This window comes from Streptomyces sp. GESEQ-35 (assembly GCF_017948485.1).
Classification (GTDB): Bacteria; Actinomycetota; Actinomycetes; order Streptomycetales; family Streptomycetaceae; genus Streptomyces.
In genome coordinates, this window is record NZ_JAFFSX010000010.1 from 112,634 (window position 1) to 339,970 (window position 227,337).

The 227,337-nt window shown below is 70.7% G+C and carries 182 protein-coding genes and 7 pseudogenes (1 of these 189 running past the window's edge); 91 read left to right on the forward strand and 98 right to left on the reverse strand.

All coding sequences use genetic code 11. From position 1 onward, the window contains the following. The 12 genes from KCH87_RS21045 to KCH87_RS21100 form a co-directional block, all read left to right on the forward strand. Nucleotides 1-635: the 3' portion of a carbohydrate ABC transporter permease gene (locus tag KCH87_RS21045; protein WP_210587718.1), read on the forward strand. 364 nt of this gene lie to the left of the window's left edge; 635 of the gene's 999 nt are visible here — the last part of the coding sequence; the start codon falls outside the window, past its left edge; the stop codon is at nucleotides 633-635. A 7-nt stretch (nucleotides 636-642) separates the two neighbouring features. Beyond that, nucleotides 643-1,482, forward strand: coding sequence for a carbohydrate ABC transporter permease (locus tag KCH87_RS21050; protein WP_210587892.1), 840 nt, complete (start codon nucleotides 643-645; stop codon nucleotides 1,480-1,482). A 29-nt stretch (nucleotides 1,483-1,511) separates the two neighbouring features. Then, nucleotides 1,512-2,870 carry a GH1 family beta-glucosidase gene (locus KCH87_RS21055; protein WP_210587719.1) on the forward strand — a complete coding sequence of 453 codons (1,359 nt, stop codon included), beginning with the start codon at nucleotides 1,512-1,514 and terminating at the stop codon, nucleotides 2,868-2,870. 116 nt (nucleotides 2,871-2,986) lie between these two features. Beyond that, entirely contained in the window at nucleotides 2,987-4,867 is a 1,881-nt protein-coding gene (locus tag KCH87_RS21060; protein ID WP_210587720.1) for a discoidin domain-containing protein, read from the forward strand. A 183-nt stretch (nucleotides 4,868-5,050) separates the two neighbouring features. Further along, complete coding sequence (locus KCH87_RS21065) at nucleotides 5,051-5,590, forward strand: hypothetical protein (RefSeq protein ID WP_210587721.1); 540 nt, start codon at nucleotides 5,051-5,053, stop codon at nucleotides 5,588-5,590. Between the two features lie 116 nt (nucleotides 5,591-5,706). Beyond that, the gene (locus KCH87_RS21070; RefSeq protein ID WP_210587722.1) at nucleotides 5,707-6,558 is read left to right on the forward strand and encodes an alpha/beta fold hydrolase; all 852 of its coding nucleotides are present in this window, start codon (nucleotides 5,707-5,709) and stop codon (nucleotides 6,556-6,558) included. Nucleotides 6,559-6,598: 40 nt separating this feature from the next. Beyond that, complete coding sequence (locus KCH87_RS21075) at nucleotides 6,599-8,713, forward strand: McrB family protein (RefSeq protein WP_210587723.1); 2,115 nt, start codon at nucleotides 6,599-6,601, stop codon at nucleotides 8,711-8,713. Then, entirely contained in the window at nucleotides 8,697-10,031 is a 1,335-nt protein-coding gene (locus KCH87_RS21080) for an McrC family protein (RefSeq protein ID WP_247196532.1), read from the forward strand. The genes KCH87_RS21075 and KCH87_RS21080 overlap by 17 nt, the downstream gene beginning before the upstream one ends. Before the next feature lie 220 nt (nucleotides 10,032-10,251). Further along, on the forward strand, nucleotides 10,252-10,725 hold the full coding sequence (locus tag KCH87_RS21085; protein WP_210587894.1) for a GNAT family N-acetyltransferase: 474 nt from the start codon (nucleotides 10,252-10,254) through the stop codon (nucleotides 10,723-10,725). Then, nucleotides 10,722-12,212 carry an ABC transporter substrate-binding protein gene (locus KCH87_RS21090; protein WP_308298878.1) on the forward strand — a complete coding sequence of 497 codons (1,491 nt, stop codon included), beginning with the start codon at nucleotides 10,722-10,724 and terminating at the stop codon, nucleotides 12,210-12,212. Before KCH87_RS21085 ends, KCH87_RS21090 begins: the two co-directional genes overlap by 4 nt. A gap of 3 nt (nucleotides 12,213-12,215) precedes the next feature. Beyond that, nucleotides 12,216-13,958 (forward strand): ABC transporter permease subunit, encoded by a 1,743-nt coding sequence (locus KCH87_RS21095; protein ID WP_210587724.1) that lies wholly within the window; start codon nucleotides 12,216-12,218, stop codon nucleotides 13,956-13,958. Further along, nucleotides 13,955-15,283 carry an MFS transporter gene (locus tag KCH87_RS21100; protein WP_210587725.1) on the forward strand — a complete coding sequence of 443 codons (1,329 nt, stop codon included), beginning with the start codon at nucleotides 13,955-13,957 and terminating at the stop codon, nucleotides 15,281-15,283. The genes KCH87_RS21095 and KCH87_RS21100 overlap by 4 nt, the downstream gene beginning before the upstream one ends. Before the next feature lie 4 nt (nucleotides 15,284-15,287). Here the strand turns inward: KCH87_RS21100 and KCH87_RS21105 are convergent, their stop codons facing one another. Continuing rightward, nucleotides 15,288-16,088: a CDP-alcohol phosphatidyltransferase family protein gene (locus KCH87_RS21105; RefSeq protein WP_210587726.1), complete on the reverse strand. Its 801-nt coding sequence runs from the start codon at nucleotides 16,086-16,088 to the stop codon at nucleotides 15,288-15,290. 109 nt (nucleotides 16,089-16,197) lie between these two features. Between KCH87_RS21105 and KCH87_RS21110 the strand changes: the two genes are divergently transcribed. From KCH87_RS21110 to KCH87_RS50460, 5 genes and pseudogenes are all read left to right on the forward strand, one after another. Beyond that, complete coding sequence (locus tag KCH87_RS21110; protein ID WP_210587727.1) at nucleotides 16,198-17,181, forward strand: zinc-binding alcohol dehydrogenase; 984 nt, start codon at nucleotides 16,198-16,200, stop codon at nucleotides 17,179-17,181. Between the two features lie 150 nt (nucleotides 17,182-17,331). After that, a complete protein-coding gene (locus tag KCH87_RS21115) occupies nucleotides 17,332-17,730 on the forward strand; it encodes a 6-carboxytetrahydropterin synthase (RefSeq protein WP_210587728.1) in 399 nt (132 codons plus the stop codon). Beyond that, complete coding sequence (locus tag KCH87_RS21120) at nucleotides 17,727-18,932, forward strand: glycosyltransferase family 4 protein (RefSeq protein ID WP_308298879.1); 1,206 nt, start codon at nucleotides 17,727-17,729, stop codon at nucleotides 18,930-18,932. Before KCH87_RS21115 ends, KCH87_RS21120 begins: the two co-directional genes overlap by 4 nt. A 317-nt stretch (nucleotides 18,933-19,249) precedes the next feature. Next, on the forward strand, nucleotides 19,250-20,188 hold the full coding sequence (locus KCH87_RS21125) for a class I SAM-dependent methyltransferase (RefSeq protein WP_210587897.1): 939 nt from the start codon (nucleotides 19,250-19,252) through the stop codon (nucleotides 20,186-20,188). A 236-nt stretch (nucleotides 20,189-20,424) separates the two neighbouring features. After that, nucleotides 20,425-21,300: pseudogene (locus KCH87_RS50460) on the forward strand (lysylphosphatidylglycerol synthase transmembrane domain-containing protein); the annotation flags it as partial. A gap of 74 nt (nucleotides 21,301-21,374) precedes the next feature. Here KCH87_RS50460 and KCH87_RS21130 read toward each other — a convergent pair. Then, the gene (locus tag KCH87_RS21130; protein ID WP_210587729.1) at nucleotides 21,375-22,136 is read right to left on the reverse strand and encodes a creatininase family protein; all 762 of its coding nucleotides are present in this window, start codon (nucleotides 22,134-22,136) and stop codon (nucleotides 21,375-21,377) included. A 38-nt stretch (nucleotides 22,137-22,174) separates the two neighbouring features. Here KCH87_RS21130 and ribA point away from each other — a divergent pair, with 38 nt between their 5' ends. From ribA to KCH87_RS21155, 5 genes are read left to right on the forward strand one after another with little or no spacing between them, the layout of a single operon-like run. After that, nucleotides 22,175-22,834, forward strand: coding sequence for a GTP cyclohydrolase II (gene ribA, locus KCH87_RS21135; RefSeq protein ID WP_210587730.1), 660 nt, complete (start codon nucleotides 22,175-22,177; stop codon nucleotides 22,832-22,834). Between the two features lie 33 nt (nucleotides 22,835-22,867). Continuing rightward, the gene (locus tag KCH87_RS21140) at nucleotides 22,868-23,839 is read left to right on the forward strand and encodes an ornithine cyclodeaminase family protein (protein ID WP_210587731.1); all 972 of its coding nucleotides are present in this window, start codon (nucleotides 22,868-22,870) and stop codon (nucleotides 23,837-23,839) included. Beyond that, nucleotides 23,836-24,981: an FAD-binding oxidoreductase gene (locus KCH87_RS21145; protein ID WP_210587732.1), complete on the forward strand. Its 1,146-nt coding sequence runs from the start codon at nucleotides 23,836-23,838 to the stop codon at nucleotides 24,979-24,981. The genes KCH87_RS21140 and KCH87_RS21145 overlap by 4 nt, the downstream gene beginning before the upstream one ends. Continuing rightward, nucleotides 24,978-26,021, forward strand: a complete 1,044-nt coding sequence (locus tag KCH87_RS21150) for a saccharopine dehydrogenase (RefSeq protein ID WP_210587733.1) — start codon at nucleotides 24,978-24,980, stop codon at nucleotides 26,019-26,021. Before KCH87_RS21145 ends, KCH87_RS21150 begins: the two co-directional genes overlap by 4 nt. A 15-nt stretch (nucleotides 26,022-26,036) precedes the next feature. After that, nucleotides 26,037-27,167: a saccharopine dehydrogenase family protein gene (locus tag KCH87_RS21155; protein ID WP_210587734.1), complete on the forward strand. Its 1,131-nt coding sequence runs from the start codon at nucleotides 26,037-26,039 to the stop codon at nucleotides 27,165-27,167. Here KCH87_RS21155 and KCH87_RS21160 read toward each other — a convergent pair whose 3' ends face one another. The 3 genes from KCH87_RS21160 to KCH87_RS21170 form a co-directional block, all read right to left on the reverse strand. Continuing rightward, nucleotides 27,168-28,394, reverse strand: coding sequence for a serine hydrolase (locus KCH87_RS21160; RefSeq protein ID WP_210587735.1), 1,227 nt, complete (start codon nucleotides 28,392-28,394; stop codon nucleotides 27,168-27,170). A 65-nt stretch (nucleotides 28,395-28,459) separates the two neighbouring features. After that, the gene (locus tag KCH87_RS21165) at nucleotides 28,460-29,320 is read right to left on the reverse strand and encodes an MFS transporter (protein ID WP_210587736.1); all 861 of its coding nucleotides are present in this window, start codon (nucleotides 29,318-29,320) and stop codon (nucleotides 28,460-28,462) included. A gap of 254 nt (nucleotides 29,321-29,574) precedes the next feature. Then, entirely contained in the window at nucleotides 29,575-30,141 is a 567-nt protein-coding gene (locus KCH87_RS21170) for a TetR/AcrR family transcriptional regulator (protein WP_210587737.1), read from the reverse strand. Between the two features lie 77 nt (nucleotides 30,142-30,218). Here KCH87_RS21170 and KCH87_RS21175 point away from each other — a divergent pair, with 77 nt between their 5' ends. After that, nucleotides 30,219-30,665: a PPOX class F420-dependent oxidoreductase gene (locus KCH87_RS21175; protein WP_210587738.1), complete on the forward strand. Its 447-nt coding sequence runs from the start codon at nucleotides 30,219-30,221 to the stop codon at nucleotides 30,663-30,665. On the opposite strand, the gene KCH87_RS21180 is transcribed toward KCH87_RS21175, so the two are convergent. After that, the gene (locus tag KCH87_RS21180; protein WP_210587739.1) at nucleotides 30,659-30,982 is read right to left on the reverse strand and encodes a multidrug efflux SMR transporter; all 324 of its coding nucleotides are present in this window, start codon (nucleotides 30,980-30,982) and stop codon (nucleotides 30,659-30,661) included. The two genes, KCH87_RS21175 and KCH87_RS21180, sit on opposite strands and share 7 nt — an antisense overlap. 66 nt (nucleotides 30,983-31,048) lie before the next feature. Continuing rightward, nucleotides 31,049-31,792 carry a TetR/AcrR family transcriptional regulator gene (locus KCH87_RS21185; RefSeq protein WP_210587740.1) on the reverse strand — a complete coding sequence of 248 codons (744 nt, stop codon included), beginning with the start codon at nucleotides 31,790-31,792 and terminating at the stop codon, nucleotides 31,049-31,051. Nucleotides 31,793-32,078: 286 nt separating this feature from the next. Between KCH87_RS21185 and KCH87_RS21190 the strand changes: the two genes are divergently transcribed. Then, nucleotides 32,079-36,497, forward strand: a complete 4,419-nt coding sequence (locus KCH87_RS21190) for an aminotransferase class I/II-fold pyridoxal phosphate-dependent enzyme (protein WP_210587898.1) — start codon at nucleotides 32,079-32,081, stop codon at nucleotides 36,495-36,497. Then, on the forward strand, nucleotides 36,494-37,264 hold the full coding sequence (locus tag KCH87_RS21195) for a class I SAM-dependent methyltransferase (protein WP_210587741.1): 771 nt from the start codon (nucleotides 36,494-36,496) through the stop codon (nucleotides 37,262-37,264). The genes KCH87_RS21190 and KCH87_RS21195 overlap by 4 nt, the downstream gene beginning before the upstream one ends. Here KCH87_RS21195 and KCH87_RS21200 read toward each other — a convergent pair. The 10 genes from KCH87_RS21200 to KCH87_RS21245 all read right to left on the reverse strand — a co-directional run bounded on the left by KCH87_RS21200 (nucleotide 37,204) and on the right by KCH87_RS21245 (nucleotide 50,705). After that, entirely contained in the window at nucleotides 37,204-38,334 is a 1,131-nt protein-coding gene (locus tag KCH87_RS21200) for a GNAT family N-acetyltransferase (RefSeq protein ID WP_210587742.1), read from the reverse strand. The genes KCH87_RS21195 and KCH87_RS21200 overlap by 61 nt on opposite strands. Nucleotides 38,335-38,339: 5 nt before the next feature. Beyond that, complete coding sequence (locus KCH87_RS21205) at nucleotides 38,340-39,614, reverse strand: beta-galactosidase (RefSeq protein ID WP_210587743.1); 1,275 nt, start codon at nucleotides 39,612-39,614, stop codon at nucleotides 38,340-38,342. Beyond that, entirely contained in the window at nucleotides 39,611-40,708 is a 1,098-nt protein-coding gene (locus KCH87_RS21210) for a glycosyltransferase family 4 protein (RefSeq protein ID WP_210587744.1), read from the reverse strand. The genes KCH87_RS21205 and KCH87_RS21210 overlap by 4 nt, the downstream gene beginning before the upstream one ends. Then, on the reverse strand, nucleotides 40,698-42,275 hold the full coding sequence (locus KCH87_RS21215) for a phospholipid carrier-dependent glycosyltransferase (RefSeq protein ID WP_210587745.1): 1,578 nt from the start codon (nucleotides 42,273-42,275) through the stop codon (nucleotides 40,698-40,700). Before KCH87_RS21215 ends, KCH87_RS21210 begins: the two co-directional genes overlap by 11 nt. Continuing rightward, the gene (locus KCH87_RS21220; protein WP_210587746.1) at nucleotides 42,275-43,096 is read right to left on the reverse strand and encodes a PIG-L deacetylase family protein; all 822 of its coding nucleotides are present in this window, start codon (nucleotides 43,094-43,096) and stop codon (nucleotides 42,275-42,277) included. Before KCH87_RS21220 ends, KCH87_RS21215 begins: the two co-directional genes overlap by 1 nt. Further along, nucleotides 43,093-44,880, reverse strand: a complete 1,788-nt coding sequence (locus KCH87_RS21225; RefSeq protein WP_210587747.1) for a glycosyltransferase — start codon at nucleotides 44,878-44,880, stop codon at nucleotides 43,093-43,095. The genes KCH87_RS21220 and KCH87_RS21225 overlap by 4 nt, the downstream gene beginning before the upstream one ends. After that, a complete protein-coding gene (locus KCH87_RS21230) occupies nucleotides 44,877-47,237 on the reverse strand; it encodes a lipopolysaccharide biosynthesis protein (RefSeq protein ID WP_210587748.1) in 2,361 nt (786 codons plus the stop codon). The genes KCH87_RS21225 and KCH87_RS21230 overlap by 4 nt, the downstream gene beginning before the upstream one ends. Then, a complete protein-coding gene (locus KCH87_RS21235) occupies nucleotides 47,234-48,643 on the reverse strand; it encodes a glycosyltransferase family 4 protein (protein ID WP_210587749.1) in 1,410 nt (469 codons plus the stop codon). The genes KCH87_RS21230 and KCH87_RS21235 overlap by 4 nt, the downstream gene beginning before the upstream one ends. Nucleotides 48,644-48,648: 5 nt before the next feature. Then, nucleotides 48,649-49,344, reverse strand: coding sequence for a glycosyltransferase (locus KCH87_RS21240; protein WP_210587750.1), 696 nt, complete (start codon nucleotides 49,342-49,344; stop codon nucleotides 48,649-48,651). 623 nt (nucleotides 49,345-49,967) lie between these two features. Further along, nucleotides 49,968-50,705 (reverse strand): glycosyltransferase family 2 protein, encoded by a 738-nt coding sequence (locus KCH87_RS21245; protein WP_210587751.1) that lies wholly within the window; start codon nucleotides 50,703-50,705, stop codon nucleotides 49,968-49,970. A gap of 201 nt (nucleotides 50,706-50,906) precedes the next feature. Between KCH87_RS21245 and KCH87_RS21250 the strand changes: the two genes are divergently transcribed. After that, entirely contained in the window at nucleotides 50,907-52,715 is a 1,809-nt protein-coding gene (locus KCH87_RS21250; protein ID WP_210587752.1) for a glycoside hydrolase family 15 protein, read from the forward strand. On the opposite strand, the gene KCH87_RS21255 is transcribed toward KCH87_RS21250, so the two are convergent. Next, on the reverse strand, nucleotides 52,702-53,928 hold the full coding sequence (locus KCH87_RS21255) for an MFS transporter (RefSeq protein WP_210587753.1): 1,227 nt from the start codon (nucleotides 53,926-53,928) through the stop codon (nucleotides 52,702-52,704). The genes KCH87_RS21250 and KCH87_RS21255 overlap by 14 nt on opposite strands. 64 nt (nucleotides 53,929-53,992) lie before the next feature. Here KCH87_RS21255 and KCH87_RS50775 point away from each other — a divergent pair. Continuing rightward, a pseudogene (locus KCH87_RS50775) lies at nucleotides 53,993-54,049 on the forward strand (extradiol dioxygenase); the annotation flags it as partial. On the opposite strand, the gene KCH87_RS21260 reads toward KCH87_RS50775, so the two are convergent. The 3 genes from KCH87_RS21260 to KCH87_RS21270 form a co-directional block, all read right to left on the reverse strand. Next, entirely contained in the window at nucleotides 54,048-55,262 is a 1,215-nt protein-coding gene (locus KCH87_RS21260) for a glycosyltransferase family 4 protein (RefSeq protein ID WP_210587754.1), read from the reverse strand. The pseudogene KCH87_RS50775 and the gene KCH87_RS21260 sit on opposite strands and share 2 nt — an antisense overlap. Nucleotides 55,263-55,325: 63 nt before the next feature. Then, on the reverse strand, nucleotides 55,326-56,645 hold the full coding sequence (locus KCH87_RS21265) for a nucleotide sugar dehydrogenase (protein WP_210587755.1): 1,320 nt from the start codon (nucleotides 56,643-56,645) through the stop codon (nucleotides 55,326-55,328). A gap of 32 nt (nucleotides 56,646-56,677) precedes the next feature. Then, nucleotides 56,678-58,129 (reverse strand): glycosyltransferase, encoded by a 1,452-nt coding sequence (locus tag KCH87_RS21270; RefSeq protein WP_247196534.1) that lies wholly within the window; start codon nucleotides 58,127-58,129, stop codon nucleotides 56,678-56,680. Nucleotides 58,130-58,167: 38 nt separating this feature from the next. On the opposite strand from KCH87_RS21270, the gene wecB reads away from it, so the two are divergent. From wecB to KCH87_RS21290, 4 genes are read left to right on the forward strand one after another with little or no spacing between them, the layout of a single operon-like run. After that, nucleotides 58,168-59,256: a non-hydrolyzing UDP-N-acetylglucosamine 2-epimerase gene (gene wecB / locus KCH87_RS21275; protein WP_210587756.1), complete on the forward strand. Its 1,089-nt coding sequence runs from the start codon at nucleotides 58,168-58,170 to the stop codon at nucleotides 59,254-59,256. Further along, nucleotides 59,249-59,878 (forward strand): bifunctional 2-polyprenyl-6-hydroxyphenol methylase/3-demethylubiquinol 3-O-methyltransferase UbiG, encoded by a 630-nt coding sequence (locus KCH87_RS21280; RefSeq protein ID WP_210587757.1) that lies wholly within the window; start codon nucleotides 59,249-59,251, stop codon nucleotides 59,876-59,878. Before wecB ends, KCH87_RS21280 begins: the two co-directional genes overlap by 8 nt. Then, nucleotides 59,878-61,689, forward strand: a complete 1,812-nt coding sequence (locus KCH87_RS21285) for a hypothetical protein (RefSeq protein ID WP_210587758.1) — start codon at nucleotides 59,878-59,880, stop codon at nucleotides 61,687-61,689. The genes KCH87_RS21280 and KCH87_RS21285 overlap by 1 nt, the downstream gene beginning before the upstream one ends. After that, entirely contained in the window at nucleotides 61,686-63,872 is a 2,187-nt protein-coding gene (locus KCH87_RS21290; protein WP_210587759.1) for a glycosyltransferase, read from the forward strand. The genes KCH87_RS21285 and KCH87_RS21290 overlap by 4 nt, the downstream gene beginning before the upstream one ends. A 55-nt stretch (nucleotides 63,873-63,927) precedes the next feature. Here the strand turns inward: KCH87_RS21290 and KCH87_RS21295 are convergent, their stop codons facing one another. Then, nucleotides 63,928-65,274 carry an MFS transporter gene (locus tag KCH87_RS21295; protein WP_210587760.1) on the reverse strand — a complete coding sequence of 449 codons (1,347 nt, stop codon included), beginning with the start codon at nucleotides 65,272-65,274 and terminating at the stop codon, nucleotides 63,928-63,930. 154 nt (nucleotides 65,275-65,428) lie between these two features. Beyond that, nucleotides 65,429-66,094: a TetR/AcrR family transcriptional regulator gene (locus KCH87_RS21300; RefSeq protein WP_210587761.1), complete on the reverse strand. Its 666-nt coding sequence runs from the start codon at nucleotides 66,092-66,094 to the stop codon at nucleotides 65,429-65,431. A gap of 157 nt (nucleotides 66,095-66,251) precedes the next feature. Here KCH87_RS21300 and KCH87_RS21305 point away from each other — a divergent pair, with 157 nt between their 5' ends. Together KCH87_RS21305 and KCH87_RS21310 are read left to right on the forward strand one after the other, a co-directional pair. After that, the gene (locus tag KCH87_RS21305) at nucleotides 66,252-67,139 is read left to right on the forward strand and encodes a shikimate dehydrogenase (protein ID WP_210587762.1); all 888 of its coding nucleotides are present in this window, start codon (nucleotides 66,252-66,254) and stop codon (nucleotides 67,137-67,139) included. 87 nt (nucleotides 67,140-67,226) lie between these two features. After that, the gene (locus KCH87_RS21310) at nucleotides 67,227-69,011 is read left to right on the forward strand and encodes a bifunctional sugar phosphate isomerase/epimerase/4-hydroxyphenylpyruvate dioxygenase family protein (protein ID WP_210587763.1); all 1,785 of its coding nucleotides are present in this window, start codon (nucleotides 67,227-67,229) and stop codon (nucleotides 69,009-69,011) included. A 1-nt stretch (nucleotide 69,012) separates the two neighbouring features. Here KCH87_RS21310 and KCH87_RS21315 read toward each other — a convergent pair whose 3' ends face one another. From KCH87_RS21315 to tkt, 8 genes are read right to left on the reverse strand one after another with little or no spacing between them, the layout of a single operon-like run. After that, nucleotides 69,013-70,479: a membrane-associated oxidoreductase gene (locus KCH87_RS21315; protein ID WP_210587764.1), complete on the reverse strand. Its 1,467-nt coding sequence runs from the start codon at nucleotides 70,477-70,479 to the stop codon at nucleotides 69,013-69,015. A 46-nt stretch (nucleotides 70,480-70,525) separates the two neighbouring features. Then, nucleotides 70,526-71,113, reverse strand: a complete 588-nt coding sequence (locus KCH87_RS21320) for a histidine phosphatase family protein (RefSeq protein WP_210587765.1) — start codon at nucleotides 71,111-71,113, stop codon at nucleotides 70,526-70,528. Nucleotides 71,114-71,119: 6 nt separating this feature from the next. Next, complete coding sequence (gene gnd / locus KCH87_RS21325) at nucleotides 71,120-71,998, reverse strand: phosphogluconate dehydrogenase (NAD(+)-dependent, decarboxylating) (RefSeq protein WP_247196535.1); 879 nt, start codon at nucleotides 71,996-71,998, stop codon at nucleotides 71,120-71,122. Between the two features lie 5 nt (nucleotides 71,999-72,003). Then, the gene (pgi, locus tag KCH87_RS21330) at nucleotides 72,004-73,650 is read right to left on the reverse strand and encodes a glucose-6-phosphate isomerase (RefSeq protein WP_210587767.1); all 1,647 of its coding nucleotides are present in this window, start codon (nucleotides 73,648-73,650) and stop codon (nucleotides 72,004-72,006) included. Further along, on the reverse strand, nucleotides 73,643-74,578 hold the full coding sequence (opcA, locus tag KCH87_RS21335) for a glucose-6-phosphate dehydrogenase assembly protein OpcA (protein WP_210587768.1): 936 nt from the start codon (nucleotides 74,576-74,578) through the stop codon (nucleotides 73,643-73,645). The genes pgi and opcA overlap by 8 nt, the downstream gene beginning before the upstream one ends. Next, nucleotides 74,575-76,101 carry a glucose-6-phosphate dehydrogenase gene (zwf, locus tag KCH87_RS21340; protein ID WP_210587769.1) on the reverse strand — a complete coding sequence of 509 codons (1,527 nt, stop codon included), beginning with the start codon at nucleotides 76,099-76,101 and terminating at the stop codon, nucleotides 74,575-74,577. The genes opcA and zwf overlap by 4 nt, the downstream gene beginning before the upstream one ends. Beyond that, on the reverse strand, nucleotides 76,098-77,237 hold the full coding sequence (gene tal, locus KCH87_RS21345; protein WP_210587770.1) for a transaldolase: 1,140 nt from the start codon (nucleotides 77,235-77,237) through the stop codon (nucleotides 76,098-76,100). The genes zwf and tal overlap by 4 nt, the downstream gene beginning before the upstream one ends. A gap of 50 nt (nucleotides 77,238-77,287) precedes the next feature. After that, nucleotides 77,288-79,363, reverse strand: coding sequence for a transketolase (gene tkt, locus KCH87_RS21350; RefSeq protein WP_210587771.1), 2,076 nt, complete (start codon nucleotides 79,361-79,363; stop codon nucleotides 77,288-77,290). A 146-nt stretch (nucleotides 79,364-79,509) separates the two neighbouring features. Between tkt and KCH87_RS21355 the strand changes: the two genes are divergently transcribed. Further along, the gene (locus KCH87_RS21355) at nucleotides 79,510-80,415 is read left to right on the forward strand and encodes an AraC family transcriptional regulator (protein ID WP_210587772.1); all 906 of its coding nucleotides are present in this window, start codon (nucleotides 79,510-79,512) and stop codon (nucleotides 80,413-80,415) included. Between the two features lie 72 nt (nucleotides 80,416-80,487). Here the strand turns inward: KCH87_RS21355 and KCH87_RS21360 are convergent, their stop codons facing one another. Together KCH87_RS21360 and KCH87_RS21365 are read right to left on the reverse strand one after the other, a co-directional pair. Continuing rightward, nucleotides 80,488-81,882, reverse strand: coding sequence for a glycoside hydrolase family 16 protein (locus tag KCH87_RS21360; RefSeq protein ID WP_210587773.1), 1,395 nt, complete (start codon nucleotides 81,880-81,882; stop codon nucleotides 80,488-80,490). A 179-nt stretch (nucleotides 81,883-82,061) separates the two neighbouring features. Next, entirely contained in the window at nucleotides 82,062-83,294 is a 1,233-nt protein-coding gene (locus KCH87_RS21365; RefSeq protein ID WP_210587774.1) for an Ig-like domain-containing protein, read from the reverse strand. Between the two features lie 238 nt (nucleotides 83,295-83,532). Here KCH87_RS21365 and KCH87_RS21370 point away from each other — a divergent pair, with 238 nt between their 5' ends. Further along, nucleotides 83,533-86,199 carry an FAD/NAD(P)-binding protein gene (locus KCH87_RS21370; RefSeq protein ID WP_308298881.1) on the forward strand — a complete coding sequence of 889 codons (2,667 nt, stop codon included), beginning with the start codon at nucleotides 83,533-83,535 and terminating at the stop codon, nucleotides 86,197-86,199. 138 nt (nucleotides 86,200-86,337) lie between these two features. Here KCH87_RS21370 and KCH87_RS21375 read toward each other — a convergent pair whose 3' ends face one another. From KCH87_RS21375 to KCH87_RS21385, 3 genes are all read right to left on the reverse strand, one after another. Further along, complete coding sequence (locus KCH87_RS21375; RefSeq protein WP_210587775.1) at nucleotides 86,338-88,446, reverse strand: efflux RND transporter permease subunit; 2,109 nt, start codon at nucleotides 88,444-88,446, stop codon at nucleotides 86,338-86,340. Nucleotides 88,447-88,575: 129 nt separating this feature from the next. After that, nucleotides 88,576-89,244: a response regulator transcription factor gene (locus KCH87_RS21380; protein ID WP_210587776.1), complete on the reverse strand. Its 669-nt coding sequence runs from the start codon at nucleotides 89,242-89,244 to the stop codon at nucleotides 88,576-88,578. Continuing rightward, on the reverse strand, nucleotides 89,241-90,431 hold the full coding sequence (locus tag KCH87_RS21385) for a sensor histidine kinase (RefSeq protein WP_210587777.1): 1,191 nt from the start codon (nucleotides 90,429-90,431) through the stop codon (nucleotides 89,241-89,243). Before KCH87_RS21385 ends, KCH87_RS21380 begins: the two co-directional genes overlap by 4 nt. Nucleotides 90,432-90,680: 249 nt before the next feature. Here KCH87_RS21385 and KCH87_RS21390 point away from each other — a divergent pair, with 249 nt between their 5' ends. Then, nucleotides 90,681-92,456 carry a sulfatase-like hydrolase/transferase gene (locus KCH87_RS21390; RefSeq protein ID WP_210587778.1) on the forward strand — a complete coding sequence of 592 codons (1,776 nt, stop codon included), beginning with the start codon at nucleotides 90,681-90,683 and terminating at the stop codon, nucleotides 92,454-92,456. 93 nt (nucleotides 92,457-92,549) lie between these two features. Here the strand turns inward: KCH87_RS21390 and KCH87_RS21395 are convergent, their stop codons facing one another. The 4 genes from KCH87_RS21395 to KCH87_RS21410 form a co-directional block, all read right to left on the reverse strand. Beyond that, on the reverse strand, nucleotides 92,550-93,293 hold the full coding sequence (locus tag KCH87_RS21395; RefSeq protein ID WP_210587779.1) for an IclR family transcriptional regulator: 744 nt from the start codon (nucleotides 93,291-93,293) through the stop codon (nucleotides 92,550-92,552). Beyond that, a complete protein-coding gene (locus tag KCH87_RS21400; RefSeq protein WP_210587780.1) occupies nucleotides 93,290-94,654 on the reverse strand; it encodes a S9 family peptidase in 1,365 nt (454 codons plus the stop codon). Before KCH87_RS21400 ends, KCH87_RS21395 begins: the two co-directional genes overlap by 4 nt. Next, nucleotides 94,651-96,006, reverse strand: a complete 1,356-nt coding sequence (locus KCH87_RS21405) for an MFS transporter (protein ID WP_210587781.1) — start codon at nucleotides 96,004-96,006, stop codon at nucleotides 94,651-94,653. The genes KCH87_RS21400 and KCH87_RS21405 overlap by 4 nt, the downstream gene beginning before the upstream one ends. Before the next feature lie 81 nt (nucleotides 96,007-96,087). Then, nucleotides 96,088-96,549 (reverse strand): MarR family winged helix-turn-helix transcriptional regulator, encoded by a 462-nt coding sequence (locus KCH87_RS21410; protein ID WP_210587901.1) that lies wholly within the window; start codon nucleotides 96,547-96,549, stop codon nucleotides 96,088-96,090. A 196-nt stretch (nucleotides 96,550-96,745) separates the two neighbouring features. Here KCH87_RS21410 and KCH87_RS21415 point away from each other — a divergent pair, with 196 nt between their 5' ends. The 4 genes from KCH87_RS21415 to KCH87_RS21430 are packed head-to-tail and all read left to right on the forward strand — an operon-like array spanning nucleotide 96,746 to nucleotide 100,549. Then, nucleotides 96,746-97,663 (forward strand): SDR family oxidoreductase, encoded by a 918-nt coding sequence (locus tag KCH87_RS21415; protein ID WP_308298882.1) that lies wholly within the window; start codon nucleotides 96,746-96,748, stop codon nucleotides 97,661-97,663. Nucleotides 97,664-97,666: 3 nt separating this feature from the next. Continuing rightward, the gene (locus KCH87_RS21420) at nucleotides 97,667-98,551 is read left to right on the forward strand and encodes an amidohydrolase family protein (RefSeq protein ID WP_210587782.1); all 885 of its coding nucleotides are present in this window, start codon (nucleotides 97,667-97,669) and stop codon (nucleotides 98,549-98,551) included. Between the two features lie 10 nt (nucleotides 98,552-98,561). Then, nucleotides 98,562-100,058, forward strand: a complete 1,497-nt coding sequence (locus KCH87_RS21425) for a long-chain fatty acid--CoA ligase (protein WP_210587783.1) — start codon at nucleotides 98,562-98,564, stop codon at nucleotides 100,056-100,058. Between the two features lie 35 nt (nucleotides 100,059-100,093). Beyond that, on the forward strand, nucleotides 100,094-100,549 hold the full coding sequence (locus KCH87_RS21430; protein WP_210587784.1) for a MaoC family dehydratase: 456 nt from the start codon (nucleotides 100,094-100,096) through the stop codon (nucleotides 100,547-100,549). Here the strand turns inward: KCH87_RS21430 and KCH87_RS21435 are convergent. From KCH87_RS21435 to KCH87_RS21475, 9 genes are all read right to left on the reverse strand, one after another. Further along, nucleotides 100,540-101,370 carry a PaaX family transcriptional regulator C-terminal domain-containing protein gene (locus KCH87_RS21435; RefSeq protein ID WP_308298883.1) on the reverse strand — a complete coding sequence of 277 codons (831 nt, stop codon included), beginning with the start codon at nucleotides 101,368-101,370 and terminating at the stop codon, nucleotides 100,540-100,542. The two genes, KCH87_RS21430 and KCH87_RS21435, sit on opposite strands and share 10 nt — an antisense overlap. 25 nt (nucleotides 101,371-101,395) lie before the next feature. Continuing rightward, nucleotides 101,396-102,244 (reverse strand): hypothetical protein, encoded by an 849-nt coding sequence (locus tag KCH87_RS21440; RefSeq protein ID WP_210587785.1) that lies wholly within the window; start codon nucleotides 102,242-102,244, stop codon nucleotides 101,396-101,398. After that, nucleotides 102,244-103,902: a PHP domain-containing protein gene (locus KCH87_RS21445; RefSeq protein ID WP_210587786.1), complete on the reverse strand. Its 1,659-nt coding sequence runs from the start codon at nucleotides 103,900-103,902 to the stop codon at nucleotides 102,244-102,246. Before KCH87_RS21445 ends, KCH87_RS21440 begins: the two co-directional genes overlap by 1 nt. 29 nt (nucleotides 103,903-103,931) lie before the next feature. Next, on the reverse strand, nucleotides 103,932-105,770 hold the full coding sequence (locus tag KCH87_RS21450; RefSeq protein ID WP_210587787.1) for a LamG-like jellyroll fold domain-containing protein: 1,839 nt from the start codon (nucleotides 105,768-105,770) through the stop codon (nucleotides 103,932-103,934). 72 nt (nucleotides 105,771-105,842) lie between these two features. Next, the gene (locus KCH87_RS21455; protein WP_210587788.1) at nucleotides 105,843-108,761 is read right to left on the reverse strand and encodes a glycoside hydrolase family 2 TIM barrel-domain containing protein; all 2,919 of its coding nucleotides are present in this window, start codon (nucleotides 108,759-108,761) and stop codon (nucleotides 105,843-105,845) included. After that, nucleotides 108,758-109,597 carry a carbohydrate ABC transporter permease gene (locus KCH87_RS21460; protein ID WP_210587789.1) on the reverse strand — a complete coding sequence of 280 codons (840 nt, stop codon included), beginning with the start codon at nucleotides 109,595-109,597 and terminating at the stop codon, nucleotides 108,758-108,760. The genes KCH87_RS21455 and KCH87_RS21460 overlap by 4 nt, the downstream gene beginning before the upstream one ends. A gap of 15 nt (nucleotides 109,598-109,612) precedes the next feature. After that, nucleotides 109,613-110,566, reverse strand: a complete 954-nt coding sequence (locus tag KCH87_RS21465) for a carbohydrate ABC transporter permease (protein WP_210587790.1) — start codon at nucleotides 110,564-110,566, stop codon at nucleotides 109,613-109,615. Then, the gene (locus KCH87_RS21470; protein WP_210587791.1) at nucleotides 110,566-111,852 is read right to left on the reverse strand and encodes an ABC transporter substrate-binding protein; all 1,287 of its coding nucleotides are present in this window, start codon (nucleotides 111,850-111,852) and stop codon (nucleotides 110,566-110,568) included. The genes KCH87_RS21465 and KCH87_RS21470 overlap by 1 nt, the downstream gene beginning before the upstream one ends. 52 nt (nucleotides 111,853-111,904) lie before the next feature. Continuing rightward, nucleotides 111,905-112,924, reverse strand: a complete 1,020-nt coding sequence (locus tag KCH87_RS21475; protein ID WP_210587792.1) for a carbohydrate kinase family protein — start codon at nucleotides 112,922-112,924, stop codon at nucleotides 111,905-111,907. Nucleotides 112,925-113,063: 139 nt separating this feature from the next. Between KCH87_RS21475 and KCH87_RS21480 the strand changes: the two genes are divergently transcribed. The 5 genes from KCH87_RS21480 (at nucleotide 113,064) to KCH87_RS21500 (ending at nucleotide 120,757) form a co-directional block, all read left to right on the forward strand. Next, nucleotides 113,064-113,828, forward strand: a complete 765-nt coding sequence (locus KCH87_RS21480; protein WP_210587793.1) for a DeoR/GlpR family DNA-binding transcription regulator — start codon at nucleotides 113,064-113,066, stop codon at nucleotides 113,826-113,828. Next, nucleotides 113,825-115,162 carry a 6-phospho-beta-glucosidase gene (locus KCH87_RS21485; RefSeq protein WP_210587794.1) on the forward strand — a complete coding sequence of 446 codons (1,338 nt, stop codon included), beginning with the start codon at nucleotides 113,825-113,827 and terminating at the stop codon, nucleotides 115,160-115,162. The genes KCH87_RS21480 and KCH87_RS21485 overlap by 4 nt, the downstream gene beginning before the upstream one ends. A 51-nt stretch (nucleotides 115,163-115,213) precedes the next feature. Next, the gene (locus KCH87_RS21490) at nucleotides 115,214-118,261 is read left to right on the forward strand and encodes a glycoside hydrolase family 38 C-terminal domain-containing protein (RefSeq protein WP_210587795.1); all 3,048 of its coding nucleotides are present in this window, start codon (nucleotides 115,214-115,216) and stop codon (nucleotides 118,259-118,261) included. A gap of 189 nt (nucleotides 118,262-118,450) precedes the next feature. Further along, the gene (locus KCH87_RS21495) at nucleotides 118,451-119,701 is read left to right on the forward strand and encodes an alpha-L-fucosidase (protein ID WP_210587796.1); all 1,251 of its coding nucleotides are present in this window, start codon (nucleotides 118,451-118,453) and stop codon (nucleotides 119,699-119,701) included. Nucleotides 119,702-119,932: 231 nt separating this feature from the next. Next, complete coding sequence (locus tag KCH87_RS21500; RefSeq protein WP_247196581.1) at nucleotides 119,933-120,757, forward strand: sulfotransferase; 825 nt, start codon at nucleotides 119,933-119,935, stop codon at nucleotides 120,755-120,757. A 32-nt stretch (nucleotides 120,758-120,789) separates the two neighbouring features. Here KCH87_RS21500 and KCH87_RS21505 read toward each other — a convergent pair whose 3' ends face one another. Together KCH87_RS21505 and KCH87_RS21510 are read right to left on the reverse strand one after the other, a co-directional pair. Further along, nucleotides 120,790-122,475 carry a carbohydrate binding domain-containing protein gene (locus KCH87_RS21505; RefSeq protein ID WP_210587797.1) on the reverse strand — a complete coding sequence of 562 codons (1,686 nt, stop codon included), beginning with the start codon at nucleotides 122,473-122,475 and terminating at the stop codon, nucleotides 120,790-120,792. 189 nt (nucleotides 122,476-122,664) lie between these two features. Further along, nucleotides 122,665-123,789 (reverse strand): ATP-grasp domain-containing protein, encoded by a 1,125-nt coding sequence (locus KCH87_RS21510; protein WP_210587798.1) that lies wholly within the window; start codon nucleotides 123,787-123,789, stop codon nucleotides 122,665-122,667. Nucleotides 123,790-124,071: 282 nt separating this feature from the next. Here KCH87_RS21510 and KCH87_RS21515 point away from each other — a divergent pair, with 282 nt between their 5' ends. Both KCH87_RS21515 and KCH87_RS21520 read left to right on the forward strand, forming a co-directional pair. Further along, nucleotides 124,072-124,980, forward strand: a complete 909-nt coding sequence (locus KCH87_RS21515; protein WP_210587799.1) for a metallophosphoesterase — start codon at nucleotides 124,072-124,074, stop codon at nucleotides 124,978-124,980. Beyond that, entirely contained in the window at nucleotides 124,928-125,605 is a 678-nt protein-coding gene (locus KCH87_RS21520) for a 4'-phosphopantetheinyl transferase superfamily protein (RefSeq protein ID WP_210587800.1), read from the forward strand. Before KCH87_RS21515 ends, KCH87_RS21520 begins: the two co-directional genes overlap by 53 nt. A 13-nt stretch (nucleotides 125,606-125,618) precedes the next feature. On the opposite strand, the gene KCH87_RS21525 is transcribed toward KCH87_RS21520, so the two are convergent. Continuing rightward, entirely contained in the window at nucleotides 125,619-125,855 is a 237-nt protein-coding gene (locus tag KCH87_RS21525; RefSeq protein ID WP_210587801.1) for a hypothetical protein, read from the reverse strand. A 228-nt stretch (nucleotides 125,856-126,083) separates the two neighbouring features. Between KCH87_RS21525 and KCH87_RS21530 the strand changes: the two genes are divergently transcribed. Then, the gene (locus tag KCH87_RS21530; protein WP_210587802.1) at nucleotides 126,084-127,127 is read left to right on the forward strand and encodes an alpha/beta fold hydrolase; all 1,044 of its coding nucleotides are present in this window, start codon (nucleotides 126,084-126,086) and stop codon (nucleotides 127,125-127,127) included. A gap of 13 nt (nucleotides 127,128-127,140) precedes the next feature. On the opposite strand, the gene KCH87_RS21535 is transcribed toward KCH87_RS21530, so the two are convergent. Both KCH87_RS21535 and KCH87_RS21540 read right to left on the reverse strand, forming a co-directional pair. Beyond that, the gene (locus KCH87_RS21535; RefSeq protein WP_210587905.1) at nucleotides 127,141-127,671 is read right to left on the reverse strand and encodes a toxin-antitoxin system, toxin component; all 531 of its coding nucleotides are present in this window, start codon (nucleotides 127,669-127,671) and stop codon (nucleotides 127,141-127,143) included. Between the two features lie 38 nt (nucleotides 127,672-127,709). Further along, nucleotides 127,710-128,363, reverse strand: coding sequence for a helix-turn-helix transcriptional regulator (locus tag KCH87_RS21540; RefSeq protein WP_210587906.1), 654 nt, complete (start codon nucleotides 128,361-128,363; stop codon nucleotides 127,710-127,712). 239 nt (nucleotides 128,364-128,602) lie between these two features. On the opposite strand from KCH87_RS21540, the gene KCH87_RS21545 reads away from it, so the two are divergent. Next, nucleotides 128,603-129,274, forward strand: a complete 672-nt coding sequence (locus tag KCH87_RS21545; RefSeq protein WP_210587803.1) for a PAS domain-containing protein — start codon at nucleotides 128,603-128,605, stop codon at nucleotides 129,272-129,274. Nucleotides 129,275-129,432: 158 nt separating this feature from the next. On the opposite strand, the gene KCH87_RS21550 is transcribed toward KCH87_RS21545, so the two are convergent. Continuing rightward, nucleotides 129,433-130,845, reverse strand: coding sequence for an aminopeptidase P family protein (locus KCH87_RS21550; RefSeq protein ID WP_210587907.1), 1,413 nt, complete (start codon nucleotides 130,843-130,845; stop codon nucleotides 129,433-129,435). A 64-nt stretch (nucleotides 130,846-130,909) separates the two neighbouring features. Here KCH87_RS21550 and KCH87_RS21555 point away from each other — a divergent pair, with 64 nt between their 5' ends. The 12 genes from KCH87_RS21555 (at nucleotide 130,910) to KCH87_RS21610 (ending at nucleotide 144,805) form a co-directional block, all read left to right on the forward strand. Beyond that, nucleotides 130,910-132,061, forward strand: coding sequence for an FAD-binding oxidoreductase (locus KCH87_RS21555; RefSeq protein ID WP_210587804.1), 1,152 nt, complete (start codon nucleotides 130,910-130,912; stop codon nucleotides 132,059-132,061). Further along, entirely contained in the window at nucleotides 132,058-132,360 is a 303-nt protein-coding gene (locus KCH87_RS21560) for a (2Fe-2S)-binding protein (RefSeq protein ID WP_210587805.1), read from the forward strand. Before KCH87_RS21555 ends, KCH87_RS21560 begins: the two co-directional genes overlap by 4 nt. Beyond that, on the forward strand, nucleotides 132,353-133,750 hold the full coding sequence (locus KCH87_RS21565) for an NAD(P)/FAD-dependent oxidoreductase (protein WP_210587806.1): 1,398 nt from the start codon (nucleotides 132,353-132,355) through the stop codon (nucleotides 133,748-133,750). The genes KCH87_RS21560 and KCH87_RS21565 overlap by 8 nt, the downstream gene beginning before the upstream one ends. Nucleotides 133,751-133,817: 67 nt before the next feature. Beyond that, nucleotides 133,818-134,714 carry a dihydrodipicolinate synthase family protein gene (locus KCH87_RS21570; RefSeq protein WP_210587807.1) on the forward strand — a complete coding sequence of 299 codons (897 nt, stop codon included), beginning with the start codon at nucleotides 133,818-133,820 and terminating at the stop codon, nucleotides 134,712-134,714. Between the two features lie 33 nt (nucleotides 134,715-134,747). Then, on the forward strand, nucleotides 134,748-135,749 hold the full coding sequence (locus tag KCH87_RS21575; protein ID WP_210587808.1) for a proline racemase family protein: 1,002 nt from the start codon (nucleotides 134,748-134,750) through the stop codon (nucleotides 135,747-135,749). A gap of 141 nt (nucleotides 135,750-135,890) precedes the next feature. Next, nucleotides 135,891-136,592: a GntR family transcriptional regulator gene (locus tag KCH87_RS21580; protein ID WP_210587809.1), complete on the forward strand. Its 702-nt coding sequence runs from the start codon at nucleotides 135,891-135,893 to the stop codon at nucleotides 136,590-136,592. 56 nt (nucleotides 136,593-136,648) lie between these two features. Next, complete coding sequence (locus tag KCH87_RS21585) at nucleotides 136,649-137,647, forward strand: LacI family DNA-binding transcriptional regulator (protein ID WP_210587810.1); 999 nt, start codon at nucleotides 136,649-136,651, stop codon at nucleotides 137,645-137,647. Between the two features lie 152 nt (nucleotides 137,648-137,799). Beyond that, nucleotides 137,800-139,152: an ABC transporter substrate-binding protein gene (locus KCH87_RS21590; protein ID WP_210587811.1), complete on the forward strand. Its 1,353-nt coding sequence runs from the start codon at nucleotides 137,800-137,802 to the stop codon at nucleotides 139,150-139,152. Nucleotides 139,153-139,155: 3 nt separating this feature from the next. Continuing rightward, entirely contained in the window at nucleotides 139,156-140,112 is a 957-nt protein-coding gene (locus KCH87_RS21595; RefSeq protein WP_210587812.1) for a carbohydrate ABC transporter permease, read from the forward strand. Beyond that, entirely contained in the window at nucleotides 140,109-140,969 is an 861-nt protein-coding gene (locus tag KCH87_RS21600) for a carbohydrate ABC transporter permease (RefSeq protein WP_210587813.1), read from the forward strand. Before KCH87_RS21595 ends, KCH87_RS21600 begins: the two co-directional genes overlap by 4 nt. Nucleotides 140,970-141,002: 33 nt before the next feature. Then, nucleotides 141,003-142,604, forward strand: a complete 1,602-nt coding sequence (locus KCH87_RS21605) for a glycoside hydrolase family 13 protein (protein ID WP_374199012.1) — start codon at nucleotides 141,003-141,005, stop codon at nucleotides 142,602-142,604. Between the two features lie 65 nt (nucleotides 142,605-142,669). After that, a complete protein-coding gene (locus tag KCH87_RS21610; protein WP_374199013.1) occupies nucleotides 142,670-144,805 on the forward strand; it encodes a discoidin domain-containing protein in 2,136 nt (711 codons plus the stop codon). Here the strand turns inward: KCH87_RS21610 and KCH87_RS21615 are convergent. The 4 genes from KCH87_RS21615 to KCH87_RS21630 are packed head-to-tail and all read right to left on the reverse strand — an operon-like array spanning nucleotide 144,774 to nucleotide 148,127. After that, entirely contained in the window at nucleotides 144,774-145,586 is an 813-nt protein-coding gene (locus KCH87_RS21615; RefSeq protein WP_210587908.1) for an ABC transporter ATP-binding protein, read from the reverse strand. The two genes, KCH87_RS21610 and KCH87_RS21615, sit on opposite strands and share 32 nt — an antisense overlap. Nucleotides 145,587-145,606: 20 nt before the next feature. After that, nucleotides 145,607-146,386, reverse strand: coding sequence for an ABC transporter permease (locus tag KCH87_RS21620; protein ID WP_210587816.1), 780 nt, complete (start codon nucleotides 146,384-146,386; stop codon nucleotides 145,607-145,609). Then, nucleotides 146,383-147,156 carry an ABC transporter permease gene (locus KCH87_RS21625; protein WP_210587817.1) on the reverse strand — a complete coding sequence of 258 codons (774 nt, stop codon included), beginning with the start codon at nucleotides 147,154-147,156 and terminating at the stop codon, nucleotides 146,383-146,385. The genes KCH87_RS21620 and KCH87_RS21625 overlap by 4 nt, the downstream gene beginning before the upstream one ends. Then, the gene (locus KCH87_RS21630; RefSeq protein ID WP_210587818.1) at nucleotides 147,153-148,127 is read right to left on the reverse strand and encodes an ABC transporter substrate-binding protein; all 975 of its coding nucleotides are present in this window, start codon (nucleotides 148,125-148,127) and stop codon (nucleotides 147,153-147,155) included. Before KCH87_RS21630 ends, KCH87_RS21625 begins: the two co-directional genes overlap by 4 nt. A 191-nt stretch (nucleotides 148,128-148,318) precedes the next feature. Between KCH87_RS21630 and KCH87_RS21635 the strand changes: the two genes are divergently transcribed. After that, nucleotides 148,319-149,134: an IclR family transcriptional regulator C-terminal domain-containing protein gene (locus KCH87_RS21635; protein ID WP_210587819.1), complete on the forward strand. Its 816-nt coding sequence runs from the start codon at nucleotides 148,319-148,321 to the stop codon at nucleotides 149,132-149,134. Here KCH87_RS21635 and KCH87_RS21640 read toward each other — a convergent pair. From KCH87_RS21640 to KCH87_RS21655, 4 genes and pseudogenes are all read right to left on the reverse strand, one after another. After that, nucleotides 149,085-150,023: a PDR/VanB family oxidoreductase gene (locus KCH87_RS21640; RefSeq protein ID WP_210587820.1), complete on the reverse strand. Its 939-nt coding sequence runs from the start codon at nucleotides 150,021-150,023 to the stop codon at nucleotides 149,085-149,087. The genes KCH87_RS21635 and KCH87_RS21640 overlap by 50 nt on opposite strands. Further along, on the reverse strand, nucleotides 150,020-150,232 hold the full coding sequence (locus KCH87_RS21645; protein WP_210587821.1) for a hypothetical protein: 213 nt from the start codon (nucleotides 150,230-150,232) through the stop codon (nucleotides 150,020-150,022). The genes KCH87_RS21640 and KCH87_RS21645 overlap by 4 nt, the downstream gene beginning before the upstream one ends. Beyond that, nucleotides 150,229-151,293: an aromatic ring-hydroxylating dioxygenase subunit alpha gene (locus tag KCH87_RS21650; protein WP_210587822.1), complete on the reverse strand. Its 1,065-nt coding sequence runs from the start codon at nucleotides 151,291-151,293 to the stop codon at nucleotides 150,229-150,231. Before KCH87_RS21650 ends, KCH87_RS21645 begins: the two co-directional genes overlap by 4 nt. A gap of 273 nt (nucleotides 151,294-151,566) precedes the next feature. After that, nucleotides 151,567-152,355: pseudogene (locus tag KCH87_RS21655) on the reverse strand (SMI1/KNR4 family protein); the annotation flags it as partial. Between the two features lie 141 nt (nucleotides 152,356-152,496). Between KCH87_RS21655 and KCH87_RS21660 the strand changes: the two are divergent. The 4 genes and pseudogenes from KCH87_RS21660 to KCH87_RS21670 all read left to right on the forward strand — a co-directional run bounded on the left by KCH87_RS21660 (nucleotide 152,497) and on the right by KCH87_RS21670 (nucleotide 154,830). Next, the gene (locus tag KCH87_RS21660; protein ID WP_210587823.1) at nucleotides 152,497-152,766 is read left to right on the forward strand and encodes a hypothetical protein; all 270 of its coding nucleotides are present in this window, start codon (nucleotides 152,497-152,499) and stop codon (nucleotides 152,764-152,766) included. 214 nt (nucleotides 152,767-152,980) lie between these two features. Further along, a pseudogene (locus tag KCH87_RS49185) lies at nucleotides 152,981-153,159 on the forward strand (IS5/IS1182 family transposase); the annotation flags it as partial. Between the two features lie 167 nt (nucleotides 153,160-153,326). After that, entirely contained in the window at nucleotides 153,327-154,244 is a 918-nt protein-coding gene (locus KCH87_RS21665; protein WP_247196540.1) for a hypothetical protein, read from the forward strand. Between the two features lie 112 nt (nucleotides 154,245-154,356). After that, nucleotides 154,357-154,830 (forward strand): hypothetical protein, encoded by a 474-nt coding sequence (locus KCH87_RS21670; protein WP_210587824.1) that lies wholly within the window; start codon nucleotides 154,357-154,359, stop codon nucleotides 154,828-154,830. Between the two features lie 299 nt (nucleotides 154,831-155,129). Here the strand turns inward: KCH87_RS21670 and KCH87_RS21675 are convergent, their stop codons facing one another. Continuing rightward, nucleotides 155,130-155,648: a WD40 repeat domain-containing protein gene (locus tag KCH87_RS21675; RefSeq protein WP_210587825.1), complete on the reverse strand. Its 519-nt coding sequence runs from the start codon at nucleotides 155,646-155,648 to the stop codon at nucleotides 155,130-155,132. A 226-nt stretch (nucleotides 155,649-155,874) separates the two neighbouring features. Between KCH87_RS21675 and KCH87_RS21680 the strand changes: the two genes are divergently transcribed. Then, complete coding sequence (locus tag KCH87_RS21680) at nucleotides 155,875-158,718, forward strand: helix-turn-helix transcriptional regulator (RefSeq protein WP_210587826.1); 2,844 nt, start codon at nucleotides 155,875-155,877, stop codon at nucleotides 158,716-158,718. A 415-nt stretch (nucleotides 158,719-159,133) separates the two neighbouring features. Here the strand turns inward: KCH87_RS21680 and KCH87_RS21685 are convergent, their stop codons facing one another. Continuing rightward, on the reverse strand, nucleotides 159,134-159,589 hold the full coding sequence (locus KCH87_RS21685) for a peptidoglycan-binding protein (RefSeq protein WP_247196541.1): 456 nt from the start codon (nucleotides 159,587-159,589) through the stop codon (nucleotides 159,134-159,136). Between the two features lie 353 nt (nucleotides 159,590-159,942). Between KCH87_RS21685 and KCH87_RS21690 the strand changes: the two genes are divergently transcribed. After that, nucleotides 159,943-160,911, forward strand: a complete 969-nt coding sequence (locus KCH87_RS21690) for a helix-turn-helix domain-containing protein (protein WP_210587828.1) — start codon at nucleotides 159,943-159,945, stop codon at nucleotides 160,909-160,911. Nucleotides 160,912-161,132: 221 nt separating this feature from the next. On the opposite strand, the pseudogene KCH87_RS21695 reads toward KCH87_RS21690, so the two are convergent. Further along, nucleotides 161,133-162,260 (reverse strand): annotated as a pseudogene (locus KCH87_RS21695) (IS630 family transposase). A 207-nt stretch (nucleotides 162,261-162,467) separates the two neighbouring features. Continuing rightward, nucleotides 162,468-165,857: a CARDB domain-containing protein gene (locus KCH87_RS21700; protein ID WP_210587829.1), complete on the reverse strand. Its 3,390-nt coding sequence runs from the start codon at nucleotides 165,855-165,857 to the stop codon at nucleotides 162,468-162,470. A 370-nt stretch (nucleotides 165,858-166,227) separates the two neighbouring features. On the opposite strand from KCH87_RS21700, the gene KCH87_RS21705 reads away from it, so the two are divergent. Continuing rightward, nucleotides 166,228-167,784, forward strand: a complete 1,557-nt coding sequence (locus tag KCH87_RS21705) for a hypothetical protein (protein WP_210587830.1) — start codon at nucleotides 166,228-166,230, stop codon at nucleotides 167,782-167,784. A gap of 17 nt (nucleotides 167,785-167,801) precedes the next feature. Here KCH87_RS21705 and KCH87_RS21710 read toward each other — a convergent pair whose 3' ends face one another. From KCH87_RS21710 to KCH87_RS21750, 9 genes are all read right to left on the reverse strand, one after another. Further along, the gene (locus KCH87_RS21710; protein ID WP_210587831.1) at nucleotides 167,802-168,617 is read right to left on the reverse strand and encodes an endo alpha-1,4 polygalactosaminidase; all 816 of its coding nucleotides are present in this window, start codon (nucleotides 168,615-168,617) and stop codon (nucleotides 167,802-167,804) included. Then, on the reverse strand, nucleotides 168,617-169,276 hold the full coding sequence (locus KCH87_RS21715) for a spherulation-specific family 4 protein (protein WP_210587832.1): 660 nt from the start codon (nucleotides 169,274-169,276) through the stop codon (nucleotides 168,617-168,619). The genes KCH87_RS21710 and KCH87_RS21715 overlap by 1 nt, the downstream gene beginning before the upstream one ends. Beyond that, nucleotides 169,273-170,187: an NAD(P)-dependent oxidoreductase gene (locus KCH87_RS21720; protein WP_210587833.1), complete on the reverse strand. Its 915-nt coding sequence runs from the start codon at nucleotides 170,185-170,187 to the stop codon at nucleotides 169,273-169,275. Before KCH87_RS21720 ends, KCH87_RS21715 begins: the two co-directional genes overlap by 4 nt. Nucleotides 170,188-170,194: 7 nt before the next feature. After that, a complete protein-coding gene (locus KCH87_RS21725; protein WP_210587834.1) occupies nucleotides 170,195-170,908 on the reverse strand; it encodes a sugar phosphate nucleotidyltransferase in 714 nt (237 codons plus the stop codon). 55 nt (nucleotides 170,909-170,963) lie between these two features. Next, nucleotides 170,964-171,965: a GDP-mannose 4,6-dehydratase gene (locus tag KCH87_RS21730; protein WP_210587835.1), complete on the reverse strand. Its 1,002-nt coding sequence runs from the start codon at nucleotides 171,963-171,965 to the stop codon at nucleotides 170,964-170,966. Nucleotides 171,966-172,041: 76 nt separating this feature from the next. Next, nucleotides 172,042-173,448 (reverse strand): hypothetical protein, encoded by a 1,407-nt coding sequence (locus KCH87_RS21735; RefSeq protein WP_210587836.1) that lies wholly within the window; start codon nucleotides 173,446-173,448, stop codon nucleotides 172,042-172,044. Beyond that, the gene (gene pelF / locus KCH87_RS21740; protein ID WP_210587837.1) at nucleotides 173,445-174,959 is read right to left on the reverse strand and encodes a GT4 family glycosyltransferase PelF; all 1,515 of its coding nucleotides are present in this window, start codon (nucleotides 174,957-174,959) and stop codon (nucleotides 173,445-173,447) included. Before pelF ends, KCH87_RS21735 begins: the two co-directional genes overlap by 4 nt. Nucleotides 174,960-175,043: 84 nt before the next feature. Beyond that, complete coding sequence (locus KCH87_RS21745) at nucleotides 175,044-177,173, reverse strand: hypothetical protein (RefSeq protein WP_210587838.1); 2,130 nt, start codon at nucleotides 177,171-177,173, stop codon at nucleotides 175,044-175,046. Nucleotides 177,174-177,526: 353 nt separating this feature from the next. Next, nucleotides 177,527-178,048: a hypothetical protein gene (locus tag KCH87_RS21750; protein ID WP_210587839.1), complete on the reverse strand. Its 522-nt coding sequence runs from the start codon at nucleotides 178,046-178,048 to the stop codon at nucleotides 177,527-177,529. A gap of 400 nt (nucleotides 178,049-178,448) precedes the next feature. Here KCH87_RS21750 and KCH87_RS21755 point away from each other — a divergent pair, with 400 nt between their 5' ends. Continuing rightward, the gene (locus tag KCH87_RS21755; RefSeq protein ID WP_210587840.1) at nucleotides 178,449-180,500 is read left to right on the forward strand and encodes a phosphocholine-specific phospholipase C; all 2,052 of its coding nucleotides are present in this window, start codon (nucleotides 178,449-178,451) and stop codon (nucleotides 180,498-180,500) included. An 88-nt stretch (nucleotides 180,501-180,588) separates the two neighbouring features. After that, complete coding sequence (locus tag KCH87_RS21760) at nucleotides 180,589-181,410, forward strand: phospholipid scramblase-related protein (RefSeq protein WP_210587841.1); 822 nt, start codon at nucleotides 180,589-180,591, stop codon at nucleotides 181,408-181,410. Nucleotides 181,411-181,416: 6 nt separating this feature from the next. On the opposite strand, the gene KCH87_RS21765 is transcribed toward KCH87_RS21760, so the two are convergent. Together KCH87_RS21765 and KCH87_RS21770 are read right to left on the reverse strand one after the other, a co-directional pair. Then, nucleotides 181,417-182,373 (reverse strand): hypothetical protein, encoded by a 957-nt coding sequence (locus tag KCH87_RS21765; protein WP_210587842.1) that lies wholly within the window; start codon nucleotides 182,371-182,373, stop codon nucleotides 181,417-181,419. Beyond that, nucleotides 182,370-183,173 (reverse strand): phosphatase PAP2 family protein, encoded by an 804-nt coding sequence (locus KCH87_RS21770; protein WP_210587843.1) that lies wholly within the window; start codon nucleotides 183,171-183,173, stop codon nucleotides 182,370-182,372. The genes KCH87_RS21765 and KCH87_RS21770 overlap by 4 nt, the downstream gene beginning before the upstream one ends. 198 nt (nucleotides 183,174-183,371) lie before the next feature. Here KCH87_RS21770 and KCH87_RS21775 point away from each other — a divergent pair, with 198 nt between their 5' ends. Next, on the forward strand, nucleotides 183,372-183,986 hold the full coding sequence (locus tag KCH87_RS21775) for a TetR/AcrR family transcriptional regulator (protein WP_210587844.1): 615 nt from the start codon (nucleotides 183,372-183,374) through the stop codon (nucleotides 183,984-183,986). 155 nt (nucleotides 183,987-184,141) lie between these two features. On the opposite strand, the gene KCH87_RS21780 is transcribed toward KCH87_RS21775, so the two are convergent. The 3 genes from KCH87_RS21780 to KCH87_RS21790 all read right to left on the reverse strand — a co-directional run bounded on the left by KCH87_RS21780 (nucleotide 184,142) and on the right by KCH87_RS21790 (nucleotide 187,646). Continuing rightward, nucleotides 184,142-185,146: a DUF2510 domain-containing protein gene (locus tag KCH87_RS21780; RefSeq protein ID WP_210587845.1), complete on the reverse strand. Its 1,005-nt coding sequence runs from the start codon at nucleotides 185,144-185,146 to the stop codon at nucleotides 184,142-184,144. 69 nt (nucleotides 185,147-185,215) lie between these two features. Then, nucleotides 185,216-186,370: an anhydro-N-acetylmuramic acid kinase gene (locus KCH87_RS21785; protein ID WP_210587846.1), complete on the reverse strand. Its 1,155-nt coding sequence runs from the start codon at nucleotides 186,368-186,370 to the stop codon at nucleotides 185,216-185,218. Between the two features lie 4 nt (nucleotides 186,371-186,374). Further along, nucleotides 186,375-187,646, reverse strand: coding sequence for an MFS transporter (locus KCH87_RS21790; RefSeq protein ID WP_210587847.1), 1,272 nt, complete (start codon nucleotides 187,644-187,646; stop codon nucleotides 186,375-186,377). A gap of 181 nt (nucleotides 187,647-187,827) precedes the next feature. On the opposite strand from KCH87_RS21790, the pseudogene KCH87_RS21795 reads away from it, so the two are divergent. Beyond that, a pseudogene (locus KCH87_RS21795) lies at nucleotides 187,828-190,513 on the forward strand (AAA family ATPase). Between the two features lie 106 nt (nucleotides 190,514-190,619). Here KCH87_RS21795 and KCH87_RS21800 read toward each other — a convergent pair. The 8 genes from KCH87_RS21800 to KCH87_RS21835 all read right to left on the reverse strand — a co-directional run bounded on the left by KCH87_RS21800 (nucleotide 190,620) and on the right by KCH87_RS21835 (nucleotide 198,011). Further along, nucleotides 190,620-191,411: an SDR family NAD(P)-dependent oxidoreductase gene (locus KCH87_RS21800; RefSeq protein ID WP_210587848.1), complete on the reverse strand. Its 792-nt coding sequence runs from the start codon at nucleotides 191,409-191,411 to the stop codon at nucleotides 190,620-190,622. Nucleotides 191,412-191,481: 70 nt separating this feature from the next. Beyond that, a complete protein-coding gene (gene pcaD / locus KCH87_RS21805) occupies nucleotides 191,482-192,597 on the reverse strand; it encodes a 3-oxoadipate enol-lactonase (RefSeq protein ID WP_210587849.1) in 1,116 nt (371 codons plus the stop codon). Beyond that, a complete protein-coding gene (pcaB, locus tag KCH87_RS21810) occupies nucleotides 192,594-193,889 on the reverse strand; it encodes a 3-carboxy-cis,cis-muconate cycloisomerase (protein ID WP_210587850.1) in 1,296 nt (431 codons plus the stop codon). Before pcaB ends, pcaD begins: the two co-directional genes overlap by 4 nt. Further along, nucleotides 193,886-194,491: a protocatechuate 3,4-dioxygenase subunit alpha gene (gene pcaG / locus KCH87_RS21815; protein WP_210587851.1), complete on the reverse strand. Its 606-nt coding sequence runs from the start codon at nucleotides 194,489-194,491 to the stop codon at nucleotides 193,886-193,888. Before pcaG ends, pcaB begins: the two co-directional genes overlap by 4 nt. A gap of 6 nt (nucleotides 194,492-194,497) precedes the next feature. Next, nucleotides 194,498-195,271 (reverse strand): protocatechuate 3,4-dioxygenase subunit beta, encoded by a 774-nt coding sequence (pcaH, locus tag KCH87_RS21820; protein ID WP_210587852.1) that lies wholly within the window; start codon nucleotides 195,269-195,271, stop codon nucleotides 194,498-194,500. 129 nt (nucleotides 195,272-195,400) lie between these two features. Continuing rightward, entirely contained in the window at nucleotides 195,401-196,603 is a 1,203-nt protein-coding gene (locus tag KCH87_RS21825; protein WP_210587910.1) for an acetyl-CoA C-acyltransferase, read from the reverse strand. Nucleotides 196,604-196,611: 8 nt separating this feature from the next. Then, nucleotides 196,612-197,256, reverse strand: coding sequence for a CoA transferase subunit B (locus tag KCH87_RS21830; protein WP_210587853.1), 645 nt, complete (start codon nucleotides 197,254-197,256; stop codon nucleotides 196,612-196,614). Next, nucleotides 197,256-198,011, reverse strand: a complete 756-nt coding sequence (locus tag KCH87_RS21835; protein ID WP_210587854.1) for a CoA transferase subunit A — start codon at nucleotides 198,009-198,011, stop codon at nucleotides 197,256-197,258. Before KCH87_RS21835 ends, KCH87_RS21830 begins: the two co-directional genes overlap by 1 nt. Nucleotides 198,012-198,197: 186 nt before the next feature. Between KCH87_RS21835 and KCH87_RS21840 the strand changes: the two genes are divergently transcribed. Beyond that, a complete protein-coding gene (locus KCH87_RS21840) occupies nucleotides 198,198-198,668 on the forward strand; it encodes a MarR family winged helix-turn-helix transcriptional regulator (RefSeq protein WP_210587855.1) in 471 nt (156 codons plus the stop codon). A gap of 10 nt (nucleotides 198,669-198,678) precedes the next feature. Here the strand turns inward: KCH87_RS21840 and KCH87_RS21845 are convergent, their stop codons facing one another. After that, nucleotides 198,679-199,650 carry a DUF3048 domain-containing protein gene (locus tag KCH87_RS21845; protein WP_308298885.1) on the reverse strand — a complete coding sequence of 324 codons (972 nt, stop codon included), beginning with the start codon at nucleotides 199,648-199,650 and terminating at the stop codon, nucleotides 198,679-198,681. Nucleotides 199,651-199,780: 130 nt separating this feature from the next. After that, complete coding sequence (locus KCH87_RS21850; RefSeq protein WP_210587856.1) at nucleotides 199,781-200,851, reverse strand: ATP-dependent DNA ligase; 1,071 nt, start codon at nucleotides 200,849-200,851, stop codon at nucleotides 199,781-199,783. 74 nt (nucleotides 200,852-200,925) lie between these two features. On the opposite strand from KCH87_RS21850, the gene ligD reads away from it, so the two are divergent. Beyond that, a complete protein-coding gene (gene ligD, locus KCH87_RS21855; RefSeq protein ID WP_210587857.1) occupies nucleotides 200,926-201,951 on the forward strand; it encodes a non-homologous end-joining DNA ligase in 1,026 nt (341 codons plus the stop codon). Between the two features lie 3 nt (nucleotides 201,952-201,954). Here the strand turns inward: ligD and KCH87_RS21860 are convergent, their stop codons facing one another. Together KCH87_RS21860 and KCH87_RS21865 are read right to left on the reverse strand one after the other, a co-directional pair. Further along, on the reverse strand, nucleotides 201,955-204,156 hold the full coding sequence (locus KCH87_RS21860; protein ID WP_210587858.1) for an OmpL47-type beta-barrel domain-containing protein: 2,202 nt from the start codon (nucleotides 204,154-204,156) through the stop codon (nucleotides 201,955-201,957). After that, entirely contained in the window at nucleotides 204,153-206,636 is a 2,484-nt protein-coding gene (locus tag KCH87_RS21865) for a ThuA domain-containing protein (protein WP_210587859.1), read from the reverse strand. The genes KCH87_RS21860 and KCH87_RS21865 overlap by 4 nt, the downstream gene beginning before the upstream one ends. Nucleotides 206,637-206,825: 189 nt before the next feature. Here KCH87_RS21865 and KCH87_RS21870 point away from each other — a divergent pair, with 189 nt between their 5' ends. The 5 genes from KCH87_RS21870 to KCH87_RS21890 all read left to right on the forward strand — a co-directional run bounded on the left by KCH87_RS21870 (nucleotide 206,826) and on the right by KCH87_RS21890 (nucleotide 211,245). Next, nucleotides 206,826-207,806 (forward strand): multicopper oxidase domain-containing protein, encoded by a 981-nt coding sequence (locus tag KCH87_RS21870; protein ID WP_210587860.1) that lies wholly within the window; start codon nucleotides 206,826-206,828, stop codon nucleotides 207,804-207,806. A gap of 14 nt (nucleotides 207,807-207,820) precedes the next feature. Beyond that, entirely contained in the window at nucleotides 207,821-208,747 is a 927-nt protein-coding gene (locus tag KCH87_RS21875; RefSeq protein WP_210587861.1) for an ornithine cyclodeaminase family protein, read from the forward strand. A 95-nt stretch (nucleotides 208,748-208,842) separates the two neighbouring features. Continuing rightward, the gene (locus KCH87_RS21880) at nucleotides 208,843-209,847 is read left to right on the forward strand and encodes a LacI family DNA-binding transcriptional regulator (protein WP_210587862.1); all 1,005 of its coding nucleotides are present in this window, start codon (nucleotides 208,843-208,845) and stop codon (nucleotides 209,845-209,847) included. A gap of 183 nt (nucleotides 209,848-210,030) precedes the next feature. After that, nucleotides 210,031-210,822, forward strand: a complete 792-nt coding sequence (locus tag KCH87_RS21885) for a VOC family protein (protein WP_210587863.1) — start codon at nucleotides 210,031-210,033, stop codon at nucleotides 210,820-210,822. A gap of 177 nt (nucleotides 210,823-210,999) precedes the next feature. Continuing rightward, nucleotides 211,000-211,245: a WhiB family transcriptional regulator gene (locus KCH87_RS21890; protein WP_210587864.1), complete on the forward strand. Its 246-nt coding sequence runs from the start codon at nucleotides 211,000-211,002 to the stop codon at nucleotides 211,243-211,245. A gap of 60 nt (nucleotides 211,246-211,305) precedes the next feature. Here KCH87_RS21890 and KCH87_RS21895 read toward each other — a convergent pair whose 3' ends face one another. The 3 genes from KCH87_RS21895 to KCH87_RS21905 form a co-directional block, all read right to left on the reverse strand. Further along, a complete protein-coding gene (locus tag KCH87_RS21895) occupies nucleotides 211,306-212,280 on the reverse strand; it encodes an acyl-ACP desaturase (protein WP_210587865.1) in 975 nt (324 codons plus the stop codon). A 195-nt stretch (nucleotides 212,281-212,475) separates the two neighbouring features. Then, nucleotides 212,476-213,252, reverse strand: a complete 777-nt coding sequence (gene ddaH, locus KCH87_RS21900) for a dimethylargininase (protein ID WP_210587866.1) — start codon at nucleotides 213,250-213,252, stop codon at nucleotides 212,476-212,478. Nucleotides 213,253-213,348: 96 nt separating this feature from the next. Beyond that, nucleotides 213,349-214,977, reverse strand: a complete 1,629-nt coding sequence (locus tag KCH87_RS21905; protein WP_210587867.1) for an ABC-F family ATP-binding cassette domain-containing protein — start codon at nucleotides 214,975-214,977, stop codon at nucleotides 213,349-213,351. A gap of 306 nt (nucleotides 214,978-215,283) precedes the next feature. On the opposite strand from KCH87_RS21905, the gene KCH87_RS21910 reads away from it, so the two are divergent. Further along, complete coding sequence (locus KCH87_RS21910) at nucleotides 215,284-215,955, forward strand: GPP34 family phosphoprotein (protein ID WP_210587868.1); 672 nt, start codon at nucleotides 215,284-215,286, stop codon at nucleotides 215,953-215,955. Between the two features lie 180 nt (nucleotides 215,956-216,135). Here the strand turns inward: KCH87_RS21910 and KCH87_RS21915 are convergent, their stop codons facing one another. Further along, nucleotides 216,136-216,549, reverse strand: a complete 414-nt coding sequence (locus KCH87_RS21915) for an SsgA family sporulation/cell division regulator (protein ID WP_210587869.1) — start codon at nucleotides 216,547-216,549, stop codon at nucleotides 216,136-216,138. A 224-nt stretch (nucleotides 216,550-216,773) separates the two neighbouring features. Between KCH87_RS21915 and KCH87_RS21920 the strand changes: the two genes are divergently transcribed. The 4 genes and pseudogenes from KCH87_RS21920 to mmpA all read left to right on the forward strand — a co-directional run bounded on the left by KCH87_RS21920 (nucleotide 216,774) and on the right by mmpA (nucleotide 218,908). Further along, nucleotides 216,774-217,883 carry an oxidoreductase gene (locus KCH87_RS21920; RefSeq protein WP_247196542.1) on the forward strand — a complete coding sequence of 370 codons (1,110 nt, stop codon included), beginning with the start codon at nucleotides 216,774-216,776 and terminating at the stop codon, nucleotides 217,881-217,883. Between the two features lie 49 nt (nucleotides 217,884-217,932). Then, nucleotides 217,933-218,259, forward strand: coding sequence for a plasmid stabilization protein (locus KCH87_RS21925; RefSeq protein WP_210587871.1), 327 nt, complete (start codon nucleotides 217,933-217,935; stop codon nucleotides 218,257-218,259). A 37-nt stretch (nucleotides 218,260-218,296) separates the two neighbouring features. Then, nucleotides 218,297-218,562, forward strand: a pseudogene (locus tag KCH87_RS21930) (endonuclease V); the annotation flags it as partial. 187 nt (nucleotides 218,563-218,749) lie between these two features. Further along, a complete protein-coding gene (gene mmpA, locus KCH87_RS49190; protein ID WP_247196543.1) occupies nucleotides 218,750-218,908 on the forward strand; it encodes a morphogenic membrane protein MmpA in 159 nt (52 codons plus the stop codon). 7 nt (nucleotides 218,909-218,915) lie between these two features. Here the strand turns inward: mmpA and KCH87_RS21935 are convergent, their stop codons facing one another. Continuing rightward, nucleotides 218,916-220,088 (reverse strand): trans-acting enoyl reductase family protein, encoded by a 1,173-nt coding sequence (locus KCH87_RS21935; protein ID WP_210587872.1) that lies wholly within the window; start codon nucleotides 220,086-220,088, stop codon nucleotides 218,916-218,918. Between the two features lie 92 nt (nucleotides 220,089-220,180). Here KCH87_RS21935 and KCH87_RS21940 point away from each other — a divergent pair, with 92 nt between their 5' ends. The 6 genes from KCH87_RS21940 to KCH87_RS21965 form a co-directional block, all read left to right on the forward strand. Further along, nucleotides 220,181-220,561: an MmcQ/YjbR family DNA-binding protein gene (locus KCH87_RS21940; protein ID WP_210587873.1), complete on the forward strand. Its 381-nt coding sequence runs from the start codon at nucleotides 220,181-220,183 to the stop codon at nucleotides 220,559-220,561. Between the two features lie 103 nt (nucleotides 220,562-220,664). Continuing rightward, the gene (locus tag KCH87_RS21945; RefSeq protein ID WP_210587874.1) at nucleotides 220,665-221,804 is read left to right on the forward strand and encodes a CaiB/BaiF CoA-transferase family protein; all 1,140 of its coding nucleotides are present in this window, start codon (nucleotides 220,665-220,667) and stop codon (nucleotides 221,802-221,804) included. Further along, a complete protein-coding gene (locus KCH87_RS21950) occupies nucleotides 221,801-222,943 on the forward strand; it encodes an acyl-CoA dehydrogenase family protein (protein WP_210587875.1) in 1,143 nt (380 codons plus the stop codon). Before KCH87_RS21945 ends, KCH87_RS21950 begins: the two co-directional genes overlap by 4 nt. A gap of 21 nt (nucleotides 222,944-222,964) precedes the next feature. Then, complete coding sequence (locus tag KCH87_RS21955; RefSeq protein ID WP_210587876.1) at nucleotides 222,965-224,179, forward strand: acetyl-CoA C-acetyltransferase; 1,215 nt, start codon at nucleotides 222,965-222,967, stop codon at nucleotides 224,177-224,179. A 41-nt stretch (nucleotides 224,180-224,220) separates the two neighbouring features. Further along, nucleotides 224,221-226,395 (forward strand): 3-hydroxyacyl-CoA dehydrogenase NAD-binding domain-containing protein, encoded by a 2,175-nt coding sequence (locus KCH87_RS21960; RefSeq protein ID WP_210587877.1) that lies wholly within the window; start codon nucleotides 224,221-224,223, stop codon nucleotides 226,393-226,395. A 99-nt stretch (nucleotides 226,396-226,494) separates the two neighbouring features. Continuing rightward, a partial coding sequence (locus KCH87_RS21965; RefSeq protein WP_210587878.1) for a thiamine pyrophosphate-binding protein occupies nucleotides 226,495-227,337 on the forward strand: 843 nt, incomplete at its 3' end.

Below are 227,337 nucleotides of genomic sequence, written 5' to 3' on the forward strand. Positions count from 1 at the left end.
TCGGCACGGCGGCCGCGGTCTACATGCAGGACACCTTCCGCGGCCGCGGCCTGCTGCGGGCGCTGTTCCTCGTCCCGTACGCGCTGCCGGTCTACGCGGCCGTCATCACCTGGGTCTTCATGTTCCAGCACGACAACGGCCTGGTGAACCATGTTCTGCACGACCAGCTCGGCCTCACCGACAAGCCCTCCTTCTGGCTCATCGGCAACAACGCCTTCATCGCGCTGCTGACGGTGTCGGTGTGGAAGGGCTGGCCGTTCGCCTTCCTCATCGTCATGGCGGGTCTCCAGAACATCCCGAAGGATCTGTACGAGGCCGCCGCGCTGGACGGCGCGGGCATGTGGCAGCAGATCCGCCGCATCACCCTGCCGTCGCTGCGCCCGGTCAACCAGGTCCTGATCCTGGTGCTGTTCCTGTGGACGTTCAACGACTTCAACACGCCCTACGTGCTGTTCGGCAAGAGCGCCCCTGAGGCCGCGGACCTCATCTCGGTGCACATCTACCAAGCCAGCTTCGTCACCTGGAACTTCGGCGCCGGATCCGCGATGTCGGTGCTGCTGCTGCTCTTCCTGCTCGTGGTGACGGGCGTGTACCTGGCGCTGACCTCCCGAGGAAGGAAGACGGCCGATGTCTAGCTCCCCGATGGCCCCGCCCCGCTCCTTCATCTGGTCCCGGCGGATCTTCCTCACCGTGCTCACCGGGTTCGTGCTGGTGCCGGTGTACGTCATGCTGTCCAGCTCGCTGAAGCCGTTGCAGGACGTCCAGGGCAAGTTCCGCTGGCTGCCGACCGAGCTGACCTTCCGCCCGTACATCGACATCTGGTCGACGATCCCGCTCGCGCGGTACTTCCTGAACTCGGTGATCGTGGCGGGTGCGGCGACGGTCTGCTCCGTGGTCATCGCGGTGTTCTCCGCGTACGCCGTCAGCCGCTACGACTTCCGCGGCAAGCGCGTCTTCACGGTCACCGTGCTGTCCACGCAGATGTTCCCCGGCATCCTCTTCCTGCTGCCGCTGTTCCTCATCTACGTCAACATCGGCAACGCCACCGGTATCGCCCTGTTCGGATCCCGTGGCGGGCTGATCCTCACGTACCTCACCTTCTCGCTGCCGTTCTCGATCTGGATGCTGATCGGGTACTTCGACTCGGTGCCGCGCGAGCTGGACGAGGCGGCTCTGGTGGACGGCTGCGGACCGCTCGGTGCGCTGTTCCGGGTCGTGGTGCCGGCGGCGATCCCCGGGATCGTCGCGGTCGCCGTCTACGCCTTCATGACCGCCTGGGGCGAAGTGCTGTTCGCGTCGGTGATGACCAACGAGACCACCCGCACACTCGCCGTCGGGCTCCAGGGCTACTCCACGCTCTACAACGTGTACTGGAACCAGATCATGGCCGCCTCACTCGTGGTGAGCGTCCCCGTGGTCGCCGGTTTCCTCCTCCTCCAGCGCTATCTCGTCGCCGGGCTGACGGCCGGAGCCGTCAAGTGACCAACTCTCCCGATTCCGAAGGGACTTCCGTGACCATCGACCTCGCCGCACTCCCGCACGACTTCTTGTGGGGCACGGCCACCTCGGCGTACCAGATCGAGGGAGCCGTGGCGGAGGACGGCCGTTCTCCGTCGATCTGGGACACCTTCTCGCACACCCCCGGCAAGATCGCGGGCAATGACCACGGCGATGTCGCCTGCGACCATTACCATCGCTGGCGCGAGGACATCGAGCTGATGCGCCAACTGGGCACGAACGCCTACCGGTTGTCGATCGCCTGGCCGCGCGTCGTGCCGGGCGGCGACGGACCGGTGAACGCCAAGGGCCTCGCCTTCTACGACAAGTTGGTCGACGGTCTGCTGGAGGCGGGCATCACCCCGTCCGTCACCCTTTATCACTGGGACCTTCCGCAGGCTCTCCAGGACCGCGGCGGCTGGCCGGAGCGCGCGACCGCCGAGCACTTCGCCGTGTACGCCTCGGCCGTCGCCGAACGCCTCGGTGACCGCGTCGGCCACTGGGCCACGCTCAACGAGCCGCTGTGCTCGGCCTGGATCGGCCACCTCGAAGGCAAGATGGCCCCCGGCCTCACCGACCTGACCGCCGCGGTCCGCGCCTCGTACCACCTGCTGCTGGCCCACGGCCTCGCCGTACAGGCCATCCGCGCGGCCGCGCCGGACGCCCAGGTCGGCATCGTCAACAACCTCTCCACCGTGCACGCCGCCACCGACCGCCCCGAGGACGTCGCCGCCGCCATGCGGATGGACGGCCACACCAACCGCTGGTGGCTGGACCCGGTCCACGGCCGCGGCTTCCCGGCGGACATGCGCGAGGTCTACGGCGTCGAACTCCCGGAACAGAAGGGGGACCTGGAGACGATGGCCGCGCCGCTGGACTGGCTGGGCCTGAACTACTACTTCCCGGCGACCGTCGCCGACGACCCCGCGGGCCCGGCCCCGCACGCCCGCTCCGTCCGCCGTATCGGCGTGCCGCGCACCGGCATGGACTGGGAGATCGACGCGAGCGGCATCGAGGCGCTGCTGCTCCGCCTCACCCAGGAGTACGGCCCCCGCAAGCTGTACGTCACCGAGAACGGCTCCGCCTACCCGGACGTCGTACGCCCCGACGGCACCGTCGACGACCCGGAGCGGCAGGACTACCTGACCAAGCACCTGGCCGCCTGCGCCTCCGCCGCCCGCCAGGGTGCCCCGCTGGCCGGCTACTTCGCCTGGTCGCTGCTGGACAACTTCGAGTGGGCGTACGGCTACGACAAGCGCTTCGGCCTGGTGCACGTCGACTACCGGACCCAGGTCCGCACGATCAAGGGCACCGGTCATCACTACGCGGAGATCATCCGCGGACACCGGGACCGGGCGGCACGGGCCGCCTGAGACAGGCCGCCATGGTGGGCTGTGGGAGCGGGCCCACCATGGCGGTCACACCGACCTCTTCGCATGTCATGAACGTGTCAGGTCTGCGCACTATCCATCTTCTCAAGGAGACCCGCATGAGCGTTCGCACCTCTCGCACCCTGCTCACCGCCCTGGCCGCGCTAGCCCTGCTGGCCGCGGCACCGGCCATCACCGCACCGGCCGCCGCCGCGCCCGCCGCAGTGGCGGCCGCGTGGGACAGCGACCGCGCGGCCGCCGCCTACACCGCCGACCCGGCCGCCGTCACCGCCTCCGGCAGCGAGAACGCCGGTACCGCCCCCGGCCTCGCCTTCGACGGCAACGGCTCCACCCGCTGGGCCAGCAACTTCGCCGACGACGCCTGGCTCCGTGTCGACCTCGGCTCGACGATCCACGTCGACCGGGTCGTCCTGGACTGGGAGGCCGCCTACGGCAAGAGATACGTGCTGGAGGTGTCCAAGAACGGCACGGACTGGACGCCGTTCTACACGGAGACCAACGGAACCGGCGGAACGGTCACCGCGCACACCTACCCCCAGGAAGTGACGGGCCGTTACCTCCGGCTGCGCGGCATCGTACGCGCCACGCCGTACGGCTACTCGCTGTGGTCCTTCCGCGTCTACGGCGGTGAACCGGCCCCGGCGTCGACGACCCGCACCAACCTCGCCCTCAACCACCCGGCGTACTCCAACCTCTATCAGCACGCCGGGAATTCGCCCGCCTTCGTCACGGACGGGGGCCGGCCCGCGAACCTCAAGGACGACCAGACCCGTTGGTCGAGCGACTGGAACGCCGACCGCTGGATCTCGGTCGACCTCGGCGCGACCTCGACGATCGACACCGTCGACCTGTACTGGGAGGCGGCCTACGCCGTCGACTACCAGCTCCAGGTCTCCGACGACAACCGCACCTGGCGCACGGTGTACCAGCCCTCCGCGGCCGAGGTCGCCGCCCGCCGCGCGGACGTCAAGTCCCCCGCCGAGGCGGTCGGCCGCCACGACAGCGTGCGGCTGCCCACCCCCGCGACCGGCCGGTACGTCCGGATGCTCGGCAAGGAGCGCCGTTCCTTCTACAACCCGGCGCCCGCCACGGCCCAATTCGGTTACTCCCTCTACGAGTTCGAGGTATGGGGTACCGGCGGCAGCGCCACGGCCGCCTACCCGGCCCTGCCCGGGGAGCAGTCGGGGACGTACCAGACGACGTTCTTCGACGACTTCACGGGGACGAGTCTCGACCGCTCCAAGTGGCGGGTCGTCAGAACCGGTCACGAGATGGGCCCGGTCAACGGGGAGTCCCAGGCATACGTCGACTCCACCGACACCATCGCCACCCAGAACGGCAGCCTGCTGCTGAAGTCCAAGTACTGCAACGACTGCACCCAGACACCGGCCGGGACCTTCGACTTCACCTCCGGGCGCATCGACACCAACACCAAGTTCGACTTCACGTACGGGAAGGTCAGCGCCCGGCTGAAACTGCCGGTCGGCGACGGCTTCTGGCCGGCCTTCTGGCTGCTCGGCAGCAACGTCGACGACCCGTCGGTGTCCTGGCCCGCCTCCGGCGAGACCGACATCATGGAGAACGTCGGCTACGCGGACTGGACGAGCACCGCGCTGCACGGCCCCGGCTACTCGGCGGAGGGCAACGTCGGCGCCCGCCAGATCTACCCCGGCGGCGGCCGTGCCGACGCGTGGCACACCTACGCGGTGGAGTGGACACCGACGGGCATGCGCTTCTACGTCGACGACCTCCTCGTCCAGGAGACGACCCGCAACAAGCTGGAGTCCACCCGCGGCCAGTGGGTCTTCGACCACAACCAGTACGTCATCCTCAACCTCGCCCTCGGCGGCGCCTACCCGGCCGGCTGGAACCAGGTCACCACCCCGTACTGGGGCCTGCCGCAGTCCAGCGTCGACAAGGTCGCGGCCGGGGGAGTGCAGGCGGAGGTGGACTGGGTGCGGGTGGAGCAGAAGCGCTGACGGCGGGCGGGCGGGCGGGGAGGGGGAGTCGGGGAGAGCGTTAGCGACGCGCGCGCTCTGGGCCGGTGCGGAACTCGGCCCAGAGCCGCTTGTTTCACAGATCGTCCGGCGGATCGTCACGCGTTGGGATGAAGTGCCCATCACCGCCGCCGTTCGTGGTTTCCCGGCCCCTATGGTCTGCACATGAGCTTGTCCTTCCGCCGCAACCCCGACGGCACGACCACTGGCCGCAACGTCGATACCGGCTTCACCGTGACGGACGCCGACGAGGAAGAGGTCAAGCGGCGCTTGTACGAAGACGCCGGTTGGGACTACACGCCTCCGCCGCCTCCCGCGCCGCCCGGCTACCACCGATTCGCGTTGGTGGACGACTGGTTCGGTGACGGAGGCTTCGATGACGAGCGGTACGCGAGCCTGCGTGAGAACCCGCCGGACGGCTGCATCCCCGTCGACTGGGGCTCCTTTGCTCTGCAGTGCGAGCGGCCAGGGGCCACGCTTCTTGACGCCGTCGCGGACACCGTGGCCGAGATCCGTCGAGAGCACGGGCTCGTCATGAACAGTCTCGGCATCGAGAAGCCCGACGAGTGGTTCGGTGAAGGAATGAACGGTTACAAGGGGGAGGTTGTGGCCCACTTGCTGCTCGCAGCGGTCTATCGGGCCCGGCTCATTGGCTACGGGCGCGAGGACCTGCTGCGTCTACTCGACGCGACGGGCGTCGAGTAGACGGATTCAAGGGGCGGGGCTCGGGTCACCACCATTCGTACGTGTCTGTCCCTGGCCGGATACGGCCAGGGACAATTCGTTTGCCGCGCCCCCAACCCCCTGACAGGCTCGCGCACATGCCGACGTTCTCCGCGCCTGACGGAACGACCCTCGCTTTCCACGTGTCCGGAGAGACCGGTCCTCCCGTGCTCTGCCTGCCCGGCGGCCCCGCCGCCTCCGCCTACCTCGGCGATCTGGGCGGTCTCTCCGCACACCGACAGCTGATCAAGCTGGACCTCCGCGGCACCGGCGACTCGGCGACCCCGCGGGCCATGGACACCTGCCGCTGTGACCGCATGGTCGACGACGCCGAGGCTCTCCGCGCACACCTCGGCCTCGATCGCGTCGATCTGCTGGCCCACTGCGGAGGCGCCAACCTGGCGACGCAGTACGCGGCCCGCCACCCCGAGCGGATCAGCAGCCTCACACTGATCACCCCGAGTACCCGGGCGGTCGGCCTCCCCATCACCGGTGACGACCGCCGGGAGATCGCGCTGCTGCGCAGGGAGGAACCATGGTTCCCGGAGGCGTACGCGGCGCTGGAGGAGATCGTCGCGGGTAAGCCCACCGCCGACAGCTGGCAGGCGATTGCCCCCTTCTCCTACGGCCGTTGGGACGACGTGGCCCGCGCCCACCAGGCCGCATCCGACGCGGAGGACAACGGGGAGGTCATGGCCGCCTACGCCGCCGAGGGCGCCTTCACCCCGGACGCCACCCGCAAGGCCCTCGCCGACTTCGCGGCACCGGTCCTCGTACTCGCGGGTGAGGTCGACATGGCCGCCCCGCCTCGCGTGATGGCGGAGTGCGCTGCTCTGTTCCCGGACGCGGAAATGGTCGTACAGCCGGGCGCGGGGCACTTTCCGTGGCTGGATGATGCGGAGTGGTTCGTGACGACGGTGGCGAAGTTCTGCAACGGACTTTCTGGCTAGCGGGCCAACAGGGCCGTCCGCCATGGGGAATCATGGTCGGATGGACACCGGGGAAGACGTTGCGGGGGCGGCGAAGGTCTTCGACAGGGCTGGTCTGGCAGGGGTGGTGGCGTCGGCGGAGCGCGACCGCTTACGGGTGATCGAGGAGTTCCCGCTCGCCGGATGGGCCGATCTTCCAGTGGAGCGGTACGCCCTCGGCGCGGGGGAGCAGCGGCCCTTCTGCTGGATGCTCGAGTACGGGACCGACGACTACGGCAGCATGAGGGGCGGCAGTGCCGCCAAGCACATCATGTACCGCCATCACAGCGGCGAATGGCGACTGCCCGCCCCGCTGCGCAAGCTGGACCCTGATGAGGCCTGGCAACTGGTCCGTGCAGAGTTCGAGGTGGCGTTCGAGGCTGCCGAGCGCAAGGACTTCAGCAGGATCGACGATCTCAACACCCTGTCCTTCGGCCAGGCGCTCGTCACCAAGGCGCTGGCCGTCTACTTTCCGGACGAGTTCCTGCCCATCTACTCCGCCTCCCACGTACGGCACTTCACTCAGGGGCTCGGCGGGAGAGCACACCAGGCATACGGCAACGTCCGCACCTGGCAGGCCAATCGCGAACTGCTCGGACTGGTGAGGGGCCGGCCCGAGTTCGACGGATGGCATTCCGTGGAGGTCATGCGCTTCCTGTACGCGGAGTACGACCCGCGGGCACGCCGTCGTCAGGTGTGGAAGATCGCTCCCGGAGAACGCGCGCGGTTGTGGGAGGAGTGCCGTGAAGGCGGGCACATCCGTGTCGCGTGGGACGAGACCGGCGACCTCGGCCGGTACGAGAGCGACACCGAACTCAAGCAGATGCTGGACAGCGAGCACCCCGAGTCGGCCGGGGCCAACCTCAGGCACGCCCGTCAACTGTTGGCCCTCCGCGACCTGGAGCCAGGGGACTTGATCGTCGCGAACCGTGGCAAGTCCGAGGTGCTCGCGCTGGGAACGGTCAGCGGTGGATATGTCTACGACGAGTCGTACGACATATACCGGCACAAGGTCCCGGTTGACTGGGACGAGTCCTACGCACAGACCTTCGACGCCCCGGAGAACGCCTGGCAGCAGACTTTCGCCACGGTCTCGGAGCACTTGCTCCGACGCATTGGGCAAGGGCGTGCGGTCGTGGCGGCCCCGCGTCTCGGGTTCGAGGCCGCCACGGACGACTTTCCGGTGGCGGTACAGCAGGTGCTGGAAGCGCTGGAGCACAAGGGCCAAGTCATCCTCTATGGGCCGCCGGGCACGGGGAAGACCCGGCTGGCGCTGAGCGCGGCCCTGGCACTGGCGGGCAGGGCGGATGCCATTCATGCCCCGGCCGCCGAGCGGGCATCGGCCCTGGCCGGTCTGCTGCCCGCGCCGGAAAGCGACGACATAGCACAGGTGACCTTGGTGACGTTCCATCCCTCGTATGGCTACGAGGACTTCGTCGAGGGGTACAAGCCGGAGCCTGTCGCCGACCAGCCAGGGCTCAACCTCCAACTGCGGACGGGCGTATTCCTCCGGATCTGCGAGGCCGCCGAGCAATCGCCCGACCGGACCTACCTCTTGATCATCGATGAGATCAACCGCGGTGATCTCCCGCGTGTCCTGGGCGAGCTCGTCACCCTGTTGGAGATCGACAAGCGGACCATACCGGTCAAGCTGCCGATCAGTGGTCGGCAGATCAGGATTCCCCGCAACGTGCGGGTGATCGGAACGATGAATACGGCCGACCGCAGCATCGGCCATCTGGATGTTGCGATCCGACGCCGCTTCAGGTTCGTCGAGGTCGCTCCCGACCTCGACGCGGTGGACACCTCAGTAGGCGGGCTCGACCTTGCGGCGTTCCTCGCGGTGCTCAACAGCAGGCTCGTCCGCGAGTTCGGACCGGACCATCAGATCGGCCACGCCTGCCTCCTGCGTGACGATCGCCCCCTGAGGACGGAGGAGGAACTTGCCGCGGTCTTCTACCACGACATCGTTCCGCAGATCGAGGACCACAGTCTGGGCCGGGGGGAACCCATGCAGGCCATTCTGGGAGACCTGATCGACCCGGTGTCAGGTCGCATCGCCCGGATGGGACCACAGGATCTCGCGAGCAAGCTCGCCGCAGAGTTCGCCGAGTCCGACGATGCAGTCCAGAACTGACCGCATGCCCCGGCTGCCCGACCTCGTCGTCAAGGAGTACAAGTCCGCCGAACTGACCCTCGACCAGGTCACCGAGACCGACCAGCGCAGTCTGCGGTCCCTCGCGGAAAGGAACCACATCGGGCTGCGGCCGACACGTACAGGCTGGAGCGTCACCGCACGTTCGACGGTCGGTGTGTTCGTGCTGCAACGGGTGCGGCTGATCCTCAGACCGAAGTTCACGATTCCCGGCCGGCAGCTGATCTCGTGGCTTTGCTACGCGAACGGAGTCCCGGTCCCGCACGAGCCCACGCTCCGGCAGTGGCCGACCGGCAGTTCCGGCTACGTCGACGCCGTGCTTCCCGCGCTGTTGACCGAGTGCCGGTCACTGCTCAGCCAAGGGCTGCGGCGGGACTACGTGCGGACCGACCGGGTGGAGCCGATGTTGCGCGGACGCCTCGACGCCATGGCGCAGGCAACCCGTCGCTACGGCGCCGTAGATCAACTGCACGTGCGGACCTTCGAGCGCGACGTGGAGGTCTGGGAGAACCTGGTGTGCGGTGCCGCACTGTCCGCCGCGGTACCACTGGCATCCCACGCCACGCTGGCCCGCGCGCTCAAGGACACCGCCGCCGAATTCCCGCGGCCACGGCTCCCGGTCACCGCCCCACGCATGCTCGCACGAGCCCGCTACAACCGCCTCAACACCCGCTACCGCCCGGCCCACGCCTGGGCGCGGCTGGTCCTGGGAGGCGGCGGCGTCACCGATCTGCTGACGGACCGTGGCCTTCGGGCGGACAGCATGCTGCTGAAGATGGACCGCCTGTGGGAACTCGTGGTGCGGCAGATGGCAGGCAGCGTGGCGGCCGAGTTCGGGGGTCGTGCGGTCGGCAGCGGCGGCGAGAACGCCATCAGGACGACTGGCGACATGGCCATCACCCACAAGCCGTTCAGCCCCGACGTGCTACTGAGGTTCGACTCCCCGGTGTCACGGTTCCTGCCGGTCGACGCCAAGTACATCGCGTACGGCGACCGAACGGTGAGCGCCCACGACCGGCACCAACTCCTCACCTACATCGCCGGATACACCGGCCCCGACGCACCACTCGCGGTCATCCTCCATCCCAACCCGGACGCCGCGTCCAGCCGCACGCTGCGCATCGACGGACCTCTCGGCCACCTCGGAGAGATCAGAGTGCTGGGCGTGGATACCCGACTTCCGCCCGATCAGGCGGCTGAGCCGCTGCGGCGACTGGTGGCGGACTTCGTCGGCGCGACTGGATCTACGGGCTGCGTGGGGATTGCTGGTCATGCCCTTGCGGTGACGCCCGGTGCGTAGCGTGACTTTCCTACGGCCGTTGGGACGACGTCCCCCGCGCTCACCAGGCAGCCTCGGACGCCACCCGCAAGGGCCTCGTCGTCTCAAGGCGGCCGTGGCGGGGTTTCTCACACCGGCCCGGTGATCACCTCGACCGCTTACTGCATATGATGTGCAAGTGCACAACGACTACAGCATCAGGCCGGCAGGCCCCGACGACCTCGACGGAGCGCGAGCCGTGATGCTCGACACCGTGTACCGGGACTTCGGTACCGGATATGTGCCGCGGTGGCACGCCGACATCATCGACCCGGCCGCCGCCTATCTGGCCCCGGCCCGCCACACCCTGTTGGTGGCGGTCGACGCCGGAGGCTCGGTCGTCGCCACCGCCGCGCTCGACTCCCGGGGCCCGGCCCACCCGCCGAACCCGGTGCACGTCGCCGAGCGCTTTCCGTCCGGTGGGACCGCACAGGTGCGCCGGGTGTACGTCCGCCCCGAGCACCGCAGGCGCGGGCTCGCCCGGCGGCTCGTGGACGAACTGATGGCGTTCGCGCGGGCGGACGGCGGCTACCGGGCCGTCTACCTGCACACGGATCCCACGGTGCCGGGCGCTGAGGGCTTCTGGCGGTCGCTCGGGAAGGTCGTGCACGACGAGCGCGAGGACGCCGGCGGCGGTCAGGGCATCGTGCACTTCGAGATACCGATGGGGCGGTGACCACAGTGCGCCGCATCCTCGCCGCCCTGCTGCTCGTCCCGGTCCTCACCGGCTGCTTCGCCTCCGGCGGTGGCTCCACCGACGGCGACGCGGCCTCCGGTTCCCGCCTCCGTGTCGCCCTCGCCTTCCCGCCCGCCGAGAACCTCTCGCCGTACGGCGCGGACGCGACGATCCTCGGCCGACTCGGCGTCACTGAGAGTCTGACCGCCCTGGACGCCAACGGCTCCGCGGCCCCCGCGCTCGCCGCGTCCTGGAAGCAGGAGGACGCCCGCACCTGGCTGTTCACCCTGCGCGAGGCCACCTTCCAGGACGGCACCGACGTCACCCCGTCCGCCGTCGCCGAAGCCCTGACCCGGGCCACCGAGGCCAGGCCCGAGCCCGCCGCACTCTCCGGCGTCACGCTCACCGCCAAGGCCGAGGGCAGCACCGGCGTCCGCATCACCACCAAGAACCCCGACCCCGTCCTCCCCCTGCGTCTGTCCAGCCCCGGCCTGGCCGTGCTCTCCGCGAAGGCCTACGACGGCAAGGACCGCGTCGACCCCGTGGGCACCGCCACCGGCCCCTTCGAACTCACGAAGGTGACCGGCAGCACCGCCGCCACCCTGGACCGTTTCGACGACTACTGGGGCGGCCGCGCCCAGGCCTCCGGCGTCGACGTGAAGTTCATCGCCGACGGCACCGCCCGCGCGAGCGCCCTGCGCACCGGCGAGACCGACCTCGCCGAGGCGATCCCGGTCGCCCAGGCCGCCACCCTCGACGAGGACACCCGCAAGGCGACGGCGACGACCCGGACCACGAGCCTGCTGCTCAACACCGCGTCCGGCACCTTCAAGGACGCCGAGCTGCGCGCCGCCGCCCGCGAGGCCATCGACACCTCCACGCTCGCCGACGGCGTGTACGAGGGGTACGCCGACGCCGGCGCCGGCATCTACGGACCCGCCGTGACCTGGGCCGAGGGCAAGCGGACACAGTCCGTCGGGCGGGTGAAGGCCGCGGCGCCCGACGGGGCGACGGTCACCATCGCCACGTACGACAACCGGCCCGAACTCCCGGAAGTCGCCCAGGTGCTGAAGCAGCAGCTGGAGAAGGCCGGGTTCAAGGTGGAGCTGGAGGTGCGCGAGTACTCGCGGCTGGAGAGCGACGCGCTGGACGGGAAGTTCGACGCCGTCGTGCTCGCCCGCAACACCCTCGTCGACACCGGCGACCCTCTCGCCGTCCTCGCCAGTGACTACACCTGCGACGGCGGCTACAACCTGGCACAGCTGTGCGACAAGGGCGTCGACGCGGCGGTGGCGAAGGCCGAGGGCCTCGCGGACACCGACGAGCGGCAGGACGCGGCGATGGCGGCCGAGGCGGCGGTCCTCGGCACCGACGCCGTCGTTCCGCTGGTCCACCAGCAGATCATCACCGGCGTGGGCACCTCGGTCAGCGGTGCGCTCCTCGACCCGTACGAGCGCACCCTCGTCGGCACCGGCACCCGGCGCTGACGCATGCGGCAGCACACGGCCACGCTCCTGTGGCGGGCCGGACTCGCGGCCGCCCTGGTGTGCGCGATCGGTCTGCTGCCCTGGCTGGCGCGGACCGATCCGGCGCTCACCGTGCTCAAGGCCCGGTCAGCCGACCGTGACCCCACGCCCGAGGTGCTGGCGGACATCCGCGCCCAACTCGGCCTGGACGCCGGTCCGTTCCACCTGCTCGGCCGGTGGCTGAGCGGGCTGTGGCGCGGGGACGCGGGACGGTCGTGGCTGTCCGGCAACGAGGTCACGCCCGATGTACTCCAGGCCCTGGGCGTGTCCCTGCTGCTGATGGCGGTGGCACTCGCGGTCGCCGTCCTCACGGCCGGGGTGATCTGCGCCCGCACCCTGTCGCGCGGCCGGCGTGCGCGGCGCACGGCCGGGAGCGGCTCCGCCGTCCTGGCCGCGCTGCCCGAGTTCCTCACCGCGTCCGTGCTCGCCACCGTCGTCGGTGTCCAGCTGGGCTGGCTGCCCGCACTCGGCTGGTACGGGCCCCAGTACACGCTGCTGCCCGCACTCGCCCTCGGCCTGCCCGCCGGGGCCGTGCTCGGGCGGCTCCTCGACGACCTGCTGCCCGGCGCCTTCACCGAGCCCTGGGCGCTCGCCGCCGACGCGCGCGGAATACCCCACGGGAGGATCGCCCGGCACGCGCTGCGCCGCTGTCTGCCCGGACTGCTGCCCAACGCCGGCCTGTTCGTGGTCGGCATGACCGGCGGCTCCGTCGCGGTGGAGCAGATCTTCGACATCCCCGGCCTCGGCCGCACTACCCTCCAGGCCGCCCTCGCCCAGGACCTGCCCGTCCTCCAGGCCGGCACGCTCGTCCTCGTCCTGCTCGCCGCCGTGGCCGCGGGCGCCGCGAGCCTCCTCACCCGCCTGCTCATCGGCCCCGCCCTGCGCGACCGCGCCCTGACCTCCCTGCACCGGCCGACCCCGCCCGCCCGCGGCATCCTGCCCCTCGTCCACGGCGGCCTGCTCCTCGGTGTCGTGGCGCTCGGCCTGCCCCGCGACCCGCTCGCCCTCGACACCGGCGAACGACTCCAGGCGCCCTCCCCGGCCCACCCGTTCGGCACCGACGCGCTCGGCCGGGACATGCTCGCCCGCGTCGGCCACGGCGCCCTCGACACCCTGCTGCTCGCCCTCGCGATCGGCGCCGCCGCGCTGCTGACCGGCGTACTGCTCGGACTGGTGCCCCGCGTCTGCGGGCCGCTCGTCGACACCGTCAACGCCGTACCGCCGGTCCTCCTCGCGCTCCTCGTCACCGCCGTCGCGGGCAGCGGCACCCTCACGCCCGCGCTCGCCGTGGGCGCCGTCGCCTGGGCGCCGCTGGCCGCCCACACCTCCGCGCTGCTGCGGCAGGAACGCGCCGCCCTCCACATCACCGCCACCCGCGGCCTCGGCGCCGACCGCTGGTACCTGCTCCGCCACGACCTTCTCCCCGCCGTCCTCCCGCCCGTCACCCGGCACGCCCTGCTGCGGCTGCCCGGCACCGCGCTGGCCCTCGCCTCGCTCGCCTTCCTCGGCCTCGGCGCGCAGCCGCCCGACCCGGAGTGGGGCCTGCTGCTCGCCGAGAACCAGCCCTACGCCGAACGCGCTCCGTGGGCGGTCCTCGCCCCCGCCGCCGTGCTCGCCCTGCTCGGCGCGCTCGCGGTGACCGCGGCCCGAGGGGTGTCCATCACGCGGAAAAGGGAGTTGGCCGAGTCCGTGACGGAGGCCCGGTGACCGCAGGGACAACCGCCCGTCTCTCACCTCTGCTCCACCTGCTGATCCTCACCCAACTCGCCTTCAACATCGGCTTCTTCGCCGTCCTGCCCTTCCTGGCCGAGCACCTGGGGCAGTCGATCGGCCTGGCGGGCTGGCTGGTCGGCTTCGTGCTGGGCCTCAGAACCTTCAGCCAGCAGGGGCTGTTCGTGGTGGGCGGGGCGCTGGCCGACCGGTACGGCATCCGGCCCGTGGTGCTCGCGGGCTGTGCGCTGCGTATCGCCGGGTTCGCCTGGCTCGGGTACGCGCACAAGACCTGGGCCGTCGTCTGCGCCGTGCTGCTCATCGGGTTCGCCGCCGCCCTGTTCTCGCCCGCCGTGGAGTCCGAGGTCGCCCGGCAGGCCGTGGTGTGGGAGGAGTCGGGCGGCGGCTCCCGAACCCGCGTGCTGGCGCTGTTCACCGTGGCCGGGCAGGCCGGGGCGTTCGTGGGGCCGCTGCTCGGCGGGCTGCTGCTGTCGGTGGACTTCCGTACGGTCTGCCTGGCCGGAGCGGGCATCTTCGTCCTCGTCCTCGCCGGGCACGCGTGGCTGCTGCCGCAGCACATCCCGGGACGCTCCCGCGTCGCACTCCGCGGCGGCATGAAGCTGCTGCTCCGCAACCGCCCCTTCCTGGCACTGTGCTGCGGATACGGCGCCTATCTGCTCGCCTACAACCAGCTCTACCTGGCCCTGCCCGCCGAGGTGGAGCGCGCGGCCGGTTCGCAGGCGCCGCTGGCCTGGCTGTTCGCACTGTCGTCGCTGCTGGTGGTGACCGCCCAGCTGCCGGTCACCCGCTGGGTGGGGGAGCGGCTGAGCGGGCCGGGCGCAGTCGGCTGCGGTGCGGCAGCGCCCCGAAGGGGCGCGGGGAACTGCGCGACCGGCCACGACGATGCCGCAGACGAAAGACGGCACATCGCGGCACTTCCACCAGAGCGTGTAGCAATGCGCCGGTCGATGGTGACCGGACTGCTGCTGATCGCCGCCGGGTTCGCGGTCGTCGCCGCCGCCCGGCCGGCCGGCTGGACCGGCACCGCGGGGCTGCTGCCCGCGGCGGGCTTCGTCGTGCTGCTCACCCTCGGGCAGATGCTCGTCGCCCCTGTCGCCCGGGCCTGGGTCCCCGACCTCGCGGAGGAAGGGCGGCTCGGCCTGTACACCGGGGCGCTCTCGTCGGTCTCCGGTCTGATCGTGCTGGCCGGCAGCTCGGCGACGGGCGCCCTGCTCGACACCGGGCTGCACCCGGCCGTGCCCTGGCTGGTGCTGGCCGCCGTACCGGTCACGGCGATCGGACTGCTGCCGCGCCGCACCTGACCGGTCAGCTCGCGACGAGTTCGGGCTGCGAGAGCACTTCCTGCTCCGACTGCTCCGATACGGATACGTCCTTCTGCTCCGGTACGTCCTCGATCCGCGACGTCCGCCACAGCCACAGCACGTCCCGCCCGAACGACCACACCAGCAGCCCCAGCGCCAGCGCGACGACCCCGAAGGCCGCCGCGTACGGCAGCAGACCCGAGGCGCCCGTCAGCAGGAACACGCCCTGGAGCGCGGCCACCGTCTTGCGGGCGGTGCTCGGCGGCAGCTCGGCGTTGAGCCACGGCCAGACGCGGGCCGCGGCGACGAAGGCGTAGCGCATTCCGCCGATCAGCAGCACCCACGGACCCAGCGACATCGACAGGTACACGCTGAGCACCAGGATCAGAAACGCGTCGACCTCCATGTCGAAGCGGGCGCCGAGCGGTGTCGAGGTGCCGGTGCGGCGGGCGACCTTGCCGTCGACGCCGTCCAGGATCAGCGCCACCGCCGTCAGACCGACGAAGAGCGTGACCGGCGGGGAGCTCTCGAAGGAGTCCGCGACCAGGGCCGTGATCCCGCCGACGAGGATGGAGCGGCCCAGGGTGACGCGGTTGGCGGGTCCGAAGGACTGCAATCGGGACCTGTGGAGGGCCCGGGAGAGTACCGCCCAGGTGGCGATGGCGAACGCGAGTCCGGTCAGCCAGCCCGCAGGCCCCATCCCGATCGCCGTGCCGAGCAGGGTGAGCAAAAGGATCTGCACACCCGCTCCCACAGCGGTCTCCTGCTGGACGAGCCTCGCGTCATAAGTGTGGTTCAGGGCCACCGAACATTCCTCCGGCCGTGTGACAGAGTCGATCAACGCCGCTACGTTGTGCGCGGCCTGTGCACCTCTCCGTACGTGAGCAGCTTCCCGATCGTTCAGGAGGATTCCGATGAACCGCACCGCACGCGCCTTCTGGATCGACTCGCCTGGGCGCGGTGGGATACGCGAGGTGGACCTGCCCGGATGCGCCGCGGACGAAGTACTGGTACGCACGCTCTTCTCCGGGGTGAGCCGCGGCACCGAGACGCTCGTCTTCCGCGGCGGCGTGCCCGAGAGCCAGCACGCGGCCATGCGGGCCCCCTTCCAGGAGGGCGACTTCCCCGGCCCGGTGAAGTACGGCTACCTCAACGTCGGCGTCGTGGAGGAGGGACCGGCGGCACTGGTCGGCCGTACGGTCTTCTGCCTCTATCCGCATCAGACGCGGTACGTCGTTCCGGCCGCCGCCGTCACCGTGGTTCCGGAGTCGGTGCCCGCCTCCCGTGCCGTGCTGGCCGGCACCGTGGAGACCGCCGTGAACGCCCTGTGGGACGCGGCGCCTCTGATCGGCGACCGGATCGCCGTGGTCGGCGGTGGCATGGTCGGCTCCTCGGTGGCCGCGCTGCTGGCCCGCTTTCCCGGCGTACGCGTCCAACTGGTCGACGCCGACCCGGGGCGCGCCAAGGTCGCCGAAGCACTCGGTGTGGACTTCGCGGCCCCCGCGGACGCCCTCGGCGACTGCGACCTGGTCGTCCACGCCAGCGCCACCGAACAGGGCCTCGCCCGCTCCCTCGAACTCCTCACCGCCGAGGGCACGGTCCTCGAACTGAGCTGGTACGGCGACCGGCAGATCAGTCTCCCGCTCGGCGAGGCCTTCCACTCCCGGCGCCTGGTCATCCGCAGCAGCCAGGTCGGCACCGTCTCCCCGGCCCGCCGTGCCAGCCGTACGTACGCCGACCGGCTCGCCCTCGCCCTGGACCTGCTCGCCGACCCCGCCCTCGACGCCCTCCTCACCGGAGAGTGCGCCTTCGAGGAACTCCCGGATGTGCTGCCGCGGCTCGCCTCCGGGGAGATCCCGGCGCTATGCCACCTGGTCCGCTACGGCGACTCGGCCTGACGAATCGTTCAATCCGGTTCGGCGGGAGCGCCTGACCTCCCAAAAAGGGGAACAGGTGGCTGAACAAGGAATGGCAGGGAGCCGTACTACACGACATCCTCGACAGCGATCTGTCGAGGACCAGACGCGCCGCACCTGGAGGGTCGTCCGTTGTTCAGCATCACCGTCCGCGATCACATCATGATCGCCCACAGCTTCCGCGGCGAGGTCTTCGGACCCGCGCAGCGCCTGCACGGAGCGACGTTCCTGGTGGACGCCACGTTCCGGCGCGAGCAGCTGGACGATGACAACATCGTCGTCGACATCGGACTGGCGACCCAGGAGCTCGGTGCAGTCGTCAGCGAGCTGAACTACAGAAACCTCGACAACGAGCCCGACTTCGCCGGGATCAACACCTCCACGGAGTTTCTGGCCAAGGTCATCGCCGACCGGCTCGCCGAGCGGATCCACAAGGGAGCGCTCGGCGAGGGCGCCAAGGGTCTCGCGGGCCTGACCGTGGCGCTGCACGAGTCGCATGTCGCCTGGGCGAGTTACGAGCGTGCCCTGTGACCGACACGACCATCGAGCCCACCACCGGTAGGGCTCTGGAGCCCACGCGGCTCGACTACGTACCCGTGCAGAACTCCGCCCTCCAGACCGCGGAGATCATCCCCATGTCCCTGCGCTCCGTGCACTTCGTCATGCCGGGCGGCGTCGACGACCCGGCCCAGCCGAGCGGCGGCAACGCCTATGACCGGCGGGTGAGTCTGGATCTGTCGGCCTTCGGCTGGCAGGTCGAGAAGCACACCGTGGACGGCAGCTGGCCCCGGCCGGGGGCGGGCGCGCGTGAGGAACTCGCGCACACACTGCGGCAGTTGCCCGACGACACCGTCGTACTCCTCGACGGCCTGGTCGCCTGCGGCGTCCCCGAGATCATCGTCCCGGAGGCCGAACGCCTGCACCTCGCCGTCCTCGTCCACCTCCCGCTCGGCGACGAGCGGGGTCTCGCGCCCGCCGTGGCCGCGGAGCTGGACGCCAGGGAACGTACGGTGCTGCGGGCGGTCCCGGCGGTGATCGCCACGTCCGACTGGGCCGTCCGCCGCCTGGTCTCCCACCACGGGCTCGCCCCCGAGCGGGTCCATGTCGCCGCCCCCGGCGCCGACATCGCCCCCCTCGCCTCCGGCACGGACGGCGTCTCCCGGCTGCTGTGCGTCGCCGCGGTGACGCCGCGCAAGGGACAGCACCGGCTGGTGGAGGCGCTGGCCGCGGTGGCCGACCTGCCGTGGAGCTGCGTGTGCGTGGGCGGTCTCGGCCACGATCCGGAGTACGTGGCCGGACTCCGGTCCCTGATCGCCCGGTACGGCCTGGAGGACCGGCTGATACTGGCGGGACCGCGGGCCGGCGCCGAGCTCGACGCGAGCTATGCCACCGCCGACCTGATGGTCCTCACCTCCTATGCCGAGACCTACGGCATGGCGGTGACTGAGGCACTGGCGCGCGGCATCCCGGTACTGGCGACGGACGTCGGCGGCCTCCCGGAGGCGGTCGGCCGCGCACCCGACGGCGGTGTGCCCGGCATCCTCGTCCCACCGGAAGACCCCCTGGCCCTCGCCGCCGAGCTGCGCGGCTGGTTCGGGGAGGCCGATGTACGACGCCGCCTGAAGGCGGCCGCCCGAGGACGGCGCGCCGCCCTCGACGGCTGGGCCACCACGGCCCGCAGCCTGGCCGCTGTGCTGGGCCGACTGCCGAACGAACCCAGGAGGGCGGCATGAGGAAGACAGCGACGACCCAGCGCAGCGGGATTCCGCCACAGCCGGGGCCACTGCACCTGCGGGATGCGGTGCCGGGCCAGGAGATCGGGACGCTTGCCGCTGGGCAGGGGCAGCCTGGGGCTGGGGCTGTCTCGACTTCGGCGGCGCCCGGGCCGGGGGTCATCCCGGCATCGGCGACGCCCGGCGCGAGGCAGGGCGTGCGGTCGACGGAACCGGGGCCGAGGGATGCCTCCGCACCGGCGGAACCCGGGTCGACGTACGGGGCACACGCGAAGGAGCCCGGGGCGAAGAATGCCGCCCGGTCCGCTGAACCGGCGTTGACGGGCGCCGTTCCGTCGGCGGACTCCGTCATCCCCGGTGCCGGTCCCGCCTCCCGGCCCGGCGAGCGGCCCACCGTACGGCTGCGGGAGGACGGGCCCGAGGAGCCGCCGCGTTACGCGCCCGAGTGGCTTCAACTGCGGGAAGGGGCGGACGCGGTCGCGCGGGCGGGGGAGTTGCTCGACCCGTTGCGGATCAGGCTGGCCAACCTGCCGGGGAAGGCCGGCGGGTTGGCCGTGCACGACCTGGGCTGCGGCACCGGTTCGATGGGGCGCTGGCTGGCCCCCCGTCTGGACGGTGCCCAGCACTGGGTCCTGCACGACCGAGACCCCTACCTCCTGCATTTCGCGGCTGTGGCCTCCCCGCGCTCCGCCGCAGACGGCAGCCGTGTGACCGTGGAGTCGCGCCGCGGCGACGTCGCCCGGCTCACCCCGGACGCCCTCGCCGGCGCCTCGCTGGTCACCGCGTCCGCACTTCTCGACGTCCTCACCCGCGAGGAGATCGACACCCTCGCCGCCGCCTGCACCGGCGCGGGCTGCCCGGCGCTGCTCACGCTCTCCGTGGCCGGACGCGTCGAACTCAGCCCGTCCCACCCGCTGGACACGGAGATCGCCGAGGCGTTCAACACCCATCAGCGACGCTCGGGCCTGCTCGGCCCGGACGCGGTCACGGCCGCCTGCGAGGCCTTCTCCGAACGCGGCGCGACGGTCCATTTGCACCCCAGCCCCTGGCGCCTGGGCCCCGACGAGGCCGATCTCACCGCCCAGTGGCTGCGCGGCTGGGTCGGCGCGGCCGTCGAGGAACGCCCCGAACTGCGCGAACGCGCCGACGCCTACCTGCGCGACCGCCTGGCGGCCTGCGCTGCGGGCGAGTTGAGCGTGGTGGTCCACCACACCGACCTGCTGGCGCTGGTCCGGCCGACGGGCGGGGCGTCATGAGCGCGCCGACGGTGAGCGCCGAGGTGACGGCGCGGGTGGTCAGGGTGCGTGCGGCAGCGGGGGTCCGCGCGCTGGTGCGGGTCGGTACGGGCGGCCGCGTCACGCCGCCCGCCACCGCGATGCGAACCGTTCCGACCCACGCCGACGCACGCGAGACCGTCGTGGAAGCGCCGTCGGCCACGGTGCCCGGCCCGGTCGCCGGTGTGCGCGGGACCGCCGAAGACGCCCCGCCCGCCATGGATCGCCGCCCCACCCTCCTGCGTCGCCTGCGCCCCCACCTCGGCACCATCGCGGGCGTCACCATCCTCACCGTGCTGCTGTGGCGCATGGGCACCGGCGTCTTCCTGGACGGGCTGCGGCGCATCGACGCGATGACGCTGGTCGTGGCCGTCGGGATCGGCCTCGTCACCACCGTGCTGAGCGCCTGGCGCTGGGCGCTGGTGGCGCGTGGGCTGCGGATCCGGCTGCCGTTCGGGCCGGCCGTGGCCGACTACTACCGGGCGCTGTTCCTGAACGCGGCCCTGCCCGGCGGCGTTCTCGGGGATGTGCACCGGGCGGTGCGGCACGGGAAGAGCGAGGGTGACGTCGGGCGCGGAGTGCGGGCGGTCGTGATCGAACGGGCCGCCGGACAGGCCGTGCTGGCCGTCGTCGGTGTCGCGGTGCTGCTGACCATGCCGTCACCGGTGCTGGCCCAGGCCCGGCAGTTCGCGCCGCTGCTCCTGTTCGCGGCGCTGGGCGCGAGCGCGGTCGTCCTCGCGCTGCGCATGAACCGGGCGTCCTCCCGCCGCGGGCGCGCCTTGCGCTCGACGCTCGGCGAGGCACGCAGGGGACTGCTGTCCCGCCGCAACTGGCCCGGCATCGTCGTGTCGTCCGTCCTCGTGCTGGCCGGTCACCTCGCGATGTTCGTGCTCGCGGCCCGCGTCGCGGGCTCCGCCGCCTCCGTCGCCGTACTGCTGCCGATCGCGGTGCTCGCCCTGCTCGCCATGGGCCTGCCGCTGAACGTCGGCGGCTGGGGACCCCGGGAGGGCGTCACCGCCTGGGCGTTCGGTGCCGCCGGGCTCGGTGCGAGCAGCGGACTCGCCGTCGCCGTCGTGTACGGCGTGCTCAGCTTCGCGGCGAGCCTGCCCGGCCTCCTCGTCCTGGTCGCCCGCTGGTACACGGGACTGCGCGCACCGGCCCGGGCGCGCTACCCGCGTGCGTCACCGGTGAACAAGGACACATACGCGCCGAAGGAATCCGCGAGGCTCTCCAGCAACGCCTTCCCTTTTTCCGGCGAACCCAGCGAAGGACGCCCGATGACACCCGAATCGGTATAGGCGGACATTCCGAGGGTCAGCAGATGACGCCGGTCGTCCGCGACGAAATCCCCGGTCTCATAACCGGTCCTGACCAATTCGGGATGAGCGTGCAGAAGGATGGAGGTTTCTATTTCCCCCGCGTGCATGTCCGTGAGCAGCGAGGTCCGCACCCCCGCCCGCTCCCGCGCCGTCTCCCAGTCCTCCGCGGCCGGGAACAGCGCCATCGATTCACCGTGCGCGGAGGATTCCTGAACGACGTTTCCCAGTACATAGTTTCCGCCGTGCCCGTTGACCAGCACCAGCGCGTCGACGCCCGACCGGCGGAGCGAAGCCGCTATGTCCCGTATCACCGCGTGAAGGGTGACGGAGGAGATGCTGACGGTCCCCGGCCAGGCCGCATGCTCGTGCGAGCAGGAGATCGTCACCGGAGGAAGGAGGTGCACCGGGTGAGCAGCGGCGATCTCGCGTGCGACGGCACAGGCGACGAGCGTGTCAGTGGCGAGCGGAAGGAAGGGGCCGTGCTGTTCGAAGCTCCCGACGGGAAGGACGGCGATCTGCCGTGAGACGCCTGCCCCGCGTGTGCGTACGTCTTCCGTGGTGTCCGCCGGCAACAGCCCGTATGCCGCCGAACGCGTTCCCGAACCACTCATTTCCTCACGGCCTTTCGTCTCTGCTTAGGAACCAGATCATGACAGAAAACCTTGGCGTACTCGGCACGAAGTCTCCACAGCGGACCGGCGTCGAGCGCGTCGTGAATGCGCCCTTGCCCACGGTGTACGGGGAATTCCGCGCGGTCGGCTATCTCGACCACGATCGCGGTGATGAGCAAGTGGCCCTGGTCCACGGTGACATCGGCACGGACGACGTCCTCACCCGGCTGCATTCCGAATGCCTCACCGGCGACGCCTTCGGCTCCCAGCACTGCGAGTGCGGCGACCAGCTCGCCTCCGCACTGCGCGCCGTCGTCGCCGCGGGGCGCGGTGTCGTCGTCTATCTGCGCGGGCACGAGGGCCGAGGCATCGGCCTGCTCGGCAAGCTGCGCGCGATGGCGTTGCAGGCGGAGGGCCTGGACACCGTCGAGGCGAACCTCGCGCTCGGCCTGCCGGTGGACGCCCGCGACTACGGCGTCGCCGCCCGGATCCTCGACGACCTGGGTGTGCGCTCGGTCCGTCTGATGTCGAACAACCCGCGCAAGCGGGAGGCGTTGCTGGAGCACGGCATCAAGGTCGCCGAGCAGGTCCCGCTGCTCATACCGCCGTGTGAGAACAACATCACCTATCTGCGGACAAAACGGGAGCGTCTCGACCATCACCTGCCCCATCTGGACGCTGTGGCGCACTGGTCCTGATTCCCGTGGCTCCGGTCCGGACAGGAAGAGGGAATGACCGACGACGTCCTCTTCCTCTCCGGGGACCAGGTGCGGCGCCTGCTCGGCGTCGACACGGCGATCGCGTCGCAGCGCGCGGCCTTCGCCGCCCTCGGCGCGCAGACCGCCGACCTGCCCGGGAAGATCATGCATCCGAGCCGCTTCGACGACAGCGTCGTCTTCTCGTACGTCTCCCGGCTGTCCGCGGACACCGGGGCCGTCGGGAAGTTCGGCAGCGTCAACCCGGGCAACGCGGCGGCGGGACTGCCCACCGTGCATGCCGTGATCACCGCGCTCGACCCGGACACGGGCCGCCTCGCCGCCGTCATGGACGGCACCGCGGTGACGACCCTGCGCACGGCCGCGGGCAGCGCCGTCGCCGTCGACGCCCTGGCCGTGCCCGCCGCCGCGGACCTCGCCCTGCTCGGCTCGGGCACCCAGGCCCTCGCCCATGCGCGGGCGTTCTCCCGGGTGCGGGACCTGAAGTCCGTACGCGTGTGGAGTCCGACTCCGGAGCGCCGCGCCCGCGCCGCCGAGGCGCTCAGCGCCGAACTGGGTGTCGCCACCGAGCAGTTCGGCACCGCCGAGGAAGCCGTGGCGGACGCGTCACTGGTCGCCGCCTGCACGCTCAGCACCACACCGGTCGTGCGCGGGGAGTGGCTCGCGCCCGGGTGCACGGTCGTCAGCGTCGGGTCGTTCGAGCCGACCCGGCGAGAGGTCGACGCCGACGTCCTGCGGCGGTCGGCGGCCGTCGTCGTGGACGACGTGGCGACCGCGGCGGAGCATGCGGGACCGGTCGTGGACGCCCTGCGGGAAGGCCTGCTCACCGTCGACGACCTGGTCCCGCTCGGTGCCGTCGTCACCGGCCGCCGTACCGCACGCACCGCACCCGGCGACATCGTCCACTACAACAGCGTCGGACTCGGCATCCAGGACGCCGCGGCGGCCTGGGCCGTGATCCACGCCGCCAAGGAGGAACCAGCGTGAAGCTGAAAGCTCGGGTCGTCGTCATCGGCGGCGGGGTGATGGGCACGAGCATCGCCTACCACCTCGCCCGCGCCGGCGTGCGGGACGTCGTCCTGGTCGAACGGGACGAACTCGCCGCCGGATCCACCTCGAAGGCCGCGGGCGGAGTCCGGGCGCAGTTCTCCGACGAGCTCAACATCCAGCTCGGCGCGCGCAGCCTGGAGGCGTTCGGCCGCTTCCAGGACGAGGTCGGCCACGACATCGGGCTGCACCGGGTCGGCTACCTCTTCCTGCTGTCCACGCCCGAGGAGGTCGCGAGTTTCGAGGCGGGCGTCCGGTTGCAGAACGCCCTCGGCGTGCCCAGCCGCATGATCGACCCGGCGGAGGCGCACCGGCTGTCCCCGCTCATCACCACGGACGGGGTACTGGCGGCAGCGTTCTCGCCGGACGACGGCCACTGCACCCCGGAGGCCGTGGTCCACGGCTACGCGGCCGCCGCCCGCGAGTACGGCGCGCGCATCCTGCGGCACACCGACGTCACCGGCATCGAACGGGACGGCGACACCGTCACCGCCGTGCTGACGACCCTGGGCCGGATCACCACCGACACCGTCATCTGCGCGGCCGGCGCCTGGTCGAGGGCCGTCGGCGCCATGGCGGGCGTGGAGCTGCCGGTCGAGCCGTTACGCCGCCAGATCGCCGTCACCGAGCCGGTCCAGGGACTCCCGCCCGACCTGCCGATGACCATCGACTTCACCACCAGCCTCTACTTCCACACCGAGGGCCCCGGCCTCCTCCTCGGCATGTCCGACCCCGACGAGCGCCCCGGCTTCGCCGCCGACCCCCACGACCGCTGGATCCCCCGCCTGTACGAGGCCATGCAGCGCCGCGCCCCCGCCCTGACCGACCTGCGCCGCACCGGCGGCTGGGCGGGCCTGTACGAGAACACCCCCGACCACAACGCCCTGATCGGCGAGGCGACTTCACCCTCCCGTTTCCTCTACGCGACGGGCTTCTCCGGCCATGGCTTCCTCCAGGGACCCGCCGTCGGCGAGGTCGTCCGCGACCTGTACCTCGGCCGCGTACCCTTCGTGGACGTCAGCCCGCTCAGCGCCGGCCGGTTCGCGGCCGATGCCCCGCGCCCGGAGGCCAATCTCGTATGACCGAGCTCCACCTGTGGCTGCGCCACGAGGCCCGTTCCACCGAGCGCCGCACACCGATCGTGCCGTCCGACGCACGGCGCCTCGTCGACAGAGGAGCGGTGCTGACCGTCGAGGAGTCACCGCAGCGGATCTTCCCGATCGAGGAGTACGAGGCGGTCGGCTGCCGGGTCGCGGCGGCGGGCTCGTGGGTGTCGGCGCCCGAGGACGCCGTCGTCCTCGGACTGAAGGAACTCCCGGACGAGCCGGCCATGTTGAAACACCGGCACATCTTCTTCGGCCACGCCTACAAGCGGCAGCCCGGCGCGGCGGACCTGCTGCGCCGGTTCGCAGCGGGAGGCGGAGTACTCCTCGACCTGGAGTACCTGGTGGACGACGACGGCCGCCGGCTCGCCGCCTTCGGTTTCTGGGCGGGCTACCTGGGCGCGGCCCTTGCGGTGCTCCAGCACCGCGGCAGCCTCCGGGCGCCCCTGCGGCCCACGTCCAAGGAGGAACTGGACGACGCGCTCCAGGCGCCCGGGGAGGAGTTCACCGCGCTGGTGATCGGAGCTCTCGGCCGCAGCGGGCGCGGCGCGCGTGTGGCCCTGCATGTCGCCGGGCTGGACCCGACCTGCTGGGACCTCGCCGAGACCCGCGACCTGGACCGCCGGGCCCTCCTCGACCACGAAGTGATGGTCAACGCCGTACTCGCCACCACCCCCATCCCGCCCTTCGTCAGGGAGGAGGACCTCGACGACCCGGCCCGCCGTCTGCGCACCCTGTGCGACGTCACCTGCGACGTCGGCTCGCCCCTGAACGTGCTGCCGGTCTACGACCGCGTCACCGACTGGACGGACCCGGTCCGCCGTCTGCGCAAGGAACCCCCGCTGGACCTCATCGCCATCGACAACCTGCCGTCCCTGCTGCCCCGGGAGTCCAGCACCGACTTCTCGGCGTCGCTGCTGCCTCAGCTGCTGGACTTCGAGACCGGCGGGCCGTGGGGGCGCTGTCTGGACCGGTTCCACCAGGCCTGCCGTGAACTCGGCGTCGTAGAAGCATCGTAGAAGGGGAGTTCCGTCATGCGTGACGTCGTTCGGGCGAGCGGCACCGTTCACTGGATCGGCGCCGGTCTGTCCACGGGCAGCGGTCTCGCGGCGCTGTGCGACACGGCCGAGCGGGTACGGCTGTGGCACCGCACCGAGAAGCGCGCCGCCCAGGCCCTGGACGAGCGGGGTCTCACCGGTCGCGCCGAGCCCCGCGCCTACACGCTTGACGCGCTCATCGCCGAGCTGGCGCCCGGTGACGTCGTCGTATCGATGCTGCCCGCGCCCGAACACGCCGGAATCCTGGCGGCCTGTGTGCGGGGGAGAGCGCATTTCGCCTGCTCCAGCTATGTGTCGGACGCGGTCCTCGACCAGGTGCCCGCTGCCGAGTCGGCCGGGACCGTCGTCCTCACCGAGGCCGGTCTCGACCCCGGTATCGACCACCTTTTCGCGCACAGTCTGGTCGCCCGCGCCCGGGAGGCGATCGGCGACGAGACGTCGGCCTCGTACCGCCTCACCTCGTACTGCGGTGGCGTCCCCGCCGTCCCGAACGACTTCAGGTACCGCTTCAGCTGGGCGCCGGCCGGGGTGCTGGGCGCCCTGCGCTCGCCCGCCCGTTACATCGCGGACGGCGCGGAGACGGTCGCGGACCGCCCCTGGGAGGCGACCCGGGAGCATGTCGTCGACGGCGAGACCTTCGAGGTCTACCCCAACCGCGACAGCCTGCCCTTCGTCGAGCAGTACGGACTGCCGCCCGCCTGGAAACCGCGGACCTTCGTCCGCGGCACGTTGCGACTGGCGGGCTGGCTGCGGGCCTGGGACGCCGTCTTCGAGGAGCTGAAGGCCGGCGACGATGCCCGGATCGCTGCGCTGGCACAGGAGTTGGCTGCCGCTTACCCGACCACGGAGGCCGACCGGGACCGGGTGGTTCTGGCGGTGTCGCTGGAGGTGAACGAGTGGTCGGGGAGCTACCTCCTCGACCTGACCGGTGACGCGGAGGAGAGCGCGATGGCCCGCTGCGTCTCCCGCACTCTCGCGCTCGGCGTCCGGCACATCCTGGACGGCTCGTTGCCGCCCGGCCTGAACCGCGCCGCCGAGACCGCGGCCCGGTCGCAGGAGTGGCTGGCCGAACTCGCCCGGGAGGGCGTCGAGTTCACGCTGCGCTGATCAGTCCGTGACGGCCTCGTGCACGAGCCTCTTGAGGTCCGGGAACATCGTGTGCGAGGTCCGGGGCCGTACCTGGGTCATGAACTGCACGGTCAGATCGCGGCTCGGGTCGACCCAGAACGTCGTCGTCGCGACCCCGGTCCAGCCGTATGTGCCCAGCCCGGAGGGGGCAGACGTCCGGTCCGGGTCGATCACCACGGAGACACTGAAGCCGAAGCCGACGCCCGCGTTGCCCGGCTCGTCGTGCGGGCGGCTGCCGAACGAGCGCAGATCGGCGCCGCCGGGGAGGTGGTTGGCGGTCATCAGGTCCACGGTCTCGGGGGCGAGCAGGCGGACGCCGTCGAGTTCGCCGCGGCGCCGCAGCAACTCCATGAAGCGGTGCACGTCGTACGCGCCGGCCACCATGCCGCCGCTGCCGGACAGGAACCTGGGTCTGCCGTGCAGCGGCAGCCCGGGGATCGGCTCGATGGAGCCGCCCTCGGTCTCGCCGTACAACTCGGACAGCCTGCCCGCCTGTTCGGCGGAGACCTGGAACCCGGCGTCGGTCATCCCGAGCGGTCCGAAGACGCGCTCCTTGTAGAACGCGTCGAGCGGCTGCCCGGACGCGACCTCGATGACCCGGCCCAGGACATTCGACGCCACCGAGTAGTTCCACTGCGTGCCCGGTTCGAACTGGAGCGGCAGACTCGCGTACACGTCGATCGTCTGGGCCAGGTTGGCGCCCGGCGGCACCGACGACTCCAGGTTGGCCTCGCGGTAGAGGGCGTCGACGGGGTGGGAGTGGTAGAAGGCGAAGGTCAGGCCCGAGGTGTGGGTGAGCAGATGCCGGATCCGCATCGGCTCGGCGGCGGGGCGGGTCCTGAGATCGGCGCCGGAGCCGCTGTCGTACACCCGGGCGTCGGCGAAGACCGGCAGGTGCTCGGCGACCGGGTCGTCGAGCGACAGCCTGCCCTCCTCCATCAGCAGCAGCGCGGCGACCGCGGTGACCGGCTTGGTCATGGAGTACATCCGCCACAGAGTGTCCGCCTCGACGGGCAGTCCGGCCGCGACATCGCGCCGGCCGTGCGTCGTCAGATGGGCGACACGTCCGCCGCGCGCGACGGCCACCAGGTAGCCGGGCAGCCGTCCCTCGTCGACGTAGTGGGCGAAGTACTGGTCGAGGCGGTCCAGCGCCTTCCCGTCCAGCCCCACTTCGTCCGGGTCGACCTCTTGTCGCAGCAGTGCCATTCCGTGTCCTCCGTCGCGTTCGTCGAGGTGCGGTCCGACATACCCCGCCGGAACGCCCTCAGACCTCATGGTCGCGTAGGAATGCGTATACGGCCGCCCCGTCGGGCACGATTGACCCCCGACGTGTCGGAACGCACAGGCAACGCAAGCCCCACCACCGCACCGGCCGACGCCACGACGGCGAGCACGGCCAGCGGCAACCCGGGGCCGAACCCCATCAGCGGGGTGGCGACGGCCACGCCCACCGTCGGGCCGATGTTCATCGCGGTCTGCTGCAAGCCGCCCGCCACCCCGGCCGACGCGACCGCGGCCTGCCGTACGACGACATGGGTGGCCGCCACCATCACCGTGCCGAACCCGGCCCCGAGCAGCGCGAACCCGGTGCAGAGGGCGAGGGTGTCCGACGCCCCGGCGAGGACCAGGATCCCGAGGGCGAGTACGGCCATGGCGCCCACGGTCGTACGACGCGCCCCCGCCCGGCGCAGCAGCACCGCGCACATTGGAGCCGCCGCCACCATCAGCACCGCCAGCGGCAGACTGCGCAGGGCGCTCTGGAACGGGTCCAGACCGAGGCCGTCCTGCAAGACGTACGTCCCTACGAACAGCGTGCCGGACAGCGCCGCCGAGGCGGTGACCAGGATGCCGAGCGCCGAGCCGACCGCGGGTGAGCGGATGAGGTCCGGCGGCAGCAGAGGGCTCACCGCGCGACGCTCGTGCCAGACGAAGAGGGCAGCCGCGACCAGGCCGAGCGCGCTCGCGGCGGTCCAGCCGGAGACCAGGGTGTGGACCAGACAGGCGAGGGCCACCGCGAGCAGGAGGGCGCCGGGGAGATCGAGTGCGGTGCGGGACGCGGGCCGCCGCGGCTGCCGTACGGCGAGCGCGAGCACACCGAACACCAGGGCCGGCACGACATTGACGAAGAACACCGCCCACGAGCGGGCCTGCGGCGGCTTGGCAGATGCGCCTGGGCGCCGTGGGGGGGCAAGGAGGTACGCGGGTGCGGGTCCGTTGTGGCTGGTCGCGCAGTTCCCCGCGCCCCTTTAGGTGGGACAGGTGCCGCATCCTTTAACGAACCCGTCTGAGGGTGTACAGCTGCTGCGCGTGTAGATGTGCTCGGGTTGGGTGGGCTGGGCGACGATCACCGCCCCGGAGACGCTCGCCGTGAGTGTGAGTCGGCGGTTCACCGGTCGTTGCCGAGATGCGCGTCCAGGGCTGCCCGCAGCAACGGCTCGAAGTCCTCGGTGTTCGTGGCGAGTTGGAGGCTGCCCCAGCCCCACAGCTGGGCGATGCCGTGCAGGTTCGCCCAGAGCGCGCCCGCGACGAGCCGGGCGTCCGCGTCGGGGCGGGCCCGGCCGACGAGATCCACCAGGCGCCCGAACAACGGCAGGCTGGTGTCCCGAAGACCCAAGTGGCCGCTCTCCAGCAGATCGTGACGGAACATCAACTCGTACATGCCGCGGTTGCCGAGCGCGAACTCCAGATAGACCCGCCCCAACGTCTCCACCCTCGCCGTCGGAGCACCCTTCGCGACGGCCGCCGCCCGCTCCCCGAGTTCGGCGAAACCCACGCGCGCGATGGCCGACAGCAGCTCCAGGTGCGTGGGGAAGTAGCGGCGCGGCGCCCCGTGCGACACACCGGCACGGCGTGCGATCTCCCGCAGGGTCAGCGCCTGCGCGCCCTCCGTGGCCACCAGCTCCACACCGACATCGATCAGCCGGGCGCGCAGTCCCGTCTCGGAATCATCCATAGACAGTGTCTACCAGGTGGCAGTAGACACTGTCTACTGCGGGAATGTGTCGGGGCGCCGCGCCAGTTGAACCCGACATGACTCACGACTCGTCACAGGACGCACTGCTGGCGCTGCTCTCCGAGACCAAGGCCGGCGTGCTGGTCACCATCAAGGGCGACGGACGGCCCCAGCTGTCGAACGTCAACCACGCCTACTACCCGGACGAGCGGATCATCCGGGTCTCGATCACGGACGACCGCGCCAAGACCCGCAATCTGCGCCGGGACCCACGCGCGTCGTACCACGTGACCACCCCCGACGCCTGGGCCTACACGGTCGCCGAGGGCACGGCCGACCTCACGCCCGTCGCGAAGGACCCGTACGACGACACGGTCGAGGAACTGATCCGCCTCTACCGCGACGTCAGGGGCGAGCATCCCGACTGGGACGACTACCGGGCCGCGATGGTCCGCGACGGGCGGGTGGTGCTGCGCCTGAGGGTGGAGCGGGCGTACGGCATTCCCCGGCGGCCCAGTCAGTGAGCGACCCCGCCGAGGTTGAGCAGCACCACGCCGCCGATGACCAGTGCGATGCCGACGGCCTTGGCGGCGGTCATGGATTCACCCATGAACAGGACCCCGATCGCGGCGATCGTGGCGGTTCCCACGCCCGACCAGATGGCGTAGGCCGTGCCGACCGACATCGATTTGAGTGCCAGAGCGAACAGGTAGAAGGAGAGCACGTAGCCGGCGACGGTGATCACCGACGGCCACAGCCGGGTCAGTCCCACGCTGTACTTCAGCGCACAGGTTGCGGCAACGTCGGTGCCGATGGCGCATGCCAGCAGTACGTAAGGCATCGTGCGAGCGTACAGACCGACCCTGGCACTTGCCGGACGACCGCAGCCGGGAAGATCTCGATGTGATCAACGGCTCGGTGGCCGGGGCGGCGAGGCCGAAGGTGACGTTCGTGGTGCACCGGCCCTCTGGGGCACGAAGCGGCCGAGCAGCGCGTCCAGCCCCTCGGTCAATGCTGCCTCCCCGGCGTGTACGGCGAGCAGGGGCGCCGCCTTCCTGAGTCGCGGCAGCTCCTGCGCGGACATGCGGTGCAGACCCAGCCGGAACGCCGGATCCGGCTCGTCCGGATTGTCCACCATGGCTCTCAGCTCCACGAACACATAGCCGAGCACCCATGAGGAGATCGCCCGGTGTGCCGTCACCGCGTCGGCCTCGTCCAGCCCGGCCTGCTCGAGCCATTCGAGGGTCCTCTCGTACTCCCACAGGACGGCCAGCGGCCGGCGGGCCAGCGGCACGGCCAGCATGCGCGTCGCGATCAGGGGTACGACGTGGGGGTGCCGGAGCGAGACCCGGTAGGTCTCGCGGGCCATTCGGTGCACCTGCTCGCGCCATGTGGCTCCGTCCGTGACCTCGCCGTCGAGCGTGTCGCGCAGTTCCAGGAAGAGGGCCTCGACCAGCCCGTCCAGGAGGGCGTCCTTGCCGGGGGCGTAGCGGTACAGGGCCATCGCTTCCACGCCGAGTTCGGCGGCCAGGCGGCGCATGCTCAGCGCCGACAGTCCTTCCCGGTCCACGAGCCCCAGGGCGGCAGTCAGGATGCGTTCCCGGGTCAGGCGCTCGCGCCGGCTCCGCCGCGCTTCTGAGTCGTTCGCCATGCCGCGCCTCCACAGACCGCTGCGCCGGGAACACGACCCCTTGACCCTCTCTCCCGGGGGGAGGAAGGTGTACGTATACGACGTAAATATACCAAATCATTACTGATGGGATGGGTACTCGACCGTACCCACCCGGCGTCCTCGGCAGGTCACCGTGCACAGCAACGACAGACAGGGCGTGCCCCACATGGTGAGCGTGCGCGTGCGGACGTCCGTCCGGCACCGGCTTCGGGCGGCCTCCCGGGCCGGGCCGTTGCGCTGCTGGACAACGGCCTACCTCTGTGTCATGTTCCTGCTCGCCGTCGCCTACTACACCTGGCCGTCGTGGCACGTCGTCATCTGGGCGGCCCTCGGCGTCGTCGGCGTGACGGCGATCCTCCTCGGCGTCCACCTCCACCGGCCCGCAAAACGCTGGCCGTGGTTCCTGCTCGCCTCGGCGAACTTCACCTTCGTCGCCGGCGACACCGTCTACAACGTCATCGAGGGCTACCTTCACCAGCCGAAACCGTTCCCCTCGGCGGCGGACGCCTGCTATCTCGCCACCTATCCGCTGTTCGCCGCCGGAATCTTCGGCTTCATCCGAGCCCGGGGGCACGGGCGGGACTTCGCGGTCGCGCTGGACGCGCTGATCCTCACCTCCGGGCTGGCGCTGCTCTCCTGGGCCCACCTGATCACCCCACTCACCGCCCTGACCGGCCTGACATGGGTGGAGCGGGCGATCTCGATCGCCTATCCGCTCGGCGACGTGCTGATGCTGGCCATGCTCGCCCGGCTGCTGACGCCCGGCGGCCTCCGCTCCCGGTCGGTGCAACTGCTCACGGTGGGCACCGTCGCGATGCTCACCTCCGACGTCGTGTACGGGATGCTCCAACTGCGGGGCACCTGGCAGGTCGGCACTCCGATCGACCTCGGCTGGGGGCTCTTCTTCACCGCCTGGGGCCTGGCGGCGCTGCATCCCTCCATGGTCGGCCTGACCGAGCGCGTGCCTGAACCTGCCCCCGGTATCGCGGAGCGCCGGCTCGTCCTGCTCGCCGCCGCCTCGCTGATCGCTCCGGCCCTGCTGGTGTACCGGACGCTGCGCGGCTGGCCTCAGGGCGTCGCCGTCATCTCGATCTTCTCCGGGATCATGTTCCTGCTCGTGCTCGCCCGGCTGTGGGTCATGATGACCGAGCACCGCAAGGCCGAGGCCCGCGAGCGCTCCCTGCGCGTGGCCGCGGCATCCCTCGTGGCCGCCCTCGGCCCCCGAGAGGTCGCGAGCGCGGTGGAGGAGGCCGCCGCCATGTTCGGCGCCGGCATGCAGCAGCAGACGCTGCTGCTGGTCCGCGACCACCGGAAGCGCCTACAGGCCATCCCGACCAGCTGTCACCCCTGGCTCTACGACGTTGCCGAGGCCTCTCGCACCCCGGATACGCAACTGCCCGAACTCCTCGCCCACGGACGCCGGCTGGTCACGGCCGACGCGCTCGATCCCGCCGTCGCAGCGGCCCTCGGGCCGGCGACCCACGCGCTGCTGTGCCCCCTGGCCCTTCAGGCGCCCGCCGCCGGCGAGCCACTGCTCGGCGTGCTCCTGCTGGGCGGCCCGGAGAAGAAGCTGCGGGAGATCTCCGGCCCGGCCCAGTCCCTTGCCTCGCAAGCCGCCCTGGCCCTGGAGCGCTTCGGCCTCAGCGAGGAGGTCAACCGCCGCACCAGCGAGGCGTACTTCCGCACGCTCGTCCACAACACCTCGGACGTCATCCTGATCCTCGACGACGACGACACCGTCCGCTACGCGAGTCCGTCGGCCGACACCATGTTCGGCTACGCGCTGGTCCCTGGTACGCCGCTGCTCACGCTGCTCGCCCCGAGCGATGCCGACCGGGTCCGCCGCGCTCTCGCACGGATGCGGGCCGGAAACGACGCGCCCACTCTCAACGACTGGAGAGTCCTGCGTGGCGACATGGGGCACCTTGACATAGAGGCCCGCTGCAGTGACCTCCGTGACGAACCGACGGTGCACGGGCTCGTCCTCACCCTGCGGGACGTGACCGAGCAGCGGCAGCTCGAACGTGAACTCACCCACCGGGCATTCCACGACTCGCTCACGGGACTGCCGAACCGGGTGCTGCTGCTGGAGCGGATCGAACGCGCCCTGCTGCGCGGCCGCCGCGAGTCCACCCTCCCCTGCGTTCTCTTCGCCGACCTCGACGACTTCAAGGTGGTCAACGACACCATGGGGCACTCGGTGGGTGACGAACTCCTCGTCGAGGTGGCGAAGCGGCTCGGTGCGGCGCTCCGGCTCAGCGACACCGCGGCCCGCCTCGGCGGCGACGAGTTCGCCATCCTCATCGAGGGAGCGCGGGAGCCCAGTGACGCGGAGGCCCTGGCGGCGCAGATCGTGCGGCGGCTCAACCAACCCTTCCACCTGACCGACGGCTCGGTCAGGGTCTCCACCAGCGTGGGGGTGGCGACGGCACTCGACAGCGCCGACGCCGAGGAGTTCCTTGCCCACGCCGACCTCGCCCTTTACGCGGCGAAGACCGACGGCAAGCGGCGCTGGCGCCGCTACCATCCCGATCTGCAGTCCGGCCTGGTCGCGGAGCACGAACTCCAGGCAGGTCTGGACGCTGCCCTCAACGACCACTCCTTCGCCCTGCGGTACCAGCCGATCGTGGACGTCGGCAGTGGCGCAATCGCCGGATTCGAGGCGCTGATCCGCTGGCCCCACGGGCAGCGCGGCATGGTACTGCCCGGGCAGTTCATCACCCTGGCGGAGGAAACCGGACACATCATCCCGCTGGGCGCATGGGTCCTCGAGCGCGCGGCCGCCGATGTGTCCCGCTGGCAGCGGGAAATGCCGCACCGACCCCCGTTGCGCGTGAACGTCAACGTCTCCGCCCGTCAGTTCCGCGACCCCGGAATCCTGGATGAGGTGCGAAGTGCCCTGGGCACGTCCGGCCTGGCCCCGGGTTCCCTCGTGATGGAGCTCACCGAGACGGTCCTGATGCGCCAGGACGATCAGATCCGAGCCACGATGAGTGCCCTGAAGGACCTCGGGGTGTCCATCGCGATCGACGACTTCGGCACTGGCTTCTCGTCGCTCAGCTACCTACGGGACTTCCCCATCGACATGCTCAAGGTCGACAAGTCCTTCATCGACAACATCACCACGGACCCACAGCAGGTGGCCCTCGTCGAAGGGATCGTCCGCATCGCCGACGTCCTCGGACTCCAGGTCGTCGCCGAGGGCATCGAGACACATCGCCAGCGGGAACTGCTTGCGGCCATGGGCTGCCGCTACGGACAGGGTTACCTCTTCGCCCGACCCATGACGGCCGAACAGGCAACGACATACCTGTACAGGGACCAGGAGGGGAGGGCCCCGCTCGCGAGCCGGAGCGTCGGTCGGCCACGACAGCACCGGCATGTCGGGCGGCGGTCGTCCGGGAGCGGCGACATGCGGCGCCATCCCCGGTGGCGCGAGCTGGAGCGGCTCAAGCACGACACCCGAATGTGCGACGCGGTGATCGACGAGGTCCGCGGCAGAAAGATCCGCTGCGGTGACCATTGGCTCGTCGACTTCGCCTCCTGCAACTACCTGGGATTCGACCTCGAACCGGAGATCATGGACGCCATCGGCCCCCAGGTCCGCCGGTGGGGGACGCACCCCAGCTGGTCTCGCCTCATCGGCAGCCCCCACTTGTACCCGCAGATCGAGGAGCGGCTCACAGACCTGCTCGGGGCGCCCGAGACGCTGGTGCTCCCCACCATCACCTTGATCCACCAGTCCGTCATTCCGCTGCTCGCCGAAGGGGGACACGTCTTCGTGGAGGCGACGGCCCATCGGACGATCTACGAGGGCTGCGTCGCGGCACGCGGACAGGGCACCACTGTGCAGCGCTTCCATGCCGACCGCCCGGACGAGCTCGACACGCTGCTACGGGCCGTGCCCGGGGACGCCCCCCGGTTGGTCTGCATGGACGGCGTCAACAGCATGACGGGGAACTTCCCCGACCTCCGGGAACTGGCCTCCTCCTGCCGTGACAGGGGTGCGCTGCTGTACGTCGACGATGCCCACGGCTTCGGGGTGATCGGTGAGCGCAGCCCTGCCGAGACATCGCCGTACGGATCCCGCGGCAACAGCATCGTCCGGCACCTGGGCGAGAGCTACGACGGCATTGTGCTGGTCGGGGGCTTCTCCAAGGCGTACTCCTCCCTGCTCGCGTTCCTCGCAGTGCCGAAGGGGCTGAAGGACCACCTCAAGGTCGCGGCGGCCCCGTACCTGTATTCGGGGCCTTCCCCGACGGCCTCGCTCGCGACGGTGCTGGCCGGATTCGACGTCAACGCGCGGCGCGGAGACGCGATCCGCGGCGATCTGTACCGCAAGACGGCCCGGGTGCTCGAGCATGTACGTGGCCTGGGCATCGCCACTCCCAACGCGGACGGGCTGCCCATCGTCGAGATCCCGCTCGCCCAAGCCAAGGATCTCGAATCGGTTGCCGCGTTCCTGTGGGACCGGGGCATTTACGTCACCCTGGCCGCCTACCCGCTGGTCCCGCGCGGGCGCGTCGGCTTCCGGATCCAGATCACGGCGTCCAACACGGACCAGGAGATCGAGCAGCTCACCGACACGCTGACGGGCCTGGCCCAGCGGTTCGACCTGCAACGGCGCGACGGCGCGGCCCAGCCCGGCGCGGTCGCCGACGACATACCGCGCACAAATCCATGACCGGGCCACCGTCCGCGCGGCGTTCCTCCCGGCGCAACAGGGAGGCCGACTGGGACCGTTGGCCCGTCCGGGACTACCTGGCCGAGAACTACCGGCAGCTCCACCCGGTCGACGTGGCCGTCATCCGACACCACTCCGCCTTCTACCGGCAGTTCCGTCCCGGGCGCATCGGGCGGTCCCTGGAACTCGGCGCCGGGCCCAATCTCTACCCGCTCATGGTGGCGTCCGCGGCGAGCCGCCGCATCGAAGCCGTCGAGCCCAGTGCCGCCAACCTCGCTTATCTGTCCCGGCAGTTGGCCGAGGGGCCCGACCCCAGCTGGCAGGACTTCTACGCCCTGTGCCGCCGTCTCGACCCGGCGCTCCCGGTGACGCTGCGCGAGGCGCTGGACCGCGTGGTCGTCGTTCCGGGCAGTGCCCGCACCGTCCGACCGGACTTCTACGACCTCGCTTCGATGCACTTCGTGGCCGAGAGTGTCACCGAGGACTTCGCCGAGTTCGCCGGCCTCTGCGGGGCATTCATCCGTTCGGTCCGGCCGGGTGGACACCTGCTCGCCGCCTTCATGGAGAACATGCCGAGCTATCGCATCGGCAGCTCGCCCGAATGGCCGGCCTGTCCCATCGACGCGTCCTTGGTCCGCTCGGTGTTCGCCCCGCACACGACCGCCCTGCGCATCATTCGCGTCGGCAAGGACCGTACGCTGCCCGACTACGGTGACACCGGCGTGGTGCTGCTGTGGGCCATACGGCGGGACATCTCGGTCAACTGACCGGCAACGCGCAGCATCCGCAGGGCGGCACCGCGTAGTACCGGACTTCCCGCTACGGCACGGCGCGCCCCGTGCGCAGCGTCCGCCTGAAGGCGGCGCAGCGCCGCCGGCGCGGAGCCGCAGCTCACCCAGCCCTCGAAGAGCGGGAGTTCGCCGGTCTTGAGGGAGTCCTTGTACCGCTCGGCACCCTTGCCCAGGTCGTAGAGGCTCAGGCCCTGCGCGGCGGCAGCCTCGACGATCTTCAGGTGGAGCAGGATGCCCGGCGAGCAGGCCGCGAAGTCGGTGTCGTAGGCGGGGAACCAGCAGGACAGTACACGGCCCGAGCGTGGCCCGAAATGGCAGGCGACCGGGCGCCCGCCGGCGTACAGCACCGACAGCGTCCCTGTGCAGCCGGCGGACCGGGTGCGCCGCAGTTCCCTCAGCAGCGCCACGACCCACGGGCGGGCGAACTGATCGACCCGGCCCCTGGCGCGGTACTGGGCGGACTTCCACCGCATCAGCGTCTCCAGCACCTGCGGGGCGGACTCGTCGAACACGAAGCGCACATCCCCGGCGTCCCGGGAGAGCCGGCGCTCCTTGGTGCCGAGTGAACGCAGGAAGCGTGGCGACCTTCGCCTCAGCCGGGCGAGATACGCGTCGTACCCGTCCTCCAGTCCGATGACGGGAGACGCGGCCCGACGTACGGCCCCCGCGGACCCCGTCACGAAGGGATCCTGCCCCGCCGCGAGATGGTCGAACTGCCAGAGGTGAAGCCCGCACGCGCGCAGCAGCTCGACCGGGTCCCAGGCCACGCCGGGGGCGTGGACGAGGCCCTGGAAGTCGCTCACGCCGGATCCGATCGGCTTGCCGAGGCCGAGTGCACGGCGTTCGAACGGGAAGAAACCCACCGGACGTCGTGCGTCGTCGTACACCACGGCCACGCGGGCGGCGGGCCGTACGTCCCCGACCAGGAGCGTGAACTCCGGAGCGAGAAAGGGATGGTTCAGCGCGGGGTCGGCGCCGTGGAACGTGCGCCATGCATCGAGGTCGGCGTCGGTGAGCTCGCGAGGCCTGACGACGGAGAACTCCATGACGGTCACCTTCGGGAATGGCGGTCGATCACGTCGGCGTACTCCCGCAGCGACGAGCCGGGGGTGCCGTCGTAGAGGTTGCTGTCGAAGGCCCACATAATGCCGTCCAGGTCGCAGGAAATCATCTGGTGCATGGCGTCCTCCATGACGCCCGGGCGGTAGGGAGCCACATGCTCTCCCGCACTTTCTCCGCCGAGTCCGGTGAATCCGGCGCGCTTCGCCAGAGCGGTCACCCAGCGGACCGACGACCAGTCACGCACCGTGGAATTCTTCTCCGCATAAATATTCACCGCAGAATCCGTGGGCTCGCAGCCGTTGTTGGGTACGTTGCCGGAGCCGTCCACGAGCGCCGTGGACACGATGTGGACGTTGTCCCGGTGGTCGATCTGGTCGATGGTCCTGAAGAAGCCGACCCCGCGTCCCATGAGCCGCGCCGCCGCAGGCCCGTCCAGATAGGCCTGGATCGCCCGTCGGAGGTCACTGGGGTAGTACCCGGCCCCCGGTACGAGGACGTGCAGCCGGCCGTCGTAGCCGAGCGAGGTGTACTGGTCCAGTTGCCAGTTGATCGTGTTGCTCAGCACTGCCAGGTACCAGTCGTACCACTGCTCCACCTGTCGTTCGGTGAAGGGCTTGCCTTCGTACGTGCGCTGACCGGGGCGCCAGCCCGGGAACGGACTGGCCGCCTGGGCGGCGGGGTCGAAGGCCCAGTACTCGTTTCTGTCCTGGCGTTGCGACACGGGTGGCGGGTAGCTGAACTCCCCGGCCTCGCTCACTCCGACGCGGATGGACCAGAAGTTGTCGAGACCGATCTCGTCGGCCACGTACCGGATGTACTCGGCCACCTCGTCGCGGGCGACCTGGCTGAAGACGATGTTCGGTGTCTCGGCGTACCGCTCACCGAACTGGTTGACGTACTGGGTTTCAGGATGAAGCATGCGGAGCCACTCAGGGGGGTGATTCAGTCCCAGGCCGACCTCGATGTGCGCTCCCGTGGCGTGGAACGTGCGGATCGTCTCCTTGACGCTGTCGGCGTACGCGGAGTCGTAGGAATCGTCGGCGGGCTCGAATCGCGCCCAGTCGAGCGGGAGATGGGCGATGCGTATGCCGCTCTCGTATTCCACACGCGCCTTCGCCGGGTCCGTCTGAAGGGTGCCGAAGTAGTCCTCCTCCGCTTCCTCGTGCTGGAAGAGCCTGACCGCCCCCAGGACGAGGAGCAGGACGGCGAGGACGGCGAGGACGGCGAGGACGCCGAGCAGGTATTGCCGTCGTGTGAGTCTCATGGCAGCAGCTCCCGGTACAACCGCTCGTACTGAGCGGAGAAGCGCTCCCGGCCGAACCGACTCTCCGCCGTCGTCCTGCCGCGCTCCGCCAGCATCTCCCAGCACCGGGGCCGGTCGAGGAGCCATGCGAGCAGGCGGCCCGTCCGCAGACAGTCGCCCGCCGGGGCCCGCAGGACCGCGTCGCCGAAAGCTCCAAAGGGGGGAAGGTCGCTGAGGATCACAGGGCGCCCGGTGGCGAGGGCCTGAAGGACCGTGAGCGGGACGTCCGCCTTGCCGCCGAGTGTCAGGGGCGGGAAGAGCAGCACCGTGGCAGCGGCGAGCAGTCCGCGCATGTCCTCCACATATCCCTTGACCTCGACCGAGCGAAGACCCTCGGCCGCGGCACGCGCGCGCAGCGCCGTTTCGAGGGCGTGGGTGTCCTGGCCCGGTCGGCCGCGCATGGCCATGAGGAGTCGGAACCGAGCCCCTGCCCTCGTGGCGACTCCTGCCGCGGCGAGGGCCTGTTCCGCGCCGCCGGACGGATCGTGGTGACCGGAGAACAGCACCACCGGAATCCCCTGGGGGCGTGGCCGACGGGGCCACTGCTCCAGCGGGACCATCGGCGCGATGGCCGGCACTTCACCGAAGCCCGCAGCCTTGAGCAACTGGGCCGTGGTCTCGGAGAGCGCCACCGTCCTGCCCAACGGACGGGCTCGTCCGAGAAGCGCGGGGTTCATGACTCCCGGCACGGTGTGCAGCACGGGCGCGGAACCGAGCAGCAGGGGGCGCACGCGGGAGAAGACGGGGAAGGAACCGCCGATCGTCAGCACGGCGTGCACGAGGTCGGTACGGCGCGTCAGGAAGGCGCCGGCGATGGCCGCCTGAACGCGTTCGGCGGTACGGGGAGCGCCCCTCCGGGACAGGATCGGGACCGGCCGACCGACGGCCGGCACTGCACGCTCGCCGCGGGCGGGCCACCGGGTGAACCAGACGAACTCCACGCCGGGCAGGGCATGGACGATGTCATTGGCCAGCCGGATGTCGGCTCCGTCCTGGCCGTCGAGCGGGCTGCTGGTGAGGAGCAGGACACGGGGGAGGCGCGCGCTAGGGTTCATGACCCGGCCCGGCTTGGAGGTCAACGTCCGTCGCCCCGTCGGGCAACGGCAGCCGGTAGAGCGCGAGCACGCCGTAGCTGCGCCCGTGGAAAGAGAAGACCAGGTCGCCCTGCCGGGTGAGGTGTTTCACTTCGAGCGTGGTGAGACGGCCGTATCCCTCCTCGATGATCTTCCAGGGGACGACGACATACTCGGAACCCGCCGCGGCCCTGGCTCCCGGGCTCGCCCAACTGCCGAGGCGGTAACGGTCCTTCAGCGCCCATCGGGTGACGCCGTGGGTGTGTCCGCCGTCGGTCGTGGTGACGGCGCTGCCCGCCGGAACGTGCTGGAGCATGTAGGCGCGGAGCTTGGCAAAACCGTCGTCGGGCCGCAGCCTCTCTGTCGCGTACCCCGTCCCTGGCAGGACGAGAGCGACGGCGAGGACGCTGACAGCCGTGACGCGTCGCGCGAAACGGGGCCCGCGGGCGCCATGTCCCAGAGGGAGCGGCAGGACCACCGCCAGGGCGATCAGGTTGGGTACGAAGAGCAGATACAGGGCCTGTTCCTCAAGGGTGCCCAGGGCGAGGGCGTAGGCGAGGGTGAGAATCGCGCAGCCGTGGAAGAGGGCGAGCAGGCGGTGTTCCGGGTCCTTGCGGCGCAGCAGCAACGCCAGTGCCACGGGCGTGAGGAGGAGCAGGACGTAGGTCGACGCGTAGCCGGGCAGTTCGGCGGTGAGACGCTCGGCGAGCGACGGTGTGCCGGGGGCGTTGAAACCCGTTTCCTGGACGAACCCGAGGAGCCGTTCGGTGCCGTGCATCTTCGCCGTCCGGAAGGCGTCGAAGTGTCCCGTCGCCGCGACGACGGTCAGGTAGAGGGAGTAGGGCACGACCGAGGCGGTGGCTGTCAGCAGCAGCAGCCTTCGGGGCGGGCCCCACCGCAGCCCGATCGCGAGCAGCAGCGGCAGCATTGTGATGAGCGCGGAGTGGTCCTTCGTCGTGATCGCCATGCCGAACAGCAGCCCGGCGCACATCGCCCGGGCGCGCGGCCGGGGAGGCAGCGGGGTCCGCGCAAGGGGGATCAGCACCAAGTACCCGGCCAGCACCCAGAGCATCGTCTCGGTCTCCAGCATCGCCCGGTTGTTCTGCCGGATGCAGTACGGGTCCAGCGCGAAGACCAGGCCGGCCAGCAGCCCGGCGGGCTGCGACCTGACCCGGGCCACCAGCAGCACGAGAACCGCGGCCGTGGCGCCGGCCAGGAGCGCGTTCAGCACCCTGATCCCGTACACGGCGGAGACCACATCCGTATCGAGGCCGATCGTCTTCGCCCAGGCGGCCTGAAGGTAGAAGAAGCCGGGCGGATGCAGGAAGAACAACCCGTCGTCCGTCCGCGGCAGCCCTCCCTCGCCTGCGCTACGGCCGAGGTCCAGGTAGATGAGTTCATCCACGAACAGGTCGGAGGACCGGCCCACTTCCACCAGCCGGAGCACGACCGTGAGCACGCACGCCGCCGCGGCCGGCACCATCGGCGATACGGAACCGTGGACGGCGCGCAGCACCCCGGTCTGCTGTCGGGCAGTGGTTGCGGCCATCAGGGGCCTCCGGCCGGAGCCGCCCTGTCGGCCCGTGGGCCACGGGGCAGCAGGTAGACCTCGGGCGCGGGCGGCACCCGGCCCCCGGGGAACAGCGCGGCGCACTGGGTCCGGTACGCACGGATCAGGTCGGCCTTCTCGGCGATGCCCAGTGACCAGACGGCCTCGGTGAGCGAGTTGCGCCGGACGAAGGCGGAGTCGGGCGCATGCCGTCGGTTGTACGGGAACTCGCTGTAGTACACGACCCGTCTCCCGCTGCACTCCGCCGCGATACGGACCAGGAGGTGGTCGACATGACCGCCGACGGCGAGCGGAGCCAGCACCGGACCGGGCGTCCCCGACGCCAGCAGCGCGAGGACGCCGACGACCTGTTGCAGCGTACTCGCGTCGTGCGGGGACATCTTGCCGGACACCAGGTGGAGACGGTAGGTGGGGTAGACACGGGCGAGTTCGGGTATCCGCCGGGCCCATGGGTGCGTGGCGGCCCGGCAACCCGGCTTGTTCCGGAACAGTCCGTCCGGCAGCGAGAAGTGCCGCCACTCGACGCCCATCCGCTCGAGCACCTCCCGGTCCTCCGCGCGCCGGGCCGCGTACAGCTGTTCCGCGTCACCCGCTCCGGTCATACGGAGGTAGCGCCGGGCGGACAGGGTGTACGGCGGGGGGCCGGACCGGGTGAACAACGTCGCCACGGTCACCGGGGCGTGGTCGTGGGCATGCGTCAGCAGGGCGCCGCACGACAGCACGGCGTCGTCCAGATGAGGGGACAGCACGACGACCGGGGCACCCGTCTCGAATTCGGCGGTCAGCTCGTCGCTGGTCATGGCATACCTCCTCGTCGGGCGCGGCGGCCGGTGGCGGCGGGGGAGTTGAGGAGGCGGCGCACCAAGGACAGGTAGCGGCTCGACATCTCGTCCCACGTGTAGCGCTGCGACGCGAGCAGCGCCTTCCTGCCCAGGCTCCGGCGCAGCGAGGCGTCGGACGCCAGTTCCCGCATACGGTCGCCCATCAGGTCCACGTCGAACGGTGTGACGGCGACGTCGCCTCCGCCCCGCATCCACCGCAGCGCGGGCAGGTCGAAGTGCAGGACGGGCTTGCCGTAGGACATGCCCTCCAACGCCACCAGGCCGAACGTCTCGTGGCGCGAGGGCAGCACGACGACGGCGCTGTGCTGCAACAGTTCCCGCTTGCGTTGCTCCTCCGCACGGCCGACGCGACTGATGTCGCGTGTCTCTGAGGCCAGCAGCTCGTCGAGTTTCCGTTCCTCGCTCTCCGTACCGGCGCCGGCCAGGACCAGGGGCATCGGCGGCCTGCCGTGCGCGTACGCCTTCAGCAACAGGTCCAGGCCCTTCTGCCAGATGTCGATCCGGCCCAGGAACAGGATGTAGTCGCCTTTCCCGATCCGGCCCTCCTCGACATGCTGCCGCTCCACGCCGTTGGCGATCACGTGCACGGCCGCCCTCGGGCTGAGCCGCTGCACCGCATCGGCGTCCGCCTCGTTCATGACCACGATGTCGCGGTAGCACCGGAAACCGATCCGCTCGATCAGGAAGAAGGGGATGTGGTACTTCCGCCACAACGCCTCGCCGCTGCGGCCCTGGTCGATTCCGACGACAGGGGAGCGGGTGAACAGCGGGAGGAGGGACGTGGAGAAGGGAGGCGTGAAGCTCTCCAGCCACAGGTCGTGCGGCACCCTCCACGCGGTGAACGGCAGCATGGCCTGGAAAAGGAGCTGGCCCGCACGCGGGCCGGCCCAGCAGACGGGGAGCCGGATGTAGCGAATCCCGTCCTGGGCCCGGACACTGCCCCGACGAGCCGCCGTGACGACCGACACCCGGTACTCCTCGGCGAGGCGGCGCGCCACCTTCTCGACCACCACGGCTCCGCCGCCGCGATAGTGCGGGCTGCAGAAGTCGTCGAAGATGGACAGGACCACGCGCTTTCGGGTGTCCGTCGCATCGACCGCGAGGCCCGCAGACCGGCTGGCGTCGAGGACGAGTCCGATCGCGGTGGCCACGAGCGTGGACGGCGCCATGTCGCCGTTCACGGGGGTGACGGACGGCAGACGCCGCGCCCACTTCAGGAAGCGTGCCCACCATACGGCCGGGGGTCCGGCCGCAGGATCCCAACCGCGCGCCAGCAGCGTGCTCGGCGAGACCTCCATCAGCAGCGTCGTGTGGTATCGGCGGGCGAGACGGGTGAAGTAGCGCGCGATCAGCGAACCCGGGACGGGGCCGAACTTGGTGAGACCGTCCAACGGCCCGCGGTCGGTCACCACCGCCATCGGCCGCCCACGGGCCATCACCCGCACCAGGAGCCGAAGTGCCAGGACCCGCACCGCCAGTTCGGTGAGGTCGAGGAGAGCGTGGGCGCGACGGAACCATGATCCGACACGGGGGTCATCGTGTCGGCGTCGCGCCCACTCCCCTTCCCTCACCTGCGGTGGATCCGAGAACCTGCGGCACAGCACGCAGCCGTAGCAGTGGGCGGTGGCGACGGAGAAGCCGCGCTCGCGCAGCGCCGTGGCGATCCGGCCGACCAGCTGGGTTTTCCCCGAACCGTCCGGGCCGGACACCGCGACGAGGAGCGGACCTCTCATGGTGCTCATGCGCCGGCCGCCTTCAGCCTCTTGGCGAGGACGAGCGGCACCCTGAGGGCCGCCTCCCGGGCGGCCGTGCTTGCCCGTCCACGCCGTGTCAGATGGCCTGCGTGCTCGATCGCCACCCGCAGCGACGTGCTGACCGGGAGTGGCATCGGCAGCTGTACGACGAGTCCGCGATCGAGGCGTTCGACGGCTTCGACGGCCGTGCCGAGCGCGAGACGGCTGCCGGCCGGCCAGCCCTCGCGCCGGGCCTCGCGCCGGGCCTCCGCCACCACCTCCTGCCGGAGCAGGTCCCGTAGCGCGAGCAGCTCCGACAGGTCGAGTGCGAGGTTCTGGAACAGCCCGTGCGCCAGCCAGATGCGCAGTTGATCGGCCGGGTTGGGGACCAGCCAGCCGTGTCCGTCGCAGGGGACGGCCCGGGCGAACAGCCGCTCGGTGGACATCACCGGTACGCCGAACCAGGAGACGGCGGTGTGCAGATGCGCCGCGGGCCCGCGGGCGGGCCGCAGCAGCACCTTGGTCGACCGCTCCAGCCAGTACGAGGAGCGGTGTACGTACCAGTCCGACAGCGCCTCGTCCGCCGCCCGCCACGTCCCGTCGGGCACCACCAGGTCGAAGTTGCTGTACTCGTGGTCGCCGGACAGGTCCGCCTTGATCAGGACCGTCGGGATGCCCGCCGCCCGCAGGCGGTCGGTCGCCTGGAGCAGATTGCGCCGGAAGTCCCGGTCGGCGTCGTCCACCGCCGAGAGCTCCGCCGCCAGTTGTCGCGGGTACGCCCGGGCGAGCCGCCCTTCGACCTGATTGCGGCGGGCAATCGCCAGAGCGTGGTGCAGCTCGTCGTCCGAGGCGGGCGGGGCCTGCCCGTGCCACACGGCGTCGACGACGAGCTCCGCGGCCCGTTCGCCGACCGGCGGCCGGTGCGAGCCGCGCCCGCGCGACGTCCGGCCGTGCGGGGTGCCCGGCTCGGGCGCCTGCGCGCCCCGGCTGCCGAAGAACAGCCAGGCCGCTCGCGCTCCGGTGGCGAGGGCCGCGACCAGCCACAGCAGCACGTGGGGCCGCAGGACGAGCAGAACTCCGGCCAGGGCCAAGGGCTCCCGCAAGACCGTCCAGGCCGGCGGGTGGACGGCGCCGCGGCGCACCAGCCGCCAGGCCAGCAGGACCGTCACCGCCACGGAACCGCACATGGCGCCGATCGCCATGCCCCGCACGCCCTCGGCATGCCAGCCGGCCACCAGGGCCGCCACGTAGCCGAGAAGCCCCACAGCCTGCCAGGGCAGGCACCTGTAGTCGTTCACTGCCTGCGAGAAGGTGGTGACGAGACCGAGTCCGCCGAGCGCGAAGCCGGACACCGCGGTGAAGGCCAACAGGCCGCCCATGGCGGCGTACTCGGACGAGAACACCGTGGTGAGCACGGCTCCTGGCATCGTGGCGACCACAGTGGTCAGCGGAACAGCGAGCAGGAGGTACATGCGTACGGCGCTGGAGGCCAGCGGCGTCCCGGCGCTGCGCCGGGACAGCGCCGGGAAGAACGCCATGGCCACCGCGCCCGCGATGAACAGCGGGATGCGGCCCACCATCACACTCGCCTGGTAGCTCGCGGCGCCCGCCCGGTCCGTGGGCAGGATCGCGACCATCACGACGTCGACCGAGACCATGAGGGCCACCAGCCCCTGCACGGAGGCGATACTGCCCGCCCGTCGCCACAGGGCACGGTCCGCCGTCACCGAGAGCCAGCGACGCCTGCCGCCCCGGGGCCGCTTGGGACGGCACACCACGAACGGCAACACCGCGATGCCGAAGGCCGCGAGCGCGCCCTGCTCGCTCATGCCCAGCGCCGCCACCAGCAGGAGACCGACGGCGAGCTTCAGTACGGCCTCGCTCGTGGTGACCGTGGCGAGCGTCCGCAGCCGTTCGGTGCCCTGCAACCAGCCGACGGTGACGCGGGTGACGTAGATCAGCAGGGTGCTGACCGCCAGGATCAGGGTCGTCCATACGTCCGCGAACTGCGTCGCGACGGCGGCGACGGCGCAGGACGCGAGGATCCCGCCCGCCGCGCCCGTGACGACGGCGAACCGGATCGCGTCGCCCCGTTCGGCGGCGGAGCGGGCGCGGGCGAGCCCTTGGGCGAGCATCCACGGAACGGTGACGACCGCAACGGCCGCGGTGCACAGGATGAGTCCCTGGCCCGCCGCGAAGACGGCGTAGGAGCCGACGTCCATGAGCCGGGTGAGGGCCAGTGCGTACAGGTAGTTGAGTGCGCCGACGATCACCGCGGCGGTCGCGATCCACCGCGCCCCGTGCACCGCCCGGACCTCGTCCCGACGCGGTGTGCCCGGCACGGTGTCCGCGGCCCGGAAGGTCATGGGAACGTCCCTTCCGCACCGACCAGGACGTCGCGCCTGTTCGCCAGGCCGACGTCGGCGTCCTCGACGCCCAGCCGTCCCAGCGCCTCCAGGGCGCGGACCTCGTCACAGCCGTACAGCAGCAGCCAGAAGGAGTCCTCCCGCCGCCGCCAGGCGTCCGTCTGCCGCAGGGAGTTCCGCACCGTTCGCTCCATCGCCTCCGCGTCCCGCGCCCGGAACCGGGTGACGGCCGTGAGGTCGCTGGGCCTGCGGCGCGAGCGCCGGTGCCGGTGGATCCGCCGTACCTCCTCCAGGACCACACGCGCCAGTCGCTCGGCGCTGTCGTCCCAGGAGAACTCGGCCGCCCACGCGCGGCACCGGCGAGCCATGCGTTCCCGCGCGGCCGGCCTGTCGAGTTCGTCGAGGGCATGGGCGAGACCGCAGGCCAGGTCCGTTCCGGGCCGTAGCAACCAGCCGCTGCGGTCCGGCTGGACCGCGTCGCGCAGCCCGGGTACGTCGTAGGCCAGCGCGGGCGTTCCCATGACGTTTGCCTCGATCACGGTGAGACCCCAGCCCTCGGCGATGGACGGCGCGACGGTGAGCCAGGCATGCCCCAGCAACTCCCGCTTGCGTTCCTCGGACACCCGGCCGTGGAAGTCGACGATGTCCTCGACCCCGAGATCGGCGGCGAGCGCTCGCAACCGCGGCAGCTCGTCTCCGTCGCCGCAGATGTCGACATGGATGTCCGGCCTGCGTCGCCGCAGTTCCGGAACGGCGCGGATCAACAGGTCGACGCGCTTCTGGGGCATCAGCCGGCTGACCACCGTGATGGCGGGAGTGTCGCTGCGGCGCACACTGCCGGGCCGTGCCTGGGGACTTCCGTTCGGCACGATGTGGATCGGATTGTCGAAGCCGAGGTCACGGCGCATCCCCTCGCGGGTCGACGGCGAGACGACGACCACCGGACGCCTGCGGTACACCAGGCGGCTGATCTGTTTCTCCAGTAGCCGGCCCAGTGCGTTCATGGGCCAGTGGAAGCGCAGGTCGAACTGGTGCTGATGGACGTGGTGGATGACGCAGACGACGGCGGTCCAGCGCGGGGTGAACAGCGGTGCGAAGAACGGGATGCCGTTCTGGAAGTCCACCACCGCGTCGTACGCGTGGCGGTGGCGCAGCAGATGGGCCGCGGCGACCGGATAGACGCCGAAGGTGCCGCCGGCCCGCACGATGGAGATTCCGTCGGAACTGGCACGGGAGGGGGAGCCGGGGTGTCGTGCGGCGACGAGCGTGACGTGGGCGCCCGCGTCCGAGAAACGCCCGGCGATCTCGTAGCAGTACGCCTCCGCCCCGCCTGCCTGCGGATGCGAGGGATCACGCCAGTTGAGGAACAGGATGTCGGTCCTGGTCAGCTGCTCGAGTGCAGTCATGGAGATCACCGCGCGAGGGAGATCCGGACGAGATCGGCCATGGAGCGCAGCCCGTCGTGGCGGGCCGAGAACGTCGACCCCGGGACGTCCGACCAGGCCACGGGCACCTCGACGACGTCATGACCCGCCCGTACGAGCTGGGCGAGGATTTCCACGTCGAAGGCGAAGCCGTCGACGTGGCAGTCGGCGACGACGTCACGGACGAGTGGTCCGGAGAAGAACTTGAAGCCGCACTGGGTGTCGGCGATGTCCGGCAGGGCCAGGTGGGCCAACCGGCGGAAGACCCAGCCTCCGCCGCGCCGCAGCGCCGACTGCTCGGCCTCGAACCGCGCCCCGGCGACGTGCCGGGAGGCGATGACGGCGTCGTACCCCTGTGTGAGCAGCTCCATGACGCTCTCCAGGGTGTCGATGGGTGTCGCGTTGTCAGCGTCGGCGAAGCCGATGAACCGGGCGGCGGACGTGGCGATCCCGCGCCGTACCGCGGCGCCCTTTCCCTGGTCGCTGCAGCCGATCGCGTACAGGTGGACCGGGGAGTCGTGGAATCGCTGGAGCGTCTCCCGTGTGCGGTCCACGCTGTTGTTGTCCACGACGACGACCGCCGAGGACCAGGGCCGGTCCGCCAGGTAGTCGATCGTCGACCGGACGGTCGCCGGCAGCCGTTGCTGCTCGTTGTACGCCGGAATGATCAGTTCGAGGTCCACGGGTGGCCGCCGGAGGCACCGGGGGACCGGTTCATCCGTGTGGCGCGGACGATGCATGAGGTGGCGAGCGCCGGAGCGCTCGGGCAGCACGGAGACCATCAGGGTTCGCCTCTTTCAGGACCGTATGCGGCCTCCGAGGCAGGCACACGGAAACGACGCCCGGCTGGGCCAAGGAAGATCAGGGCCCGACGCGGCGCGTCGTCACAAGGTCTTGGGTGATCGTCCGAGTCGTCCGCGGGACGGTCCGCCACGGTGCGGGCGGAGCCCGCGGAGGTCCGCCTCCGCCGGGCGGCGGTGCGCGTCCTGCGGCCGTCGGCGAGGCACGGGGAAACCGCGTTCACGAGGTGGTCGGACGCCCGTCGCGCAGGATGAGCGGCACCGCTGCGCGGCTTGTGCGGGGAAGGGTGGCGCGAGGCGGCGTTGGGCCAGTCGGTGGCCCGCCGCAGCGGGTGCGGCGTGCTGGGCGCCGATGCTCGGCCGATGTGGAGGGAGGACACGGTGGCCTCTTTCGACAACTGACCCTGCCGAAGGTCCGACTTGCTCTTAAATCCACCCTTAGCGGCTAATGTCACATTTGTCAACCGTGGCGCCGTGTTCACCGGCGCCGACAGTCGGGTCGACGATCAACGCTGAGGGATCGGCGCCAGGCGGGGCAGCAGATTGTGCGGGCGCTCGTCGAGCAGCGTGCCCAGGATGCGGGCGCCGTCATGGAACGTGCGCGGATGCGACCTGGCGTGACGTCGGGGCAGCTCGCGACTGGGGACCTCCGCGATGCGGAGTCCGTAGTGCATGGCGTGCGTGACGAGTTCGGCACCGAGCTCGACGGTGTCGTCGCGCAGATCCAGCAGGCGGAGGAAGTCGCGGCGGAAGGCGCAGAAGCCGTACCACAGGTCGGTCAACTGCTGCCCGTACAGCCGTCGCGCCAGGTGGAGCAGGGTGTGATGGCCCAGTCTGCGGAGCAAGGGGTAGTCGGCGCAGCTGCCGCCGGCGATGAACCGGGAGCCCTTGACGAAGTCGTAGCCGTTGAGCAGGTAGTGCAGGTAGTGGGGGATCTCCTGCGGGGACATGCTCCCGTCCGCCCCCATCAGCGCGATGAAGTCCTCGGAGGCGGAGAGCAGACCGGCGTGGGGGATGTCCCCCTCGCCGGAGTCGCGTTGCCGCATCCAGCGGACGCGGGGCCCGTCGGGAGCCGTGCTCCGATCGGATGCCTCGGCCGACGAGGGGCAGACCAGAATGACTTCCGCCACGCACTCCGGGAGCCGGGCCAGAAGCCAGTTCGTGTCGCAGTCACCGCTGCGCACTGGTGCGACCAGACTGACCGCGGGATACGGTCGCGAATTCACCGATGGAATCGTGCTCATGGGAAATCCTCGGGAAGACCACGGCATCGGGTGGGCGGAGATCGCCTCCTGCGAGGCCGGGAGTGCCTCTCAGCTTGTTGCGGAATCCAGCGAAGCGTCAAGGGTGAAACCCTCCTACTCGTGGAAAGGTATTCCCGGCAGCGGAAATGCATGAATGGCCTGCCTTGCGGCAAGGGTGGGGGGCGGCGTTAAAATCCGGCCATGGTAGGGCGAATTGAGGACTACGCCCTCATAGGGGATTTGGAGACCGCCGCCCTGGTCGGTAGGGACGGGGCCATCGACTGGCTGTGCATGCCGCGCTTCGATTCTCCCGCCTGCTTCGCTGCCCTCCTGGGCACCGAGGAAAACGGCCAGTGGCGCATCGCGCCTGCCGGCCGTGGTGCCTGCAATCGCCGGTCGTACCGAGGAACCTCGCTCGTCCTCGAATCCGTGTGGGAAGACGTCTCCGGAGCCGTGAGGCTGACGGACTTCATGCCGCCGCGCAGCGGAAGCCCTCACATCGTGCGCATAGTCGAAGGAATCTCGGGACGGGTCGCCATGCGCGGTGAATTGCGGGTGCGTTTCCACCACGGAAGCATCGTGCCCTGGACGCGCCTGATCGGCGACCGTACCGTTGCGGCGGTCGCCGGTCCCGACGCAGCCGTCCTCTTCGGCGACCGCCGGGTTGACGTGTCCGTCACCAAGAAGTGCACCTACCTCGACTTCTCGGTCAGCGCCGGCGAGCGGATCGCCTTCGTCCTCAACTGGAGCCCGTCGCACCGTGCAGAGCGCTCGCTCACCGACAGCGCCTCGGCCCTGTCCAGGACGCTCACCTTCTGGAACGGGTGGACAGCGCAGTGCGGTTACCGAGGGCCCTACCAGGACGCTGTCGTCAGATCTCTGGTCATCCTGAAAGCTCTGACCTACGAGCCGACCGGTGGCATCGTCGCCGCCGTCACCGCATCGCTGCCCGAATGCATCGGCGGCGAACGGAATTGGGACTACCGGTTCTGCTGGCTGCGGGATTCCACCTTCACGCTCTCCTGCCTGCTGCGCAGTGGATTCCACAACGAGGCGATGGCGTGGAAGGACTGGCTCGTCCGCGCGGTCGCCGGCGAGCCCGCGGAACTGCAGACTCTGTACGGCGTGGCCGGGCAGCGGCGGCTGCCGGAGGAACAGGCGCTCTGGCTGCCCGGCTACGAGGGCTCCGCGCCGGTGCGCTTCGGCAACGGGGCGGTCGACCAGTTCCAACTCGACGTCTACGGCGAAGTGCTGAACAGCGTGTACTCGGTGCTGCGAGCCGGGGTTGTCATCGACGAACCCGTATGGAATCTGATCGCCTCGCTCATGGAGCACCTCGACAAGCGCCGGCACGAGCCCGACGAGGGGATCTGGGAGGTAAGGGGGCCCCGACGTCATTTCGTGCACTCCAAGGTCATGTCCTGGGTCGCGGCCGACCGTGCCGTGCGCATGGCCCGGGTGGCCGGTCTGCGGAGCTCGGCACAACGCTGGCGGACGCTGCGGAACGAACTGCGTGCGGAGGTCTGCCGCGAGGGGTGGGACGACGACCAACAGTCGTTCGTCCAGTGCTACGGAGGCCACTGCCTCGACGCCACCGCCCTGTTGATCCCCCGGCTCGGGTTCCTTCCGGCCGACGACGGCAGAGTGCTGGGCACCGTACGTGCGATGCGCAAGCTCGATCACCAGGGCTTCCTGAAGCGCTACTCCGACGTGCAGAGCGGTGTGCACGACGTGGACGGCATGAGAGGCGGCGAAGGCGCCTTCCTGGCCTGCACGCTCTGGTACGCCGACGCGCTCGCCATGACCGGCCGTCAGGCCGAGGCCCGCACGGTGTACGAGCGGGTGCTGGACGTCCGCAACGATGTCGGGATGCTGTCCGAGGAATGGGATCCCGTACGGCGCCGGCACCTGGGAAACACACCCCAGGCGCTGAGTCATGTCGCCCTGGTGAACACCACCTTCACTCTGTTCGGCACCCGGCAGAGCAGTCGGCGTGTCAGGGCCGCGTGAGGATCGCCGGTGTCCGGGGGGACCTGGTGCGCGGGAATCCGTGCGCGCGGGCGCCCATGACGACCGCAAGTACGGGCAGGAGCAGCGCCAGCACACTCCACGGAAACGCCGTCACCCCGAACAGGTCGAGCAGGATCCCGCCGAGTACTCCGCCGCCGGCCATGGCCGCGTTCCACAGCGTGACGAGCATGGCCTGCGCCGCGTCTGCCTGCTCGCCTCCGGCATCGGCGACCGCGGTCTGCAACAGGGTCGGCACCCCGCCCCAGCCCAGCCCCCACAGCGCCGCCGCGAGGTGGACCAGGGCCGCGCTGTCCGCGAACCCGGCCAGCAGGGCGGCGGCCACGCCGACGAGCAGCGTGCTTGCCACGGTGAGTGCCCGCAGCCGCCGGTCGATACGGGCGCCCACGATCCAGATGCTCACCAGGGACGCGCCGCCGAACACCAGCAGCACCAGATCGGTCGAGCCGCCCAGCCCCTGCCGGTCGAGGAACGTGGCGATGTAGGCGTACAGCACGGTGTGCGCCAGGACGAACACGAGGGTGACGAACAGGACGGGTACGACGCCGGGCACGTTCAGTGCCCGCAGTACGGGAGCCCGGCCGCCGCCTTCCTGTCCCGGCCGGTCCGGCACCAGCAACGCGATCCAGCCGAGCAGCACCACGGCCACCGCGGTCATCAGCGCGAACGCCGTCCGCCAGCCCAGCGCCCCGCCCAGGAACGTGCCCGCGGGCACCCCCACGGACAGCGCCACCGGCACGCCCGCCATGACGACCGCGACCGCCCTGCCCTGGAGGGGAGCCGGCACCAGACGCCGGGCGTACCCCGCCAGCAGCGCCCAGGCGAGCCCGGCGGCCACTCCCGCCACGAACCGCGCCACCATGGTCAACGGGTAGCTCGCCGACACGGCCGTGACCGTGTTGGCCACGGCGAACCCGGCCATCGCCGCCATCAGCAGCCGCTTGCGCCGCCAGCCGGCCGTGGCCGCCGACAGCGGGATCGCCGTAAGGGCCGTACCCACCGCGTACACGGTCACCGCCTGTCCCGCCGCCGACTCGCTCACCCCGAGGCCGCCGCTCATCGCGGGCAGCAGACCGGCGGGCAGCGTCTCGGTGAGGCTGGTGACGAAGACGGCGGTGGTGAGGGCGAGGAGCGCGGAGAGGGGGAGTCGAGGGGTTCGGGTCGGCGGCGCGGGCTTGTCGGTGTGGATGCTCATGCCGGGCAGGGTCGACCCTGACACCGGTGTCAGATTCAAGTCCGTGCGTGACTGGCTCATGCTGATGTGCGACGACATCGAGGCCACCACCGCCGACCTCACCGCGAAGGGTGTGGAGTTCAGCCGACCCGTCCAGGACGCGCCCTGGGGCCGGGTGACGGGCTTCCGGCTGCCGGGCGGGGGCGAGATCGCCCTCTACGAGCCACGTCACCCGCGCGCCCAGGGTCGGCCTCCTCCTGCGCCCAGGTCTCCAGCCAGCCGGTGAACTCGGCCGCCTTGTCGGGCCAGTTGAAGTCGGCGAGGGCCGCCGCGCGTCCGCGCCGCGCCGTGCCCAGGCGCAGTTCCGCGTCGGAGCTCAGCCGCCGTATGGCCTGCGCGGCCGCGAGCGGATGCCCGTACGGGACGACGAGGCCGCAGCCGTGCCGCTCGACCAGTTCGGCGGCCAGAGGTGTGGGCGTGGTGACGACGGGGACGCCGTGCGCCATGTACTCGACGACCTTGGTGGGGCGCGAATGGCGGTAGTTGGGCTGGTCGTGGAGGAGGGAGAGGCCGGCCAGGGCGCCGGGGAGCAGGGCGAGTGCGCGGTCGTTGGGCAGGAAGCCGTGCCAGCGCAGGATGCCGACCCGGTGGGCCGCGGCGAGCGCGTCCCGTACATCGGGGTCCGCCGACCCGGCCACGTCGAGGTGCAGGTCGGCCGGCAGGAGCCGCGCCGTCTCTATGAGGTCCAGCGCGCCGCGGGCCTGGGACAGATGGCCGACGTAGACGACGCGTTCGGTGCCGGGTGGCTCGGGCGGCTGCGGCGGTGCGGTCGTGTGGTTCGGCACCACCGGGTGCGTGCGGCGAAAGCGTTCCTGGTAGGCGTCCTCGGCGAGCAGGAGGCGCAGATGACGTTCCGCCAGCCGTTCGGCCGCCCGCACACCCAGCCGCAGCGGCGGTCGCAGCGCCCGCGGCAGCCAGCGCTTCATGGCCAGCGCCGCCGCGGTGTCCTCGTGTACGTCCCACACCACCACCGGCGCCGTCCCGGATCGCCGCCAGCGGCGCAGGGTACCGGGCAGGGTCAGCAGCAGTTCCGGGTCGTGCAGCAGTATCACGTCCGCCTCGTGTCCCCGCTCGGCCAGCAGGGCGCGGGCCGCCGACACCGCCGCGCGGCGGTCGAGCCCCGCGGCCCGGGGCAGGTCCACGCCTTCGAGACCCGGGCGCGGCAGCACCTTGCGTGCGGTGAACGGCGCCGCGTACACGATCCGGTGACCCCGTTCCCGCAGCGCCGCGATCTGCCGGTGCAGGATGCGCGCGTCCTCGGGGTGGTGGACGACGGTGACGACGAGTATCCGCATCTGAGCACCTTTCGACTCCGCGCCCAAGAGCCCTTCGACTCCGGGCGGGAGAAGGGGAGTTGCCTACAGCGCCTCGACACCGGGCCGGAAGATCCGCCCTCGGGTGTCGAACAGCAGCCGGGCCTCGTCGGCGAGGGCCGGGAGGTCGTACGCGGAGTGGTCCTGGAGCAGGATCGTCAGGTCGTGCGCGCGCACCCCCGCCATCAGGTCGACGACGCGCGGCACGGCCACCCCGTCCACGGACCACGCGGGGACGAACGGGTCGTGGAAGGCGATCTCGGCCTCCCGCTCCCGCAGCAGCCGGGCCACCGGCACCGCCGGCGCCTCACGCTGGTCGGCCACGTCCGGCTTGTAGGTGACACCCAGCAGCAGGACGCGGGTGCCGTGCAGTGCGCGGCCCTTGTGGTTGAGCAGATCCTGGGCGCGCCGGACGACGTACTCCGGCATATGTGCGTTGATCTCCCGGGCGAGTTCCACGAACCGGAACTCGTAGCCGATCGAACGCACCTTGTACGACAGGTAGTTGGGGTCGATCGGAATGCAGTGCCCGCCCACCCCGGCGCTCGGCCGGAACGCCTGGAAGCCGAACGGCTTGGTGCCCGCGCAGCGGATCGCGTCCCAGACGTCGACGTGCAACTCGCGGCAGAGGATGGTGAGTTCGTTGACGAGGGCGATGTTGACGTGCCGGTAGGTGTTCTCCAGCAGCTTGGCCATCTCGGCCTCGCGGGTGCCCTTCGCCTGGACGACCGTGTCGACGATCTTGCCGTAGAAGGCGGCCGCGCGTGCCGCGCACGCCGGGGTGCAGCCGCCGACCACCTTCGGTGTCTCGCGCAGCCCGTGCGTGGTGTTGCCGGGGTCGATGCGCTCCGGTGAGAACGCCAGCGCGAAGTCCTGGCCCACCCGGAGCCCCGACTCCTCCAGCAGCGGCCGTACGACCTCCTCGGTGGTGCCCGGATAGGTGGTCGACTCCAGGACGACCAGGTGTCCGCGGCGCAGCCTGCCCGCCACCGCCCGCACCGCGGAGGTCACCGCGCTCAGATCGGGGCCGCCGTCCGCGCTGAGCGGAGTCGGCACGCAGATGACGATCGTCTGCGCACGGGCCAGACAGGCGTCGTCGGTGTACGCCGTGAATCCGGCCGCCCGCATCCCGCGGACGTCGTCGTCGGACACGTCGTCGATATGGGAGTGTCCGGCGTTGAGGGCCTCGACGACCCGTGGGTCGAGGTCGAGTCCCGCGACTCTCAGGCCGACCGCCGACGCCTCCCGCGCGAGCGGAAGTCCGACGTAGCCGAGTCCGATGACGGCCAGTTCGAGGCCGTCGGCCTGTTCTTCCCCGGGTGATTCGCTCAATTCCCCGAGCGGTTCGGCCTGTTCGACCTGCATAGGGATTCTCCGCCCTCGATGCACACCTTGTCTCAGACGCATCCAAGAGCGCGATACGCCTCGCGGGTCGTGGCAGCGACCCTCTTCCAAGTGCGGTCACGCGCTACCAGCGCGCGAGCGGATGCTCCCCATTCATGCCGCCGTTTTCGACTGTAAAGCAATAGTTCGAGAGCTTCCGCCCAGGAATGCGGCGATTCAGCTGGGATCAACTGTCCGTTAACCTCGGGTTTCACCAGCTCCCGCAGCGCGGTGAGATCACTGGCGGCCACCGGGACGCCGCTCGCCATCGCCTCGACCGGCTTGAGCGGCGTGACCAGCCGGCAGACCCGGTCGTCGGTGCGCGGTACCGCGAAGACGTCCAACACGGCGTGATAGGCGCGCACTTGGTCGTGCGGCACCCGGCCGGTGAACAGGGCGACGCCGTCCCCCAGACCCAGCCGGCCGGCCATCGCCTCGAGCGTCGCCCGCTCGGGTCCCTCGCCCACGATCAGCAGCCGCAGCGGGACACCGCGCCGCCTCAGCTCGGCCCCCGCAAGGAGCAGGGTGCCGATTCCCTCGTATGGAGTAATGCTGCTGACGGTGCCGACGACAAACTCGTCCGCGCCGATGCCGAGTCGGGCCCGCAGCTCCGTCCCGTCCGGCGGTGGGGCCAGGAACGCCTCGTCCACCGCGTTGGGCACGATCAGGACCCGCTCCTCGGGCACCCCGCGGGCCACGATCTCGGCCTTCATCGCCATGCCCAGCGTCAGCACCAGATCGGCCTCGCGCATGCAGTGCGTCTCCAGGGCGCGCCGCGCGCGATACGTCTCGTCGTCCGGACTCCGGCCCGGCGCCCGGGCCAGCCAGGTCTCCTCCAGGAAGCCCCGCACCTCGTACACCACCGGCAGCCCGTAGGTCTCGCGCAGGGCCAGTGCCACCCGCCCGTTGCCGTGGTCGCTCGCCGCGTGCAGCACGGCCGGCCGCAGCCGTTCCACCAGCCGCCCGGCCAGCTCGGCGTTGCGCGCCAGTACCGCGCCCTGGCCGTACGGCAGCCGCAGCGGCAGCAGCCGGTGCTGCGGCACCCCGCCCACGATCTGGAGCGGGCGGGCGTCCAGTACGCCCTGCGCCACCGGAAATCCGATGCGCGTCACCACGTGCGCATCGAGCCCGGCCGCCCGCTGGGCCTCGGTCAGTGCCTGGGTGCGCACCGTGTAGCCGGCGTGCTTGAACGGCACCCCGTTGGTGACCAGGTGCAGCACCCGGCCGGGAACGGGCCGGATCACCCGCCCGGCCGGTGCCGGAACCCGTGCGGCGGACGGGACCGCGGTCGGCCCGGCCGTACGGGCGCGCGCGGCAAGCCGTCCCTCGACCGGCCCGAGCCCGCGCCGCACCCGCCCCGGCAGCAGGCGCACGCCGAGCAGCGCGGCCCGGACGGGATCATGCCGCAACTCGCCCCACGCCACGGATGCGGCCAAGCTGAGTGCACGGGGGGCATATCGGTACATGTCGCCAAGGTAGGACGGCAGAGCGGAGAACGTACGACATGAACGGCCGCGTACTCCATGTCGTAGGGACCAGGCCGAACTTCGTGAAGGCCGCGCCGGTCGTCTCCGCACTGCGTGCGGCCGGACACGACCAGGTCCTGGTGCACACGGGTCAGCACTACGACGAACGGATGTCGCACATCTTCTTCCGGGAGCTGGGCCTGCCCGCCCCGGACACCGACCTCGGCGTCGGCTCCGGCAGCCACGCCCGGCAGACCGCCGACCTGCTGGTAGCGCTGGAGGGCGAGCTGATCGCCCGCGAACCGGCCCTCGTCACCGTGTACGGGGACGTGAACTCCACACTGGCCGCCGCCCTCGTCGCCGCCAAGCTGGGCATTCCGGTGGCCCATGTCGAGGCGGGCCTGCGCAGCTTCGACATGTCGATGCCGGAGGAGGTCAACCGGCGCCTGGTCGACCAGCTGGCCGAGCTGCTGTTCGCCACCAGCCCCGAGGCCGTCGGCCATCTCGCCCGTGAGGGCGTAGACCCCGGGCGCGTGCACCTCGTCGGCAACCCGATGATCGACACCCTGCTCACCCATCTGGACCACTTCGACCCGGTCGCCGCCCGCACCGCCCACGGGCTGCCCGAGCGCTACGGCGTGGTCACGCTGCACCGGCCGGCCAACGTCGACGATCCCGAGGCGGCCGCGGCCGCCGCCCGCGCGCTCACCGAGGCGGCGACCCATCTGGACCTCGCCGTGCCCCTGCATCCGCGCGGACGGGCCGCGCTGCGGGCGGCCGGCCTCGCGGACGCGCCGGGCATCCACCTCCTCGAACCCCTCGGCTACGTCGAGTTCATGGGCCTGGTCCGGGGAGCCGCCGCCGTGATCACCGACTCGGGCGGGGTCCAGGAGGAGACCACCGTGCTGGGCGTCCCGTGCCTGACCCTGCGGACCACCACCGAACGCCCCGTCACCGTCACCCACGGCACCAACCGCCTGGTCCGGCACGGCGAACTGGTGCCCGCCCTGCGCAAGGTCCTGGACGGACAGGCGCCGGCATCCGCCGAAGGGCCGCCGCTGTGGGACGGAAAGGCGGGCCCGCGCATCGCCGGGGTGCTCACCGAGTGGCTGGAGCGCCATGACTGACGGCACCCGGACCTACTGGGACACCCGGCACCGCGAACGCGACGACCTCGCCTCCGGCGGCCACATCGGCCTCGACCGGCCCGGCAACGAGATCTTCTACGCGCAGCGGCTCGGCGAGCTGCTCACCTTGATCGGCGACCTGTCCAGCCCGGTGGCCCCGCTGTTCGTGCTGGACGCGGGCTGCGGCAAAGGGCACTTCGCCCGCGCCCTGGTGCGCTGCGGCCATCGCGTGGACGCCTTCGACACCAGCACCGAGGCCATCTCCCACGCCCGGGCCGAGGGCGGCGGCCCGCGCTACGCCCTCGCGTCGCTCGACGAGTGGCGCAGCCCCTGGCTCTACGACGTGGTGCTCTGCGTGGACGTCCTCTTCCACGTCCTGGACGACGCGGAGTGGTCGGCCGGCCTGCGCAACCTCGCCTCGCTCGTCCGGATCACCGGCCGGCTGATCGTCACCGACGAGGACACGCACGAGCCCACCCCGCGCGGCGACTACATCCTGCACCGGCCCACCGACGCCTACCGCAGGGAACTCGAGCCGCTCGGCCTGAGCCACACCCTCTTCCGGCCCTACGGCTTTCGCGAGAACCGGGTCGGCTTCCATGTCTTCACGAGGATCCGCTGATGCGCCTGACCGATCTGCTCCACCCGCATCTGGACGGCATCACCTCCGTCGTCGACGCGACGGCCGGCGGCCTGCGCCTCGAACCGTATCTCCACCTGCCGCCGGGCGTCGAACTCCGTCCCCGCCACGAACAGCCCGTCGGCGAAGGGGAGTTGGTGCTTCTCTCCTACGGTCCGGATCCCGCGCTGCACGGCGACGAGGCGAACTGTCTCGCCGTACTGGAACGGATGCGGCCCGGCGGCCGCGGCCTGATCGTCTTCGGCCACCCCGGGCCCGAACTCCCCTACTATCACCTCCTCGACGGTCTGGTGGCCCATCGCTGCCAGGTGCTGCGCGCCGCCCCGCTCGAGTACGCGCACCTGCACGCGGGCGCGGTCTTCGCGTGCACCGAGGAACTCCTGCCGCCCCACGACTGGTTCGGCCGGCCCGTACCCGCCGACGGTTTCGCCACGGCCCTGCGCATCGCCGACGAGTACGTGCTCGCCGACTTCGTCTCCCGCTCCCGGCGCGCCCGCCTGCTCGACCTGGAGCGCACGTCCGAGGAGACCGCACGCGTCCTGGAGACGGCCCGCGAGGACGGACTCGCCGAGCGACTCGCCGCCGCCGTACGGGAGAAGGACCAACTGGCGGGCACCCTGCGCAGTGCCCAGGAGCGGGTCGGCCTGCTGGAGGCACGCGTGGCCATGCTGGAGGGCTCCACCTCGCTGCGGGTGGGGAAGGCGCTCGTGTCGGCGGCCCGGTCGCCGAAGCGGGGGGCGGCGCGGCTGCCGGGGGAGCTGTACGGGCTCTGGCGGCACCGGAAGGCCAAGGGACGGACGTCGCAGGCTGCGACGGTCGAACCGGCGCCGGATGCGCAGGCGGACGACCGCCACTACCTCACCTACCGCGCCCTCTCCGTGGCCCCGCGCGACCGGCTGGTGATCACGGGCGTGCTGACCGACCGCACCGCCGAGGACTTCGCGGCGGACGCCGTGGTGAGCCGGGTGCTGCCGCACGACGGGCGCCTACTGGTCGAACGCACCGACCCGGACGTCTTCGTCGTCCAGCTGAGCGCGTGCACAGCTCAGGACGGACCCTGGTCGCTCACGGGCACCGGACTCGCCCCCGACCTGGACCGCCGGCTGTCCGAACTGATCGGCCAGGCAAGGGCGTTCGGGCGGACGGCGGTGCTGTGGCGGGACGGCCCGGCGGCAGGCGCCCCCGGTCTGGCCCGGCTCGCCTGGGACGCCGTCCTCGACGCGGACACCGGCGTACGGCTCTCCCGCCTCGACCCGGTCGCCGACGGCCGGGAGCGGCTCCGGGACGCCTTCCAGCAGGACAGCACCCGGGTACGGCTGGCCCGGCTCGCCAGGCTGGCCGGCGCCCCCGACCCACTGGACGCACGCCGGGTCGCCGTACTGGCCGCGCCCCGGGACAGGACCGATGTCGCCCGGCTCGTCGCCCAGACGCTCGGCCAGCTGCACCGGCCGGCCGAGGTGGTCGTCGCCGACCCGGCGGGGCTCGCCCTCGACGAACTCGCCGCCGCCTCGGTCACCGTCCACACCGGACCGCCCACCGCGCCCTGGGTCGCCGACTGGACGGATCTCTCCGAGGACCGCCCGGACACCCTGCTGCTCGACCTGCTCTGCGCCCAGGAGTACTCGGGCGCCGACGCGGTGGGCCACACACCCGCCGCCGACGACTACGTCTTCGTACCGACCCTGCGGCCGCTGCTCGTACGCCGGTCGCTGCTGAATGCCGGCATCCCACCGGACTCGTGGTCGCGTGCGGGTTGCCGCCTGTTCGCCGTGCGTGGGAAGGAGCCGTCATGACCCGCACCCTGAGGGCGCTCGTCTACGGCGACGTGGACCTCAACCTCATCGACGGCTCCGCCGTATGGGCCCAGTCGACGGTGCAGGCGCTGTCCCGAGCGGGCTGCCGGACCCGCCTCGTCCTCAAGGCACCCGTGCGGACCGGCCGGTTGACCGACCCGCTGGCCGGACTGCCCGGGGTGACGGTGGTGCGTCCGTACGAGGATCAGCTCGTGCCCGGACAGGGCGCGCACCCCCTGTCGCCCTTCCAGGCCTCGCAGCTGCTAGCCCGGCTGGACGAGGAGGAGCCCTGCGACCTGCTGGTGCTGCGCGGCCGCAGGCTGGTCACGCGGGTCGTCGCCGACGGCGCCTTCGACGGCCGGATCTGGGCCTACCTCACCGACATTCCGCAGTCGCCCGCCGAGATGACCGAGGAGGCCCGCGCCGGCCTCGCGCGTATCGCCGCCGCCTCGCGGCAACTCCTGTGCCAGACCGAGGAGTTGCGCTGCTTCCTGGAGGCCTGGGTGCCCGAGGCCTGCGGACGGTCCGTGCTGAGCCCGCCCGCGGTGCCCGATCCGGGGTTCGACATCCCGGAACGGGACGGGATGCACGATCCCGTACGCCTCGTCTACACCGGCAAGTTCGCGCCCCGGTGGAACACCCTGCCGATGACCCGGCTGCCGGTGCTGCTCACCGAACGCGGCATCCGCGCCGAACTCCACACCGTCGGCGACAAGATCCACCAGGACCCCGCCCATCCTGACTTCCAGTCCGCCATGGCCGAAGCGCTGCGCACCACCCCCGACGTCCACCACCACGGCGGCCGGCCGCGCGAGGAGGCCATGCGCATCGCCGCCGACTGCGACCTCGGCCTCGGCTGGCGCGACCCCGTCCTCGACGCCAGCCTCGAACTGTCCACCAAAGTCCTGGAGTTCGGCTCGCTCGGCCTGCCCGTCGTCCTCAACCGCACGCCTGCGCACGAGGCGTTGCTCGGTAACGACTATCCGCTGTTCGTGCCCGGCAGCGCGGCACTCACGGACGCGGCGGACACCGTCGCCCTCGCGGTGCGCGAACCCGAGGCCCGGCATCTGGCGGCCGCCCGGTGCGGGGACGCCGCCCGGCGCTACACCCTGGACGCGGCGGCAGCCCGCTGGCGTACCCACCTCGACCGTGCCTTCCCGCCCGCGCCCTCCGCCGTCGCCACCCGCCCCCGTCCGCTGCGGGTCGGCGTCGCCGGCCACGACCTGAAGTTCCTCACCCGGCTGCTCGACCACTTGCGCGCGCTGCCCGGCCTCGACGTACGGGTTGACGCCTGGCCAGCGCTCGCCCGCCACGACGCGGCCGCCAGCCGTGAACTCGCCGACTGGGCCGATGTGGTGGTCGTCGAGTGGTGCGGTCCCGCGGCCGTCTGGTACAGCCGCCACAAGCGGCCCGGCAGCAGGCTCGTCGTACGGCTGCACCGCTTCGAACTCGACGCCGGGTATCCACGGCAGGTCGACATCGACGCGGTCGACCGGGTGATCTGCGTCAGCCCGTACTACGCCCGCAGCACCCGGGAGCGCACCGGCTGGCCCGAGTCGAAGATCACCACCATCCCGAACTGGGTCGACGTCGATCAGCTCGACCGGCCCAAGGCGCCCGGCGCCCGCCACCGCCTCGGCATGATCGGCATCGCGCCCAGCCGCAAACGGCTCGACCTCGGCCTCGACGTCCTCGAAGCACTGCGCGCCCGCGACCGGCGCTGGCACCTCTCGGTCAAGTCCAAGCCGCCGTGGGAGTACTGGTGGATCTGGAACAAGCCCGAGGAGCGTACGCACTACGACGCGATCCTGCGCCGTATGCAGACCTCGCCGCTGCTCGAAGGGGCCGTCGTCTTCGACGGGTTCGGGCCGGACGTGGCGAACTGGCTGCGCCGGATCGGACATGTCCTGTCCACCAGCGACGACGAGAGCTTCCACCTCTCCCCGGCCGAGGGCATGGCCTCCGGCGCCGTACCCGCGCTGCTGCCGTGGCCGGGAGCGGACCAGATCTACGACGGACGGTGGATCCACGACAGCCCGGAGGCTATGGCGGACGCGATCGCCGGGCTCGGGGAGCAGGAGGACTGGCTGTCCGCCGGGGAGGTGGCCCGGGGGCAGGTGCGCGAGGCCTTCTCGCTGGACCGGGTGGCACGGACGTGGACGGAACTGCTGGTGTCCGGCTGACGCACGGGCCCCCGGAGCCGTCGTCGCGCTCCGGGGACCTGATGCGGCGGGCAGCTCAGGCCGTCACCGTCTCCCGCCGGTCCGCCCCGGCGGGCGACCGCTCGCCGAGCTGTTCCGTCGGCACCTTGTGGGTCTCGCGGGCCGAGAGGACGGCGATGACCGGCGGTACGCACAGGGCCGCCGTGAACAGCGCCACCGAGGACCAGTCGCTGCCGTCCGGTCCTGCGATCTGCGCGGCGAAGGTGACCGCGAAACCGGCCACGGCGAAGCCGATCTGCGTGCCGATCGCCATCCCGGACAGCCGGACCCGGGTCGTGAACATCTCGCCGTAGAAGGACGGCCACACACCGTTCGCTGCGCTGTAGACGACACCGAAGGTGACGATGCCCAGCAGCAGGGTCAGCGGGTAGGAGCCCGTCGAGATCGACCACAGGTACAGGAACATCATCACCGCGCTGCCGGCGGCACCGATCAGATACACCGGGCGGCGACCGATGCGGTCGGACAGTGTGGCCCACAGCGGGATCGCGGCGAGTGCGACGAGGTTCGCGAGCGCGCCCACCCACAGCATGGACGACCGGGACATGCCGACCGCGTCGCTGGTCGCGTACGCCAGCGCCCAGACCGTGAAGATCGTGCTGACCGAGGCGATCAGCGCACCCGCGATCACCCGCAGCACATCCGCCCAGTGCTCGCGCAACAGCACCACCAGGGGCAGCTTCACGACGCCCTCGGTGGCCGCCTGCTGGGCGAAGGCCGGCGTCTCCTCCAGCTTGCGGCGGATGACGTAGCCGACGACCGCGACCGCGATGCTCATCCAGAACGGGACCCGCCAGCCCCAGGCCAGCAGCTGCTCCTCGGGGAGCGCGGCGATCGGGATGAAGACCAGCGTGGCCAGCAGCTGCCCGCCCTGGGTGCCGCCGAGGGTGAAGCTGGTGAAGAAGCCGCGCCGGTTCGGAGGCGCGTGTTCCAGCGTCATGGAGTTGGCGCTGGCCTGCTCGCCCGCCGCCGAGATGCCCTGGAGCACCCGGCACAGCACCAGCAGCACCGGAGCGAGTGTGCCGACCTGGGCGTAGGTGGGGAGACAGCCGATCAGGAACGTCGACACACCCATCAGGATCAGCGTGAAGACCATGATCTTCTTACGGCCGACCCGGTCGCCGAAGTGCCCGAGGAACAGCGCGCCGACCGGCCGGGCCGCGTACGCCACACCGAAGGTGGCCAGCGACAGCAGGGTCGCGGTGGCCGGGTCCGACTCGTCGAAGAAGACCTTGGGGAAGATCAGCGCGGCGGCGGATCCGTAGATGAAGAAGTCGTAGTACTCCAGGGCGCTGCCTATCCAGGCCGCGGTCGCGGCTTTCTTCGGCTGCCCTGGCGGGGCGGATGGGACGGGGACGGACACGGCGGCTCCTTTGAGGGAACTCCACGTTAGGGGGAGTGAGCGGAGGGGAGAAGGGCCGGATCAGCGGCTAATTAACCCACTGGATAGTTAGTCTCGGTGGGTAGGGATGTTGCGCGCGCGTTTCCCCGCTGTCAAGAGGTTGTGCCGAGCGGCGTCAGTCGCTCGCCCGGTCCGCCGTCAGGTAGGCGATCACCATGTCGCCGAGCATGGTCCGGTAGTGCTCGCGCTGCGCGGGGTCCACCAGGTCCCGGCCGAACAGGGCGCCGAAGGTGGCCCGGTTGGACACCCGGAAGAAGCAGAAGGAGCTGATCATCGCGTGCAGGTCGACGGCGTCGACGTCGGCGGTGAACAGGCCCGACTTCTGGCCCGACTCCAGGATCCGGCGGATCACGTCCAGCGCCGGTGAGCCGATCCTGCCGAGCTTCTCGGAGCCGGCGATGTGCTCCGCGCCGTGGATGTTCTCGATACTGACCAGGCGGATGAAGTCGGGGTGCGCCTCGTGGTGGTCGAACGTCACCTCCGCCAGCTGCCGGATGGCCGCGACCGGGTCGAGATGCTCGACGTCCAACTCCTGCTCGGCCTCGCGGATCACGCCGTACGCCCGCTCCAGCACGGCCGTGAACAGCTGCTCCTTGCCGCCGAAGTAGTAGTAGATCATCCGCTTCGTGGTGCGGGTCCGGGCGGCGATCTCGTCGACCCGGGCGCCGTCGTAGCCGGCCCGGGCGAACTCCTGCGTCGCCACGTCGAGGATCTCGGCCCGGGTCCGGGCGGCGTCACGGATGCGCCCGTTGTTGCGTGCCGGTTCGTCGACGCTGGTCATCCGGGTTCCTTAGGGCAGGCGGTCCAGTGCCGGTGATTCTAGAAGCAGGCATCCGTGCCTGGTTCCGGGTTCCCGGTCGGGTCTTCCCCTGGCCACCGGCTGCTGATATTGCTAACGTACTAGTTCGTACATTAGTGAGCCGCTCAGGAGGTCCGCCGTGGCCAAGGACTCGTATCTCGTCGGACTGATCGGCTCGGGCATCGGCCCGTCGCTCAGCCCGGCCCTGCACGAGCGGGAGGCCGACCGCCAGGGTCTGCGCTATCTGTACCGGCTCATCGACATCGACGCGCTCGGCGTCGGACCCCAGGCCGTGGGCGACCTGGTACGGGCCGCCCGTGACCTGGGTTTCGACGGGCTGAACATCACGCACCCGTGCAAGCAGCTGGTCATCGAGCACCTCGACGCGCTCGCCCCGCAGGCCGAGGCGCTCGGCGCGGTCAACACCGTCGTCTTCGAGGACGGCCGCGCGACCGGCCACAACACCGACGTCACCGGCTTCGCCGCGTCCTTCGCGCGCGGGCTGCCGGATGTGCCGCTGGAGCGGGTGGTGCAGGTGGGCGCGGGCGGGGCGGGGGCGGCCGTCGCCCATGCCACGCTCACGCTCGGAGCGGGGCGGGTCACCGTCGTGGATGCGTTGCCGGGCCGCGCCGCTGGTCTCGCCGGTGACCTGAACCGGCACTTCGGGGAGGGGCGGGCGGCCTTCGCGACCCCGGACCGGCTGGCGGAGCGGCTTGCCCACGCCGACGGCGTCGTGCACGCCACGCCGATGGGTATGGCGGCGCACCCCGGATTGCCGTTTCCTGCGGAGCTGCTGCGGGCCGAGCTGTGGATTGCCGAGGTCGTCTATCGGCCGCTGGAGACCGAGCTGGTGCGCGCCGCCCGCGAGGTCGGCTGCGCCGTCTTGGACGGAGGTGGAATGGCTGTCTTCCAGGCCGTGGACGCGTTCCGGTTGTTCACCGGGAAGGAGCCCGACAGTGCGCGAATGCTGGCGGACATTGCGGAGTTGGCCGGTGGTGCGCAGAGCCCTGCGGGCAAGGCGGTGTGACGGCTGACGGTCGTCTGTGGCTTGTCGCGCAGTTCCCCGCGCCCCTGACGGGGCGCTGTTGTACCGCGTCTTGAAGGAGTACCGATCATGCGTACGTCCATCGCCACCGTCTCCCTCAGTGGCTCCCTGACCGAGAAGCTCACGGCTGCCTCGCGGGCCGGGTTCGACGGGGTCGAGATCTTCGAGAACGACTTGCTCGCGAGTCCCCGCACTCCCGAGGAGATCCGCAGCCGCTGTGTCGACCTCGGTCTCACCGTTGACCTTTACCAGCCGATGCGGGACATCGAGGCCGTGCCGCAGGATGAGTTCGGCCGTAATCTGCGGCGGGCCCGGCGCAAGTTCGAGGTGATGCGCAGGCTTGGTGCCGGCACCGTTCTCGTCTGCTCCAGCGTCTCCCCGCTCGCCGAGGACGACGACGCGCTTGCCGCCTTCCAGCTGCGTCAACTGGCCGAGCTGGCTCAGGAGTTCGGCATTCGGGTGGCGTACGAGGCGCTGGCGTGGGGACGGCACGTCAGTACGTACGACCACGCCTGGCGCATTGTCCAGGCCGCCGACCACCCCGCGCTGGGCACCTGCCTGGACAGCTTCCACATTCTCTCCCGGGGCTCCGACCCCAAAGGCATCGAGGACATCCCCGGCGAGAAGATCTTCTTCCTTCAGCTGGCCGACGCCCCGCTGCTCGCGATGGACGTCCTCCAGTGGAGCCGCCACTACCGCTGCTTCCCGGGCCAGGGCGGCTTCGACGTCGCCGGCCTCCTCCAGCACGTGATCCGCGCCGGCTACGACGGCCCGCTCTCCCTCGAAGTCTTCAACGACGTCTTCCGCCAGGCCGAGGCGGGACCCACCGCCGTGGACGCCCACCGCTCCCTCCTGGTCCTTCAGGAGACCGCGGGTCTGGCGACCCCTCCCGCTCCCGTCGTCCCCACGGGCGTCGCCTTCGCCGAACTGGTCACGCCCGACGCCGAACCCGTCTCGGCGGCGCTCGGCGCGCTGGGTTTCACCCGCACCGCACGGCACCGCAGCAAACCCGTCGACCTCTGGCAGCAGGGCGAGGCACGTGTCCTGGTCAACACCGGCCCGGCCGCACGCCGCGACGGCACCGGACTCGCCGCGATCGGCCTGGAGTCACCGGACCCGGTGGGCGCCGCCCGTCGTGCCGAGGCCCTGCTGGCGCCCGTGCTGCCGCGCCGCCGGGCCCTGGAGGACGCCCCGCTCGACGCCGTCGCCGCCCCCGACGGCACGGAACTCTTCTTCTGCGCGTCCGGCATCGGGCCCGAACTCCCCGACTGGCGGGGCGACTTCGAGGACCTCGCAGATGCGCCGGGCGCCGCCGGTGTCCACCGCATCGACCATCTCGCCCTCACTCAGCCCTGGCACCACTTCGACGAGGCGGCCCTCTTCCACCGCAGCGTGCTCGGTCTGCACGCCCAGGAGAGCGTCGACGTGGCCGACCCGTACGGCCTGCTGCGCAGCCGCGCGGTGACCAACGCGGACGGCAGCGTGCGGATCGCGCTCACCGTCGGCGCGGCGCCGAACGACGACACCGCCCGGGCCCAGCACATCGCGCTCGCCACCGACGACGTGGTGGCCGCGGCCCGCCGCTTCCGCCGGGCCGGCGGCCGTCTGCTGCCGATCCCGGCCAACTACTACGACGACCTGGCGGCCCGCTACGAGTTCGCGGACGGGGAACTGGAGACGTACCGCGAGCTCGGCATCCTCTACGACCGGGACTCGGGCGGCGAGTTCCGCCACTGCTACACGCTGACGGTGGGGCGCGTCTTCTTCGAACTGGTCCAGCGGGACGGCGGCTACCGGGGCTACGGTGCCCAGAACGCGCCGGTGCGGCTGGCCGCGCAGCACGCGGTGACGTGACTCATTGGCGGCTGACGGTCCTGGTCACGCCGGTGACGACCGTCGTGGCGAGGATCCAGCCGGTGATGATGAGGACGTAGGACAGCCACTGGTATCCGCCCTTCGGGGCGAAGGCGCTCTCCTGCCCGAAGGAGATCACCGGCAGGAGCAGGTCGAGCGTGTAGAACACCGGGTTGAAGGGCGGGGCCTCGGACGGCTTGAGCGGGGGCGGGTGGTGCAGGGCGTACGCGATCGAGCCGATGGCCAGCAGGGACAGCAGCCAACCCAAGGCGCGCAAGGGGCGGAAGCCGTAACCGACCGTGGCGTCCTGGACATGGCCCCACAGGCGGCCGTACCAGGCGAGCGTGGCGCGGTGGCGGCGCTGCTTGGCGAGCTGGACGAGCCGGGCCGCGGGGTCGTCGCCGATGCGGCGGTAGGCGGCGGTCAACTGCTCGTAGGCGTAGGGGACATAGCCCTCGACGTCCCGCTCCAGCATCGGCAGACGGCGCTCGGCGGGCTCGTGCGGAGTGAGGGCCGTATAGGCGAGGTTGTCGAGACGGAGCCGGTCCGGGACCACCTCCGGTTCCAGGAACAGGACGTCGATCTGGGCGCGACGCAGATTCAGGGTGCCTTCCGGGGGCGGGCCCTTGCGCAGCCACAGCTCCCCTATGGTGCAGCTGCTCGCCCGCAGCGTGGCATCGCCCGGATTCGACAGACGTGCGTACGACAGGTCCAGGCGGCCGGTGATCCGGGCGCCGCGCAGGCCGATCCAGCCGTCCACGTGCGCGTTCCGCAACCCGACGTCGCCCGTCACGCTGAGCATCTGTGCGTCGAGGGCCGCCGCCTCGCCGGGGTAGCTGAGGCGGGCGCCGGTGAGATCGAAGGATCCGTTGACGGTGGCACCGTTGAGCTGCAACGCGCCCTCGGCGCGCAGCTGCGGGGCGAACACGCCGTCGCCCACCACTGCCCGGTTGAGCTTGAGCACGGGCCCCGCGTCGTCCGGCGCGATGAGTTCGGCGCGTGCCAGGGACAGAGCCCCGGATATCTGCGCCCCCGTCAGCTGGAGCCGCCCGGACAACCGGCACTCCGACAGTTGCACGACGCCGTCGACCCGTGCGCTGCCGAGGTCCAGGGCGGGGAGTACGGAGCCGCGCAGACTGAGCCGGCGCAGCTGGGAGCCGTAGAGGTCGGGCGGGTCGGAGAAGTGACAGCGGCTCAGCCGGATCGGATGGTCGACGACGGCGTGCGTGAGGTCCAGGGCTCCGGTGATCCGGGCGCCCGTCACCCGGAGAGCGGCGATCTCGCCGTCCTCCTGGGGCCCACTGATCAGCAGCGCCTTCAACACCGAGGCACGCAGCGTCCGTTCGGGGCCCCAGTCGGTTCCAGCGGCGGCGTCCTCGTCCTCATCGGTGCGGAAGTCCACGAGTTCGCCGCGTGGAAACGCCTGCCACACGCGCAGTTCGGCCGCCGTCAGATTGTTGATCTCCATCGTCGGAGACTCTGACGGGGCCGAACCACAGGTGTCAACACGCCGCCTACGGCCGGGTGTTCCACTCCGCGATCACGGGGCGCCCGTGTTCCAGGGACAGTCGGCTCACCGTGCCCGTCGCGAGCTGGAACAGCCGTCCCTCCGCGGGCGACAGCCCCAGCCGCCGTGCCGTCAGCACGCGCAGGAAGTGGGAGTGGGCGACGAGGATCACGTCACCGTCCGCGAGGGCGCCGTCCACGCGGGACAGCACGTGGTCGGCGCGTCGCCCCACCTCGGCCGGTGACTCGCCGGGATGCCCCTCGGCCCCCGGTGGTACGCCGTCCGTCCACAGGTACCAGTCGGGACGGGTGCGGTGTATCTCCACGGTGGTCACGCCCTCGTAGGCGCCGTAGTCCCACTCGTGCAGGTCGGGGTCGGTCACGACCCCGGACAGGCCCGCCAGTTCGGCGGTGCGCATCGCGCGGCCCAGCGGGCTGGACAGCGCGAGGGCGAAGGTCCGGCCCGTCAGGAGCGGAGCGAGGGACTTGGCCTGTTCCTCGCCGTGCTGGGTGAGGGGCAGGTCGGTCCAGCTGGTGTGCTGGCCCGACACGCTCCACTCCGTCTCACCGTGGCGGACCAGCAGGAGATCTCCCACGGCCGGCTACTCCTTGGACTCGACGGCGTGACCGCCGAACTGGTTGCGCAGCGCCGCGATCATCTTCATCTGCGGCGAGTCGTCCTGACGGGACGCGAACCGGGTGAAGAGGGAGGCGGTGATGGCGGGCAGCGGCACCGAGTTGTCGATGGCCGCCTCGACGGTCCAGCGGCCCTCGCCGGAGTCCTCCGCGAAGCCGCGCAACTTCTCCAGGTGCTCGTCCTGGTCGAGGGCGTTGACCGCCAGGTCGAGCAGCCAGGAGCGGATGACGGTGCCGTCCTGCCAGGAGCGGAAGACCTCGCGGACGCTGTCCACCGAGTCGACCTTCTCCAGCAGCTCCCAGCCCTCGGCGTAGGCCTGCATCATGGCGTACTCGATGCCGTTGTGGACCATCTTCGAGAAGTGGCCCGCGCCGACCTTGCCGGCGTGGACATAGCCGTACGGGCCTTCCGGCTTGAGCGCCTCGAAGATGGGCTGGAGGCGGTCCACATGCTCCTTGTCGCCGCCGACCATCAGGGCGTAGCCGTTCTCGAGACCCCACACACCCCCGGAGACACCGGCGTCGACGAAGCCGATGCCCTTGGCGCCGAGTTCCTCCGCGTGCTTCTCGTCGTCGGTCCAGCGGGAGTTGCCGCCGTCGACGACGGTGTCACCGGGGGACAGCAGGCCGCCGAGCTCGTCGACGACGGACTGGGTGGCGGCGCCGGCCGGGACCATCACCCAGATGGTGCGCGGCGCTTCGAGCCGCTCGACCAGTTCGGTCAGGCTGCTGACGTCGGTGACTTCGGGGTTGCGGTCGTATCCGACGACGGTGTGGCCGGCGCGGCGGATGCGCTCGCGCATGTTGCCGCCCATCTTGCCGAGGCCGATGAGTCCGAGCTGCATGTTCTTCACTTCCTGAGTTCGCGGTAAGCAGCCACGAGGGCGGCGGTGGACGGATCGAGACCGGGCACGTCCGTACCTTCGGTCAGCGCGGGTTCGACCCGCTTGGCGAGGACCTTGCCCAGCTCGACGCCCCACTGGTCGAAGGAGTCGATGTGCCAGATCGCGCCCTGGACGAACACCTTGTGCTCGTACAGCGCCACCAGCTGGCCGAGGACCGAGGGGGTCAGCTCGGGGGCGAGGATCGTGGTGGTGGGGTGGTTGCCCAGAAACGTCTTGTGCGCCACCAGCTCCTCGGGCACCCCCTCGGCACGCACCTCGTCCGGCGTCTTGCCGAAGGCGAGCGCCTGCCCTTGTGCGAACAGGTTGGCCATCAACAGGTCGTGCTGGGCCCCCAGTTCGTCGCTCAGCTCGGCGACCGGCCGGGCGAAGCCGATCAGGTCGGCCGGGATGAGCCGGGTGCCCTGGTGGATCAGCTGGTAGTAGGCGTGCTGCCCGTTGGTGCCGGGCGTGCCCCACACCACCGGACCGGTGGTCCAGCCCACGGTGTGCCCGTCCCGGTCGACCGACTTGCCGTTGGACTCCATGTCGAGCTGCTGCAAGTAGGCCGTGAACTTGGAGAGGTAGTGGCTGTACGGCAGCACCGCGTGCGACTCGGCCGCGAAGAAGTTGCCGTACCAGACACCCAACAGGCCCATGATCAGCGGGGCGTTGGCCTCGGCGGGCGCGCTCCTGAAGTGCTCGTCGACGATGCGGAAGCCGTCGAGCATCTCCCGGAAGCGGTCCGGGCCGATGGCGATCATCAGGGAGAGCCCGATCGCCGAGTCGAACGAGTAGCGGCCGCCGACCCAGTCCCAGAACTCGAACATGTTGGCCGTGTCGATGCCGAAGTCCGACACCTTCTCGGAGTTCGTCGACAGCGCGACGAAGTGCTTCGCGACCGCCTTCTCCTCACCGCCGAGCCCGGCGAGCAGCCAGGACCGCGCCGATGTGGCGTTGGTGATCGTCTCGATCGTGGTGAACGTCTTGGACGCGACGATGAACAGCGTCTCCGCCGGATCCAGGTCCCGCACGGCCTCGTGCAGGTCGGCGCCGTCGACGTTCGACACGAACCGGAAGGTCAACTCCCGTGCGGTGTACGGCCGCAGCGCCTCGTACGCCATCGCCGGGCCCAGGTCGGAGCCGCCGATGCCGATGTTGACGACATTGCGGATCTGGCGGCCGGTGTGGCCGGTCCACTCGCCCGAGCGGACGCGCTCGGCAAAGGCGCTCATCTTGTCGAGGACGGCGTGCACGCCCGGGACCACGTTCTCCCCGTCGACCTCGATCACCGCGTCCCGCGGGGCGCGCAGCGCGGTGTGCAGTACGGCCCGGTCCTCGGTGATGTTGATCCGGTCGCCGCGGAACATGGCGTCGCGCAGCCCGAACACGTCGGTGGCAGTGGCGAGTTCCTGGAGGCGGGCGAGCGTCTCGTCGGTGATCAGATGCTTGGAGTAGTCGATGCGCAGATCGCCGACGCGTACGACGTACCGGTCGGCGCGCCCGGCGTCCGCCGCGAACAGCTCACGCAGCCGCGGGCGTTGCAGCGCCTCCGCGCGGTGGTCCTCCAGAGCGGCCCACTCGGGCCGCCTGGTCGGCTTGGGGAAGTCAGACATGGGAGACGGTCTCCTTGGTGCCCTCGCCCCGCAGGGCGACGGCGTACATCTCGTCCGCGTCGAGGCGGCGCAGCTCCTCGGCGATGAGTTCGGAGGTGGTGCGGACCTTCAGTGCGAGGGTGCGCGACGGCTGGCCCGGCAGGGACAGCGTGGCCAGCGGGCCCTCGGGGCGGTCGATGACGATCTCGCCGTTCGCGGTGCCGAGGCGGACCGCCGTGACGACCGGACCGGCGGTGACGACCCGGTCGACCGTGACACCGAGGCGGGCCTCCAGCCAGCGGGCCAGCAGTTCGGCCGCCGGGTTCTCCTCCTCGGCCTCCACGGCCGCCGAGATGATCTGTACCCGGGCCTGGTCCAGGGCCGCCGCGAGCATCGAGCGCCACGGGGTCAGCCGGGTCCAGGCGAGGTCGGTGTCGCCGGGCGCGTAGGAGCGGATCCGGGTCTCGAGGACCTGGATCGGGTTCTCCACGGCGTACAGGTCGGTGATCCGGCGCTGGGCCAGCGCGCCGAGCGGGTCCTTCGCCGGGTTCGCGGGCGCCTCCGCCGGCCACCACACCACGACCGGTGCGTCCGGGAGCAGCAGCGGCAGCACCACGGAGTCGGCGTGGTCGGACACCTCGCCGTAGGTCCGCAGGATGACCGTCTCGCCGGTGCCCGCGTCGGCGCCCACCCGGACCTCGGCGTCGAGGTGGGAGTTGGTGCGGTCGCGCGGGGTGCGGGCGTGCCGCTTGATGACGACCAGGGTGCGCGAGGGGTGCTCGTGCGAGGCCTCCTCGGCCGCCTTGATCGAGTCGTAGGCGTTCTCCTCGTCCGTGACGATGACCATCGTCAGGACCATGCCCACTGCGGGGGTGCCGATGGCGCGGCGGCCCTGCACCAGCGCCTTGTTGATCTTGCTTGCCGTGGTGTCGGTCAGGTCGATCTTCATGGCCTGCGCCAGCTCCGTCCGTCTCGTGCGAGCATCTCGTCGGCTTCCTCGGGTCCCCAGCTGCCCGAGGGGTACTGCGCGGGCTTGCCGTGGCTCGCCCAGTACTCCTCGATCGGGTCGAGGATCTTCCAGGACTCTTCCACTTCCTGGTGACGGGGGAACAGGTTGGCGTCACCCAGCAGGACGTCCAGGATGAGCCGCTCGTACGCCTCCGGGCTGGACTCCGTGAAGGACTCGCCGTACGCGAAGTCCATCGAGACGTCCCGGATCTCCATCGAGGTGCCCGGCACCTTCGAACCGAACCGGACCGTCATGCCCTCGTCCGGCTGGACGCGGATGACGATCGCGTTCTGGCCGAGTTCCTCGGTGGCGGTCGAGTCGAACGGGGAGTGGGGTGCCCGCTTGAAGACGACCGCGATCTCGGTGACGCGGCGGCCAAGACGCTTGCCGGTGCGCAGATAGAAGGGGATGCCGGCCCAGCGCCGGTTGTCGACCTCCAGCTTGACGGCCGCGTAGGTGTCGGTCGTCGACCGCCGGTCGATGCCGTCCTCCTGGAGGTACCCGGGCACCTTCGCGCCGCCCTGCCAGCCTTCCGCGTACTGGGCGCGGACGGTGTGCTCGCCGAGGTTCTCCGGGAGCCGCACGGATTTGAGGACCTTCAGCTTCTCGGTGAGCAGCGACTCCGCGTCGAAGGCGATGGGTTCCTCCATCGCGGTGAGCGCCATCAGCTGAAGGAGGTGGTTCTGGATGACGTCACGGGCGGCGCCGATGCCGTCGTAGTAGCCGGCGCGGCCGCCGATGCCGATGTCCTCGGCCATGGTGATCTGGATGTGGTCGACGTACGACCGGTTCCAGATCGGCTCGTACATCTGGTTGGCGAAGCGGAGCGCCAGGATGTTCTGGACGGTCTCCTTGCCGAGGTAGTGGTCGATGCGGAAGACCTGGTCCGGCTCGAACACGTCGTGCACGAGCGCGTTCAGCTCACGGGCGCTGGTGAGGTCGTGGCCGAACGGCTTCTCGATCACCGCGCGCCGCCAGGAGCCCTCCGGTGCGTCCGCCAGGCCGTGCTTCTTCAGCTGCTGGACGACCTTCGGGAAGAACTTCGGCGGTACGGAGAGGTAGAACGCGTAGTTGCCGCTGGTGCCCCGGGAGGCGTCCAGCTCGTCGACGGCCGTGCGCAGTTGCTTGAACGCCTGGTCGTCGTCGAAGGCGCCGGGGATGAACCGCATTCCCTCGGCGAGCTGCTGCCAGACCTCCTCGCGGAACGGCGTGCGAGCGTGTTCGCGCACCGAGTCGTGCACCACCTGCGCGAAGTCCTGGTCCTCCCAGTCGCGCCGGGCGAATCCGACGAGGGAGAAGCCCGGCGGGAGCATGCCACGGTTGGCGAGGTCGTAGACCGCCGGCATCAGCTTCTTGCGGGAGAGGTCGCCTGTGACGCCGAAGATGACGAGTCCGGACGGGCCCGCGATGCGGGGGAGCCGGCGGTCGCGGGCGTCCTGGAGCGGGTTGGTCCACTCGGTCATTCCGCGTCGCCGCCCTTGCTGCCCAGGGACTTCGCCACGGCGTCCAGCAGGTCCTGCCAGGACACCTCGAACTTGGCGACGCCCTCGTCCTCCAGCTGCTTGACGACCTCGTCGTAGGAGATCCCGAGGGACTCCACGGCGGCCAGATCGGCGCGGGCCTGCGCGTAGCCGCCGCTCACCGTGTCGCCGGTGATCTGGCCGTGGTCGCCGGTGGCGTCGAGGGTGGCCTCCGGCATGGTGTTGACGGTGCCGGGGGCGACCAGCTCGTCGACGTACAGCGTGTCCTTGTAGGCCGGGTCCTTCACACCGGTCGAGGCCCACAGCGGGCGCTGCTTGTTGGCGCGGGCGCCGGCGAGCGCGGTCCAGCGGGCGCCGCCGAAGATGTCCTCGTACGCCTCGTAGGCGAGCCGCGCGTTGGCCAGCGCCGCCCTGCCCTTGAGGGCGAGGGCCTCGTCCGTGCCCAGCACCGTCAGCCGCTTGTCGATCTCGCTGTCGACGCGGGAGACGAAGAAGGAGGCCACGGAGTGGATGGCGGAGAGGTCGAGGCCGCTTTCGGCAGCCTTCTCCAGGCCCGCCAGGTAGGCGTCCATGACCTCGCGATAGCGCTCCAGCGAGAAGATCAGCGTGACGTTGACGCTGATGCCGAGACCGATGACCTCGGTGATCGCCGGGAGCCCGGCCTTCGTCGCCGGAATCTTGATCATCACGTTGGGACGGTCGACGAGCCAGGCCAGCTGCTTGGCCTCGGCGATCGTCGCCTTGGTGTGGTGCGCCAGACGCGGGTCGACCTCGATGGAGACCCGGCCGTCCCGGCCGCCGGTCGCGTCGTACACCGGCCTGAGGACGTCGGCGGCGGCGCGGACGTCCGCGGTGGTCATCATCCGCACGGCTTCGTCGACCGTGACGCCGCGCACGGCGAGGTCGGCGAGCTGCTCCTCGTAACCCGCGCCGGAGCCGATGGCGGCCTGGAAGATCGACGGGTTGGTGGTGACGCCGACGACGTGCTTGGTCGCGATGAGCTCGGCGAGGTTGCCGGAGGTGATCCGCCCCCGCGACAGGTCGTCCAGCCAGATGGAGACGCCCTCGTCGGACAGGCGCTGGAGGGCTTCCGCGGTGGCGGTCGCTTCGATGGTCACAGTGTCATCTTCTTTCTGGCGGTCTTTATGACGATCTTCTGGCGATCGGATCAGGCGCGCGCGGCGGCGAGGGAGGCCCGGGCCGCGGCGGCGACGTTCTCGGCGGTGAAGCCGTACTCGGCGAACAGGGTCTTGGCGTCGGCGGAGGCCCCGAAGTGCTCGAGGGAGACGATGCGTCCCGCGTCACCCACGAACCGGTACCAGGTCAGACCGATTCCGGCCTCGATCGCGACGCGGGCCCGCACGGACGGCGGAAGGACGCTCTCGCGGTACTCGCGCGGCTGCTCCTCGAACCACTCCACGGACGGCATCGACACCACCCGGGTGCCCACTCCCTCGGCCTCCAGCCGCTCGCGCGCGGCCACGGCGAGCTGGACCTCGGAGCCGGTGGCGATGAGGACCACGTCCGGGGTGTCGGTGGTGGCGTCCCGGAGGACGTAACCGCCCTTGGCCGCGTCCTCGTTGCGCGCGTACGTCGGCACACCCTGACGGGTCAGGGCGAGGCCGTGCGGGGCCGGGTCGGTGGCGTGCCGCCGGAGGATCTCGGCCCAGGCGACGGCGGTTTCGTTGGCGTCGGCGGGCCGGACGATGTTCAGGCCGGGGATGGCGCGCAGCGAGGCCAGGTGCTCGACGGGCTGGTGGGTGGGGCCGTCCTCGCCGAGGCCGATGGAGTCGTGCGTCCAGATGTACGTCACCGGCAGCTGCATCAGCGCGGCGAGCCGGACGGCGTTGCGCATGTAGTCGGAGAACACCAGGAAGGTGCCGCCGTAGATACGGGTGTTGCCATGCAGGGCGATGCCGTTCATCTCCGCGGCCATGGAGTGCTCGCGGATGCCGAAGTGGACCGTACGGCCGTAGGGGTCGGCCTCCGGCAGCGGGTTGCCCTTCGGCAGGAAGGACGAGGTCTTGTCGATGGTGGTGTTGTTCGAACCGGCCAGGTCGGCGGAGCCGCCCCACAGCTCGGGGAGCACGGGGCCGAGCGCCTGGAGGATCTTGCCGGAGGCGGCGCGGGTGGCGAGGGACTTGCCCTCCTCGAAGGCGGGGAGTGCGGACTCCCAGCCCTCGGGCAGCTGACCGGCGACGACCCGGTCGAAGAGCTGTGCGCGCTCGGGCGAGGCGGTGCGCCATTCGGCGATCCGCTTGTCCCAGGCGGCGTGCGTCTCGGCACCCCGGTCGAGGGCGGTGCGGGTGTGGGCGAGGACGTCGTCGGAGACCTCGAAGGACTTCTCCGGGTCGAAACCGAGGGCGCGCTTGGTGGCCGCGACCTCGTCCTCGCCGAGCGCCGAGCCGTGCGCGGCCTCGGTGTTCCGGGCGTTCGGGGCCGGCCAGGCGATGATCGTGCGCATCGCGATGATCGAGGGGCGCCCGGTCTCGGCCTGCGCCGCCCTGAGCGCCGCGTAGAGCGCGTGGACATCGATGTCGCCGCTCTCGGCGGGCTCGATGCGCCGCACATGCCAGCCATAGGCCTCGTACCGCTTCAGGACGTCCTCCGAGAAGGCCGTCGCGGTGTCGCCCTCGATGGAGATGTGGTTGTCGTCGTAGAGGAAGACCAGGTTGCCGAGCTGCTGGTGGCCCGCGAGGGAGGAGGCCTCGGCGGAGATGCCCTCCTCCAGGTCACCGTCGGAGACGATCGCCCAGATGGTGTGGTCGAAGGGGGACTCGCCCTCGGAGGCCTCCGGGTCGAAGAGGCCGCGCTCGTAGCGGGCGGCCATCGCCATGCCGACCGCGTTGGCGACACCCTGCCCGAGCGGCCCGGTGGTCGTCTCGACCCCCGCGGTGTGCCCGTACTCGGGATGACCCGGCGTCTTCGAACCATGGGTCCTGAACGCCTTCAGGTCGTCGAGCTCCAGCTCGTACCCGGCGAGGAAGAGCTGGGTGTAGAGGGTGAGCGAGGTGTGGCCGGGGGAGAGGACGAAGCGGTCACGGCCGGTCCACTCGGGATCGGCGGGATCGTGACGCATCACCTTCTGAAAGATCGTGTACGCGGCCGGGGCCAGGCTCATCGCGGTGCCGGGGTGGCCGTTGCCGACCTGCTGTACGGCATCGGCCGCCAGAAGGCGGGCGGTGTCGACGGCACGCCGGTCGAGTTCGGTCCACTCGAGACGGTCTGATGTCTGCGTGCTCATCTTCAAGAAGTCCTCACGGGAAGGGGTCTGACCATCCGGACGCCTTCGAATCTAAAAGTCTGACTTTTTAGAGGGAAGGTCATCGTGTGCCAGCCTGTGGTGAAAGTGGGACACGGACGGCGCGACAGGGGCGGCACGAGTAGGACATGGCGGACACAACCATCCAAGCCGGAGACGGTGACGGGAGCGGGGACGGAATCCGAACGTTCCCTTTCCCGATCGAGCTGAGCGTGTGCGGCGTCGGGATGCAGGTCGGCGCGATGGACGCCGACCGCATCTGGCATGCCGACGCCCCGCTGGACCGCGTGCACCGCATCGACTTCCACGTGGTGATGCTGTTCGACGAAGGCCCCGTGCATCACATGATCGACTTCGCCGAGTACGAGGCGGCGGCCGGCGACATCCTCTGGATCCGCCCCGGCCAGGTCCACCGCTTCTCCCGGACGAGCGAGTACCGCGGCACCGTCCTGACCATGCAGCCCGGCTTCCTGCCCCGCGCCACCGTGGAGGCCACCGGCCTCTACCGCTACGACCTGCCGCCGCTGCTCCACCCCGACGGACCGCAGCTGGCCGGTCTCCGCACGGCCCTGAACCAACTCCAACGCGAGTACGAGGACACCAGCACCCTCCCGCTGAGCCTGCACACCGCGGTGCTGCGCCACTCGCTGACCGCGTTCCTGCTGCGTCTGGCCCATCTCGCGGCGAGCTCCGCGGAGGCGGCGCGGCAGCAGGCCGACACCACCTTCACCCTCTTCCGGGACGCGGTCGAAAAGGGCTTCGTCACCAATCACAGTGTCTCCGCCTACGCCGACGCGCTCGGCTACTCCCGCCGCACCCTCGTCCGCGCGGTCCGCGCCGCCACCGGCCAGACCCCCAAGGGCTTCATCGACAAACGCGTGGTCCTGGAGGCCAAGCGCCTGCTGGCCCACACGGACCTGCCCATAGGCCGAGTGGGCGCCGCCGTCGGCTTCCCAGACGCCGCCAACTTCTCCAAGTTCTTCCACCAGCACACGGACGTGACGCCGGCGGCGTTCCGGGCGGAGTTGCGGTGAAGTTCAGGGCGGAACCGTGCTCAGGAAGGGGGGCTCCACGCGCGCGTGGAGCCCCCCTCGGGAAGTAACCCGTCAGCGGCCGAAGTTGAACCAGTTCACGTTCACGAAGTCCGACGCCTGCCCGCTGGTGAAGGTGAGATAGACGTCGTGTGTGCCGGTCACCCCGCTGATGTTCGCCGGGACGGTCCGCCATGACTGCCAGCCGCCGGTGTTGCCGACGGCGAAGCTGCCGATCGGTGCGTTGCTGCGGCTGTCCAGGCGTACTTCGACCAGGCCGCTCACGCCGGATCCGGCGCCGCTGGCGACCCGGGCGTTGAACTGCGTGGCCGCCGTGGAGCCGAAGTTGACGCCCCGGTAGAGCGCCCAGTCGCCGTTGCCCACCGCGCCGAGGTTCTGCCCGCCGCCCGTGTCGGAGGTGGTCTCGGGCGTGGTGCCGGACTGGCTGTCGTGCGACTCGGCCTGGATGGCGCTGTAGGCGTCACGGTTGCCGGTCGGAGGGGGTGTGGTACCGCTCCCACTGGTCAGTGCCTGGACGTAGTCGACGACCATCGGGTGACCCGGAACGGTCGCGCCGTCCGGGCCGCCGCCGAACGCGTCCACGAAACCGCCGCCCATCGCCACGTTCAGGATGATGAAGAAGCCGTGGTTGGTGGCGTTGGTCCAGGTCGTCGCGTCGACCTGGTCGGCCCGCACGGTGTGGTAGTTGACGTCGTCGACGTAGAAGCGGATCTGCTCCGGGCTCGTGGAGCGGTCCCACTCCATCGCGTACGTGTGGAACCCGGCCTGGCAGGTCGCGCCGGGGCAGGCCCTGGAACCGCCGATGCCCGTCGTCTCGTTGCACGGTCCGCCGGGACTCGTACCGCAGTGCATCGTCGACCACACGGTGTTGAGGCCCTGGACGTTCTCCATGATGTCCAGCTCGCCGACGCTGGGCCAGTTCCAGTAGTTGCCGCGGAACGGCGTACCCAGCATCCAGAACGCCGGCCAGTAGCCGCGGGCGGCCGCGCCGGTGACGTTCGGCATCTGGATGCGGGACTGCACCCGCAACTTGCCGCCCGCGGGCGGCTGGAAGTCGGTGCGGTTGGTCTCGATGCGGCCGGACGTCCAGTTGCCGGAAGCGTCGCGGCGCGGGGTGATGCGGAGATTGCCGCTGCCGTCCAGGGCCACGTTGTTGGTGCTGGACGTCATGTTCTCGATCTCGCCGGTGCCCCAGTTGCCGGGGCCGCCGGGGTAGCCGTGGCCGGTCGCGTACTGCCAGTTGGCGGTGTTGACGCCGGTGCCCGCGGCGCCGTTGAAGTCGTCCACGAAGACCTGCGTCCAGCCCGACGGCGGCGTGGGAGCGTCGGCGATCGCGGACGGGGTGGCGGCCGTGGCGGCGACCGCCGCCAGGCCCAGGGTGCTCAGGACCGCGATGAGTGCGCGCCGCAGGGGGCGCCGTCTGTGCGGTGTGCCGGAGGTTTCGCTCATGGGGAGGTGCCTCTCGGGTACGGAGTCGATGTGCGCGGGGGTGCCATCTGAGAGCCGTATCTGAGAGCGCTCTCAGAGTGCGGCCAATGTGCTCCCGGTCACTCCGGTCGTCAAGAGGTAAAACCGTGAACGTCCTTGTGTCCCCATGGAGTTCACGCCATGAATGGACGCGTACCGGTCTAAAGCGCGCTGCCCGTCCGCCACTGGGCCCACGACAGGTTCCAGCCGTTGAGGCCGTTGGCCGGATCGACGGTGTCCTCGCCCGAGTTCTGTACGACGACCACGTCTCCGAGCATCGAGCTCTTGTAGAACTTGTAGCCGTCCACGGTTGTGTCGTCCGCGCCCTTCGCGTCGTGCAGGCCGATGCAGCCATGGCTGGTGTTCTCGCTGCCGAACACCGAGGTGGACGCCCAGTAGTTGCCGTGGATGAAGGTGCCGGACGTGGTCAGCCGCTGGGCGTGCGGGACGTCCGCGATGTCGTACTCGTCGCCGAGCCCGACCGTCGAGGACTCCATCCGCGTCTCCTTGAACCGCTCGCTGATCACCATGATCCCGGACCAGGTCGTGTGGTCGGCGTCGCCGCCGGTGACCGGGTAGGTGGCGAGGGTCGCGCCGTCCCGCGCCACCGTCATCCGCTTGGTCGCGAGGTCGACGGTGGTGATCTGCTCCCGGCCGATGTGGAAGGTGACGTCCTTGGACTGGACGCCGTAGACGCCGTCCGCGCCCTCGACGTCCTTCAGCCGCAGGCCGAGCGTGATCGTCGTGCCGGCGGCCCAGTACGTCTCCGGCCGGAAGTCGAGCCGGGTGTCGCTGAACCAGTGGCCGACCACCTCGACCGCCGGATCGGCGGTCACCGTGATCGCCTTCTCGACGGCGGCCCGGTCCGACACGGCCTGCGTGAAGTTGATCGACACGGGCATGCCGACGCCCGAGGTCGAGTCCGCCTCGGGAGTGAAGTAGCCCACGAAGGTCGCGCCCGGCGACTTGGTGGTGAAGGCCGCCGACTGCTCGGCGGCGCCCTCCGGCCCGGCCATGACGGTGTACTTGGTGCCCGAGTACGGATTCTTTGCCGACGTCCACTTCGTGCGGGTGTCGTTGTACGACCCGGCGAGCGTCGAGCCGTCGTTGCCCGTGACCTTCACGGACGCGAGTGTGCCGTGGGCCACGGTGACCTCGACGGGGCTGGTGAAATCGGCCTTCTTGGTGCCGTCGGCGGGGGTGACCGCGACGACCGGCTTCTTCGTGGCCTCCTTGGACTCCGAAGCGTCCTCGGGCTCCGACGCGTCGGCCGTCGCGGCGCCGCACCCGGTCAGCGCGACCGCCGGGATCGCCCCGAGGACCGCGAGCACACCACGCCGGGACCACCTCTCCGTCCGCTGCCCGGCCCGGTTCGATATGTGCGAGTCGCCCACGGCACGCCTTCCTCGGATATCCGACTTTGCGTGTGCATCGTGCGCCTCGTACATGGGGCGATCCTTTGAATCGCACGGTCGCCGCCTGAGATTCCTGTGAGGAGACCCTGAGAGAAGTCCTGAAACCACGGTTGTCCGTGCCCCCGGCATTGCGAACAGAGTATGAAGGTGCCGCAAGGAACCGAGCGCGGAGTCTCGTCTTCATCGGCTCCGCGGCCGACCACTGCCGGAGGTATACGTGAGCGAAGTCCGCCAGCGGCACACCGTGGCCATCGTCGGAGCGGGCGCGGCCGGGGCGCTGACCGCCGTCCAGCTCTGCGAGACGGCGACGCGCCGCCGGACCCCTCTCGATCTCGTCCTGATCGATCCGGCCCCGGAGGCGGGCCGTGGCACCGCCTACGCCACCCGTGACCCACGGCACCGGCTCAACGTGCCCGCGGGCGGTATGAGTTGTTACCCCGACGACCCGGGCCACTTCGTCCGCTGGCTGTGCCGGCACGGCGAACCCGCCGTCAACCCGGCCGACTTCGCCACCCGGTACCGCTACGGCGCCTACCTCGCCGACACCCTCGCCCAGGCCGTTGTCCGCGCCCATGGCACGGTCACGGTACGGCGGCTGCGGACACGGGCGGAGCGCTGTACCGACACCCCCGAAGGCAGGCTGGAACTCGGCCTCGTCGACGGGGGTGACGTGATCGCGGACAGCGTGGTCATCGCCACCGGCCCCGCCGCGCCGTCCGCCGCCTGGGCCCCGCCCGCCCTGCGTGCCTCGGCCCGCTTCCTCGCCTCGCCCTGGGCGACCGGCGCCCTCGACGGCCCGCGTGAGGGCACCGCCGACGTCCTCCTGGTCGGCACCGGACTGACCGCCGTGGACCTCGCCCTGACCCTGGACCGCCCCGGGCGCACCGTGCACGCCCTCTCCCGCAGCGGCCTGCTCCCGCAACCGCACGCCCTCACCCCGGCGGGCCCGATGCCCGCACCGGAGGGGTTGCACGACACCTCGCTCGGCAGGCTGCGCCGCGCGGTCTACCGGCACATCAGCCGTTCCGTGCGTGACCACGGTGACTGGCGTCCCGCGCTCGACAGCCTGCGTCCGCACACCGCCCGCCTGTGGCGGAGCCTCACCCCCGAGGAACGGGCCGACTTTCTGGCGCGCGAGGGTGCGCTCTGGAACACGCACCGCCATCGCATGGCACCCGCCACCGCCGAGTCCGTCTCCCGCGCCCGCACGACGCGACGCCTCCAGGTGCATACGGGCACGATCACCGCAGCCGAGGAGCGCGACGGCACGCTGCTGGTCACCTTGTCCAACGGCCGGGAACTACAGGTGGGTTGGGTGATCGACTGCACCGGGCCGGGCCGCAGCCTCGAAGACCCCTTGTGGCGCTCGCTGTTCGAGGGCGGCGCGGCGGTCCCCGGCCCACTCGGTATGGGCGTCGCCACCCGCGACGGACGACTCCACGATCACCAAGGGGGCGCGGAACGCCCGCTGTTCACGCTGGGCGCCCCGCGCCGCGGCGAACTCTGGGAGACCACCGCGATCCCCGAGATCCGAGTCCAGGCCGCCGAGCTGGCCCAGCACCTGCTCGCCCCGTTGACCCGCAAGCGCCGCGCAGGCCGCCGTCCCGTCGACGGACTCGGACTTCCCCTCTCCACCCACGCCGAGGCCGCCGCGGCCCACCGCAGCGGAACGGAGCGGATCCTCAAGGTCCGTTCCGGCGCCGAGGACGCCTTCGTCCGCGCGGTCGCCCTCGACCCCGGCTTCGCACTCGGGCACGCGGCACTCGCCCTGCTCGGCCACGAGTGCGGGGCCGCCGTAGACGTACCCCGGGCCCTCGCCGAAGCCCAGCGGTGCGCCCGCGAACGGGCCGACGAGCGTGAGCGGTCCTTCGTGGACGTCGTCACGCGCCGGGTGCACGGCGAGGACGGCGACGGCGCGCTCGTACGACACCTCGAAGCACATCCGGCCGACGCGCTCGCCCTCGCCGTGGCCGTGCCCACCATCGCCTTCTCCGGCGTGACCGATCTGGACGGTGACCGGGCGCTGGGGCTGGTCGAGCGGACGTCTCCCGCGTACGACGGCCACTGGTTCCACACCTCCCTGCGCGCCTTCCTCCGGCAGGAACAGGGCCGCCTGCACGAGGCCGGTGAACTCGCGCACCGCGCGCTGGCCGCCGAGCCCGCCTCCGGGCACGCCGTGCACGCCCTGGCCCACGTCCACTACGAGTCCGGCGCCCACGAGGCCGGCCGGGACTGGCTGGACGGCTGGGTGTCCGGGCAGGGGCGGGGCGCCGTCCACCGGGCGCACTTCTCCTGGCACATCGCCCTGCACGAACTGGCCCTGGACGACCCGGTCGCCGTGCGCAGGAGGTGGTTCAGGCAGCTCGCGCCGGGCCGGGTGACCGGCGTCCGGGCCCTGGTCGACTCCGGTTCGCTGCTGTGGCGGGCCCGGCTCAGCGGCACCTGGCAGGGTGAACTGCCCACCGCGGACGTCCTGGAGTCGGTGGCGACCGACGTACTGGAGCGCCCCGCGACCGCCTTCACCGCCCTGCACGCGGCCGTCGCCCTCACCGCGGCCGGCGACCTGGCGGCCCTGCGCCGGCTGCGCGACCACGCCTCGGGCGCCGACGAGGTGCAGCGCGACGTCATCGCCCCGCTGTGCGAGGCGTTCGCCGCGGTAGTCGAGGAGCGCTTCCAGGACGCGGCCCGGGGGTTGGACGCGCTGCTCCCGGTGCTGCGCCGGGTCGGCGGCAGCGCGGCCCAGCGTGAGGTCGTCGAGGAGACCCTGCTGTACGCCCTGGTGGCGGCCGGCCGCTGCGACGCGGCCCGCCGCCTGCTGGACGCCCGCCTCGACCGGGGGCATTCCCCGCGGGATCGGAGGATGCTGGCGGGGTTGCCGGTCTGAGGCGTGCTGTTGGGCAGCGCCCCGAAGGGGCGCGGGGAACTGCGCGACCAGCCACGATGGCGCCGCAGACGACCGACGAACTGGACGGCGGGACCACGAAGCCGCACTGGCTCAGTGGTCCCGCCGTCCGGAACGCAGTCACACCCGTTCGCCCGCGTACGTCTGCTGCGCCGGTGCAACCTCCTCGCTCAGCCCGAACCGGTCGTGTGCCCGGCGCAGCGGCTTCGGTGCCCACCAGGCGTACCGGCCCAGCAGCGCCATCGTCGCCGGGACGAGCAGCATCCGGACCACCGTGGCGTCGATGAGGACCGCGAGGGTGAGACCGAGGCCGATCTGAAGGATGGGGGAGAAGCCGCCGGTCATGAAGGCGCCGAAGACGACGGCGAGGAGCAGGGCGGCGCAGGTGACCACGCGGCCTGAGCGGCGCAGACCGGTCACCACGGCTTCCTGGTCGTCCCCGGTCTGCTTCCGGGCCTCCCGCATCCGGGCCAGGATGAACAACTCGTAGTCCATGGCGAGTCCGAACGCGATCGCGACGATCAGTGGTGGTGCGGTCAGGCTGAGCGCGCCCAGTTCCTGGGAGCCCAACAGGCCTGCCAGATGGCCGTCCTGGAAGACCCAGACCACCACACCGAGCGCGGCGCCCAGGCTGAGCAGCGTGGTGAGGATGGTGCGCAGCGGGATCAGCACCGAGCCGGTGAACGCGAACAGCAGGGCGAAGATGCCGGCCAGGACGGTCACGGCCGCCCAGGGCGCCCGGTCGGCGAGCATGTCGCGGAAGTCGACCAGCCGGGCCGCCATCCCGGTGACCTCGACCAGCTCGTCCCCGCTCAGGTCCCGTATCTGCGTCACGAGGTCGGTGGCCGCGTCGCCGTCGGCGCTGCCGGGTGGCTGGAGCTCCATGACCGTGGTGCCGCCCGGCAGTTGACGGGACTCGGCGGTCGGAGACAGCGCCCGGATCTCGTCGGCGGTCGCGGGGTCGGTGCCCGGCTTGAGGACGACCGTGATCGGCGAGACGCCCGTACCCGGCGGGAAGTGCGCGTCGACGGTGTCGTACAACTGCCGTGCCTCGGTGCTCGACGGCAGCTGGTCGGCGCCGCCGATGTTGATGCGCATGCCGGTCACGGGCAGGGCCAGGACGAGGAGCACCGGGACGACCACGGCGACCACGGCGATACGCCGGCGGGCCGCGAAGCGGGCCAGGCGGGCGAAGAGCCTGCCCTCCTCGCCCTCGGGCCGCTCCTTCGCCGGGGTGATCTTCCCGCCGAACTTGGTGAGCAGCGCGGGCAGCAGCGTGAGCGCGGCCAGCATGTCGATGACCACCACGGCGGCGACGGCCAGGCCCATGCTGCGCAGGAACACGCTCGGGAACACCAGCAGCCCGGTCAGGCTGACCGCCACCGTCAGCCCCGAGAACAGCACGGTCCGTCCGGCGTGCGCGACCGTGCGCTCCACGGCCTCTACGACGTCCTCGGTGTTCCGGCGCTCCTCGCGGAAGCGGACCACCATCAACAGGGCGTAGTCCACGGCGAGTCCGAGCCCCAGCATCGTGGTCACCTGGATCGCGTACACGGAGATGTCGGTGAACTGGCTGAAGCCGAACAGCGCCAGGAAAGCGCCCGCGATTCCGCTGACCGCGACCATCAGCGGCAGCCCGGCCGCGCGCAGTCCGCCGAAGATGACCAGCAGCAGCGCCATCACGACCGGCAGGGAGATCAGCTCCGCGTTGCGTACGTCCTCCTGGGCGCGCTCACCGAGCTGGGTGCCCAGCAACGGGCCGCCGCTGACATGGACTTCGGGTGCGTCGATCTGATGGATGCGGGCGGCCGCCGCGTCCACCGCCGTCTCCTCGTCCTCGTCGTCCAGACCGCCCTGGAGGGTGACGGACACGATCAGTGCCCGCCCGTCCTCGGCGATCAGACCGCGGGTCGCGTACGGGTCCGGCACCGCCGCGACCCCGGCGATGTCCCGGACGTCCGCCACGGCCCGCTCGACCTGGGGGCGCAGGGCGGGGTCGGAGACGGCGACGCCCTCGACGACGCCGGTGATCGATTCACCGGTCGGGTCGGCGCCGTCGAGGTACTGCGCGGCCCGCTCCGACTCCGTACCCGGTACTTCGGGCACGTTGTCGGAGAGCCGGCTGAAGACGCCCGTTCCGAGCCCGAAGCCGAGCAGCAGGAAGAGCACCCACAAGAGGATGACGGTGAGCGGGCGGCGGGTAGCCGCCCGGGCGAGCGTGGCGAGCACGGTCCCTCCCGGCGAGTCGTCGGTTGACTTCGCCTTCAGGCTCGTGCCCGCCGGGGTGTCGACGGATCGCCGGAGGGAGCGGTTTACGGGACTGGGCCGTACGGGGGATGCGCGCCCGTGTCTCCCTCGCTAGGGGGATCCGGGGGTCACCAGGCCGTTCTCGTAAGCGCAGATCACGGCCTGAACCCGGTCCCTGAGACCGAGCTTGCTCAGCACGTTGCTGACATGGGTCTTGACGGTGTGCTCGCTGACGAAGAGGGTCGTGGCGATCTCGGCGTTGGAGAGCCCGCGGGCGAGCATCCGCAGGGTCTCCACCTCGCGCGCGGTCAGCACCTCCAGCCGGTCGGGCGTGACCTCGGCGGTGGCCTCCTCACGGCGGCGCCGCACGATGTCCGCGACCAGCCGGCGGGTCACGGTCGGGGCGAGCAGCGAGTCGCCGCCCGCGACCACCCGTACGGCGTGCACCAGGTCGTCCCGGCGCACGTCCTTGAGCAGGAAGCCACTGGCGCCCGCGTACAGCGCCTCGTACACGTACTCGTCGAGGTCGAAGGTGGTCAGCATGACGACCTTGCAGCTGGACTGGGCGCACACCTGACGGGCCGCCTCCAGACCGTCCGTGCCGGGCATGCGGATGTCGAGCAGCAGCACGTCCGGAGTGTGCCGCTGGACGGCGGCGACCGCCTCGGCGCCGTCCCCGGCCTCGGCGACCACCTCGATGTCCGGCTGCGCCTCCAGGATCATGGTGAAGCCGCTGCGGACCAGCTCCTGGTCGTCGGCGACGACCACGCGGATGCTCACCCCAGCGCCGCCTGCCGGTCCGCGGCCGGGAGACGTACGACGACCTGGAAGCCGCCGTCCGGACCGCGCCCGGTGCGTACGCTGCCCCCGCAGGCGGCCGCCCGTTCCCGGATACCGATGAGACCGTGTCCGCCGCCCGGTCCCGACGGGCCCCTTCCGTCGTCCGTCACCACCACTCTCAATTCGTCCTCCAGCCAGTCGAGCGCGACGGTCGCGGAGGAAGCGTACGCATGCTTCACGGTGTTGGTGAGCGCCTCCTGCACGACCCGGTAGGCGGCGACCTCGGTGTCCGGGGGCAGTGGGCGGGGCTTGCCCGTCATGCGCAGCTCGACATGCAGGCCGGTGGACTCGGTGACCTGCCGGACCAGGCCTGGCAGGGCGGCCACGCCCGGCTGCGGCAGGCGCTGCCCGGCACCGTCGCGCTGCTCGTCCTTGAGGACCCCGAGGATCCGGCGCAGCTGGGCCATCGCGTCCCGGCCGGCCCCGGCGATCGCGTCGAACGCGGCTTCCGCGCGCGCCGGATCGCTGCGCACCACGACCGGTCCCGCCTCGGCCTGCACCACCATCAGGCTCACCGCGTGGGCGAGGATGTCGTGCATGTCCCGGGCGATCCGGGCGCGCTCCTGCGCGGTCGCCCGCGCGGTGTCCGCGGTGCGCTCCCGCTCCAGACGGCGGGCCCGGTCCACCAGGGCCGCGGTGTAGGCGCGCTGGACCCGGGCGAGTATGCCGAACCCGTACGCGCAGACGATGCTCAGCAGCTGGAAGGCGTACTCGAAGGGGAGGGGTGCGTCCTTGTGCTGCATGACCAGGGAGACCCCGAGGATCCAGCCCACCAGCATGAAGCGCCGCTGCCAGACGCGGCCCTGCGCGGCCATGGTGTAGAGGACGATCAGACCGCCGTACACCACCTCCGGCGGCGGGGCGTGATACACGGCCATGACGGGCGTCGCCGTCGACACCAGGCACGCGGTCGTGAACGGGGCCCGGCGCCGCCACACCAGCGGGACGGCCGTGGCCGCCGCGAGCAGCCAGCCCTGCCAGGTCAGCTTGTCGTCGCTGTCGCCGGGGAAGATCCACTGGAGCGAGGCGGCGAACAGCACCAGCGCGGCCAGCGCGCCGTCGACGACATACGGATTCGCCGTGCGCAGCCGGGCTACGGCAGGCGTGATCCAGGACGGTGGGGACATGGGCGGCTCCTCGGGGCAAGGGCCATTCCAGTATTGCGACGGCGAAGCGGACGAGTCCTCACCGGTGAGAGGGATATCGTCGCTTCCGTTTGTGATCATTCTGATGCGGTGGAGGGGGAACCTCCGCCCGGAAGTTCGCCTCTCAATGATCGAAACAGAGCGTTCACAGTGTGTGCATGGTTTTGGACCGATGGCAGCGATCACCATCGGTGGAGCAGCCCGCACCTGCCGTCACCACAGGAGACACGTATGCCGAGCCGCCGCCGATTTCTCACCGGGGCCGCCGCCGCGCCCGTCGCGCTCGCGGCGGTCACGGCGTGCGAGGCCGGTGACGAGGCGCAGCCCGCGCAGCACAACAACAAGCCCGCCGCGGCCGTACCCGCCGTGCAGTCCCCGTCGGACCGGCTCAACTTCGTGGTGATCCTCGCCGACGACCTCGGCTACGGCGAACTCGGCTCCTACGGCCAGAAACTGATCCACACTCCGCGCCTGGACGCCCTCGCTGCCGAGGGCCTGCGCTTCACCGAGGCCTACGCGGCCGCCCCGGTGTGCGCGCCCTCACGCTGCTCGCTGCTCACCGGTCTGCACAGCGGACACTCGACCGTGCGGGAGAACCCGTGGGGTCCGGGCGGTCAAGGCGCCCTGACCGACCGGGACTTCACCTTCGCCGAGGCGCTGCGGGCGCTCGGCTACCGCACCGGCATCATCGGCAAGTGGGGCTTCGGACCCGAGCTCCCGGACCAGCCGAGCCACCCCAACTCCCGTGGTTTCGAGGAGTTCTACGGCTATATCGGCCACGGCGAGGCCCACGACTACTTCCCCGAGTACCTCTGGCACAACGGCACCCGGCAGGAGATCCCCGAGAACAAGGGCGGCGCCCGCAAGGTCTACGCTCCCGACCTGATCGAGGACCGCGCGCTCACCTTCATCAACGCCCACCGGCACGAGCCGTTCCTGCTCTACCTCGCCCCGACCGTGCCGCACGCGCCCAGCCAGGACCCGGACGCCGACGAGTACGCCGACCGGCCCTGGACCGGCCCCAACAAGCGGCACGCCGCCCAGGTCACCTCCTTCGACACCCTGGTCGGCAACGTCACCGACCGGCTCACCGAACTCGGCATCGCCGGCCGCACCATCGTCCTGGTCACCAGCGACAACGGCCCGCACGAGGAGGGCGGCACCGACCCCGAACTCTTCAACGGCAACGGCCCGTTGCGCGGCATCAAGCGGAATCTGTACGAGGGCGGCATCCGCGTCCCCCTCATCGCCTGGTCCCCGCAGCACGTACAGTCCGGCACCACGGACCGGCCCACCCCGCTCACCGACCTGCTGCCCACCCTCGCCGACCTCGCTGGCGCGCCCGCCCCGACCGACGTCGACGGCCTCTCGCTCGCCCCGCTCCTGCGCGGCTCCACGGACGCCGCCCGCCACGACAGCCTGTACTTCTACCGCAATCACGCCAACATCACCCCGCGTTCCGACGCCTACGACCTCGGCCGGGGCCGTCGGCTCGCCGAGGCGCTGCGCCGCGGTGACCTGAAGGCGGTGCGGTTCGCGCCGGGGCAGAACAGGCGGGCCCCCGACAACCGGTGGGACGTCGAGCTGTACGACCTGACCCGGGACCCCGGCGAACTGCATGACCTCGCCGCCGCGCGGCCCGCCCAGGCCGACGCCCTGGTGAAGCTGATGCGTGAGTCCTGGGCGCCCACATATCCCCGCAAGCCCTTCGGCGTCACACTCGAAGTCACCGGCCAGGGACCGGAGTTCACGGTCACCGCCACCTTCGCCAACGGCTCCGCCCGACCCTGGACCGCACCCCGGCTCGCCCTCCAGACACCGAGCGGCTGGCGGATACGCGCACTGGACGCGGTCTCCACACCCCGCCTGGACTCGGGCGAACACCTCACGGCCCGCTGGAAGGTCACCCGCACCCAGGTCTCGGCAGCCACGACACTCGTCTGCCAGGCCACGGCACACCACGCCGACGACGAGGTGACGTACACGGCGAGCACGACACTCACCTGACGCCGGGCTCGGCAGCGCCCCGTAAGGGGCGCGGGGAACTGCGCGACCAGCCCCCACCGGCCCGCAGCAAGCGAACCGCACAACCAGCGGAGCTCACGGCCGCCAGCCCAGTGCCCGCGATATGCCGCGCGCAGCGACCCGCACCGCAGGAATCAACACCGGTACCTGGGCGTCGACGTGGGGCACCACGATGGACACGGCGGCGACCACCGCTCCGCCCGGACCCCGCACAGGCGCGGCCACCGACAGCGCGTCCTCGGTGATCTGACGGCTGCTCACCGCAACCCCGGTGCGCCGCACTTCGGCGAGCACCCGACGCAGCCGTACCGGATCGGAGACGGTGTACGGCGTGAAGGACGCGAGCGGCCCCGAGCAGTACTCCTCCTGTGTCCCGGGATCCCCGTGCGCCAGCAGCACCAGCCCGACCCCGGTGGCGTGCAGCGGCCAGCGCGCGCCGACGCGGATGTGCACGCCGACCGCGGAACGCCCGGACAGCCACTCGGTGTAGACGACCTCGGACCCGTCCCGCACCGCCAACTGCACGTTCTCGTGCGTGGCTTCGTACAGGTCCTCCAGATACGGCAGGGCGACCTGCCGCAGCGCCAGCCCGCGCGGGGCGAGCGCGGCGACCTCCCACAGCCGCAGCCCGACCTGGTAGACCCCCGACTCGTCCCGCTCCAGGGCGCCCCACTCGGTGAGGGCGCCCACGAGCCGGTGTGCGGTGGTCAGGGTGAGTCCGGCCCGGCGGCTGATGTCCGTCAGACACAGTGCTGGGTGCTCGTGGTCGAACGCCGAGAGCACGGACAGCAGTCGGTCGGGCGCGGAGCGGGGGATCATGGCCGTACGTCGGCGGGGTGCGCGAGGTCGTAGGGGCGGGGGTAGGCGGTGGGCCGGTACCTCAGATAGCGGGCCGAGTTCGTCGGATCCGCCTGCTGGGCGCGGGCGTTGAGGGTGCTCGGCGAGGTGTCCCAGCGGCCGGCGTCCAAGCGGTGCTCCAGGGTGTCCAGGGCGCCGATCATCTCGCCCGGGGTGAACGTACAGTGGCCGGGGCCGTCGACATAGGCCTGGCTCAGCAGGGCGCCCGAACCCCCGGCGCCGACGGCCCGGCGGTAGGCGCTCTCGGCCTGCACCGGGATCAGCGCGTCGCCGGTCGTGTGGATGTTGAGCTGCGGGTCGGTGAGCCGGCCCTTGAAGACACTGGTGTTGCGCATCCAGTCGACGGCCGAGGGATCGGCGGAGATCCGGGGCGCGCCGTTGAGTGCCGTGATGTCGGTGCGCAGGGAGAGGCCTGCCTGCTTGTACAACTCCGACACCTCCTTGAACAACGGGGAGTGATGCAGCATCGCGGTGTAGTCGACGCTCGTGTTCCAGGAAGGGTTGCCTCCGGCGCGGCTCTCCGCCTCCTGCCGCCAGGAGAAGGCGGGCAGTTGGAGGAGCCCCTGGAGGGCGGCGTACTGGTTGACCTGCTGGGCGTCCCAGTCGGTGGGCGCCGGTTCGGTCTGCGTGGTGCTGTTGTACCCGGGGATGTTGTGCAGGGCGGCGGCGAGGGCGATCCGGGCGCGGCCCTCGGCGGTCTGCTGGGCCGCGGTGACCTCCGTCGTCAGCGTCTTCGCGGCGCCCTGCGCCTGCGCCTGGTCGGTGAATCCGGTGAGCGGGATGTCAGCGCCGGGCGCCAACAGGGTCTTCAGCGCGAACACCGGGTCCAGCGTGCTGTTCCAGTTGGCGACGCCGCCCTGCACAAGACCGCACATCGACAGCGAGCCGTCGAACCGGTCGGAGTGCCGCTCCGCGAGGGTCGTCGTGACGAGCCCGCCGTACGAGGTACCCCAGGCGAGCGTCCGCCGGGCCGCGCCGAACTTCTCGGTGAACAGGTCGAGGGTGGCGAGCTGGTCCGGCACCGCGTCCGTGACGGCCCAGCCGTTCGTGGCGTACGAGGAGCCGATGAGGGCGTAGCCCTGGCCGAGGAGCTTGTCCAGGGTCGCCGTATCGGGCGTGTTCTGGGCGGTGTTGGGCGCGCCGACGGGCATGTAGCCGTGGCTATAGAGCAGCACGGTGCCGTTCCAGTCGGCGGGGGCGTCCATCACGTAAGCGGCGCCCGAGGGGAGCCGGCCCTCCAGGTGCGTGTCCGTGGCGGCCTGTGCGGGCAGCGGGGTGACCGCACACAGGCACAGGGCCAGGACCGCGACAGGGGTCTTCAACGGGGGGTTCCTTCCGGGGTGGGGGTCACGGAACGGAGCTCGGGGTGTTCCAGGGCGTTCGTGCGTGTCTCGCGCAGGCGCCAGACGGTGAGCGCGGTGACGGCCGCGCCGCCGCACAGCAGCAGGGAGACGGGCGTGCTGCCGCCGCCGTACGAGGCGAGCAGGCTGCTCGCGATCAGCGGCGAGAACCCGGCGCCGACCAGGGTCGCCGCCTGGTAGCCGAGCGAAGCGCCCGTGTAGCGGACGCGGGTGCCGAACATCTCGGTGAGCAGGGCGCCGAGCGGGCCGTACATCGTGGACTGGGCGACGCCGTGGCCGAGAGCGAGGGCGAGGATCAGCAGGCCGGGGGAGCCGGAGTCGACCAGGGCGAGCACCGGGAAGGCGAGCGCGGCCGAGGCGACGGCGCCGGCGAGGACGACCGGGCGGCGGCCGACCCGGTCGGACAGCGCGGACGCGGCGGGCAGCACCAGCAGGGCCACACAGGACGCGATGGTCACGGCGGTGAGCACCTGCGAGCGGCTGTACCCGTGGTCGACGGCATAGGAGATCATGAAGCCGGTCAGCAGCGACTGCGCGGTGAACGCGCCGATGCCGACACCGCAGGCCATCAGGACGGGCTTCGGCCGGCGCAGCACCTCCACCACCGGCGGTTTCTCCTGCGGCTCCCGCTTGACCTGCGCGAACAGCGGGCTCTCCGCGACCTTGAGGCGCACGAACAGGCCGACGGCCAGCAGCACGATGCTCAGCAGGAACGGCACCCGCCAGCCCCAGGCGCGGAACTGGTCGTCGGGCAGCGTCGAGACGAGGGTGACCATGCCGGCCGACAGCACGGAGCCGAGCGGGGCGCCGAGCATGGTGAAGCTGGACCACATGCCGCGTCGGCCGCTCTGGGTGCGCTCGGCGTGCTCGACGACCATCAGGGTCGCGCCGCCCCACTCGCCGCCGATGGCGATGCCCTGCACGAGGCGCAGGGCGACCAGCAGGACGGGCGCCCACACGCCGATCGCGTCGTAGGTCGGCAGGACCCCGATGAGGAAACTGCCGCAGCCCATCAGGGCCATGGTCAGCAGCATCATCGACTTACGGCCGATCCGGTCGCCGAAGTGGCCGAAGACGATGCCGCCCAGCGGCCGGGCGACATAGCCGGCGGCGAAGGTGCCGAAGGCCGCGATCGTGCCGACGGCGGGGTCGGCCTTGGGGAAGAACAGGTCGCCGAAGACGAGCGCGGCGACCGTGCCGTACACGAGGAAGTCGTAGAACTCGACTGCGGTGCCGAGCAGCCCGGACAGCGCGACGCGGCGCAACTGCCGGGTGTCGGGGGAGGGTTGAGCGGTGGCGGGGGATGACTGCACGGTGAGCTCCCTGGGGACGGGTCTCGGGTTGCTCCGTGAAGTTAGGCATCTCTCGTACTGCCGTCAATCATTTGCGCAACATCAGTTGGGTCCGTCCTCCACGATCCGCAGCAGAAGTGCCTGGAGCGTCTCCCGCTCGGCCGCGTCCAGCGGGCCCAGCAGATCGTTGGTCACCCGCAGGCCGGCTTCGTCGGTGCCGCGCAGGAAGGCGTGGCCTTCCCCGGTGAGGACCACGATCCGGCTGCGGCGGTCGTCCGGGGCGGGTCGGCGCTCGGCGAAGCCCAGCTTCTCCAGGTCGTCGACCAGGCCGACGATCGCGCTCGGGTCGTAGCCGAGCCGAGCGCTGAGCTCGCGCTGAAGTGACCCCTCGGTGGTGGCGAGGAAACGCAGCACCGCGTAGTGGCGCAGGCGCACCCCCGACTCCTGGAGGAAGGAGTTGAAGAGCTGACCCGAGCGCAGGCCCAGCCGGTACAGCAGATAGCCCGTGTCCGCGTGCAGCCCGCGCATCCAGGGCTCGTCCGCGTCGATCGGGGCGGGGTTCATGGCGTGCTGCTGGCGGGCGATGGCGGGCTCCCTGGTCGAGGCGTCACGGTCTGCTGATTCCAGCATGGCGCACCCGACTGATGGCAACAACTATTGACGTCAACAATTATTGCTCTTAGCTTCGATCTCGAAGCCGCACCTCTGTGCCACCGCTTGGAAGCCGCACCCCTGTGCCACCGCTTGAAGGGACCCATCCGTGCCCAGCATCGATCTCACCGGCAAAGCCGCCGTCGTCACCGGCAGCGGCCGTGGCCTCGGCCTCGCCTATGCGCACGCCCTCGCCGCCCATGGCGCCTCTGTGGTCGTCAACGACATCGACGAGACGGTGGCCGAGCAGGCCGTGAAGTCGATCACCGAGGCCGGCGGCACCGCCGTCGCCGAGGTGGTCCCGGTCGGCACGACCGAGGCCGCCGAGCGGCTCGTGAACCGTGCGGTCGAGGAGTTCGGGCGGCTCGACATCCTGGTCACCAACGCGGGCATCCTGCGCGACAAGGTGCTGTGGAAGATGACCGACGACGACTTCGACACGGTGATCACCACCCACCTCAAGGGCACCTTCACCTGCGCCCGTGCCGCCGCCGTCCGGATGCGCGAGCAGGGCGAGGGCGGCTCCCTGATCCTGGTCGGCTCCCCGGCCGGGCAGCGCGGCAACTTCGGGCAGACGAACTACTCCGCCGCCAAGGCCGGCATCGCCGCCATGGCCCGCACCTGGTCGATGGAGCTGGGCCGCGCGAACATCACCGTCAACGCGATCGTGCCGGTCGCCGCGACCGCGATGACCGAAACGATCCCCGCCTTCGCCCCCTACATCGAGGCCATGAAGAACGGCGAGCCGCTCCCGGACTTCCTCCGCAAGGGCGAGGGGTTCGGCACCCCCGAGGACTGCGCGTCCCTCGTCCCCTTCCTCGCCTCCGAGGCCGCACGCGGCATCACCGGCCAGGCCATCGGTATCGGCGGCGACAAGGTGGCACTCTGGTCGCATCCGCAGGAGATCAGCGCGGCGTACGCCGACGGCGGCTGGACCCCGGAGACCCTGGCCGACGCCTTCCCGACCTCGGTCGGCGCCGAGCTCCAGTCGGTGGGCGTGCCCGCGCCCAAGCTGCCGGAGGCGTGACCCATGACGAACCTCAACGTCGAGGAACTTGTCGCGATCGATGTCCACACCCACGCGGAGGTCTCCTCCAGAGGCCACTCCTCCCTGGACGACGACCTGCACGACGCGTCCGCCGCCTACTTCAAGGTGGAGGCCAAGCGGAAGCCGACCCTTCAGGAGACGGCCGCCTACTACCGTGAGCGGAAGATGGCCGCCGTGATCTTCACGGTCGACGCCGAGTCCGCGACCGGCACCGAGCCCGTCCCGAACGAGGAGGTCGCCGAGGCCGCCGCCGCCAACCCGGACGTGCTGATCCCCTTCGCCTCCATCGACCCCTTCCGCGGCAAGGCCGGGGTCAAGCAGGCCCGCCGCCTGGTCGAGGAGTACGGGGTGAAGGGCTTCAAGTTCCACCCCAGTGTCCAGGGCTTCTTCCCCAACGACCGCTCGGTGGCGTACGCCCTGTACGAGGTGATCGAGGAGAGCGGCGCCATCGCCCTGTTCCACACGGGCCAGACGGGCATCGGCGCCGGAGTCCCCGGCGGGGGCGGCATCCGCCTCAAGTACTCCAACCCCCTGCACGTCGACGACGTGGCCGCCGACTTCCCGCACCTGAAGATCATCCTGGCGCATCCGTCCTTCCCCTGGCAGGACGAGGCCCTCGCCGTCGCCACGCACAAGCCGGGCGTGCACATCGACCTGTCCGGCTGGTCGCCGAAGTACTTCCCGCCGCAACTGGTGCAGTACGCCAACACCCTGCTGAAGGACAAGGTCCTCTTCGGCTCCGACTACCCCGTCCTCACCCCCGACCGCTGGCTCGCCGACTTCGAGAAGCTGTCGATCAAGGACGAGGTCAAGCCGAAGATCCTCAAGGAGAACGCCGCCCGGCTGCTCGGGCTGACGAAGCCGTAAGGGGCCGTACATGCGCAACGAGGGACTGGGGTCGTGGCCCGCACGCCGGGCCCGCAAGACCCCGCACCGCACCGCCGTGGTCCACGACGGCGGCACACTCACCTACGGCGACCTGTACGAGCGCACCACCCGCCTCGCCCGGGCCCTGCGCACGGCGGGCGTGCGCCGCGGCGACCGCATCGCCTATCTGGGCCCCAACCACCCCTCCTTCCTGGAGACCCTGTTCGCCGCCGGCACCCTGGGCGCGGTCTTCGTCCCGCTCAACATCCGCCTCGCCGGCCCCGAGATCGCCTACCAGCTCACCGACTCCGGGGCCCGGGTCCTGGTGTACGCACCCCGGTTCGCGGGCCTCGTGGCGGGCCTGCCGGGCAACTCCGACGTGCGCACGTACGTCGAAGTCGGCCCCGAATACGACCGGTTGCTCGCCGGCGCGTCCGACGAGCCGATCGACGAACCCGTCACCGGCGACGACACCTGCCTCATCCTCTACACCTCCGGGACGACGGGCCGCCCCAAGGGCGCGATGCTCACGCACGCCAACGCCACCTGGAACGCCGTCAACTTCCTCATCGACAAGGACCTGCACGCCGACGAACGGGCCCTGGTCGCCGCCCCGTTGTTCCACATCGCCGGACTGACCGTGCTCTCCCTGCCGGTGCTCCTCAAGGGCGGCACCCTCGTCCTCGTCGAGGCGTTCGACCCCGCCGACACCCTCGACCTCGTCGAACGGCAGCGGATCACCTACATGTTCGGGGTACCGGCGATGTTCGAGCAGATCGCCCGCCATCCGCGCTGGCCGGACGCCGACCTGTCCTCCCTGCGCATGCTCAGCTGCGGCGGCGCCCCCGTACCCACCCCGCTCATCGAGACCTACCAGGCCCGCGGGCTGACCTTCCTCCAGGGCTACGGCATGACCGAGGCGCTCGGCGTGCTCTTCCTCGACGGCGAGCACTCCGTGAGCAAGGCGGGCTCGGCCGGGGTCCCGCACTTCTTCGCCGACGTACGGGTGCTGCGGCCGGACCTGACACCGGTCGACACCGGCGAGACCGGCGAGGTCGTGGTCCGCGGGCCGAGCGTGATGTCCGGCTACTGGGGACTGCCGGAGGAGACGGCCGGGGCCTTCGCCGACGGATGGTTCCGCACCGGGGACGCCGCCCGGGTCGACGAGGACGGCTATGTCTTCATCGTCGACCGCATCAAGGACATGATCATCTCCGGTGGCGAGAACATCTACCCCGCCGAGATCGAGGACCTGCTCCTCGCCCACCCCGACATCGTCGAGTGCGCGGTCATCGGCGTTCCGGACGACAAGTGGGGCGAGGTGCCGCGTGCGGTCGTGGTGCCGCGCGCGGGGACCGACCTCGATCCGGACGAGGTGCTCGCCTCGCTCTCCGGACGCCTCGCCAAGTACAAGATCCCGAAGTCGGTGGTCCTCGCGGACGAACTCCCGCGCACCGCCTCCGGAAAGCTCCTCAAGTCCCGGGTGCGCAAGCGCTTCGGCAACTGACTCCCTTGACCGACTCCCTTAAGGAACAGGCATTCATGAGCGTCACCGTCAACGGCCTCGACGAACTGAAGAAGCTCGCGGGCAGCGACCTCGGCACCAGTGAGTGGATCGAGATCACACAGGAGCGCATCAACACGTTCGCCGACGCCACGGGCGACCACCAGTGGATCCACGTCGACCCCGAGAAGGCCGCCGAGGGCCCCTTCGGCGCCCCCATCGCCCACGGGTATCTCACCCTCTCCCTCTTCATCCCCCTCTTCACCGAGCTGCTCGACGTCCAGGGCGTCACGACGAAGGTCAACTACGGTCTGAACAAGGTGCGTTTCCCCTCGCCGGTGAAGGTCGGGTCGAAGATCCGGCTGGTCGGGAAGCTGGCGGACGTCGAGGAGGTGAAGGGCGGGGTGCAGATCACCGTCGACGGCACCATCGAGATCGAGGGCGGCGCCAAGCCCGCCGCGGTGTTGCAGAGCCTGTCGAGGTTCTACGCCTGATCGGCGCGGACCGGCACGAGGTCGAGAAGGCGTTCCGAGGCGTCCAGCGCCGGCGGGGTGAGCCGCTCGTGCACCCTCCGGAACGTCTTCTCGGCCTGCTCGGCCGGCCAGTCGTCGGGCAGGTGCTTGACCGGCAGCCGCGGATCGCGGCGGATGATCCGCAGCCACTCGGCCTGCAACAGCAGCCGCAGCCCGAGGGCGCCGTCGGCGTCCGGCAGGTCCGTCTCCCACGGCTGCCAGCGCCGTACGAACGCCTCGTACCGTTCCGCCAGTTCGGACAGTTCCCAGGTCTCCTCGATCATCGCGCCGATGTCCATGCCGGCGTCGGCGTGCGCGCGGAAGACCTTCACATGGGCGGACAGGCCCAGCTCGGCGACCAGTTCCGACACGTCGACCTGGCCGGGCGCGATCCACAGGCCGTTGAACAGCGGGCCGAAGCCGTTCCAGGTGAGTTTCGAGCGCAGGTCGTGCCGCTGGCGCTGCCAGGACTCGGGGAGGGAGAAGCCGAGCAGGGTCCAGGTGCCGTCCCAGTGCCGGTTGACCGCGCCGGTCTGCCAGATGCGCCGCTCGCCGTCGCGCAGGACGGCCGCCGAGTGCTCGGTCAGGCCGAAGTACATCCGGCGGCCTTCGCGCTGGCGGCGCAGCAGACCGCGGTTCACCATCCGGGTCAGCGTCGAGCGGGTCGCCTGCTCGCCGACACCGACCCGGCCGAAGACGTCGATGACGCTGCCCGAGTACACGCAGACATCACGCCCGAGCACCTGATCGCCCAGGAACGTCAGCATCAGGGACTGGGGCCGCAGCGACTCTTCGGTGGTCACGCGGCCCACGGTAACGCGTACTGGATCAGTCCGTGACCTGCTGGTACGAGTACACGGTCGTCGACAGTGCGCAGATGCCGGGCTGGATCACCTGGGCGCGCAGGGTGCCGCTGTTCACGTCGTGGTCGACGCCCTCCGTCTCGAAGGTGCCGGTGCAGATGCTGCGCTGCGGCAGCGCGAACAGGCTCTTGACCGCGCCGGTGACCGGCTGACCGTCCAGCTTGCGTTCCAGGTCGACCTGGAGGAGGGGGCGGATCTCGGGGAAGAGGGTTCCGGTGGCGTCGTTCGAGGCGCACACCAGACGGGTGTCCGTGACGAAGTCGCAGCCCTGGATGTCACGCACCGGCTTGTCGAGGGTGATCTGCCAGGCCTCCGGCAGGGCTCCGCCGGTCTGCGGGGTGGACGGGTTGAGCAGGGGAGCGGGGAAGACCTGGAGCCGGTTCTGGTCGCCCCACTCGCCCGACACCAGCCACTGCCCGTCGGGCGAGACGGCCGCGAAGGAGTTGTTCAGCTTCTCGCCCGGGTTGAGCTGGTGCACGTACTCATAGCGCTTCCCGGCCGGTGTGGTCACCGCGAACATCTTGGAGGTCGCGGTGTCCGGACCCTGGTAGGCGTCGAAGGTGTGGCCGTTCGCGATGTCCGGGTCGCCGATGTGGTTCCAACCCTTGATACGCAGGTCCAGCGGGATGTCCGCGAGCCCCCGGTACAGCAGCGAGCCGTCGGCGCGGCTCGCGAGGCCCTGCCCGCCGCCGAGGGTGTCGGTGTACGCCGTGCCGGTCTCCTCCCAGTGCGGGTCACCGGCGGCGAAGGCGGTGCCCGCGCCGACTGCGAACGCTCCGAATAAGGCGGCCAGGCAGACGAGTTGACGCTTCATCAGGCACCCTTCACGTCGACGAACATCGGGTTGGAATAGAACCATGTATCGGCCCACGGGTCACCGTTCCCGGGCTCGTGGGGGACCGGCCCGTGCGGGTCGACCGAGGCGCCGAGATATCCGGCGCCGTGGCGGTTGCCGTCGCTGCCGCGCAGCCGGACGTAGAAGGACTCGTCGCCGGCGGTGAGCGGGATGCGCAGGGTGTACGTCCCCTTGCGACCGCTGACCTCCTTGGTGCTCACGACCTTGGCGTCCGGTGCCCGCCAGCTGTCACGGTCGGCCGCCGGGCCGCGCACCGTGCCCCGGATGACGTCGACGTGCGCCAACTCGGGCAGGATTCCCTGCGGGTTGGGGCGGGAGGCGCTGGTCACCGTGACGGTGAGGGTGAGCCGCTCGCCCTTGCGGACGCGCAGCCTGCCGCCCAGCGTGACGCCCCGGCCGTGGTCGCAGTCGCGCTTCAGCCGCACCTCGAGCCCGTCCAGCAGATGCCCGTGGTCCAGCCAGACCCGGCCCGCGCGCAGGCCCGCCATCACCGAGCGGTAGCCGTAGCGCGTCACGCCGACGTGGGTGCGGCTGAACTGGCCGGGCCAGAAGTCGGAGCCCGGCTGCGGGGTGTCGGTGTTCACCGGGTCGGGCAGCCGGCCGGTGTTGTCGAAGTTCTGCCCCGGCAGCCAGTCGCCGTTCTTCCAGGTGTCGAAGACGATCCGGTGGGCGTCGGAGTTGGTGGTGATCGAGAACAGCTTGCCCTCGGAGAGCATCGCGTCCCACAGCCCGCCGACGGTCGCGGTCGCCCAGTCGAAGCCGCCGTACGTCAGATACGCCTCCGCCGGATAGCCGGCCCACGACTGGGCCGACGGCTTGTTCTCGTACTCGCCGCGGATCGATGTCGCGCCCCGCCAGCCGGGGATGGCGGCACCCTGGGCGCCCGGCGCGCCCTCCATGCCGATCATGATCTCGGGGGCCGCGTCACGCCAGTTGCGCATCTCGTGCGGGGAGTCGATGCCCAGGCGCAGCGGGTGGTTGGCGAGCACGAGCACGTCGTCGACGTAGCCGGTGCGGCGCTGCTCGGCCAGCCACTGGATGGCCTTGACGGCGTGCGCCTCGTTGCGGGCGGTGTCCGCGGCGCCCGGTGCACCCTCGGTGTAGCCGAGCAGCTTGCCGTCGTAGGCGCTCTCGAACTTCGTGAGCAGGTCGACCTCGTTCGGGCCGGGTGCGGCGATGACCGTGCAGTGCTCGGCGGCCGGGATGTACCACTCCAGGCCCTGGAAGATCAGCTGACGCGGGTTCTCGGCCCGGGCCTTGAGGATCTCGTCGTGCTCCAGTGGGGCGCCGTACTTCGCGTGCCCGAAGTTGGAGTGCTCGGTGAACGCCATCCAGTCGAGGCCGTACTTCGCGCCCGCGGCGGCCAGTTGGGAGAACGTGTACTTGGCGTCGTGGCTGTAGACGGTGTGGATGTGGTGGTCGCCGACGAGGTAGGCGAGGCGGGGGTCGTCCTGGGATTCGGAGGCCGCCGCGGGCACGGCGGCCGAGCCGAGGGCGAAGGCGGCGCCGAACAGGCCCGCGCGGCCCAGGAGTCCGCGCCGGGACAGGCCCTGCGGGTCGAGGTCTTCAGTGGACACGGACGGGTCGGCCCAGGCGGGCAACTGCTGGTCGTTCATGGGGATGCCTCTCGGAGCAAGCGAAGGAGTCAGTGGTTCATGAACGACGTGACGGGCAGCGCGCGTTCGACGATCCGTACGTCGCCGAGGCGCCCGTACAGGATCTGGTCGATCTTCCCCGCGTACTCGTAGCCGCCGAGCAGCCATGGCAGGCCCACCGAGGTGAGGCCGATCGCGGATGCGTGCGGGTTGCGGGCGACCGGGCAGCCCTGGACGTACAGCGTGGTGTGCCTGCCGTCGTTGACGACGGCGACGTGCCACCACGTCTCCCGCGCGGTCTCGTCGCCCCAGTTGGTGGCGATGCCCTGCTGGTTGAGCGGGCGTACGGCCCACTGCGGGCCGGGTCCGTCGGAGAGGGACAGCGTGGCGAGCGGCTCGTCCGGGTCGCCGTCGGTCTTGCCCGCCGCCCCGCCGGTGCCGGTGCGGCTGACCAGCCCGGCCCAGGCGTTGCGGGAGGAGGTCCAGTCGGCGGGCAGCCAGTAGAACGCCTCGATGGTGTAACCGGCCTTGAAAGTGGCCGAGTTGAGCGGAGCACCGTCGACCGTACGAAGATAGGCGCCCTGCAACGGCGGCTTGCCGCCCCGGAAGTACAGGCTGCCGTGTCCCGGCTGGTCGGGGTGATGGGCCGTCGACCAGCTCAGCGAGCCGTCCCCGGCCTTGACCACGGTGAGATCGTTGCCGCGCCCCGACAGGTCACGCACCGTGCCCTCGGCGGCGGCTCCCTCCTCGTGCCCGTCGAACCGCCAGTACGCGACCGTGCCACGCACCAGCATGCGGTCGGCGGGCCGGGACGGCCGTACGGGTATCGGAGCGAACCCGGCGAACCGCTCCTCGAAGTCGATGTCGACGGAGAACCGGTCCGCGTCGCCGGACAGCTCCATCTCCTGCCGCTCCAGCTCGTTCAGCCCCTTCGCGGCCCGGCCCAGGATCCACGGGGACAGCGTCTCGACGTCGATCGTGTTCCGGTCGAGGTCGAAGTGGTAGAGGCGGATCATCGCCGCGCCGCCGTAGTACCGGTTCTGGTAGTTCGTCAGGTGCAGGTGTACGTCGTTCCCGGCGGCGTTCTCGCGGACGGCGCGGGCGGCGGGCCAGTAGTGGCCGTTGAGGGTGAGGAAGATCTGGTCGTGGTCCTTGACCAGCTGGTCCCACAGCTGCTGCCCATACGAGGAGAGCGCGTCGTCGCCGACGACCAGCTCGTGCGTGGTGAGGACGACGGGCGTGTCCGGGTGCTGGGCGATGACGTTCCTCGCCCAGGCGTAGCCCTTGTCCGACAGCCGCCAGTCCAGGGCGAGGACGAGCCACTCGCGCCCGGCCGCCTTGAAGACGTGGAAGGTGTTGTAGCCGTCGGGCGAGGCTCCGCCGAAGGTCGGCTTGCCCTTGAAGCGCTCCGGGCCGAAGGTGTCCAGGTACGGAGTCGGGCCGCGCTGGTCGTTCGTGGACGAGCGGACGTCGTGGTTGCCCGCCAGCACGCTGTAGCCGACGCCGCGCCCGTCGAGCAGCTCGAAGGCCTCGCCGATCGCGTCGCATTCGGCCTTCGCGCCGTTCTCCGTCAGGTCGCCCAGGTGGGACAGGAAGACGATGTTGTCCTCCCGGCCGTGCTCCAGCAGATAGCGCAGGGAGGCCTTGATCGGCGCCGGGTTGATGCTCGGCCCGTCGAAGAGGTACTGCGTGTCGGGCATCACGGCGAGCGTGAAGCGGCGGCTCTCGGTGTCGGGCCGCAGGTGCTGCTCGACCGCCGCTGCTTCAGCGACGGCCGGGAGGGTGGCGGCGGTGGCCGCGGCGCCGATCAGCGCGGTGGCTCTGAGGAAGTTGCGTCTGCCGGCGTCGGCGCAGGCGGATTCCTGCCCGGGCTCGTGCGAGGTGCACACATCGTCTCCAGTGAAGGGGCGTGAGCGAGCTGAAGGAGGTGAGGGGGGTTGGCAGAGCTGAAGAGAGTGTGTTCAGAGAGCGCGCAGGGTCCAGTTCCAGCGATGGACACCCGGCGGGATCAGGTACGACGCCGAGGTGTCCGGGCCGCACGACGCGGTCCCCAACCCCCGGTGCGCCGCGTCGATGTGCACCACGCACCCCGGTCGCGGGACCAGCTCGTCGTGGTGCGCTGCGGCGGTCAGGTCCTCGGCGCGGTACCGGGTCACCGAGACCTGCCGGGGTTCGTCCAGCCGTACCGCGAGACCGGTGGCGTCCGGCGCCGACAGCGTGAAGTGCCGTACGCCGTGCCGCCCGCCGCTCTCCTGGGGGCGCAGATAGGGGGTGAACAGGTCGTCCACGGACACGGAGTGATGGCCGACGGGCGCGCCGGAACTCCGGTCCGGGTACGACTCCCAGGGCCCCTGTCCGAACCACTCCAGGAGGTCGAGCCCCGGCACCGTCTCGAACACGGTGCCCACCCGGGCCACGTCCTCGAAGTCCTCGGGCAGCTCGGCCGATTCCTCGACCCGCACGCCGCCCTCGACGGGGGTGAACACCTGCACATGGCGGACGACGCCGATCGTGCCGGCGTACTCGGCGTGCACAGCCACCCGTCCGTGGTCCTGCCGCACCGACACGACCTTGCGCACGAGCGCGTCGAGCCCCCAGGACCGCCAGCGCAGCGCGATGCCGCCCAGCTCGTCGTTGTCGGTGGGCGCCCGCCACAGCGACAACGTGGGGGCGGCCGTCAGCAGCGGATGGACCAGGAGCCCCTCCGTGTCGACCACGACGGGCGGGCCGGGGACGACCGCGTTCCGCGGAGCCGCCGCGGCCCGCAGCCGCAGCTGGGGCGCGCACACCTCGGTGCCGCGCGGCCCCCACGGCTCGTCGTCCTTCGTGGTCACCCGGAGCGTCACCCAGGCCTCGCCGCCGTCGTCCGGCAGCTCGAAGGGGAGCGGCACCGCCGCCGTCTCGCCGGGAATCAGGTCGGGCAGCGCGGCCGGAGCGGTCAGCGTCCGCCCGTCGGAGAGGGCCAGCTCCCACCGGGCGGACAGCCAGTCCAGCCCCCGGAAGCACTGGTGGTTCTCGACCACCAGCCCCTCGTGCCGGAAGCACGTCAGCCGCACCGGCGCCGCGATCTCGCGGTGCTCGTACATCACGGGCTTGGGCGTGCGGTCGGGGAAGACGATCCCGTCGGCGACGAACGCGCCGTCGTGGATCTTCTCCCCGAAGTCGCCGCCGTACGCCCAGCGATGGCCGGGCGCGGCGACACCCTTGTCGTACAGCCCGGCGCCCGAGCGCCCGGCGGGTCTGCCGTCAGTCACTCGCTGGAGAATGCCGTGGTCCCAGAACTCCCAGATGAAGCCGCCCTGAAGACCTGGCGTTGACTCGATGGCGGCCCAGTGGTCGGCGAGTGTGCCGTTGCTGTTGCCCATGGCGTGCGAGTACTCGCACTGGATCAGCGGCTTGGTCTGCTCACCGGACAGGGCATGGGCCACACAGTCCTCGATCGGCGCGTACATGGGGCACGCGATGTCCGAGGCCACATCCGGATCCGCCCAGCCGGTCTTGGCCGCCCCCTCGTACTGGATCGGCCGCGTCGGATCGTGCCGGCGCACCCAGCCCGCCGCCGCGTCGTGGTTGGCCCCGTAGTCGGACTCGTTGCCCAGCGACCAGATGATCACCGACGGGTGGTTCTTGTCCCGCAGCACCATCCGCGAGACGCGGTCCACGAAGGCGTTCAGATAGCGCGGGTCGTCCGCGATCTCATGGGCGTGGTCGTGCGACTCGATGTCCGCCTCGTCCACGACGTAGAAACCGAGCTCGTCCGCGAGGTCGTAGAGCGCCGGGTCGTTCGGATAGTGCGCGGTGCGGATCGCGTTGAAGCCGAAGCGCTTCAGCAGGACGAGGTCGGCGCGCATGTCGTCGTACGACACCGTCCTGCCCGTCAGCGGATGGAAGTCATGCCGGTTCACGCCCCGGACGTAGATCCGCTCGCCGTTGACCAGCAGGTCCCGGCCGACGATCTCGACATCGCGGAAACCGATGCGGTGCCGCGAGGTGTCGGCGACCGTTCCGTCGGCGCGGTGCAGCCGGACGGTCAGGCCGTACAGCCCGGGCGTCTCGGCGGTCCAGGTGCGGACGTCGGGGACCACGGCGCGCATCCGTGCCTCGCCGAGGAAGTCGGAGACGCGCTCGTCCTCGGCGTTGACCCGGTCGAACTCGGCGTCCTGCGCGAGGCATTCGCCGTCCAGGTCGCCGGTGACGTACCAGCCGTCCGGCAGCGCACCGTGCGCGTCCCGCACCTGACAGTCGACCCGCAGCGCGCCGCCGGCACGCGCCCGCACGGTCACGTCGGCGAGATACAGCGGATCCGTCGCGTACAGCAGCACCGACCGGGTGATGCCGCCGTGCCACCACTGGTCCTGGTCCTCGATGTGGGAGGCGTCGGACCATTTGACGACCGTGAGCCGTAGGGTCGCGGACGAGCCCGGGCGTACGACGTCCGTCAGATCGAACTCGGCCGCCAAGTGCGAGTCCTTGGAGATCCCGACCGGCCGCCCGTCCACCTGCACCAGCAGCACGCTCTCGGCCGCACCCACCTGGAGCACGATCCTCCGACCCGCCCACTCGGCGGGCACGTCCACCTCGCGCTCGTACACGCCCGTCGGGTTGGCCGTGGGGGAGGACGGCGGGAACTCGGGGAACGGCATACGGGTGTTGGTGTACTGGGGGAGGTCGTCGGTGTCCTGGAGGGTCCAGGCGCCGGGGACGTACGAGGTGGACCAGACGTCGGTCACGGCCGCGTCGGGCGTCGGCAGCAGCTGGAACCGCCAGTCGCCGTCGAGCTTCAGCGCCCCGGTGCGCCGGTCCACGGCGTTCATCGGAATCCGCCCCCAGGAGGTCACCTCGGGTGCCTCCCAGGGGCGGAGCGCCCACAGCGGGTTCATCCGCGGACGGCTCCCTTCGCGAGGTCGCCGATGATCTGCCGGGCACCGATGGCGAAGACGATCAGCAGCGGGATGAGGGCGAGGAGCGCGCCGGTCATGACCATTCCGTAGTCGGTGGTGCCGTGGGTGCCGTTGAGCTGGGACAGGGCGACCTGGAGGGTCACGTTGTCCGGGTTGGTGAGGGCGATCAGCGGCCAGGCGTAGTCGTTCCACTGGCCCATGAAGGTGAAGATGCCGAGGAAGGCGAGACCCGGGCGGACGACCGGGAGCGCCACGTGCCAGTACTGGCGCAGGAAGTTCGCGCCGTCCAGCTTGGAGGCGTCCAGCAGTTCGTCGTGGATGGCGCTCTTCATGTACTGGCGCATCCAGAAGATGCCGAACGCGTTGGCGGCCGCCGGGACGATCAGGGCGGTCATGGAGCCTATCCAGCCGATCTTCGACATCATCACGAACTGCGGGATGATCGCCAGCTGTGTCGGCACCATGAAGATCAGCATCAGCAGCCCGAACAGCAGGTTGCGGCCCGGGAAGTCGAACTTGGCGAAGACGAACGCGGCCAGTGAGTCGAAGAGCAGGACCAGGAAGGTCACCGCCGAGGCCACCAGCAGCGAGTTGAGCATCGAGCCGAAGAAGTCGATGTTGTCGAAGAGGCCTCGGACGTTCTCCAGGAAGTGCGAGCCGGGCAGCAGCTTCGGCGGGTAGGAGAAGATCTCGCTCGACGTGTGCGTCGACATGATGACGGCCCAGTAGAACGGGAAGGCCGACAGGAGCAGTCCGAGGACCAGGACCACGTGCAGTGCGATGCCCCGGCGCCGGGAACCCTTGATGGATGCCATGGTGTCCAGGCCTCCTTAGTCTTCGCCCCGGCGCTGGACCAGCCGCCAGTTGATGATCGAGAAGATGACGACGACGAGGAAGATGCCCCACGCCACGGCGGCGCCGTAGCCGAAGTCGTTGTTGTCGAAGGTCTGCTGGAAGAAGTAGAGGACCATCGTCCGGCCCGCGTGGTCCGGGCCGCCGGAGAACGTCGAGTCGTTCGAGGTGTTCTGGAGCAGGACCTGTGCCTCGGTGAAGCTCTGAAGACCGGTCACCGTCGAGATCACGAGGACGAACAGCAGGGTCGGCCGCAGCAAGGGCAGCGTGACCCGGAAGAACGTCTGCACCGGACCGGCGCCGTCCACCCGAGACGCCTCGTACAGCTCGCTCGGGATGGTCTGAAGTCCCGCGAGGAAGATGATCGCGTTGTAGCCGGTCCACTGCCAGGTCATCAGCGTCGCGATGGCGACCTTGATCCCCCACGGTGTGTTCAGCCAGGCCACCTGGTCGAGACCCACCGCCTGCAACAGTGCGTTCACGAGGCCGAAGTTGGTGGAGAACACCGAGCCGAAGACGATCGCGATGGCCACGACCGAGGTGACGTTCGGCAGGAAGTACGCGAAGCGGTAGACGTTCTTGAAGCGGACCGCCGAGTTGAGCATCACGGCCGTCACCATCGCCAGGAAGATCATGGGGAAGGTGGCCAGCGCCCAGATGATGATCGTGTTCCCGATCGAGTCCCAGAAGTCGCTGTCGCTCAGCAGGTACTGGTACTGGGACAGGCCCGCCCACTCCATCGAGCCGAGGCCGTCCCAGCGGTGGAAGGACAGATAGAGCGAGAAGCCGACCGGGATCAGGCCGAAGGCGAGGAAGAGCAGATAGAAGGGGGAGATCGCGGCGTAGAGGTGCCAGTACTTGCGGAAGCCGCTCTTCGGCCGGGCCGGGGAGGGCTGAGCCACAGCGGGCGGGGTCTGCTCGATGACGGCCATCAGTAGCTCACCCCCAGATGCTTCGCGATACGCCGGCACTTGCTCATGGCGTCACTCCAGGCGTTGTCCGGGTCCTTGCCGAGGACGCCGACGTTCTTGATCTCGTCCTTGATGGGCTGCCCGAGCGCCACGTCGAACGGGCTGTTGTAGGCCACCACGATCTTCTGCGCGGCGGGCCCGAAGACGTCCGTGGTCACCTGGCCGCCGAAGAAGTCGTCCGGCTCCTGAAGCTGCCCCAGGCCGTACGAGGCGGGTGTGGAGGGGAACAGGCCCGCGTCGACGTAACCCGAGGCCTGGTTGGCCGCGTTGAGCATCCAGGCGATGATCTCGAAGGCCCGCTCGGGCTCCCGGCACGCCTTGGTGATCGACAGGAACGAACCGCCGTTGTTGGCGGGCCGCACGGGCATGTCGGCGATCCGCCACTTGCCCTTGGTCTTCGGGTTGCCGTTCTTGATGTCGTACGTCGCCCAGGAGGCGCCGAGCTGGCTGGGGAGCTTGCCGGTGTCCACCGCGGAGATCTGGTCCGGGGTGCCGGTGACGAGGTCGGAGACGAGCCTGCGCTTCTTGGCCTCCACGGCGAGGGCCCAGGCGGCCCGCACATGTTCCTGGTCGCCGATGAAGTGGCGGTCCTTGTCGACGTAGCGCTTGCTGCCCTGCTGCACCACGTTCTCGAAGACGCTGTTGACGTCGGTGAGCAGCGAGGTCCCCGGGATCCGCTGCCTGAGCCGCTCGCCCGCCGCGAAGTACTTCTCCCAGGTGTTCAACTCCTCGGAGACGTCCGCCGGTTCGTACGGCAGACCCGCCTTGCGGAACACCTCGTACTGGTAGAAGTGCGCGACCGGCCCGCAGTCGATCGGGAAGCCGACCATCGTGCCGTCGTCGGCGATGCCCTGGTCCCACTTCCACGCCAGGTACTGGCTCTTGTACTTCTCCGCGCCCAGCGTCCTCAGGTCCACGAACTGGTCCGCGTTGGGCAGGTAGGACGCCATGTCCTCGCCCTTGAGGCCCGCGATGTCGGGGATGTGGGCGCGGCCGGTCATCGTGGTGATCAGCTTGGACCGGTAGTAGCCGCCGATCTTGATGGCCTGGAGGTCGACCGAGCTGCCGTAGCGGGCCCTGGCCTTTTCCAGGACCGTGTCGCCGAGGCCGCCGTCCCAGTACCACAGGACCATGTTCCGGCCGGTCGACCCGGTCGGAACGGCACAGCCGGTCGCCAGGCCGCCGAGTGCCGTGGCGGCCGTACCGGCCAGGCCCGCGCGCAGCAGGCCTCTTCGTGAGAGCCGCACAGCTCCCACCGCCTTTCGGATCTTCGTGTGCGAGACGTTCTTCGTGTGGAGATCACTGGGGGGTGTTCGGAGGAGTCAGCGGTGCGTACCGGACGGGCGGCCCCGGGTCCCGCGGCATCCGGTCGGCCAGGAAGCCGTAGGAGCGCCGCAGTCCGGGGTCGTCGAGGGTTTGCCACCACTGGTGGATGCCGTACCAGCCGGGGGCGGCCAGCGCTCCGGTGTGGTGCCGTACGGACAGACCGGACGCCAGCACCGCGAACTTCAGCCGCTCAGCCAGCGGCCAGCCGCCGAGCGAGGCGGCGACGAAGCTCGCGCCGAACACGTCCCCGGCGCCCGTCGCGTCCAGGACATCGATGTCGAGGGCGGGTACCTCCGCGTACTCGCCCGTGGTCTGGTCGGCGGCGATCGCGCCGTCGCCGCCGCGGGTGACCACGGCGACCGGCACCAGCTCGGTGAGCGTGCCGAGCGCAGCGACCGCGCTGTCGCTGCGGGTGTAGGCCATCGCCTCGGTCTCGTTGGGGAGGAAGGCGTGGCACAGGGAGAGTTGGTCGAGGAGGTCGGTGGACCACTGCTGGGTGGGGTCCCAGCCGACGTCCGCGTAGATCTGCGTGCCGTTCGCGGCCGCCTTGCCGAGCCATTCGCGCGGCTCGGCCTCGATGTGCACGAGCGCGGTACGCGCCTCGGGCGGGTCGCCCATCAGCGTGTCCTGCGAGTACGGCGGTTCCTGGCCGTGGGTGACCAGGGCACGGTCGTGACCGTGGGCGATGGAGACGGTGACCGGAGTGTGCCAGCCGTCTGCCGTGCGGGAGAGCGAGAGGTCGACGCCCTCCTGGTCGGCGAGGACGTCACGGCAGTGCTCGCCGTAGAAGTCGTCGCCGAAAACCGTGGCCAGGGAGGTCTTCAGGCCGAAGCGGGACGCGGCCACCGCGAGGTTCGCGATGCCGCCCGGACCGGAGCCCATACCGGACGTCCAGATCTCCTCACCCGGCGTCGGAGGCTTCCCGAGCCCCGTGAGGACGAGGTCGTAGAAGAGCAGACCGGTCAGCAGCACATCGGTCCTGTCATCGTCCACGCGCACATCCCTTCGTGGGGAGCTCGTCAAAACTCGTCATTTTCGATGACCGGAATCGTGCGCTGCTCGGCGACATTGGTCAATACCTCAGCAGAACTGAGCATGGAAATGATTGAAGATGACGAGTACTGTTCATCGCGTGCTGGCAGAACGACGACATCAACTCATCCTGCGGGCCCTGCGCTCCGGCGGCCCCGCGGCCGTGACCGATCTCTCGGAGCAACTGGGTGTGAGCCCCGCCACCGTCCGGCGTGACCTGGTCAAACTCGAGGAGGACGGCCTGCTCACCCGGGTGCACGGCGGCGCCGTGGCGGAGGAGGGCGACCAGCCCTTCGCCGAGGTCGCCGAGATGCGCGTGTCCGAGAAGGACTGCATAGCGGCCCGGGCCGCGGAGTTGATCAAAGATGGTCAGTCGGTGCTGCTCGACATCGGCACCACCGCCTACCGGCTGGCCCGCCGGCTGCACGGCCGCCGGATCACCGTGATCACCAGCAACCTGGTGGTCTACGAGGAGCTCGCCGACGACGAGGACATCGAGCTGGTCCTCCTCGGCGGCATGGTCCGCCGCGAGTACCGCTCCCTGGTCGGCTTCCTCACCGAGGACAACCTGCGCCAGCTGCACGCCGACTGGCTCTTCCTCGGCACCAGCGGAGTGCGCCCGGGAGGGCAGGTGATGGACACGACCGTGGTCGAGGTGCCGGTCAAGCGCGCCATGATCAAGGCCGGTGAGAAGGTCGTCCTCCTCGCCGACTCGGCGAAGTTCCCGGGTACGGGCATGGCGAAGGTCTGCGGTCCCGAGGACCTGGACGTGGTGGTGACGAACGGGCCCGTGGACGCGGCGACACGATCCTCCCTGGAGGAGGCCGGCGTCGACGTGATCGTGGCAGGAAAGGTGCAAGCGTGAAGCTGACGATTCTGGGTGGCGGCGGATTCCGGGTGCCGCTCGTGTACGGGGCGCTCCTCGGGGACCGCGCCGAGGGCCGGGTGACCGAGGTCGTGCTGCACGACCTGGACGCCGGCCGGCTCGATGCCGTGACGCGCGTCCTGGCCGAGCAGGCGGCGGACGTCCCCGACGCGCCCGAGGTGACCGCCACCACCGACCTCGACGAGGCGCTGCGCGGCGCCGACTTCGTGTTCTCCGCGATCCGTGTCGGCGGCCTGGAGGGACGCGCGAACGACGAGCGCGTGGCGCTGGCGCAGGGCGTCCTCGGCCAGGAGACGGTCGGCGCGGGCGGCATCGCCTACGGCCTGCGCACGGTGCCCGTCGCCGTCGACATCGCCCAGCGCGTGGCCCGCCTGGCGCCCGACGCCTGGGTCATCAACTTCACCAACCCCGCGGGCCTGGTCACCGAGGCCATGTCCCGCCACCTCGGCAACCGCGTCATCGGCATCTGCGACTCGCCGGTCGGCCTCGGCCGCCGTATCGCCCGCGTGCTCGGCGCCAACCCGCGCGAGGCCTGGATCGACTACGTCGGCCTCAACCACCTCGGCTGGGTGCGTGGCCTGCGCGTCGCCGGCCGCGACGAGCTGCCGCGGCTGCTCGCCGACCCCGGACTGCTCGGCTCCTTCGAGGAGGGCAAGCTCTTCGGCCCCGACTGGCTCCAGTCGCTGGGCGTGATCCCGAACGAGTACCTGCACTACTACTACTTCAACCGGGAAGCCGTACGCGCCTACCAGGAGGCCCACCAGACCCGCGGCGCCTTCCTGCGCGACCAGCAGGCCCGCTTCTACGACGAGATGCGCGACCCGAGCGCGGCGGCGTTCCTGGCCTGGGACCGCACCCGCGCCGAGCGCGAGGCGACGTACATGTCGGAGAACCGGGAGACGGCGGGCGCCGGCGAGCGCGATGCCGACGACCTCTCCGGCGGTTACGAGAAGGTCGCCCTCGCCCTGATGCGGGCCATCGCACGCGACGAGCGCACCACCCTGATCCTCAACGTGCGCAACCAGCACGCCCTCTCCGTCCTTGACAACGATGCCGTCATCGAGGTCCCGTGCCTCGTCGACGCGGGCGGCGCCCACCCCGTCGCCGTCGATCCGCTGCCCGACCACGCGACCGGACTCGTCTGCTCGGTCAAGGCGGTCGAGCGCGAGGTTCTCGCCGCCGCCGAGTCCGGCTCCCGTACGACCGCGGTGAAGGCCTTCGCCCTGCACCCGCTGGTCGACTCCGTGAACGTGGCCCGCAGACTGGTCGACGGATACACGCAGGTCCACCCTGGTCTCGCGTACCTTGGGTAAGCGCTTTCCCGGCAGGCTCTTCATGTCCCCGCTCGCTCTCTGGAGACTCTGATGCACGACGAACGCCGACGGATCGAGGAGCGCGTCCAGCGCCTTCACGACCAGCGGATCAAGACGGCGGTCTACGCGGCCACCGTGCCCTTCGACGTCGAGGCCTGGCAGGCGCCGGGCGAGCCGGTCTCCTTCGAGGAGGCGGCGGCCGCTCCGTACGCCCCCTTCACGATGGACACCCCGTGGGGCCCGCCCTGGGGCACGACCTGGTTCCGGATGCGCGGGCAGGTGCCCGCCGAGTGGGCGGGGAAGCGCGTCGAGGCGGTCATCGACCTCGGCTTCATCGGGGACTGGCCCGGCAACCAGGCCGAGGCGCTGGTCCACCGCACGGACGGCACGCCGCTGAAGGCGGTCAACCCGCTCAACCAGTACGTGCCGATCGCCAACCCGGCGACGGGCGGTGAGCAGATCGACTATCTGGTCGAGGCGGCCTCCAACCCGGACATCCTCGCCAATGACTTCGCGGCCCCGACCCCGCTCGGCGATGTCCTGACCGCCGGCGACAAGCCCCTCTACACCTTCCAGCGCGCCGACCTCGCCGTCCTCGACGAGGAGGTCTTCCACCTCGACCTCGATGTGCAGGTGCTGCGTGAGCTGATGCTGGAGCTGGGTGAGCACGACCCGCGCCGGCACGAGATCATGCACGCGCTGGACCGGGCGATGGACCTGCTCGACCTGGACGACGTCCCGGGCTCGGCGGCGGAGGTACGTGCCGCGCTGCGCCCGGTGCTGTCGCGGCCCGCGAACGCGAGCGCGCACGTGGTCTCCGGTGTCGGCCACGCGCACATCGACTCCGCCTGGCTGTGGCCGATCCGCGAGACCAAGCGCAAGACGTCCCGCACCTTCTCGAACGTCACCGCACTCGCCGACGAGTACGAGGACTTCATCTTCGCCTGCTCGCAGGCCCAGCAGTACGAGTGGGTGCGCGACAACTACCCGCTGGTGTGGGCCCGCATCCAGGAGTCGGTGAAGAAGGGCCAGTGGGCGCCGGTCGGCGGTATGTGGGTGGAGGCCGACGGCAACCTGCCCGGCGGCGAGGCGGTCGCCCGCCAGTTCATCCATGGCAAGCGGTTCTTCATCGAGCACTTCGGCGTCGAGACCAAGGGCGTGTGGCTGCCGGACTCCTTCGGCTACAGCGCGGCCTACCCGCAGCTCGCCAAGCTCGCCGGCAACGAGTGGTTCCTCACCCAGAAGATCTCCTGGAACCAGACCAACAAGTTCCCCCACCACACCTTCTGGTGGGAGGGCATCGACGGCACCCGCATCTTCACCCACTTCCCGCCGGTCGACACCTACAACGCCCGCTTCAGCGGCGAGGAGATGTCCCGCGCGGTCCGCAACTACCAGGAGAAGGGCGGCGCCACCCGCTCCCTGGCCCCGTTCGGCTGGGGCGACGGCGGTGGCGGCCCCACCCGCGAGATCATGGAACGGGCGCGCCGGCTGGCGGACCTGGAGGGCTCGCCGAAGGTCGTCGTCGAACACCCCGACGCGTTCTTCGCGAAGGCCCGTGAGGAGTACCCGGACGCCCCGGTCTGGGTCGGCGAGCTCTACCTCGAACTGCACCGCGCCACGTACACCTCGCAGGCCCGCACCAAGCAGGGCAACCGCCGGTCCGAACACAAGCTCCGCGAGGCGGAGTTGTGGGCGACGACGGCCGCACTGCACGCGCCGGGCTACGCGTACCCGTACGAGAAGCTGGACCGCCTGTGGAAGACGGTGCTGCTGCACCAGTTCCACGACATCCTGCCGGGCTCGTCGATCGCGTGGGTGCACCGGGAGGCGGAGGCCGAATACGCCCGTGTGGCCGAGGAGTTGGAAGCCCTCACGGCCGAGGCGGTCGCCGCGCTGGGCGGCGGCGGAAGCCGGGTCTTCAACACGAGCCCGTACGACCGGGCCGAGGTCGTGCGTACGGCGGAGGGTGCTCCCGCGTACGTGGAGGTCCCCGCGAGCGGCAGCGCGCCCCTCGTCGCCGCCGCGCCCGCGCAGCCCGTCACCGTCACCGGCCGGGTCCTCGACAACGGCCTGGTCCGCGTCGAGGTCGCCGAGGACGGCACCCTCGCCTCCGTCCGCGACCTGAAGGCGAACCGCGAAGTCCTCGCCGACCAGGGCAATCTGCTGCGCCTGCACACCGACCTCCCGAACTACTGGGACGCCTGGGACGTCGACAAGCACTACAAGAACCGCTACACGGACCTGCTGGACGCCTCGGAGATCACGGTCGTCGAACAGGACCCGCTGATCGGCGCGGTCCGGGTCGTGCGGTCCTTCGGCAAGGGCTCGACCATCACCCAGACCATCACGCTCCGCGCCGGCAGCCCCCGTATCGACTTCGAGACGGACATCGACTGGCACGAGGCCGAGAAGTTCCTCAAGGCGGGCTTCCCGCTGGACATCCGGGCGCCGCATTCGTCCGCCGAGATCGCGTACGGCCACATCCAGCGGCCCACGCACACCAACACCAGCTGGGAGGCGGCCCGCTTCGAGGTGTCCGGCCACCGCTGGGTGCACCTCGGCGAGCCCGGCTACGGCGTCGCGGTCATCAACGACTCGACGTACGGCCACGATGTCTCCCGCACGGTCCGTGAGGACGGGGGTACGACGACCACGGTCCGCCTCAGCCTGGTCCGCGCCCCGCGCGTCCCGGACCCGGGGGCCGACCAGGGCCGCCACACCTTCACCTACGCGCTGCTCCCCGGCGCGACCATCGCGGACGCGGTCGCCGAGGGCTACGCCCTCAACCTCCCGTTGCGGGTGGCGGATGCGGCGGGCGCGCCCGAGCCGGTCGTCTCCGTGGACGGCGAGGGCGTGACGATCGAGGCGGTCAAGCTGGCCGACGACCGGTCCGGCGACGTTGTCGTACGGCTCTACGAGTCCCTGGGTGGACGGGGGCGGGGTGTGCTGCGCACGGGCTTCCCGCTGGGCGGCGTGAAGGTGACCGACCTGCTGGAGCGGCCGCTTGCGGAGGAGCGGGTCGAGGTCGCCGATGGCGGGGTGGTGGTGGAGTTGCGGCCGTTCCAGGTGCTGACGTTGCGTCTCGCTCGCGCGTAGCGCTCCGCTAAGAGGGCCGGTTTTCACTGCGGGTCCGGTGGGGGCTGGTCGCGCAGTTCCCCGCGCCCCTTAGGTGGGACCGGTACCGCCCATTAAATGGCCGCCCCACCTGGGGAGGGGCGGGCTCGGCCGCTGCCGGGCCCGCCCCTTCGCCTTCGAAGTGACCTATTGCCGCTGAGGAGTTCAATCGTGCCCTTGCAGCCGTGGTTCGCCGACGCCAAGCTAGGCATCTTCATCCACTGGGGGATCTACGCCGTCGACGGCGTCCAGGAGTCCTGGTCGTTCTACGACGACATCGTCCCGTACGACGCCTACATGTCCCAGTTTGATCGCTTCACCGCCTCCCGGTACGAGCCGGAGGAGTGGGCGAAGCTGTTTGCCCGTGCCGGCGCCAAGTACGCCGTGCTGACCAGTCGCCACCACGACGGAGTCGCCCTCTGGGACACCGCGTACGGTGATCTGAACGTCGGCCGGGACCTGATCTCCGGGTACGCCGACGCGCTGCGTGAGCAGGGTCTCAAGGTCGGCCTCTACTACTCGCACTCCGACTGGAGCCACCCCGACTACGCCTCCACCCGCAAGCCGGGCCGGCCGCCGGAGCTGGAGGACAACCGGTACTCCGAGGTCGCGGCCGAGTTCGAGGACCTGGACGCCTGGGAACGCTTCATCGCCTACCGGGACGGCCAGATCCGCGAACTCAGCTCCCGGTACAAGCCGGACCTGATGTGGTTCGACGGCGAGTGGGACCGCAGCGAGGAGCAGTGGCGGATCCCGGAACTGGCCGCGCTGATCCGCTCCGAGGTCCCGGACGTCGTCTTCAACGCCCGCATGCTCAGCGAGGGCGACTACGCCACCCCGGAGCAGGGCGCACCCGTCATACCGCCCGAGGGCCCCTGGGAGCTGTGCCTGACGATCAACGACTCCTGGGGCCACCAGCACCACGATCGCAACCACAAGTCGGTCGACCAGCTGATCCGCTACTTCGCCGAGACGATCGGCGGCGGTGGCAATCTGCTGCTCAGCGTCGGACCGCGCGAGGACGGCACGATCCCGGCCGAGCAGGTCGAGCGCCTGGAGGGACTCGGCGACTGGATCGCCAGGCACGCGGAGGCGGTGTACGGCGCCGTGCGCGGCCTCCCGGCCGGCCACCACTACGGCCCGAGCACCCTCTCGGCGGACCGCCGCACCCTGTATCTGATCCTCTTCGACGCCCCGCGCGCCGAGATCAACGTACGCGGTCTGCTCGGCCCCGTGCGCCGGGTCACGGTGCTCGGCAGCGGCACCGAACTGGCCCACCGGATCACCGGAGGTCTGCACGAGACGCCGGGCGTGCTGTGGATCGAACCGCCCGCCGAGGCCGACCTGGACCCGTACGCCACGGTCCTCGCGGTCGAGCTGGACGGAGAGCTGGAGCTGTACCGGGGGGCCGGACGGTTCTGAACACGAACACGTTGTCCCAGGAACTCCCATGAAGATTTAAGGTAGCGGTAAAGCGCCTGGTCACGGCCGAAATTCCGGAGCCCGTGACCATGGCGCTTTGCTTCTTGGACACTTGGAGTTCGCCTACTGCCCGTGAGATGCGAAGGTAAGGCGCAAGAGAGAGGTGTCGCGGTGGGAGACTCGCGTAAGTCAGCGATCGGCAAGGGGCTGAGGCGCCGGGGGAGACTGATGATGCAGGCGGTGAGCCCGCCGCGTCGCACCCTGGACGCCATTCCTTCCCCTCGGCCCGCCGCGAAGCCGAAGCAGTCGACGTACGTCGCTCCGCTCGCCCCGCGGCTGGTGGAGTCGCCGGTCTTCGTGCTGTCCTCGGTGCGTTCCGGCTCGACCCTGCTGCGGGTGCTGCTGAACAGCCACAGCCGGATCCGCGCCCCGCACGAGATGCATCTGCGCACGGTCCATGTCCAGCTGACCCGCAGCTTCAGCGCGGACGCCATGAAGGCGCTGGAACTCGACAAGGCCGAGCTGGAGCATCTGCTGTGGGACCGGGTGCTGCACCTTGAGCTCACCCGCAGCGGCATGGACGTCATCGTCGACAAGACGCCGCCGAACACCCTCATCTGGCGGCGGCTGGACCGATGTTGGCCGGGCGCCCGCTACATCCTGCTGCTGCGTCACCCGGGCGCGATCGTCGCGTCCCTGACCGAACGCCGCAGGGATCCCGACCACGAGGCGATCCTCGCCGAGGTGCTCAGCTACTCCGAGAAGCTGGAGGAGGCGCGGCAGAACCTCGAGAACGCCCACATCGTGACGTACGAGGAACTCACCGCCGAACCGGAGAAGGCCACCCGCGCCCTGTGCGACTACCTCGGCGTCGAGTGGGAGAGCGGCATGCTCGACTACGGCCGCAAGGATCACGGCACCTTCCGCCCCCAGCTCGGCGACTGGAGCAGCACCATCAAGTCGGGCCGTATCCAGGCCGCCCGCACCGCCGACCCGACCGCCGAACTGCCGCCGCGCCTTAAGGAGATCGCGAAGGCGTGGGGGTACGAGGCCTAGGCGCCGCAGATACCCCCACGCCGACGCCCGCCTCAGCCGGTGAACCCGGCCGTGATGGACGTGAACTGCCAGTTGCTCTGGCTGATGCCGGAGCAGTTGCTCACCACGCCCCCGCCGGGGCAGGGCCGGTCGCGGTTGACCGACCAGAACGCGAGCCGGGCGATGTGGTGCGAGTTCGCCCAGTCACGGATCTGCGTCCAGGTCGCCGGAGACGTCAGCTCCTGCTGGTCGCTGAGCCCGTTCATGCCGGAGATACCGATGTGGGCGTAGGCCGTCGCGTCGTCCCACCCGAAGGCGGACTTCAGCTTGTTCTTCAGCCCCTCCGTCGCGTTCACGGTGTTGCCGTACATGTCGGCGCCGCCGCCGAAGTCGAACGGCATGATCGTGAACACGTCGATATCGGCGCCCAGCGCCTTGGCCTGGTCGATGAGCCGGTTGCCCCAGTAGGTGGGACCGGTCGTCGTCGTACCGAAGGTGATGATGGTGCGCAGGCCCGGGTTGTTCACCTTGACGATCTTCAGGGCGTTGAGGATCCGGTCCTGCACCACGGCGTTCTCGAACTCGTCCGTGTTCTCGATGTCGACGTCGATCGCCTTCAGCCCGTATGCGTCGATCACCCGCTGATACGCACCGGCCAGCGCCTCCGGTGTCGCACAGTTGGGCCCGAGCTTGTTGCCGCTCCAGCCGCCGATCGACGGAACGATGTCACCGCCCGCGGAACGAATCGAGTTGATGACGCTCTGGTCATTGCCGCCGGTCAGCGGACGCGACCCGTCCCAGGCCGGGTTGCAGCCGCCCGAGGAGAGGATGAACGCCATCGTGAACCACTTGATGCCGGTCGCGCTCATCACCGAGGTGGCGCTGGGCGGATCACCCCAGCCCAGGTACAGATAGGGCGCCGCCTGCTTGAACCCGGTGCCGCCGCCACCGCCCGCGTCGGTCGTCACGGACACGGAGTTGGAGACCGCCGACGTGTTCCCGGCCGCGTCCCGGGCCCGCACGGTGAAGGTGTAGGCGGTGCTCGCCGAGAGCCCGCTCACCGTGGCGCTCGTACCGGAGACGCTGAGCACCTGACTGGACCCGCTGTAGATGTCGTACGCGGTGACCCCGACGTTGTCCGTGGCCGCGTTCCACGCCAGCGACACACTCGACGACGTCTTCGCGGTGGACCGCAGACTGCCCGGCACCGAGGGCGCCTGCGTGTCGGAACCGCCACCGCCGGGTCCGTCGAGGCTGATGTCATCGGCGTAGTAGGTGCCTTGGGCGTACCAGCCGTGGACGTAAATGGTCGCGCTGGTCTGCGAGGCACCGGTCGTGAAGCCCACGCTGAGCCGGCTGTACGCCGACGGCGACGACGCCCATGTGGAGGCCCCGCCGTCCACGCCCAGGTACACATAGGAACCGCGCACCCAACCGCTCAGCGTGTACGCCGTGTTGGGCTGGACGGAGACAGTCTGACTGCACTTGGCGATGTCGCTCGAACTCACCGCCCCTGCAAGGGCTTTGGTGCCCCCGTGCACGGGAGAGGAGACGACCGACCCGAGGTTGCCGGTGCAGGACCAGGGGGAGAGGGCCCCCGACTCGAGGCCGGGGTTGGGCAGGATGTTGGCCGCTTGGGCCGTACCGGGAAGGGCGACGGCCCCGGTGAGAGCGAGGGCTGCGGTACCGAGCAGCGCCAGCAGCCGACGTCTGGAACGCCTGAACAGTGAGTTGCGCACGCGATCTCCCTGAAGGAATGGGGTTGTTCGGGAGGTGGTGCAAGAGGGTGCGCAATCCAAATTGGTATGGACCAACGACCCTGTCAAGAATCCAGGCGCCAATTGGTCCATACCGGCGACGAGACGTGCTTTTTAGGGGCGCGGGGAACTGCGCGACAAGCCACAGACGACCCGCACCCGGCAGACAACCTAAAGCGGCAAAACCTGAGCCGTGGCAACCTCAACGGAGTTGACAGCTGAAGGCGCTGCCTGCGCAGGCACAGGCGCCTCCACCCGCTGGTGCGGCAGCGACGTCGCCCGCAACGGCCGCGGCCCCGAAACAACCGTGTAGTCCTGCCCGAGGAACGGCGGAACCACCTCACCCGGGTCCTCGCCCATCGCCAACTGAACAGCCGCCCAAGGCGCGTTGATCCCGCACAGCGACAGCTGATGCAGCCCACCCGCCGGACGCGTGTTCACATCCATCAGCACCGGCGTCTCCCCGTACATCCGGAACTGGATGTTGGACAGATAGTGCAGCCCGAAGCCCTCCGCGATCGCCCGCGCCGGCTCCAGCCACTGCTCGTGCAGCGTGAACCCACGCCGCCGGCCGTTCTTCGTGCGGCCCACCGCCAGCCGGATCCGGTTGTCGGGCCCGGTGAGGCAGTCCACCGACACCTCCGGCTGTTCGAGGCGCGGCATGACCAGCCAGTCCACCGGCTCATCGGCCTGCCGCAGCGCCTGCTCGACCAGATCGAGAGGGACGTACGAACTCGGGAAGCCGGTGAGGTGCATCATCGAGAAGGGCGTGCGGGTGATGATGCGGAAGCCCACTCCGCCCGCGCCGGACGCCGGCTTGAAGCACGCCTTGTGGCCGCCCGCCTCCAACTCCTCGACCGCGGCGATGAGTTCGTCCGCCGACCGCACCCGCCACCACGGCGGCACCGGCACGCCGACCGCCTCGACCGCCTCGTACGCGATCACCTTGTCCTGGAAGACGGCCGTGGCCTCGGGCGGCGGCGCCAGCAGCGCCGTACCCACCGCCTCGAACTCGGAGCGGTGCGCCACGATCGCCGACTGGTGCATACGGGGCACGAACACGTCGATGCCGCGGCGCGCGCACTGGTCCAGGGCGTACTCGACATACCCGGCCGGGGACAGGCCCTCCGGCTCGAGGTCGGCGGTGTCGGCGGCGGCCAGCACGGGCGAGTCGGCGTCTCCGTGCGTGGCATGGATCTCGACGGCCCGATCGCTGGGATTTCGCCGTAGCTGATCCATGAAGAACACGTTCTCCGCGTACGTGCGGTTGAGCCAGACGCGTACGCGAGAGACCATGCAGGCCGCCTTTCACGGTTCGCGGGCACGGCGGAGCAGGCCGTGCCCGGCCAGGTCGAATGGAGGGAACACCAAACTGCCCCCGCTGAGGGAAGTTCGTGGTGGTGGTGTTGGGGCGATCATACGACGTTGCAGGGGTGTGGCGTGCAACGTACGTGTTACGGATTTTCGGATAGTGCCTGTCGGGGCGATGTTCTCCTGATAGCCCGCCGCCGAGATCCGCTTGTCCGGGGGCCGCGGATGTGCTGTCGTGGAGCCATTCGTGCGCGGAAGGGGCAACAGGTGACGTCGACGGCCGGTGGCGCCGGGCAACTGCTGGCCATCAGCGATCTGCACATCGGCTACCCGGAGAACCGCGCCCTCGTCGAGAAGATGCACCCCGAGACGGACGACGACTGGCTCCTGGTGGCCGGCGACGTCTCCGAGACCGTCTCCGACGTGCGCTGGGCCCTTCAGACCCTCGTCGACCGCTTCCGCAAGGTGGTCTGGGCCCCCGGCAACCACGAGTTGTGGACCCACCCGAAGGACCCCGTCACCCTGCGCGGCGTCGCCCGCTACGAGCACCTGGTCGAACTGTGCCGGGAACTCGGCGTACTCACGCCCGAGGACCCCTATCCCGTCTGGGACGGCCCCGGCGGCCCGGTGGCCGTGGCACCGCTGTTCCTGCTCTACGACTACTCCTTCCTCCCCGCCGGCAGCGCGACCAAGGACGAGGGGCTGGCGTACGCGCACGGCACCGGGATCGTCTGCAACGACGAGTATCTGCTGCACCCCGACCCCTACCCGAGCCGCGAGGCCTGGTGCCGGGCCCGGGTCGAGGCGACCGAGCGCCGGCTCGCCGAGCTGCCCGACGACCTGCCGACGGTGCTGGTCAACCACTACCCGCTGGACCGGCATCCGACGGAGGTGCTGTGGTACCCCGAGTTCGCCATGTGGTGCGGCACCCGGCTGACCGCCGACTGGCACCGCCGATTCCGGGTCGAGACCATGGTCTATGGTCATCTGCATATCCCAAGGACGACCTGGCACGACGGTGTCCGCTTCGAAGAGGTCTCCGTGGGATACCCACGGGAATGGAGCAAGCGCACCCAGGACCCGGGGACACTGCGCCGCATACTGCCCAGGGAGGTCGGGCCCGGTGATCGAGGAGCTGCTGCCGGCCTCGGTGGTGGTCGTGGAGACGTACGGTAACGACGAACCGGCGCCTCTGTACCCCGAGGAAGAGGCGGTCGTGGCGCGGGCGATCGACAAGCGCCGCCGTGAGTTCGCCACCGTACGGGCCTGTGCCCGCCGCGCCATGGAGAAGCTCGGCGTGCCGCCGCAGCCCGTCCTGCCCGGCGAGCGCGGCGCCCCGGGCTGGCCGGCCGGCCTGGTCGGCAGCATGACGCACTGCGACGGCTACCACGCCGCCGCCCTGGTCCGCGCCACCGACCTGGCCTCCATCGGCATCGACGCCGAACCCCATCACCCGCTTCCGGACGGAGTCCTGGCCGCCACGTCCCTGCCCGCGGAGCGACAGCGGCTGCGCGAGCTGGCCGCGGCCCGCCCGGACGTCCACTGGGACCGGCTCCTGTTCAGCGCCAAGGAGTCCGTCTACAAGGCGTGGTACCCCCTCACCCGGCAGTGGCTGGACTTCACCGAGGCCGACATCGAGGTCTCCGCGGACCCCGGCGAGTTGCCGGGCGGCGGCTTCCGCGCGGAACTCCTCGTCCCCGGGCCGCGCGTCGGCAGTCGGCGGATCGGTCACTTCGAGGGCCGCTGGACCGTCCGGCGCGGCCTGGTGGCGACGGCTGTCGCCGTCCCCCACCAGCCCTGAGCGCGCGCCCTTCTCACGGCTCCGGGCACCAGCTCTTCAGCAGACGGAAGAACTCCTCCTCGTTGCCCGCGAGCCCCGCGTCCGCCAGCGCCTGCTCCGCCTCGGCCAGCACGGACGGTGGCACCGCCGGTGGCCGACCACCGCCCGGCGGGCCGGCGGCGGTGTCGAAGGCGGCACGCACGGTGTGCAGCAGCCGCAGATAGGCCTGTACGGCGGTGCGCTCACGGTCGGTCATCACAACGGTCGGCATCGGTCGGCTCTCCCCACGTCGGCGTCGTCGGTCATGCGCGCACCCGCTCTCAGGTATCGCGCACCTCCAAGCTTGCCGCCCACCACTGACAATCCGGCCCGGCTACTCGTCGGTTCGCCCGCTTAGCGGAGGTGAAACCTCGCCGAAATCCCCTGAAGGACAGCGGCCCTACGCTGGAGTGGAGGGCTTTCGGCCGCTTCCGGGCGGCCGCCGGAACGGGAGGTGCGCGTGGTCGACGGCCCACACCGGCGCCCTGTGCGTGCCGTACGGCTGCGCCCGGTGGGTGACGGAGAACTGGAGTTGCAGTACCGCGTGGTGCACGGTTACCGACGGGCCTTCCGCATGGCGGGCGAAGGCCCGGCACTGGTGCTCATCCACGGCATCGGCGACTCCTCGGCGACCTGGACCGAGCTGATCCCGGACCTCGCCCGCACCCACACGGTGATCGCCCCCGACCTGCTGGGCCACGGCGCCTCGGACAAGCCCCGCGCCGACTACTCGGTGGCCGCGTACGCCAACGGCGTACGGGATCTGCTCACCACGCTCGGCATCGAGTCGGCGACCCTGGTCGGACACTCGCTCGGCGGGGGAGTGGCGATGCAGTTCGCCTACCAGTTCCCCGAGCGCACCGAGCGGCTCATCCTGGTCAGCGCGGGCGGCGTGGGCCGCGAGGTCAACCCGGTGCTGCGGGCGGTCACCCTGCCCGGCTCGTACCTCGCCCTCTCCGCGCTGCGGCTGCCCGGCATGCGCCTCCAAGTAGGTCTCGCCGTCCACCTGATGAGGCTCCTGGACACCGACCTCGGCCGGGACGCGCCGGAACTGCTCACCCTCGTCGACGCGCTGCCCGACGAGACCTCACGCAACGCCTTCATCCGCACCCTGCGCGCGGTGGTCGACTGGCGCGGCCAGGTCGTGACCATGCTCGACCGCTGCTATCTGACCGAGGGCATGCCCACCATGCTGCTGTGGGGCGACCGGGACAGCGTCGTGCCGGTGCGGCACGCCTACGGTGCGCACGAGGCGATGCCCGGCAGCCGGCTCGAGATCTTCGAGGGCGCCGGCCACTTCCCCTTTCACACCGACCCCGCCCGCTTCGTGGCACTGGTCGAGGAGTTCACCAACTCCACCTCACCGGCCCACTGGAGCCGCGACCACTGGCGCGACCTGCTGAGAGCGGGCCGCCCCGGCACCACGGCGGGCCAGCCGGACACCGCCCACAGCAGGGCCGTGGAACGCGACTTGAGGCAGGCGAGTGAACGCAGTGCCACCTGAGGTCGGCCGTCGTTCAGCCCTGCGGCCCCAGATAGCCCAGCGACGCCTCGATCCGCCCCGCCAGATGATCCCGCTGCACCGGCCCCCGCAGCGACGAACCGGCAAGCCATGCACGGCACTTGCTGGCCAGCAGCAGGCCGAAGCTCTCGGCGTCCTTCTCGTCGGCGAGGTCGAAGCGGCTGCGGGCGCCGATTCTGCGGACGGTGTCCTGGAGGTCGGCCTCGTCGCTGAGAAGCCGGGCGGCGACCGCGGCGCCCTCGACGTGATGGCTACAGTGCCCGGCCTTCATGTGCCACAGCTCATGGCCCAGGATGACCAACTGGTGGTCGGGGGCGGTGCGTTCCTCGACGACCACGACGTCCTGGTCGGTCATGTCGAGCCACAGTCCGCTGGCGGTGCCGGGCGGGAAGGCGGCCGTACGGAAGTGGACGGGGCGGCCGCGGCGTCTGCTCATGGCATCGCACAGCGCGCCGTACAGGTCCTCGGGCCGTGCCGGTGCGGGGAGCGTCAGCTCCGCGACCAACTCGCCGCACAGGCGGCGCATTTCCTTGTCGATGCCCACTCCCACTGCTCTCCCCCGGATTACGACTCGGGCCGCTTGACGCTCTCCAAGAGCATGTCCAGCCATTCGGCGACCTTGTCGCGGTGCTGGTCGGTGGGCAGCTGTGCGGCCCGCCAGGCGATTCCGCGGACGCCGTGGTCCTGGAGCAGCCGTTCCAGCGGGTCGTGGGCGGCAGCGGCCGCCTCCCGCTCGCGGTCGGCGAGCTTCTGCAGCAGCTCCTGCTCGGTGCGCTGGAGGGCGCCCGCGAACGCTTCGGGGTCCTCGGCCGTGAGGAATCCGGCATGGACCCGGAAAAAGCGCTGGATGGCGTCGCAGTGTTCCATGGTGGGGCGCCGGTCGCCGTTGATGAGGGCGCCCGCCTGCTGCCGCGACATGCCCGCGCCGTCCGCGATCTCCTGCTGGGTGTACTTGCGTCCGTTCGGCTTGAGCCGGGTGCGACGCAGCAGGTCCAGGCGTTGCAGAAACCTTGCCTGCACATCGGGCTCGCCCGCCGGACGGCCGCTCAGCAGGGCCTTGACCACGGGCTCGGGGACACCGGAGGCCACGGAGAGACGGCCGGTGTCGAAGACGTCCGGGTGTGGCACGCCGAGCCGGTCGGCGAGTGCGGTGACCCGGGCGACAACGGCCGACAGCGCCGCCATCGCGGCGCCCGGACCCTCGAAGCCATCCGTCACCGACAGATCTCCCACGTCTCTCACAGACCTTCTCACCGGCATTCTCACAACACACGGTCGCCGTGAACTTCCCGGAGAGTAGCTGGTGGTTCGAACTCACATCCAGGTCTCGCCACAACTGTGGCCAATTTCAGCCGTCAACCGGCACGAAATGCCACGATAGTTGACACGCCTCGCGTCGGGGCAGCAGGATCAAGGCGCCGCGTGAAGGCCGCATAGGCAAGAGGGGTGACCTCCCGATGGCGTATCAGGCAGGTGGGCAGCGTCCGGCGCCGCGGCCCGTCCCCGAGAGTCTTGAGGCCCAGGCGTATCTCCAGGACTACGCCACCCTCCTGGAGGCCGTCCCCTTCCCGTCCGTCGTGCTCGACCACCGCTGGGACGTGGTCCTGGCCAACCCCGCTTTCGAGACACTTTTCCGCGGCGTCGGCCCGCACCCGACGGCCATGCCGTACGACAACTTCCTGCGCTTCGTCCTGTTCCACCCGGACGCGAGCACGGTCCTCGGGGAACACGAGTCGAGCTGGTGCCTGCCGATGCTGGCCCTCTTCGCGGCCGCCGTGGAGCGCAACGGCCACGACCACGGGTTGCAGTCGATCCGCCGGGACATCGCCCAGGACCCCCTCATGGAAGCCGCCTACCGGCAGGGCCTGCCGCACTGGATCCGCGCGGTCGGCGAGCAGGCCCTCGCGCACGACGGTGCGGTCCGCCCGGTGCTGCACCCGGACCCGCGCTGGGGCAACACGGACTGCCGGGTCGTCGACGAAACACCCCGGATGCTGCACGAGATGGGCTACACGCGGATGACGCTGGTCCTCCGCCCCGCCCGCCGCGCGACCCCCACCGGCCGCAGATCCCCGCGCGCCCGCCGCACGGCGACCCACCTCACGGTGGTTCCCGTCCCCGACGCCTGACCGGGCACCGCCGGCGTTCAGGTCGCCGACGGCGCTCTGGTCAGGACGGACGAACGGCTGACTGCGCCGGCCGCATCAGCCGACCCGCTAGGTGTGCATCTGCCGGAGCCGGGTCCGACCTGGGGTCACCCCGGTGGCGGGGTGACCCCTTTCCGGGCTCAGCCCGCGAACTCCCTCATCCACGCCTCGACTTCGTCCGCGGAGCGGGGGAGCGCCCCCGAGAGGTTCTCGTTCCCGTCCGCCGTCACCAGCACGTCGTCCTCGATCCGGACGCCGATGCCGCGCCACTCCTCGGGGACGGTCAGGTCGTCGGGCTGGAAGTAGAGGCCCGGCTCGACCGTCAGGCACATACCGGCCTCCAGGACGCCGTCGACGTACTCCTCGTTGCGGGCCGTGGCGCAGTCGTGGACATCGAGGCCGAGCATGTGACCGGTGCCCGCCATGGTGAAGCGGCGCTGGAGGCCCAGCTCGTAGACGCGGTCGGCCGGCCCCTCCAGGAAGCCCCACTCCACGAGGCGGGCGGCCATCGACCGCTGGGCGGCCTCATGGAAGTCGCGGTAGTGCGCACCGGGCTTGACCGCGGCCATGCCCGCCTCCTGGGCCTCGTACACCGCGTCGTAGATCTCGCGCTGCAACGAGGTGAAGGTGCCGCTGATCGGGAGCGTGCGCGTGACGTCGGCGGTGTAGAGCGTGCGGGTCTCCACGCCCGCGTCCAGCAGCAGGAGTTCGCCGGGGCGGACAGGGCCGTCGTTGTCTTGCCAGTGCATGACCGTGGCGTGCTCGCCGGCCGCGCAGATGGAGCCGTAGCCGACGGTGTTGCCCTCGACGCGGGCCCGGCGGAAGAAGGTGCCCTCGATCCACCGCTCCGAGGTGGCGACCGCCTGTGACAACTCCCGTACGACGTCGGTGAATCCACGGACCGTCGCGTCGACGGCCCGGCGCAGCTCGGCGGTCTCCCACTCGTCCTTGATCAGACGCAGTCCGGAGACGGCCTCCTCGAACTCGTCGTCCCGCTCGGCGTCGGTGGCGAGTACCGCCTCCAGCGCCGGGTCGACGCCGCGGATGACACGGGTGGGGGTGCCCGTGGACTCCGCCAGGTCCTCCGCGATCGCACGGATGTCCCGGCACTCCACACCGAGCACCAGCTCCGACTCGGCGAGCGTACGGCGGCGGCCCATCCACAGCTCGGCGGTGTAGCCCGTCCAGAACTCGTCGCTGTCCCGGCCGTCACGGGGGAGCTGGTAGCAGTGCGCGTCGTGCCCGCCGCCCGGCAGCGGTTCGAGGACCAGGGCGCCGTCGCGGGCCTGGTCGCCGGTCAGGTGCACATAGCCGGTGTACGGGCGGTACGGGTAATGGGTGTCGTTCGCGCGGATCTTGAGGCCCCCGGACGGGACGACGAGCCGCTCACCGGGAAATCGGGCGGACAGCGCGGCGCGGCGGCGGGCGGCATAGGGGGCCTGCTCGGTCGGCTTCAGGTCCCTGCGCTCGGTGTCGGCCCAGCCCGTACGCATCAGGGCGGACAACTCGTCGGAGATTCCTCGGTACAGACCGTTCTTGCGGCCCTTGGCCATGTCGGGCACCTCTTCCGTGAGTGGTGGCGTTTCCAGCGAGTGGGACATGTGACATAGTACTGCTGTGAGCAAGCGACTGACCTGCGATGTCGTGGTCGTCGGGGCCGGCATGGTGGGCGCCGCGTGCGCCCTGTACGCCGCCCGGGCGGGCCTGGACGTCACGGTGGTCGACCGCGGCCCGGTGGCCGGCGGCACGACCGGAGCCGGCGAGGGCAACATCCTCGTCTCCGACAAGGAGCCGGGCCCCGAACTGGACCTCGCGCTTCTGTCCGGCCGCCTGTGGGGCGACCTCGCGGCGGAGCTGGGAGAGGCCGTGGAGTACGAGGCCAAGGGCGGCGTCGTGGTCGCCACGTCCCCCGGCGGACTCACCGCACTGGAAGGCTTCGCCGACGCTCAGCGCGCCGCCGGAGTCACCGCCGAACCCGTCGCACCCGACGCCCTCCACGACCTCGAACCCCACCTCGCCCCCGGCCTGCCCGGCGCCGTCCACTATCCCCAGGACTGCCAGGTGATGCCCGCCCTGGCCGCCGCCCACCTCCTCAAGGCCTCGGGCGCCCGCCTGCTCACCGGTCACACCGTGACGGACGTCCTGCGCACACCGGACGGGGCCGTCCGCGGCGTCCGCACCGACCGGGGTGACCTCCATGCCCCGGCGGTCGTCAACGCGGCCGGCACCTGGGGCGCTGAACTGGCCGGGCTCGCCGGCACGGAGCTTCCCGTCCTCCCGCGCCGCGGCTTCGTCCTTGTCACCGAACCGCTCCCGCGCATGGTCCACCACAAGGTGTACGCCGCCGACTACGTGGCCGACGTCGCCAGCGACTCGGCGGCGCTACAGACCTCGCCGGTCGTGGAGGGCACGGCCGCCGGGCCGGTCCTGATCGGCGCGAGCCGCGAACGCGTCGGCTTCGACCGGACCTTCTCCCTGCCGGTCGTACGGGCACTGGCTGCGGGCGCGACACGGCTGTTCCCGTTCCTGGAAGAGGTCCGCGCGATGCGCTCATACGTTGGCTTCCGGCCGTACATGCCCGACCACCTCCCCGCCATCGGCCCCGATCCACGGGTGCCGGGGCTCCAGCACGCCTGCGGTCACGAAGGGGCGGGCATCGGACTCGCGACCGGCACGGGGCAGTTGATCGCGCAGGTGCTGACAGAGAAGACCCCGGACCTGGATCTGGCGCCGTTCCGGCCCGACCGCTTCGGTGGGGTGGCTGGATGAGAACCCCCATGGACCTGGCCGCGGCCCGACCGGGTCCCGCCTTCACGGTCACCCTGGACGGCCGTGAGATCGAGGCACTCCCCGGCCAGACCGTCGCCGCCGCGCTCTGGGCGGCCGGCGTCACCTCCTGGCGCACCACCCGGGGCGAGGGCCGGCCGCGCGGGATCTTCTGTGGGATCGGCGTCTGCTTCGACTGCCTGGTGACGGTCAACGACCGGCCGAATCAACGGGCTTGTCTGGTGCCGCTGCGACCGGGCGACGCGATCCGCACGCAGGAGGGGACAGGGCACGATGACTGAACGACCGCACCTCGTGGTGATCGGCGCGGGCCCGGCGGGCCTCGCCGCCACCGTGGCCGCCGCGGCCCGCGGCGTCCGGGTCACCCTGATCGACTCGGCATCGGAGGCGGGCGGGCAGTTCTACCGGCAGCCCGCCGCCGGACTCCGCGCCCGCCGCCCGCAAGCTCTGCACCACCAGTGGCGGACCTGGGAGCGGCTGCGGGACACCCTCGCCGGACAGATGGAGGCGGGCAGCGTCCGACACCTGACGGACCATCATGTCTGGCTCGTGGAACGGCAGTCGGACCACTTCACCGTGCACGCGCTGCTCGGCCCCGAACAGGAGGACCCCGCCGTCGTGCACGCCGACGCCGTGGTCCTCGCCACCGGCGGATACGAGAGGGTGCTGCCCTTCCCCGGCTGGACGCTTCCCGGTGTCGTCACCGCGGGCGGGGCCCAGGCCATGCTCAAAGGCGCCCTCGCGGTCTCCGGGCGCACCGCCGTGGTCGCCGGCACCGGGCCGCTGCTGCTTCCCGTGGCGACGGGACTCGCCGCGGCCGGAGTGAAGGTGGCGGCACTCGTCGAGTCCGCCGATCCCACGGATCTCGTACGACGGACCCGTGCGCTCGTGGCTCAGCCGGGCAAGGCCGGCGAAGGCGCCCGGTACGCCGCCCGGTTGCTCCGGCACCGGGTGCGCACCCTCGTTCACCACACCGTGATCGAGGCGCACGGCACCGAACGCCTGACGGCGGTGACCGTCGCCGCGCTCGACGGCGCCGGACGCGTCAGGACCGGCACCGAGCGGCGCATCCCCTGCGACACCCTCGCCGTCGGGCACGGCATGCTGCCGCACACCGACCTCGCCGAGACCCTCGGCTGCCACCTCGACGGACCGAACGTCCACGTCGACGACGAACAGCGCACCGGCATCCCCGGCCTCTGGGCCGCGGGCGAGACCACCGGCATCGGCGGCTCGGCCCTCGCGCTCGCCGAGGGGCACATCGCGGGATGCTCGGCAGCCGCGCGGCTGAACGGTGTCGAACCCGACCCGGCCGGGTGGGCCGCGGCGGCGAAGTCCCGTACCGGGCTGCGGGAGTTCTTCGCCGCGCTGGACACCGTGTACGCCCCGCCCGCGCACTGGGCCGAGCAGATCACCGACGACACCGTCGTCTGCCGCTGCGAGGAGGTCACCGGCGGCGCGATCCGTGCGGCCGTCGGCGACCTCGGCGCCGGTGACCTGCGGACCGTGAAGCTGCTGACGCGGGCCGGGATGGGCTGGTGCCAGGGGCGGGTCTGCGGGCCCGCGGTCGCGGGGCTCGTGGGGTGCGCGGACACGCCGGGCCGTAGACCGTTCGCCCGGCCGGTGCCGCTCGGGGTACTGGCCCGGGCCGGAGAAACCGAAGCCGAGTGACCCGCTGGGCCGACCGTGTCTTTGCCCCGCCAGTAAAATGTCACACGCCATTGAGAGGGAAGTTCATATGACCACCACCGAGAACCGGCCGTGGCGCGGCGTCCTCGTGGCCACCGCGCTCCCGCTCCGCGAGAACCTCTCCGTCGACTACGAGAAGTACGCCGAACACTGTGCCTGGCTGGTCGAGAACGGCTGCGACGGCGTCGTACCGAACGGCTCGCTCGGCGAATACCAGGTACTCACCCCCGAGGAGCGGGCCAAGGTCGTCGAGACCGCCGTTGCCGCCATCGGGGGCGAGCGGGTCATGCCCGGCGTCGCCGCCTACGGCTCGGCGGAGGCCCGCCGCTGGGCCGAGCAGGCGCGCGACGCCGGCTGCGCGTCCGTGATGCTGCTGCCGCCCAACGCCTACCGCGCCGACGAGCGGTCCGTCCTCGCCCACTACGCCGAGGTCGCCGAGGCGGGCCTCCCGGTCGTCGCCTACAACAACCCCATCGACACCAAGGTCGACCTCGTGCCGGAACTCCTCGCCAAGCTGCACGGCGAGGGACTCATCCACGCCGTCAAGGAGTTCTCCGGCGACGTCCGCCGGGCCTATCGGCTCGCCGAACTCGCCCCGGAACTGGACCTGTTGATCGGCGCCGACGACGTCCTGCTGGAACTCGCCATCGCCGGCGCCAAGGGCTGGGTGGCCGGCTACCCGAACGCGCTGCCCGCCGCGACCGTCGAGCTGTACCGCGCGTCCGTGGGCGGCGACCTCGCCACCGCCAAGAAGCTCTACGAGCAGCTGCACCCGCTGCTGAGGTGGGACTCCAGGGTCGAGTTCGTGCAGGCAATCAAGCTGTCCATGGACATCGTCGGCCGGCACGGCGGCCCCGTGCGCCCGCCGCGCGTCCCGCTGCTGCCCGAGCAGGAGGCCGCCGTACGCGCCGCCACCGAGCGGGCCGTCGCGGCGGGGTTGGCGTAGGACTGTCGTACACCATCGAGGAGGAGGCCGGTCATGCGCAGCAAACTCGTCCTGCACGCCGTCGACTCGCACACCGAGGGCATGCCCACCCGTGTGATCACCGGCGGGATCGGCACGATCCCCGGTGACACGATGAACGAGCGGCGACTGTACTTCCGTGAACACCGGGACGACATCAAGCAGTTGCTGATGAACGAGCCGCGCGGCCACTCGGCGATGAGCGGCGCGATCCTCCAGCCGCCCACCCGCCCCGACTGCGACTGGGGCGTTGTCTATATCGAGGTCTCCGGGTACCTCCCGATGTGCGGGCACGGCACGATCGGTGTGGCGACCGTGCTGGTCGAGACCGGCATGGTCGAGGTGGTCGAGCCGGTCACCACGATCCGGCTCGACACCCCGGCGGGCCCGGTCGTCGCCGAGGTGGCGGTGGAGGACGGCGCCGCCAAGGCGGTCACGCTCAAGAACGTGCCGTCCTTCGTCGTCGGCCTGGACCGCAAGATCGCGCTCCCCGATGGGCGAACGGTGACATATGACCTTGCATATGGCGGCAACTTCTACGCCATCCTGCCGCTGGACGAGTTCGGCCTGCCCTTCGACCGCGCCCGCAAGGACGACATCCTCAAGGCGGCGCTGTCGCTGATGGAGGCGATCAACGCCGAAGAGGAGCCCGTCCACCCCGAGGACCCGTCCATCCGCGGCTGCCACCACGTCCACCTGTACGCCCCCGGCTCCTCCGCCCGCCACTCCCGGCACGCGATGGCCATCCACCCCGGCTGGTTCGACCGCTCACCCTGCGGTACGGGCACCAGCGCGCGCATGGCACAGCTGCACGCGCGCGGCGAACTCCCCCTGAACACGGAGTTCGTGAACGAGTCCTTCATCGGAACCAGGTTCACCGGACGGCTGCTCGACACCACCGAGGTCGCCGGCCGCCCCGCCGTCCTGCCCAGCTTCACCGGCCGCGCCTGGATCACCGGTACCGCGCAGTATCTGCTCGACCCCACCGACCCGTTCCCGGCCGGATTCGTGCTGTGAGCGGTCGAGGATAGAGTCGCGTGACACGTGGCACGTGACATTGCACCAAGCGCGAGCGCATGTGACATTGCACAGCCCCCACACCCGCGCACAGCCGCCACACCCGCACAGCTGCACCGCTCCACAGCTAGGAGACACCCCATGGCCGCCCAGCGCACCAGCGCCCCGACCGCCGCCGCTCCCGCTCCCGCCCTGCCCACGCTGGGCGGCAAGAAGAGCAGCTACCGCGAGCGGGTCGCCGACGCGTTGCGGGCCGCGCTGATCGCCGGTGAACTGCGCCCCGGCGAGGTGTACTCCGCGCCCATGCTCGCCGCCCGCTTCGGCGTTTCGGCGACCCCTGTGCGTGAGGCGATGCTGGACCTCGCCAAGGAGGGCCTGGTCGACACCGTCCCCAACAAGGGATTCCGGGTCACCGCGGTCTCCGAGAAACAGCTCGACGAGTACACCCACATTCGCGCGCTCATCGAGATCCCCACCGTCGTGGATCTGGCCAGGACCGCCGACCCGGTCTCGCTGGAGGCGCTGCGCCCGGCCGCCCGGGAGATCGTCAGCGCCGCGGCCGCCGGGGACCTCATCGCCTATGTCGAGGCGGACACCCGCTTCCACCTGGGCCTGCTGGCCCTCGCGGGCAACGCCCATCTCGTCGATGTCGTCGGCGACCTGCGCAAGCGCTCCCGGCTCTACGGGCTGACCGCCCTGCTCGAGGCGGGCCGTCTGCTGTCGTCCGCGCAGGAGCACCTCGAACTCCTCGATGCCCTGCTGGCCCGCGACGAGGATGCCGTGGCCGAAGTCATGACCCGTCACCTGGGCCATGTCCGCGGCCTGTGGGCAGCACACGAGTAACCGTCGAAACCATTTCGACGCAAGCCGTTTGCATTTCTTGCGCTATTCTTGCGCGCATGACGCGACGACTTGCCGAGGTGGCGAAGAAGGTCGGGGTCAGCGAGGCCACGGTCAGCCGGGTGCTCAACGGCAAGCCCGGAGTCTCCGAGGGGACCCGGCAGGCGGTGCTGTCCGCCCTGGACGTGCTCGGCTACGAGCGGCCCACACAGCTGCGCGGTGAACGCGCGCGGCTGGTGGGCCTGGTGCTGCCCGAGCTCCAGAACCCGATCTTCCCGGCGTTCGCCGAGGTGATCGGCGGAGCGCTCGCCCAGCTCGGTCTGACCCCGGTGCTGTGCACGCAGACCAAGGGCGGTGTCTCCGAGGCCGACTATGTGGCGCTGCTGCTGCAACAGCAGGTCTCCGGCGTCGTCTTCGCCGGCGGGCTGTACGCCCAGGCCGATGCGCCGCACGAGCACTACCGGCTGCTCGCCGAGCGCAACATCCCGGTCGTCCTGCTCAACGCGGCGATCGAGCACCTCGGTTTCCCGGGCGTCTCCTGCGACGACGCCGTCGCCGTGGAGCAGGCCTGGCGGCATCTCGCCTCGCTCGGCCACGAACGCATCGGGCTGGTGCTCGGCCCCGCCGACCACATGCCGTCGGCCCGCAAGCTGGCCGCGGCGCGGGCGTTCGCCGGTGACGTGCCGGACGAGTTCGTCGCCCGCGCCATCTTCTCGATCGAGGGCGGCCATGCGGCCGCCTCCCGGCTGATCGACCGGGGCGTCACGGGCATCATCTGCGCCAGCGACCCGCTCGCGCTGGGTGCGGTAAGGGCGGCTCGCCGCAAGGGACTCGGCGTCCCGGCACAGATCTCCGTCGTCGGTTACGACGACTCCGCGTTCATGAACTGCACCGAGCCGCCGCTGACCACCGTCCGCCAGCCCATCGAGGCGATGGGCAGGGCGGCGGTGGAGCTGCTGAACGCGCAGGTCGGCGGGGCGGCCGTACCGGCGGAAGAGCTGCTGTTCGAGCCCGAGCTGGTGGTACGGGGGTCGACGGCGCAGGCGCCTCGCAGCTGATCTTCATCCTGCTGTCGAATAATTACAGATTCTGCGCGGCATCTTGCGGACGGATGTCGCCGGTGCTTGAGTGTGCGACGCCAGGCACGGTGGCGTGCGCTCGTGAGCCGCTGCCGTGGGCCTTCCTTGCTCCTGTCCAGAGGGGTCCACCGATGAGAAGCACCGGGTTCCGCCGTACGTTCGTCGCGCTCAGCGTCTGTTCCCTCGCTCTCACCGCCTGTGGGTCGAACGACGACTCCGCAGACGATTCAGAGGGCGGCAAGACAAGCATCACGGTCAACTGCATGCCGCCCAAGAGCGCCAAGGTCGACCGGCAGTTCTTCGAGCAGGACGTCGCCTCCTTCGAGAAGGCCAACCCGGACATCGACGTCACCGCGCACGACGCGTTCCCCTGCCAGGACCCCAAGACGTTCGACGCCAAGCTCGCCGGCGGGCAGATGGAGGACGTCTTCTACACGTACTTCACCGATGCCAAGCACGTCGTGGACATCAACCAGGCGGCCGATCTCACGCCGTACGTCAAGGAGTTGAAGAGCTACGACACCATCCAGCAGCAGCTGCGTGACATCTACACCGTCGACGGCAAGATCTACGGCATCCCGCGCACCGGCTACTCGATGGGCCTGATCTACAACAAGAAGCTCTTCGAGGAGGCAGGGCTCGACCCGAACCGGCCGCCCGCCACCTGGGAGGAACTCCGCGCCGCCGCCAAGAAGATCGCCGGGCTCGGCAACGGCACCGTCGGCTACGCCGACTACAGCGCCCAGAACCAGGGCGGCTGGCACTTCACGGCCGAGATGTACTCCCAGGGCGGCGACGTCGTCAGCGCCGACGGCAAGAAGGCGACGATCGACACACCACAGGGCCGGGCCGTCCTGAAGAACCTGCACGACATGCGCTGGACCGACAACTCGATGGGCAGCAAGCAGCTCCTGGTCATCAACGACGCCCAGCAGATGATGGGTTCCGGGAAGCTCGGCATGTATCTCTCCGCGCCCGACAACATCCCGATCCTGGTCAAGGAGAAGGGCGGCAACTACAAGGACCTCGCCCTCGCGCCCATGCCCGGCGGCGAAGGCACGCTCATCGGCGGCGACGGCTACATGTTCAACAAGAAGGCGAGCCCCGATGAGATCAGGGCGGGTCTGAAGTGGCTCGACAGCATGTTCCTCACGCCCGGAGACGGCTTCCTCGGCGACTACGCCCGCGCGAAGAAGGCCGAGGCGCCGGTGGGGCTGCCCGAGCCCCGGCTGTTCACCGGCGCCGCCGACGCCAAGGACCAGGAGGTCAAGAAGGCCAACGCCAACGTCCCGGTCGAGAACTACCAGGCCTTCCTGGACGGCAACCAGAGTCTCGACATGAAGATCGAGCCGCCGAACGCCCAGCAGATCTACTCCGTCCTCGACGGAGCCGTCTCCGCCGTCCTCACCAAGAAGGACGCCGACATCGACCAGCTCCTCCAGGACGCCTCCGGCAAGATCGACAGCATCCTGGCCCGGGGCTGACCGATGACGAAGACCACCGCGCGACCCGTCGAGGCGATCACGGTGCGCCCGGTGCAGGCGACGCCTCCGGCAGGGGACCGGAGGCGACGCCGCCTCACCGACCAGGCTCGCGCCTACGCCTTCCTCCTCGGCGGCCTCATCTGCTTCGCCCTGTTCTCCTGGTATCCGGCGATCCGCGCGGTCATCATCGCCTTCCAGAAGTACACGCCGGGCTCGGATCCCGAGTGGGTCGGCACCGACAACTTCACCCGGGTCTTCGACGACCCCGAGTTCACGGCGGCCTGGCGCAACACCCTCACCTTCACCGTGCTCGCCCTGCTCATCGGCTTCGCGATCCCCTTCGTCCTAGCCCTCGTCCTCAACGAACTCCGGCACGCGAAGGCCTTCTTCAGAGTCGTGGTCTATCTGCCGGTGATGATCCCGCCGGTGGTCACCGCCCTGCTGTGGAAGTGGTTCTACGATCCCGGAGCCGGCCTCGCCAACGAGGCGCTGCGCTTTCTGCACCTGCCCACCTCGAACTGGTCCAACGGCGCCGACACCGCACTGATCTCCCTGGTGATCGTGGCGACCTGGGCCAACATGGGCGGCACCGTCCTGATCTACCTGGCCGCCCTCCAGTCCATCCCCGGCGAGCTGTACGAGGCGGCCGAACTGGACGGTGCGAACCTGCTCCAGCGCATCCGCCATGTGACGATCCCCCAGACCCGGTTCGTCATCCTCATGCTGATGCTCCTTCAGATCATCGCCACGATGCAGGTGTTCACCGAACCGTTCGTCATCACGGGGGGCGGCCCGGAGAACGCCACGGTCACCGTGCTCTACCTGATCTACAAGTACGCCTTCCTCTACAACGACTTCGGCGGCGCCTGCGCGCTCAGCGTGATGCTGCTGGTGTTCCTCGGCATCTTCTCCGCCGTCTATCTGCGGCTCACCCGTAGCGAAGGGGAGGACACCGCATGAGCACCCGGACCCTCGTCTCCCCGGCCGCGCTGGCCCGGCCGCGCGGCAGGGCGACGTACTGGACCGTCTTCACCGCGATCGTGCTGCTCTTCGCGCTGGCCTTCCTCTTCCCGGTCTACTGGATGGCGACCGGCGCGATGAAGTCGCCGGACGAGGTGACCCGGACCCCGCCCACGATCGTCCCGGAGGAGTGGCACCTCAGCGGCTACACCGACGCCTGGGATCTGATGCAGCTGCCGACCCACCTGTGGAACACGGTGGTCCAGGCGGCCGGCGCCTGGCTGTTCCAGCTGGTCCTGTGCACGGCCGCCGCCTACGCGCTGTCCAGGCTGAGGCCGGTCTTCGGCAAGGTGATCCTCGGCGGCATCCTCGCCACGCTCATGGTCCCGGCGCAGGCGCTGGTCGTGCCGAAGTACCTGACCGTGGCCGACCTGGGCCTGCTCAACGACCCCCTGGCCATCTGGCTCCCGGCGGCCGCCAACGCCTTCAACCTCTACCTCCTCAAGCGGTTCTTCGACCAGATCCCGCGCGACGTACTGGAGGCCGCCGAGATCGACGGCGCCGGAAAGCTGCGCATCCTGTGGTCGATCGTGCTGCCCATGTCCCGACCTGTGCTCGGAGTCGTGTCGATCTTCGCGCTGGTCGCGGTCTGGCAGGACTTCCTGTGGCCGCTGATGGTCTTCTCCGACACCGACAAACAGCCGATCAGCGTGGCACTCGTCCAGCTGTCGCAGAACATCCAGCTGACCGTGCTCATCGCCGCGATGGTGATCGCCAGCATCCCCATGGTCGCGATGTTCCTGATCTTCCAGCGGCACATCATCGCCGGGATCAGCGCGGGCAGCACGAAGGGCTGACGCCGCCCTCTCCGACACAGAAAGGCAGGCACAGTGGTACAGCCCACGCATGCCCTCATGCAGACCGACTGGTGGCGCTCCGCCGTCATCTACCAGGTGTACGTCCGCAGCTTCGCGGACGGCGACGGCGACGGCACCGGCGATCTCGCCGGCGTCCGGGCCCGGCTGCCGTATCTCGCCGAACTCGGCGTGGACGCCCTCTGGTTCAACCCCTGGTATCTGTCACCGATGAAGGACGGCGGCTACGACGTCGCCGACTACCGCGCGATCGACCCGGCGTTCGGCACCCTCGCCGAGGCGGAGAAGCTGATCGCCGAGGCGCGGGAGCTCGGCATCCGCACCATCGTCGACATCGTGCCGAACCATGTCTCGGACCAGCACCCGTGGTTCCGGGCGGCACTCGCGGCCGGCCCCGGCAGCCCCGAGCGCGAGCTGTTCCACTTCCGTCCGGGACGCGGCTCGCACGGCGAACTCCCGCCCAACGACTGGCCGTCCCAGTTCGTCGGCTCCGCCGAGCCCGTCTGGACCCGCCTGCCCGACGGCGACTGGTACCTGCACCTGTTCACCCCCGAACAGCCCGACCTCAACTGGGCCCACCCCGCGGTCCGCCGGGAGCACGAGGACATCCTGCGCTTCTGGTTCGAGCGTGGTGTCGCGGGCGTCCGCATCGACTCGGCCGCCCTGCTCGCCAAGGACCCGGAGCTGCCCGACTTCGTCGCGGGCCGTGACCCGAACCCCTTCGTCGACCGCGACGAACTCCACGACATCTACCGCTCCTGGCGGGCCGTGGCCGACGAGTACGGCGGCATCTTCGTCGGCGAGGTCTGGCTCCCCGACACCGAACGCTTCGCCCGCTACCTCCGCCCCGACGAGCTGCACACCGCCTTCAACTTCTCCTTCCTGTCCTGCCCTTGGGACGCGCGCAGGCTGCGTACGTCGATCGACGACACGCTCACCGAGCACGCTCCGATCGGCGCCCCCGCCACCTGGGTGCTCTGCAACCACGACGTCACCCGCACGGTCACGCGGTACGGCCGCGACGACACAGGCTTCGACTTCGCCGCCAAGGCCTTCGGCACCCCGACCGACCTGGCCCTGGGCACCCGCAGGGCCCGAGCCGCCGCCCTGCTCTCGCTCGCCCTGCCCGGCGCCGTCTACGTCTACCAGGGCGAGGAACTCGGCCTGCCCGAGGCCGACATCCCCCTGGACCGTATCGAGGACCCGATGCACTTCCGCTCCGGCGGCCTCGACCCCGGCCGCGACGGCTGCCGGGTGCCGTTGCCGTGGACCCCGGATGCGCCGTACGCCGGCTTCGGTGGCGAGCCGTGGCTGCCGCAGCCCGCCGACTGGCCGTCGTACGCGGCCGACCGCCAGGCCGCGGACCCGGACTCGATGCTCCACCTCTATCGCCGGGCGATCCGCGGCAGGCCCGTCTTCGGCGACGGCCCCCTCAGCTGGCTGCCCGCTCCCGAAGGTGTCCTCGCCTTCACTCGGGCCGAGGGCGTGCTGTGTGTGGTGAACCTGGCCGACTCGCCGTACGACCTGCCCGGCCACACCGAACTCCTCCTCAGCAGTGGTCCGTTGGACACCGAAGGGAGGCTGCCGAAGGACACCGCGGTCTGGCTGCGCGCCTGAGACCGCGCCCCCCACCCCGAAGGGATCAGCACATGCGCACCAACAGATCCAGAACTGTCAGGTCCATGCCAGCCATCATGGTCGCTGCCCTCACCTCGGGCCTGCTCGGCGCCACGGCCCCCACGGCCCACGCCGCGGCCGGCGCGACCCTCCCCTTCTCCTCCGTCGAGGCGGAGTCCGCCACCACCACCGGCACCAAGATCGGCCCGGACTACACCCAGGGCACGCTCGCCTCCGAGGCCTCCGGACGCCAGGCGGTACGCCTCGACGCCGGCCAGCGCGTCGAGTTCACCGTGCCGGGCGCGGCCAACGCCGTGAACGTCGCCTACAGCGTCCCCGACGGTCAGTCCGGCTCGCTGAACGTGTACGTCAACGGCACCAAGCTGGCGAAGACCATCGCCGTCACCTCCAAGTACTCGTACGTGGACACCAGTTGGATCCCGGGCGCCAAGACCCACCACTTCTACGACAACGCCCGGCTGTTGCTCGGGCAGAACGTCCAGCCCGGCGACAAGGTGGCGCTGGAAGCGGCCGGTGTCCAGGCCACCGTCGACGTCGCCGACTTCGAGCAGGTCGCCGCGGCCGCGACCCAGCCCGCCGGGTCGGTTTCGGTGACGTCGAAGGGCGCCGACCCCAGCGGTCAGGGCGACTCCACCCAGGCCTTCCGGGACGCGATCGCCTCGGCGCAGGGCGGCGTCGTGTGGATCCCGCCGGGCGAGTACAAGCTGACGTCCTCCCTCAGCGGCGTCCAGAACGTCACCCTTCAGGGCGCGGGCAGCTGGCACTCCGTCGTGCGCACCTCCCGCTTCATCGACCAGTCCGGCTCCTCCGGCAACGTCCACATCAAGGACTTCGCGGTCATCGGCGAGGTCACCGAGCGCGTCGACTCCAACCCGGACAACTTCGTCAACGGGTCCCTCGGCCCCGCGAGTTCCGTCTCCGGCATGTGGCTCCAGCACCTCAAGGTCGGCCTCTGGCTGACGGGCAACAACGACAACCTGGTCGTCGAGAACAGCCGCTTCCTCGACATGACCGCCGACGGCCTCAACCTCAACGGCAACGCCCGCGGTGTGAAGGTCCGCAACAACTTCCTGCGCAACCAGGGCGACGACGCGCTCGCCATGTGGTCGCTGTACGCGCCCGATGCGAACAGCAGCTTCGAGAACAACACGATCACCCAGCCGAACCTCGCCAACGGCATCGCGATCTACGGCGGCACCGACATCAACGTGAAGAACAACCTGATCTCGGACACCAACGCCCTCGGCAGCGGCATCGCGATCTCCAACCAGAAGTTCCTCGATCCGTTCCACCCGCTGGCCGGCACGATCACCGTCGACGGCAACACCCTCGTGCGCACCGGCGCGATGAACCCCAACTGGAACCACCCGATGGGCGCGCTGCGCGTCGACTCGTACGACAGCGCCATCGAGGCACAGGTGCGGATCACCAACACGACGATCACCGACAGCCCGTACAGCGCCTTCGAGTTCGTCTCGGGCGGCGGCAGGGGCTACGACGCCAAGAACATCACCGTCGACGGCGCGACCGTGAACAAGGCAGGCACGGTCGTCGTCCAGGCCGAGGCCCCCGGCGCCGCCACCCTGCGCAACGTGACCGCCACCGCCGTGGGCGCGGCGGGCATCTACAACTGCCCCTACCCGTCGGGCACGTTCACGCTCACCGACGGCGGCGGCAACTCCGGCTGGAGCAGCACCTGGTCGGACTGCTCGACCTGGCCCCAGCCCGGCCAGGGCAACCCGGACCCCGACCCGAACCGCAACCTCGCCAAGGGCCGTACGGCGACGGCGACCGGCTCACAGGACGGCTACCCGCCCGGCAAAGCGGTCGACGGCGACGCCAACAGCTACTGGGAGTCCACCAACAGCGCCTTCCCGCAGAGCCTCAACGTCGACCTCGGCGCCACCGAGTCCGTACGCCGTCTCGTGCTGAAGCTCCCGCCGTCCTCGGCGTGGAGTGCGCGCACCGAGACCGTCACCGTCCTCGGCTCCACCGACGGCTCCACCTACTCGACACTCGTCGGCTCCACCGGCTACCGCTTCGACCCGGCCACCGGCAACACAGCCACCGTGACGCTGCCCGGCGGTACCGGCCTGCGCCACCTGCGGCTGACCGTCACCGCCAACACCGGCTGGCCCGCCGCCCAGTTCAGTGAGGTGGAGGCGTATCTGACTTCGTGACCGCGTCCTGCGGGACCCCGCGCTTCGCCGCCTGGATCTGCTCGTACACATGGGTCCGCAGCTCGGCGAAGCGCGGGGCCACCCGGGTGTGCAACTGGTCCCGCTCGTCGGGCAGATCGACCTTCAGCTGCTCCTGTATGACAGTGGGGGAGGCGGACAGGACGATCACCCGCTCGCCCAGGTAGACGGCCTCGTCGATGTCGTGGGTGACGAACAGGATCGTGATCCCGCGCTCCCGCCACAACCTTCGTACGAGATCTTCCAGATCGGCGCGCGTCTGTGCGTCCACCGCCGCGAACGGCTCGTCCATCAGCAGCACCCGCGGCTCGTACGCGAGCGCGCGGGCGATGGCGACCCGCTGCTGCATACCGCCCGACAGCTGCCAGGGATAGGCGCCCGCGGCGTCGGCGAGCCCCACCGACTCCAGCGCGTCAGTGACCAGTTCGCGGCGCCGTGTCTTGCTCAAGTCCTTCTGTTTCAGGGGGAGTTCGACGTTTTCGCCGACCCTCATCCACGGAAACAGACTCCGCCCGTACTCCTGGAACACGAACGCCATCCCGGGCGGCGGCCCGGTCACCTTTCGGTCCTCCAGGAGCACTTCACCGGCCGTCGGCGCGAGCAGTCCGCCCATGCACTTCAGCAGAGTGGTCTTGCCGCAGCCCGACGGGCCGACGAGACAGACGAGTTCGCCCGCGTCGACGGTGAAGGTGAGGTCGCGGACGGCCTCCACCCGCCGCCCCGACCCCTCGTAGACCTTCTTGAGGCCTCGTACGTCCAGCATGGACCGCCCTTTCGCGAGGTTCACGGCGACCGCCTGGTCGAGGCGCGCAGGCCGTGGTACCAGCCGAGCACGCGGCGCTCGACCAGCTGGAAGACGACGGAGAGCAGAAAGCCGAGCAGACCGAGCAGCAGGATGCCGGTCCACATGTCGGGGATGGCGAAGGACCGCTGGAACTGGACGATGGTGAAGCCGAGGCCGTTGCTGGCGGCGAACATCTCGCTGATGACCATGAGGATGATGCCGATGGACAGCGCCTGGCGCAGCCCCGCGAAGATCTGCGGACTCGCCGAGCGCAGCACCACGTTCCGCAGCCACGCGGTGCCCGTGATGCCGTAACTGCGGGCCGTCTCCGCCATCACCGGATCGACCGCGCGCACGCCCTCCACGGTGTTGAGCAGGATCGGCCACACACAGCCGCTCGCGATCACGGTGACCTTCATGGTGTCGCCGATGCCCGCGAACAGCATGATGACCGGCACCAGTACCGGTGGTGGTACCGCCCGCAGGAACTCCAGGACCGGCTCGCACACCGCGCGCACCCGCCGGTAGGAGCCGATGACCGTGCCGAGCGCCACGCCCACGACCGCCGCCAGCGCATAGCCGCCGGTCAGCCGCAGCACGCTGGGCAGCACGTCGTCCTTCAGCCGGTCGGCGGTCCACACGTCCGGGAAGGTCTCGACGATGGTCCGCAAGGGCGGCCAGTACACGTCCGTACTGCTGTCGGAGGCCACCCACCAGCCCGCCACCAGCAGTGCGGGCAGCGCGAACACGAAGAACATCCGCAGCAGCAGCCGGCTCACACCGCCACCTCCCCGCGCACCGACTGGTGCCAGGCCAGCGCCCGCCGCTCCACCGACCGCGCACCCACGTTGATCAGCAGCCCCAGCAGCCCGGTCACCACGACCAGCGCATACATGTCGGGCACCGCCTGCGAGGTCTGGGCGACGGCGATCCGCGCACCCAACCCCGGGGCGCCGATGACGAGTTCGGCGGTCACCGCGAGGATCAGCGCGACCGCCGCGGCAAGGCGCACGCCCGTCATGACGTACGGCAGGGCGGTCGGCCACAGCACATGCCGGATCCGCGCCCAGGTGCCCAGACCGTACGACCGTGCCGTCTCGTCGGCGACCGGGTCCACGTCCTGGACGCCGTACAGGGTCTGGATCAGCACCTGCCAGAAGGAGGCGTAGACGACCAGCAGCAGCACCGAGCGCAGTTCGGTGCCGTAGAGGAGGACCGCCAGGGGGATCAGGGCGACGGACGGGATGGGGCGCAGGAACTCGATCGTGGAGGCCGTCGCCTCCCGCAGATAGGGGACCACGGAGAGGATCACGCCGATCACGATCCCCGCGCAGGCCGCGATCGCCAGACCCAGCGCCCACCCCGTGAGGGTGTCGCCGAGCGCCGACCAGAAGGCGCTGTCGGTGAGTTCGCCGCCGAGCGCGTCCGCGATACGGCTGGTCGGCGGGAAGTAGTCGTCCTTGACCAGGCCGAGCCGCGGCACCACCTCACCCAGGGCGAGGAAGGCCGCGAGCCCGGCCGCACCGAGTACGGCGTTGGCGCCCCTCACGGCAGCAGCGCGTCCAGGTCCGGCGTCTCCTTGAAGAGGCCGTCCTCCTCGCCCAGTTTCATCAGGGCTTCGATGGAGGCGCGGTTGGCCTCGGCCGGCCACTTGGGCAGGGTCACCTGCTCCAGTACGTCTGCCGGGATCTTGGTGTACGTCGTGATGATCGCGCGGGCCTCGTCGGGGTGGGAGTCGGCATAAGCCAGGGACTGGGCGGTGGCCTCCCGGAACTTCTTCACCACGTCCGGGTTCTGCTGCTCGTACTGCTCCGAGGTGAAGTACATGGCGACGGTGACGTCCGGGGCGATGTCGATCAGGGGAGAGGCGATCTCCACGCCACCCTGGCTCCTGATCGTGGCGGTCGCCGGCTCGACCACGCACGCGGCGTCGATCTGCCCCTTGTCGAGGGCCGCGGGCATCTGGTCGAAGGCGAGCTCGACGAGCTGCACCTTGTCGGGGTCGCCGCCCGCCTTGCGCACCGACTGCCGCACCGCGGTCTCGTTGATGTTCTTCAGGGTGTTGATGGCGACCTTCTTGCCCTCCAACTGCTTCGGCGAGGTGATGTCGCTCCCCTTCTTCACAATCAGGCCATTGAAGTCCTTGCCCTTCACGCCGGTCGAGGCGATGCCGTTGACGACGGCCTTGACGGGCACGCTGTTGGACTGGGCGACCATCAGCGAGGTCACGTTCGAGAAGCCGAACTGGAACTGACCGCTGGCGACACCCGGCACGATCGCCGCGCCGCCCTGCGCGGGCGTCAACTCCAGCTTCAGGCCGCGTTCGCTGAAGAAGCCCTTCTTCTGGCCCAGATAGAGGGGCGCGACATCGACGATCGGGATGATGCCGACCTTGACCGTGGTGGTGCCCCCGGACGAGGCGTTGCCGTCCGAGGCGCCACTGTCGTCGGACGAGCCGCACGCCGTCGCGGCGGCCAGGACGGATAGGGCCGTGAGGCCGATGAAAAGACGACGACGCATGACTCCCCCTGTGGGACCGGTGCTGGTGCTCCGAGAGGTTGTGCGCAGACTGTACGAGTGTGCTGTGCGGGAACGTAGAGCCCGGCCGGGGGCAGGGTCAATGCCCTTGTCATCACAGGTCGTTGACAGGGTGAGATGAGCACTCCTAGCGTGCGCACAGCGCACGTTCATGCGTCCGTCCGGAGGCCACGATGACCGCTGCAACCCGCGCACCGCACTTCGTCCGGTCCTTCGAGCGGGGTCTCGCCGTCATCCGCGCCTTCGACGCCGAGCACCCGGCCCTCACGCTCAGCGACGTCGCCCGCGCCTGCGGACTGACCCGCGCCGCCGCCCGCCGCTTCCTGCTCACCCTCGCCGATCTGGGCTACGTCCAGACCGACGGCCGGCGCTTCCGCCTCACCCCGCGCGTCCTGGAGCTCGGCTACTCCTACCTCTCCAGCTTCACGCTGCCGCAGATCGCCGAACCGCATCTGGAGCAACTCGTCGCGCAGGTACGGGAGTCGTCCTCGCTGTGCGTCCTCGACGGCGACGACATCGTCTACGTCGCCCGCGTGCCGACCAGCCGCATCATGACCGCGTCCATCACGGTCGGCACCCGCTTCCCGGCGCACGTCACCTCGGTGGGCCGGGTCATCCTCGCCCATCTGCCGGACGAGGAGATCGAGGTCCGCCTCGCCCGCGCCGACCTGCGCCCTCTCACCGCCCGCACCGTCGTCACGGCAGAGGCCCTGCGCGCGGAACTGCGCCGGGTACGGCGACAGGGGCACTCCCTCGTCGACCAGGAGCTGGAGGAGGGGCTGAGATCCGTCGCTGCCCCGGTGCGGGACCGGGACGGCGAGGTGGTGGCCGGCGTGAACATCGCCGTGCACGCAGGCCGCAACTCCGTCGAGTCCGTACGCCGTGACCTGTTGCCCCACCTGCTCGCGACGGTCGCCCGGATCGAGGCGGACGTGCGGATCACAGGTCCAGCACGAGCCGCTTCCCCCGGCACCGGGACACACAGATGAGCATGGTCTCCCCGGCCTCGCGCTCCTCGTCCGTGAGCACCGAGTCCCGGTGGTCCGGGGTGCCTTCCAGGACGTCGGTCTCGCAGGTGCCGCAGGTGCCCTCGTGGCAGGAGTAGAGCACCTCGATGCCGGCGGCGCGCACGGTGTCGAGCACGGAGGCGTCCGGCGGAACGGTGAGCGTGCGCCCGCTCTGCTGGAGAACGACCTCGAACTCCGCGTCCTCTCCGGTCTGTTGCTGCTCCTTCGGGCTGAACCGCTCGACGTGCAGCACACCGGCCGGGCAGCGTTCCTCCACCGCGTCCAGCAACGGCCCGGGACCGCAGCAGTAGACGAGGGTGCCCTCGGGCAGGTCGTCGCAGACCGAGGCGAGGTCCAGCAGACCGGCCTCGTCCTGGGGTGCGACGGTGACGCGGTCGCCGTAGCGCTCCAACTCCTCCGTGAACGCCATGGATCGGCGGCTCCGCCCGCCGTACAGCAGCGTCCACTCGGCGCCCGCCGCCTCAGCCGCCGCCAGCATCGGCAGGACGGGAGTGATCCCGATGCCGCCCGCGACGAAGCGGTAGCGGGGCGCGGGGGCGAGGGCGAAGTGATTGCGCGGCCCGCGCACCCGGACCTTGCCGCCCGGCCCCAACTGCCCGTGCACGTACGCCGATCCGCCCCGCCCGTCCGGCTCCCGCAGCACCGCGATCCGCCAGGCCGAGCGATCCGCCGGATCTCCGCACAGTGAGTACTGCCGCTCCAGCTCCGGACCGAGCACGACGTCGATGTGCGCGCCCGGCGCCCAGGCCGGGAGCTCCTCGCCCAGGGGATGGCGCAGCGTGAGGGCGAGCACGCCGTCGGCCGCGGACTCCGTGCGGTCGACGACGAGTTCGGCTTCGTACACGGTCATGAGTCGCTTCCTCGCGGCGGATGTCCCTCGGGGCGGTGTCCTTCGGGGTGGTGTCCTTCGGGGTGGCCCAGCATCCACTCCCACATCTCGATCGGGTCCTGGGCGGTGTGCTCGGCGCCGCAGTGGCACGTGCCGTGCAGGATGTCGGTGCCCGGCAGCCAGTCGATGCGGTAGACCTCGCGCGGCGTTTCGGAGAAGAGCCTGCTCACAGGACCTTCTCCATGGGCTTGTCGCCCTCTTCCACCAGCCGGGCGAGGATACGGCGGGCGGCGAGGCCGCCGGTGTCGATGTTGATGCTGAGCTCCTGGTAGCCGGTCCGCTCGGTCCCGAGCGTCTTCTGGAGCAGGTTGAGCGCGTCGACGTCCTGCATGACGACGGTGTGGTTGTTGGACCGCAGGAACTCGGTGACCTCGTCGTCGCCGGTCGCCCAGTCCCGGGAGACCATCCAGAAGTCGTACACCTTGCCGTCCGAGGACGGCGTGATGGCGTACGTGATCTCGGTGTGGAAGCCGTTCGGGTCGCTGCCGTCGGCCTCCGGCGCCACGCCGACCGGGGCGATCCGGCTGTGCAGCAGATAGAGGCAGGGGGCGTGGTACTCGATGTCCTGCCAGCGGGTGATCCGGCCCTCGATGCCGGTCGAGCGGGCGTAGAAGGGCGGGCACTCGGCGTCGTCCATGTGCCGGCTGACCCGCACGATCCCCGCGCCCTCGTCGACCTCCGTGGTGATCGGCGTCTCGGCGACCTCGGGGGTGCCGATGTAGCCGCCGTGCAGATACGTCTCGTGGGAGAGGTCGAGGAGGTTGTCGACGAGCAGTCCGAAGTCGGCGTCGATGGGCTCCATACCGCGGACGGTCGTCCAGCCGGGGGCGTCGAGGTGCCTCGCCCGCGGGATGGTCCCCGGGTCCGCGAGCGCCGGGTCGCCGATCCACACCCAGATCAGGGAGTCCTGCTCGACCACCGGGTAGGCGGCGACGCGGGCCGTGCGGGGGATGCGTTTCTGCCCCGGCACGTACACACACGCGCCGGTCGTGTCGTACGTGAAGCCGTGGTACCCGCACACGATCCGGTCGCCGTCGAGGCCGCTCTCCGACAGCGGGTAACGGCGGTGCACACAGCGGTCGTGCAGCACGACCGGCGTCCCCTCGCCCTCGGTGCGATAGAAGACGAGCGGCTCATCGAGAATCGTCCGGCCAAGCAGCTCACGCCCTACCTCGTGGCTGTAGGCGGCGACGTACCACTGGTTCCTGGCAAAAGTGGTCGTGTGCGGCATCGTTGCGGCTCCCGTCGTTGGGCGATGGTGACATCGTCCGGAAGGGCGTCACGGCGCCGCAATACCTCTTCCGCCTCACGGAAGGATTTGGGGAAACTGCCTGTTCAGGGGGGTTGGTCGTCTGCGGGAGTGAAATCAGGAGTCCGCTTGGCCGGCGACCTCGCTGAATGTTTCCGTCGATGGCTTTTGCCAAGCTTGACACTCCCGCTTTGCGAGAGAGCTTCCTGCTCTCGACTCTCACCGCATTGAGAATGTGCGCGGCCTGGCCGGTCTCTACCTGCTCCCCGACCCGTCCTCTCCCGCCCGCCGGCCGTCCGCCTGGCGCGTGTCTCCCCAACCCATCCGGATCACCGCGTACGTCTCGCCGTCCTTCGGCGGACGTGTCCAGGAACGGGTGGCGAACGTGTGCAGCCGCCCTTTTACGATTGCGTGACGCGGCAGAGACGCACCGAACTCCCCGGCCACCGATTCCAGCAGCGACCGCTCCACCACCTCGGCCCCGTCCTCCAGGGCGCCGAAGAGCCGTCGCGGATCCAGCGCCCGCGGTATCTCCCCGCTCTGCCGGATCTCTCCGTCCGCGTACGTGAATGCGTACTGCTCGGCACCGTCTCGCGCCACCGAAAGGTGGAAGAACGGTTCCCCGTGCCAGGTCCTCAGGCCGCTCCACACCACCACCGCGCAGGTGCCCGCGCTGGCGGCCGCGGCGGGGGAGACGAACCGCCGCCGGTCGAACGGGGCGCGATCGCCGTCGAAGGCGAAGCTCCAACCGGTGCCGGCCCGGCCGACCGCCATGAGAGCCCTGTCGTCGTAGGACGAGAACTCCCTCTGCGTGTGCAGCGATCTGTGGCGCGCCTCCCAGAAGGTCATGGGTTCGTTCAGCACGGTGCCGTCCCCGTCCGCGAGACGTCCGGGCAACTCCTCCGGCTCCACACCTTCCACCAGGACGAACCGGTAGGACGTGCGGTTGTTGCCCGGGTCCGGCTCCGCGAGCCACGCCAGGTCGCCCGGGTCGACCCCGGCCGTCGGACTCGGTGCCTCACCCGCCTGCCCGCGCCTGGGAGATCACCGTGGTGTTCGACGCCGGGCAGAACTCCGTCGCCAACTTCGCCCACCTCGATTAGTCCCACCTGCACTTCGTCGGGCTCGATCCCACTTTCGGACTGCACCGACCTGCTCAAGCGACCCGCCGGCGCCCGACGTTTGGTGGACGAGCCGCGCTTCGGGGGTCTCACGGCGCTGGAGACCCGGCGCACCGTCTACGGCCGGGACCGCCGCGTCCACCTCACCCACTCGCCCGCCCTGCACACCGCCCAGCACCGCGGCTTCGACCAGACCCTCGCCAAGGCCGAGGCCCGGCTCGGCGACCTCGCCGCCACCTTGGCCCGAGGCCGGACCCGCCGAGCCCCGGAGAAGGTCCGGGCCGAGGTCTCCGCGATCACAAGGACCCCTGGGTCACCCGCGTACTCGCCCTGACCGTCGCCCACTTGATGCGACGCCAGGCAGCCGGCGCGGGTGAGCCCATGTCGGCACGCGAACTCCTCGGACACCTCGCCGGCATCCAGGAAACCGTCCTGATCCACCCCTCCACCGGGGGCCGCCCATGGCCCGACGGATGCTTACCGACCTCACTACGACCCAGCCCGCCTCGCCGCCATCCTCGACCTGGACCTCTCCGTCCCGCGCACTTGGCCTTGGCCCGCTGCCCAACGACATCACCGTGCCCCTGGACGCCGACTACGACTCGGACAAGACACGGACCGTGCTCGAACGCGCGGTATGCACGGCCGGATCGGCCACAAGGATGAGAAGGCGCCGATCCAGGCGAGCCGACGCCGGCACGTCGAACGAGCCCCCGGGGCACAAAGCTTGATCCGTGGAGTGGATGCCACTGCGGCAACTCCGCGGCCGGCGAACATACGTAGCCGATTGCGTAGTTCTACTGATCCCTTCAGCGTCCGCTTAGGGAAGGGTCTTGATCGAGGGTGAACCGTGCGCGACGGGAGAGCCACTGAGCACAGGTCAGGATGATGACGTTGCTGGAGTCTGCAGGAGACCGGGTACGGCGACTGGTCCGCGCCGTCACCCCAACGGGACGTAACCGGCCGGCTCGGTACTCCGCCGCTCCGGTCACCGCCTCGCTGGCGGCCGTTGCGCTGCTGACGGCCGGCTGCTCGGGCGACGGAGACGGCACCGACGCATCGGCCGCCACGCCCTCCGCGACCGGCACTGCCACCGCTGCCCCGATCACCCCGTCGGCCACGCCCTCCCCGCCCTACCCGACCAACGCCAAGGGCTGCCACCCCAACGGGGAATGGACGACGGAACAGATTATGCGCTGGGTGCGAATGGCAGCCGATGCCCCCGCCGCAGGCGTCGACACCTCCAAGGACCCGGTCGAGATCAACGAGAGCGTGGCGGGCTACACCGGCCCGCTGTGCGAAACGGTCACCGTTCAGGTGGAGTTCTGGAAGCTCACCTACGGCTCGGGGGGCGCCGGAGAGAACACGACCGGCGCCACGGAGGCCCCGCCGGACTACTACTTCGACATGGGCTCCGTGAAGCGGACCGAGTTGCGCGTCGACGGACGCAAGGAGCAGCTCGTGAAACCGCCGGAGAAGCTCTACGCCGGCGACCGCAGCGTCTGCGTGGGGGCCCTGGTCGCGGTGTACGTCGGCAAGCCCCTCAAGGGCAAGGAACTGCCCGAGCAGATCAGCACCGGGTCCGAGGGCGTCAACATCGGCGGCGGGGACGTGGAATTCAGGACCGAGCGGGTGGCCGAGTACGAGCTGTCGCCTCCAGCGGCGCCGCACGTCTGCAGCCCCGAGGGCAAGCCCACCGCCGACCCGTACGACGTGCCCGACACCACGGGTGTCCCCGACCCGCTGTACCCGACGCCGACGTTCAGCTTCGACTTGGACGACGTCCTGCGCGTCCCGAGTGACGGAGATTGAGCAGGTGGGGCCCCGCCGGCCGACGGGGCCGTGAGTTCACGGAACAGCTGGTGGGGGAGGACTGATCGATCATCTTGACGGTCCGACAGGTATCCGATACAGGGAGTCTGCTTTGAGCAAGCGGGAATTGGGTCCGTATCCAGGTCTGACCTATGCGCACATGGTGTCCAAGGACGTCCACAGCAGCCATGTCGTCCGCCGGTTTGCTGTCTACCCGATCGACATCGAGCGGCCGGAGGAGGGCCGGCGGGTGGAGACGCTGGAATGCGGGAGCTGCCAGAAGCCGCTGAAGTTCAAGGTGCTCAGTGTCGCGGCGGCCAGGACCCGCCGGTGGGTATGGCTGGTGCTGGGCCTGGTCGGGGTAGCGGCGGCGCTCGGGTTCGGGGTGGCGATCTTCCAGGTCGGCGGGCAAGTCCACGAGGAGGGGGCCCCCAACCCGGTGGGCCCGCTGGCGCTGGGCTTCCTCGCCGGGTTCCTTTCCGGGATCGTCGGCCTGAGCTACTGGTGGTACGAGGACGGGGTGCGCGGGCCCGGCTCGCCACTGCTGTCACTCGGTGTGCACGCTCTCCGGTGGCCGCGCAGCTAGCGCGACGCCCTGGCGAGATGCCTGATCTGCGAATTATCCAGGAACTCGGGCTAGGCCTGCCGACCCTCCGGGAGGCGGCGCCACCGGGTGCTGGCCCGCGGCGTCGAGTCCACAGCAGGCCGGACAGGAACGGGAGGACCTGACTGTCCAGATCGGTTTCGGTGGGTACGCAACCACGCGAAGCTCCCCGCAATCATGTTGATCTTGGTCGACAGCCCATTCATCAGTGGCTTCACTTCATCACGCACGCGGGGTGGCCCGCCCTCATTCCTCCTGAGCCCACTCGGCGTGCCACACGGTCACTGTGCCGTTGCCGTGCCCGGCCGCGAGCAGCGTTCGCCCGCCCGTCCGCACCTGACACAGGGCGAAGGTCCACCCCCTCCGGGGGCGGTGTCGATCGTGCGCACCAGCCGGCCGTCGCGCGGGTCCCAGATGCGTATCGCGCCGTCCCGGCCCGCCGAGGCCGGCAGGTCGCGCCCCGAGACCCGCACTGCGCACAGCCCGTACACCCAGCCGCGGTGACCGGTGAGGGAGGCCACCAGCGCGCCTCGGTTCTCCAGATCCCAGAGCCGGACGACCCCGTGCCGGCCGCTGGACGCCAGCAGGGGCCTGCCGTCGACGTCGACCTCGCACAGCGTACGGATCCAGGTGCGCGAGTCCCTGAGGAGAGCCGTGTCCTCGTGCGTGGCCGGGTCCGCGAGGCGGATTACCTTGCGGTGCCCGGAGTACGCCACGAGTCTCCGGCCGCCGACCGTGACCTCGCAGGCCGCCTCGAACGACGGCCGGTACCGGTACCGGCCGTCCGACCGCCGGACCACCCACGTAGGTCGGTTACGTAGTTTCCGCATCCGTTCAGCCCACCCGTCCCACCCGCACGAGGGTTGCCCGTCCCGCGCTGATCGACGCCCACCCGCTCGGGCCGGTGGCTCGCCGTCGACGCGTAGCCGTCGACGCGGTGTGAGATCGAGGACACGAAGCCGCAGGTTGTCAGTGGCGTACGACAGGATGTGCGGGGGCACCAACTGTCGCGGGGGGCGTGAGGGTATGACGACGGAACGGACACGGCTGGTCGGCAGAGAGGCGGAACTCGCGCGGCTCGACCGGCTGCTGGCGGAACTGGTGGGGGACGTGCCCGGCCGCCCGGCGGTGCTGGACGTCGGCGGTGAGGCGGGCATCGGCAAGAGCCGGCTGGTCCACGAGCTGTGCCTGGCGGCGACGCGGCGCGGGGCGGCGGTGCTGCGCGGCCGGGCGACGGAGTACGAACGTCACATCCCGTTCCAGCCGTTCACCGACGCCTTCTCCGACCTCGCCCCGGAGGTCGTCGAATCCTTCCCGGAGGCTGCCGAAGTCGCGGTGCTGAGCGGCGCTCCCCGCAGCACGGACCGCTTCCACCTGCACCGGGCCACCGCCGCTCTGTTGACCCACGCCGCGGCGTCTGGGCTGGTCGTGGTCCTGGACGACATGCACTGGGCGGACGCCGCGTCGCTGGAACTCCTCGACCATCTCGTACGGCACCCCGTGCGCGCCCGCGTCCTGCTGGTCCTCGCCCGCCGCGACCGGCAGAGCCCCGCGCCGCTTGCCGCGACCCTCACCCGCGGCACGGAGACCGGCACGGTACGGCGGACGGTCCTCGGCCCGCTCGGCGAGCGGGACTGCGTCGAACTGCTCACCCCTGACCTGGCCCGCGACCAGGCCGTACGGCTCTTCACAGCGAGCGAGGGCAACCCGCTGTACCTGCTCACCCTGCTCCAGGCGCACCGCGAGGGCGCGTCGGTGAGCCGACTGTCCACGACGGGCCTCGGGGCGCTGCTGCTCGACGAGCTGACCCCGCTGACGCCGTCGCAGGGCCGGCTCGTCCAAGTGGTGGCAGCTCTGGGCGACCACGCCACGCCCGCACTGCTCGGCCCGGTGACCGGCCACGAGCCGGGGCAACTGGCCGACGATCTCGCCGTACTGACCCGGCGCGACCTGCTGCGCACCGGCACGCACGGGCGGATCGCGCTGCGCCACCCCGTGCTGCGCAGCCTCGTCCGCGACGGCACTGACCCCTGGCAGCGCACGGAGATCCACCGGCACGTCGGCGCCGAACTCGCCCGTACCGGAGCCCCGTTGGCCGAGCGGGCGCACCACGCCGAGCAGTCGCTGTCCGACTGGGACCCGCGGGCGGCGGCGGTGCTGGACGAGGCCGCCGAGCAGGCCGCGCAGACGGCGCCCGCGAGCAGCGCACACTGGCTTGAGGTGGTGCTGCGGCATCTTCCGCACACGCCGGAACACGCTGCCAGACGGCGCGAGTTGATGCTGCGGCGGGCCCGGGCGCTGGGCGTCGGCGGCCGGCTCCGGGAGAGCCGGGACCTGTTGCACCAGGTGATCGCCCTGCCCGACCCGGGCGACGGGACGGGGTCGCGGGCGTCTGCTGTCGTGCTGTGCGCCGTCATGGAGCGCCATCTGGGGCGTTACTCGGAGGCGGTCGCCCTGCTCCGCCGCGAGTTGCACCGCACTGATCCTGCGCCGTCGCTCGCCGACCAGGTGGCGCTGGGCCTGGAGCTGGGCTCCTCGGCCCCGCACGACACCTCGTACCCGGCAGTGCGCTCCGAGGTGGCACACACCCTGGAGGTGGCCCGCTCCCTCGGGGACGAGACGGGGGTGGCGGGTGCGCTGAGCGTCGCGGCGCTGGGGGAGGCGTACGAGGGGGAGACGGCCGCGGCGGACGACTTCACCCGCCGGGCGGCGGCCCTCGTGGACTCGCTGCCGGACGGCGATCTGACCGGCCTGTGCGAGCCGCTGGTACGGCTGGCCTGGGCGGAGGCGTTCCTGGAGCGCTTCGCCGACGCCGAGCGGCACGCCGATCGCGGCCTGGCCATTGCCCGCCGCACCGGCCAGATCTACCTCCTGCCCCACCTTCTCCTGTGCAAGACACACGTGCGCACCCAGACCTGCCGGCTCGCGTCGGCGGTGGAACTGTCCGAGGAGGCCGAGGACATCGCCCGCGGCATCGGCAGTGACGAACTGCTCGCCTTCGTCCTCGCCACGAGGGCCCACGCCCTGGTCGACGCCTGCCCACCCGGCGATCCGCGGCCACTGGCCACCGCCGAGGAGGCGGTGGCCGCGGCGGGTCTGGGCGTCAACTGGTGGGCGTCCATCGCTTGGTGTGTACTCGGCTACGCGGCGCTCATTGCCGGCGACCCGGCTCGTGCCCGGGAGGCGGTCCTGCGTGCCGGCGGCCCCGGCCTGCGGCGGATGCAGCCCTCCATGCGTCCGCTGTTCCTGGAGGTCCTGGTGACCGCCGCCGTCAGCATGGGTGACCTGGACGCGGCGAAGGACTGGGCCGAGCGGGCCCGCGAGGAGGCCGAGCGGCTAGATCTGCCCGTGCAGCGCGGCTCTGCCATGCGCAGCGCCGCGCAGATACGCCTCGGTCTCGGTGACGACAAGGCGGCGGCGGACCTGTTCATGGCGGCGGCCGACGAGAGCGCCCGCAGCGGAGGGGTGTTCTGGGAGGCGTTCTCCCTGCTCTTCGGCGCCTCCCTGTCGGCGGCGGACCCGGGCGACTCGCGGCGCGGGCAGGCGGCCTGGCACCGGGGGCGGCGGCTCGCCGTGGCCGGGGGCTGCGGGATGCTGACCGGTCTTGCCGAGGCGGTTGGCCCGGCGGTGGCCGCCGCCGCTGACGGGCCCGAGCACCGCCTCGCCGAACTGACCGCCCGCGAACGGGAGATCGCCGACCTCGTCGCCGACGGCCTCACCAGCCCGGCGATCGCCGAACGACTCTGCCTGAGCCGCCGCACGGTCGAGACCCACATCTCCCGGGTCTACCGCAAGACGGGAGTCTCATCGCGGGCAGCTCTCGCGGGCCTGATGGCGGGGCGCACGCCGAGGCCTTCCTTGAGAGGATGAGCCACGCACGGTTCGAGCCGCGGATACCGGGGGTCCTGTGCATCAGCCACAAGTCACAAGTCAGCAAGCCACGAGGCGCGAAACTGTGTGAGCGAGCGGCGGTGTTGGTGTGCCGGACCGGTCAGCTGCCCCGCCCGAACGGTCGGCTGGAGCCGGTCCGCACTCGGGTGCTCCGGTACGGGGGTGCGGTCAGCTCCGCTACCGGCCTGATGCCTATGTCACCGCCCTGATGGACACGCTGGGCTGAGCCCAGGCGGTCCGGGGCGCGGGCATGGCGGCGAGCGCCGAAACCGCCTTCCACGTCCGACACCAACTGGCGGATCCGCTACGTGTGCCAGTGCCTACGGTATTGGCCAAGGCAGACGTCGACGTCGACCTCAGGCACAGAGGTCGGCGTCGACAGACGTTGTGTTGACTAGAAAGGGGGGTTGAGGCAGGCGATAAAGCTACCGCCCTCGGTATACAGCGGCCACTGCATCTGTTCACGGGTTGCCGGCCCGTAGTCGCCGTCGGCGCTCACACCGAGGCGGTTGGCTTGGAGCCACCGAACGGCATCCACCGTGCCGGTGCCGTAGCTCCCGTCCGTTCCTCCGGTGGCGTTGATCCGATTGGCGGCATAGGTACCGGGGTAGCAGTAAACGATGGCCATCTGCAGCCTCATCACGGCGATTTCACTGCCCGTCTGATATTCCATGTAACAGCTCAGCCCGTTACCGGTGCGCGCGGGGATTTTGTAGTGATTGCCAGGGTTGCCGCCATCGCCCAACCCATCGGTGCGCTTCACCGTCGTGTTGCACGGACCGTAGGCGGCGTGGGCGGGCGCAGTCATCATCGGGCTGGCCGTCAGGCCGGCGGCGAAGAGGAGAGCCAAAGCCCCCAACACTCCGCTCCGCATGCGGAGCGTCGTGGATACACGTTGCACGATGCAACCCTTCTGGTCGGTGATGTCGTCTCAATGACGGCCTCGCCCATGGACCTTAGGGTCGTCGTGGGCTTCGGACTTTGTCATCCGTGCAGGGAACTTTGTCAGTAGTGCACAGCCTCAAGTTGACGCCATATCAGGCGAGGCGGGCCCTGTGTGTGCCCGTCGAAGCCGTTGCGCAGCGAGAGAGAATCCGGCCAGACTGATGTCGGGAACCGTCCGTGTCTAGGGGGACTTGTGGGGGAACGGGCCGAGGTACTGTCAGGCCGGCTCTATGACCGACGCAGACGAAGGGCTGCCTCATGAGCCCGGTCCTGGACACCGCGTTCATACCGCCGCGGGACCGGGAGGAAGTGATCCGGAATGCGGTGTGGGAATCCATGGTGGCGGTCGATATCGACCACCGTCCTCCGGCTGAGGACATCTCCGTTCGCATCGGGCTCGGCGCCGTGGGGCCCATCAGGATCTGTTCGGCGCGGGCGACCGCGGTCACTCTCCGTCGGACGGAGCGGCTCGCCCGAAAGGACGAGGAGCCGGCCGTCACTCTCGGTATTCAGATGACGGGCAGCAGCGTGGTGGTTCAGAACGGTCGCGAGTGCCTGTTGAGGCCCGGGGAATTCGCCGTCTACGAATCGATCGCTCCCTACACACATCTCTTCGACGAGGCAGTCGACTACCGCTTCATCCGTTTCCCCCGCGCGGCACTCGCGCTCCCCGACCGGTTGCTCCGGGACATCACCGCGGTCCCGCTGGGATCCGACAACCCCGTTGCGCGCCTGGCCTTCACCTACTTCTCCCAACTGGCCGTCAGCGACGCGTTGCACCAGGGGGTGCACGCCGACGCCGTGGTGGAACCCAGCATCGAACTCCTCCGTGCCGTCCTGACGTCCCAGCACGGCAACGCCGACCTGGCCAGAGGGCCGTTGGAGGCGACCCTCAGCCTGCGGATCACTCAATACCTCCGGGAGCACCTGGCTGATCCCGATCTGTCGGCGGCACGGATCGCCGCCGCACACGGCATCTCCGTACGTCACCTCTATGCGGTGCTGTCCCGGTCGGGCATCAGCCTCGGAGACTGGATCCGTACCCGCCGCCTGGCCGCATGCAGGCGAGAACTGACCGGCCCGAACGGGCGGCTGCGGACCATCGCGGCGATAGGACGGAGCTGGGGCTTCGTGGACGCGACCCACTTCAGCAAGGTGTTCAAACGGGCATACGGAATCTCGCCTCGGGCCTGGCGCGACCAGAACCACCCCCGCTCCTCCGGGTGATGGTCTCCGCGCGGCCAAGTTTCGCGTGACCGACCTTGGACGCTCGGTCTGGGCCCGGGGTCAGACCGAGCGGACCATCAAACTCATGCCCGACGGAACCGTCTTCGACCGGAGGGCAAGAAGGTCAGCCTCCACGAGCAGGGCCACGAGTATGCAGAAGCCCAGCTCATCGCGCTCGGAGCGCCGGTGCCGTGGCTGGCTGCATAGGTTCGCCAAGTCCTTCAGGCCGCGGCGGCGACGGGACGTCCGCCCCAGCGGATGCCTCCCTCGCTGCGGATCCGGGCGCGTTCCTTGCGTTCGGCGGCCGAGACGTCGCGGTGACGGGCATTGGCGTTGCGCCACCGCAGGTAGGCGTGCAGGGCCCGGGTCTGCACGGGGTGGTTGGGGTGGTGGGAGTTGGCGATGGTGAACTGCCGCAGCGGTCCGAAGTGGGCCTCGATCGGGTTGGCCCACGAGGCGTAGGTCGGGGTGAAGCACAGTTCGACCTCGTGCTTCTTCGCCCAGCGGCGGATGTCGGCGCCCTTGTGGGCGGACAGGTTGTCCAGGATCACGTAGATCGGGGCGCCGTCGGGCCGGGCGGGGCGGATCGACTTCAGCGCGGCCAGCGTGTTCGCGGCGCCTTTCTTGCGACGGTTGATGCCCCACAGGGTGTCGTCGCCGACCGAGTAGCAGCCGTGGAAATACCGCACCCCGTGGGTGCGGTGGTAGGTGGCCGGTACTCGGTCGGGCTTGGCCTGCTCGGCCCAGCAGTTGCCGCCGGTGGGCCGGATTCCCAGCGGGCCGAACTCGTCGAAGGCGAAGGCGAAGGCCCGGTCCGGGAAGCGGTCCAGGACCTCCTCGATCCGGTCCAGCTTCGCCTCGCGGTCCGGGTCGGGGATTCCTTCCACGTCTTGGTGCGCTGGAAGGTGACACTGCGGCGGGTGAGCAGGCCGCGTAACGCCTCGCGGCCGATGCGGATCACCCGGCCGTGGACCTTCCGCAGGTAGGCGACGAGCTTGCGCAGTGACCAGCGGGTGAAGGGCCGGCCGAGCTTGACCGGTCGGGTGGTGGCCGTCGCCACGACGAAATCCTCGTCGTCAGTGCTGAGCAGGCGGGGACGGCCTCCCGCCCATCGAGGGTTCCAGACAGGCCAGGCCGATCTCGTTGAATCGGTGGATCACATCGCGCACGGTGTCTTCATCGGCCTGAACCAGCTGGGCGATCACCGGCACGCGGTTCCCGCCGGCCGAGGCCAGCAGCATCATTGCCCGCCGGTAGCGCACCGAACTGGTGCTGCCCCGGCGCACGATCTGCTGCAGCCGCTGCCCTTCCTGGTCGGTCAGTCTGCGCACACGGACAGGCTCAGCCACCGCGCCTCCAGCAGTCGGAACGGACGTCACCGCACATCCAACCGCCAGGACCACCAACCCGGCGGCATCGTTGCGGCTCCCGTCTCACGGAAGGACGATTGGAAAGCTCCTGGTGAGAGGCCGGGAGGTCATGCGCCCCGTACGGCCGGCACCTGTTCGGACGACGCCGGGGCGCTCGGCGCCCCGGCGTCATGACGATCGACAGTGCTACCGGGCCGCCCCCTCCGCCGTGCCGTTGATCACGAACTGTGAGCCGGGTTGGATCAGGATGTTCCCGTCGGCCGAGTCACTGATCGTCACATTGGTCAGCGTCGCGCTGCCGCGTGCGCCTCCCATCGCGAGGATGCCCGCGCCGTTGTTGGACTTGGTGATCGTCACGTTGTCGATCTTGGCGTTCGGCACGGCACCGCCGCCCGTCTTGAACTGGATGCCGTCGTACGTCGAGTCGTGGATCTCCGTGTCGCGGATCGTGACACCCGGGATGTCGGGGCCCGCGGCGAACAGGGTGATGGCGCCGAACTCCTGAGCCTCGCCCCAGAACGCACCGCCCGTGCGGTACAGCCCGTTGTTGGCGATCAGCGTCTGCCCCGTGAAGGGGATCGGATCGTGGTCGGTGGCGAGCATGATGCCCGGGTAGTTCATGGTGTCGTAGACGAGGTTGTTCTCGATGGTGTTGCCGTAACCGCCGTACACGGCGATGCCGTTGGCGCGCCACGGCAGCTGGACGGTGTTGTTGCGGAAGTGGTTGTCGTGGCCGATGTCCACCGACTGGTCCTTCACGTACTTGCTGGCCCACACCGCGAGCGCGTCGTCACCGTTGTTGCGGAACGAGGAGTTGAACACCGTGGAGTTCCGCGTGCCGTTGGTGAAGTTCACACCGTCGGCATAGGTGTTCCGGATGCGCATGCCGCTGAACTCCAGGCGGTCGCCGGGGCCCCACAGGTCGGGGATGTTGGAGTAGTCGCGGCCCACCCAGGTACCCACGTTGGCGTGCTCGATCCACACGTTCGTGATCTTGGTGTCCTCGCCGAACCGGCCGTTCAGGCCGACCCCGCCCTCCGCGCCGCCGTCGCCGCCGCGAATGGTGCCGGAGCCGAAGATGGCGATGTCGGAGATCTTGGTGTTGTCGTCGATGTCGAAGCCGAAGTTGCCCTCGTGCGGATGGTTGATGCCACCGGCCTGGTGCGGCGGGGTCAGTGTGTAGAACTGGGAGTGCCACATGCCCGCGCCGCGGATCGTGACGTCCCGGATGCCCACCTGGTTGTAGTCGCCCCGGTTCAGGGGGTCGTCGGTGAGGATCTTCTGTTCCTGGCGCCACTGCCCGGCCGGGATCCACACACAGCCGATGGTGCCGTTCTGGTCGGCCGTCACCGCCCGCTGGAGGGCGTCCGTGTCGTCGATGCCGTCGTTCGGGATCGCGCCGTACTCGGTGATCGAGGTGCACTCGGCGGGCTTGCTCGCGGCCGGCGCCACCTGCTCCAGGTCGATCATGTCGACGACGTAGTACGCGGCGTTGTCACCGGCGTCGCGCTGGAGCTTGAACTTGGTGCCCGCCGGATACGTCTGCGACAGCAGCGCGTGCGACTCGTCGAAGAGCCGTCGCGCATCGGTCTGCGGGTTGTTGGTCAGGCCCTCGGGATCGTCGGAGTTGCCGTACAGCCAGCTGTACTTGGAGGTGAGGGTCAGCTTCTGCACGAACGTGCCGTTCGCATAGAGGCTGAGCGTGGCCTCCTGACCGCCGCCGCCCGCCGCGTCCGGGATCGAGTTGCGCACGACGATGGAGTTCGACGCACTGGTCGACGTGAACTCCACGTACTGGCCGCTGGAGTTGAGGCGTACGGACTCGCGGCCCGACGACTCCGTGGCGAAGTTGGTGTGCCCGAAGGTGCGTTCGCCGTCGGTCTCCAGGAGGGTGCCCGTGTACTGGGCGTCCTCCGCCTCGTACTCCACGTACGGCACCGCCGCGCCCCGGCCGACCACGATCGAGCGCGCGAACACGTTGTTGTTCTCGTTGGTCTCGGTGACCACGCCGGTGGCGTCGGCGGTGGCGGTGAGGGTGGCGCCGCCGTTGGTCGCGGTCCAGCTGCCGCCGACGGTCACGGTGACGGTGTCACCGGCCGGGATCGCGGGAGCCGTGCCGTTGAGGGTGGTTCCGCCGACGGTCAGCCGGGTGACCGAGCCGGCGCCGACGGCAGTGGTGCCGCGGTTGTGCACCTTCACGCTGAAGGTGACGTTCGAGCCCACGGCCGGGTTGGCGGGGGTCGAGACGATGTCCGTGACCTCCAGGTCGGGGCCGGGGGCCTGGCCGACGACCAGCTTCGCGTCCGCCGTCCGGCTGTTGTTGCTGTTGTCCTGCTCGGCCACGGTGTCGTTGGGGTCGACCACCGCGGAGACGGTGTAACTGCCCATCGCCCGCTTGCCGATCGACACCGGGACGGTCGCCGTCTCTCCCACGCCGAGGCCGCGCACCGAGCCGCTGCCGGCGACCGTGCCGCCCAGACTGACGTTCACCGTGGTCGCGGCCCCGGCCGCGGAACCGCCGTTGCGCACGGTGGCGTTCACCGTGACCTCGTCGCTCTCGCTCGGAGCGGAGGGGGTCCAGGTGAGATCGGTGACGGTGAGGTCCGGGTTGGGGGCCGCGACTCCGATGACCTGGAACTCGGCGACCTGGCCGCCGAATCCGGAGTTGTTGCTGTAGATCTTCAGCTGGACGTCGGCGTAGCGCCCGGTGACCGGGATCGTCACCGCGTTCTGGTTCGACGACGGATTGAAGGTGTAGTCGGCGCGCGCCTTCAGCGAGGTGTACTCGGAGGCGTTCTGCGCGCGCCCGAGCACCTCGATGTTCTGGGTACGGGTCGACCATGCGGGGTCGGGGTTGAGCTTGACCACGACCCCTTCGAGGTCCGCGTCGGCGCCCAGCTTCACCGTGAGCGTCGACGGACTGACGGCGGACTCCCAGTAGGTGCCCAGGCTGTTGTCGTTGGCGTTGGTGGCAAAGTAGTTCTGCGTCGCGGAGGACGCCTCGATCGGCTTGTTGACCGCCAGGTTCGCCCCGTTCACCGGAGGCTGCGGCTCGCCCTCCTCGCCGTAGATCTCCAGCTCGGACAGCTGCGCCGCGGGCCAGCCGGTGTTCGCGGTCACCTGCACGCGTACGTACCGGACGTCCGTGGAGTCGAAGCCGACCGTCACGCTGCTCGACCGGGCCGGGTCGAACTGCCGCCCGGTGGCGCCGGAAAGGGTGCTGAAGCTGCTGCCATTGGTGCTGCCCTGGACGCTCAGGGTCTGGGTACGGGGCTCCCACGAGGTGGGGAGCTTGAGCACGACCTGGTCGACCGCGACGCCGGCGCCGAGGTCGACCTGGATCCACTGCGGGAAGGCGTTGGACGGGCTTTCCCAGTACGTCTGCTGGCTTCCGTCAGTGACGTTTCCGGCGGGATAGCCGCTGTGGGACCCGCTCGCCGTGGCGGTCTTGCCCAGGGCGAGGTTGGGGCCCGCTGCTTCGGCTGCGGAGGCGCTGACAGGCAGGAGCCCTGCGGTGATGAGACCCGCTGTGAGCGAGCCGACGACCAACCGCCGGACGGCGTGCGTCCATCTCATGGTGTCCTCTGTTCCACGGGGATGCGGGGGTCCGTGCAGAGCGGGACACATCCGGAAGATTTGTCCACACTCGGTGAACTTGCGCGTGTGCCTACGAGATTTAAGTGATTCAGTCGCAGTTTTGCGTTCCGTACGTCGCAGATTTCATGCAGGCATGGGGATTGTCAACGGCTCTCACACGACTGTCCGGTTGCATCCCTGGGCCGCGGGGCACCAGGAGCGACACGGGCTCCGGTCGCGGAGCCCGTTGTCCCGACGGGTCTTCTGACGCCGTGGCAGAGGCTTCGGCGGACCCTCTGTCGCCGTGGACCGGCTGACCGTACCCTGACAAGTCATAGAACTTCAGGCGTGATTGACCGGGGGAGCCGTCATGTCCTGGGAGCAGCACGGTGCACGTGACGATTTCGTCGTTCCACCGATGCCGACCGCACCACCGCCCGCTCCGGCCGATCCGTGGCGAGCCGTCGCGGTGGCCCTGCTGAACCTCTGCGGACTCGGGCTCGGTTACGCCCTGCTGCGCCGCTGGGGGCTGATGGCCGCATGCTGGGTCGCGACGGCGATCCTGCTCGTGGTGGCCCTGCCCGCGGACCCGAACGGGGTCCCCGGCGCGGTGGTCGTCCTCTACCTGGTCTTCCTGGTGCTCGCAGCCGCGCACGGTGCGTCCGTGGGCCTGCGGACCCGGATGGCGTGGCCGCCGAGCGCCCCGGTCGCAGCCGCGCTCGGCGTCGTGCTCCTGGCCGTCCCCGTCGGTGGCGTCGTCCTGTACGACGGGGCCCGCGACGAAGCCACCGAACTGATGCTGCTGGACCGGCTGGAGCGGGCGGACAAGCTGGTCAAGGCGTCCGCGCAGCTGCCGTTCGAGTCGGCGGAGGCCGACTACCGCAGCGCGCTGGCCGCCTACCGCGGGCTCAGCGACGACCACGCGGGTTCACGGGCGGCCGAACGTGTTCCCGACCGGCTCAGGACCTACTACGCCACCGTCGCCTCGCCGTACGCGCAGGAGAACTACTGCGCCGCCGTACCGCCCTTGAAGTACCTCCGTACGGTCCCGCGCACGATGAGCGACGAGACGCTCGGATCCCTGTCCGCCTGGCCCGACGACCGGCTGGCCACCTCGCTCTACGAGTGCGCGGCCACGTCACTCGGCGGCGGGGCCGGGGACTGGACCCCGCACTTCGACGAACTGCTGACGACGTTCCCGAAGTCCGCGCAGGCGGCGAAGGTGGAACCCGCCGTGCAGGCCGCGGTCGACAAGGAGGTGAGGTCCCTGAGCGGCGACGAGCCCTGTGCGGCCGTCGAGCGGCTCGAGACTCTCGGCACCCAGGTCCGCGGGCTGTCGGGAGAGCCGGCCGGCCTGACCGACGCCCTCGACAGGGACGCCGACCGGGCGGAGGGGAAGGCGAGTTCGGGCACGTACGCCTGCGGTGTGGACCAGTACCGGGACGGGAGCTTCAGCGAGGCCGTCACCACGATGAACGACTTCGCCGAGAGCAACCCGAACGACAGGAACCGGGCACGCGCCCAGAAGATAGCCATCGCCGCGGAGGTCGCCCAGACGGTGCCCGCGGCCGGCAAGCGCCTGCCCACCACGGCATCGGGCGGCAGCATCTCCGTCACCGTCAAGAACGACAGCCCCGACGACATCACGGTCCTGTACACCGGGCCGGTGACCGGCAGCTTCACCCTCGGGGCCTGCGGCAGCTGTACCTCGTACTCCCTCCTCAGCAGCACCCTGACCGGTTTCGAACCGTGCAGCGACAGCGGCAAGAACTACCCGCAGCGGACCATCCAACTGCCCGCCGGCACCACCTACTTCGTGCACAAGTCCCAGGACGCGGACGGAAAGTCGCCGGCCTCGGACACCGCCAGGCTGTCGCCGGGCTATATCTACACCGAGTGCGCCTACACGACGAGCTTCGGCTACTGACGCGACCGGCGGGGTGATCAGCAGGGCCGGCGCCACACCCCCAGCTCCAGCTTCTTGCGCATGGACGACAGCTTCAGCCTGCGCGAGTCGGCGCAGAAGTCGCTGTTCGGTACGGCGTACTCGACGTGGAAGACCGCCTTGCCCGCCGCGATGAACGGACGCAGTGCCCCGCACTCGTCGAACTGCGCGCACTCCTCGTTGACCGCGAAGTCGAAGTGACGGACGAGCCGGGGGATCTGCGGGAGGTCGTTCTTGAGGCCCACGGCCAGTCCACGGGCGTGCGCGAGGTCCGCGATCATGCGGTTGTACGCCAGCTGGTCGCTCGCGGTCAGCGGGAATCCCGTCTCGCCGGCGTACCCCTCCATCAGGTCGGGCTCCACGGCGTCGAATCCCTTGGCGCGGCACATGTCCATCCGGCGTTCCATGATCGGCCGCAGTGCCTTCCTGCGGCGGACGTCCAGCCAGCGCTCGCCGTCCCAGCCGTTGGGGGCGCCGAGCACGGACTTCGGGAAGTCGTTCTTGTCGGGGCGGAAGTTCTCCCAGGCGCCGACGTTGATGTAGCAGATGACCTTGCGGCCGGCGCGGTGGAGGCGGGTCACGTCCGCGGTGGAGGTCTCGAAGCCGTCGACGTCGTAGACCGGAACGTCGACGGAGAGGTCGAGCCTTCCGTCGAGCTGCCACTGCCAGGCGAGGCCGGGACGGGGCTGCCAGCGCTTCTGCCGTGCAGGGGACTTGGTGGTCGGGGCCGACGAGGTGTTCCCCTCCGTGCCCGAACACGCGCTCAGTGTCAGCGCCATCAGTGCCCCGCACATCAGTGCCGTACGTCGTCCCATCACTCCGTCTCCCGCAGCGCGGGCGTCAACTGCGCCCAGGGATTGGGAAGTTCGCCCGTCACCGGCCCCGCCACCGCCGCGCCCCGCTCACGGGCCGTACGGACGGCCAGGGGGACCAGCGCCGCGGGCACGCCGTAGACGAGGTGGCAGAAGCGCTCGGCCGGGTGCTTCGACGTCCACGCCGGTCTGCTGAACGCCGAGACGTACGTCGACCAGTGGCCCTCGAAGGTGACGACCAGGTCGGCGACGCGGGCGTACCCCGGCGCCGGGTGGACGCCGGGGTTCAGCACGACCGGCGCCGCGCCCAGCCGTCGTACCGCCCGCACCAGGCGTCTACAGGCGGGCAGTTCGTCGGGTGAGGCGGTCACCCGGTCGAGGAAGCAGCCGTCGGTCCCGTACCAGTCGCGGTACCGGGCGACGTCCTCCGTCACCTCGGCCGGGCCGCGGGCGCCGTAGTCGGTGTCGACGTACCCGAGGAGGCGGGCACCGGCCGAGCGCAGCGCCCCCGCCGCCGCGGCGAACGCCGGATCGGGGCCCGGACCGGGGCCGTTCGCCGGGTTGAGCACCACCGCGTACGTACCGGCTGTCGCCCCGATCAGACGGTGCCAGGCGCCCGGGTCCTCGGCCGGATGGACGTACAGCGGGATCAGCAGGCTCACGGCGCGTTGACGTCCTCCCGCCGCGCCGTCGCCTCCCACAGCGCTGTCAGCGAGTCGTCGAGGGTGTACGACGGCCGCCAGCCGAGGACGTCTTCGGCGGCCGTGATGTCGGAACACTGCCACGAGACCTCCCCGGATCGGGCGGATACGCCGACGCCGTTCTCCCCGATCCGCCCCCGGAACCCGGCGATGCGGGCCAGCGCCCGCACCAACTCCCGTACGGGAACGGCCTGTCCGCCACCGATGTTGAGGACGCCCGGCAGGGGCCGCGGGGCCGACACCGCGAGCGCCGCCGCCCGTGCCACGTCGCGTGCGTCGACGAAGTCGCGGTACGCCGACAGATCGCCCAGCCGGATCACCGCGGCCGGGTCCTGACCCGCCTCGCGCAGCAGGCCGGCGATGCGGCCGGGCAGCCCGGTCGCCGGAGCACCGGCCCCCACCGGGTTCCCGACCCGCAGCACCACCGCGTCGAGCCCCGAGGTGGTGACCGCGACCGTGCCGGCGAGCTTGGTCGCGCCGTACGCGGAGAGCGGGTGGGTGGCCGCCGACTCCGTGACCTTGGTGTGCGGGGCGCCGAGGCCGTATTCGGCGACCGAGCCGAGGTGGACAAGACGGGCCGACGGTGCCGCCTTCCGCAGCGCCGCACAGAGTGCCGCCGGACCACGGGAGTTGGCCTCGGCGAGAGTCACGGAGTCGCCCCCGGTGGCGCCCGCGCAGTTGATCACGGCGTCGGGCTCCGCCTCGGCCACGGTCCGGGCCAGCTCGTCCGCGCGGGCGGTGGCGAGGTCGATGCCGAACTCCGCGGCGGGCGTGCGGCCGCCGCCGAGCACCCGCACGCCCGGCAGGGCACGCAGATGCTCGGCGACATGGCCGCCCAGATAGCCGGTGAAGCCCAGGACGAGAATGCGCATGGGGTGGTCAGGCTCCCTTGAGCAGCAGCGACTTGCGGGTGGTGAACTCGGCGTTGGCCCGGTCGTAGTCGTCCGGCCGGCCGATGTCGAGCCAGTACCCCTCGAAGTCGTAGGCATGCGGCGGGTTCTGCGTCTTCAGCAGGTCGAGGACCAGCTCGTCGAAGCCCAGCGGCAGCCCGGGGGTGTAGCCGTCGAGGGTGGAGCGGGTCAGCCCGTACACGCCCATGGAGACGCGGTAGTCCATGCTCGGCTTCTCGGTGAAGGCGACGACACGGCTGTCGGCGGTGGTCAGTACACCGAAGTCGATGTGCACCTTCCGGGCGTACGTCGCGATGGTCAGCGGCGCGTCCGAGCCGCTGTGCCGGCGCAGGACGTCCGCGTAGTCGAGGTCGGTGAGGATGTCGCCGTTCATGACCAGGAACGTCTCGGGCAGCTTCTCGCGCATGGTGAGCAGCGGGCCCATGGTGCCCAGGGGGCTCTCCTCGGTGGCGTAGTCGACGGCCATGCCCCACTGGCTGCCGTCGCCGACATAAGCGCGGATGATCTCGCCCAGGTGTCCTATGGCGATGGTGCAGTGGGTGAAGCCCGCCGTGGCGAGCTGGCGCAGCACGATCTCCAGGATGGCGTGCTGGTCGCCGATGGGCACGAGCGGCTTGGGCAGCGCGGTGGTGTAGGGCCGCAGCCGGACGCCCTTGCCTCCCGCCAGGATCACTGCGTGCATGGGGACTCCTCCTTCGTGAACGCTTCGTGGACGCTTGTCGAGGTGCCTGACGGGCTCAGATGTTGTAGATGCCGGTCTTGTAGCGGGCGAGGTTGGCCGGGTCGCGGAAGAACTCCACGGTGTGCGCGAGGCCTTCCTCCAAGGTGTGTGCGGGCTGCCAGCCGGTGGCGGCGGTGAGCCGGCTCGCGTCGGCGACCAGCCGCATCACCTCCGAGCCCGCCGGCCGGATGCGCGCGGTGTCCTCGCGGACGTCGAGCGCGGTGTCCATCACCTTGCCGATCAGCGCGACGAGGTCACCGACCGAGATCTCCCCGCCGGTCCCGGCGTTGAAGGTGCGGCCCACGACCTGCTCGGCGGACGCGGTGCCCACGGTGAGGAACGCCTGCGCGGTGTCCTTGACGTAGGTGAAGTCACGGGTGGGGCGCAGATCGCCGAGGGTGATGGTCCGTTCCCCGGCGGCCACCTGTCCGATGACGGTGGGGATGACCGCCCGCATCGACTGGCGCGGCCCGAAGGTGTTGAACGGCCGCAGCGTCACCACCGGTGTGTCGAAGCTCGCGTGGTAGCTGTCGGCCAGCCGGTCGCCGCCCGCCTTCGAAGCGGCGTACGGGGACTGGGTGTTGATGGGGTGGTCCTCGGTGATCGGGACGGTCTGCGCGGTGCCGTACGTCTCGCTGGTGGAGGTGTGCACCAGCCGGGGCGTGCCCAGGGCGCGGACCGCCTCCAGCACGTTGAGGGTGCCGGTGACGTTGGTGTCCACGTAGCTGTGCGGTGCCTGGTAGGAGTACGGGATCGCGATGAGGGCGGCCAGGTGGTAGGCGCAGTCGGCGCCTTCGAGCAGCCCGCGGACCGAGCCCGGGTCGCGTACGTCGCCGAGGACGATCTCGACCTGGTCGAGGACGTCCGGCGACAGGGTCTCCAGCCAGCCGTAGGAGGAGAAGGAGTTGTACTGCGCCATGGCTCTCACCCGGTGCCCGGAGGCGACCAGCGCCTCGGTGAGGTGCGAGCCGATGAATCCCTCGGCTCCGGTGACTGCGGCAAGTGGTGCGGTGGTCAACTCGGGGGTCCTTCCGGTCGGTTGCGCATCTGGTGGCGTGGGTTGACTGCTTGCTTGTCGTCCGTCGTCCGGACGGTCACGCATGCGGCGCCGGCCGTCCCAGCAGCCGCAGCACGCACCCGCTGAGACACAGCGCGGCCAGGCCACAGGCCGGCGACAGCACGTCGATGCCCGGCGGCGAGGGGAGAACGGTGAGGGCGCCGGCCCCGGCGGCAGCCGCGAGACATATCCCGGCCGGCGGCCAGGCCACCCCGAAGGCCTGGAGCAGCAGCGCCGTCCACAGGGCCGCCGCGAGCAGCAGGAGCGGGGTGGGTTCGGAGTCGGTGAGCAGTGCCGCCGGGAGCAGGGGCAGCAGATAGGCGATCAGACAGAGGGCGAGAATGGCCGCCGACCGCAGCTGGAAGGCGGTCGGTGTGGCCGTCGCCCGCAGCGCTTTCACCGACAGCCCGCGGTACCGGTACAGCAGCCATTCCGCGGGCCCCATGCTCACGGTCAGCACGATCACCGCATACGGCTGCTCCCGCCCTACGAGCAGCACCAGCGCCCCCGCGGCCAGACCGAACAGGCCGTACGGCAGCGACCGCAGCAGCGGGGGCCGGCCGGCCCCCGGCGTGGCGGAACGGGACAGGGCGGAGCGCAGGATCCAGCCCGCCGCGGCGACCGCGCCGAGCAGGGACAGCAGCGGCAGCCCCGCCCGCAGCACCGCGCCGGGCTCCCACCACGCCAGCACCGCGGCACCGGCGATCATCGGTGTGAGCGCGGCCAGCAACAGCCGCTCCCCGCCCAGCACCAACAGCACACCGGCCGCCGCGAGATACACCGACTGCGCCCCCGCGGCCAGGGCTGCCGGGCCGGACCCGGCGACCGCCGTTCCGGCAGCCGTTGCCACGGCGGCACCGAGCGGGGCGCCCTTCAGGAGCGTACGACCGGCCTCGCGCCGTCCCGTCGCCATGCGCACGAAGGCCCGGTGGCCGAGCGCCTGCCCCCACGCCCAGGAGACGAGCCCGGCCACGACCAGGACGGAGACGGCTCGGTCGGCGTGCCACAGCGGTGCGGTGAGCAGGTAGGCGAGTCCCGGCAGCGCGAACAGGGCGCCGCGCAGGGCGCACCGGATGTGGTCCGGGCGCCAGGGATCGGCCGGCGGCGCGGGTTCCGGGTAGGTGCGCGGCACCCGCCGGTACAGGGCGGTGGCGAGGGAGAAGAGGTTCGGGTGGCCGTACCGCTCCTGGATGACCTCGGCGGTCAGTCCCTCCGACTCCAGCAGCGCGGCGACCTCGTAGGGGTGTACGGCGGGGCCGATGCGGTCGGCCAGTTCGGCGGCGAGCGAGTCGACCGCGGCATGGTCGGCGCCCCAGCGGGGCTGGCGCGGCGCCGGGGTGCGGGTCTCGGCGACCCGCGCGCGGGGTGAGGGGGCCGCGGCCAGCCGGAGGGACAGCGCGTCCCGTTCCGTGCCGCCCGGTTCGAGCGCCATCGGCCCGCTCATCCGGCCCTGCTTCCCGTGCTCGCGACGGCCAGAGCGGCCGGCTCGGCGGTCTCCGGCGTCCACATCCGGCCCAGGGCCGACAGCTCCTGGTAGATGGCGCGGAAGGTGTCGACGGTCTGCCGCAGGGTGAACTGCTCGATCACCCGCAGCCGGGCCGCCTCGCCCATCGACCGGCGGCGCTCCGGATCGCCGAGCAGCTCCAGCGCGGCGTCGGCCATCCTCGCCGGGTCACGTGGCGGGACGACCAGACCGGTGTCCGCGACGGCCTCCCGCACGCCGCCGACGTCCGTGGAGACGGTCGCCCGTCCGCACGACATGGCCTCGATCAGAGTGAACGGGAAGCCCTCGCTGATGCTGGACAGCATCACGACGTTCCCGGCGGCGTAGGCGTCCTTGATGTCCTCGACCCGGCCCTCGAAGGTGACCGCGTCCCCGTGACCGAGCTCGGCGGCCAGGGCCTCGCACCGCTCCCGGTAGGCCTCGCCTCCTCGTGGGGTGCCGCCGAACAACCGCAGCTGTGCGTCGGGGAGTTGACCCCGGACCAGGGCGAAGGCCCGGATGAGGGTCTCCAGGTCCTTGATCGGGTCGACGCGCCCCGCCCAGCTGAGGGTCGGCCGGTCCGGTTCGGGACCGGCGGGCGGGAAGGCGCCGGGGTCCACTCCGTTGTAGACGGTGCGGATCGACCCGGGGTCGGCACCGCCCTGTTCCTCCCACAGCCGGTTGTAGCGGTTGCCGGGGGTGATCAGGGCCGCCCTGCGGTACGTCTCCTCCGCCAGCAGCCGGAAGAAGCCGAGGACGACGGCCTTCACGGGCCAGCGGTAGGGGGCGGTGCGATAGCCGAGGTAGCGCTCGCGCAGATACACGCCGTGCTCGGTCAACAGCAGTGGGACGCCGTGCCGTTCGAGTGCGGCAAGACCCGGCAGTACGGCGACCCCGCCGCTGACCGCGTGCGCCACCCCGTCCTCGGGCGGCGGCGTGGCCAGGGGCCGCAGGGCATGCTCCAGCAGCGCGGTCGCGGTGATCGCGTCGTGCAGCGTCGGGCGGGCCTCCCGCACGGCCAGACCGGGCCGGTTCCACACGGCGGTGAGAACACCGATCGCCTTGTCGCCGCGCAGGAAGGGGCTCAGCGTGCCGTCCGCCGCGGCCCGCGCCATCGCGTAGAGGGCGTCGGCGAACCCGTGCTCGGCGGCGGGGTCGAGCAGCGCCGTCAGGAACTGCTCGTAGACGGAGGCGAGTTGGTTCCGGCTTCTCCCGCGGGGTGCGCGGCCGTCGGGCGCGGGCCCCCACATGGGGACGGAGACGACGCGCGCGACGTGCTCGGGGATGTCCCAGACGAGGGGTTCACGTCCGGTGCCGGTCACGGCGATGACCTCGAAGTCGAGATCGGGCATGCCGGTGACGAGCTGGTCGCACCAGACGCTCACCCCGCCGTGACTGTGCGGGTAGGTGCCTTCGGTGAGCAGGGTGACGCGCGTTGAGCCGGAGCGGCGCGCGCCGTGGTGAACGTGCATGGGGGGCTCCACGGCCGAGGTCGGTGGCGGTCGTACCGGCCCCGGCCGCACGGGATGCGGCCGGGACCGTCGTGCGGGCCGCGCTCAGTTCTCCGGGACGTACGGCACCTGCTCGGTCACGCCGGCGGGCACCTTCGTCGGGGGAGTGGTGGAGGTCGTCGTGTCCGTGGTGCCCGCGGTCGCGGACTGGGCCGCCGCGGACGCCGGCAGGGTGAGCGTGAGCGGCTGCCCGGCCGAGGCGGTCCAGCCGGACACCGCTCCCGCGTAGGCGTCACCGAAGGCGGCGCCGCCCTGCGTGGTGCCGGTGGGCAGCGTCGCGGTCACGGCCACACCGTCCGGCGCCTCGACGGTCACGGCGCTGCCGACGCGGTAGGCGGTGACCTGACCGGCGTCGAGGGCCGCGTCCCAGGCCGCGCGCCGCTGCATCTCGACGCCGAGGTCCTTCATCCGCAGGTTCACCACGGGGGTGTTGTCCGCGAACAGCGTGTCGTACGTGGTGAGGACGCCGTCGAGCACCGGGTAGGCGATGCGGTCCTCGGTCAGGTTCGACTGGTGGATGAAGTGCGGCTTGGGGTCGTTGGACAGCACGTGCCCGAGCGCGGTTCGAGTCTCCAGCGGCACGATGTGGTCGGCGTAGCCGGTGGCGGTGTCCAGCGGCGCCGTCAGGCAGGTGGAGGTGGCGGGGTTGTCCTCGCAGATGCCGCTGCCGCCCTGGGCACGGCTGGTGTAGATCCAGTTGTACTCGTCGACCTGCTCGGCGGCCCGTCCGGCGTTGTAGAAGATGTTCATCGGGTAGCGGGAGACGGTCGTCGCGGGACCGACCTGACGCTGCACGGGATCACGGGAGTGGTCCGAGGCGAGCCACTCGACCCCGTTGCCGGTCAGCGCGGGCGCCAGGTTGGGGTTGTCCACCGGCTGCTGCGGCAGGATCCGCAGACCGGAGTGCTCGCCGGTGACCAACTCCTCGGTGTCCAGCGGGAGTCCGTTGGTCTGGCCCCAGACGCGGTTGGTGGCGATCTCGTCGGAGATCTCGTTCTGGCTGACCCACTGGGTGCTGCCGTCGGAGTTCGTGGCGCACTTCCACGGCACCACACCGACGTCCTGCACACAGCCGAGGAACGGGTGCGAGTAGGTGTGGTTGACCCAGCGGAAGCTGTCCCGGTCGGCGATCAGCTGGTCGCCGAGTTCGTCCTCGCCGTCGTTCTCCTCGCGCTGGTTCACGCTGCCCGCGCCGTTGTACACCATGTCGAAGGTGACGCCCTGCCGGCCCTGCCACTCGATGGCGTGGTCGACGTCGGCCGGTGTCATCCGGATCGGATTCGACACGCCCTGGCCCGGCTGGCAGTCGATGTCGCCCGGCGTGCAGTTGAGTTCGGTGTCCCAGCGGTCGTCGGCGGCGAAGACGTCGTCGACGTGCACCGCGAAGTAGTTGCGGGAGGCGCCGAGATGCACCCCGCCGGTCATCCACTCCACGATGCCGCGCGCCAGCAGCCGGAACTGCTGCTGGTACTGGTTGTAGACGAACGTGACGACGAGCTCACGCCGCCCGTCGTGCCGGTACTCGCCGACCAGTGAACCCCGGGCGGTCTGCCCCGGGATCGCGGCGTCGACGTACGGCGTGAAGTCCGCGCCCGCGGCGGGCGTCGAGAGATAGGCGTAACTCTCGCCCACGTCGGGGGAGTTGTCCTCGAACGGCACGGTCCCGTCCAGATAGGCGAACGGTCCCGCCGCGCCGGCCGCGGTGACCTGGGCCGTCACACCGTCGACGCTGCCCGAGTAGCCGCCGTTGGCCGGGTGGTCGAGCCCGGCCTCGGGACGCGCGTAGGTGTAGGCGTCGACCTGCGGGATCGCGTACGTCTGCTCATAGGCCGCCAGCGCCGCCATCTCGGCGGAACCCGTCGGGAACGGGTTGTCGTTGGGCAGCACGACGGCCTGGAACCTGGCGCGCGGCGCGCCGTCCACGGTGTCCGCCAGGAAGTCCGCGTCGATCTCGGGTCTCGCCGCGTCCTGGAGGTCGACCTCGGTGTACGGCGTGCCGGCCGTGTCCAGTTCCGCCGCGATGGCGTCGGTCGACGGGCCTCCGTCGCTCACGACCAGGACCCGCAGGTCGACGCGGGGCGTGACCGTGTCGGCATGGGCCACCGTGGCCGGTAGAACGAGCGAGGCGATGAGCGCGCCCACAGTGAGCGCGCTCGTGCGTATGGTCCGCTTCATGCGGTGATGTCCCCTCCACGGGCGGAGGGGTGAGCACGGCTCCCGTCGGAGCGGGCGCACCCCCCATGCGCGACGCCATGCCCCCCTCAGAGCCCAGTCGTCGATGCATTCGCCGCGTCACATGGTGGTTCGTGTGTGTAGCTTTTGTGGTCACGCTGCGAAACGTGACGGAAAAGTGCAGGCGTCCATTTGGGCGTTGCGGTGACCGTAACGCCCGCTGACGGTAGGAGAGTTGGCAGATCCGGGGTTCGGAGGGCCGCACCGTGATCGTCCGGAATTGAACCGTCCGGATCTCGCCATGTGGACGGCGGCCGACCTGTACGGGCCGGCCGCCGTCGCCGGATCACCCGCACTCAGGCGCAGAGCACTCGGGTCTCGGGCGTGTACACCGGGCCGCCGCTGGTGCTCGTGCTGTCACTGAACTCGGCGTAGTAGTACGAGTAGAAGCCGATGTTCCCGTTGCAGCCGGAGTCGGCGGCGACCTGGAGGGTCAGTGTGACGGTCCGGCTCTGGCCGGGCGGGATGGTGGCGCCGTAGTTGGTGCCGAGGTCGGCGGGGCCGGTGCCGGAGCACGGGGTGGCGCCCTCGGCCGTGGCCAGAGTGCAGCCGGTGAAGCCGTACTTGAGGTCGGGCCGCTGGGTGGTCAGCCACGTCGGCTCGATCGTCTGGTGGATGAACCAGATGTCGTAGGTCTGGTTGTTGGTGATCGTCATCGACAGGTTCACCGTGCCGCCGGGGGTGGTGGTCGCGCTGTCGGTCGTGAAGGTGAGGTCGGCCGGCGCGGCCGCCTGGGCGCTGGGGGCCAGGCCGAACAAGGCGAGGGCGAGGGCGAGTACGGCGGTGAGGCCGAGGCGCCTCAGCAGTGTGGATCTCATGGCCCGGGAGGCTAGGCAGCGGGCGAGGAAACCGTCTGCCCCGCCAGGAACACGGGAAACAGGAGGCGGCCGAAAGTGTGCACGCTGTGAAGGAGTCGTGACGGCGTCGTCACGCGACATGGCTCGGTGAATCCCCGCACGACACCGCGCACGTGGGGGTGTCGTGGCGGCGGGGGTATGGCACCGGTCGACTCCCCGGAGTGACCGAGGGGGATTGGCGAAGATCGTGCGCCCCGGGCGTCGGCCGCGCACCTCACGTACCGACGACTTTCACATGGGCGCCACCAGGCCCTTCCCTGACGTTTGGTGCTCCTGGAACACTCCTTTCGCGCGCATTCCGTCACGAACCGACCGACAGGACGCGCAGTTCGACTCCGTCAGGACGAGAGGTCCCTCACCCATGCCTGAAGTCAACCGGCGCCGATTCCTCCAAGTGGCGGGCGCCACCACGGCGTTCGCCGCACTGTCGAGCAGTATCGAGCGCGCCGCCGCGCTCCCCGCCAACCACCGCACGGGGTCGATCGAGGACGTCGAGCACATCGTCGTCCTGATGCAGGAGAACCGTTCTTTCGACCACTACTTCGGCGCACTCCGAGGAGTCCGCGGCTTCGGCGACCCGCGGCCCGTGAGCCAGCAGAACGGCAAGTCCATCTGGTACCAGCCGAACGGCGCCAAGGACCTGCTGCCCTTCCACCCGGACGCCGACGACCTCGGCATGCAGTTCCTGGAGGGCCTGCCGCACTCCTGGCCCGACGGGCACTCCGCGTACAACCAGGGCAAGTACGACAACTGGGTCCCCGCCAAGGGCTCCACCACCATGGCGTATCTGACCCGCGAGGACATTCCGTTCCACTACGCGCTCGCCGACAAGTTCACCATCTGCGACGCCTACCACTGCTCGTTCATCGGCTCGACCGACCCGAACCGCTACTACATGTGGACGGGTTACACCGGCAACGACGGCACGGGCGGCGGCCCGGTCCTCGGCAACGACGAGCTCGGCTACGGCTGGACCACGTACCCCGAGCGCCTCGAAGAGGCCGGGATCTCCTGGAAGATCTACCAGGACATCGGCGACGGCCTGGACGTGGCCGGCTCCTGGGGCTGGATCGAGGACGCGTACCGGGGCAACTACGGCGACAACTCGCTGCTCTACTTCAACAAGTACCGGGGCGCCAAGGCCGGCGACCCCTGGTACGACAAGGCCCGCACCGGCACCGACGTGAAGAACGGCGACGGCTACTTCGACCGGCTGAAGGCCGACGTCAAGGGGGGCAAGCTCCCGCAGATCTCCTGGATCGCCGCCCCCGAGGCGTTCTCCGAGCACTCCAACTGGCCCACGAACTACGGTGCCTGGTACATCTCGCAGGTCCTGGACGCGCTCACCTCCAACCCCGCGGTCTGGGCGAAGACGGCGCTGTTCATCACGTACGACGAGAACGACGGCTTCTTCGACCACGTCGTGCCGCCGCTGCCGCCCCGCTCGGCCGCCCAGGGCAAGTCCACGGTGGACGTCGAGCCGGACCTCTACAAGGGTGACGCCAACCGCGTCGCCGGTCCCTACGGCCTCGGCCCGCGCGTCCCGATGCTGGTCGTCTCGCCCTGGAGCAAGGGCGGCTACGTCTGCTCCGAGACCCTCGACCACACCTCGATACTCCAGTTCATGGAGCGCCGCTTCGGGGTGCGCGAGACGAACATCTCGCCGTGGCGCCGGGCCGTCTGCGGTGACCTCACCTCCGCCTTCGACTTCTCCCGCAAGGACCCGCGCCCCGTCGAGCTGCCGGACACCGACGGCTACGAGCCGCCGGACCGCGTGCGGCACCCCGACTACAAGCCCACCCCGCCCGCCGACCCGCGCCTGCCCAAGCAGGAGCGCGGTCTGCGCCGGTCCCGGCCGCTCAGGTACGCCCCGTACGTGGACGGTTCGGCCGATACCGCCGCCGGGAAGTTCACGCTCACCTTCGCCACGGGCGCCAAGGCGGGCGGCGCCTTCCACGTCACCTCCGGCAACCGCACCGACGGCCCGTGGATGTACACCACCGAGGCGGGCAAGAGCATCGCCGACACCTGGAACTCGGCGTACTCGAACGGCTCGTACGACCTGACGGTCCACGGCCCGAACGGCTTCGTGCGCGCATTCAAGGGCGCCGACAAGACCGCCGGACCCGAGGTCACCGCCCGGCACCGGGGCGACGACCTGGAGCTGACCCTCACCAACAAGGGCTCCGCAACCGTGGAGCTGAAGGTCGCCGACGGCTACGGCGGCCGGACGCGGCGTTTCGTGGTGCGGCGCGGTGCCACCGTGCGGCACACCTTCGACCTCGCGGTGAGCAAGCAGTGGTACGACCTGACGGTCACGTCCGACGCCGACTCCGCGTTCCTGCGCCGCTTCGCCGGACGGGTCGAGAACGGGCGTCCCGGGGTGAGCGACCCGGCCGTCATCACGGAGTGACCGTCACCGCGACGGGGCGGTAAAGCCTGATGCGTACCGGATCGCGGGGGCTGGCCAGGTGCAGGTGTGCTCGGGATAGTGTGCCCCGGTGACCACGCATTCGAACACACCTTCAGGCTGGTACGTCGATCCGCACGGCGCGCCCCGGACCCTCCGTTACTGGGACGGCGCGCAGTGGACCGAGCACACCGCGCCGGACCAACAGGCGCAGCATGCGGGGCAGGTGCCGCAGCAGCCTGCCGGTCCGGATCCGCGGGTGCAGCGTCAGGTGCAGCAGCAGGCCGGAGTCGCCGGGGGCGGCTCCGGCGGCGGCACCCTGTTCACCGAGCCGGTCCTGGTGGTGAACCAGAAGGCCAAGCTGATCGAGTTGACCAACGAGTACAAGGTCATGGACCAGCACGGCAACCAGGTCGGCTCGGTCGTCCAGGTCGGGCAGGGCGCGTTGAAGAAGGTGCTGCGCTTCTTCGCCAGCCTCGACCAGTTCATGACGCACCGGCTGGAGATCCGCGACGCCTACGGCCGGCCGGTGCTGTTGCTGACCCGGCCGCGCAAGTTCCTCAAGTCCCGGGTGATCGTGGCGCGTCCGGACGGGCAGCCGGTCGGTGAGATCGCCCAGCAGAACGTCTTCGGGAAGATCAACTTCGCGATGAAGGTGAACGGGCAGCAGGTCGGTGCGATCAGGGCGGAGAACTGGCGGGCCTGGAACTTCGCGATCGTGGACCACGCCGACAACGAGGTGGCCCGGATCACCAAGACCTGGGAAGGCCTCGCCAAGACGATGTTCACGACCGCGGACAACTACGTCCTCCAGGTCCACTACCAGCTGCCCGAGCCCCTGCTGAGCCTTGTGGTCGCGACGGCGCTGACCGTCGACACGGCACTCAAGCAGGACAAGCGTGGCATGGGCTGACCCGGCTCACAGCGGTGTGAGGTGCCCCGGTCCTGGTTGCCGGAGCACCAGCGCCGGGTCCGGCGACGGGGTCGCGGGCGCCAACGCCGGTTCCGGTGACGCAGATTCGGCCTCCAGGGCGAGTACGGCGGCCACCGGGTGGTTCTCGGGGGTCACCCGGGTCAGCAGCACCACACCCCACGACGCCAGCGCCGCTCCCGCGAGCGCGAGGAGCACGCCGAGCACCCCGCCGTGCAGCCCCTCGCCCAGCAGCGACAGCCCGATCACCGCGGCGGCCATCGGGTTCGCCAGCGTCACCACCGCCAGCGGGGCGCCGAGGCCGCCCCGGTAGGCGAACTGCGACAGCAGCAACCCGCCGACGGCGAAGACCGCGACGAGCAGCGCCACTCCGATCACCTGCCAGCTCAGGAGCGGGCCCGAACCGTCCGTCGCGGCGACCGTCACGGTCTGCGTGAGTGCGGACCCGACCCCCGAGGCGAAGCCGGACGCGGTGGCGTGCCGCAGCCCCGACCGGTCGCCCGGCCGCCCCAGCACGCCGATCAGCGCCGCGCTCACGCCCGCGACCGCCAGCGCCTCCGACACGCTCAGCACCTGGCCGGGCTCGGACCCGGACGCCACGACGAGGATCGCGGCCAGCCCGACGAGCGTGAACGCCGTCCCCCGCCACTCCACCGCGCTGACCCGCCGCCCGGCCAGCCGCGCACCCATCGGCACCGCGGCGACCAGCGTGAGCGCACCCAGCGGCTGTACGACGGTCAGCGGACCGTAGCGGAGGGCCACGACGTGCATGACCGCGCCGGAAGCGTTCAGCGCGACCGAGGACCACCAGGCGCCGGTGCCGAGCAGCCGCAGCAGACTCGTCCCCTGCGTCCGGGAGGCCAGCCGTTCCTGGGCGACGGCCGCGGCCGCGTAGGCGACGGCGGAGAACAGGGACAGGATGACGGCGACCAGCGTGCCGCTCATCGTCCGGCCCCCACCAGCACGTGCTCGTCGGCGGGTGCGAGTGCCTGCTGACCGCGTCCGGCTGTGGTCGTCGTCCGGTGCGGCAGATGGATCACGGCGAGGGCGAGGCCGAGCATGGCCGCGGCCACGATCGCGTCGAGCCAGTAGTGGTTCGCCGTTCCCACGATCACCAGCAGTGTCAGCATCGGATGCAGCAGCCACAGCCAGCGCCAGCGCGACCGCGTCGCCACGATCAGCCCGATCGCCACCATCAAGGCCCAGCCGAAGTGCAGCGACGGCATCGCCGCGAACTGGTTCGACAGGGTGTCCGTCTGCGGTGAGCCGTACACGGATGGTCCGTAGACGTGCGCGGTGTCCACCAGGCCGGTCGCGGCCAGCATCCGCGGCGGGGCGAGCGGGAACACCAGGTGCACCACCAGCGCGGCCCCGGTGACCGCGGCGAGGACGCGGCGGGTCCAGACGTAGTGCGCCGGGCGCCGCAGATACAGCCAGATCAGGAAGGCCGCGGTGGCCGGGAAATGGACGGTGGCGTAGTAGGTGTTCGCGAGGTGCACCAGCGCGTCGTTGTGCAGGAGCAGCGACTGCACCGCACCTTCGCCGGGGAGATGTACCGCTCGTTCCAGGTCCCACACCTGGTGCGCGTTGCGGAAGGCTTCGCCGGTGTGGCCCGTCGCCAGCATGCGGCCGAACTTGTAGACGAGGAAGAGCCCTGCGACGAGCAGGAGCTCACGGACGAGCGGCGGCCGCGCTATCGCGTCGGCATCGGCTTCGGCTTCGACAGGCTCGGTGCGGGCATTCATCCCCCGGCCCTTTCTCGCTGACGGTGGTGCGTGTCGATACGGACCTGTACCGATACGACTCGGTGCCGATACTAGACCGTTTCGATACGCCACTGTACCGATACAATCGAGTACCGGTACAGTGGCGTATCGATAGACGTACGACACACAGGAGTACAGACCCCTCGGGGCGCTGTTTCTGAGCGAGGAGAAGAGACCATGACGTCGCAGGACGCGGACGGACCGGACACGGTCGTCGCCTCGCGCCGCTCCAAGCTCACGCCCGAGCGTGAGCAGGAGTTCTTCGACGCCGTGATCGAACAGATCCGCAGCTGCGGATATGACGCCGTGACCATGGACGGCGTCGCCGCCAGCACCCGGTGCAGCAAGTCCACGCTCTACCGGCAGTGGAAGACCAAGCCCCAGTTCGTGGCGGCCGCGCTGCGCTCGAACCGCGAGGTCCGCTTCGCGGGCATCGACACCGGATCACTCGCCGAGGACCTGCGCGAGGTCGCGCGCGCCGCGGCCGTGTGGGGGACGAAGGACACCTCGCTCCTCCAGGCGCTCGGCCACGCCGTCATGCAGGACAAGGAGCTCCAGCAGGCGCTGCGCGAGGCGCTCGTCGAGCCGGAGATCGCCGCGCTGGAGGCGATCCTCCGGCGCGGGGTCGAGCGGGGCGAGATCGCGGCCGACCATCCGGCGCTGCCGTATGTCCCGGCGCAGATGTTCGGTGTCCAGCGGGTGCGACCGGTACTCGAGGGGGAATATGCCGACCCCGACTACCTCTTGAGGTTTGTGGAGGCCGCCGTGCTGCCGGCACTCGGCCTGACCTGAGACCCAGGCCGCCGTCCACGGGATGACTGGACGGTGACCTGCTCGCGCCGCACCGTGGGGACGGGGGCGGCGCGCACCCCCCGGCCGGGTGGGGTTCCTCTTGAGCGGAGGGGCGCCCCACCCGGCCGACTGGTGTCCGGGGTGCGGAAAACGGCTCAGACGTCCTGGCCGCTGCCGCCTCCGGTGGACACCTTGATGCCCTTGGTTATCTCGTCGATCACCGTCTGCTTCTCAGCGACGTCGACGCCGAACCGGACGACGACGATCTGCTCGGGGTTCGCGGGGGAGGGGAAGGCGAGCGACTCGACGTACCCGTCGGAGCCCTTGCTGGTGACCGCCTTCCAGCGGACCTGGTAGCCCTTCTGGCCGGCCACGGTGACCGCCTTGGAGGCCAGCACCTCGTGCGAGGTGATCTCGCCGTAGGTCTTACCGCCGTACGACTGCTCGGCGTTGACCGTGATGTCCGCCTTGGCGACCTCCTCGGCCGTGCTGCCGTCGGTGCCGAGCGCGAGGGCGGGCGCCGAGTACGCGCCACCCTTCGTGCAGGACGCGGAGGTGTCGCCGGGGCACTTGTAGGAGTCGTTCGACGTGACCGACGCGCCGACCGTCAGCTCCTGGCCGTACCAGTCGTCGGGGATGGGGATGCTGATCCCGCTGATCGCGTCGGCGACCGATCCGCTCTCGATCTTCGGAGCCTCTGACTCCTCGGGTGAGGGCGAGGCACCGCCGGAGCCGCCGTCACCGCCGGAGCCGCCGTCACCGCCGTCGCCGAACGGACCGCCTTGTCCACCGGAACCGCCCTGGCCGCCCTGCCCGCCCGGCGCCTGCTGCGAGTCCGCGGCGTTGCCGCTCCCGCCGTCGTCGCCGGACAGCGCGAACACGCCCACGCCGATGCTCGCGAGGACCGCGGCCGCCACCGCGACGGCTATGCCCGTACGCAGCCCGCGCCGCGTACCGGAGGGCGGCTGGGCGGGATAGGCGGGGTATATGGGATACGCACCGCCCGCCTGCGGCTGGGCCGGGCCACTCCATGCGGCGCCCGACCCCGCGGGGCGAGTCTGGTCCGTCCATGCCTGGCCGTCCCACCAACGCTCGGTGGGGGGACCGTCACTTGTCTGCCCGGGGTCGGGGTGCCACCCCGGAGGAGTCGCCTGCGTCATGGGCCCACCGTACGAGGTGTCGGTGAAAGGCGGATGAGAGGGCCGGGATCACAATCGGCGCGGGTGTGCTCATTCCAGGATGAGTCGTACGGGGGATTCGGACGCCGGTGCCGGAAGGCGCAGTCCGTCCCGGCCGGGGGTCACCGAACCGAGCACGCGCGCGTGCCGTGCGCCCGTGCCCGCAGGATCCGTACCGGGCAGCCCGTGCGCGGTGAGGAACCCGAGGACCGCGAACGCGTACGCCTCCTTCGCGTCCGACGGCAGCCCCAGCTCGTCGGAGGTGCCCAGCGCCACCCCCGGCAGCAGCGCGGCGAGGTTCGCCATCAGCACCGGATTGCGGGTCCCGCCGCCCGAGGCGATCACCTCCGTGGCGCCCACCCGGCGCACGGCGTCGGTGACCGTCCGGGCCGTCAGCATGGTCAGCGTGGCGAGCACGTCCTCGGCGGGCAGCGTCCCCAACCCGGCGAGCGCCGCATGCAGATGGCCGAGGTGAAACAGCTCCTTGCCGGTCGTCTTCGGCGCGGGCAGCGCGTAGTAGGGCTCGGCCAGCAGCCGCTGAAGCAGAAGTGCGTGCACCCGGCCGCGGGCCGCCAGCGCCCCGTCCGCGTCGCACTCCAGGCGCCCGCCGCTGAACCCCCGGGCCGCCGCGTCGATCAGCGCGCACCCCGGACCGGTGTCGAACGCGGTCCCGTCGGGCGCGGTCAGATTGGCGATGCCTCCGATGTTCAGTGCGACCGGCGTCCCGGGTCGGCCGCGCAGCCACAGCCGGTCGACCAGTCCGACCAGCGGTGCGCCCTGGCCGCCGGCGGCGATGTCGCGCGGCCGGAAGTCGGCGACCACGGGCAGCCCGGTCGCCTCGGCGATCCAGGCGGGCTGCCCGAGCTGAAGGGTGCCGTGCACCCGCCCGTCCGTCACCCAGTGGTAGACGGTCTGCCCGTGCGAGGCGACCAACTCGGCCCGCCCCTCGCACAGTTCACGGCCGGCCCGCACGGCTGCCGCCGCGAAGGCCTGTCCGATCCGGGTGTCCAGCCGGCACACCTCGGCCATCCGGACGGCTCCGGGCGGCAGCGCCGTGACGAGCGCGTCCCGCAGCCCGTCGTCGTACGGCTCGCTCACCATCCCGAGCCGTTTCAGTACGAGCGTGTCCCCGACGAGGTCCAGATCGGCCGCCGCCGCGTCGATGGCGTCGTACGACGTGCCCGACATCAGGCCGATCACCCGCATCGTCTCAACTCGCCTTCCTGGCAGGCAGCGTGAGCAGGGCGAGGACGCTCACCGCGCACGTCGCCGCCGCGTAGTACGCCGGGACGTCCACGTTCCCGGTCCGTTCGACGGTCTCGGTGATGATGAGCCCCGCACAGCCCGAGAACACCGCATTCGACAGGGCGTAGGCGAGTCCCAGCCCCGTGTAGCGCACGGTCGTCGGGAACATCTCCGCCAGCATCGCAGGTCCCGGCCCGGCCATCAGTCCGACCACGGCACCGGCACCGAACACCGCCGCTCCCTTGCCCGCATGCGAAGTCCCCGCATGCTGAAGCAGGTTGAGCAGCGGCACCGCCAGGACCACCACGAGCACCGCCCCCGTCAGCATCACCGCCCGCCGCCCGATCCGGTCGCTGAGCAGTCCCGCCGGGACGATCGTGACCGCGAAGCCCAGATTGGCCAGCACCGTGGCGATCAGCGCCTGCTGGAAGCTCGCGTTGAGTGTGCTCTGGAGATACGAGGGCAGCACGACCAGGAAGGTGTAACCGGCCGCCGCCCAGCCCATGATCCGCGCGGCGCCCAGCGCGACGGCCCTCGCCACCTCGCGCGGCGGCGGACTCGTACGCTCCACCACCTCCCGGAACGCCGGCGTCTCGTCCAGCCGCAGCCTCAGCCACAGGGCGCCGAGACCGAGTGGCAGCGTCAGCAGGAACGGCAGCCGCCACCCCCAGTCGCCCAGCTGGTCCTCCGTCAGCACGGTCGCCAGCAGCGCCGCCGCCCCCGCCCCGCCGAGCAGCCCCAGCGCCACCGTGAACGACTGCCACGACCCGTACAGCCCGCGCTTCCCCGGCGGCGCGAACTCCGTCATCACCGACACCGCACCCCCGAACTCCCCGCCCGCAGACAGTCCCTGAAGCACCCTCAGAAAGGTGAGCAGCCAGGGCGCCAGAGCCCCGACCGTGGCATACGTCGGCAGCACGCCGATCAGCGTGGTGGCACACGTCATCAGGACGATCACCAGGATCAGCACCGGTCGCCGCCCGATCCGGTCGCCGAGCCGGCCGAACAGGGCCGCGCCGACCGGCCGGAAGAAGAACGCCAGCGCGAAGGAGGCGTACGTCTTCACCAGCGCCTCGGCCTCGCTGCCGCCCTCCGGGGTGAAGAAGCGCGCCGCGATGATCGTCGCGAAGTAGCCGTAGACGCCGAACTCGTACCACTCGATGAAGTTGCCCACCGAGCCCGCCACCAGGGCCCGGCGGGACCGGACGGTGTCCCGCTCCTCGAAAGTCACCTTCATTCCCACGAGTATTGACTGTCCGTCACCTTCACAACAGCAGGTCGCACGCCGTTCGCGTCGCCCGCGGGCCCTCGCTGTCACCCGTCACGGCAACAGCTCCCCGGACCGGCCCGCACCGCGACGACCGGAGGGCTACGCTCGGGTTCGGTACGTCGTTCGGGCGACTTGGGGAGGTAGCAGGATGACGGAGGTACGGCCCACGGCGGCCGCCTCGCCTTCCCTGTGGGAGCGCGACCAGGAGGTCGCCGCCGTCGAGCAGGCGATCAGCACCCTGTACGCGGACCGCTCGTCCTCGGGCAGCCTGTTGGTGTTCCGGGGCGAGGCCGGGCTCGGCAAGACCGCGCTGCTGGCCGAGACCCGCCGCGTCGCCGAACGGCGCGGCTGCACGGTGTGGTCCGCCCGCGGTGGCGAGACGCTGAAATCCGTCCCCTTCAATGTCGTACGACAGCTGCTCCAGCCCGCACTGGTGTCGCTGATGCCGGAGGAGGCGCGCGAGTACCTCGGCGACTGGTACGACATCGCCGGCCCCGCCCTCGGCATCACGGACCCCGGCGACCGGCAGGCCGACCCGCAGGGCGTGTGTGACGGTCTGGTCGCCGCGGTGCGCCGGCTGGCCCGGCGGGACTGGCCGCTCGTGCTGCTGATCGACGACGCCCACTGGGCCGATCAGGAGACCCTGCGCTGGCTCGCCGCCTTCGCCGAACGCCTCGACGACCTCTCCGTGCTGGTCGTGGTGGCCCGCCGCCCCGGCGAGGTCGGCGGCGACAGCGCCCGGTATCTCGACGCGGTCGCCGCGGCGGCGGGCGGACCGGTCGCCAACCTGAGCGCGCTGACGCCGGACGCGACCGCGGGCCTCACCCGCGCCACCCTCGGCCCGCACGCCGACGCCCCGTTCTGCCGCGAGGTCTGGGCCGTCACCGGCGGCAACCCGTACGAGACCGTGGAACTCCTCGCCAAGGTCCAGGACAGTGAGCTCGAACCCGTCGAGGCGCAGGCCGCCGAGCTGCGCGCCCTGAACCGCTCGGCCCGCGGCGGCGGTCTCGTCGCCCGCCTGGAGGGACTCGGCGTCGACGCGACCCGGTTCGCCTGGGCCGCCGCGATCCTCGGCGCGGAGATCTCCGTGGACCTGGTCGCCCAGCTGGCCACCATGGGCCACGAGCAGGCCGTGCGCTGCGCCGAACTGCTGTGCAGCGCCCGCATCCTCACCGCACCCGACCCCGCGAACGCCCGCGTCGGCGACGGCGGCCTGGAGTTTCGTCCATCCGCTGATCGCGACCGCCGTCTACAACTCCATCCCGCCTGCCCTGTGCACCGCGATGCACGGCATCGCCGCCCAGGTCGTCACGGACACCGGGCGCGGCGCCGCGGCCGCCTCCCGGCATCTCCTCCAGGTCCACCCGGACGACGACGAGGAAGTCGTCGAGCAGCTGCGCGAGGCCGCCCGCGAACATGTCGCCGTCGGCGCCCCCGACGCGGCCCGCCGCTGTCTGGAACGCGCCCTGCTGGAACCGCCGCTGCCCGAGGTCCACGCGCGCGTGCTCTACGAACTGGGCTGCGCCACCCTGCTGACCGCGCCCGCCACCACCATCGACCACCTCCAGTCCGCGCTCGCCATGCCCGGCCTCGACGGCGGCGAACGCGTGGACGCCGTCTTCCGCCTCTCCCAGGCGCTGCTCCACAACGACCAGCTGGAGGAGGCCGTCCGCACGGTCGAGGCGGAGGCCGCCCGGCACGAAGCGGGCCCGGCCAAGCTGCGGCTCCAAGCCGTGCAGTACATGTGGGAGGGCATCCACGCGGGCGAGTCGACCTCGCCGGGCCGCTCGGAACGGCTCGCCGTACTCGCCGCGACCTGCACCGGCAAGGACAACTCGGAACGCGCGCTGCTGATGCTGCGCGGCTTCGACGCCATGACCCACGGCGAGAACGCCGAGGAGGTCGTCGAAGTGTGCGACCGCTCCCTCGTCAACGGCCGTCTCGCCCCCGGACTCGGCTGGACCGACACCGAGTGGGGCATCGAACTGCTGCTGATGCTCGCCAACGCGTACGCCTTCACGGACCGGCTCGACCGCGCCGACGCCCTCTACACGGAGGCTCTGCGCTCGTACGAGTCGGCCGGCTGGAGCGGCGGCCACCTCGCCCTGGCCCATGCGTACGTCGGCCTCGGCCACCGCAGAAAGGGCCGTCTCAGGGAGGCCGAGACATCCCTGCGTGAGTCACTGCGCATCGCCGAGCGCGTCGGCCGCGGACTGCCCCTGTACTGGACCACGACCTGCAACCTCGTCGACACGCTGCTCGCGCGCGGCCATGTCGAGGAGGCCTGGGACATCGCCGAGCAGTACGGTTTCGCACCGCCGTACCCGTCCACCATCGTCATCCCCGACCCGCGCTCCGTACGCGGCCGCCTGCTGCTCGCGACCGGTCGCACGAAGGACGGCATCAACGAACTGGAGGCCGCCGAGAAGGCGGCGGCGGCCCGCGGCCACCACAACCCGATCATGGTGCCCTGGGCCGTCGACCTGGCCCGGGCCCTCGCCACCGAGGACCCGGCCCGCGCCGCCCGGCTCGCCACCGACGCCCGCCGCCAGGCCGAGCGGTTCGGCACGGACACCGCCATCGGCGAGGCCCTGCGCTGCGCCGCCGCCCTGGAGACCGGCCAGCGCGCGGTCCGGCTCGCCGCCCAGGCGGTCGCCTATCTGGAGGCCTCGCCCTGCCAGTACGAACACGCGGCCGCCCGCGTCGAGTACGGCATCGCCGCCCGCTCCGTCGGCGAGCTCAACCGGGGCCTGGCGCTGGCGCGTTCCTGCGGCGCAGACGGACTGGTGGCCCAGGTGCGGGAGGTCCTGGAGACGGGACGCGGGCTGCGGTAGCGCTCCGCTGGAAGTGCCGCGATGGGTCGTTTGTTGGCTGCGGCTTCGTTGTGGCTGGTCGCGCAGTTCCCCGCGCCCCTACGGGGCGCTGCCGAACCGTAGTGGGTCAGGTGCGCAGGAGTTGGTCGGTGACTGCCGACAGGCGCTTGCGCACCTCGTTCTCGTACGCCGCCGCGTTGGCCCGTGCCGGACGTGTCCCGTCGAAGTAGCCGCCCGTGCCCAGGTCCTTCGTGGCGAGCGCCAGCACCCCCGGTGCCCCGTCGGCGACCGAGGTCATCGGCGCGATGCCGCCCTCGCGGACCATCGCCGTGTCCATGAAGGTGGCGGGGTGCAGCACGTTCACGGAGACACCCGTGCCGGCCAGCTCCTCGGCCAGCGAGAACGTATGCGCCGCGAGCGCGAACTTGGCGCGGCAGTACGCCGCGAAACCGTCGTAGCCGCGCGTGAACTCGGGGTCGTCGAAGTTGACGGGCTCCTGGCCGGCCGAGCCGACGTTGACGATCCGCGCGGGAGGGTTCGCGCGGAGTACCGGCAGCAGGGCGCGCGTGAGCTCGACCGGCGCCAAGTAGTCGACCGCCAGCCGCAGTTCGTGTCCGTCGGTGCTCAGCTCACGTCCCGAGCCGCGGTGACCCGCGCCCACGCCCGCGTTGTTGATCAGCACGTCCAGATCGGGGTGCGCGGCGGCGACCCGGGCGCCCAGGTCGCGCACCTGGGACAGGGAGGCCAGATCGGCCACGAACCCCTCGGCCGCGCCCTCCGTGCGCAACTCGGCGACCAGCCGTTCCGTACGGCCCCGATCGCGGCCGTGGGCGAGGACCAGATGTCCGGAGCGGACCAGTTCGAAGGCGACGTACCGGCCGAGACCCGAGGTGGCGCCGGTGATCAGGATGGTGGACATACCTCCACCGTAGGCACACGGGGGAGATGTCTGCGTGGTGCTGTTGAAGCTACGACCGGCAGGGTCACCCTCAGGCGGAGTCCTCCTCCGCCAGCACCCGCCGGGCCGCCGCGAACGCCGAGTTCGCCGCCGGCACCCCGCAGTACACGGCCGTCTGGAGCAGCACCGCGCCGATCTCCTCCGGGGTCAGCCCGTTGCGCCGCGCCGCCCGCACATGCATGGCCAGCTCGTCGTAGTGCCCGTGGGCGACCAGCGCCGTCAGCGTGATCATGCTGCGTTCGCGGCGCGAGAGCGTCGGGTCGGTCCAGATCTCGCCCCAGGCGTAGCGCGAGATGAAGTCCTGGAAGCGGGCGGTGAAGGGGGTCTGGCGGGCCTGCGCCAGGTCGACATGGGCGTCGCCGAGCACCTCGCGCCGTACCTCCATACCGCGCTTGGCACCGCCGGTGAGGTGGGCCCGCAGCGCTGTGAGCACCGCCGCCGGGCACTGCGCGGGCGCCAGATGGGAGGCACCGGGGAGTTCGACCAGGGTCGCGCCCGGCACCGCGTCCGCGATCTCCCGCAGATGCGGGGGCGGTGTCGCCGGGTCCTCGCGGCCGGCGATCAGCAGGGTGCGCGCGGAGATCTCCGGGAGCCGGTCCCGGATGTCGAAGGCGGCGAGCGCGTCACAGCAGGCGGCGTACGCGGCAGGATCGGCGTCCCGGTGGTCCTGGACCAGCTCGGGCACGGTGAACCCGGGCGTGAACCACCGCGCGTTCGCACTCTCGGCCAGCCCGGCGAGCCCTTCGCCACGCACCAGCGCGGCTCGCTCCTCCCACGGTTTCGAGCCGTTGAAGTGCGCCGACGAACAGATCACGGCAAGCGAGGAGACCCGCTCGGGGTGGTGCACGGCGAGATGCAGCCCCACCGCACCGCCCAGCGACACCCCCGCGTACGCGAACCGCTCGATGGCGAGCGAGTCCGCGAGCGCGAGCACCAGGCGGGCAAGGTCACCGACCGTCGCCCCCGCCCCGATCAGATCGGCATCCGAACCGCCGTGTCCCGGCAGGTCCCAGCGGATGACCCGATGCGTGATCGACAGCTCCGGCGCCACCTTGTCCCACAAGGCGTACGAGGTGCCGAGAGAGGGTCCGAGGAGCAGCGGGGGCGCGGTGGTGGGCCCTTCGGCACGGTGGTTGAGGAGTTTCAAGGTCGCTCCAGCGCGCGATCGGTGAGGGCTCCGGCGGAGCCGGTGTAGTGGGTGGGGTCGAGGTCGACGTCCGTCAACTCCGGTGCCTGGGCGAGCGGGCGTCCCTCGGACGCCAGCCGGGTGAGCAGTTCCTTGGCGTGGGCTCGGCCCAGCACCGGGGCCAGCTCGGCGGACAGCCGTTCGGAGACGATCAACCCGTTGGTGAGATCGAGGTGTTCACGCATCACATCGGGTCTGACCCGCAGTCCCTCGGCCACCTCTACGGCATCCCGGGCGGCCCCGCCCACCAGTCGCAGCAGCTCCCTGAGCGGCTCCCACTCCGCGTGCCAGGCCCCGGCCGGCCGTTCGTCCTCGGCCGCCAGCGACCCGTACAGCGTGGCGGCGAGCTGAGGTGCCCGCCGTGCGGCCGAGGCGATGAGGGTGGACCGTACCGGATTGGACTTGTGCGGCATGGCGGACGAACCTCCGCCGCTTCCCTCCGCGACCTCGCCGATCTCGGTGCGGGAGAGGGTGAGAACGTCCACGGCGATCTTGCCCAGCGCGCCCGCCGCGAAGGCGAGACACCCGGCGAGATCGGCGACCGGAGTGCGCAGCGTGTGCCAGGGCAACTCGGGTGCCTTCAGGCCCAGTTCGCGGGCGTACGCCGCCGGCAGCGCGGTCGGATCGCTCGCGCCGTACGCCCCGAAGGCCGCCAACGTTCCTGCCGCGCCCCCGAGTTGTGCGGGCAGCCCGTCCCGTACGACCGTCACCCGGTCCCGTGCGTCGAGCACCAGAGACCGCCACCCGGCCGCCTTCAGCCCGAACGTGGTCGGTACGGCGTGCTGGGTGAGCGTGCGTCCCGGCATCGCGGTGTCGCGGTGCTCGGCGGCCAGTCGGGCCAGCGCCCGCTCCGTGCGGCCGAGGTCGGTGAGGACGAGGTCCAGGGTGCGGGCGGCGACCAGCATCGTCGCCGTGTCCATGATGTCCTGGCTGGTCGCACCCCGGTGGACGTAGGAGCCGTACTCCTCGCCGACCGCCTTCGTCAGATCCGCGACCAGGGGGATGACCGGGTTCCCGCCGCCCCGCGCGCGCTCGGCGATCGACGACACGTCGAAGTGCCGGGCATCGGCCGCCTCGGTCACCGCGGTCGCGGCCTCGGCCGGGGCGAGCCCCAGCGCGGCCTGGGCGCGGGTCAGCGCGGCTTCCGCGTCGAGCAGCGCCGACAGATAGGCGCCGTCGCCGGTGGCCGTGGCGGCGGGGGAGCCCGCCCACCCGGGGGCGAGCAGGCCGGTGTCGGGATCGGCAGCTGTCACTGGAACTCCAGGAAGACCGTCTCGCCTTCGCCCTGAAGGCGGATGTCGAAACGGTATGTGCCATTGCCCCCGTCCGTGGCGATCAGCGTGGCGCGTCGGTCCTGGTTCAGCCGCGCCAGCAGCGGGTCGGCGGCCAGCGCGGCGTCGTCACCCGGCAGATAGATCCGGGTGAACAGGTGCACCAGCAGTCCGCGCGCGAAGACACACACGCTGATGTAGGGCGCGCTCTGCCCACGCGCCCCGGGCCGCAGAGTCCGCGCGGACCAGTGACCGCCCGCGTCCGTCTGGATCCGCCCCCAGCCGGTGAACTCCACTCCATTGCGACCGAGGAACCCGCCGCTCGCCGTGTCACGCCGCATCGAACCGTCGACCTGCGGCACATGTCCGTCCGGGTCGGCGCCCCACAGCTCCACGAACGCGTCCGGCAGCGGGTTGCCCTCGCCGTCGTACACCTGGCCGCGCAGGGCGATCGTGTCCGGGTGACCGACGGGGGCGATGTCGCCGCCGCCGGGGAAGGGCAGGGCATGACCGTAGAAGGGGCCGACGGTGTGGGACGGCGTCGGGAGCACCGCCTCGGGATTGCTCGTGTCGATCTTCGTCATCGTGGGTCAGCGTCCTTCTTCGATCCAGGTGGCGTGCGGCCCGTCGAGCACGATGTCCCAGTGGTAGCCCATCGAGAACTCCGGCACCGACAGGCTGTGGTCGTACGTCGCGACCAGCCGCTGCCGGGCCGCGTCGTCGGTCACCGACTGGATGATCGGGTCGTACGGGAACAGCGGGTCGCTCGGGAAGTACATCTGCGTCACCAGCCGCTGGGTGAACGCCGTGCCGAAGAGCGAGAAGTGGATGTGGGCCGGCCGCCAGGCGTTGACGTGCTGGCGCCACGGATACGGGCCCGGCTGGACGGTGGTGAAGCTGTAGAAGCCGCTGTCGTCGCTCAGCGTCCGGCCGACGCCCGTGAAGTTCGGGTCCAGCGGCGCGTCGTGCTGCTCACGCTGGTGCGCGTACCGGCCCGCCGAGTTGGCCTGCCAGATCTCGACCAACTGGCCACGGATCGGCCGGCCGCCACTGTCGAGGAGCCGCCCGGACACGGTGATCCGCTCCCCGATCGGCTCACCGTTGTGCTGCCGGGTCAGGTCATTGTCGATCTCCGTGATGTCCCGCTCGCCGAACGCGGGGGAGGCCAGCTCCACCAGCTCCGGGTCTTGGGACACGTCGATGGCGACCGGCGGCTGTTTCGGGTGCCGGAGGATCGACGAGCGGTACGGGGCGTAGTCGCGACGCGGCTGATGCTCGACGGGTGCACCATCGGCGACGCGCTTCTCGTAGGCGGCGTGCTCGGCGGCGATTTCCTGGTCGATGTCGTGCTGGGTGAGAGTCATGGCAATTCCTGGGGGTTCCTGACGGTCACATGAATTCAAGGGGGGACAGCAACGCCCTTCTTTAGGGGCGCGGGGAACTGCGCGACCAGCCACATCTGGCCGGCAGCCTCCGAACAACCAGAGGACCCTCTACCGTTCGAGGACGAGAGCAAGACCCTGGCCCACGCCGATACAAAGCGTGGCGACACCAACCCCACCGCCCGCACGGGCAAGCTGATGCGCCACCGTCCCGGCAAGCCGCGCCCCGGACGCACCGAGCGGGTGCCCGATGGCGATCGCCCCACCCTGCGGATTGAGGATCGAAGGATCGAACTCGGGCCACTCGGCCACACACCCCAGCACCTGCGCGGCAAAGGCCTCGTTCAACTCCAGCACCGACAGATCGTCAAACCCCTTGCCCGCCTTGGCCAGCGCACGCGTAACCGCCTCGACGGGCGCGAGCCCGAAGTAGTGCGGGTCAAGCGCGGACACCCCGGTCGCGGAGACCCGGGCCAGCGGCTCGCGCCCGGTCGCCTTCAGACCCTCCTCGTCGACGAGGAGCAGCGCGGCGGCCCCGTCGTTGAGGGGCGAGGCATTGCCGGCCGTCACCGTGCCGTTCTCCTTGCGGAACGACGGCTTCAACTTGGCCATCGCCGACAGGGACGCGTCCGGCCGTACACACTCGTCCGCCCCGAACACCACCGGCTCGCCCTTGCGCTGAGGGATCGACACCGGCGCCAACTCGGCGTCGAACAGGCCCTGTTGCTGAGCAGCCGCGGCCTTCTGGTGGGACGCCAGCGCGAACTCGTCCTGCTGCTCACGGCTGATCTTGTGCTTATCGGCGATCAGCTCCGCGCTCTCGCCCAGCGGAACCGTCCACTGCGGCTCCATCCTCGCGTTGACCATGCGCCAGCCCAGGGTGGTGGAGTACAGCTCGGCGTGCCCGGCCGGGAACGGCTTGTCGGACTTCGGCAGTACATACGGCGCGCGGGTCATCGACTCGACACCACCCGCCACGGCGATGGAGGCGTCCCCGACCGCGATGGTCCGGGCCGCCTGGATCACGGCCTCCAGACCCGACGCGCACAGCCGGTTCACCGTGACACCCGGCACGGATGTCGGCAGCCCCGCGAGGAGCCCGGCCATGCGGCCGACGTTGCGGTTCTCCTCGCCGGCGCCGTTGGCGTTGCCGAAGTAGACGTCCTCGATCCGGGACGGGTCCAACTGCGGTGTGCGGGCGAGGAGTTCGCGGATGGCGTGGGCACCCAGGTCGTCCGGGCGCACGCTCGCCAGACCGCCGGTGTAGCGGCCGATCGGCGTGCGTACCGCGTCGACGATGTAGACGTTCTTCACTGCGGACTTCACTTCAGGCCCTCCGCTACGGTCAGCTTGGCGTCGGTCTTGGCGGTGATCACCTCGACGCTCACACCGGGCGCCGTCTCGACGAGCAGCAGTCCGTCGTCCGTCACGTCCAGCACGCCGAGGTCGGTGATGATCCGGTTCACACACGCCTTCCCGGTGAGGGGCAGCGCGCACTCGTCGAGGATCTTCGGGGAGCCGTCCTTCGCGGTGTGCGTCATCACCACGATCACCGTACGGGCGCCGTGCACGAGGTCCATCGCGCCGCCGATCCCGGTGATCATCTTGCCGGGGATGGCCCAGTTCGCCAGGTCCCCGCGGGCGGAGACCTGCATGGCGCCCAGCACGGCGACGTCGATGTGCCCGCCGCGGATCATCGAGAAGGACAGCGCCGAGTCGAAGTAGGAGGCGCCGGGCAGGACCGTGACGGTCTCCTTGCCCGCGTTGATCAGGTCGGGGTCGACCTGGTCCTCGGTCGGGTAGGGACCGGTGCCGAGGATGCCGTTCTCCGACTCCAGGATCACCTCGACGCCCGGCGGGAGGTAGTTGGGGATGAGGGTCGGCAGACCGATGCCGAGATTGACGTACTGGCCGTCCTGAAGTTCGCGTGCGGCGCGGGCGGCCATCTGTTCCCGGGTCCAGGCCATCAGCTGCTCACCGTCCGCTGCTCGATCTGCTTGTCCGCCGCCTGCTCGGGGGTGAGCGCGACGACCCGCTGCACGAAGATGCCGGGCAGATGCACCGCGTCCGGGTCGATCTCGCCGGGCTCGACGAGTTCCTCGACCTCGGCGATCGTCACCCGGCCGGCCATCGCCGCGAGGGGGTTGAAGTTCCGCGTGGACTTGTTGAAGACCAGGTTCCCGTGCCGGTCGCCCTTCGCCGCCCTGACGAGCGCGAAGTCGGTGCGGATGCCCTGCTCCAGCACGTATTCCACGCCGTCGAACTCCCGTACCTCCTTCGCCGGGGAGGCCAGCGCGACGCCGCCGGAACCGTCGTAGCGCCAGGGCAGTCCGCCCTCGGCGACCTGGGTCCCGACGCCCGCGGGGGTGTAGAAGGCGGGGATGCCGGCGCCGCCGGCCCGCAGCCGCTCGGCGAGCGTGCCCTGCGGGATCATCTCCACCTCGAGCTCGCCGGCCAGATACTGCCGCGCGAACTCCTTGTTCGCGCCGATGTAGGAGCCGGTCACCCGGGCGATGCGGCCCGCGGCCAGCAGCACGGCGAGACCGGACTCCATCGCCCCGCAGTTGTTGGACACGACGCCCAGGCCGCTCACGCCCCGCTCGTACAGCGCCTGGATCAGTACGTTCGGCACACCGCTCAGGCCGAATCCGCCGACCGCGAGGGTCGTGCCGTCCGGCACATCGGCCACCGCCTCCAGGGCAGTGGCGACCACCTTGTCCATCCGTGAAGCCCCATCTCATCAGACGCAAATTAGTCAGAGCACTGACTATCTATGCGAAGTTTGACTCACGCTGCCACCCTTGGTTTGTGCCGTCAAGACCCCTGGTGACGGACGAGGTGTGGGTCAAGGCGATGCGATATCGTTCAGTGCACCGACGAAATCCTGCACTCACGCTGAGGAGCGCACATGGCCGCGGTGGACCTCACCACCCACCCCGGGCACCTGGCCCGGCGGTTCCAGCAGGCCCATTACCTGCTGTGGAACACCATGGTCTCCGAGGAGATCACCTCACCGCAGTTCGCGGTCCTCAACGCGCTCGTCGACGAGCCGGGGCTGGACCAGCGCACGGTGGGGGAGCGCGTGGGGCTCGACCGGTCCACCATCGCCGAGGTGATCAGCCGGCTCGGCCGCCGGGGTCTGCTCGACAAGGTGCGCGACCCGCAGGACGGCCGCCGTTTCCTGCTGTGCCTGACGGACGACGGCACACGCACCCACCGCAAGCTCACGGTCCGTACGGCCCGGATGAACCAGGTCTTCCTGGCCCCGCTCACCGCCGAGGAGCAGACCGTGTTCTTCGATCTCATCCGCCGTGTCTCGGACGCGGCAGAGGGGCTCCGCAACCCGACGGAACCCCTTGCGGCGTCGAAGACGGGCTAGCGCGTCCGGCTCAGCCCTTCGCGAAGACCACCCAGACCTGGCCCCTGGCGAAGTTCAGCGGCGCGCCGCTCCCCGTGGTGAACTCCGTGCTGTCGGTGGCCTGTAGACGCTTCCAGCGGGCTTCGAAGACCTTCCCGTCGCGCAGCACCTCCGCCCGCCCCTCGCCCACCGTCTCGGTGTACGGCGTGTTGTTGCCGAGGAAGTCGGAGAAGTTGGACGGGCGCACGTTCACGTACTGGACGACGACCGTCGGCGGGGCCATCCGCTCCCCGTCGGTCATGGCCGGCGCACCGTCCATCGACACCAGCCAGCCGGACTGGTCCTCGGACCAGGTGAACGTGAACCGGGCCCCCGGGTAGCGCACGGTCCGCGAGTGCTCGGACCGCCCGCCCGAGGGTGCGCCGCCGTAGCGGAAGCCGGTGGTCAGCGCGTCCGCGCCGGGCACGGAGGACATCAGCTGGAAGGGCCGCAGGTAGAGGTTGTGCGGGGAGGGCCTGGACTCGCCGCGGTAGAAGGCGCCGGGCGCCTCCTCGGGCGACTGGGCGTTCAACGGCGCCTTGTCGATCAGTGGGAGCAGTTTGTGCTGGGCCCCCGAGAACGCGAGCGTGGGCCCGTCGAACTGCCTGAGCAGCTCCAGATCCGACTCACGGGCGCTGCGCACCGGGCCGACCACCTTCGGCAGCTTGGTCGCGTACACCGCCATCAGCCGGCTCAGACCGCCCTCGACCTGCTCGGCGTAGACGACGTTCGCGGAGTCGAGCCCCGTGTGGGGGCGGGCCGCGCGGGCGTTGTCGATCTTCACCGCGAGCACCGGGTCATCGCCCGCCCCACGGCTCTGCGAAGGCTGTCCCCGGTCCGATCCGCGTCCGTCGTCGGCCGAGTCGCCCGGCGAGGTGCAGCCGGCCGCCAGGGAGAGGGTCATCGTGGCGGCCAGAAGCGCCGCCGGTATCGCGGCGCGTCGTGTGCGCGCCCTTCGTCCTATGCCCACCGTTGCCACCAGTCTTGTGTCTCGATTATGCGCCTATGGGCCGATTCATGGCCATATGCGATCGATTCTGAATCGCCGCGGGGCATACGTCGATCGGCATGCGTCCGTTCGGTTCGCGGGCGTTTCAGTGCACGGGGCCGAAGATCTCCGCCAGGTCGTAGCCGACCGGCTCCTCCAGCTGGGCGTAGGTGCAGCTGTGCGGATCCCGGTCCGGGCGCCAGCGGCGGAACCGGGCCGTGTGCCGGAAGCGTGCCCCGTTCTCCATGTGGTCGTACGCCACCTCGACGACCCGCTCCGGCCGCAGGGGAACCCAGGAGAGGTCCTTCTTGCCCGACCAGCGGCTGGGCGCGCCGGGCAGTCGCGCCGACTCGTGCGCGGACTCCTCGGCCCAGGCCGCCCAGGGGTGCCCGGCGGTATCGTCCATCCGCAACGGCTCCAGCTCCTCGACGAGTTCGGCCCGGCGCTTCATCGCGAAGGCGGCGGACACGCCCACGTGCTGGAGGGCGCCCCGGTCGTCGTAGAGGCCGAGCAGCAGGGAGCCCACGATGGGGCCGCTCTTGTGGAAGCGGTAGCCCGCGACCACGACGTCCGCCGTGCGCTCGTGCTTGATCTTGAACATCGCACGCTCGTCCTGGAGGTAGCGCACGCCGAGCGGCTTGGCGATGACGCCGTCGAGGCCCGCCCCCTCGTACTGCTCGAACCACTGCCGCGCGACGTCGATGTCGGTCGTCGCCGGGGCCAGGTGCACAGGGGCCGTCACGCCCTCCAGCGCCCGGGTCAGGAGCCTCCGGCGGTCACTCAGCTCCACGTCCGTCAGGGACTCGTCCGCCAGTGCCAGCAGGTCGAAGGCGACGAAGGAGGCCGGGGTCTTCTCGGCGAGCATCCGCACCCGGGAGTCCGCCGGGTGGATCCGCTCGGTCAGCGCGTCGAAGTCCAGCCGTCCCTCGCGTGCGATCACGATCTCGCCGTCCAGCACCGAGCGTTCCGGCAAGCGCTCCTTCAGTGCCGCCACCACCTCGGGGAAGTACCTGGTCAGCGGCTTGCCCGTACGGCTGCCCAGCTCGACCTCGTCCCCGTCGCGGAACACGATCGCCCGGAAACCGTCCCATTTCGCCTCGTACTGCATATCGGGCGGGATTTTCGCCACCGACTTGGCGAGCATCGGCTTCACGGGAGGCATCACCGGCAGATCCATGCTTCGATTCTGCTCCCATGTTCAGCTGATCGCCCAGTGTGCGAGCTGTGCGCGGTGCGCCTACCGTGGCTCGCATGGGTGCAGCGGTGCAACTGGAGGCGGGTGGCCGGACCGTACGGCTGTCCAGCCCGGACAAGATGTTCTTCCCGGAGCGCGGGTTCACCAAGCTGGACCTCGCCCGGTACTACATCGCCGTCGGCCCCGGCATCCTGCGCGCCCTGCGCAACCGGCCCACCACCCTGGAGCGCTACCCGGACGGCGTGACCGGCGAGAACTTCTTCCAGAAACGGGCCCCGAAGAACATGCCCGACTGGATCCCGACCGCCCACATCACCTTCCCCAGCGGCCGCAGCGCCGACGAGATGTGCCCCACGGAGGAGGCCGCGGTCCTGTGGGCGGCGCAGTACGGCACGCTCACCTTCCACCCGTGGCCGGTGCGCCGCGACGACGTCGACAGCCCCGACGAACTCCGCATCGACCTCGACCCGCAGCCCGGCACCGACTTCGACGACGCCGTCCGCGCCGCCCATGAACTGCGCGCCGTCCTCGACGAGTTCGGCGGCCTCCAGGGCTTCCCCAAGACCTCCGGCGGACGCGGCCTGCATGTCTTCGTGCCCATCGAACCGCGCTGGACCTTCACCCAGGTCCGCCGTGCGGCCATCGCCGTGGGCCGGGAGCTGGAGCGCCGGATGCCGGAGCAGGTGACGATCAAGTGGTGGAAGGAGGAGCGCGGCGAGCGCATCTTCGTCGACTACAACCAGACGGCCCGGGACCGGACGATCGCCTCGGCCTATTCCGTACGACCCCGCCCGCACGCCCCCGTCTCGGCGCCCCTGCGCTGGGACGAGGTCGGCGTCGCGCACCCCCGGGACTTCGACCTCGCGACCATGCCCGCGCGCTTCGCCGAACTCGGCGATGTGCACGCGGACATGGATGACCACCGTTACTCGCTGGACGCGCTGCTGGAGCTGGCCAACAAGGACGAGCACGAGCACGGGCTCGGGGATCTGCCGTACCCGCCCGAGTATCCGAAGATGCCGGGAGAACCCAAGCGGGTACAGCCGAGCAAAGCCCGCACAGAGGGACCTACAACTCCTTGATGTCTACAACTCCTTGATCCGGACGTCCCGGTACGAGACCACATCCGTCGTGCCGTGCACCTGGAGCCCGAGGTAGCCGGAGGCGAACCGCCGCCCGTCCGTGCCCGGATCGTCCGAGCGGGGCGGGACGAAGTCCTGGCCGCCGGTGTTGTCGAACTCGTTGATCAGCACGCCGTTGCGGTAGACCGAGTAGTGCTGGTCCACCACCCGGATCTCGTAGTCGTTCCACGTGCCCTTCTGGGTGACGCCCGCACCGGCGAGCCCCACCCGGTCGAAGCCGTAGATCGACCCGGTCTTGTACATGTCGCCGTCGGGCCGGTCGAACACCTGCACCTCGTGCCCGTACTTGATGGCGACCCACTCCGGCCGCGACTCCTCGGAGTGGTCGTGGACCCACGGGAAGCGGACGAACACGCCGGAGTTGGCGTTGCCGGTGCCCGGGGCGTCGTCGCGCCACTGGAGCTTGAGCGAGAAGTCACCGTACTTCCGCTCGGGGAACCACAGCATGCCGAGGCCCGGCTTGCTGGTGCCGCTCGTGATCGAGCCGTCGGCGTTCTGCGCGAACGAACCGCCGCCCACCTGCTGCCACTTGGCGAAGGATTCCGCGCTGCCGTCGAGGATCGTGCGGTAGCCCTCGGTCTGGCCGGGCGTGCCGATCCCGGACTGACGGGCCGCCTTGCGGACGGCGTCGTACTCGCGCTGGTCGACGACCCCTTCCGTGAGGAGCTTGTCCAGGACCGTCGTCACGTGCTTGAGGAACAGCGCGTGGGACGTCCACTCCCTCTCGTCCTCGATCAACTCGTTGATCCGGCACCGGCTGTTGGTGATCCGGTTCGGGACACCCGAGTCGACTGTGCCAACGATCACCGTCAACCGCTCGTCGAACTCCGGGCAGTTGGGGGACGGGACCTGGCTGGAAACCACCGTGAAGGTCACCGTGCGGGCGGCGGCCGTGTTCCCCGCCTTGTCCGTCGCCCGGTAGGCGAGGGTGTGCGTGCCCGCGCGGTCGACGACCACCGGGGCGCCGTACGCGAGGTACGGCCCGCCGTCGATCGAGTACTCGATCCGGTCGACACCCGAGCCATGGTGCTCGTCGGCCGCCGTGACGGTCACCTTGGCGTTGCCGATGTACGCCCCGGCGGAGTTCTTCGTGCCCTCGACGGTCACGCCCGTCACCGGCGGAGTCGTGTCCGGCTGGGGCGCCGCCACGACCGTGAACTGCACGCTCTTCCCGGCGGCGACGTTCCCCGCCTTGTCGGTGGCCCGGTAGCGCACCGTATGAGCGCCGACCTCGTGCACCATCACCGGCGCGGTGTACGACTGCCAGGCGCCGTCGCCGACCGCGTACTCGATGGTGTTGACGCCGGAACCGGTGTCGGAGGCGGAGACGGTGACGGTCGCCATGTCGATGTACGTGCCGTCGGGGTTCTGCTCGCCGCTGACGGTCGCAGAGGTCTCCGGCGCCGTCGTGTCGTCGGTCGGCGGCGGGACGACCGTGAACTGCACGCTCTTCTCGGCGGCGACGTTCCCCGCCTTGTCGAAGGCGCGATAGCGGATCTTGTGGTCACCGACCTGGTCGACGACGACCGGGGCGGTGTACGGCTGCCAGGCGCCCGCGTCGCCGACCGCGTACTCGGTGCGGTCGAGCCCGGAGCCGCCCTCCTCGTCGGTGGCGTTGACCGTCACGCTCGCCGAACCGACGTACTGGCCCTGCGAGTTCTGTGTCCCGCTCACCTGGGCCGAGGTCTCGGGCGGGGTGGTGTCCTCGCCGGTGCCCTCGGTCACCACGAGGATGCCCTGCATCTGGCCGTGTCCCGGGATGGTGCAGAAGTAGCGGTAGCGGCCGGGGGTGAGCGTGACCTCGGCGGTGTGCTTGCCGCCCTGGTCGTCGTTCGGGTTGGCGAGGATGTTGAGCGGGACGTCGTTGTTGTACTCCGGGTCGGAGACGTCGAACGTCAGAGTGTGCGGCATGCCCGTCGTGTTGCCGGTCGCCACACTGTTCTCGAAGACGATCGTCGTCGTCCCCTCCACCGCCGTCGCCGGCGCGGACATGTACTTGGTGATGTCGTCGCCGGCGGTCCAGGTGAGTGTCTGGGCCGCGGCAGCCTGGGGCTCCGGTTGTCCGGCGGCGGGCAGGGCCTGGAGCCCCAGCACCACCAGGAGCGCGGCCAGCAAGGCCGTCAGGATTCTTCGTTCGCGTATCACTGAGCAGCCCCCCTCGCCAGCTGACCGGCGGCTGGCGTCGGCCCGCCGCCCGTGTAAGTGACCCGCCACAGCGCCGACTTGGCGTCCGAGGTGAAGAAGCCGCGGCCGTAGTCGAGGACGTACAGCGACCCGTCCGGACCGAACTTCCAGTCCATGAGGTTCTTGATGCCGTCGTTGCCGACCGGCACGATCTTCTTCAGCGACTCCGAGTGGATCGGCAGACCGCCTTCGCCGTGCGTCTTCGGATCGGTGATGACCGCGTTGCGCGGCTGCTCGCCGTCGTAGAAGTCGCCGACGAACCACTTGCCGTCCCAGTAGGAAGGCCACTTCGTCGCGCTCGTGCTCTGTGCGTCGTACCGGTAGACCGGGCCGTTCATCGTGGCCTGGCCGCCGCCCTTGAGCCATGGCAGCAGGTACTTGGCCTCCTCCTGCTTGTAGGAGGGGATGCCGTTCGCGTCGCGCGGATAGTCCGGGGCGCCGCCCTGCGGCGAGTACCAGATGTTGTTGCCGGTGACCGGCGGCAGGTTGACGAGGCCGTTGTTGTTCGGCGACTCGTTCTTGGGGGCGTCGCAGTCGTACCAGCCCAGCGGTTGCGTCGGGTCCGGCAGATTGCGGTCGCGGTAGGGCTGGTTGTTGCCCATGCAGTACGGCCAGCCCCGGTTGCTCGCCTTGGTGATGACGGCGAACGTGTCGTACTTGGCCGGGCCCCAGGTCGTCGACGGTGCGCCCGCGTCCGGGCCGACCCAGCCCGCGTACAGGATGTCGGTCTGCTGGTCGACGAAGATGCGCGCCGGATTGCGGACGCCCATCACATAGATCTCGCCGCGCGTCTTGCCGCCGCCCTCGTCGGTCTCCTTGCCGGTGAAGAGGTTGCCCGCGGGCAGTGTGTACGTCCCGTCGGGTTCCGGGTGGATGCGCAGGATCTTGCCGTTGAGGTTGTTGGTGTTGCCGGCGGTGCGGCGCGCGTCGGCGAAGGAGACACCCTTGTAGTTGGGCTGCGGGTTGTTGCCCGAGTAACCGTCGCTGAAGCCACTGGAGTTGTTGTCGCCGGTCGCGATGTACAGGTTGCCCTGGGAGTCCCAGGACATCCCGCCGCCCGCGTGGCAGCAACTGTGGACCTGCACCGGCCACTTGAGCAGTACTTTCTCGCTGCTCAGGTCCAGCTTGTTGGTGGCGAGGTCGAGCGTGAAGCGGGAGACGCGCCGCTCGGCCATCTGCGTGTCGCGGTTGAGCTGCGAGTGCGGCGTGTAGTGCAGATACACCCAGCCGTTCTGCTCGAAGCCCGGGTCCAGCTCGATGCCGAGCAGCCCCTCCTCGACCTTGATGAGCTCGTCGCCACCGCCCTTGTTGCCGAACACCGTCAACGCGCCCGCCGGCGTGACCTTCTTGGTCGCGGGGTCGTAGACGTGGATCTCGCCCTTGCCCTTGCCGATGTCCGGGTTGTTCCAGTCGGTGATCACCGGCTGGGAGGAGTCGGCGCCGCCGCGGCCGATGTACAGCACGCGACCGTCCGGTGCGGTGACCAGGCCGTGCGGCTCGCCGATCTGGTCGTTCTGCCCCGGCTGGTTGGCCTGGGTGAGGCGCTCCGCCTTGTAGTTGGCGTTGATCGTCGCCTTGCAGTCGGCCTGCGCCAGACGGGTCGTCCACAGCAGCGCGCCCCGCAGATGGGCGCGGAACTCGGTCTCGTCGTACGACGACACCGTGCCGCCCATGCCGGTGTAGAAGGAGCGTCCGCCGTCGTAGTCACGGCACCAACTCACCGGGTGGTCCCAGCCGTTGGCGGTGGTGCCCGGCTGGTACGTCGACTCGCGGACGCGAGCGACGGTGTGCACCTCGCCGGAGGGGTTCTTCACCCAGTTGAACCACTGGTCCGGGTGCTTCCACTGGACCGGCAGATCCTTGGTGGCAGGGTGCTGCCGGTCGCCGACCTCAACCGTCGCCCGCTGTACGGCCGTTGGGCTGGAGGCCGCCGGACGGGCGCCGACCAGACCGGTGAACCAGTCCGAGTACGGCTCCGCGCGTGCCGCGTCATGGACGCCGACGAAACCGCCGCCCGCCTCCATGTAGGCCTCCAGGCCCGCTTCCTGCTCCGGGTCGAGGACGTCGCCGCCACCGGTGAGGAACGCGATCGCGTTGAAACGGCCCAGCCGGGTCTCGTCGGTGAAGACCGAGGCGTCGTCCGAGGCCACGACCTGGTAGCGCTGGTTCTCCGGTCCCGACAGGCCGATCTTCTCGATGGCCTCGATCCCGGCGTTCACGACCGGCGACTCCTCCCCGGACGCCGCGGAACCGTAGAAGATCAGCACCCGTACGTTCGCGCTGCCCGGGGGCGACTTGATGGACATCGTTGTCATGGGCGGTCCGGGGTCCGGACGCGCGTTCGCGGCGGGTCCGGACATGAGTCCGGCGGCGACGACACCGGCGGTCACAGTGGCCGCCCAGACCCGTCTTCTTCTTGTGCTCAACCCTCGTAAGCGCATGGGCACCTCCTCGGTCACAGCCACAACGCCAAGGAAGCTAGACCTCTTTGAATGACCCGCCAATACCTATGACCGCAATGGCACGAACTTTGTCCCGGGTGTGGATAAACGGGAGTACGGCCGGTACGGTCGCACAGGTTCATCACAGGTGCGTCTCCGCAAGTTCCGTATCAGGGTGGGGAGTTCCGCATGGACAGACGCGGGTTCAACAGACGGGTGCTGCTGGGCGGCGCGGCCGTGGCGACATCGTTGTCCATGGCCCCCGACGCCGTCAGCGTCGACGCCTCGGCGAAGACGGCTCCGGCCGGCGGCGCGGTCAAGCACATCAAGCTGTACGCCGAGAAGTTCGCCGACGGGCAGCTGGGCTACGGCTTCGAGAAGGGGAAGGCGACGATCCCCGGGCCGCTGATCGAACTCAACGAGGGCGACACCCTGCACATCGAGTTCGAGAACACCACCGACGTGCGGGCGAGCCTGCACGTCCACGGCCTGGACTACGAAATCTCCAGCGACGGCACCAAGTTGAACAAGAGCGACGTCGAACCCGGCGGCACCCGCACCTACACCTGGCGCACCCACGTCCCCGGCCGACGCAAGGACGGCACCTGGCGGGCGGGCAGCGCCGGCTACTGGCACTACCACGACCATGTCGTCGGCACCGAGCACGGCACGGGCGGCATCCGCAAGGGCCTGTACGGTCCGGTGATCGTCCGCCGTCAGGGCGACATCCTGCCCGACATGACGTACACCATCGTCTTCAACGACATGCTGATCAACAACAAGCCGGCGCACTCGGGGCCCGACTTCGAGGCCACGGTGGGCGATCGCGTCGAGATCGTGATGATCACGCACGGCGAGTACTACCACACCTTCCATATGCACGGTCACCGCTGGGCGGACAACCGCACCGGCATGCTCACCGGACCCGACGACCCGAGCCAGGTCATCGACAACAAGATCGTGGGCCCGGCGGACTCCTTCGGCTTCCAGGTGATCGCGGGGGAGGGGGTGGGAGCGGGCGCGTGGATGTACCACTGCCATGTCCAGAGCCACTCCGACATGGGGATGGTGGGGCTGTTCCTGGTGAAGAAGGCGGACGGGACGATCCCCGGTTACGACCCGCACGAGCATGGTCAAGAGGCGACCTCGGGGTCCGCGCACGAGCACTGACGGATCATGGACGGGTGACGCTGCTACTGACCCGGAGTGACCTTGAGGCCGTACTGGAGCCGGAGGCCTGTCTGGCCGTCCTGCGCGAAGGGTTCCGTGCGGCGGTGGACGCGCCCCTCGCGGGCCGGCGGGTACGGACCGACCTGCCGTTTCCCGGGACGGCGACGGCGCTGCTGCCCGGCCTGCTGCCGGGCATCGACGCCTACACGGTCAAGGTCAACGCCAAGTTCCCGGGCGCCCGGCCCGCCCTGCGCGGGGTGATCTGCCTGCACAGCGGCCGGGACGGCGAACTGCTCGCCCTGCTGGACTCGGCGACGGTCACGGCCTGGCGTACGGGGCTGGCGGCAGCGTTGGGCACGGATGTCCTGGCGGGTGCCGCGGAGGCCGTCGGGGTGATCGGCGCGGGGGCGCAGGCCGAGCTGATGGTGCGCGGCCTTGCCGCCCTGCGGGGGCATCGACCGGTCGTGGTCCACGACACGGACGCGGACAGGGCCGCCGCGTTCGCCGCCCGGCACGACGGGCGGGTGGTCGCCTCCGCGCCGGAGGTCGCCGCGGCCGCCGACACCGTCCTGCTGGCCACCTGGTCCCGGGAGCCGCTGCTGCGGCTGGCGGACGCCGGGGAGGGCCGGCACTTCACCAGCCTGGGCGCGGACGAGCCCGGCAAGCGGGAACTGGCCGCCGATCTGCTCTCCGCCGCGCTCCTGGTCGTCGACGACCGGGAACTCGCCGCGGCGATGGGCGCGTCGGCGGGACCCGGAGTCACCGCCGACACCACGCTCGGGGAGGTTCTGCGGGGCGAGCATGCGGGGCGTGGCAGCGTGACGGACCGTACCGTCTACGCACCCGTCGGCCTTCCCTGGCAGGACCTGGCGGTGGCGTGGCTCGCCTACGAGCGGGCCCGGCGGGAGGGGCTCGGCCAGCGGATCGACCTGCTGGCCTGAGCGGGAGCCGGCGCCGATGGCGGTGCGGAGAGCGCTCTCACCTCGGCTCGGGGCGCCGCTATCCTGATCGGCACCGGCCGAGGAGGAGCGCCCAAGTGTCCGATACCGCACACCGTCCCACGCTGGAAGCCGTGGCTGCCCGGGCCGGAGTCTCGCGGGCCACCGTGTCCCGGGTGGTGAACGGCGGGGAGGGCGTGCGGGAACCCCTCGTCGAGCGGGTGCGCCGCGCGGTGGAGGAGCTCGGCTACGTGCCCAATCAGGCGGCGCGCAGCCTGGTGACCCGGCGGCACGACGCCGTGGCCGTGGTCGTCGCCGAACCGGAGACCCGGGTCTTCGCCGACCCCTTCTTCGCCCTCCAACTCCGCGGGATCAGCAAAGAGCTGACCGCCCACGACAACCAGCTCGTACTGCTGCTCACGGAGGGCCGTGACGACCACGCGCGCGTGGGCCGCTATCTCGCCGGGGGCCATGTCGACGGCGCCCTCGTGTTCTCCCTGCACCTCGACGATCCACTGCCCGAGTTGATCCAACGCGCCGGAGTGCCGACCGTGTTCGGCGGCCGGCCCGGCTGGAGCGACGGCACGAGCGGAGTGGTCTACGTCGACAGCGACAACCGCGGCGGCGCCCGCGAGGCCGTACGCCATCTCGTCGGCCTCGGCCGTACCCGCATCGCGCACATCGCCGGCGCCCTCGACCAGACCTCCGCGGTGGACCGGCTCGACGGGTTCCGGGACGTCATGGCCGACGTCGATCCGCGGCTCGTCGTCGAGGGCGACTTCACGCCGGCCGGCGGGGAGCGGGCCATGCGGGAACTCCTCGACCGTTGCCCCGACCTGGACGCCGTCTTCGCCGCGAACGACCTGACCGCCGCCGGCGCCCTGCGGGTGCTGCGCGAGCGCGGGCGGCGCGTGCCCGACGACGTCGCCGTGATCGGCTTCGACGACATGCTGCCCGTCGCCGAACAGACCGACCCGCCGCTGACGACGGTTCGTCAGGACATCGAGGAGTTGGGGCGCTTGATGGCCCGGCTGCTGCTGCGCGGACCCGCGCCGGGCGGTGTGGTCCTGCCGACGACGCTGGTGCGGCGGGCCTCGGCGTAACCGCCCGACGCGGATGCGCGGGCGTCGGCGCCTCCGGGACCCCGGGCCGTGCGTCCCCTGTAGATCACCGCGACAGCCCAGGACGGCCGCGGACGCGTTCCGACGGCGATTGTCAGTGGGCGGTGGAAGACTCGGCAGGGCAGGCAACGGGACAACGGGACCGGACCCCTCAAGGAGGGCACCATGCTCACCACCCGTTTTGTGAACGGCGCTCCCAACTGGGTCGATGTCGGTACGGCCGACATCGGGGGCGCAACATCCTTCTACGGCGCCCTGTTCGGCTGGGAATTCCAGTCGGCGGGGCCCGAGGCCGGCGGTTACGGCTTCTTCCAGGCCGGCGGCAGGATCGTCGCGGGCGGCATGCAGACCACGCCGGAGCAGGGCCCGCCCGCATGGACGGTGTATTTCCAGAGCGGGGACGCGGACGCCACGGCCAAGACGGTGGAGACGGCCGGCGGCAGCGTGCCCGTGGCACCCATGGACGTCATGGGGCAGGGACGGATGGCGATCCTCGCCGATGACACGGGCGTGCCCTTCGGGATCTGGCAGCCCGCTGCCCGCAAGGGCCTCGACGTGGTCGGCGACGCGGGGTCGCTGTGCTGGGTCGAGCTCTTCACACCGGACATCGCCCGGGCCGCCGCGTTCTACGACGCGGTGTTCGGCTGGGAGACCTCGGCCGCGCCCTTCCCCGACGGCACCTACACCAGCATCAACCCCGCGGGGGCGGACGAGAGCGCCGGGTTCGGCGGGCTCGTACCCCTGGCGGACAGCCCGATCGAGGCGGAGTCCGGTCCGTGCTGGCTGCCGTGGTTCGAGGCCGGGGACCCGGACGCCGTGGTCGCCAAGGCGCAGGAACTGGGCGGCACGATCCGACTGCCCGCCACGGACGTGGCAGGCGTCGGCCGTCTGGCCAAGATCGAGGACCCGTACGGCGCGCGCTTCGGGGTGATCAAGAGCGTTCCGCAGGAGAGCTGATCGCAGCCGGACTCCGCGGCATCCGGCACGGCCGCCGGGAAATCACGCCGGTCGTGCCGCGCGCCGCCGTGCGGCGGCCCGCCCCGCGAGGTCATCATCGAGGTGGCCGGAGGCCCTGGGCGCGGCGTTGATCCGGCGTTGATCGAACGTTTTTCGCGGCCCGGCACGCTTCTGGCCATGCACATCGAAACGATCGCCCCGCCCGACCTCTCCTGGCAGGAGGAGGCGTTGTGCGCGCAGACCGGGGCGGAATTCTTCTTTCCCGAGCCAGGCAGCTCCGTACGGGAGGCGAAGCGGATCTGCGGACTGTGCCCGATCCGCTCCGCCTGCCTCGAGTTCGCGCTGGACAACGACGAGCGCTTCGGGGTCTGGGGCGGCCTGTCGGAGAAGGAACGGCTGGAGCTCAGGCGTCCGTCGCGCTGAACCGCCGCATCCGGAGGCCAAGGAGGGTCGGCGGCGGCAGAACCGCCGCACCCGGGCGTTTCAGCCCGCGGCCCGGGCCGCCATCCGCGCCTTGCGCGCCGCCAGCTTCTCGTCGAACTTCGACGCCTCCGCGTCCAGCCCGCCCAGGTACAGACCGAGCTCATCCTGCGCCGCCTGCCCCTCGGGGCCGAGGCCGTCGATCTCCATGACCTTCAGGAAGCGCAGGACGGGCTGGATGACGTCGTCGTGGTGGATGCGCATGTTGTAGATCTCGCCGATCGCCATCTGCGCGGCCGCCCGCTCGAAGCCGGGCATGCCGTGACCGGGCATGCGGAAGTTCACGATCACGTCGCGCACCGCCATCATCGTCAGGTCGGGCGCGAGCTCGAAGGCCGCCTTCAACAGGTTGCGGTAGAAGACCATGTGCAGGTTCTCGTCGGTCGCGATGCGCGCCAGCATGCGGTCGCAGACCGGGTCGCCGGACTGGTGGCCGGTGTTGCGGTGCGAGACGCGGGTCGCGAGCTCCTGGAAGGAGACGTAGGCCACCGAGTGCAGCATCGAGTGGCGGTTGTCCGACTCGAAGCCCTCGCTCATGTGGGCCATCCGGAACTGCTCCAGCTTGTCCGGGTCCACCGCGCGCGAGGCAAGCAGGTAGTCACGCATCACGATGCCGTGGCGGCCCTCCTCGGCCGTCCAGCGGTGCACCCAGGTGCCCCAGGCGCCGTCCCGGCCGAACAGCGAGGCGATCTCGTGGTGGTAGCTGGGCAGGTTGTCCTCGGTGAGCAGGTTCACGACCAGGGCGATCCGGCCGATCTCGGTGACCTTGGACTGCCCCTTCTCCCAGGCCTCGCCGTCCTCGAAGAACCCGGGGAAGTTGCGGCCGTCGCTCCACGGCACGTACTCGTGCGGCATCCAGTCCTTGGTGACCTTCAGATGCCGGTTGAGTTCCTGCTCGACGACTTCCTCCAACGCGTACAGCAGCTTCGCGTCGGTCCAGGCGGACGGGCTGCCGAGGTGAGGGGAAGTAATCGTCACGGGAACTCCAGGGGACGTGGGAGAAACCGGCGAGCGGTGCCGGGTAACTTACGGGATCGTAGGCTACGTATCCGTAGGTTACGTATCCGTAGGTTAAGAACGCCGTAAAGACTGCTGATCAGCCAGCCTTCGCGTCGGGTGCGCAGTAACCGGGACCCGCAGGTCGCGGGGCTTTTAGGGTGATTCGGCACCCGGTCAGGCGTACAGCTCGCGCAGCCTGACCGAGAGGCATGTCACACAACCCTCGAGCTTTTCGAACTCGCTGATGTCCACGAGGACCGGATCGTGGCCGAGGTCGGTGAGCAGCTCCGCCGTCTTGGGCGCGCTTGCGGCCATGAGCAGCTTGCTGCCGCCGAGCAGGACCACGTGCGAGCCGGTCTCCTCGGGCACCGACAGGAAGCGCGGGAACAGCGACGGCCTGTCCACCTTGGGGATGTGCCCGACGACCGTCCCGTCGGGCAGGGCCGTCACCGCCGACTTCAGGTGCAGCACCCTGCTCACCGGTACGGCGACGATCCGCGCCCCCAGCGGCTCGAAGGCGGCCCGCAGCTGCTGGACGCCGGCCGCGTTGGTACGGCCGCCCCGGCCGACGTAGAGGGTGTCGCCGATCTTGAGGACATCGCCGCCGTCCAGCGTGCCGGGCTCCCAGATCCAGTTCACCGAGCAGCCGAGCCGGGCCACGGCCTCCTCGACGCCGAGGGTCTCCTCGCGCCGGGACTCGGCGCCGGAGCGGGCGATCAGCGCGACGTTCCGGTACATGACGACCGTGTCCTCGACGAACACCGAGTCGGCGCAGTCGTCCACCGGTTCCACCTCGATGGTCTCCCACCCGTGCTTCCGCAGGGCCTCCGCATACGCCTCCCATTGCTCGACCGCGAGATCGACGTCGACCTTCTCCCGCTCGATGTGGGTCACCAGTCCTTCGGCGAGGCGTGGGCTGGGGCGGCGGATGAGGGCCTTCTTGCTGGGCACGTCCAGATCTCCGAATCGGGTGAGGGGTCGGCGCCCGTAACGCAGCGCCGGTCCGCCATCATGCAGGGCAGGTCCGGGCGCACGAAACCCCCGACGTCAGGCTGTGGCCTCCCCGAGATGATCGTCTCCCGTGATCTCCCGCAGTTCGCCGTCCAGGAGCAGCCACCGGGTGATGCCGATCGACTCCAGGAACGGCACGTCGTGACTGGCCACGATCAGCGCACCTTCGTACGACTCCAGGGCCGTGGTGAGCTGTCGCACGCTCGCCATGTCGAGGTTGTTCGTCGGCTCGTCCAGCATCAGCAGCTGCGGTGCCGGTTCCGCCAGCATCAGCGCGGCCAGCGCCGCCCGGAAGCGTTCGCCGCCGGAGAGCGTCGCCGCCTTCTGGTCGGCCCGGGCGCCGCGGAACAGGAAGCGGGCCAGCCGTGCCCGGATCCGGTTGTTGGTGGCGCCGGGCGCGAACCGGGCCACGTTCTCGGCGACGGTGCGATCACCGTCGAGGACGTCGAGCCGCTGCGGCAGGAAGCGCAGCGGCACATGGGCCGCCACCTCGCCCGACACCGGCGCCAGCTCTCCGGTGATCGTCCGCAGCAGCGTCGTCTTGCCCGCGCCGTTGCGCCCGACCAGTGCCACCCGCTCCGGACCCCGCAGCTCGAAGCCGCCGGCCACGCGCGCGCCGTACGCCAGCTCCAGGTCCTGGAGGGTGAGGACCGTACGGCCCGGTGGCACGGCCGTGTGCGGCAGGTCCACGCGGATCTCGTCGTCGTCCCGTACGGCCTCCACCGCCTCGTCGAGCCGGTCCTTGGCCTCGGCGAGCTTCTCCTCGTGCATGATGCGGTGCTTGCCCGCGGACTCCTGCGCCGCGCGCTTGCGGGCACCCATGACGATCTTCGGCTCGCGCTTCTGATCCGACATCTTCTGGCCGTACCGCTTGCGGCGGGCCAACTTGACCTGGGCGTCGGTCAGATCGCGCTTCTGTTTCTTCAGGTCGGCCTCGGCGACGCGCACCATGCGCTCGGCCGCCTCCTGCTCGGTCGTGAGGACCTCCTCGTACGCCGAGAAGTTGCCGCCGTACCAGGTGATCTCCCCGGAGCGCAGATCGGCGATCTGGTCGACCAGGTCCAGGAGTTCACGGTCATGGCTGACCATGATCATCACGCCGGGCCAGGAGGAGACGGCCGCGTACAGCCGTTTGCGGGCGTAGATATCCAGGTTGTTGGTGGGCTCGTCGAGCAGCAGGACGTCCGGCCGGCGCAGCAGCAGCGCGGCCAGGCGCAGCAGTACCGACTCGCCGCCCGACACCTCGCCGATCGTGCGGTCCAGCTCGACGTGTCCGAGCCCGAGTTCGCCGAGGGTGACGAGCGCGCGTTCTTCCACGTCCCAGTCGTCGCCGACGGTCTCGAAGTGTTCCTCGGCCACATCTCCCGCCTCGATGGCGTGCAAGGCGGCCCGCTGTGCGGCGATGCCGAGTGTTTCGTCGACCCGGAGAGCGGTGTCGAGTGTGACGTTCTGCGGGAGGTATCCGACCTCGCCGGCGACGCGGACGGCGCCGTCGGCCGGTGTGAGGTCGCCGGCGATCAGCTTCAACAGGGTTGATTTTCCCGATCCGTTGATGCCGACGAGCCCGGTCCTGCCCGGGCCGAAGGCGGCGTCGAGGCCTTCGAAGACGGGGGTGCCGTCGGGCCAGGCGTAGGACAGGGACGTACAGGTGACGGACATGGACATGCGGGTCTCCGCGGTTGCTTGAAACGATCAGGGGGCAAACGCGTATCGAGACACGGGGGGCGGCGACAGATTCAGCGAGAGGGGAGCCCGGGGAGCATGAGAAAAGCCCTGCTCGTCGAGGACGGCTCAAGTGCCGAGGTCGCACGCAGCGCACACCGAAGGGTGTGACGCGGTGTCTCAGGACCTCAGACGAGCAACGTCCTACTCCGATCGACGACAACAGAACCGCTGTAGACCGTACGAGAGCGTTCGGCGGCCGTCAACGCATTAACGTGAACCCCGACCTCACCGCGCGAAGGAGGCCCCGTGCCCAACGGCTCGCTCTCGCTGCCGGCCCGGCTCTACCTGCTGGCCTGGGACACCACGAGGAACGAGGTCACCGGCGCCGCCCACCTCCCCTACGTGGTGCGGGCGGGCGCCCTCACCGAGCTGGCCCAGCGCGGCCTGCTCACGGACGTCGACGGCATCGCGACGCCGGTCGACATGGACTCCCGCACCGGGGACGCCGTGCTCGACGGGCTGCTGGAGCTCGTCCGGGAGTCGCGGCCGCACCGGTGGCGGAGCTGGGTGAAGCTGCACGCGCGCGTGACGCTCGACGCGGTGCGCGAGAAACTCGCCGCCGACGGGTACCTGGCGGTGATGAAGAAGCGGGTCCTCGGGGTGTTCCCGAGCGTGGAGTACGGGGTGGAACGCGCCGCCGTCGTGGAGGCGCTGCGCGAGGAGGCGCGGCAGGTCCTGGAAGGTCCGGTGCCGGTCGCGGAGGTCTCCGACCGGGACGCGGCCGTCGTCACCCTCGCCGTCGCGGGGGGCCTGCGCATGCTGGTGCCCCGGAAGGAGCGGAGCCGCCACGAGGAACGGGTGGAGGCGCTCACGGAGCGGAGCGGTGCGGCAGCACCGGGACTGCGGACCGTGGTCCGCGAGGTGCGTGCGGGGGTGGTCGCGGCGGTGTCGGCACCGTCGGTGGCCACGGGGGGTTGAGGAGACGGCACGCGCGCGTGCCGGAGGCGCCCTACGGCGACCTCACAGAGCCCGACGCGCTGCCGGGGCGGACGCGCCAAGCGCTCCGCCGGAAGTGCCGCGAGGTGCCGTCGATCCGCGTGGCCGGTCGCGCCCGCGCGGCGGAGCCGCATAAAGATGCAGCCCTTGGCTCGAGCGCCGTCAGGCGTCCCGCATCAGCTCGGCGAGGTCGTGGTCCAGGTCGAGCTGTAGATGCTCCAGGCCGACGGGGACGAGCGCGCTCGTGGCCGCCAGGAAGGAGCGCAGCTCCCCCGAGCGGACGTGCACGACGGCGGTGCCCTCGGGGGCGTGGAACTCCAGGACGGTGCGGTCGTATCCGTACGGCCGTACTCGTACGTCGCCGTGGCCCTCGGCTTCCTGCATGCCGGCGGCGAGCAACTCGCGCGAGAAGGTCCAGCACACGTCCACGCCCTCCAGCGTGGCCGGGGCCGGGAAGGTCATGCGGACGGCGAACGGATCGCGGCGGTCGTACTGCAGGGTGGCGGGAATGCTCGGCATCCGCGGTGCTGCGGCGACGAGACGTGCCTCGACAGGCTGCTCGATGACGATGGACAACGCCTTGCTCCCTTGTGACGACTGGACGGACTTCCGGGGATGAGGCCGGGCACTGGAAGAGACGACGGAATCGGCCAATCCGTGCACACGAATGTGGAGTGACATCGGTCACCGCCATGCCCGCACGGGAGTGACCCGGCGCGACTCATGCGCTCCCAGGAGCACATGAGGCGGATCCGATGCCATCTGGACGGCTCGTTGGTGGTGGGCTAGCTTCGCCCGCCATGAGGCGCTTGGGGAGCACGCGACGGTCCGGGGCAAGGGGACGTACGAGACGAACGGTGTCCGTGGGGGTGGTGTGCGGGGCGGCGCTGGCGGTGCTGACGTGCTCCGGGCCCGCGCAGGCGAGTGAGGGCCGGTCGCCGCACTGGGAGCTCAAGGACAGCGGCACGACCGACGTACGGTTCCGGGGGCTGGCGGCCGTCAGCCGGGGCACCGCCTGGCTGGCCGGGAGCGCGGGCACCGTCCTGCGTACCACGGACGGCGGCGCGACCTGGCGGAACGTCTCGCCGCCGGGCGCCGCCGACCTGGAGTTCCGGGATGTCGAGGCGTTCGACGCGCGGCGCGCCGTGGTGCTGGCCATCGGCGAGGGCGAGGCGTCCCGCGTCTACCGCACCGAGGACGGCGGGGTGACCTGGACCGAGTCCTTCCGCAACACCGATCCGCGGGCCTTCTACGACTGCATGACCTTCTTCGACCGCCGTCACGGCCTCGCGATGAGCGACCCGGTGGACGGAAGGTTCCGCATCCTGTCGACGAGCGACGGCGGACGCTCCTGGAAGGTGCTGTCCGACGCCGGAATGCCGGCGGCACTGGCCGGCGAGGCCGGATTCGCGGCCAGCGGCCAGTGCCTGGTCGCCTCCGGACCGAAGGACGTCTGGCTGGCCACCGGCGGCGGTGCCCACGCGCGCGTGCTGCACTCGGCCGACCGTGGACGGACCTGGACGGCCACCGACACACCGATCCCGGCCGGCGACCCGGCCCGCGGCGTCTTCGCGCTCGCCTTCCGCGACCGCACCCACGGCCTCGCCGTCGGCGGCGACTACCGCCCGGACCAGGTCTCCCCGCAGGCCGCCGCACGCACCGTCGACGGCGGCCGCAACTGGCAGCCCGCCGCCCAGCCGCCGCCCGCCTACCGCTCCGGCGCCGCCTGGCTGCCTTACAGCCGCACCGCCGCCCTCGCGGTCGGCCCCACCGGCACGGACCTGACGACGGACGGCGGCCGCACCTGGCGGACGGTCGACACCGGCTCTTACGACACCGTGGACTGCACCCCGGACCTGGGCTGCTGGGCCGCCGGGGAGAAGGGGCGGGTGGCCCGCCTGGAGAGCTGAGCCGAAAAGTTGGGTACCCGGTCGCCGATTGCGAGAGGAGTGATCCCATATGCCACGCGGTTCGAGCCAGAAGCGGGAACGCCAGTACGAGCACATCAGGGAGAGCGCCCAGGAACGCGGCGAGAGCCCTGAGCGCGCCCAGGAGATCGCCGCCAGGACGGTCAACAAGGAACGCGCCCGGTCAGGCGAGTCGAAGACCGCCAGTCGTGTCTCGACCCAGGACATGTCGTCCGGCAAGAGGGGCGGCCTGCGGTCGGGCAAGGGCTCCCAGGGCCCCACCTACGACCAGCTCTACGAAGAGGCCAAGCGCCGCAACATCCACGGCCGTTCGGACATGAACAAGAGCGAGCTGGAGCGGGCGCTGGGCGGCAAGTGAACCGGGGTCGGCGGGCGGCCGTACCCTCGTCCTCACCATGACGACCGTACGCATCCCCACGAGCCGACCCGCGACCGAGGAACAGGCCCGTGCCGTCCAGGACGCGTTGCGTGAGCGGGTGGTGCTCGACGAGCCGGGACCGCCGCCCGGATCGGGGCACGTGACCGGTGTCGACGTGGCGTACGACGACGAGCGGGATGTCGTCGCGGCCACTCTGGAGGTCGTCGCCGAGGCCACGGCCTCGCCCACCCGCGCCGCTTCGGCCTCGCCAGCCACCTCGGCGTCCTCACCGGCCTGCCGACAACGCCTGCGCGCACACCCTCGCGCTCGCCTACTCGGCCGCGCCTTCTATGCGCCAGCGGCCCACCTCGCGGTAGTCCGAGTCGTACCGGAGTGCGGGCAGCGGGTGGGGCACCGGGTGCGATCTGAGTACGCGACTGAGTACCCGTACGGATGTGGCCACCCGGTGCCGGTCGGCAGGCTGGGGCGCATGACGACACACCGTGCCGCCCACCGTGCCCACAAGCCCCTCGCCGACCCGAACCGACCGGTCGAGCGTGCCGTGAACGCCGCGCTGGTCCTCGCCGTGCTGGCCGGGCTCGGCTGGATCGGCGGCATGATCTACACCCTGTTGGGATGGTCGCTGTAGGACCCGTTCACCGGCTCGCTGCCACCCGGAAGGTGATCCCCGCCGTGCACAGCCGTTCGGTCAGCGCGTCGCCCATCGCCACCGCTGTCGTGACCTGTCCGGACGTCGGCGGAAGTTCGTCGAACGCCAGGCACAGGGCCGACTCGGCGAACATCTTCGCCGTCTCGCCGTACCCGGGGTCCCCGCCCGCGACCTCGGTGAACACCCGCCGACCGCCGCCCTCGCCCACGAAACGCACGGAGAACCAGCTCTTCGCCCGCTTCTCGGGACCGGGCCCGTCCCCGGGCTCCAGCCGGGACGACAACCAGCGCCGCGCGGCCGGGAGTTGGGCGGCCGCCGCGACCGCGCCGGCGAAGGCGACCCCGCCCAGCGCGACCGGCAGATGCCGGACGGCCGCGTACTCGCGGTAGCGGAAGTCGGGCCCGTACCGCTCCAGCGCGCGCGCCGACCGCCGTACGATCTGCGCGTCGATGGTGGGCAGCGGCACCGCCCAGGCGCCGACCTCCCCGGCGAACCGGGGCGCACCCGTCGGTGCAGTCGCCCGGCGGCCCACCAGCCGCGGCTCGTGCCGGTTCCGGTCCCGCGCGGCGGCCAGCACCTGGCGCTGGCGGGACAACTGGTTGAGCGCCGAGGCGAACGTGCCGCCGGAGAACATGGCGTTCGCGGTCACGAACCCGTCGACGGTCAGCGGCACCCCCTCCGGCAGTTGCCGGACCGTGAAGTACGCCCCGAGGTCGTGCGGGATCGAGTCGAAACCGCAGGCGTGCACCAGCCGCGCGCCCGTCTCACGCGCGCGTGCGTCATGCCGGACGTACGTCAGGTCCACGAACTCCGGCTCACCGCTCAGGTCGATGTAGTCGGTGCCGGTCTCCGCGCAGGCGGCGACCAGATCCTCGCCGTACGTCACGTAGGGGCCGACCGTCGTGGCCACCACGCGCGCGTGCTCGGCGAGTTCACGCAGGGCGGCCGGATCGGACCCGTCCGCCTGGAGAACGCCGACGTCGCCGGCCAGCCGCTCGCGGAGCCGCTGGAGTTTCTCGCGGTTGCGCCCGGCGATCGCCCAGCGCAGTCCCTCCGGTGCGTGTGCGTCGAGGTACTCGGCTGTGAGCACCCCGACGAAGCCCGTGGCTCCGTAGAGCACGATGTCGTAGGGACGGTCCGTCCTGTTCGGCCTGGTCATGACACTCCTGGATCCCGCCGCTGCGCCGTTGTCGGTGGCCGAGGCTAGCGTGAGGAGTGCGGAGCCCGACGACGAGCCCGGAGGTGTGCGCGGTGGCCGTGCCCAAAAATGCCCTGAAGAAGTGGGAGAAAATACGCGAGTTCGCCCTCGGCCTGCCCGGCGCCACCGAGGAGTTCCCCTGGGGCGAGACCGTGGCGAAGGTCAACAAGAAGGTGTTCGTCTTCATGGGCGTCGACGACGGCAGCTATCCGATGGGCATCACGGTGAAGCTCAAGAACGACGAGGCTCACGCCCATGCCCTGACCTGCCCCGGTGCCGAGCCCGCCGGGTACGGCCTGGGCAAGTCCGGCTGGGTGAGCATCCCCCTGGAGCAGCAGGGTGCCCCGGCGGCGGAGCTGCTGTGCGACTGGGTGGAGGAGAGCTACCGGACGATTGCGCCCAAGAGACTCATAGCGGAGCTGGACGAGCGCTGACCGGTTACCGTGGCTAAGCGCTTGCTCGCCCAGGTCTTGTGTCCGTCCCACGTTCTTAGCATCATTGGTGTTACATCGGTTGTGTCATACCCCAGGGGGCTGGATGACGACGGCGTCACACACACCCGCGCAGGGCCCGCTCAGCGGCGTCCGCGTGGTCGAGCTGGCCGGTATCGGACCGGGCCCGTTCGCTGCCATGCTGCTGGCGGACCTGGGCGCCGACGTCGTGCGCGTGGACCGGCCCGGCGGCTCGGGGCTCGCCATCGATCCGGCGTACGACGTCACCAACCGCAACAAGCGCTCGGTCGTCGTCGACCTGAAGTCCCCGGACGGCCCCGCCCGCGTCCTCGACCTCGCCGCCCGCGCGGACGTCCTCATCGAGGGCTACCGCCCGGGAGTCGCCGAGCGCCTCGGCGTCGGCCCCGAGGCCTGCCGGACCCGCAACCCCAAGCTCGTCTACGGCCGGATGACCGGCTGGGGCCAGGACGGGCCGCTCGCCGACCGCGCCGGTCACGACATCGCGTACATCGCGCTCACCGGCACCCTCGGCATGATCGGCGACGCGGACCGGCCCCCCGCCGTCCCGGCCAACCTGATCGGCGACTACGCGGGCGGCTCGCTCTACCTCGTTGTCGGTGTCCTCGCCGCGCTGCACCACGCGCGCGTGACCGGAACCGGCCAGGTCGTCGACGCCGCCATCGTCGATGGCACCGCCCATCTCTCCGCGATGATCCACGGCATGCTCGCCGCGGGAGGCTGGCAGGACCGGCGCGGCGCCAACCTCCTGGACGGCGGCTGCCCCTACTACGGGACGTACGAGACGGCCGACGGCAGGTACATGGCGGTCGGCGCCCTGGAGCCCCAGTTCTACGCCGAGTTCCTGGAGCTCCTCGGCATTGAGGGACACGCCGGGTCCCGCAAGGACCTCGCGCGCTGGGACGAGCTGCGGGAGGCGGTCGCGGCCCGCTTCAAGGCCCGTACACGGGACGAGTGGACGGCCGTCTTCGAGGGCTCCGACGCGTGTGTGGCGCCCGTGCTGTCGCTCCGCGAGGCCCCGCACCACCCGCACCTCGCCGCCCGCGCCACCTTCACCGACCACGGCGGCATCACCCAGCCCGCCCCCGCGCCCCGCTTCTCGGCGACACCGACCGCCGTCCGCACCGGCCCCGCCCGGCCGGGCGCCGACACCGCCGACGTGGCCCGCGACTGGGACGTACCCGACCTCATGAAGGGCCAGGAATGAAGCGGAAGATCTTCGCCGCCGAGCACGAGGCGTTCCGCGCGACCGTCCGCGCCTTCCTGGCCAGGGAGGTGCTGCCGTACTACGAGCAGTGGGAGAAGGACGGCGTCGTCTCCCGCGACGCCTGGCGCGCGGCCGGCAAGCAGGGCCTGCTCGGCTTCGCCGTGCCCGAGGAGTACGGAGGCGGCGGCACCCCCGACTTCCGCTACAGCGCCGTCCTGGCCGAGGAGTTCACGCGCGCGGGCGCTCCGGGGCTCGCCCTCGGGCTGCACAACGACATCATCGGCCCGTATCTGACCGGCCTGGCCACCGAGGAGCAGAAGCGGCGCTGGCTGCCCGGCTTCTGCGACGGCTCGCTGATCACCGCCATCGCCATGACCGAGCCCGGCGCCGGATCCGACCTTCAGGGCATCCGGACGCACGCCGAGGACCGGGGCGACCACTGGCTGCTGGGCGGCTCCAAGACGTTCATCTCCAGCGGGATCCTCGCCGACCTGGTGATCGTCGTGGCGAAGACGACCCCGGAGGGCGGCGCGCACGGACTGTCGCTGCTCGTCGTCGAGCGCGGCATGGACGGGTTCGAGCGCGGCCGCAACCTCGACAAGATCGGCCAGAAGGCGCAGGACACGGCCGAGTTGTTCTTCCACGACGTCCGCGTGCCCAAGGAGAACCTGCTCGGCGACCTCAACGGCGCCTTCGGCCACCTGATGACGAACCTCGCGCAGGAGCGTCTGAGCATCGCCGTCTCCGGGATCGCCGCCGCCGAGCACGTACTGGAGATCACCACGGAGTACGTCAAGGAGCGCGAGGCCTTCGGCCGGCCGCTGTCGAAGCTCCAGCACATCCGCTTCGAGATCGCTGAGATGGCCACCGAGTGCGCCGTCACCCGCGCCTTCCTCGACCGCTGCATCGAGGACCACGCGCGCGGCGAACTCGACGCCGTGCACGCCTCCATGGCCAAGTGGTGGGCGACCGAGCTACAGAAGCGCGTCGCCGACCGCTGCCTCCAGCTGCACGGCGGGTACGGCTACATGGCCGAATACCCCGTCGCCCGGGCTTTCACCGACGGCCGTATCCAGACCATCTACGGCGGGACCACCGAGATCATGAAAGAGATCATCGGTCGTGCCGTCCTCGGCTGACCCTCACCGAAAGGCATACCCGTGAGCACCGAAGCGTACGTGTACGACGCGATCCGCACCCCGCGCGGCCGCGGCAAGGCGAACGGTGCCCTGCACGGCACCAAGCCCATCGACCTGGTCGTCGGACTCATCCATGAGATCCAGGGCCGCTTCCCGGGCCTGGACCCGGCGGCCATCGACGACATCGTGCTCGGCGTCGTCGGCCCCGTCGGCGACCAGGGTTCCGACATCGCCCGTATCGCCGCCGTCGCCGCCGGGCTCCCGGACACGGTGGCGGGCGTACAGGAGAACCGCTTCTGTGCGTCCGGCCTGGAAGCCGTCAACATGGCCGCCATGAAGGTGCGATCCGGCTGGGAGGACCTCGTCCTCGCCGGTGGCGTCGAGTCGATGTCCCGGGTGCCGATGGCCTCGGACGGTGGTGCCTGGTTCAACGACCCGATGACTAACCTGGCCGTCAACTTCGTGCCGCAGGGCATCGGCGCCGACCTGATCGCCACGATCGAGGGCTTCTCGCGGCGCGACGTCGACGAGTACGCGGCCCTCTCCCAGGAGCGGGCCGCCACGGCCTGGAAGGAAGGCCGCTTCGAGCGGTCCGTCGTCCCCGTGAAGGACCGCGGCGGCCTCGTCGTCCTCGACCACGACGAGCACATCCGCCCCGGCACGACCGCCGACTCCCTCGCCAAGCTGAAGCCGTCCTTCGCGGACATCGGAGACCTGGGCGGCTTCGACGCCGTGGCCCTTCAGAAGTACCACTGGGTCGAGAAGATCGACCACGTGCACCACGCGGGCAACTCCTCCGGCATCGTCGACGGCGCCTCGCTGGTCGCGATCGGCTCCAGGGAAGTCGGTGACCGGTACGGCCTGCGCCCGCGCGCCCGCATCGTGTCCGCCTCCGTCTCCGGCTCGGAGCCCACGATCATGCTCACCGGCCCCGCGCCCGCCACCCGCAAGGCCCTGGCGAAGGCCGGGCTGACCATCGACGACATCGACCTCGTCGAGATCAACGAAGCCTTCGCGGCGGTCGTCCTCCGTTTCGTCCGCGACATGGGTCTGTCCCTCGACAAGGTCAACGTCAACGGCGGCGCCATCGCGCTGGGCCACCCGCTCGGCGCGACCGGCGCGATGATCCTCGGCACGCTCGTCGACGAACTGGAGCGCCAGGACAAGCGGTACGGCCTGGCCACGCTGTGCGTGGGCGGCGGCATGGGCATCGCCACGATCGTCGAGCGCATCTGAATCCCCGGCGGAACCAAGAGACTTCAACGGAGACCTCCGACATGACACAGAGCACCACCATCCGCTGGGAACAGGACCGCGCCGGCGTCGTCACCCTCGTCCTCGACGACCCCGACCAGTCCGCGAACACCATGAACCAGGCGTTCCGCAAATCCCTCGCAGTGATCACCGACCGCCTGGAGGCCGAGAAGGACTCCATCCGCGGCATCATCTTCACCTCCGCCAAGAAGACGTTCTTCGCCGGCGGCGACCTGCGCGACCTGATCCGGGTCACACCGGAGACCGCGCAGGAGCTCTTCGACGGCGGCATGGCCATCAAGCGCCAACTGCGCCGCATCGAGACCCTCGGCAAGCCGGTCGTCGCGGCGATGAACGGCGCGGCCCTCGGCGGCGGCTACGAGATCGCGCTCGCCTGCCACCACCGCATCGCCCTCGACGCCCCCGGCTCGAAGATCGGCTGCCCCGAGGTCACCCTCGGCCTGCTCCCCGGAGGCGGCGGCGTCGTCCGCACCGTACGTCTCCTCGGCATCGCCGACGCCCTGCTGAAGGTGCTGCTCCAGGGCACCCAGTACAGCCCGCAGCGCGCCCTGGAGAACGGCCTGGTCCACGAAGTGGCCGCCACCCAGGACGAGTTGATGGCGAAGGCCCGCGCCTTCATCGAGGCCAACCCCGAGTCGCAGCAGCCCTGGGACAAGCCGGGCTACCGCATCCCGGGCGGCACACCCGCCAACCCCAAGTTCGCGGCGAACCTGCCCGCCTTCCCGGCCAGCCTGCGCAAGCAGACCAACGGCGCCCCCTACCCGGCCCCGCGCTCCATCCTCGCGGCCGCCGTCGAGGGCTCCCAGGTCGACTTCGAGACCGCGCAGGTCATCGAGGGCCGCTACTTCGTGGAACTGGCCGCCGGGCAGACGTCGAAGAACATGATCCAGGCGTTCTTCTTCGACCTCCAGGCCGTCAACTCCGGAGCCAACCGCCCCAAGGGCATCGAGCCGCGCCAGGTCCGCAAGGTCGCCGTCCTGGGCGCCGGGATGATGGGCGCGGGCATCGCGTACTCGTGCGCCCGCGCGGGCATCGACGTCATCCTGAAGGACGTGTCGGAAGAGGCGGCCCAGAAGGGCAAGGGCTACTCCGAGAAGCTGTGCGCGAAGGCCGTCTCCAGGGGCCGCAGCACCCAGGAGAAGGCGGACGCGCTACTTGCCCGCATCACGCCGACCGCGGACCCGCAGGACGTGGCCGGCTGTGACGCTGTCATCGAGGCGGTCTTCGAGGACCCGGCCCTCAAGCACAAGGTGTTCCAGGAGATCGAGCACATCGTCGAGCCCGACGCGCTGCTCTGCTCCAACACCTCCACGCTCCCGATCACCGCCCTCGCCGAAGGCGTCGAGCGCCAGGGCGACTTCATCGGGCTGCACTTCTTCTCGCCCGTCGACAAGATGCCGCTCGTCGAGATCATCAAGGGCGAGCGGACGGGGGAGGAGACCCTCGCCCGCGCCTTCGACCTGGTCCGGCAGATCAAGAAGACCCCGATCGTCGTCAACGACTCGCGCGGCTTCTTCACCTCCCGGGTCATCGGCCACTTCATCAACGAGGGCGTGGCCATGGTCGGTGAGGGCATCGAGCCCGCGTCGGTCGAGCAGGCGGCCGCGCAGGCGGGTTACCCGGCCAAGGTGCTGTCCCTGACGGACGAGCTGACGCTCACGCTGCCGCGCAAGATCCGGGGCGAGTCGAAGCGGGCCATCGAGGAGGCCGGCGGCACCTGGCAGACCCACCCCGCGGAGGCCGTCATCGACCGCATGGTCGACGAGTTCGGGCGTACGGGTCGCAGCGGCGGCGCGGGCTTCTACGACTACGTGGACGGCAAGCGCGCGAGCCTGTGGCCGGGCCTGCGGGAGCACTTCACGCGGGAGGGCGCGGAGATCCCCTTCGAAGACATGCAGGAACGCATGCTGTTCTCGGAGGCGCTCGACACGGTCAAGCTCGTCGAAGAGGGCGTGCTGACCTCCGTCGCCGACGCCAACATCGGCTCCATCTTCGGCATCGGCTTCCCGGGCTGGACCGGCGGCATCCTCCAGTACATCAACGGCTACGAGGGTGGCCTGCCCGGCTTCGTGGCACGCGCGCGTGAACTCGCCGAGCGCTACGGGGAGCGCTTCACACCGCCGGCGCTGCTGGTGGAGAAGGCGGAGAAGGGCGAGACGTTCACCGACGCGCCCTGACGTGTCGCTGAGCGACACGCTCACCTTGCCCTCGGGGGACGGGAGACCGAGGCTGACCGGCGAACCGGTCACGGTCCCCGTCCCCACGAGGAGCCTCCCATGGGATACCGTCCCGCCCTCGCCCTGCTGGACATCCTCCGCGGCGAGGGCGTGGACCGCATCTTCGGCAACCCCGGCACCACCGAACTCCCGTTCCTGGCCGCGCTGTCGGAGGCCGAGGGCGCACCCGAGTACGTCCTCGGCGTGCACGAGTGCGCCGTCGTCTCCATGGCCGACGGCTACGCCCGCGCCACCGGCCGCCCGGCCTTCGTCAGCCTGCACATCGCCGCCGGCCTCGCCAACGGGCTCATCGGCCTGCTCAACGCCCGTCGCTCCCGCACCCCGCTGGTCGTCACGGCCGGCCAGCAGGACCGCCGCCACCTCCAGCAGGACCCCATGCTCTCCGCCGACCTCATCGGCCTCGCCACCCCAGCGGTGAAGGCGGCATACGACGTCCAGCACGCCCGCGATCTGCCCCTCGCCCTGCGCCGCGCCTTCGCCCAGGCGGTACGACCCCCCGCCGGACCGGTGTTCCTGTCCATCCCGATGGACCTGCTGGCCGAGGACACCGAGGTCGAGGTCCCCGCCCGCACCCCGGTCCCCCCACAGGGACCGGCCGTCGGCCTGGACCGGGCCGCCCTCCTGCTCGGCGGCGCCACCCGCCCCGCGATCGTCGCCGGCGACGGCGTCGGCCGGGAGAACGCCCTCGACGCACTCGTCCGCGTGGCGGAAGCCGTCGGCGCCACCGTCCACCACCAGCCGATGGCCGACTTCCTCGACTTCCCCCCCCCCCACCCCCCCTCCCCCCCTGCCCCGTCCCCCCCCCCCCCCCCCCCCCCCCCCCCCCCCCCCCCCCCCCCCCCCCGCCCCCTCCCCCGCCCCCCCCCCCCCCCCCCCCCCCCC

Excerpts from the sequence above, each read along its gene's own strand:
- KCH87_RS21050 (WP_210587892.1), top strand. The coding sequence starts at position 643 with ATGGCCCCGCCCCGCTCCTTCATCTGGTCCCGGCGGATCTTCCTCACC.
- KCH87_RS21060 (WP_210587720.1), top strand. The coding sequence starts at position 2,987 with ATGAGCGTTCGCACCTCTCGCACCCTGCTCACCGCCCTGGCCGCGCTA.
- KCH87_RS21065 (WP_210587721.1), top strand. The coding sequence starts at position 5,051 with ATGAGCTTGTCCTTCCGCCGCAACCCCGACGGCACGACCACTGGCCGC.
- KCH87_RS21070 (WP_210587722.1), top strand. The coding sequence starts at position 5,707 with ATGCCGACGTTCTCCGCGCCTGACGGAACGACCCTCGCTTTCCACGTG.
- KCH87_RS21075 (WP_210587723.1), top strand. The coding sequence starts at position 6,599 with ATGGACACCGGGGAAGACGTTGCGGGGGCGGCGAAGGTCTTCGACAGG.
- KCH87_RS21080 (WP_247196532.1), top strand. The coding sequence starts at position 8,697 with ATGCAGTCCAGAACTGACCGCATGCCCCGGCTGCCCGACCTCGTCGTC.
- KCH87_RS21085 (WP_210587894.1), top strand. The coding sequence starts at position 10,252 with ATGCTCGACACCGTGTACCGGGACTTCGGTACCGGATATGTGCCGCGG.
- KCH87_RS21095 (WP_210587724.1), top strand. The coding sequence starts at position 12,216 with ATGCGGCAGCACACGGCCACGCTCCTGTGGCGGGCCGGACTCGCGGCC.
- KCH87_RS21110 (WP_210587727.1), top strand. The coding sequence starts at position 16,198 with ATGAACCGCACCGCACGCGCCTTCTGGATCGACTCGCCTGGGCGCGGT.
- KCH87_RS21130 (WP_210587729.1), bottom strand. The coding sequence starts at position 22,136 with ATGAGTGGTTCGGGAACGCGTTCGGCGGCATACGGGCTGTTGCCGGCG.
- ribA (WP_210587730.1), top strand. The coding sequence starts at position 22,175 with ATGACAGAAAACCTTGGCGTACTCGGCACGAAGTCTCCACAGCGGACC.
- KCH87_RS21140 (WP_210587731.1), top strand. The coding sequence starts at position 22,868 with ATGACCGACGACGTCCTCTTCCTCTCCGGGGACCAGGTGCGGCGCCTG.
- KCH87_RS21150 (WP_210587733.1), top strand. The coding sequence starts at position 24,978 with ATGACCGAGCTCCACCTGTGGCTGCGCCACGAGGCCCGTTCCACCGAG.
- KCH87_RS21155 (WP_210587734.1), top strand. The coding sequence starts at position 26,037 with ATGCGTGACGTCGTTCGGGCGAGCGGCACCGTTCACTGGATCGGCGCC.
- KCH87_RS21160 (WP_210587735.1), bottom strand. The coding sequence starts at position 28,394 with ATGGCACTGCTGCGACAAGAGGTCGACCCGGACGAAGTGGGGCTGGAC.
- KCH87_RS21170 (WP_210587737.1), bottom strand. The coding sequence starts at position 30,141 with ATGGATGATTCCGAGACGGGACTGCGCGCCCGGCTGATCGATGTCGGT.
- KCH87_RS21175 (WP_210587738.1), top strand. The coding sequence starts at position 30,219 with ATGACTCACGACTCGTCACAGGACGCACTGCTGGCGCTGCTCTCCGAG.
- KCH87_RS21180 (WP_210587739.1), bottom strand. The coding sequence starts at position 30,982 with ATGCCTTACGTACTGCTGGCATGCGCCATCGGCACCGACGTTGCCGCA.
- KCH87_RS21185 (WP_210587740.1), bottom strand. The coding sequence starts at position 31,792 with ATGGCGAACGACTCAGAAGCGCGGCGGAGCCGGCGCGAGCGCCTGACC.
- KCH87_RS21190 (WP_210587898.1), top strand. The coding sequence starts at position 32,079 with ATGTTCCTGCTCGCCGTCGCCTACTACACCTGGCCGTCGTGGCACGTC.
- KCH87_RS21195 (WP_210587741.1), top strand. The coding sequence starts at position 36,494 with ATGACCGGGCCACCGTCCGCGCGGCGTTCCTCCCGGCGCAACAGGGAG.
- KCH87_RS21200 (WP_210587742.1), bottom strand. The coding sequence starts at position 38,334 with ATGGAGTTCTCCGTCGTCAGGCCTCGCGAGCTCACCGACGCCGACCTC.
- KCH87_RS21205 (WP_210587743.1), bottom strand. The coding sequence starts at position 39,614 with ATGAGACTCACACGACGGCAATACCTGCTCGGCGTCCTCGCCGTCCTC.
- KCH87_RS21210 (WP_210587744.1), bottom strand. The coding sequence starts at position 40,708 with ATGAACCCTAGCGCGCGCCTCCCCCGTGTCCTGCTCCTCACCAGCAGC.
- KCH87_RS21215 (WP_210587745.1), bottom strand. The coding sequence starts at position 42,275 with ATGGCCGCAACCACTGCCCGACAGCAGACCGGGGTGCTGCGCGCCGTC.
- KCH87_RS21220 (WP_210587746.1), bottom strand. The coding sequence starts at position 43,096 with ATGACCAGCGACGAGCTGACCGCCGAATTCGAGACGGGTGCCCCGGTC.
- KCH87_RS21225 (WP_210587747.1), bottom strand. The coding sequence starts at position 44,880 with ATGAGCACCATGAGAGGTCCGCTCCTCGTCGCGGTGTCCGGCCCGGAC.
- KCH87_RS21230 (WP_210587748.1), bottom strand. The coding sequence starts at position 47,237 with ATGACCTTCCGGGCCGCGGACACCGTGCCGGGCACACCGCGTCGGGAC.
- KCH87_RS21235 (WP_210587749.1), bottom strand. The coding sequence starts at position 48,643 with ATGACTGCACTCGAGCAGCTGACCAGGACCGACATCCTGTTCCTCAAC.
- KCH87_RS21245 (WP_210587751.1), bottom strand. The coding sequence starts at position 50,705 with ATGAGCACGATTCCATCGGTGAATTCGCGACCGTATCCCGCGGTCAGT.
- KCH87_RS21250 (WP_210587752.1), top strand. The coding sequence starts at position 50,907 with ATGGTAGGGCGAATTGAGGACTACGCCCTCATAGGGGATTTGGAGACC.
- KCH87_RS21255 (WP_210587753.1), bottom strand. The coding sequence starts at position 53,928 with ATGAGCATCCACACCGACAAGCCCGCGCCGCCGACCCGAACCCCTCGA.
- KCH87_RS21260 (WP_210587754.1), bottom strand. The coding sequence starts at position 55,262 with ATGCGGATACTCGTCGTCACCGTCGTCCACCACCCCGAGGACGCGCGC.
- KCH87_RS21265 (WP_210587755.1), bottom strand. The coding sequence starts at position 56,645 with ATGCAGGTCGAACAGGCCGAACCGCTCGGGGAATTGAGCGAATCACCC.
- KCH87_RS21270 (WP_247196534.1), bottom strand. The coding sequence starts at position 58,129 with ATGTACCGATATGCCCCCCGTGCACTCAGCTTGGCCGCATCCGTGGCG.
- wecB (WP_210587756.1), top strand. The coding sequence starts at position 58,168 with ATGAACGGCCGCGTACTCCATGTCGTAGGGACCAGGCCGAACTTCGTG.
- KCH87_RS21280 (WP_210587757.1), top strand. The coding sequence starts at position 59,249 with ATGACTGACGGCACCCGGACCTACTGGGACACCCGGCACCGCGAACGC.
- KCH87_RS21285 (WP_210587758.1), top strand. The coding sequence starts at position 59,878 with ATGCGCCTGACCGATCTGCTCCACCCGCATCTGGACGGCATCACCTCC.
- KCH87_RS21290 (WP_210587759.1), top strand. The coding sequence starts at position 61,686 with ATGACCCGCACCCTGAGGGCGCTCGTCTACGGCGACGTGGACCTCAAC.
- KCH87_RS21300 (WP_210587761.1), bottom strand. The coding sequence starts at position 66,094 with ATGACCAGCGTCGACGAACCGGCACGCAACAACGGGCGCATCCGTGAC.
- KCH87_RS21310 (WP_210587763.1), top strand. The coding sequence starts at position 67,227 with ATGCGTACGTCCATCGCCACCGTCTCCCTCAGTGGCTCCCTGACCGAG.
- KCH87_RS21315 (WP_210587764.1), bottom strand. The coding sequence starts at position 70,479 with ATGGAGATCAACAATCTGACGGCGGCCGAACTGCGCGTGTGGCAGGCG.
- gnd (WP_247196535.1), bottom strand. The coding sequence starts at position 71,998 with ATGCAGCTCGGACTCATCGGCCTCGGCAAGATGGGCGGCAACATGCGC.
- pgi (WP_210587767.1), bottom strand. The coding sequence starts at position 73,650 with ATGTCTGACTTCCCCAAGCCGACCAGGCGGCCCGAGTGGGCCGCTCTG.
- opcA (WP_210587768.1), bottom strand. The coding sequence starts at position 74,578 with ATGAAGATCGACCTGACCGACACCACGGCAAGCAAGATCAACAAGGCG.
- zwf (WP_210587769.1), bottom strand. The coding sequence starts at position 76,101 with ATGACCGAGTGGACCAACCCGCTCCAGGACGCCCGCGACCGCCGGCTC.
- tkt (WP_210587771.1), bottom strand. The coding sequence starts at position 79,363 with ATGAGCACGCAGACATCAGACCGTCTCGAGTGGACCGAACTCGACCGG.
- KCH87_RS21355 (WP_210587772.1), top strand. The coding sequence starts at position 79,510 with ATGGCGGACACAACCATCCAAGCCGGAGACGGTGACGGGAGCGGGGAC.
- KCH87_RS21360 (WP_210587773.1), bottom strand. The coding sequence starts at position 81,882 with ATGAGCGAAACCTCCGGCACACCGCACAGACGGCGCCCCCTGCGGCGC.
- KCH87_RS21385 (WP_210587777.1), bottom strand. The coding sequence starts at position 90,431 with ATGTCCCCACCGTCCTGGATCACGCCTGCCGTAGCCCGGCTGCGCACG.
- KCH87_RS21390 (WP_210587778.1), top strand. The coding sequence starts at position 90,681 with ATGCCGAGCCGCCGCCGATTTCTCACCGGGGCCGCCGCCGCGCCCGTC.
- KCH87_RS21395 (WP_210587779.1), bottom strand. The coding sequence starts at position 93,293 with ATGATCCCCCGCTCCGCGCCCGACCGACTGCTGTCCGTGCTCTCGGCG.
- KCH87_RS21410 (WP_210587901.1), bottom strand. The coding sequence starts at position 96,549 with ATGAACCCCGCCCCGATCGACGCGGACGAGCCCTGGATGCGCGGGCTG.
- KCH87_RS21420 (WP_210587782.1), top strand. The coding sequence starts at position 97,667 with ATGACGAACCTCAACGTCGAGGAACTTGTCGCGATCGATGTCCACACC.
- KCH87_RS21425 (WP_210587783.1), top strand. The coding sequence starts at position 98,562 with ATGCGCAACGAGGGACTGGGGTCGTGGCCCGCACGCCGGGCCCGCAAG.
- KCH87_RS21430 (WP_210587784.1), top strand. The coding sequence starts at position 100,094 with ATGAGCGTCACCGTCAACGGCCTCGACGAACTGAAGAAGCTCGCGGGC.
- KCH87_RS21440 (WP_210587785.1), bottom strand. The coding sequence starts at position 102,244 with ATGAAGCGTCAACTCGTCTGCCTGGCCGCCTTATTCGGAGCGTTCGCA.
- KCH87_RS21445 (WP_210587786.1), bottom strand. The coding sequence starts at position 103,902 with ATGAACGACCAGCAGTTGCCCGCCTGGGCCGACCCGTCCGTGTCCACT.
- KCH87_RS21455 (WP_210587788.1), bottom strand. The coding sequence starts at position 108,761 with ATGAACCCGCTGTGGGCGCTCCGCCCCTGGGAGGCACCCGAGGTGACC.
- KCH87_RS21460 (WP_210587789.1), bottom strand. The coding sequence starts at position 109,597 with ATGGCATCCATCAAGGGTTCCCGGCGCCGGGGCATCGCACTGCACGTG.
- KCH87_RS21465 (WP_210587790.1), bottom strand. The coding sequence starts at position 110,566 with ATGGCCGTCATCGAGCAGACCCCGCCCGCTGTGGCTCAGCCCTCCCCG.
- KCH87_RS21490 (WP_210587795.1), top strand. The coding sequence starts at position 115,214 with ATGCACGACGAACGCCGACGGATCGAGGAGCGCGTCCAGCGCCTTCAC.
- KCH87_RS21500 (WP_247196581.1), top strand. The coding sequence starts at position 119,933 with ATGCAGGCGGTGAGCCCGCCGCGTCGCACCCTGGACGCCATTCCTTCC.
- KCH87_RS21510 (WP_210587798.1), bottom strand. The coding sequence starts at position 123,789 with ATGGTCTCTCGCGTACGCGTCTGGCTCAACCGCACGTACGCGGAGAAC.
- KCH87_RS21525 (WP_210587801.1), bottom strand. The coding sequence starts at position 125,855 with ATGCCGACCGTTGTGATGACCGACCGTGAGCGCACCGCCGTACAGGCC.
- KCH87_RS21535 (WP_210587905.1), bottom strand. The coding sequence starts at position 127,671 with ATGCGCCGCCTGTGCGGCGAGTTGGTCGCGGAGCTGACGCTCCCCGCA.
- KCH87_RS21545 (WP_210587803.1), top strand. The coding sequence starts at position 128,603 with ATGGCGTATCAGGCAGGTGGGCAGCGTCCGGCGCCGCGGCCCGTCCCC.
- KCH87_RS21550 (WP_210587907.1), bottom strand. The coding sequence starts at position 130,845 with ATGGCCAAGGGCCGCAAGAACGGTCTGTACCGAGGAATCTCCGACGAG.
- KCH87_RS21560 (WP_210587805.1), top strand. The coding sequence starts at position 132,058 with ATGAGAACCCCCATGGACCTGGCCGCGGCCCGACCGGGTCCCGCCTTC.
- KCH87_RS21565 (WP_210587806.1), top strand. The coding sequence starts at position 132,353 with ATGACTGAACGACCGCACCTCGTGGTGATCGGCGCGGGCCCGGCGGGC.
- KCH87_RS21570 (WP_210587807.1), top strand. The coding sequence starts at position 133,818 with ATGACCACCACCGAGAACCGGCCGTGGCGCGGCGTCCTCGTGGCCACC.
- KCH87_RS21575 (WP_210587808.1), top strand. The coding sequence starts at position 134,748 with ATGCGCAGCAAACTCGTCCTGCACGCCGTCGACTCGCACACCGAGGGC.
- KCH87_RS21580 (WP_210587809.1), top strand. The coding sequence starts at position 135,891 with ATGGCCGCCCAGCGCACCAGCGCCCCGACCGCCGCCGCTCCCGCTCCC.
- KCH87_RS21585 (WP_210587810.1), top strand. The coding sequence starts at position 136,649 with ATGACGCGACGACTTGCCGAGGTGGCGAAGAAGGTCGGGGTCAGCGAG.
- KCH87_RS21590 (WP_210587811.1), top strand. The coding sequence starts at position 137,800 with ATGAGAAGCACCGGGTTCCGCCGTACGTTCGTCGCGCTCAGCGTCTGT.
- KCH87_RS21595 (WP_210587812.1), top strand. The coding sequence starts at position 139,156 with ATGACGAAGACCACCGCGCGACCCGTCGAGGCGATCACGGTGCGCCCG.
- KCH87_RS21600 (WP_210587813.1), top strand. The coding sequence starts at position 140,109 with ATGAGCACCCGGACCCTCGTCTCCCCGGCCGCGCTGGCCCGGCCGCGC.
- KCH87_RS21610 (WP_374199013.1), top strand. The coding sequence starts at position 142,670 with ATGCCAGCCATCATGGTCGCTGCCCTCACCTCGGGCCTGCTCGGCGCC.
- KCH87_RS21615 (WP_210587908.1), bottom strand. The coding sequence starts at position 145,586 with ATGCTGGACGTACGAGGCCTCAAGAAGGTCTACGAGGGGTCGGGGCGG.
- KCH87_RS21630 (WP_210587818.1), bottom strand. The coding sequence starts at position 148,127 with ATGCGTCGTCGTCTTTTCATCGGCCTCACGGCCCTATCCGTCCTGGCC.
- KCH87_RS21635 (WP_210587819.1), top strand. The coding sequence starts at position 148,319 with ATGACCGCTGCAACCCGCGCACCGCACTTCGTCCGGTCCTTCGAGCGG.
- KCH87_RS21640 (WP_210587820.1), bottom strand. The coding sequence starts at position 150,023 with ATGACCGTGTACGAAGCCGAACTCGTCGTCGACCGCACGGAGTCCGCG.
- KCH87_RS21650 (WP_210587822.1), bottom strand. The coding sequence starts at position 151,293 with ATGCCGCACACGACCACTTTTGCCAGGAACCAGTGGTACGTCGCCGCC.
- KCH87_RS21680 (WP_210587826.1), top strand. The coding sequence starts at position 155,875 with ATGACGACGGAACGGACACGGCTGGTCGGCAGAGAGGCGGAACTCGCG.
- KCH87_RS21690 (WP_210587828.1), top strand. The coding sequence starts at position 159,943 with ATGAGCCCGGTCCTGGACACCGCGTTCATACCGCCGCGGGACCGGGAG.
- KCH87_RS21700 (WP_210587829.1), bottom strand. The coding sequence starts at position 165,857 with ATGAGATGGACGCACGCCGTCCGGCGGTTGGTCGTCGGCTCGCTCACA.
- KCH87_RS21705 (WP_210587830.1), top strand. The coding sequence starts at position 166,228 with ATGTCCTGGGAGCAGCACGGTGCACGTGACGATTTCGTCGTTCCACCG.
- KCH87_RS21710 (WP_210587831.1), bottom strand. The coding sequence starts at position 168,617 with ATGGGACGACGTACGGCACTGATGTGCGGGGCACTGATGGCGCTGACA.
- KCH87_RS21720 (WP_210587833.1), bottom strand. The coding sequence starts at position 170,187 with ATGCGCATTCTCGTCCTGGGCTTCACCGGCTATCTGGGCGGCCATGTC.
- KCH87_RS21725 (WP_210587834.1), bottom strand. The coding sequence starts at position 170,908 with ATGCACGCAGTGATCCTGGCGGGAGGCAAGGGCGTCCGGCTGCGGCCC.
- KCH87_RS21735 (WP_210587836.1), bottom strand. The coding sequence starts at position 173,448 with ATGAGCGGGCCGATGGCGCTCGAACCGGGCGGCACGGAACGGGACGCG.
- pelF (WP_210587837.1), bottom strand. The coding sequence starts at position 174,959 with ATGCACGTTCACCACGGCGCGCGCCGCTCCGGCTCAACGCGCGTCACC.
- KCH87_RS21745 (WP_210587838.1), bottom strand. The coding sequence starts at position 177,173 with ATGAAGCGGACCATACGCACGAGCGCGCTCACTGTGGGCGCGCTCATC.
- KCH87_RS21750 (WP_210587839.1), bottom strand. The coding sequence starts at position 178,048 with ATGAGATCCACACTGCTGAGGCGCCTCGGCCTCACCGCCGTACTCGCC.
- KCH87_RS21755 (WP_210587840.1), top strand. The coding sequence starts at position 178,449 with ATGCCTGAAGTCAACCGGCGCCGATTCCTCCAAGTGGCGGGCGCCACC.
- KCH87_RS21765 (WP_210587842.1), bottom strand. The coding sequence starts at position 182,373 with ATGAGCGGCACGCTGGTCGCCGTCATCCTGTCCCTGTTCTCCGCCGTC.
- KCH87_RS21770 (WP_210587843.1), bottom strand. The coding sequence starts at position 183,173 with ATGAATGCCCGCACCGAGCCTGTCGAAGCCGAAGCCGATGCCGACGCG.
- KCH87_RS21775 (WP_210587844.1), top strand. The coding sequence starts at position 183,372 with ATGACGTCGCAGGACGCGGACGGACCGGACACGGTCGTCGCCTCGCGC.
- KCH87_RS21780 (WP_210587845.1), bottom strand. The coding sequence starts at position 185,146 with ATGACGCAGGCGACTCCTCCGGGGTGGCACCCCGACCCCGGGCAGACA.
- KCH87_RS21785 (WP_210587846.1), bottom strand. The coding sequence starts at position 186,370 with ATGCGGGTGATCGGCCTGATGTCGGGCACGTCGTACGACGCCATCGAC.
- KCH87_RS21790 (WP_210587847.1), bottom strand. The coding sequence starts at position 187,646 with ATGAAGGTGACTTTCGAGGAGCGGGACACCGTCCGGTCCCGCCGGGCC.
- KCH87_RS21800 (WP_210587848.1), bottom strand. The coding sequence starts at position 191,411 with ATGTCCACCATCCTGATCACCGGCGCCACCTCGGGTCTCGGCCGGTAC.
- pcaG (WP_210587851.1), bottom strand. The coding sequence starts at position 194,491 with ATGACGAAGATCGACACGAGCAATCCCGAGGCGGTGCTCCCGACGCCG.
- pcaH (WP_210587852.1), bottom strand. The coding sequence starts at position 195,271 with ATGACTCTCACCCAGCACGACATCGACCAGGAAATCGCCGCCGAGCAC.
- KCH87_RS21830 (WP_210587853.1), bottom strand. The coding sequence starts at position 197,256 with ATGGCCTGGACCCGGGAACAGATGGCCGCCCGCGCCGCACGCGAACTT.
- KCH87_RS21835 (WP_210587854.1), bottom strand. The coding sequence starts at position 198,011 with ATGGACAAGGTGGTCGCCACTGCCCTGGAGGCGGTGGCCGATGTGCCG.
- KCH87_RS21840 (WP_210587855.1), top strand. The coding sequence starts at position 198,198 with ATGGCCGCGGTGGACCTCACCACCCACCCCGGGCACCTGGCCCGGCGG.
- KCH87_RS21850 (WP_210587856.1), bottom strand. The coding sequence starts at position 200,851 with ATGGATCTGCCGGTGATGCCTCCCGTGAAGCCGATGCTCGCCAAGTCG.
- ligD (WP_210587857.1), top strand. The coding sequence starts at position 200,926 with ATGGGTGCAGCGGTGCAACTGGAGGCGGGTGGCCGGACCGTACGGCTG.
- KCH87_RS21865 (WP_210587859.1), bottom strand. The coding sequence starts at position 206,636 with ATGCGCTTACGAGGGTTGAGCACAAGAAGAAGACGGGTCTGGGCGGCC.
- KCH87_RS21870 (WP_210587860.1), top strand. The coding sequence starts at position 206,826 with ATGGACAGACGCGGGTTCAACAGACGGGTGCTGCTGGGCGGCGCGGCC.
- KCH87_RS21885 (WP_210587863.1), top strand. The coding sequence starts at position 210,031 with ATGCTCACCACCCGTTTTGTGAACGGCGCTCCCAACTGGGTCGATGTC.
- KCH87_RS21890 (WP_210587864.1), top strand. The coding sequence starts at position 211,000 with ATGCACATCGAAACGATCGCCCCGCCCGACCTCTCCTGGCAGGAGGAG.
- KCH87_RS21905 (WP_210587867.1), bottom strand. The coding sequence starts at position 214,977 with ATGTCCATGTCCGTCACCTGTACGTCCCTGTCCTACGCCTGGCCCGAC.
- KCH87_RS21920 (WP_247196542.1), top strand. The coding sequence starts at position 216,774 with ATGAGGCGCTTGGGGAGCACGCGACGGTCCGGGGCAAGGGGACGTACG.
- KCH87_RS21925 (WP_210587871.1), top strand. The coding sequence starts at position 217,933 with ATGCCACGCGGTTCGAGCCAGAAGCGGGAACGCCAGTACGAGCACATC.
- mmpA (WP_247196543.1), top strand. The coding sequence starts at position 218,750 with ATGACGACACACCGTGCCGCCCACCGTGCCCACAAGCCCCTCGCCGAC.
- KCH87_RS21935 (WP_210587872.1), bottom strand. The coding sequence starts at position 220,088 with ATGACCAGGCCGAACAGGACGGACCGTCCCTACGACATCGTGCTCTAC.
- KCH87_RS21945 (WP_210587874.1), top strand. The coding sequence starts at position 220,665 with ATGACGACGGCGTCACACACACCCGCGCAGGGCCCGCTCAGCGGCGTC.
- KCH87_RS21950 (WP_210587875.1), top strand. The coding sequence starts at position 221,801 with ATGAAGCGGAAGATCTTCGCCGCCGAGCACGAGGCGTTCCGCGCGACC.
- KCH87_RS21960 (WP_210587877.1), top strand. The coding sequence starts at position 224,221 with ATGACACAGAGCACCACCATCCGCTGGGAACAGGACCGCGCCGGCGTC.